This is a genomic window from Hyalangium ruber (assembly GCF_034259325.1).
Taxonomy (GTDB): domain Bacteria; phylum Myxococcota; class Myxococcia; order Myxococcales; family Myxococcaceae; genus Hyalangium_A; species Hyalangium_A rubrum.
Genome location: NZ_JAXIVS010000016.1, coordinates 1 through 226,247, shown reverse-complemented (window position 1 = coordinate 226,247; position 226,247 = coordinate 1). Strand labels below are relative to the sequence as shown.

General features: G+C 68.2%; 184 protein-coding genes and 2 pseudogenes. 89 read left to right on the top strand and 97 right to left on the bottom strand.

Annotated elements, in window-relative coordinates:
• On the top strand, nucleotides 1–1,419 hold a 1,419-nt coding region (locus tag SYV04_RS36335), incomplete at its 5' end, for an Ig-like domain-containing protein (RefSeq protein WP_321550622.1).
• Between the two features lie 128 nt (nucleotides 1,420–1,547).
• Here the strand turns inward: SYV04_RS36335 and SYV04_RS36330 are convergent.
• Nucleotides 1,548–2,579: a peptidoglycan-binding protein gene (locus SYV04_RS36330; RefSeq protein WP_321550621.1), complete on the bottom strand. Its 1,032-nt coding sequence runs from the start codon at nucleotides 2,577–2,579 to the stop codon at nucleotides 1,548–1,550.
• A gap of 275 nt (nucleotides 2,580–2,854) precedes the next feature.
• Here SYV04_RS36330 and SYV04_RS36325 point away from each other — a divergent pair, with 275 nt between their 5' ends.
• On the top strand, nucleotides 2,855–5,263 hold the full coding sequence (locus tag SYV04_RS36325; protein ID WP_321550620.1) for a DNA polymerase domain-containing protein: 2,409 nt from the start codon (nucleotides 2,855–2,857) through the stop codon (nucleotides 5,261–5,263).
• A gap of 18 nt (nucleotides 5,264–5,281) precedes the next feature.
• Here SYV04_RS36325 and SYV04_RS36320 read toward each other — a convergent pair whose 3' ends face one another.
• Nucleotides 5,282–5,947, bottom strand: a complete 666-nt coding sequence (locus SYV04_RS36320) for a PilZ domain-containing protein (RefSeq protein ID WP_321550619.1) — start codon at nucleotides 5,945–5,947, stop codon at nucleotides 5,282–5,284.
• 157 nt (nucleotides 5,948–6,104) lie between these two features.
• On the opposite strand from SYV04_RS36320, the gene SYV04_RS36315 reads away from it, so the two are divergent.
• The 3 genes from SYV04_RS36315 to SYV04_RS36305 all read left to right on the top strand — a co-directional run bounded on the left by SYV04_RS36315 (nucleotide 6,105) and on the right by SYV04_RS36305 (nucleotide 8,669).
• Nucleotides 6,105–6,986 carry an alpha/beta fold hydrolase gene (locus SYV04_RS36315; RefSeq protein ID WP_321550618.1) on the top strand — a complete coding sequence of 294 codons (882 nt, stop codon included), beginning with the start codon at nucleotides 6,105–6,107 and terminating at the stop codon, nucleotides 6,984–6,986.
• 94 nt (nucleotides 6,987–7,080) lie between these two features.
• Nucleotides 7,081–7,686: a hydrolase gene (locus SYV04_RS36310; protein WP_321550617.1), complete on the top strand. Its 606-nt coding sequence runs from the start codon at nucleotides 7,081–7,083 to the stop codon at nucleotides 7,684–7,686.
• Between the two features lie 194 nt (nucleotides 7,687–7,880).
• Nucleotides 7,881–8,669, top strand: coding sequence for a helix-turn-helix domain-containing protein (locus tag SYV04_RS36305; protein ID WP_321550616.1), 789 nt, complete (start codon nucleotides 7,881–7,883; stop codon nucleotides 8,667–8,669).
• A 168-nt stretch (nucleotides 8,670–8,837) separates the two neighbouring features.
• On the opposite strand, the gene SYV04_RS36300 is transcribed toward SYV04_RS36305, so the two are convergent.
• From SYV04_RS36300 to SYV04_RS36290, 3 genes are all read right to left on the bottom strand, one after another.
• A complete protein-coding gene (locus tag SYV04_RS36300; RefSeq protein WP_321550615.1) occupies nucleotides 8,838–9,275 on the bottom strand; it encodes a hypothetical protein in 438 nt (145 codons plus the stop codon).
• Complete coding sequence (locus SYV04_RS36295) at nucleotides 9,275–10,483, bottom strand: polysaccharide deacetylase family protein (RefSeq protein WP_321550614.1); 1,209 nt, start codon at nucleotides 10,481–10,483, stop codon at nucleotides 9,275–9,277. Before SYV04_RS36295 ends, SYV04_RS36300 begins: the two co-directional genes overlap by 1 nt.
• Before the next feature lie 327 nt (nucleotides 10,484–10,810).
• Nucleotides 10,811–11,695, bottom strand: a complete 885-nt coding sequence (locus tag SYV04_RS36290) for an NmrA/HSCARG family protein (RefSeq protein WP_321550613.1) — start codon at nucleotides 11,693–11,695, stop codon at nucleotides 10,811–10,813.
• 151 nt (nucleotides 11,696–11,846) lie between these two features.
• Between SYV04_RS36290 and SYV04_RS36285 the strand changes: the two genes are divergently transcribed.
• Nucleotides 11,847–12,425 (top strand): TetR/AcrR family transcriptional regulator, encoded by a 579-nt coding sequence (locus tag SYV04_RS36285; RefSeq protein WP_321550612.1) that lies wholly within the window; start codon nucleotides 11,847–11,849, stop codon nucleotides 12,423–12,425.
• Between the two features lie 426 nt (nucleotides 12,426–12,851).
• On the opposite strand, the gene SYV04_RS36280 is transcribed toward SYV04_RS36285, so the two are convergent.
• The 3 genes from SYV04_RS36280 to SYV04_RS36270 form a co-directional block, all read right to left on the bottom strand.
• Nucleotides 12,852–14,075, bottom strand: coding sequence for a tyrosine-type recombinase/integrase (locus tag SYV04_RS36280; protein WP_321550611.1), 1,224 nt, complete (start codon nucleotides 14,073–14,075; stop codon nucleotides 12,852–12,854).
• Nucleotides 14,072–14,296, bottom strand: coding sequence for a helix-turn-helix domain-containing protein (locus SYV04_RS36275; RefSeq protein ID WP_321550610.1), 225 nt, complete (start codon nucleotides 14,294–14,296; stop codon nucleotides 14,072–14,074). Before SYV04_RS36275 ends, SYV04_RS36280 begins: the two co-directional genes overlap by 4 nt.
• Nucleotides 14,297–16,874: 2,578 nt before the next feature.
• On the bottom strand, nucleotides 16,875–19,121 hold the full coding sequence (locus SYV04_RS36270; RefSeq protein WP_321550609.1) for an NACHT domain-containing protein: 2,247 nt from the start codon (nucleotides 19,119–19,121) through the stop codon (nucleotides 16,875–16,877).
• A gap of 1,225 nt (nucleotides 19,122–20,346) precedes the next feature.
• Here SYV04_RS36270 and SYV04_RS36265 point away from each other — a divergent pair.
• The 4 genes from SYV04_RS36265 (at nucleotide 20,347) to SYV04_RS36250 (ending at nucleotide 25,819) form a co-directional block, all read left to right on the top strand.
• Nucleotides 20,347–21,192 carry a DUF2381 family protein gene (locus SYV04_RS36265; protein WP_321550608.1) on the top strand — a complete coding sequence of 282 codons (846 nt, stop codon included), beginning with the start codon at nucleotides 20,347–20,349 and terminating at the stop codon, nucleotides 21,190–21,192.
• Nucleotides 21,189–23,057, top strand: a complete 1,869-nt coding sequence (locus tag SYV04_RS36260) for a serine/threonine protein kinase (protein WP_321550607.1) — start codon at nucleotides 21,189–21,191, stop codon at nucleotides 23,055–23,057. The genes SYV04_RS36265 and SYV04_RS36260 overlap by 4 nt, the downstream gene beginning before the upstream one ends.
• Before the next feature lie 772 nt (nucleotides 23,058–23,829).
• Nucleotides 23,830–24,891 carry a hypothetical protein gene (locus SYV04_RS36255; protein ID WP_321550606.1) on the top strand — a complete coding sequence of 354 codons (1,062 nt, stop codon included), beginning with the start codon at nucleotides 23,830–23,832 and terminating at the stop codon, nucleotides 24,889–24,891.
• Entirely contained in the window at nucleotides 24,884–25,819 is a 936-nt protein-coding gene (locus tag SYV04_RS36250; protein WP_321550605.1) for a hypothetical protein, read from the top strand. Before SYV04_RS36255 ends, SYV04_RS36250 begins: the two co-directional genes overlap by 8 nt.
• A 159-nt stretch (nucleotides 25,820–25,978) precedes the next feature.
• Here SYV04_RS36250 and SYV04_RS36245 read toward each other — a convergent pair whose 3' ends face one another.
• Entirely contained in the window at nucleotides 25,979–26,122 is a 144-nt protein-coding gene (locus SYV04_RS36245) for a hypothetical protein (protein WP_321550604.1), read from the bottom strand.
• A 230-nt stretch (nucleotides 26,123–26,352) separates the two neighbouring features.
• On the opposite strand from SYV04_RS36245, the gene SYV04_RS36240 reads away from it, so the two are divergent.
• The 6 genes from SYV04_RS36240 (at nucleotide 26,353) to SYV04_RS36215 (ending at nucleotide 31,883) form a co-directional block, all read left to right on the top strand.
• The gene (locus SYV04_RS36240) at nucleotides 26,353–27,543 is read left to right on the top strand and encodes a serine/threonine-protein kinase (protein ID WP_321550603.1); all 1,191 of its coding nucleotides are present in this window, start codon (nucleotides 26,353–26,355) and stop codon (nucleotides 27,541–27,543) included.
• Nucleotides 27,544–27,966: 423 nt separating this feature from the next.
• Complete coding sequence (locus SYV04_RS36235) at nucleotides 27,967–28,335, top strand: helix-turn-helix domain-containing protein (protein ID WP_321550602.1); 369 nt, start codon at nucleotides 27,967–27,969, stop codon at nucleotides 28,333–28,335.
• 29 nt (nucleotides 28,336–28,364) lie between these two features.
• A complete protein-coding gene (locus SYV04_RS36230; RefSeq protein ID WP_321550601.1) occupies nucleotides 28,365–28,748 on the top strand; it encodes a hypothetical protein in 384 nt (127 codons plus the stop codon).
• Between the two features lie 281 nt (nucleotides 28,749–29,029).
• Nucleotides 29,030–29,674: a DUF6310 domain-containing protein gene (locus tag SYV04_RS36225; RefSeq protein WP_321550600.1), complete on the top strand. Its 645-nt coding sequence runs from the start codon at nucleotides 29,030–29,032 to the stop codon at nucleotides 29,672–29,674.
• Nucleotides 29,671–30,429: a DUF5953 family protein gene (locus tag SYV04_RS36220; RefSeq protein WP_321550599.1), complete on the top strand. Its 759-nt coding sequence runs from the start codon at nucleotides 29,671–29,673 to the stop codon at nucleotides 30,427–30,429. Before SYV04_RS36225 ends, SYV04_RS36220 begins: the two co-directional genes overlap by 4 nt.
• A gap of 881 nt (nucleotides 30,430–31,310) precedes the next feature.
• A complete protein-coding gene (locus SYV04_RS36215) occupies nucleotides 31,311–31,883 on the top strand; it encodes a hypothetical protein (protein ID WP_321550598.1) in 573 nt (190 codons plus the stop codon).
• Between the two features lie 155 nt (nucleotides 31,884–32,038).
• Here SYV04_RS36215 and SYV04_RS36210 read toward each other — a convergent pair whose 3' ends face one another.
• From SYV04_RS36210 to SYV04_RS36190, 5 genes are all read right to left on the bottom strand, one after another.
• Entirely contained in the window at nucleotides 32,039–33,133 is a 1,095-nt protein-coding gene (locus tag SYV04_RS36210; protein ID WP_321550597.1) for a hypothetical protein, read from the bottom strand.
• Nucleotides 33,134–33,257: 124 nt separating this feature from the next.
• A complete protein-coding gene (locus SYV04_RS36205; RefSeq protein WP_321550596.1) occupies nucleotides 33,258–34,346 on the bottom strand; it encodes a hypothetical protein in 1,089 nt (362 codons plus the stop codon).
• A complete protein-coding gene (locus SYV04_RS36200) occupies nucleotides 34,343–35,413 on the bottom strand; it encodes a hypothetical protein (protein WP_321550595.1) in 1,071 nt (356 codons plus the stop codon). Before SYV04_RS36200 ends, SYV04_RS36205 begins: the two co-directional genes overlap by 4 nt.
• A gap of 140 nt (nucleotides 35,414–35,553) precedes the next feature.
• Nucleotides 35,554–36,186, bottom strand: a complete 633-nt coding sequence (locus tag SYV04_RS36195; RefSeq protein WP_321550594.1) for an acetyltransferase — start codon at nucleotides 36,184–36,186, stop codon at nucleotides 35,554–35,556.
• A gap of 119 nt (nucleotides 36,187–36,305) precedes the next feature.
• On the bottom strand, nucleotides 36,306–36,803 hold the full coding sequence (locus SYV04_RS36190) for a DUF6855 family protein (protein WP_321550593.1): 498 nt from the start codon (nucleotides 36,801–36,803) through the stop codon (nucleotides 36,306–36,308).
• A gap of 77 nt (nucleotides 36,804–36,880) precedes the next feature.
• Here SYV04_RS36190 and SYV04_RS36185 point away from each other — a divergent pair, with 77 nt between their 5' ends.
• Together SYV04_RS36185 and SYV04_RS36180 are read left to right on the top strand one after the other, a co-directional pair.
• Nucleotides 36,881–37,630 carry a hypothetical protein gene (locus SYV04_RS36185; RefSeq protein WP_321550592.1) on the top strand — a complete coding sequence of 250 codons (750 nt, stop codon included), beginning with the start codon at nucleotides 36,881–36,883 and terminating at the stop codon, nucleotides 37,628–37,630.
• A gap of 3 nt (nucleotides 37,631–37,633) precedes the next feature.
• On the top strand, nucleotides 37,634–38,971 hold the full coding sequence (locus tag SYV04_RS36180; RefSeq protein ID WP_321550591.1) for a GspE/PulE/PilB domain-containing protein: 1,338 nt from the start codon (nucleotides 37,634–37,636) through the stop codon (nucleotides 38,969–38,971).
• Between the two features lie 3 nt (nucleotides 38,972–38,974).
• Here the strand turns inward: SYV04_RS36180 and SYV04_RS36175 are convergent, their stop codons facing one another.
• Nucleotides 38,975–40,240 (bottom strand): hypothetical protein, encoded by a 1,266-nt coding sequence (locus tag SYV04_RS36175; RefSeq protein ID WP_321550590.1) that lies wholly within the window; start codon nucleotides 40,238–40,240, stop codon nucleotides 38,975–38,977.
• A gap of 165 nt (nucleotides 40,241–40,405) precedes the next feature.
• Between SYV04_RS36175 and SYV04_RS36170 the strand changes: the two genes are divergently transcribed.
• Together SYV04_RS36170 and SYV04_RS36165 are read left to right on the top strand one after the other, a co-directional pair.
• Nucleotides 40,406–42,322: a TonB-dependent receptor plug domain-containing protein gene (locus SYV04_RS36170; RefSeq protein ID WP_321550589.1), complete on the top strand. Its 1,917-nt coding sequence runs from the start codon at nucleotides 40,406–40,408 to the stop codon at nucleotides 42,320–42,322.
• A 28-nt stretch (nucleotides 42,323–42,350) separates the two neighbouring features.
• Nucleotides 42,351–42,989: an HmuY family protein gene (locus SYV04_RS36165; protein WP_321550588.1), complete on the top strand. Its 639-nt coding sequence runs from the start codon at nucleotides 42,351–42,353 to the stop codon at nucleotides 42,987–42,989.
• Here the strand turns inward: SYV04_RS36165 and SYV04_RS36160 are convergent.
• A complete protein-coding gene (locus SYV04_RS36160; protein WP_321550587.1) occupies nucleotides 42,904–44,415 on the bottom strand; it encodes an MXAN_6640 family putative metalloprotease in 1,512 nt (503 codons plus the stop codon). The two genes, SYV04_RS36165 and SYV04_RS36160, sit on opposite strands and share 86 nt — an antisense overlap.
• Nucleotides 44,412–45,188 (bottom strand): HmuY family protein, encoded by a 777-nt coding sequence (locus tag SYV04_RS36155; RefSeq protein ID WP_321550586.1) that lies wholly within the window; start codon nucleotides 45,186–45,188, stop codon nucleotides 44,412–44,414. The genes SYV04_RS36160 and SYV04_RS36155 overlap by 4 nt, the downstream gene beginning before the upstream one ends.
• Nucleotides 45,189–45,300: 112 nt before the next feature.
• Between SYV04_RS36155 and SYV04_RS36150 the strand changes: the two genes are divergently transcribed.
• Complete coding sequence (locus SYV04_RS36150; protein WP_321550585.1) at nucleotides 45,301–46,341, top strand: DUF6607 family protein; 1,041 nt, start codon at nucleotides 45,301–45,303, stop codon at nucleotides 46,339–46,341.
• Between the two features lie 14 nt (nucleotides 46,342–46,355).
• On the opposite strand, the gene SYV04_RS36145 is transcribed toward SYV04_RS36150, so the two are convergent.
• From SYV04_RS36145 to SYV04_RS36125, 5 genes are all read right to left on the bottom strand, one after another.
• Complete coding sequence (locus SYV04_RS36145) at nucleotides 46,356–47,930, bottom strand: caspase family protein (protein WP_321550584.1); 1,575 nt, start codon at nucleotides 47,928–47,930, stop codon at nucleotides 46,356–46,358.
• The gene (locus SYV04_RS36140; RefSeq protein ID WP_321550583.1) at nucleotides 47,927–48,679 is read right to left on the bottom strand and encodes a DUF4384 domain-containing protein; all 753 of its coding nucleotides are present in this window, start codon (nucleotides 48,677–48,679) and stop codon (nucleotides 47,927–47,929) included. The genes SYV04_RS36145 and SYV04_RS36140 overlap by 4 nt, the downstream gene beginning before the upstream one ends.
• The gene (locus SYV04_RS36135) at nucleotides 48,676–49,182 is read right to left on the bottom strand and encodes an RNA polymerase sigma factor (RefSeq protein ID WP_321550582.1); all 507 of its coding nucleotides are present in this window, start codon (nucleotides 49,180–49,182) and stop codon (nucleotides 48,676–48,678) included. The genes SYV04_RS36140 and SYV04_RS36135 overlap by 4 nt, the downstream gene beginning before the upstream one ends.
• 163 nt (nucleotides 49,183–49,345) lie before the next feature.
• Entirely contained in the window at nucleotides 49,346–49,990 is a 645-nt protein-coding gene (locus tag SYV04_RS36130; RefSeq protein ID WP_321550581.1) for a DUF3332 domain-containing protein, read from the bottom strand.
• 34 nt (nucleotides 49,991–50,024) lie between these two features.
• Nucleotides 50,025–51,389 (bottom strand): sigma 54-interacting transcriptional regulator, encoded by a 1,365-nt coding sequence (locus SYV04_RS36125; protein ID WP_321550580.1) that lies wholly within the window; start codon nucleotides 51,387–51,389, stop codon nucleotides 50,025–50,027.
• A 139-nt stretch (nucleotides 51,390–51,528) separates the two neighbouring features.
• Here SYV04_RS36125 and SYV04_RS36120 point away from each other — a divergent pair, with 139 nt between their 5' ends.
• A complete protein-coding gene (locus SYV04_RS36120) occupies nucleotides 51,529–54,222 on the top strand; it encodes an amidohydrolase family protein (protein ID WP_321550579.1) in 2,694 nt (897 codons plus the stop codon).
• Nucleotides 54,223–54,236: 14 nt separating this feature from the next.
• Here the strand turns inward: SYV04_RS36120 and SYV04_RS36115 are convergent, their stop codons facing one another.
• Nucleotides 54,237–55,787, bottom strand: coding sequence for an ATP-binding protein (locus SYV04_RS36115; protein WP_321550578.1), 1,551 nt, complete (start codon nucleotides 55,785–55,787; stop codon nucleotides 54,237–54,239).
• A 96-nt stretch (nucleotides 55,788–55,883) separates the two neighbouring features.
• Nucleotides 55,884–57,554 (bottom strand): ligand-binding sensor domain-containing protein, encoded by a 1,671-nt coding sequence (locus SYV04_RS36110; RefSeq protein ID WP_321550577.1) that lies wholly within the window; start codon nucleotides 57,552–57,554, stop codon nucleotides 55,884–55,886.
• A gap of 198 nt (nucleotides 57,555–57,752) precedes the next feature.
• Between SYV04_RS36110 and SYV04_RS36105 the strand changes: the two genes are divergently transcribed.
• Nucleotides 57,753–58,454, top strand: a complete 702-nt coding sequence (locus tag SYV04_RS36105) for a class I SAM-dependent methyltransferase (protein ID WP_321550576.1) — start codon at nucleotides 57,753–57,755, stop codon at nucleotides 58,452–58,454.
• Nucleotides 58,455–58,466: 12 nt separating this feature from the next.
• Here the strand turns inward: SYV04_RS36105 and SYV04_RS36100 are convergent, their stop codons facing one another.
• Genes SYV04_RS36100 through SYV04_RS36090 form a run of 3 tightly spaced genes read right to left on the bottom strand, consistent with a single transcriptional unit; the run spans nucleotide 58,467 to nucleotide 60,963 of the window.
• Nucleotides 58,467–58,724, bottom strand: a complete 258-nt coding sequence (locus tag SYV04_RS36100) for a hypothetical protein (protein WP_321550575.1) — start codon at nucleotides 58,722–58,724, stop codon at nucleotides 58,467–58,469.
• A 32-nt stretch (nucleotides 58,725–58,756) separates the two neighbouring features.
• Nucleotides 58,757–59,446, bottom strand: coding sequence for a response regulator transcription factor (locus SYV04_RS36095; RefSeq protein ID WP_321550574.1), 690 nt, complete (start codon nucleotides 59,444–59,446; stop codon nucleotides 58,757–58,759).
• Nucleotides 59,443–60,963 carry a sensor histidine kinase gene (locus SYV04_RS36090; protein WP_321550573.1) on the bottom strand — a complete coding sequence of 507 codons (1,521 nt, stop codon included), beginning with the start codon at nucleotides 60,961–60,963 and terminating at the stop codon, nucleotides 59,443–59,445. The genes SYV04_RS36095 and SYV04_RS36090 overlap by 4 nt, the downstream gene beginning before the upstream one ends.
• A gap of 253 nt (nucleotides 60,964–61,216) precedes the next feature.
• Here SYV04_RS36090 and SYV04_RS36085 point away from each other — a divergent pair, with 253 nt between their 5' ends.
• The 6 genes from SYV04_RS36085 (at nucleotide 61,217) to SYV04_RS36060 (ending at nucleotide 68,876) form a co-directional block, all read left to right on the top strand.
• Entirely contained in the window at nucleotides 61,217–63,244 is a 2,028-nt protein-coding gene (locus tag SYV04_RS36085; protein ID WP_321550572.1) for a c-type cytochrome, read from the top strand.
• Nucleotides 63,245–63,341: 97 nt separating this feature from the next.
• Entirely contained in the window at nucleotides 63,342–63,842 is a 501-nt protein-coding gene (locus SYV04_RS36080; RefSeq protein ID WP_321550571.1) for a cupin domain-containing protein, read from the top strand.
• A gap of 198 nt (nucleotides 63,843–64,040) precedes the next feature.
• The gene (nadE, locus tag SYV04_RS36075; RefSeq protein ID WP_321550570.1) at nucleotides 64,041–65,015 is read left to right on the top strand and encodes an NAD(+) synthase; all 975 of its coding nucleotides are present in this window, start codon (nucleotides 64,041–64,043) and stop codon (nucleotides 65,013–65,015) included.
• Between the two features lie 2 nt (nucleotides 65,016–65,017).
• On the top strand, nucleotides 65,018–67,033 hold the full coding sequence (gene asnB, locus SYV04_RS36070) for an asparagine synthase (glutamine-hydrolyzing) (protein ID WP_321550569.1): 2,016 nt from the start codon (nucleotides 65,018–65,020) through the stop codon (nucleotides 67,031–67,033).
• Nucleotides 67,030–68,586 (top strand): class I adenylate-forming enzyme family protein, encoded by a 1,557-nt coding sequence (locus SYV04_RS36065; RefSeq protein ID WP_321550568.1) that lies wholly within the window; start codon nucleotides 67,030–67,032, stop codon nucleotides 68,584–68,586. Before asnB ends, SYV04_RS36065 begins: the two co-directional genes overlap by 4 nt.
• 17 nt (nucleotides 68,587–68,603) lie before the next feature.
• Nucleotides 68,604–68,876: an acyl carrier protein gene (locus SYV04_RS36060; protein ID WP_321550567.1), complete on the top strand. Its 273-nt coding sequence runs from the start codon at nucleotides 68,604–68,606 to the stop codon at nucleotides 68,874–68,876.
• A 13-nt stretch (nucleotides 68,877–68,889) separates the two neighbouring features.
• Here the strand turns inward: SYV04_RS36060 and SYV04_RS36055 are convergent, their stop codons facing one another.
• On the bottom strand, nucleotides 68,890–70,368 hold the full coding sequence (locus SYV04_RS36055) for a sensor histidine kinase (RefSeq protein WP_321550566.1): 1,479 nt from the start codon (nucleotides 70,366–70,368) through the stop codon (nucleotides 68,890–68,892).
• A gap of 149 nt (nucleotides 70,369–70,517) precedes the next feature.
• Nucleotides 70,518–71,138: a hypothetical protein gene (locus SYV04_RS36050; RefSeq protein ID WP_321550565.1), complete on the bottom strand. Its 621-nt coding sequence runs from the start codon at nucleotides 71,136–71,138 to the stop codon at nucleotides 70,518–70,520.
• Nucleotides 71,139–71,313: 175 nt separating this feature from the next.
• Between SYV04_RS36050 and SYV04_RS36045 the strand changes: the two genes are divergently transcribed.
• The 3 genes from SYV04_RS36045 (at nucleotide 71,314) to SYV04_RS36035 (ending at nucleotide 75,316) form a co-directional block, all read left to right on the top strand.
• Nucleotides 71,314–72,141, top strand: coding sequence for a hypothetical protein (locus SYV04_RS36045; RefSeq protein ID WP_321550564.1), 828 nt, complete (start codon nucleotides 71,314–71,316; stop codon nucleotides 72,139–72,141).
• Between the two features lie 36 nt (nucleotides 72,142–72,177).
• Complete coding sequence (locus SYV04_RS36040; protein WP_321550563.1) at nucleotides 72,178–73,185, top strand: NAD(P)H-dependent glycerol-3-phosphate dehydrogenase; 1,008 nt, start codon at nucleotides 72,178–72,180, stop codon at nucleotides 73,183–73,185.
• Nucleotides 73,186–73,270: 85 nt separating this feature from the next.
• Nucleotides 73,271–75,316 carry a PAS domain S-box protein gene (locus SYV04_RS36035; protein WP_321550562.1) on the top strand — a complete coding sequence of 682 codons (2,046 nt, stop codon included), beginning with the start codon at nucleotides 73,271–73,273 and terminating at the stop codon, nucleotides 75,314–75,316.
• Nucleotides 75,317–75,334: 18 nt separating this feature from the next.
• On the opposite strand, the gene SYV04_RS36030 is transcribed toward SYV04_RS36035, so the two are convergent.
• Entirely contained in the window at nucleotides 75,335–75,808 is a 474-nt protein-coding gene (locus tag SYV04_RS36030; protein WP_321550561.1) for a hypothetical protein, read from the bottom strand.
• Between the two features lie 100 nt (nucleotides 75,809–75,908).
• On the opposite strand from SYV04_RS36030, the gene SYV04_RS36025 reads away from it, so the two are divergent.
• On the top strand, nucleotides 75,909–76,691 hold the full coding sequence (locus tag SYV04_RS36025) for an SAM hydrolase/SAM-dependent halogenase family protein (protein WP_321550560.1): 783 nt from the start codon (nucleotides 75,909–75,911) through the stop codon (nucleotides 76,689–76,691).
• Between the two features lie 15 nt (nucleotides 76,692–76,706).
• On the opposite strand, the gene SYV04_RS36020 is transcribed toward SYV04_RS36025, so the two are convergent.
• Together SYV04_RS36020 and SYV04_RS36015 are read right to left on the bottom strand one after the other, a co-directional pair.
• On the bottom strand, nucleotides 76,707–77,417 hold the full coding sequence (locus SYV04_RS36020) for an alpha/beta hydrolase family protein (RefSeq protein WP_321550559.1): 711 nt from the start codon (nucleotides 77,415–77,417) through the stop codon (nucleotides 76,707–76,709).
• 45 nt (nucleotides 77,418–77,462) lie between these two features.
• On the bottom strand, nucleotides 77,463–78,599 hold the full coding sequence (locus tag SYV04_RS36015) for an aminotransferase class V-fold PLP-dependent enzyme (protein ID WP_321550558.1): 1,137 nt from the start codon (nucleotides 78,597–78,599) through the stop codon (nucleotides 77,463–77,465).
• A gap of 104 nt (nucleotides 78,600–78,703) precedes the next feature.
• On the opposite strand from SYV04_RS36015, the gene SYV04_RS36010 reads away from it, so the two are divergent.
• The 5 genes from SYV04_RS36010 to SYV04_RS35990 all read left to right on the top strand — a co-directional run bounded on the left by SYV04_RS36010 (nucleotide 78,704) and on the right by SYV04_RS35990 (nucleotide 84,337).
• Entirely contained in the window at nucleotides 78,704–79,153 is a 450-nt protein-coding gene (locus tag SYV04_RS36010) for a hypothetical protein (protein ID WP_321550557.1), read from the top strand.
• A gap of 9 nt (nucleotides 79,154–79,162) precedes the next feature.
• Entirely contained in the window at nucleotides 79,163–81,616 is a 2,454-nt protein-coding gene (locus SYV04_RS36005; RefSeq protein WP_321550556.1) for a PQQ-dependent sugar dehydrogenase, read from the top strand.
• Nucleotides 81,613–82,068 carry a GNAT family N-acetyltransferase gene (locus tag SYV04_RS36000; protein ID WP_321550555.1) on the top strand — a complete coding sequence of 152 codons (456 nt, stop codon included), beginning with the start codon at nucleotides 81,613–81,615 and terminating at the stop codon, nucleotides 82,066–82,068. Before SYV04_RS36005 ends, SYV04_RS36000 begins: the two co-directional genes overlap by 4 nt.
• 311 nt (nucleotides 82,069–82,379) lie before the next feature.
• Nucleotides 82,380–83,486: a glycosyltransferase family 4 protein gene (locus SYV04_RS35995; RefSeq protein WP_321550554.1), complete on the top strand. Its 1,107-nt coding sequence runs from the start codon at nucleotides 82,380–82,382 to the stop codon at nucleotides 83,484–83,486.
• The gene (locus SYV04_RS35990) at nucleotides 83,483–84,337 is read left to right on the top strand and encodes an FkbM family methyltransferase (protein WP_321550553.1); all 855 of its coding nucleotides are present in this window, start codon (nucleotides 83,483–83,485) and stop codon (nucleotides 84,335–84,337) included. The genes SYV04_RS35995 and SYV04_RS35990 overlap by 4 nt, the downstream gene beginning before the upstream one ends.
• Here the strand turns inward: SYV04_RS35990 and hflX are convergent.
• Entirely contained in the window at nucleotides 84,334–85,986 is a 1,653-nt protein-coding gene (gene hflX, locus SYV04_RS35985) for a GTPase HflX (RefSeq protein WP_321550627.1), read from the bottom strand. The genes SYV04_RS35990 and hflX overlap by 4 nt on opposite strands.
• A gap of 151 nt (nucleotides 85,987–86,137) precedes the next feature.
• Here hflX and proB point away from each other — a divergent pair, with 151 nt between their 5' ends.
• Nucleotides 86,138–87,286 carry a glutamate 5-kinase gene (gene proB / locus SYV04_RS35980; RefSeq protein ID WP_321550552.1) on the top strand — a complete coding sequence of 383 codons (1,149 nt, stop codon included), beginning with the start codon at nucleotides 86,138–86,140 and terminating at the stop codon, nucleotides 87,284–87,286.
• 52 nt (nucleotides 87,287–87,338) lie between these two features.
• On the opposite strand, the gene SYV04_RS35975 is transcribed toward proB, so the two are convergent.
• Nucleotides 87,339–87,896, bottom strand: a complete 558-nt coding sequence (locus tag SYV04_RS35975) for a hypothetical protein (protein ID WP_321550551.1) — start codon at nucleotides 87,894–87,896, stop codon at nucleotides 87,339–87,341.
• A 217-nt stretch (nucleotides 87,897–88,113) separates the two neighbouring features.
• On the opposite strand from SYV04_RS35975, the gene SYV04_RS35970 reads away from it, so the two are divergent.
• The 5 genes from SYV04_RS35970 to acnA all read left to right on the top strand — a co-directional run bounded on the left by SYV04_RS35970 (nucleotide 88,114) and on the right by acnA (nucleotide 95,841).
• On the top strand, nucleotides 88,114–89,133 hold the full coding sequence (locus SYV04_RS35970) for a helix-turn-helix transcriptional regulator (RefSeq protein WP_321550550.1): 1,020 nt from the start codon (nucleotides 88,114–88,116) through the stop codon (nucleotides 89,131–89,133).
• Complete coding sequence (locus SYV04_RS35965; protein WP_321550549.1) at nucleotides 89,130–90,053, top strand: WYL domain-containing transcriptional regulator; 924 nt, start codon at nucleotides 89,130–89,132, stop codon at nucleotides 90,051–90,053. Before SYV04_RS35970 ends, SYV04_RS35965 begins: the two co-directional genes overlap by 4 nt.
• Before the next feature lie 7 nt (nucleotides 90,054–90,060).
• Nucleotides 90,061–91,656 carry an FHA domain-containing protein gene (locus SYV04_RS35960; protein WP_321550548.1) on the top strand — a complete coding sequence of 532 codons (1,596 nt, stop codon included), beginning with the start codon at nucleotides 90,061–90,063 and terminating at the stop codon, nucleotides 91,654–91,656.
• Between the two features lie 90 nt (nucleotides 91,657–91,746).
• Nucleotides 91,747–93,039 carry a phospholipase D-like domain-containing protein gene (locus tag SYV04_RS35955; RefSeq protein WP_422724006.1) on the top strand — a complete coding sequence of 431 codons (1,293 nt, stop codon included), beginning with the start codon at nucleotides 91,747–91,749 and terminating at the stop codon, nucleotides 93,037–93,039.
• A gap of 69 nt (nucleotides 93,040–93,108) precedes the next feature.
• Complete coding sequence (gene acnA, locus SYV04_RS35950) at nucleotides 93,109–95,841, top strand: aconitate hydratase AcnA (RefSeq protein WP_321550547.1); 2,733 nt, start codon at nucleotides 93,109–93,111, stop codon at nucleotides 95,839–95,841.
• A gap of 83 nt (nucleotides 95,842–95,924) precedes the next feature.
• Here the strand turns inward: acnA and asnS are convergent, their stop codons facing one another.
• The 4 genes from asnS to SYV04_RS35930 all read right to left on the bottom strand — a co-directional run bounded on the left by asnS (nucleotide 95,925) and on the right by SYV04_RS35930 (nucleotide 98,688).
• Nucleotides 95,925–97,325 carry an asparagine--tRNA ligase gene (gene asnS, locus SYV04_RS35945; protein WP_321550546.1) on the bottom strand — a complete coding sequence of 467 codons (1,401 nt, stop codon included), beginning with the start codon at nucleotides 97,323–97,325 and terminating at the stop codon, nucleotides 95,925–95,927.
• 111 nt (nucleotides 97,326–97,436) lie between these two features.
• The gene (locus SYV04_RS35940) at nucleotides 97,437–97,874 is read right to left on the bottom strand and encodes a GTP pyrophosphokinase (protein WP_321550545.1); all 438 of its coding nucleotides are present in this window, start codon (nucleotides 97,872–97,874) and stop codon (nucleotides 97,437–97,439) included.
• Complete coding sequence (locus tag SYV04_RS35935) at nucleotides 97,871–98,248, bottom strand: peptide chain release factor-like protein (RefSeq protein ID WP_321550544.1); 378 nt, start codon at nucleotides 98,246–98,248, stop codon at nucleotides 97,871–97,873. The genes SYV04_RS35940 and SYV04_RS35935 overlap by 4 nt, the downstream gene beginning before the upstream one ends.
• A 23-nt stretch (nucleotides 98,249–98,271) precedes the next feature.
• A complete protein-coding gene (locus SYV04_RS35930) occupies nucleotides 98,272–98,688 on the bottom strand; it encodes a group I truncated hemoglobin (protein WP_321550543.1) in 417 nt (138 codons plus the stop codon).
• A 274-nt stretch (nucleotides 98,689–98,962) separates the two neighbouring features.
• Here SYV04_RS35930 and SYV04_RS35925 point away from each other — a divergent pair, with 274 nt between their 5' ends.
• The 3 genes from SYV04_RS35925 (at nucleotide 98,963) to SYV04_RS35915 (ending at nucleotide 100,662) form a co-directional block, all read left to right on the top strand.
• Nucleotides 98,963–99,514 carry a YceI family protein gene (locus SYV04_RS35925; protein ID WP_321550542.1) on the top strand — a complete coding sequence of 184 codons (552 nt, stop codon included), beginning with the start codon at nucleotides 98,963–98,965 and terminating at the stop codon, nucleotides 99,512–99,514.
• 167 nt (nucleotides 99,515–99,681) lie between these two features.
• Nucleotides 99,682–100,377, top strand: coding sequence for a pirin family protein (locus tag SYV04_RS35920; RefSeq protein ID WP_321550541.1), 696 nt, complete (start codon nucleotides 99,682–99,684; stop codon nucleotides 100,375–100,377).
• Nucleotides 100,378–100,413: 36 nt separating this feature from the next.
• Nucleotides 100,414–100,662 (top strand): hypothetical protein, encoded by a 249-nt coding sequence (locus tag SYV04_RS35915; RefSeq protein WP_321550540.1) that lies wholly within the window; start codon nucleotides 100,414–100,416, stop codon nucleotides 100,660–100,662.
• A 9-nt stretch (nucleotides 100,663–100,671) separates the two neighbouring features.
• Here the strand turns inward: SYV04_RS35915 and SYV04_RS35910 are convergent, their stop codons facing one another.
• Nucleotides 100,672–102,033, bottom strand: coding sequence for an alpha/beta hydrolase (locus tag SYV04_RS35910; RefSeq protein ID WP_321550539.1), 1,362 nt, complete (start codon nucleotides 102,031–102,033; stop codon nucleotides 100,672–100,674).
• Between the two features lie 216 nt (nucleotides 102,034–102,249).
• Nucleotides 102,250–103,089 carry a hypothetical protein gene (locus SYV04_RS35905; RefSeq protein WP_321550538.1) on the bottom strand — a complete coding sequence of 280 codons (840 nt, stop codon included), beginning with the start codon at nucleotides 103,087–103,089 and terminating at the stop codon, nucleotides 102,250–102,252.
• Between the two features lie 183 nt (nucleotides 103,090–103,272).
• Here SYV04_RS35905 and SYV04_RS35900 point away from each other — a divergent pair, with 183 nt between their 5' ends.
• Both SYV04_RS35900 and SYV04_RS35895 read left to right on the top strand, forming a co-directional pair.
• Nucleotides 103,273–106,617 carry a WD40 domain-containing protein gene (locus SYV04_RS35900; protein ID WP_321550537.1) on the top strand — a complete coding sequence of 1,115 codons (3,345 nt, stop codon included), beginning with the start codon at nucleotides 103,273–103,275 and terminating at the stop codon, nucleotides 106,615–106,617.
• Nucleotides 106,618–106,700: 83 nt separating this feature from the next.
• Nucleotides 106,701–107,903: a vWA domain-containing protein gene (locus SYV04_RS35895; protein WP_321550536.1), complete on the top strand. Its 1,203-nt coding sequence runs from the start codon at nucleotides 106,701–106,703 to the stop codon at nucleotides 107,901–107,903.
• Nucleotides 107,904–107,921: 18 nt separating this feature from the next.
• On the opposite strand, the gene SYV04_RS35890 is transcribed toward SYV04_RS35895, so the two are convergent.
• From SYV04_RS35890 to SYV04_RS35880, 3 genes are all read right to left on the bottom strand, one after another.
• Complete coding sequence (locus tag SYV04_RS35890) at nucleotides 107,922–108,707, bottom strand: alpha/beta fold hydrolase (protein WP_321550535.1); 786 nt, start codon at nucleotides 108,705–108,707, stop codon at nucleotides 107,922–107,924.
• Between the two features lie 66 nt (nucleotides 108,708–108,773).
• The gene (locus tag SYV04_RS35885; protein ID WP_321550534.1) at nucleotides 108,774–109,556 is read right to left on the bottom strand and encodes an alpha/beta fold hydrolase; all 783 of its coding nucleotides are present in this window, start codon (nucleotides 109,554–109,556) and stop codon (nucleotides 108,774–108,776) included.
• Between the two features lie 74 nt (nucleotides 109,557–109,630).
• On the bottom strand, nucleotides 109,631–109,951 hold the full coding sequence (locus tag SYV04_RS35880) for a hypothetical protein (RefSeq protein WP_321550533.1): 321 nt from the start codon (nucleotides 109,949–109,951) through the stop codon (nucleotides 109,631–109,633).
• Nucleotides 109,952–110,211: 260 nt separating this feature from the next.
• On the opposite strand from SYV04_RS35880, the gene def reads away from it, so the two are divergent.
• Nucleotides 110,212–110,814 (top strand): peptide deformylase, encoded by a 603-nt coding sequence (gene def / locus SYV04_RS35875; protein WP_321550532.1) that lies wholly within the window; start codon nucleotides 110,212–110,214, stop codon nucleotides 110,812–110,814.
• Nucleotides 110,815–110,843: 29 nt separating this feature from the next.
• Here def and SYV04_RS35870 read toward each other — a convergent pair whose 3' ends face one another.
• From SYV04_RS35870 to SYV04_RS35835, 8 genes are all read right to left on the bottom strand, one after another.
• Nucleotides 110,844–112,529 (bottom strand): glutamine--tRNA ligase/YqeY domain fusion protein, encoded by a 1,686-nt coding sequence (locus tag SYV04_RS35870; protein ID WP_321550531.1) that lies wholly within the window; start codon nucleotides 112,527–112,529, stop codon nucleotides 110,844–110,846.
• 162 nt (nucleotides 112,530–112,691) lie between these two features.
• A complete protein-coding gene (locus SYV04_RS35865; protein WP_321550530.1) occupies nucleotides 112,692–114,329 on the bottom strand; it encodes a metallophosphoesterase in 1,638 nt (545 codons plus the stop codon).
• A 56-nt stretch (nucleotides 114,330–114,385) separates the two neighbouring features.
• Nucleotides 114,386–116,146: a GMC family oxidoreductase gene (locus tag SYV04_RS35860; protein ID WP_321550529.1), complete on the bottom strand. Its 1,761-nt coding sequence runs from the start codon at nucleotides 116,144–116,146 to the stop codon at nucleotides 114,386–114,388.
• 17 nt (nucleotides 116,147–116,163) lie between these two features.
• On the bottom strand, nucleotides 116,164–118,170 hold the full coding sequence (locus SYV04_RS35855; protein ID WP_321550528.1) for a patatin-like phospholipase family protein: 2,007 nt from the start codon (nucleotides 118,168–118,170) through the stop codon (nucleotides 116,164–116,166).
• Between the two features lie 34 nt (nucleotides 118,171–118,204).
• The gene (locus SYV04_RS35850; RefSeq protein ID WP_321550527.1) at nucleotides 118,205–119,131 is read right to left on the bottom strand and encodes an acetoacetate decarboxylase family protein; all 927 of its coding nucleotides are present in this window, start codon (nucleotides 119,129–119,131) and stop codon (nucleotides 118,205–118,207) included.
• A gap of 18 nt (nucleotides 119,132–119,149) precedes the next feature.
• The gene (locus SYV04_RS35845; protein ID WP_321550625.1) at nucleotides 119,150–120,202 is read right to left on the bottom strand and encodes an alpha/beta fold hydrolase; all 1,053 of its coding nucleotides are present in this window, start codon (nucleotides 120,200–120,202) and stop codon (nucleotides 119,150–119,152) included.
• A 166-nt stretch (nucleotides 120,203–120,368) separates the two neighbouring features.
• Nucleotides 120,369–121,130, bottom strand: coding sequence for a ParA family protein (locus SYV04_RS35840; protein WP_321550526.1), 762 nt, complete (start codon nucleotides 121,128–121,130; stop codon nucleotides 120,369–120,371).
• Between the two features lie 8 nt (nucleotides 121,131–121,138).
• Nucleotides 121,139–121,627, bottom strand: a complete 489-nt coding sequence (locus tag SYV04_RS35835) for a PilZ domain-containing protein (RefSeq protein ID WP_321550525.1) — start codon at nucleotides 121,625–121,627, stop codon at nucleotides 121,139–121,141.
• 233 nt (nucleotides 121,628–121,860) lie between these two features.
• On the opposite strand from SYV04_RS35835, the gene SYV04_RS35830 reads away from it, so the two are divergent.
• From SYV04_RS35830 to SYV04_RS35820, 3 genes are all read left to right on the top strand, one after another.
• Nucleotides 121,861–123,180, top strand: a complete 1,320-nt coding sequence (locus SYV04_RS35830; protein WP_321550524.1) for a pyridoxal phosphate-dependent decarboxylase family protein — start codon at nucleotides 121,861–121,863, stop codon at nucleotides 123,178–123,180.
• A gap of 11 nt (nucleotides 123,181–123,191) precedes the next feature.
• Nucleotides 123,192–124,328: a DUF819 family protein gene (locus SYV04_RS35825; RefSeq protein ID WP_321550523.1), complete on the top strand. Its 1,137-nt coding sequence runs from the start codon at nucleotides 123,192–123,194 to the stop codon at nucleotides 124,326–124,328.
• A gap of 79 nt (nucleotides 124,329–124,407) precedes the next feature.
• The gene (locus SYV04_RS35820; RefSeq protein ID WP_321550522.1) at nucleotides 124,408–125,097 is read left to right on the top strand and encodes a peptidoglycan-binding protein; all 690 of its coding nucleotides are present in this window, start codon (nucleotides 124,408–124,410) and stop codon (nucleotides 125,095–125,097) included.
• A gap of 9 nt (nucleotides 125,098–125,106) precedes the next feature.
• On the opposite strand, the gene SYV04_RS35815 is transcribed toward SYV04_RS35820, so the two are convergent.
• The 5 genes from SYV04_RS35815 to SYV04_RS35795 all read right to left on the bottom strand — a co-directional run bounded on the left by SYV04_RS35815 (nucleotide 125,107) and on the right by SYV04_RS35795 (nucleotide 129,337).
• Complete coding sequence (locus SYV04_RS35815) at nucleotides 125,107–126,768, bottom strand: hypothetical protein (RefSeq protein WP_321550521.1); 1,662 nt, start codon at nucleotides 126,766–126,768, stop codon at nucleotides 125,107–125,109.
• Nucleotides 126,765–127,583 (bottom strand): ABC transporter ATP-binding protein, encoded by an 819-nt coding sequence (locus SYV04_RS35810; RefSeq protein ID WP_321550520.1) that lies wholly within the window; start codon nucleotides 127,581–127,583, stop codon nucleotides 126,765–126,767. Before SYV04_RS35810 ends, SYV04_RS35815 begins: the two co-directional genes overlap by 4 nt.
• Before the next feature lie 58 nt (nucleotides 127,584–127,641).
• A complete protein-coding gene (locus tag SYV04_RS35805) occupies nucleotides 127,642–128,019 on the bottom strand; it encodes a response regulator (protein WP_321550519.1) in 378 nt (125 codons plus the stop codon).
• A gap of 138 nt (nucleotides 128,020–128,157) precedes the next feature.
• Complete coding sequence (locus SYV04_RS35800) at nucleotides 128,158–129,093, bottom strand: amidohydrolase family protein (protein WP_321550518.1); 936 nt, start codon at nucleotides 129,091–129,093, stop codon at nucleotides 128,158–128,160.
• 13 nt (nucleotides 129,094–129,106) lie between these two features.
• Nucleotides 129,107–129,337, bottom strand: coding sequence for a hypothetical protein (locus SYV04_RS35795; protein ID WP_321550517.1), 231 nt, complete (start codon nucleotides 129,335–129,337; stop codon nucleotides 129,107–129,109).
• 308 nt (nucleotides 129,338–129,645) lie between these two features.
• Between SYV04_RS35795 and SYV04_RS35790 the strand changes: the two genes are divergently transcribed.
• Nucleotides 129,646–129,918 carry a hypothetical protein gene (locus tag SYV04_RS35790; RefSeq protein ID WP_321550516.1) on the top strand — a complete coding sequence of 91 codons (273 nt, stop codon included), beginning with the start codon at nucleotides 129,646–129,648 and terminating at the stop codon, nucleotides 129,916–129,918.
• Between the two features lie 110 nt (nucleotides 129,919–130,028).
• On the opposite strand, the gene SYV04_RS35785 is transcribed toward SYV04_RS35790, so the two are convergent.
• The 3 genes from SYV04_RS35785 to ggt form a co-directional block, all read right to left on the bottom strand.
• Entirely contained in the window at nucleotides 130,029–132,092 is a 2,064-nt protein-coding gene (locus SYV04_RS35785) for a M3 family metallopeptidase (RefSeq protein WP_321550515.1), read from the bottom strand.
• Between the two features lie 77 nt (nucleotides 132,093–132,169).
• Nucleotides 132,170–132,952: a TatD family hydrolase gene (locus SYV04_RS35780; protein ID WP_321550514.1), complete on the bottom strand. Its 783-nt coding sequence runs from the start codon at nucleotides 132,950–132,952 to the stop codon at nucleotides 132,170–132,172.
• A gap of 7 nt (nucleotides 132,953–132,959) precedes the next feature.
• Nucleotides 132,960–134,708 carry a gamma-glutamyltransferase gene (gene ggt, locus SYV04_RS35775; RefSeq protein WP_422724005.1) on the bottom strand — a complete coding sequence of 583 codons (1,749 nt, stop codon included), beginning with the start codon at nucleotides 134,706–134,708 and terminating at the stop codon, nucleotides 132,960–132,962.
• 290 nt (nucleotides 134,709–134,998) lie between these two features.
• Between ggt and SYV04_RS35770 the strand changes: the two genes are divergently transcribed.
• The 4 genes from SYV04_RS35770 (at nucleotide 134,999) to SYV04_RS35755 (ending at nucleotide 140,771) form a co-directional block, all read left to right on the top strand.
• The gene (locus SYV04_RS35770) at nucleotides 134,999–135,169 is read left to right on the top strand and encodes a hypothetical protein (RefSeq protein ID WP_321550513.1); all 171 of its coding nucleotides are present in this window, start codon (nucleotides 134,999–135,001) and stop codon (nucleotides 135,167–135,169) included.
• Between the two features lie 33 nt (nucleotides 135,170–135,202).
• A complete protein-coding gene (gene glmU / locus SYV04_RS35765; RefSeq protein ID WP_321550512.1) occupies nucleotides 135,203–136,591 on the top strand; it encodes a bifunctional UDP-N-acetylglucosamine diphosphorylase/glucosamine-1-phosphate N-acetyltransferase GlmU in 1,389 nt (462 codons plus the stop codon).
• Between the two features lie 159 nt (nucleotides 136,592–136,750).
• The gene (gene glmS, locus SYV04_RS35760; protein ID WP_321550511.1) at nucleotides 136,751–138,586 is read left to right on the top strand and encodes a glutamine--fructose-6-phosphate transaminase (isomerizing); all 1,836 of its coding nucleotides are present in this window, start codon (nucleotides 136,751–136,753) and stop codon (nucleotides 138,584–138,586) included.
• A gap of 133 nt (nucleotides 138,587–138,719) precedes the next feature.
• Nucleotides 138,720–140,771 carry a M13 family metallopeptidase gene (locus SYV04_RS35755; protein ID WP_321550510.1) on the top strand — a complete coding sequence of 684 codons (2,052 nt, stop codon included), beginning with the start codon at nucleotides 138,720–138,722 and terminating at the stop codon, nucleotides 140,769–140,771.
• Between the two features lie 10 nt (nucleotides 140,772–140,781).
• On the opposite strand, the gene SYV04_RS35750 is transcribed toward SYV04_RS35755, so the two are convergent.
• The 6 genes from SYV04_RS35750 to SYV04_RS35725 are packed head-to-tail and all read right to left on the bottom strand — an operon-like array spanning nucleotide 140,782 to nucleotide 145,179.
• Nucleotides 140,782–141,723 (bottom strand): serine/threonine-protein kinase, encoded by a 942-nt coding sequence (locus tag SYV04_RS35750; RefSeq protein ID WP_321550509.1) that lies wholly within the window; start codon nucleotides 141,721–141,723, stop codon nucleotides 140,782–140,784.
• A gap of 54 nt (nucleotides 141,724–141,777) precedes the next feature.
• Complete coding sequence (locus tag SYV04_RS35745) at nucleotides 141,778–143,313, bottom strand: methyl-accepting chemotaxis protein (protein WP_321550508.1); 1,536 nt, start codon at nucleotides 143,311–143,313, stop codon at nucleotides 141,778–141,780.
• A gap of 57 nt (nucleotides 143,314–143,370) precedes the next feature.
• Nucleotides 143,371–143,616, bottom strand: coding sequence for a hypothetical protein (locus SYV04_RS35740; RefSeq protein ID WP_321550507.1), 246 nt, complete (start codon nucleotides 143,614–143,616; stop codon nucleotides 143,371–143,373).
• Nucleotides 143,613–144,107, bottom strand: coding sequence for a DUF3106 domain-containing protein (locus tag SYV04_RS35735; protein ID WP_321550506.1), 495 nt, complete (start codon nucleotides 144,105–144,107; stop codon nucleotides 143,613–143,615). The genes SYV04_RS35740 and SYV04_RS35735 overlap by 4 nt, the downstream gene beginning before the upstream one ends.
• Nucleotides 144,107–144,574 (bottom strand): anti-sigma factor family protein, encoded by a 468-nt coding sequence (locus SYV04_RS35730; protein WP_321550505.1) that lies wholly within the window; start codon nucleotides 144,572–144,574, stop codon nucleotides 144,107–144,109. The genes SYV04_RS35735 and SYV04_RS35730 overlap by 1 nt, the downstream gene beginning before the upstream one ends.
• Nucleotides 144,571–145,179 (bottom strand): RNA polymerase sigma factor, encoded by a 609-nt coding sequence (locus SYV04_RS35725; protein WP_321550504.1) that lies wholly within the window; start codon nucleotides 145,177–145,179, stop codon nucleotides 144,571–144,573. Before SYV04_RS35725 ends, SYV04_RS35730 begins: the two co-directional genes overlap by 4 nt.
• Before the next feature lie 146 nt (nucleotides 145,180–145,325).
• Between SYV04_RS35725 and SYV04_RS35720 the strand changes: the two genes are divergently transcribed.
• The 5 genes from SYV04_RS35720 (at nucleotide 145,326) to SYV04_RS35700 (ending at nucleotide 152,688) form a co-directional block, all read left to right on the top strand.
• Nucleotides 145,326–146,105, top strand: a complete 780-nt coding sequence (locus tag SYV04_RS35720) for a hypothetical protein (RefSeq protein WP_321550503.1) — start codon at nucleotides 145,326–145,328, stop codon at nucleotides 146,103–146,105.
• A gap of 133 nt (nucleotides 146,106–146,238) precedes the next feature.
• Nucleotides 146,239–147,327, top strand: coding sequence for a recombinase RecA (gene recA, locus SYV04_RS35715; RefSeq protein ID WP_321550502.1), 1,089 nt, complete (start codon nucleotides 146,239–146,241; stop codon nucleotides 147,325–147,327).
• 166 nt (nucleotides 147,328–147,493) lie between these two features.
• On the top strand, nucleotides 147,494–149,677 hold the full coding sequence (locus SYV04_RS35710; protein ID WP_321550501.1) for an alkaline phosphatase D family protein: 2,184 nt from the start codon (nucleotides 147,494–147,496) through the stop codon (nucleotides 149,675–149,677).
• A gap of 54 nt (nucleotides 149,678–149,731) precedes the next feature.
• Nucleotides 149,732–150,268, top strand: coding sequence for a GNAT family N-acetyltransferase (locus SYV04_RS35705; RefSeq protein ID WP_321550500.1), 537 nt, complete (start codon nucleotides 149,732–149,734; stop codon nucleotides 150,266–150,268).
• Nucleotides 150,269–150,351: 83 nt separating this feature from the next.
• Nucleotides 150,352–152,688: a Tex family protein gene (locus SYV04_RS35700; protein ID WP_321550499.1), complete on the top strand. Its 2,337-nt coding sequence runs from the start codon at nucleotides 150,352–150,354 to the stop codon at nucleotides 152,686–152,688.
• Between the two features lie 317 nt (nucleotides 152,689–153,005).
• Here SYV04_RS35700 and SYV04_RS35695 read toward each other — a convergent pair.
• Nucleotides 153,006–153,203: pseudogene (locus tag SYV04_RS35695) on the bottom strand (IS701 family transposase); the annotation flags it as partial.
• Nucleotides 153,204–153,510: 307 nt separating this feature from the next.
• Nucleotides 153,511–153,636, bottom strand: a pseudogene (locus SYV04_RS35690) (IS5/IS1182 family transposase); the annotation flags it as partial.
• 203 nt (nucleotides 153,637–153,839) lie between these two features.
• Between SYV04_RS35690 and SYV04_RS35685 the strand changes: the two are divergent.
• Nucleotides 153,840–156,080, top strand: a complete 2,241-nt coding sequence (locus tag SYV04_RS35685) for an RCC1 domain-containing protein (RefSeq protein ID WP_422724004.1) — start codon at nucleotides 153,840–153,842, stop codon at nucleotides 156,078–156,080.
• Between the two features lie 312 nt (nucleotides 156,081–156,392).
• Nucleotides 156,393–157,958: a serine/threonine-protein kinase gene (locus tag SYV04_RS35680; RefSeq protein ID WP_321550497.1), complete on the top strand. Its 1,566-nt coding sequence runs from the start codon at nucleotides 156,393–156,395 to the stop codon at nucleotides 157,956–157,958.
• 34 nt (nucleotides 157,959–157,992) lie between these two features.
• Here SYV04_RS35680 and SYV04_RS35675 read toward each other — a convergent pair whose 3' ends face one another.
• From SYV04_RS35675 to SYV04_RS35655, 5 genes are all read right to left on the bottom strand, one after another.
• Nucleotides 157,993–160,065, bottom strand: a complete 2,073-nt coding sequence (locus tag SYV04_RS35675) for a CHAT domain-containing protein (protein WP_321550496.1) — start codon at nucleotides 160,063–160,065, stop codon at nucleotides 157,993–157,995.
• Nucleotide 160,066: 1 nt separating this feature from the next.
• Nucleotides 160,067–160,201 (bottom strand): hypothetical protein, encoded by a 135-nt coding sequence (locus SYV04_RS35670; RefSeq protein ID WP_321550495.1) that lies wholly within the window; start codon nucleotides 160,199–160,201, stop codon nucleotides 160,067–160,069.
• 194 nt (nucleotides 160,202–160,395) lie between these two features.
• Complete coding sequence (locus SYV04_RS35665; RefSeq protein ID WP_321550494.1) at nucleotides 160,396–161,454, bottom strand: ADYC domain-containing protein; 1,059 nt, start codon at nucleotides 161,452–161,454, stop codon at nucleotides 160,396–160,398.
• A gap of 109 nt (nucleotides 161,455–161,563) precedes the next feature.
• The gene (locus tag SYV04_RS35660; protein WP_321550493.1) at nucleotides 161,564–165,280 is read right to left on the bottom strand and encodes a bifunctional serine/threonine-protein kinase/formylglycine-generating enzyme family protein; all 3,717 of its coding nucleotides are present in this window, start codon (nucleotides 165,278–165,280) and stop codon (nucleotides 161,564–161,566) included.
• Between the two features lie 318 nt (nucleotides 165,281–165,598).
• Entirely contained in the window at nucleotides 165,599–166,756 is a 1,158-nt protein-coding gene (locus SYV04_RS35655) for a hypothetical protein (RefSeq protein WP_321550492.1), read from the bottom strand.
• A 101-nt stretch (nucleotides 166,757–166,857) separates the two neighbouring features.
• Between SYV04_RS35655 and SYV04_RS35650 the strand changes: the two genes are divergently transcribed.
• From SYV04_RS35650 to surE, 3 genes are all read left to right on the top strand, one after another.
• Nucleotides 166,858–167,745 carry a sigma factor-like helix-turn-helix DNA-binding protein gene (locus SYV04_RS35650; protein ID WP_321550491.1) on the top strand — a complete coding sequence of 296 codons (888 nt, stop codon included), beginning with the start codon at nucleotides 166,858–166,860 and terminating at the stop codon, nucleotides 167,743–167,745.
• A 5-nt stretch (nucleotides 167,746–167,750) separates the two neighbouring features.
• On the top strand, nucleotides 167,751–170,696 hold the full coding sequence (locus SYV04_RS35645) for a serine/threonine-protein kinase (protein WP_321550490.1): 2,946 nt from the start codon (nucleotides 167,751–167,753) through the stop codon (nucleotides 170,694–170,696).
• A gap of 78 nt (nucleotides 170,697–170,774) precedes the next feature.
• Nucleotides 170,775–171,731 carry a 5'/3'-nucleotidase SurE gene (surE, locus tag SYV04_RS35640; RefSeq protein WP_321550489.1) on the top strand — a complete coding sequence of 319 codons (957 nt, stop codon included), beginning with the start codon at nucleotides 170,775–170,777 and terminating at the stop codon, nucleotides 171,729–171,731.
• A 39-nt stretch (nucleotides 171,732–171,770) separates the two neighbouring features.
• Here the strand turns inward: surE and SYV04_RS35635 are convergent, their stop codons facing one another.
• From SYV04_RS35635 to SYV04_RS35615, 5 genes are all read right to left on the bottom strand, one after another.
• Nucleotides 171,771–172,913: an oxygenase MpaB family protein gene (locus SYV04_RS35635; RefSeq protein WP_321550488.1), complete on the bottom strand. Its 1,143-nt coding sequence runs from the start codon at nucleotides 172,911–172,913 to the stop codon at nucleotides 171,771–171,773.
• 196 nt (nucleotides 172,914–173,109) lie between these two features.
• Complete coding sequence (locus SYV04_RS35630; protein ID WP_321550487.1) at nucleotides 173,110–174,036, bottom strand: type VI immunity family protein; 927 nt, start codon at nucleotides 174,034–174,036, stop codon at nucleotides 173,110–173,112.
• A complete protein-coding gene (locus SYV04_RS35625; protein ID WP_321550486.1) occupies nucleotides 174,033–174,842 on the bottom strand; it encodes a hypothetical protein in 810 nt (269 codons plus the stop codon). Before SYV04_RS35625 ends, SYV04_RS35630 begins: the two co-directional genes overlap by 4 nt.
• A gap of 5 nt (nucleotides 174,843–174,847) precedes the next feature.
• The gene (locus SYV04_RS35620) at nucleotides 174,848–175,972 is read right to left on the bottom strand and encodes a hypothetical protein (RefSeq protein WP_321550485.1); all 1,125 of its coding nucleotides are present in this window, start codon (nucleotides 175,970–175,972) and stop codon (nucleotides 174,848–174,850) included.
• Entirely contained in the window at nucleotides 175,969–177,807 is a 1,839-nt protein-coding gene (locus tag SYV04_RS35615; RefSeq protein WP_321550484.1) for an HSP90 family protein, read from the bottom strand. The genes SYV04_RS35620 and SYV04_RS35615 overlap by 4 nt, the downstream gene beginning before the upstream one ends.
• A 205-nt stretch (nucleotides 177,808–178,012) precedes the next feature.
• Here SYV04_RS35615 and SYV04_RS35610 point away from each other — a divergent pair, with 205 nt between their 5' ends.
• Together SYV04_RS35610 and SYV04_RS35605 are read left to right on the top strand one after the other, a co-directional pair.
• Entirely contained in the window at nucleotides 178,013–179,422 is a 1,410-nt protein-coding gene (locus tag SYV04_RS35610; RefSeq protein WP_321550483.1) for a hypothetical protein, read from the top strand.
• A 145-nt stretch (nucleotides 179,423–179,567) separates the two neighbouring features.
• The gene (locus SYV04_RS35605) at nucleotides 179,568–180,944 is read left to right on the top strand and encodes a sensor histidine kinase (RefSeq protein WP_321550482.1); all 1,377 of its coding nucleotides are present in this window, start codon (nucleotides 179,568–179,570) and stop codon (nucleotides 180,942–180,944) included.
• Between the two features lies 1 nt (nucleotide 180,945).
• Here SYV04_RS35605 and SYV04_RS35600 read toward each other — a convergent pair whose 3' ends face one another.
• Nucleotides 180,946–181,674: a L,D-transpeptidase family protein gene (locus tag SYV04_RS35600; RefSeq protein WP_321550481.1), complete on the bottom strand. Its 729-nt coding sequence runs from the start codon at nucleotides 181,672–181,674 to the stop codon at nucleotides 180,946–180,948.
• Nucleotides 181,675–181,810: 136 nt separating this feature from the next.
• On the opposite strand from SYV04_RS35600, the gene adh reads away from it, so the two are divergent.
• Both adh and SYV04_RS35590 read left to right on the top strand, forming a co-directional pair.
• Entirely contained in the window at nucleotides 181,811–183,337 is a 1,527-nt protein-coding gene (gene adh, locus SYV04_RS35595) for an aldehyde dehydrogenase (RefSeq protein WP_321550480.1), read from the top strand.
• A gap of 21 nt (nucleotides 183,338–183,358) precedes the next feature.
• Nucleotides 183,359–183,748, top strand: a complete 390-nt coding sequence (locus SYV04_RS35590; protein WP_321550479.1) for a DUF779 domain-containing protein — start codon at nucleotides 183,359–183,361, stop codon at nucleotides 183,746–183,748.
• Nucleotides 183,749–183,818: 70 nt separating this feature from the next.
• Here the strand turns inward: SYV04_RS35590 and SYV04_RS35585 are convergent, their stop codons facing one another.
• From SYV04_RS35585 to SYV04_RS35570, 4 genes are all read right to left on the bottom strand, one after another.
• A complete protein-coding gene (locus SYV04_RS35585) occupies nucleotides 183,819–184,193 on the bottom strand; it encodes a hypothetical protein (RefSeq protein WP_321550478.1) in 375 nt (124 codons plus the stop codon).
• A gap of 491 nt (nucleotides 184,194–184,684) precedes the next feature.
• Complete coding sequence (locus tag SYV04_RS35580) at nucleotides 184,685–185,257, bottom strand: head protein (protein WP_321550477.1); 573 nt, start codon at nucleotides 185,255–185,257, stop codon at nucleotides 184,685–184,687.
• Entirely contained in the window at nucleotides 185,254–186,126 is an 873-nt protein-coding gene (locus tag SYV04_RS35575; RefSeq protein ID WP_321550476.1) for a hypothetical protein, read from the bottom strand. The genes SYV04_RS35580 and SYV04_RS35575 overlap by 4 nt, the downstream gene beginning before the upstream one ends.
• Nucleotides 186,127–186,191: 65 nt before the next feature.
• On the bottom strand, nucleotides 186,192–187,781 hold the full coding sequence (locus SYV04_RS35570; protein ID WP_321550475.1) for a HEAT repeat domain-containing protein: 1,590 nt from the start codon (nucleotides 187,779–187,781) through the stop codon (nucleotides 186,192–186,194).
• 101 nt (nucleotides 187,782–187,882) lie between these two features.
• Here SYV04_RS35570 and SYV04_RS35565 point away from each other — a divergent pair, with 101 nt between their 5' ends.
• Nucleotides 187,883–188,485 (top strand): sensor histidine kinase, encoded by a 603-nt coding sequence (locus tag SYV04_RS35565; RefSeq protein ID WP_321550474.1) that lies wholly within the window; start codon nucleotides 187,883–187,885, stop codon nucleotides 188,483–188,485.
• Between the two features lie 308 nt (nucleotides 188,486–188,793).
• Here SYV04_RS35565 and SYV04_RS35560 read toward each other — a convergent pair whose 3' ends face one another.
• Nucleotides 188,794–193,158 (bottom strand): carbohydrate binding domain-containing protein, encoded by a 4,365-nt coding sequence (locus SYV04_RS35560; protein WP_321550473.1) that lies wholly within the window; start codon nucleotides 193,156–193,158, stop codon nucleotides 188,794–188,796.
• An 18-nt stretch (nucleotides 193,159–193,176) separates the two neighbouring features.
• The gene (locus tag SYV04_RS35555; RefSeq protein ID WP_321550472.1) at nucleotides 193,177–194,784 is read right to left on the bottom strand and encodes a carbohydrate-binding module family 20 domain-containing protein; all 1,608 of its coding nucleotides are present in this window, start codon (nucleotides 194,782–194,784) and stop codon (nucleotides 193,177–193,179) included.
• A 245-nt stretch (nucleotides 194,785–195,029) separates the two neighbouring features.
• Between SYV04_RS35555 and SYV04_RS35550 the strand changes: the two genes are divergently transcribed.
• Genes SYV04_RS35550 through SYV04_RS35540 form a run of 3 tightly spaced genes read left to right on the top strand, consistent with a single transcriptional unit; the run spans nucleotide 195,030 to nucleotide 199,259 of the window.
• Entirely contained in the window at nucleotides 195,030–196,502 is a 1,473-nt protein-coding gene (locus SYV04_RS35550; protein ID WP_321550471.1) for a circularly permuted type 2 ATP-grasp protein, read from the top strand.
• A complete protein-coding gene (locus SYV04_RS35545) occupies nucleotides 196,499–197,485 on the top strand; it encodes an alpha-E domain-containing protein (RefSeq protein WP_321550470.1) in 987 nt (328 codons plus the stop codon). The genes SYV04_RS35550 and SYV04_RS35545 overlap by 4 nt, the downstream gene beginning before the upstream one ends.
• Before the next feature lie 13 nt (nucleotides 197,486–197,498).
• Complete coding sequence (locus SYV04_RS35540; protein WP_321550469.1) at nucleotides 197,499–199,259, top strand: class II glutamine amidotransferase; 1,761 nt, start codon at nucleotides 197,499–197,501, stop codon at nucleotides 199,257–199,259.
• Between the two features lie 2 nt (nucleotides 199,260–199,261).
• On the opposite strand, the gene SYV04_RS35535 is transcribed toward SYV04_RS35540, so the two are convergent.
• Genes SYV04_RS35535 through SYV04_RS35520 form a run of 4 tightly spaced genes read right to left on the bottom strand, consistent with a single transcriptional unit; the run spans nucleotide 199,262 to nucleotide 203,157 of the window.
• A complete protein-coding gene (locus tag SYV04_RS35535) occupies nucleotides 199,262–200,008 on the bottom strand; it encodes an SDR family oxidoreductase (protein ID WP_321550468.1) in 747 nt (248 codons plus the stop codon).
• A gap of 11 nt (nucleotides 200,009–200,019) precedes the next feature.
• A complete protein-coding gene (locus SYV04_RS35530) occupies nucleotides 200,020–201,081 on the bottom strand; it encodes a phosphotransferase family protein (RefSeq protein ID WP_321550467.1) in 1,062 nt (353 codons plus the stop codon).
• Nucleotides 201,074–201,907, bottom strand: a complete 834-nt coding sequence (locus tag SYV04_RS35525; RefSeq protein WP_321550466.1) for an SDR family oxidoreductase — start codon at nucleotides 201,905–201,907, stop codon at nucleotides 201,074–201,076. The genes SYV04_RS35530 and SYV04_RS35525 overlap by 8 nt, the downstream gene beginning before the upstream one ends.
• Nucleotides 201,904–203,157: an acyl-CoA dehydrogenase family protein gene (locus tag SYV04_RS35520; protein ID WP_321550465.1), complete on the bottom strand. Its 1,254-nt coding sequence runs from the start codon at nucleotides 203,155–203,157 to the stop codon at nucleotides 201,904–201,906. The genes SYV04_RS35525 and SYV04_RS35520 overlap by 4 nt, the downstream gene beginning before the upstream one ends.
• Before the next feature lie 90 nt (nucleotides 203,158–203,247).
• Here SYV04_RS35520 and SYV04_RS35515 point away from each other — a divergent pair, with 90 nt between their 5' ends.
• Together SYV04_RS35515 and SYV04_RS35510 are read left to right on the top strand one after the other, a co-directional pair.
• A complete protein-coding gene (locus tag SYV04_RS35515) occupies nucleotides 203,248–204,219 on the top strand; it encodes a LysR family transcriptional regulator (protein WP_321550464.1) in 972 nt (323 codons plus the stop codon).
• A 272-nt stretch (nucleotides 204,220–204,491) separates the two neighbouring features.
• On the top strand, nucleotides 204,492–205,163 hold the full coding sequence (locus SYV04_RS35510; protein ID WP_321550463.1) for a hypothetical protein: 672 nt from the start codon (nucleotides 204,492–204,494) through the stop codon (nucleotides 205,161–205,163).
• Between the two features lie 91 nt (nucleotides 205,164–205,254).
• Here SYV04_RS35510 and SYV04_RS35505 read toward each other — a convergent pair whose 3' ends face one another.
• A complete protein-coding gene (locus SYV04_RS35505) occupies nucleotides 205,255–206,646 on the bottom strand; it encodes a serine/threonine protein kinase (protein WP_321550462.1) in 1,392 nt (463 codons plus the stop codon).
• A 173-nt stretch (nucleotides 206,647–206,819) separates the two neighbouring features.
• On the opposite strand from SYV04_RS35505, the gene fmt reads away from it, so the two are divergent.
• The 4 genes from fmt (at nucleotide 206,820) to SYV04_RS35485 (ending at nucleotide 210,765) form a co-directional block, all read left to right on the top strand.
• The gene (gene fmt, locus SYV04_RS35500) at nucleotides 206,820–207,773 is read left to right on the top strand and encodes a methionyl-tRNA formyltransferase (protein WP_321550461.1); all 954 of its coding nucleotides are present in this window, start codon (nucleotides 206,820–206,822) and stop codon (nucleotides 207,771–207,773) included.
• Between the two features lie 34 nt (nucleotides 207,774–207,807).
• Nucleotides 207,808–208,719: a type II 3-dehydroquinate dehydratase gene (locus SYV04_RS35495; RefSeq protein WP_321550460.1), complete on the top strand. Its 912-nt coding sequence runs from the start codon at nucleotides 207,808–207,810 to the stop codon at nucleotides 208,717–208,719.
• A complete protein-coding gene (rsmB, locus tag SYV04_RS35490) occupies nucleotides 208,716–210,032 on the top strand; it encodes a 16S rRNA (cytosine(967)-C(5))-methyltransferase RsmB (RefSeq protein ID WP_321550459.1) in 1,317 nt (438 codons plus the stop codon). The genes SYV04_RS35495 and rsmB overlap by 4 nt, the downstream gene beginning before the upstream one ends.
• Before the next feature lie 64 nt (nucleotides 210,033–210,096).
• Entirely contained in the window at nucleotides 210,097–210,765 is a 669-nt protein-coding gene (locus SYV04_RS35485) for a hypothetical protein (protein WP_321550458.1), read from the top strand.
• On the opposite strand, the gene SYV04_RS35480 is transcribed toward SYV04_RS35485, so the two are convergent.
• From SYV04_RS35480 to SYV04_RS35470, 3 genes are all read right to left on the bottom strand, one after another.
• Entirely contained in the window at nucleotides 210,762–211,205 is a 444-nt protein-coding gene (locus tag SYV04_RS35480; RefSeq protein WP_321550457.1) for a DofB protein, read from the bottom strand. The genes SYV04_RS35485 and SYV04_RS35480 overlap by 4 nt on opposite strands.
• Before the next feature lie 24 nt (nucleotides 211,206–211,229).
• A complete protein-coding gene (locus SYV04_RS35475; protein ID WP_321550456.1) occupies nucleotides 211,230–212,123 on the bottom strand; it encodes a LysR family transcriptional regulator in 894 nt (297 codons plus the stop codon).
• Nucleotides 212,124–212,266: 143 nt separating this feature from the next.
• Complete coding sequence (locus SYV04_RS35470) at nucleotides 212,267–212,587, bottom strand: hypothetical protein (RefSeq protein WP_321550455.1); 321 nt, start codon at nucleotides 212,585–212,587, stop codon at nucleotides 212,267–212,269.
• A gap of 59 nt (nucleotides 212,588–212,646) precedes the next feature.
• Between SYV04_RS35470 and SYV04_RS35465 the strand changes: the two genes are divergently transcribed.
• Nucleotides 212,647–213,747, top strand: coding sequence for an MJ1255/VC2487 family glycosyltransferase (locus SYV04_RS35465; RefSeq protein WP_321550454.1), 1,101 nt, complete (start codon nucleotides 212,647–212,649; stop codon nucleotides 213,745–213,747).
• Nucleotides 213,748–213,759: 12 nt separating this feature from the next.
• On the opposite strand, the gene SYV04_RS35460 is transcribed toward SYV04_RS35465, so the two are convergent.
• Nucleotides 213,760–216,495 (bottom strand): bifunctional acetate--CoA ligase family protein/GNAT family N-acetyltransferase, encoded by a 2,736-nt coding sequence (locus SYV04_RS35460; RefSeq protein WP_321550453.1) that lies wholly within the window; start codon nucleotides 216,493–216,495, stop codon nucleotides 213,760–213,762.
• Between the two features lie 118 nt (nucleotides 216,496–216,613).
• Here SYV04_RS35460 and SYV04_RS35455 point away from each other — a divergent pair, with 118 nt between their 5' ends.
• Nucleotides 216,614–216,964, top strand: coding sequence for a hypothetical protein (locus tag SYV04_RS35455; protein WP_321550452.1), 351 nt, complete (start codon nucleotides 216,614–216,616; stop codon nucleotides 216,962–216,964).
• A 17-nt stretch (nucleotides 216,965–216,981) separates the two neighbouring features.
• Entirely contained in the window at nucleotides 216,982–217,563 is a 582-nt protein-coding gene (locus SYV04_RS35450) for a class I SAM-dependent methyltransferase (RefSeq protein ID WP_321550451.1), read from the top strand.
• On the opposite strand, the gene SYV04_RS35445 is transcribed toward SYV04_RS35450, so the two are convergent.
• Entirely contained in the window at nucleotides 217,544–217,927 is a 384-nt protein-coding gene (locus SYV04_RS35445) for a hypothetical protein (protein ID WP_321550450.1), read from the bottom strand. The genes SYV04_RS35450 and SYV04_RS35445 overlap by 20 nt on opposite strands.
• Nucleotides 217,928–217,989: 62 nt before the next feature.
• Here SYV04_RS35445 and SYV04_RS35440 point away from each other — a divergent pair, with 62 nt between their 5' ends.
• Nucleotides 217,990–219,243, top strand: coding sequence for a M48 family metallopeptidase (locus tag SYV04_RS35440; protein ID WP_321550449.1), 1,254 nt, complete (start codon nucleotides 217,990–217,992; stop codon nucleotides 219,241–219,243).
• Between the two features lie 14 nt (nucleotides 219,244–219,257).
• Here SYV04_RS35440 and SYV04_RS35435 read toward each other — a convergent pair whose 3' ends face one another.
• The 3 genes from SYV04_RS35435 to SYV04_RS35425 form a co-directional block, all read right to left on the bottom strand.
• Nucleotides 219,258–220,637 carry a hypothetical protein gene (locus SYV04_RS35435; RefSeq protein WP_321550448.1) on the bottom strand — a complete coding sequence of 460 codons (1,380 nt, stop codon included), beginning with the start codon at nucleotides 220,635–220,637 and terminating at the stop codon, nucleotides 219,258–219,260.
• Between the two features lie 79 nt (nucleotides 220,638–220,716).
• The gene (locus SYV04_RS35430) at nucleotides 220,717–222,330 is read right to left on the bottom strand and encodes a BamA/TamA family outer membrane protein (RefSeq protein WP_321550447.1); all 1,614 of its coding nucleotides are present in this window, start codon (nucleotides 222,328–222,330) and stop codon (nucleotides 220,717–220,719) included.
• A 30-nt stretch (nucleotides 222,331–222,360) separates the two neighbouring features.
• On the bottom strand, nucleotides 222,361–222,879 hold the full coding sequence (locus tag SYV04_RS35425; RefSeq protein WP_321550446.1) for a GNAT family N-acetyltransferase: 519 nt from the start codon (nucleotides 222,877–222,879) through the stop codon (nucleotides 222,361–222,363).
• A 174-nt stretch (nucleotides 222,880–223,053) separates the two neighbouring features.
• On the opposite strand from SYV04_RS35425, the gene ligD reads away from it, so the two are divergent.
• Genes ligD through SYV04_RS35410 form a run of 3 tightly spaced genes read left to right on the top strand, consistent with a single transcriptional unit; the run spans nucleotide 223,054 to nucleotide 226,141 of the window.
• A complete protein-coding gene (gene ligD, locus SYV04_RS35420) occupies nucleotides 223,054–223,989 on the top strand; it encodes a non-homologous end-joining DNA ligase (protein ID WP_321550445.1) in 936 nt (311 codons plus the stop codon).
• Nucleotides 223,986–225,077, top strand: a complete 1,092-nt coding sequence (locus SYV04_RS35415) for an ATP-dependent DNA ligase (protein WP_321550444.1) — start codon at nucleotides 223,986–223,988, stop codon at nucleotides 225,075–225,077. The genes ligD and SYV04_RS35415 overlap by 4 nt, the downstream gene beginning before the upstream one ends.
• Before the next feature lie 59 nt (nucleotides 225,078–225,136).
• On the top strand, nucleotides 225,137–226,141 hold the full coding sequence (locus SYV04_RS35410; RefSeq protein ID WP_321550443.1) for a quinone oxidoreductase family protein: 1,005 nt from the start codon (nucleotides 225,137–225,139) through the stop codon (nucleotides 226,139–226,141).
• The last annotated feature ends 106 nt before the right edge of the window (nucleotides 226,142–226,247 follow it).

The following is a 226,247-nucleotide window of genomic DNA, read 5'->3' as shown; positions in this document are numbered from 1 at the left end:
GGCACCACGAGCGACGTGACGAACAGCGCGACGTGGACCTCGAGCAACACCGACCTTGCCACCGTGAGCAGCACGGGCCTGGCCACCGGTGTGGCTGCGGGTGGGCCCGTCACCCTCACCGCTACCCTGGGTGGCGTGAGCGGCACGGCTCAATTCACCATCACCGCTCCCCCGCCCGTGCTCACCTCCATCACGCTCACCCCCGCGACGGCTTCGGTTCGCCAGGGCTCGACACAGCAGTTCACCGCGCAAGGCAGCTACAGCGATGGCACCACGAACGACGTGACGAACAGCGCGACGTGGACCTCGGGCAACACCGACCTTGCCACCGTGAGCAGCACAGGTCTGGGCACCGGCGTGGCTGGGGGTGGGCCCGTCACCCTCACCGCTACCCTGGGTGGCGTGAGCGGCATGGCTCAACTCAGCGTCACTGGGTGGACGTCCGCAGGGTCCATGTCCACGAGCCGCTCCAACCACACCGCCACGCGGCTCGACTCGGGCCGGGTGCTCATCGCAGGGGGGCGCAATGGGACGACCACCCTGAGCAGTGCGGAGTTGTACGACCCAGCTACCAACTCCTGGTCTCCAGCCGCTGCCATGTCCAAGGGCCGCTTCGCTCACGCCGCCGTATTGCTCGACGGTGGTTACGTGTTCGTCACTGGGGGCGTCGGCGCCCTTACCAGCTCGGAGTTGTATGATCCGGAGAACGACGCCTGGTATGAGGTCAGCCCCATGAGCGGGGGCCGCTCCGGTCACACCATGACGCTGCTTGCCTCGGGTCAGGTCCTCGTCACCGGCGGCCACAATGGCAACAACACTGTAGCCACCGCGGAGGTGTTCGAGCCGCTCGCCAACATCTGGGTGAGTTCCAGCACCATGAGCACCGCCCGCGCCAACCACACGGCCACATTGCTCTCTTCGGGCAAGGTCCTCGTCTCAGGGGGGGCCAATGGTTCTGGGAGCTTGAGCAGCGCCGAGGTGTACGACCCGGCCACCAATTCGTGGGCTCCAGTGGCCACCATGGTGACGCGCCATAGCCTTCACACCGCTACGCTGCTCTCCTCGGGGAAGGTGCTCATCTCAGGGGGAACATCGCTCACCGAGCCCTCTTCCTCTGAGTTGTATGATCCAAGCACCAACGTCTGGTCCACAGCGGGCTCCATGGTCGAAGGCCGCTCCCGCCACACCGCCACGCGGCTCGATTCGGGCCAGGTGCTTGTCGCGGGGGGCGACGGCAGCAGCTATTACAACACCGCGGAGTTGTACGACCCAACCACCCCTTCCTGGTCCGCAACCCCCTCCATGGCCACGTCCCGTGGAGCTCACACCGCGACGCTGCTGACCTCAGGCAGGGTTCTCGTCGTGGGCGGCGAAGATGGCACCCAGTCCCTCGCCACGGCGGAGGCGTACGTGCCCTGAGCGCACAGCCTCGTTCGAGCGGACAGTCATGGGGCGAACCCGGTCGATAAGTTCTTCGGCTCGGCCTTGCAGGTGACGCCGCATGTCCACTCATGCGGTCGAGCGCTCGAACCAGCCCAGGTCGCGCTTCAGCGATTGCCCTTCGGACGGCTCACGGTGAAGGTGACGATGTTGTGATCCGAGCCGAGGGTCGGGCCGGCCTTGACGTTCGAGACCCGGCAGCCCGTGGACATCTCGTAGTCGATGCGGCCGTTGCCGTGGGTCTTCACGCCGCCGTGGGTGTTCATGCCCGCCTGCTGGGCGAGCCAGTGGGGCGACCACTTCCCCCGGGTCGACTCCGGCTCGTTCCAGTCGCCGCCGATGAGCAGGGCCTGGTCGGGGTTGTTCTTGAGCTGCCGCTTCGCGAAGGCGAGCAGCTTCTCGGAGAGCGACTTGTAGGTATCCACCCGGTTCTCCGGCCCGACGGGTTGCCCGTTCTTCCAGTCGACCGAGGGGGGCTGGTGGACCGAGACCACCTTCAGCCAGCCCGCGACCTGGACCGCCGTGGCCGCCCGCGGAGGGGCGTGGCCGCCGCGCACGGTGGTCCAGCCGCCCTCGCCCTGGATGTACTGGGCGTGCTTGGTGAGCAGGTCATCCTTGACGAGGATGCCCGACTCGCCGTGGTCCTTGGACTTGGGGAAGGTCACCAGGTGGTAGCCGGGAATCTTCTCCAGGGCCTTGTGGTAGCCGTTGATCTCCTGGAGCTGGATGAAGTCGAGGTCGTGGCTCTTGGCGAAGTTGCCCAGCTTCTTCTGCACCTCCTGGGGGTTGCGGTCGCGCTCGACGTTGTAGGTCGCGCCCTTGAGCGTCGACGGGGTTCTGTTCTTGCCGCCGCTGCCGCTGGTCTGGCTGGCCTGGGTGGTGGTGGCGGTGCTGGTGGTGGTGGTGGTGGCAGCGCGCTTCAGCGAGCGGGCCATCCGCTCTCCGACGACCCCCTGTGGCTTCTCCTCCCAGCCGTGGTCGCGCTTGTAGTCGACCACCGCTTTGGCGGTGCTGGCGTCGAAGCGGTTGTCGGCGGCACCCTTGAGGTAGCCGAGCGACTTCAGGCGCTCTTCCACCTTCTGAACGCGGTTACCGGTGGAGCCGACGTGGAGGGGGGGACGGTGGGCCTTGGTTCGCATGGTGTTGTCCATTCTCGTCCGCCGCGTGCGGGAGTTGCTTCGGTTCGAGGCCGGGCTTGTTGCGCTGCGTCAAGGCGGCCCGGCTTGGGGGGGGCGGGCCAGGGTGCCGCCCGCCGTCCTGCAGCGCGGTCAGCGCCGGGCCCACCGGAGCCATGGACGGGGCAGTACCGCTTGCCTCCCGGCGACACATTCGATGTCGTGGCGGAGGGCGACACGGATTTGCCGCGGGTGGGTTGACAACCTTCCCCGCCTCATCACTCTGAGAGATGGGCACGATGGAGGACGAATGGCTCTGGGGGTGGGATCCGACGCCGGGAATCATCTCCGTGTGGGCGGAGCCCGATGGTCGTGCCTTCGTCTGGCGGCGGATTCCCAGCACCGGCGTGCTCGTGCGAGAGGATGTGCGCTTTCGCCCGTGGCTGCTCCTCGCTGGCCTGGAGGACCTTGCCCACCTGGGCGCGAGGCTCCGTCCCGAGCATGAGGGGCCTGCTCCCAACCGCGTGACCTGGCAGGAACTCACGGGGCCTGGCGCGCTTCGCTACCTCGTGCGCGCGGACGATGGACGCGCGCTCGGCGCGGCGGTGCTGCATGGCGCCTCGCGTCGCATCGGCCGCTCTTTGGGGCACCTGCGTGAGCTGGGCGCCGACACGGTGCTCGCACTCCCTCCGGAGGAGCAGTACCTCATCGCCTCGGGCCGCACGTATTTTCGCGAGCTTGGCTTCGACGCGCTGCACCGCCTGCAGCTGGATCTCGAGACCACGGGGCTCGATCCCAGCCAGGAGCGGATCTTCCTCGTGGCACTGCGCGACCCCAAAGGCGAGACCGAGGTGCTCGAGGCTCATGGCGAGGATGGCGCCGCCGAGGCCGAGCTCCTCCACCGGCTGGTCGCGCGCGTGCGGGCCCACGATCCAGACGTCATCGAGAACCACAACCTGCATGGCTTCGATCTGCCATTCCTCGCGCACCGCGCACGGCTGCTCGGCGTCCCGCTCGCCCTGGGGCGGGCCGGTGCGCCGGGGCTACGAGAGCGCCCGGCCGCGCGGGGAGCCTCGCTGGGACGTGGTCCCCAGAAGGCCCTGCGCCGCATGCGGTACACGGTGCCTGGCCGCGAGTTGATCGACACGATGGATGCCGTCCTCCGGCACGACTTCGCCGCGAGAGATTTGCCGGGCCATGGGCTCAAGGCGGTGGCTCGGCACCTCGGGCTTGCCAGCCCCTCGCGAGAGCACATTCCGGGCGCCCGGGTATACGAGTTCTTCCGCAGCGATCCCGAGCGTGTCCGGCGCTACGCGCGTGACGATGTGACGGAGGCCGCGGGGCTGGCTCGCATGTTGGGCGGGGCAGCCTTCGCGCTGGCCCGCATGGCGCCCCGCCGCTACGAGCGCCTCGCGGACGCGGGGCCCGCGACTGGCGTGCTCGACCCGCTCCTGGTGCGCGCCTACCTCCGGGCGGGGGCCGCGCTTCCGGCGCACGAGGGCAGTGACGGCACACCCCACAGCGGGGCGGCGCTTCACCTGTTCGCCACGGGCGTCGCACGGCACATCGTGAAGGCGGACGTGGCCAGCCTGTATCCCTCGCTGATGCGAGAGTACCGGATCGGACCGAAGCGCGATCGGCTTGGCGCCTTGCTCGCCCTGGTCGACCGGCTCGTGGAGCAACGGCTGGCGGCCAAGGCACGGGCGCGGGCCGCGGCGCCCGGCTCACCGGAGCGGCACAGTCAGGAGGCGCTCTCCGCGGCGATGAAGATCGTCGTCAACTCAGCCTACGGCTACCTGGGTGCCTCGGGCCTCACACGCTTCGCGGATGTACACGCCGCCAACGAGGTGACCCGACGCGGGCGCGAGGTGCTGGAGTTGCTGTGCCAGGAGCTGGCCCGGCGCGGTGTCACTCTGCTGGAGGCCGATACGGACGGGGTGTACTTCGCCGTGCCGGAGGACTGGAGCGAGACAGACGAGCGCCGGGTGGTCTCCGAGGTGGCGGCCCTGTTGCCACCCCGGGTTCAACTCGAGTTCGACGGGCGCTATGCGGCGATGCTCTCGCATGAACCGAAGAACTACGTGCTGCGGTCCTACGACGGGGCCCTCGTTCTGCGCGGCGTGGCGTTCCGCTCCAGCCGGGCAGAGCCCTTTGGCGAGAGCTTCCTGCGTCGGGCGCTGGGTTGCCTCCTGGAGGGCGACATTCCGGGTGTGCGGCAGGCCTATGTCGAAGTCGTCATGGCGCTGCGCCGGCGGCAGGTCCCCACCGCTGAGGTGGCGGCGCAGGTCCGGCTGACGAAGGCTCCGGAGCAGTACCTTGCCACGCGCTCACGCAGGCGCGAACTGCCCTACGAGGCCATGCTGTCGAGCGGGCGAGACCAGTGGGCTGTCGGCGAGCACGTGCGGCTCTATCGGGCCGTGAGAGGGCAAGCACGGCTGCTGCCCACCCCGCATGAGGACGACGACAACTCCCAGGAGGCGCGGGGAGAAGAAGATTCGAAAGGCACGGAGAATGATCCGCGAGACTACGACGCGGACTACTACGTCCGGCTGGTGCGCGAGACGTTCGCGGCTCGACTGGTGCGTGCGCTGACTCCCGAGGACTTCGCGGCGGTGTTCGCGGATCCCGGGCAGCCCTCCCTCTTTGCTTCTTCACTGACCCAGGCCCGGCCGATCCTGACGCAGCTCCCCTCGGAGCTGTCACGGTGAAGTACCTGCTGCGAGGCTTCAGCGGTCGGAGGCGGCGCGATCCAAGAGGCGTTGAATGGCCGAGGTCTGCCGCGCCTCGTTGCCCGTGAAGCGCATGCCCAGGCCCCGCTCTTCCCCTTTTTCGCCCTGCCAGACCACCCGCGCCTCGAGCCACACCCCACCCAGGCCGAACAGTCCGTTTTCCACCTTCAGCCACACCGTCTCGCCCTCCTTGAGCTTGCCGAGGTCGCGGCCGACGACGAACGCACCCGACTGCGACAAGTCCCGGAGTTCCCCGGACACCTGTCGGTTGGGCAGCTTGAGCTGGCAGCTCTTGCGGATGGGGAAGCGCTCGCGCGAGGCCGTGCCCATGGACAGCGGTCGCCGCGCGCAGAAGGCGATCATCTCCGCGGCCCGGCGCTTGTGGTCCCCGAGGAAGTTCGCCACGAAGCCGCCCATGCCATCGCGGCCGAGCACCCGCGTGGTGGTCTCCGCGAGTGCCTCGAGCTCGAAGCGCGCATCTTCATCCTCGAAGCTGATCGTGAGGAGCACGCGGGTGCCTTCGAAGATCCGGCGGGAGGTCGGCACGAAGAGCTTCAGCGTGCCGCGCTCGGTCTTCGAGGCGGAGAGCAGGGCGCGACGCGAGGCGTACCGGACCTCGAGCGGGGTGCCGGGGTCGTGGGTCTTCGGGCCGGCGTTGTTCATGGTGACCGCTCCTGGACGCGTCTAAGTCGCATGCACTGTACTCCCTGCTGCTCGGCACTAGCATGATTGTGGGATGGACGCGGGCGCTCTGTTGGGTGCGCAAACCCGCCACCAGGGCTTCGCACGTGTTCATGTTTCTTCGAGGGGGCCTCGTGCCATGCAGCTCAGCGACTGGAAGCGTGAAGGAAGGTTCTTCTCTTTCGAAGGGCACCGCATCTTCTACCGCGACGAGGGCGTGGGGGAGGTGCTGCTGTGCCTCCACGGCTTTCCTACTTCCTCGTGGGACTGGTCCCGCCTCTGGCCTGGGCTCATCCCTCGGTTCCGGGTGATTGCCCCGGACCTGCTCGGCTACGGCTTCTCGGACAAGCCCCCGCGACACGGCTATTCCCTCCTGGACCAGGCGACGCTCACCGAGCGGCTGCTGGCGTCTCTCGGAATCACCCACGTCCATGTGCTCTCCCATGACTTCGGGGTCTCCATCGTCCAGGAACTCCTCGCACGCCAGCTGGAGCAGGAGAAGGCGGGCCTGACGGGGCTGGTGCTTCGCTCCTCGTGCTTCCTCAACGGGGGCCTCTTCCCCGAGGTCTATCAGCCCCGAGTGATTCAGCGGCTCCTGGCAAGCCCGGTGGGTGCGCTCGTCTCGCGGCTCGTCACCCAGCGCTCCTTCGAGCGAAGCTTCACCTCCATCTTCGGCGAGAGGACCCGGCCCTCGAAGCAGGAGCTGCAGGAGTTCTGGGAGGTCATCACCCACAACGGCGGCTCGCGGATTGCCCACCGGCACATCCGCTTCATGGAGGAGCGGCATCGCTACCGGGAACGCTGGACCGATGCGCTCCAGCGCACGCGTGTCCCCTTGCGGATGGTGAATGGAGCGGCGGACCCGGTCTCTGGCGCGCACATGGCGGCGCGCTACCGTGAGCTCGTGCCCCACCCGGACATCGTCTCGCTGGAGGGCATCGGGCACTACCCCATGGTCGAAGCCCCGCGGGCCGTGCTCGAAGCGGTGCTCGCCTTCATGGCGGGTGCAGCGCGACCGTGAGGGCGAACCGGCAGAGCAGCTTGGGGCAGGCAAAGGCGAACGCGGCTTCGTTGGAGTTGCCGGACTCGATGCGCTGCTGACGCCCGAGAACACCGTGCTGGTGCTCATCGACCATCAGCCCTTCCAGTTCGCCAACCTGCACAGCCACGAGCCGACGATGGTGCTGAACAACGTGATTGGGCTGGCCAAGGGCGCCAAGGCCTTCAACGTGCCGACCATCCTCACCACGGTCCTCGAGGAGCGCGGCGGCTACCTCGTGAAGGGCCTGCAGGACGTCTTCCCCGAGCAGAAGCCCATCGACCGCACGTTCATCAACACCTGGGAGGACAGCCGCGTCGTGGACGCGGTGAAGAAGACCGGGAGGAAGAAGCTGCTGCTCGCCGCGCTGTGGACGGAGATCTGCCTGGCCATGCCCGCCATTCAGGCCGCGGGCGAAGGCTTCGAGGTCTACGTGGTCACGGACGCCTCGGGCGGCGTCAGCGCCGAGGCGCACGACATGGCGGTGCGGCGCATGCAGATGGCGGGCGTGACGCCCATCACCTGGATGGCGGTCATCTCCGAGTGGCAGCGCGACTGGGCCCGCGAGGCCAGTGTCGCTGCGCTCGCCAGCGTCGTCGGCGACCATGGAGGCGGCAGCTCCGTGGCCTTCGCCTGGGAGATGCAACTGCTGGCGGCAGGGCGGGCCAACCGGGGCAGGTGAGCAAGCGGTCTTCCCCTGTTCGGGGATGGCGCTCCTCCGTTCTATTGATATCGTCCTCCTGAGTTCCATTTCCTTCAGGGAGACTCAGGAGGGCGATGTCCGTGGAGACACGCGCGGAGCGACTGAGCCCGCTGCCGGAGAATGTGATTTACGCTTCCGTTGCTCGAAGGGAATGGAACGGGGTCTGCGCGGATGTGAACGAGATTCGCTGTTCGGGCCCCACCGAGCTCCCCTTGTTCCTGGCGGACCACACGCGATTGAGCGCGCTGCTGGAGGAGGTAGGGACCCCATGCGAGCCCCGCCTGCGCGCGGGGCGGCCTTGTGCCATCGGCTACGTCCCCCGTCAGTTGAACATCATGCCCGCCGGCATGCCGCTGTGGGGCTACAGCGCCCGCTCCCGGCTGGTGCGTGATGTCGTGCTCGCCTTCGACCTGCCAGGCTTGGGTGAACGCCTGGGGCAGGCGTTGAGCTCGGACGCCCTGACCGCGCCGCGCCTGCGCTTCGCCGACGACCGTCTCTGGACGCTGATGCGCCTGCTGGCCGGAGCGGTGGAGACCCAGGACCCCTCCACCCAGCTCTACGGTGACGGGCTGACGACCGCCATCTTCGCCTTGTTGGGTTCTCGTCGTGAAGAAAGCCCAGCGGCTCGCAAGGGGCTGGCGCCTTGGCAGCTGCGGCGGATCATCGACTTCCTGGAGTCGCGCCTGCCCGAGCGGGTCGAGTTGTCGAGGTTGGCCGCGCTGGTGGGCCTGTCTCAAGCGCACTTCAGCCGGGCCTTCAAGGCTTCCACCGGCGTAGCGCCGTATCAATGGCAACTGCAGGCCCGGCTCAAGCGTGCGCAGGAGATGCTGGTGACGACGTCCGCCTCGCTGGAGCAGGTCGCCGAGGCGACAGGCTTCGCCGACGCGGTGCATTTCGGCAAGGCCTTCCGACGGGCGCATGGCACAACGCCCGCGATGTGGCGGCGGGACCGGAAGCACTAGCACGCCCTCACGCGTCGTCGAACCCGAGCCATTGGAGCTCTACGACTCGACCCCGCCATTGCCTCAACGACCTGATGGCTCCCCGTGGGGTGCGTGCCATTCTGGAGCACCTCATCCGAGTGCAAGACTGTCTCCGGGGAGGGGGGGAGGGCAGGGGCAACGGAGTCCCTACTTGTCAGCGTCGAGGACCACCGAGACAAGGCAGGCCTTGTCGTTGCGCGAGAAGCCCAGACGGAGGCTGCCCCAGGGCTGGGAGTAGCTCAGATAGAGCGGAGAGTCCGGGGGCTGGTGAGGCGTGGGAAAGGAGAGCTCAGGGGAAGGCCCAAAGGAGCGCCGGGCTTCCTCCTGGGTCACGCATGTGGAGGGGGCGATCTCGAACAGAAGCAAGCCATCCTTGCGGTGGGACCGGGAGGTCGGCACGCGCAGTTCGACGTTCTGGAGGGGCGCTTTGGCCGTGTCCCTGGCGCGGTAGACCGTGAAGTACTCATTGGAGACAGAGACCTCGGGCTTGAGCGAGGTCGCCATGAGCCGGTTCACCTCTTCGGGCACGAAGGGGCGGCTTGCAGCCAGCGTGGAGATCAGCGCGAGGAGCTTCGATGAGGTCATCACTGGTGACACTCCATCGCAGCGGGGCTGCGCATCCAGTCGAAGATCTCCTTGTAGGAGCGGACCCGGACTTCCGGTTTGCTGAGCGCGTAGTCGAGGAACTCCTCGATCGCGGCCCGGCGCTCAGCGCTGGTGATGTTGGGCGCATACGTGAACTCGGGCGAGTAGTAGTCCGAGTGCAAGGTGATGAGGAAGGGCGCGCGGTTGCCCCGGAGCCGCTGATCCAGCGTGTATTTCAGCGTCGCCAGGAACTCTGCCTTGTTCATCTGGAACATGGAGTGGGTGAGCAGGTTGAAGTCGAAGCCCGTGATCTTTCCGCTCTGGTCGTCGAACCAGTTCACGCGGTATTTGAGCGCCGCCCGGATCTCCGGCGGGGTGATGAAGGTGTAGACCGGCAGTTCCCAGAGGCCCGCATGCCGGGTGATGGGGGCCTTCGTGTCCTGGAGGCCCCGCGCCGCCAGGAACGCGTCCCCCGGAGAGCCGCTGTCCAGCGTGTAGGGCCAGAGGAAGTCGGTCCCATCCTGGTCGTCCTGGAAGCCCTCCTCCAGGCTGGAGTCGTACCAGACCCCGTGGGCCTTCAGGACGGGCATGAGCAGATCGTTCGTCGCGAGCGACGGCGTGCGCCAGCCGACCAACTGCGCTCTTGGGAGCCCCGGACCACTCCTCAGCGACGTGTCCCAAGGCTCCTCGTTCGCGTCGTAGTCCTTCGTGAGCGCGTCAATGGTGCCGAGGAGCTCTTCGGTCCAACGGTTCGTGTCCGTGCTCTTGCTCGTCTCGTGGGTCACGCCGTGGAGCGCCACCTCGTGGCCCGCGGCCAGGGCCTCGCGCCAGACCTTCTTGAGCGCCTTCGGATCGGTGATGGCGTCCCTCGCGATGAACTTCGTGGTCATGAAGAACGTCATGTTCACGGGAGTCCCATCCGGGTTCTTCCGCGCCGCGGCCAGCTCGAGTGCCCATGCCATGCCATCCACGCGGCTGTTGTCGTCCCAGCTGATGCTCACGAACTGTGGCACCTGGCTGGGCTGGAGCCCTCGCGGCGGGTTGGCGGAAGGTGCCACGTTGTCGGTGAAGGCATAGACCGTGGTGGGAGGGGCGAGCGTGTTCCCGCACGGGGTGCCGCCTTGTGAGCCGCTGCCGCACGCCAGGAGCAGGGCGGGAGCCAGGAGGAACGGGGCAAGTGAGTACGGCGCTCCAGGGATGGAGGTCATGGGACACGGTCCTTGGGGTAGGCTGCGGGCCTATGCTGTTCGAGGGCGCAGCGGCAGGTGAGCCGCCATCGATACATCCAGTGGATGTGATGCTACCTCAACACCCGCTCTACCTCCCGCAGGTCGTGCCAGCCGATGCGCCCTTGCTCGCGGCTGATTCCCGCCGCCCGCAGCACGCGCAGTCTGACTTCAAACCCAGACACCGCTGAGTGATGCAGCCAAGGCGCCTTCCTCCCCCGTACCCCCTCCGGACCAACTCCACACGATTCGGGACTTGACCGCGTGGCAGCCGAGCTTGTCCAGTGGGTCCCATTTCATGGCGCCATCCTACTGGAGCAGAGCCTGGAATAGCGCCTTGCCGCTCCTGGCAAGCCACTCATCGAACGTCAGCAAGCCCGGGTGCAGCTTGCGGAGCGCGGCGATGTCGGCCTTGCCGCCGTCTTCACTCGCGAACACGGCGAGGCGCTCGAGGCTGGGGTTCTGACGAAGGATCTCCCCCGGAATCTGGACGTACGGAATGGACCGGTTCGTCGCGCGACTGATGGCCTCCGCGAGCTGCACTCCCGACAGCGAATCGCCCGCGAGCTCGATCGACTTGCCCACGTACGTCTCCGGATCGCTGAAGGCGAGGGCGACGAACCGACCAATGTCATCCACGGCAATGAGCTGGAGGCGGCTCTGCGGTGCGCTGAAGAAGGAGAGAACGCCCCGAGGGATTCCGAAGTCCGGCCACGTGAGGATCTCCATGAACGCGTTAGGGCGGATGATCGTCGCGGGCACCCCGAGCGAGCGGATGTACTGCTCGATCTTCCACTTGCTCTCGAAGTGGCCGATGCCCGTGTTCCGCTCCGCGCCGCCGACAGAGGTGTAGATGAGGTGCTTGACTCCCGCTGCCTTGGCCGCGTCCGCGACGTTCCTTCCAAGGCGAGCCTCGTCCTCCCACATGACGCCCGAGCCCGCCGGGCCTGCGCTTGGCTGAACGCTGAAGACGCCGTAGGCGCCGCGCATCGCCGCCTCAAGCGACGCGCGATCACCCATGTCCCCGGGAGCCAGCTCCACGCCCGCATCCGCGAGCACTCGGGCCTTCGCACTCTCGGGGCCGCGAACCAGTGCGCGCACGCGCCATCCGCTTGCCGCCAAGTGCTTCGCTGTCGCTCCGCCTTGCTGCCCTGTGGGTCCGATCACGACAACGACCTTGTCTGCGTTGCTCATGGTGCTCCTCTCAAGTGCCCCCTTGCTCGCTCTGTAGGCGAGCCGCACCATGAAGGTCAAGACGACCGGTCATATTAATGGAAAAGACTAGTTAGTACAGATGGTTGAGTGGCTCCATTGACGGACTCAGACGACCGGTCATATTCGCGCTATGGCACGAGCGAGCGTCCGTGAACAGATCGTCGTCGCAGGGATGAAGACCCTGCTCCAGCAGGGCTTCAACGGGTGCGGCGTTCAAGACATCACCTCGGCCGCCGGGGTCCCGAAGGGCTCGTTCTACAACCACTTCGAGAGCAAAGAGGCTCTCGGTGTCGAAGTCGTCGAGCGCTACTGGCGGAGCTCCAGCTCTCGGCTCTCCCTTCTGCGGGACTCATCGCTCGCTCCCCTGGAGCGGCTGCACCGCTGTTTCACCTCGCAGGTGGAGGCGCTCATCGAGTGGAACTACGAGCGTGGCTGTCTTCTAGGGAATCTTGCCGCGGAGATGTCGGATCACAGCCAGCTCATCCGCGAGCGCGTGGCAGTGGCTTTCGCCGAGTGGTCACGCGAGCTCGAGAAGGTGATTCAGCAGGCGCAGGCCGCGGGTGAGATCTCCGCGTCCATGGCTCCCGCCGCCCTGGCTGTCTTCCTCATCAACGCCTGGGAGGGCGCGGTGCTGCGCAGCAGGGTCGACAGGAGCCGGGCGGCCCTTGATGCCTTCATGAGCATCACCTTCGACAAGGTCCTGACCTGAGCGCGGCCTGGCCCGGCCCTTGGTTGGCTGTTTGGCCTAACGAGCGGAGCGCCTCTGCCCATCTGTGCGGAAGATCTCGCGCCCTGACTCCATGACGAAATCAAGGCGGCCGAGAGCGAGGCCATTCCTCCGCCGAGGATGGCGCTCCTCTCACGATGAAGCGTGGCAGTGCGTGCGGTCGTCGAGGAAGAGTGCTCGTCAGCCGGTTGTTCCGAGGTGGGCCGCGTGTCCGACGCAGGCGCGCTCTCCTGCCGCTTCCATGTGTCGGCGCGCCCTTCGGCGCGCATCGCGCCGTCGTGGACGCTGCCCATTGGAGGGCTGGGGGCCGCATGTGCCCTCAGCGTAACCCTCCAGCGGGGAATCGAACGGGACGAAGCGGGACGGAGCGGGTTCGATTCCCGCCGCCTCCACTTTTTCAGTACGTCTTTACGGATGGTTAGCGGCGCCCTCCATCCGTGTTGCACGTATGTCGCATGCGGGCGCAAGCGGCAGGGGCCGGTCAAGAACACCGACCGCCTCTCGCCGCGTGTCGGGGCTCAGGTGGGCGTAGCGCTCGGTCATCTCGATCGTGACGTGTCCCATCAACTCCTGGATCACCTTGAGCGGAACGCCCCGCATCGCGAGGTGGCTGGCGTAGGTGTGGCGTAGGTCGTGCCACCCGATCCGCCCTTCCTCGCGGCTGATGCCCGCACGGTTGAGGGCGCGGCGAAGCGGCTGCTTCATCTTGCCTTCCGTGAGCGGCTGTCCGTCCTCCTGACAGAAGACGAAGCGGCCCCGCAGGTGCCGGTGCCCCTTGAGCGCATCCACCGCCGACGCGGGCAGATCCACGGTCCTTTCACGTCCACCCTTGGGCAAGTCCGTCACCCCGCGCCAGATGGTACGCCGCACGTTGAGCCGTCCCTGTGCCAAGTCCAGATCACTCCACTGGAGCCCGATCAACTCTCCCTGGCGAAGCCCCGTCTTCAGTGCCACCAGCAGCATCGCGCGCCATTCCGGCTCGGCTGCGTCGATCAGCCGCGCGGCTTCCTCGAAGCTGAGGAAATCGAACGTGGGCTTGGGCAGCTTGCCGAACAGCTTCACGCGCGGAGCCTGCGCGATCTCCCCTTGTTCCTGTGCCAGTGCCAGCAGCTTGCTCAACGCCGAGAGCACGTTGTTGATCGTCTTGAGGCTCAAGGGCTTGGGCTCCACGTCGCCGCGCTTGAGAAGGGCGGCCCTCGTGGGGGCCTCCTTGCGGGCGCGCGCTGCGGACTTCTTCTTGCGCATGTGCGCTTTGAAGTCCTCGATCTGTGCCGGACCAATGGCAGACAGCGCCATCTGCCCGAAGAACGGGAGCAAGTGATCATCCAGAAGTTGCCGCTTGGTGACGACGCTTGAGTGTTTGTTGTTGTTCTCGCTGTAGGTGAGGAAGCGCGGCGCAAAATCCGCCAACGTCATACGGCGCTCCCCTGTGTTCTCCTTTCCGAAGGTCCCATTGAGGAGAGAGGCGCGGAGTTCGCGCTCGTACTGCTCGGCACCCCGGCGCGTCTGGACAGGCGAGAACTTCACGACTCGCTGCCGCCGTCCGTCCGGGTGGTGGAAGATGAAATCCACTTGCCAAGCCTCCTCAGCCTTCCCTGCCTTGTTCTGCCACTTCCGCGATCTGACGCTCATTTGCGACTCCCAAGCGCAGAATCACGGCCCTTACCGGCTGTCCACTCTAGCAAGGCAGCGCGGCGGATGCGTAGGGTTTTGCCGATGCGAGCAACGCCGGGGATTTGCTCCAGCCGGATCGCTTCGTAGAGAGTTTTCCTGTTCACGCGGAGCAATTCGGCGGCTTCCTCCACCGTGAGAAACGCGGGCGCAGCAACGGCAGCAACGGGGGGCGTGCTCATGGCTGGCTCCCCTCCCGCACTGGCGCTGCTCTCTCGGTTTGAGGAAGGGCCGCACTCCTGAGAGAGCCGCGCCTCTTGGCCACGGACGCGCGAGGTTCCCTCCGTCCCCCGCCGCTGGCCCGTGGGTAATGGTTGTGTGCTTCATGTTGCCCCTGCATGGGTGAAACGCTCCCGGCTGCCGAGTGTCCGACGCTGCGCACCCGTAGCCAGGACGCGCGGCGCCATGCCGTGAGGCGAGAGGAGCCGCCCAGCTCGAAGCTGTGCGGCAACCCGAGCGCATCCGGGGGGCGGAGGGGGAACGCTGCGCTGCGGGTGCTGTCCACGTCGAGCCGCCCCGCGTACCGGGGGCCGCCTTCGTGCCTCACTGCATGGGCCGCGTTGTCTCGCGTCCCGCCTTGCACCGTCAACGCGACTGTCCGCGTTGGACACTCCTGGGCAGAGCTGGCCACCTCTGGACAGGTGCGGGCGCGTGCGGTGCTCCTGGAAAGCGCGGGGGCCAATCGCGTCCGCTCCCGGGCGTTCTGTGTGGCGTGAATCATGGCGCCCACGGTGCCCAATCGCCGCGCGCTTGGACATTGGGCGAATCCGGGCGAATGCAGGCGTATACCGACGAACCCCGGCAGATCCCGACGATCTCCGCGTTTCACGGTAGAGCGAGCAAGGGCGCGAGGATTGGCCCGCCTCGGTGGAGTCCATGAGGGCGCGTGAAGGAGGGGCCCACGCGGCACGGTGACGGGCGCACGGGCTGCGGACATGGTCGCGGCGTGAGTGCTCGCCCAGAGGAGAGCGCGCGCGTCGGACAGGCGCCGCTCCGGTGCGTTGATCAGGCTGGGACACTGGGCAGTGTTCCCGCTCGCCAGCCCTGCACACAGGCAAAGCAGAAGGGAGACACCGAAAGCGCGAGAACGCGCGGGGCGCTCTGGCGTGACTACCGGCGCCGCCTGGAGTGACCAGCGGCGCGCCCTGGCGCTTTCGCTGGTGTTTCTCTTGGCGTTGCTCCCGGCGTTGTCACCGGTGTTTCCGGCGTTCTTGTCGGCGTTGTCACCGGTCTTTCCGGCGTTGTCACTCGCCAGCCAGCCACGGCGCACGAATGCGCCACACACGGAGGGTTGCCCCTCCTGGGATTCGATTCCCACCATCACCTAACCCGCCTCTCCGACAAACCGAACAGCCCACAACAACCCGGGCAGAAGTGACATAGGACAACGGCGGGTGTCCAGGCCGCGCACGGAGCGTGACAGGAGATCGGCAAGCGTACAGCCGGGCAGCCAAGGGCCCATGCGCGTGGGCGGATCAACCCCTGCGCGGCGCGGCGGCAGAGGTGGACCGTGTCGCGGGCGCGGCGCTGATGCGGGGCTGAGAACGGGACTTCTGCGGGACTTTCTCCGGAGCCACGTCCGGGGCCACCCCGGAGCCACGTCCGGGGCCACCTCCGGCGCCACCCCGGCGCCACCGGAGCCCATGACGGCCCCGCCCCGGCGCAATTGGAGCCCATGACGCCCCACCACGGCGCCCACCGCGCCATCGCCGGAGCCCCCGTCCCGGCGCCAAGGCGGGATCGTCACGAGTGGCGCCACCGGGGCGCCCGGTGAAGCCTTCCCGCATCCCGGTTGGCTGATGGGGCCCGGAATCCCCGCCCGCATCCCCGCTCGCCTGCTAGGTCGGTGGAGCGCTCCGACGCGGCGACGTGGAGCAGCCCGCTAGATGCAACCCGGCGCCAAACCCGCCGCGCCCGGTTCCGGCAGCGCGGCGCCTTTCGGACGGCGGCGCGAATGGCAGCGTGGCACCCTCGCGGAATGGCGGCGGAATTGGCAGCGCGGCGCCTTTCGGACGGCGGCGCGAATGGCAGCGCGGCGGGCAGCGCGGCGCCATCGTTGCGGCTCCAGCTCAGCGCCGGAGCACTCCATGGCAGCGGCCATTGCCGCGCCCAGCTCGGGCAGCGTGGCGCCCTTGCGGAACGGCGGCGGAATTGGCAGCGCGGCGCCTTTCGGAACGGCGGCGCGAATGGCAACGCGGCACCATAGTTGGCGCTCGGGCCCGGCCCGGTGGCGCTCCACGCAGCGGCCATCGCTGCGCCCAGCTCGGGGCGCGTGGAGCCCGTTCGGACAGCTCCAGCTCGGCACCGTGGCGCGCGGATAGCTCCAGTTCGGGCCCGAGGCGCCCGCGTCCGACAGAGCCAGCTCGGGCCCGAGGGAGCCCGCTCGAAACGCTCCAGCTCGGCGCCTTAGCGTCCTCGTGGACAGCTCCAGCTTGGCGCCTTGGCGTCCGTGTGGATAGCTCCAGCGCGGCCCTGTGGTGCGCGCGTCTGACAGCTCCAACTCGGCACCGTGGCGCCAGCTCGGCACCGTGGCGCGCGTCTGACAGCTCCAGCGCGGCCCGGAGGTGCGCGCGTCCGACAGCTCCAGGCCGTGCGCGACCTGACCCGCCCTTGTGCGTTGGTCGGCTAACAGCCTGTTCCGGTAGGCCTCCCCGACACCTCCCGTCCGAGGAGCGGGGTGCCAGGGATAGAACCTACCGACATAGGCTCCTCGATAGAGGCCAGAGAGAGCAAGGGGCGGGTTCAGCCGCAACTCAAGGCTTAATCTTTGATGTACTCAAGCCACTCTTCATGGAGCCGCGAGAACTTGTCTTTATCTACCTGGAGTTCATTCTGCTGTTTGTAAAAAATACCATACTGGGCCAACTTGCCTTGGTTGAGCACAATGAGTTGGCCATCCTTGGACAAGAAATCGGCAGAAAAAAGAAAGTCAACCAAGCGCTTAGCATCAGCATCTCGGCCTTTCTTCAACACTACAGTGTCAAAGCGCTTGTCATAAACACCGTAATCAACTCTCCCATGCTTCCGGAACCACAGGAATACTCGATCCAGTCTCTCCTTGAGAGAGTCCAAGCCGTCTCCCTGCGGGCTGCGCAGGGCACTCAACTGCTCACCCCATTTTGACCTAACAGCGTACTCGCTTGCACTGAGCTGCAGGGGGTGCTGAGGACATGCGGTCACAGTGTGGATCCCATCAATACGGGCAACGCGCTGAGACAAGGACAGTGTGGCGCAGTCCAAATATACCGTATCAAAGCGGATTCGAACCGCATCCAACTCAAGCTCTTTCGTTGCAATGGATGCGTTTCGGAGAACGAACGTGCTTGAGCGCTCATCGAAGCCCTCAGCACCACGAATGCTGACCATGGCACTTGAAGATTCGCTCTCCCACTCAGCGATTATGTTGCAATTCTCAAAGACCGCGTCGCGCGGCAGTTGCAGGTCAAGAATTTCATTTGAGTACTTGAAAGGTGCAATCTGGATGTTTTCACCCAAGACCAAGCACTGCCAGTGCCGCTGCTTGTCTAGCCACTCGATTACAAACTCGAATTCGCTCCCAGAAGTAGCGGCCGAGAGAAGCTTGAGGGTGTAGTACAGCAACTCAGGGGATGCTCTGGCGAACTCACGATCCGGGAGCAATGCAAGAATAAAGAGGGCTAGATAGTGCGACGATTGGCCCCGGGCAAGGAGCGAACTAGGAAGTACCTTGGGGGTTGAGGTTATAAACTGGGCTAGATAGTACTCTTGATAGATTGGATTCCTGAATACGTAGCCCGACTCAGCAGTGACATCCAGAAATGGATGATGCTCAAACTTACGTAGCAACTCCTCCTGATATTGGATGCGAAGATCGACCTGCTCAGACGGAGAGAGCGCTGAGAATCCTGGATGTGCTTGCAACCGCTGGGTAGCCAACTCTGTCGCTGCGTTGGACAAGTCAGCAGCAGTTGCTCCGTTCTTCGCGAGGAGGTAAGCAGTCCGCCGCAACAGTTCTTCTTGGAGGTCTACGCCATATCCCTCAAATCCCGGCAGAGCCTTTGCAATAGGTTCGTTAGGGAATTTTGAAATCTCGCGAGTGAGTATGGTTTTAACAATCTGTTGAAGCACCTCTGTCGATACCGTGTCGTTGATGCCAGCTTTTTGGAGAGAGTTGGCCAAGCGCATTGCGTTGGCTTCTTCTTGATTGAGCAGATAGTCGCCGAATGCGGACAGCACGATGGCATGACCAAAGAATGCTTCAGCCTCGGCACTGGCGGCTGCTAATTGTTTCTCGAAAGCCTCCAAAAAGGGGGTGGCTAGGTGCTTTGGATTGTATGGTCCCTCAGCATTAACAGCAAGATAGCGTGTCAAATACTCTGAGCGCTGTCCTGAGTTAAAGAAGTTCACATTGAAATGACGCGCAAATGTCTCCAGAGGATTGAAAATCCCGAAATGAAAAAAGACAGACCTAAAGAGAAAGAGCATGCAAGGCACTACTTCGCCTTGTTGCCCCTGAGCAGAGACAAACTCGTGATAGGCGTCGGCAATTTCTTTGGTGAACAGCAGGTTAAGTTCAAGTTGCTCAGAGGAAAGCGAAATCTCGTCATAGCCGTCAAAGATGAGTACAAGATTCCCCGAAAAGAGGGTCTCCAGGATTTCTTTGCGGGAGGCATTGGGAAACAGCCCAGACAATAGGCCTGAAAAAAAGTGATGCCCAATGACAGCCTTTTTAAGTGGGATATAGACGACTTGGCGATCAGAAGCGGCAAGCTGCCGTTGGAGTTCGCGGGCCAGACTGGTCTTGCCCACTGCGGCGGGGGCAGAGAAGAGAAAGACGGCCTCTCCATTCTGGGAAGAGGAGAGTTCCGCCAAACTGGGTGGCACATAGAATTCGGGCTCTGGGGCATGCAGTTCTATCCCGTGAGCCGCGCAATACTTATGATCAGGCTGCGGGCACGGCATGCGGCGCGCACGCTTGCCAAGTAGGTCTGCAATGTTCTTTAGAGAAAGCTCTTGAGGGTCGGCCATGGTATTTCCCAGTTACCACTTCTCTGGCTGCTGTAACAGAGGGAGTTCTACCGCACCTGACCTACGCGGACCTCTGCACTGTTCTGGTAGGCCTTCCCGACACTTCCCCGCACGAGGAGCGGGATACCAGGGATAGGGCCTACCGACATAGGCTTTAAGGCTCGGGCGGTAGCAGCCGCCTCGGGCATCAGCCTTCCCGCGTAGTACGTCGGACAGCTCCAGCTCGGCCCGGTGGTGTGCGCGTGGACAGCTCCAGCTCGGGCCCGTGGCGCGCACGTCGGACAGCTCCAGCTCGGCCCGAGGCGCCGCGTTGGACAGCTCCACCTCGGCACCGTGCCGCCACCTCGAAGCGTTCCAGCTCGGGCCCGGTGGTGCGCGCGTCGGACAGCGCCAGCTCGGCTTGGTGGTGCGCGCGTCCAACAGCTCCACTTCGGCACCGTGGCGCGCATCGGACGGTTCCACCTCGGCCCGGTGGTGCGCGCGTCAGACAGCTCCACCTCGGGCCGTGGCGCGCGCGTCCGACAGATCCACCTCGGCACCGTGGACAGCTCCAGCTCGGCCCGGTCGTGCGCGCGTCGGACAGCTTCAGCTCACCCCGAGGGCGCCCCGTCCGACAGCTCGGGCCCGGTGGCGCCCGCGTCCGACAGCTCCAGCTCGGCCCGAGGGCGCCACCTCGAAGCGCTCCAACTCGGCCCCGTGGTGCGCGCGCGGACAGCTCCAACCCGGGCCGTGGAGCACGCCCGCAGCTTGGCAGTGCGGAAACCGGGCAGGGGAGCGCGCCAGCGAAGCAGCGCGCTAACCAGTCCTGGAGGCTCTAGAAGCGGCGGCGCCCTGGCGGATGCGGCCGAATCCGCGCCTACGCCTCTTGAACGCATGGCGGGCCCTTTACGTACGTGCGCCACAGGGGACCCGCCGACAGTGCCGCCCGCAGGCGGAGCAGGAACGCGCGCGGCATGCCTTCCACGCCCGGCAGGCAAGCGCACAACTCAGGCAGCGCGCCCAGCCTAGGTAGCAACCGAGCGCGCCCCGGCGAACATCGGTCCGGTACGGTGAAGCACGGAAGCAGGGATACGGGGGCCACGCGGGCCCAGCCCACTGCTGCGGGGGTGCTTGGCGCCAGGCACCCCGGCACGGCGCGCCTGATTCGTGAAGCGCGGCCCCGTCGAGCGCTCACAGCGCCCGCGCCGGGTCTGCTAGGGTGGCCTACCTCGGAGGTAACGCCCCCTTGCTCTCACCCGCGACTCTGGCTCTTGCGCTGCTCCTCCTCGGGGGGACGTTGGCGCAAGCACAACCGGCGCCTACCCGCGAGCCGCGCCGCCGCTCCTTCACGCTGACCGGCGCCCCCCTAGAGGCACGCATCGCCACGGGGATCCGCACGTTCCTTGTCTTCTCAGTCCCCATCCGTGGAAAGGCCGTGGAAGTGGACCCGACGCGGATCAAGGTCGTTGCGTCGGGTGACGCGATCCTTGCGTTCGAGCCGTTGAGCGAACCCCGCCCCGGTGAATGTTGGACGTTGCGTGTCCCGTTGGCTGATGGGAAGGCGTCCGAAGTAGCCGAGTTCTCGCTAGTCGCGCACCCCTCCGAGGTGGACACAGAGATCGACGTTGCACGGCCCGAAGAATCGCCTACAGCCTGCCCGACGTGCGCGCCGTGCGCCGCCCTGAGTGCGGCGGATGCCATCGCTTCCGGCTTCATCGACAGCGGCGGAGTAGGAACCCGACCGCTTGGCTTCTTCACGGACGCCGCGAGCGGCTTCGAGTTGAAAGAGGGCGTGACCTATCGCGCGGGGGGCTGGGTGCTGGTGGACGCGGAGATCATCCCCCCGCCTAGGCAGCCAGCGTGGAGGCCAACCGGAGCCACGTTGACGAGCAAGACCGGAGAGGTGGGGGTGCGGGCAGTGACGGTGAAACCGGGCAAGCAACCGAACGCGGTGCGGGTGCTCGTGACAACGGACGTGCCACTGCCAAGCGCGGGGCTTGATTTCACCTTGCACCTGAACGGCGCGCAGGGGGCGCCGTCCCTCTCGATTCCTGAAGTGAAACTGCCGCCAGCAAAGGAGCCCAAGCCATGATCGGAGCGGTTGAACTTCAACCCGGCACGCTCGTTGACGGTTGGCAGATCGTCCGCGCCCTTCGCACGGGCGGCTTTGGTGCCGTTCACCATGCCGAGCAACACGGCAAGGCGTTCGCGATCAAAGTCGCAGTCCACCGGGAGCAGAGCGGCGACACGGGGAAGACGCACACGCGCGCTCTCCAGGAGGTGTCACTCCTGCTCACGCTGGATCATCCCAACATCATCAAGCCGCGCGGCTTCGGATACCTGCCCGATGGGCGCGTGTATTGCGTGCTGGAGTACGTGGACGGCTGGACGCTGGGAGAGTGGAAGGAGCGCACGTTTCCCACCTTCCGCGAGGTTTGTAGCGTGTTCGCCAAGATCGCCGGGGCCGTCGAGTACATGCACAAGCGCAAGGCCAAGGTGTTTCACCGTGACTTGAAGTTGGCGAACGTGATGATCCGTAGCAGCAACGGCGAGCCAGTGATCATCGATCTGGGCTGTGCGACCTACGAGAACGCCGAGGAGTTGACGACAACACCACTGGGCCCAGGCACGGATCGCTACCGCTCCTATGAGGCATGGGATTTCTACTACCAGCAGGGCCGCAAGCACGGAGGGCGTTACCCGTTCAAGGTGACGGATGAACTTTTCGCCGTGGGGGTCATGCTCTACGAAATGCTCACCGCTCCGCTGCCGTCGAGGGAACCGCCTCGGCTGGACTTCTCGGATCGCGTGGGGGACCTGCCCGCAGCCCGAGACGTGAACCCGCGTGTGCCGGAAGCCTTGAGCGCGCTGGTGGAGGACTTGTTAGCGCACGACCCAGCGCAAAGGCCGGTGAACTTCAAGGCGCTACGGCGCAGGCTGGAAGAGTTGGCCAAGCACCCGGGGCCAGAATACGCGGCAGAGGTACACCCGCCCTCGGTACAGCGCCAGCCACCGCCCGGAGACGGGGCCCAGGCAGCCGGACTCGCGGCACAGGGGAAACAGGGTTGGCGCAAGGTGCTGGCACTGGCTGACAAGCAGGCCGCCCGCTTCCGGGGCCGACTCCAGTCGGCTCCCTCCCGCCAGCACAGGCGCAGGCCCCTGGCACTCGCGGCCACGGTGGGCGCCGTCGCAGTGGCTGCTGCTGGTGCCGCGTGGCTGACGCATGGAGAACGCCCCGGGCCTGTATCGGCGCCCGCGCTGAAAGAGGCTACCGCGCCACCCGTCCCGACTGCTCCGGCGCTTCCCCCTGAGAAGTTCCCGCCTGTGTCTTCTCCCGCTCCCGCAACTGCACCGAAGGAAGGATCCACCGTGAAGCCCAAGCCGCCCGATGCTCCCAAGTCGTCCCGTAGCGCACGCGCGACGAAAGCCCCCCCCGCCCAGAGTGATCCCGGCTTCCCGGCGTGGTGCAAGGCGCTACCGCTGGCGGTCGCCATGGCTACTGAAGGATGCGCGTCCGTCCGCACCAAGGCCGAGCCCTTCGAGTGCCCACCCGGGGCGCAAGAAGCCATGGAGAAACTAGGATGGATCCGCGTGCCTGGGAAACCTGATGCAGACTTGGCCGTGAGACTCGACGAGAGAGGCGGGGAACGTGGCTTGTGGACGTTCACTCTGGGGGCCCCAGTGACCGGCCGTATTGAGGGCGCCCGTTTTTGGGAGGTCCCGGAAGGCGGCGCCCTCTTGTATGGCAGGGCCTACAAGACCGATGGAGTCTCAGGCGATCCCCTCGGAACACTGTTTGTCATCTACGACCACGTAGAGATCCCCGGCAAAGGAAAGTACCCGGTGTGCGTCGTCTCCACCCCAGCCAGGATTCAGGAACTGAAAGACGACAAGGCGACGACTGGTAACAACGTGGGCGGACGCCCCGTTACGAGTTGGGAGCCGCCGCGCTACTAGGGCCAGCGCTAGCGGCGCCCAGTTCGGCACGGTGGCGCGCGTCGGACAGCTCCAGCTCGGGCCCGGTGGCGCCCGCATCGGACAGCTCCAGCTCGGCCCGAGGGGCGCCACCTCGAAGCGCTCCAGCTCGGGCCCGGTGGTGCGCGTGGACGGCTCCAGCTCGGCCCAGTGGCGCGCGCGGCCGATAGCTCCAGCTCGGGCCTGGTGGCGCGCGCCGGACAGCTTCAGCTCGGCCCGAGGGGCGGCCACCTCGAAGCGCTCCAGCTCGGCCCGAGGCGCCTACGTCCGACCGCTCCAGCTCGGGCCCGGTGGTGCGCGCGTGGACAGCTCCAGCTCGGGCCCGTGGCGTGCCACCTCGAAGCGCTCCAGCTCGGCCCGAGGCGCGCCACCTCGAAGCGCTCCAGCTGTAGGAGTTCGCCGTGCCCCGTCTCACCACAGCGACAGGGCCGTTCGGCTGCACCCCTCCAATGAGCAAGGGCTCCACAGCGCCCGATGCATCCATCCAGAGAGAAAGGACTCCACGGGCCCATCAGACGGACCTCGATACTCAAAGCCCCACCGAGCCCAGATGCAGCTGACCGAGATGTGGACAGGGCAACTAGCTTTGGACCGAATTAGTTTAGAGACCAACAGCGGGGCAGAGTCCCTATGGGCATGCGTTCCAGATCTTCATGGTAGGGTTCCTCCATTGGATGAAGAGTGATCCTCAGCCTTGGAAGGAACAACAAAAAACTTAGCCAGCTTTCCTGGCAAGCCTGAAAGGAGGGTGAAAATGCCTCTGTATCGCATGATTTCACAGGAACGGTACTACTGGGGGGCCCGTGGACACGTCAGTTTCCTGATTGCAGTGCTGGTTAGCGCATCTGCAAATGCACAGGAGTCTGGAGCGGACGCAGTTTCATGCGCAGGGGCAACAGGTATAGCTGGTGCAGCGGGGACTACTGTCATTGGACTCATTGCATGGGTCATCAAGCAGTACATCAAGCACAAGCTCGAAGAAGCCAGACAGGAAGTTGCGAGATCATACAACAGGCCTGTCAAACTTCCTCCTCCAGCCAAGCGCAATTCCGTGATCATGATTGGCTTGGGCGGCACCGGGAAAACAACGCTAATTCGTAGTCTGTTGCATAATCCGCAAGCCAATCCCGAAAAGAAGACTGAAAACTACAGACTCTATCATGGAGAGCGCAATCTCCATTACAAAGAGAAAGACTACCTCAATCCTGCGCATACGGAGGATGACGGGGATCAGTCCCTGCATCATCTATATATTTCAGACTACAAGGGTCAGAATGTTGGCGCTCTCGTTCGCGCATTCATTCAGCTGCAAAAAGTACCATATTCGCCTATGGCGTATGGTTATGTGAATTCACTGATCGTTCTCGTTGATATTGAGGAACCCCCGACCAAGGAAGGGGAGCCCGAGAAAACAGAAATCAAAGAGCCGAACGAGAACCGTATCAGAGGGCATCTCGCGCAATGGAGTGACACCGCCCTCGATGCTATTTTTGGATTCTTAACGGCTGATGGGCTTAAGTATGTGTGCCTCTTTATAAACAAGGCAGATTTGCTCTCGGCGCGCAGCCCACAGTCTGTCCGAGGGATGTTCAAAGAGCTTGAACTCCGGTTGCAGTCACGCTGTCGAAATCTGGGCATAAAGTTTCAGGTGTATGTTGGCTCGGTCAAGGAGGGGGATCAGGTTGTTCATCTTGAAGAAGACCTCATGGCGACTGCGGTAGATGCCGAGGAGGGACATTCTGCGATTGTGCATGCCCCCACAGGTTCTCGCCGAGTGTCGCAGGCGGGCGGTGCTAGGAAATCGCGTCATGGGTAATTGGCGAGATCCTACACCAGAAGACCTGCAATTACCCCGGCGCTCGGATGTATTTGTAGAAGTCCCTGCCCTTCCCACATCAAAAGAGAAAGCCAAGTCGAAACAGAGAGGGGTGGAGCGCTATTTGCTGATTGCTGTGCTCTTGCTGTCCATGAGTTCGGTTTCGGTAAGCCTGCTGATTCTTAATAAATTGCGCGCCAAGCCAACTATTGGCGGGATCGAAGGTTTGGCCGAACTCAAGGTCACACTGCATCGCCTTGAGAGTAACAGCGCCGAGCTAAACAAGAAGGTTTCTGAAATCAGCAAAGCCGAGGCAACGATTGGCAAACTGAGTCGCGAGGTGGCTTTGCTCAATGCAAAAATTGACTCTCTAGTGAAGGAAACCGCAAGAGATCGGCAGACCCTTGCTTTGCCTCTCCAAGGGAGCGAAGACGAGCCGAAGACCGACGACGAGTCGAAGGCCGTTGATAACAAGTCGAAGGTTGAAGAGGATCCAAAGGCCACTGACAAGCCGAAGGCTGCTGAGACCAAGCCGAAGGCTGAAGACAAGCCGAAAGTTGCAGACACCAAGCCAAAGGCTGAAGACAAGCCGAAGGCTGCTGAGACCAAGCCAAAGGCTGCTGAGGCCAAGCCGAAGGCTGCTGAGACCAAGCCGAAGGCCGAAGACAAGCCGAAGGCTGCTGAGGCCAAGCCGAAGGCCGAAGACAAGCCGAAGGCTGCTGAGACCAATCCGAAGGCCGAAGACAAGCCGAAGACTGCTGAGACCAAGCCGAAGGCTGAAGACAAGCCGAAAGTTGCAGACACCAAGCCGAAGGCTGAAGACAAGCCGAAGGCTGCTGAGACCAATCCGAAGGTTGAAGATAAGCCGAGAACTGAAGACAAGCCGAAAGCTGCTGACTCCAAGCCGATGGCTGAAGATAAACAGTAAGGCAAGTGTTGGCCCTGCTCCGTAGTGTTAGGGTGGCCACCGCCCATGAGTTGCCAGATAGACAGCCCTGTTTCACTCAGAGCGGAAACAGGGCGCGCAGGACGCTGACACAGCTTCAGTCTCGCGTCCTTCTCTTCTTGGTCAGGGCACGACGATCAATTACCTCCAGCTCGGCCCGAGGCGCGCTACCTCGAAGCGCTCCAGCTCGGCACCGTGGCGCACGTCTGACAGCTCCAGCTCGGCACCGTGGCGCGCGTCCGACAGCTCCACCTCGGCACCGGGGCGCGCGTCCGACAGCTCCACCTCGGCCCGAGGCGCGCCACCTCGAAGCGCTCCAGCTCAGCCCGGTGGCGCCCGTCTGACGAAGACTCCCGAGCGCGACAGAGTGCATTTGTGCGGCACCGCTGGAAATTCGGCGGTTTTTGAGCGTGCCCGTCCAACCTTGCCCGTCGTTCCCCCCGCCCCCATGTGCCGGGTAGTTTCCCCTCCTGTCTCGCGGCGCCCTGCTCGCGCGCATCTAGGAGCCTCCAGCCATGGCTACCGTTACAGGCCCCCAGATACCCGAGGAGGGGCTGATCCTCTTCTCCCTCGGTGATTTCTCGTATGCGTTCCTCCGTGTCCTGGAGACGACCAACCACGGCGAAACGGTGATGATCGTGCAGCAGCGTTCACGCCTCGGGCCGGAAGGAAACTACATCGCGCGGCGAGTGCTGCCCACCTCGCCCAAGCATGACCCTGAATCGCTGGCCAGGATCCGCGCTCGGCTTGAGGAGGAGGCGCGGCTAGCCACCTACCTGGATCACCCCAACATCGCCCGGGTTCTGGGACGGGCCGAGTCTCACGGCGCCCTCTACATCCTCTGCGAGCGCGTTTCAGGAACGCGGCTCGACACCTACGTTACCGCCGCGTGCATGCGCGGCGTCTGCCTGTCTGCTGGCTTTGCGCTCTACGTGGGCGCCGAAGTGGCGAGCGCTCTCCACCACGCGCACACGCGCACGGACGAGAAGGGCCGCCCGCTGGGCATCATTCACCGAGACGTGAACCCCGCCCGCATCTACCTGAAGGCGGATGGCTCCGTGAGGCTTACGGACTTTGCGCTTGCCCGCTCGCTCCTACCGGGCCGGGTGGCGACCACGGTGCCCCGCCCGCAGGGGGATGCCTTCTACGGCGCCCCCGAGGCACTTCTAGGCGAACCGATGGATTCGCGCTCGGACCTGTTCGCGCTGGGCTTGGTGATGCTGGAGATCGCCACGGGTAGAGGGCTCTACGGCACGCTCACGGTGCGCGCGGCTGACGTAGAGGAAGCCCTAACGCCCGAGGTGCGCGCCAAGGTGGTAGCCGCTCACAACCTCGCGACGATTGTCGAACTGCCCGAGCAAGTAGACGACTACATCCTGCGGGCCGCTACGTACACCGCCCGAGAGGTGGAGGAACTGACGGCGAACGTTTTCCCCCCTCTGCGCTCCATCCTCCGAACGTTGCTCCAGCGGCGCCCGGAAGACCGCTACCCATCAGCGGCAGCCCTTGAGGACGATCTACGCAAAGGGCTGGCTGCGTTGGGCGCTCCTTACGGAGCCCCCGAAGCTATCGCGGAGGTGCGGCGTATAGCGCGAGCGGCCCGCATGCATAAGGACGTAGGCGGCCCGACTGCTCAAGATTCCGCGTCCACGACGCGCAAGCTGTCCGCTGATCACGTCATCACGTCGCCGGGTAGCTCCGCCTAGCGCGCCCCCTCTTCCCGCACTCAGCCCCGCAGCCCTGCATCGGCATCGCGCCGAGAGGGGATCGGCTTGCCTCTAACCTGGGAGGGAGGGCAGGCCGATCCCCTCGGAGTGCGCTCCACTGGCTACACCGAGGGGGATCGGCGTGGTCGGTGCGAAGCGACTGGGGGCGCCCCGCATCCTGGGGGCGCCCCTGGTCGCGGCAGTTGCCCCCGGTGATCCGCTTCCTCCCTCTCTCCTGTCCATGCGCCCCCGGCGTGGGTCGTTCACGCTGGCGCGGCGCGCGAGGTTCCCCAGATGAAAGGCTACCCAACGGCACGGCCCGGGAAGGGTCCCCCTCGAAGCAGGGCCCGCAGACGGCCTCCGTTACTTCCTCGGGGCGCGAAGAGCCAAGAGCGGCGACTTGGGGCAACGCTTGGACAGACGATGCGGGCCGCACGGATGCGTGCGGGGCTCACTCAGGCCGAGATCGCCGCGAGCGTCGGCATTACTCCGGAGGTGTTCGGGCGGATGGAGCGCGGGAAGATGCTTCCCAGTGTGCCCACTCTGTTCCGGTTGTGCGTGGCCCTGCGCAGTGGCCCGCACGAGCTGATGGGCTTTGTCCCCCCGGCCAGTCTGCCCCAAGCGGCACAGCGTCAAGTGCCGCCCGAACTGGCAGACACGCCCGAGACGCGGCGCCTGTTGCGGCTGATGGGACGCCTGCAAGGGCTCCAGCTCAAGCTGATCTTGCGCCTTGTGCTGGCCTTCCTGACGGAGCCCCGGCGCCCCCGGAGCCAGAAGAGGAACCGGAGATAATCACGCCCCCGCAGCAGGACGCCCCCACGATGTTCTACCCGCTGAACCTCTGCGGCCATCTTCGCGGCCCTGGGGGCGCCTGCATCGACTTTCCCGAGTGCAAGCGCGAGCCTGTGAGCGCCGACAAGATGGGGCCGCTTGTGCAGCGAGCTGGCGAACTCCGGGCGCGGCTCCTAGCCCATCCTTCCCAGGCGTTCACCGGGGAGGGCCGCGCCGCCGTGGCGGACAAGCTCGGAGCGGCGGTGACTCTGGCCGAGTGCCTTAACGTGGTGCTGATCAGCATGCTCGAAGACAGGGCCGCCATGACGACAGAGGAACAAGCGAAGTTGGCCACCATCGGCGCGAACGTGGAGATGCGGGTGCGGGATCTCCGCGAACTCTTCACTGCATGGACGGCAGGGGGCCAATCCTGAAGCCCGGGGAGCACCCGCTATGCGGTCGGGTCCTCCGTCATGTTGCACGTATGTCGCAGGAACGTGCGGAACGGGCTGGAACAAGACGGGACGAGACGGGACGCGGCGGGATATCGACTCCTAAGCATTCCGGGCGGTTACGAGGTAAGGGCGCGATTCTGCTAGAGGTTTCGCACCGCCCGGCGCGGGTTCGATTCCCGCCGCCTCCGATGGCTGTGAAGGTTGCTCTGAGGGTAAAACGGGCCTGGGCCGCCCCCGGCTCGTGACTGACCGGATATCGAATGAGCTTCCGAGCTTGCAGCGCGCTCCTGTTGCTTCTCGTCGGCTGCGCGGCGACAGCGCCGCAGCAGCCGACGAAGCAGCACAACCAGATCGCCGTTCCCTGGGCAGCGCCGCTCGCCGGTCCGAAGCCCATTGTTCTGCCATCGCCTGTGGGACTGACTCCCCCAGTCACCGTCATGGTGGACCCAGGGACCCAGCTGGAGCCGGAAGCGGCCCCATCTCCGGATAGCTCCCGCTCGAACAGAGGCCCCTCAGCCCCTGTGACAGCCGAGCGCCGCCCGGAGTGTGCGCCCATCCCGGTGCCTCACCGGGGTGGAGATGACGCACATAACAAGTGTGCGGACACGTTCCCGCCCAACCGCTACCCCGGCAGGGACGTCCTCGTGAATGGCAAGCGCTTCGACGCGCTGCAGGTCGGCGTGCGCATGCTATGGGAGATCAAGACCGACCGCTTCGAGACGTACTCGCTCTTTCTCCAAAATCAGGTGCTCTCAGATCAAGTAGAGGAGTTTCGGGACGAGCGTGCCATCGCGCAGGCCTGTGACTATGGGTTTACCGTTGGCGTGAGCAGCGAGGCTCACAGGGCCGCGTTAGAGGAGCGGGACCGGACCCTCACCATCGTTGTCACAGGGTGCCCACGATGACCGTGCATGGCCGCCTGACCCTCCTCGTTTACGCGCCTGCACTCGTAGGCAATGACAGCCGCCCGCTCGCTGTTGTCCACAGGCTGGAGCGGGCGCTTCCCGGCCTGCGCCTGGAGTGGAAAGTCTCTCAGGAGGGACAGCCCATCGCATTGCCCCAGCGAGATACGTGGCTCGCCGAGGCGGTGGCCCGCGGGAAGTTCCCGCTGCTCTGCAATGGCGACGAGAGCTCCCCCATAACGCTGAGCGGATTGGCAATCCCCGCGAGCCAAGCGGCGGGCGGGCAACCGTTGCTCGATGTCCATGCGGACCTGCCTCTCGACACGACTATTCGCGCGGCGGCAGCGGATGTGCTGGCGGAAATGGCAGAGGGCGCGCGTGCATTCTGGGGACGTGCGACGCCTTTCAGCGCGGCCGTCGAGATTGCGCGGCAGACGCGAGATCCAGTGCATAAGCCAGGAACCCCGCCACGAGGGCTGCCAGCGCTCAGGTTTCCAGAGAAAATCCGCTCGCCTGCGATTCCGCAGTATCTAGGGTGGCTGAACTACTGGTCCGCCGCGGCAGCAGAGTCCATTGGGTTCCCGGACCCCTCGCGAGATGCCGATCTGCTCTCTCGTGCGCGGCGCACAACCACGGGCGGGTGGGTGGTTCAGCTCACAGAGGCCCCGCTCGACCTCGACAACCCAGCTCACCTTGAGGCGCTCATGTGGGCTTATGAGCGCTTCCCGAAGATTGGCGGTCGGGCAGCTCCGAGCTAAAGGGTTTTGCTTCCGCCTTACGGCGGGTTCGATTCCCGCCGCCTCCACAACGCAGCGAAAGCTGTAGCAAGGCACCGGCAGCTATCAGGCGAGCCGGGGTTTTCGTTTCCCCTGAAGCCGCCAGAGGCAGCCAGTCATAAGCTCAGCGGGAGTCCGGCGGACCCGACGTGGGCGGCGGCTTGCTGGGTGGACTGAGGGCAGGTGCGTAGCACCGGCCTTGGCTGTACACCCAGCCGTTCTCCGCGCACTCCTCGGCGCTCATCGGAAGAGTCTCCACCCAGCAGCCTCCGTTGAGGGCCACCAGCTTGCGGCCGGGACAGCGGCCCTTCTCGTCGGGTCGGGTCTGCCCGGGAACAGGCTTTGGCGGCATGTCTCGGGCCATGGTCTCTGTCTTTGCGGGGACATGGATGGCCAGGGGCGCCGTGGGCGCGGAGTCCCCCACGGCGGCAGTGCCCGCATCGGGCACCTCGGAAGCAGAGGACTGACGCCCGCGCGCAGCCAGCCGATCGAGCCGGTGCGCAGCCGGTGGCCACCTCCGCCATGCCCGCCTGGCGCGAGACATCCACCAGGGTGCGGTGCATCTCTCCCAGGCGGGCCTCGGCCTGCTTGCGGGCAGTGATGTCCTGGGCGAAGAAGGTGATGCCCTCGGGCCGGCCGCTCTCACCGGGGCTGGGGCCCCATGGCGGAGGCAGAGCCGAAAGAACAAGAGGCGAGCACACCGCAATCGCGCCGCAAATTTTTGCTCTAAACGAAAGATGGGGTCTTTCTGCATAGCCCGCTCATCCCGGGTCTCCCTGCTCTGGGGGGAATCTCGTGCGCTCCAAGAGCCCAACCGGGGCGCCGAGCAACCAGACAGAAGTCCCTTGAAAGGAAACCATCGGATGAGAGCAACGATTATCGCGAGCATCACCCTGACGACCTTGCTGGCGAGCTCCGCCCTGGCAGGAACCGAGGCCGATGAAGCGGCGGCCAAGACCGAGCAGCCAGCGCAGGGCGCGGAGGGGGCGGGCGACATCTCCATCATGCAGGGGAGCGGCCCCTTCAATACGATCCAGGACATCAAGAACTACGACGCGGCCACCCAGGACTCAGGGTGCAAAGTGACGTTCGTGGACGGCTCGCAGGTGCAGTATCTGCTCGGCTTCGGTCCGTGCGAAATCACGGAGTACTTCCGCTGCAGTGACAATAAGTATCGCTTCCAGTGCTGGGATCAATACTCGGCGGCTCCGTGGTGGGACGGCTCGCTGCTCTCGCTGTTCTCGAGTCCGGACTCGCGGGTCTACCTCGATGGCTCGCTGTACCAGTGGAACTCGGGGACCTGGGGACAGACGGTCTACATCGAGACCTGCACCGGCGACAGCTCTCCGTATCTGTCGGGGCCGTACACGTACCACTACGTGACGTTCTGGCAGACCCGGTTTGGCGGCACGCTCATCAACCGCACCTGCCCGTAAACCCCCCGTCCCTGCGGGCCCTGTGAGGTGCTTCCAACACCTGTTCGCAGGGCTCGCAAGGGCGATGGCGCTCGTGCGCTTCCAGGGCAGTGGGGGATTCGAGGGATGGGGGCGCCATCCCTCTTCAACGGCAGCTGTCCTCGTGCGCTGACCGCTCAGCCCTGCAGATCCTCCGGCGTCAGGCCTGCCGCGTCGAGGTCCAGCTCATCCAGTGGAATGCGCTGGATGTGCTCCCGGGGGTGATCGACGTCGTCCTTGTACTTGTCCGAGCCGCTCTCGTACGTCACCCAGAGTTCACCATCGATGATGTTCAGCCCCTGCGCGTACGGGTCGATCTTCCCGTTGCTGATGTCGGTCCGGTCGTCGATGTCTGCCTTGAACTTCTCCGTGTCGAACGGCTGGTACACCAGCTTGTGGTCGCCGGTGGTGAACAGCAGCGCGCCGTCCACGACCGCGATCCCCTGAGCCCGGTCGGGCGCGCGGATGGGCCCCTGCGGCGAGTGCTCGTTCTGGATGAGCTCGCCCGTGCGCTCGTCGAGCTTGTACCGCCAGACCGCGCCCGCCTTGCCGTCGCCGTCCTTGCTGTACCCGCCGACGTAGGCGTAGCCGTCCTTCACCGTCATGTAGCTGCCGTTCGAGACCAGCCCGGTGCCCGTCTCGGGGTCGATCCTGTCAGCGGGCACGTCGATCACCTGGGACGGCTCGGCGACGGTCCCCTCTCTCTCCGCCTTCTCGATGGCCTCGCGGCTGTAGACGTAGATGAAGTCCGTGTCCGAGACGTAGACGTTGTCGCCGTCCACCGAGACGCCTCCACCATGTGAGGGCGGCGGGACCGAGTCCTTGCCTCCCAGGCGCACATTGAGCGTCTCGCTCCCGTCCTTCTTGTCCTGGATCGAGAGCAGCACGCCGCTGTCGTCGTAGTAGGTCGTGAGCACCTCGCCGCGCTTGGCGTCGTAGCCCTGGCCCTGCGGCGTCAACCCATCGTCCAGGTGCAGCAGCTTCGGGCCCACGGGATCGGGCAGCAGGCGCTTGAGGAACGGCGGAAGGTCGATCGAGGCCGCGTTCCCACCGCCGTTGAGGCTTACGGGGGTGGCCCGCGGGAGGTCGAAGCCGTCCCGGAAGTAGGAGGCTGGCGAGGGCGTGGTTACCGCCGGTGTGGTCACCGCGGGCGTGGCAGAGGCCGTCTGCGTGGCCGTCGTGGAGACGGTGGGAACGGTCGGGGCGAGGCGGCGAAGGAGGGAGTCGAGCATGGGAACAGCTCCGATTCGAGGGTCATGTCGTAGCGACGTACCCTGGATACGCGCCTCACCCAGAACGGGTTACATCGTGTGCCCCGAAAACCGAGCCGGTTTGTCCAGGCGGTGCCCTTCACGGTCAATGTAGCGGCGTCGGACGCTCTGGAGAGAGCGTCTCTCGCAGGGCTTCGGCCGTGCGCAGCACGATGGCCTCGAAGAGCAGGTCACGCGGGTAGATTGCGCCCCTGGGGTTGCCGGCGATTACCGGCCAGTGCTCCTGCAAGGGCAGGGCGACCGCCCAATGGTCGGCGCGCGCATAGCCGAGCAGCTCACTCCCTGGGACGAGCTGATCGTAGAAAGGCAGCTGGCCGTCGATGTAGGGCTCGAGGCGGCGCATCGGGCCCTCGATGGGGAACATCGCCCGGCCGACCTCGGGCGCGGGCGCGCTCGCCCCCACCGAGAAGTAGCGGATGTGCCCAGGCAGCCGGTGCCGGGCCAGCCAGTTCATCCGCGTCTCGCGTCGCAGGTCCTCGATGACATGGCTGTCTCCGGGGGGGCAGGCGTCCACTGGCCAGGAGGCGAAGGGACGGTAGGGACCGGCGAAGCGCTCCGCCATGGGAGAGCCGTTCACGCTGCCCGCGATGCTGACCACCGCCTGAACCTTCGCGGCCAGGGATGGGTATTGGATGAGGAACTCGAGGATGTCCGTGACCCCCTTCGAGTAGCCCACGAGCACCAGCGGGCCCTCGGCGACCCGCAGCTCTCGTGCCACGGCACGGGCGATGCGCGGGGTGTTGTACGCGCTGCTCGAGCGACCGCTGACGCGCACCTCGCGGATCGCGTAGCCCAGCGAGCTCAGCTTGCGCACCGCCCCCGGGTACATGCGCGCCGCGTCGAAGCACTCCGCGAACGAGCCTGCCACCAGCAACAGGTGCAGTCGTGGGTCATGCGCAGGTAGCGCTCGTGTCTCGGCAGGCACCACCGGTTCATCCGTGAAGCGGACGAGCAGGGACTCGCAATCCAGGCCGGCCGTACTTTCTCGCTCCAGCAGGGCACAGAAGAGTTCGCGGAAGCGGGCGCGTCCATCTCGCACCGGCGGCTGCCCCACCACGGAGAGCTGGAGCGCTGGCAGGTCCGGGTTGTACGGAAGCCGCGGGGGGGTACACCTCGGTCCTCCCACGAGGAGGCTCGCGAGGAGCGCCAAGAAGGGGAGCGCGGGAGGCCTCATCGAGTGGCACCGGCATGCTCGAGCGCTTCGATGATGTGGAGGATGGCTGCTTCGATCAGCAACTCCTGGGGAAACGGGCGCCAGTGCTTCCATGCCGTGCTCCTGGAAGCCCCTGGCTCCGTCGGTCGGGTGGCCACGGACCAGTGGTCGGCGCGCACGTAGCCGAGCAGCGCCGAGCCCGGAATCACCTGGTCGAAGAACAGCAGTTGCCCGTCGTTGCGTGGGTCGAACCGGGCCAGCGCGTTCGCGGACGGGCGCAGCGGGGCGGAGATCGTCTCTGGCGGTGTGAAGGCCACGAGCGAAAAGTAATGCGTCTGCGCGGGTAGGGAATGGGAAGAGAGCCAGCGGAAGCGCGCCGTCCGCCTCAGCTCCGCCAGGGCACTCCGCTCCACGGCTTCACAGCGGGAGGCCATCTTTCGAGGGAGCAGCCCCGCGGGGCCCTCTCGTGCCTCCGCGAGCGGGGAGCCGTTGATGGCACCCGCCACGCTCAATACTGCTCGCACCCGCGCGGCCTCGGCTGGAGCCGTCACGAGCAGCTCCAGGATGTCGACCGCTCCCTTGGAGTGTCCGACGAGGATGACGTCCTCGGCCCGGGTCGCCGCGATGGCGCGCGCGAGCTGCGCTGCATTGGTCTGGCTGTTCGCCAGGCAACTCACGGGCACGAGCCGCGCCTCGTAGCCCAAGCGCTGCATGTGCTCCACGGCAGGCTCCAGCGGTCGGGAGAGCCCGGGTACGCACTCGCCCGGAAGCCCGGGGACGAAGAGCAGCGCGAGGCTCGGCGCATGCGCGGGCATGGCCTGGGGGGAGGGGACTCCAGGAGCTTCATCGCTCAAGCGATGGAGCAGCTCCGCACACGGCCGAACCCCGGTGCCGGGCGCGCGGTCGAGCAGCGCGCAGAAGATCTCCCGGAAGCGCACGCGCCCATCCTGAATGGGGGGAGCCCCCGCCACGGTGAGCGCCTGGGCGGGGACATCGAGGCTGTACGCGAGTCGCGGCGCATGGAGGCAGCCTGTGAGCAGGAGGCCCACCAGCAAGGCACTCTGCGACGCGACGCGCGGGAGTCTCATGGACTCGACAACGAGAACATCCTCGTCTCCTCATGCAGTGGCTGGGAGCCCGTGTCCCAGACAGCAATGCTGGACGAGTTCTACCTGGATAGGGTGAAGCTGGCAGTGCCGATCATTCCAAGATGGGCGGCTGTTGTGTGCTAGCCCATTCCGCGCCGGTTGAAGAAGGGACGCCCGGGATTGCCGACGACCGTGGCGCCTTCGCCGATGTCTCTCGACGTCATGGAGCCGGCCGACAACAGACAGTTCTTCGCGACCGTGACGCCGGGCGTAACGACGGCCCCCATGCCCACGAACACGAAGGGCTCGAGCGTGACCCCACCCCCCAGCGCGCTCTTGCCGCTGACATGGCAGTAGGCGCCGATGCGGCTCCCGTGCCCGATCACCGCGCCGTTGTTGATGATGCAGTGCTCGCCAATGGTGGCGCCATGCTCGATGACCGCGAAGGGCATCACGGCCGTGCCCGCGCCGATGGAGACGTTCTCTCCGATGACGGCGGTGGGATGGATGAGCGTGGGGAAGCGCCACCCGGCGAGCTGAGCGGAGAGGCGTTGGCGCGTGTGATTGTCGCCGATGCCGAGGAAGAGGTTGTCCGTCCGTTCGCTCGTGAGCGCATGGCGATCCCCCAGCACCCGGTGTCCGAAGCGTTCCCCGCCAGCCAGGAGTGGATCATCGTCGATCAACCCGAGAATCGCGTACTGGCCATTCGCGCGTACCAGGTCGGCGACCACGGAGGCGTGGCCTCCCGAGCCGTATAGAAACAAGCCTTGCATGAGCCCCCCAGGGAATAGCTTGGCTCTAGTTCCTCGCGGCCGGACCCTTCAAGCCAGTCCAGGCGATCGCCCCATAACTCAACAAAGGTATCGCCTGGACGCGCAGGGGGGCGCACGGGCTATGGGGCGCGCGCGCGCATCCGATTGTTCTTGGGCTGATGCTCGAGCTCGGCGAGCCCGAGCGCTTCGAGCACGGGCGGCACATACACTCCGAAGCGTCCCCGGAGCCCCTTCTTGAGGCCGTACCAGCCTCCCACGGGGTTCTTCGATGAGCGCCCCCAGGACTCCACGCTGCCCTCGGCGGCGGGCTTCTGCTCATCCGCGCCGCCGAGCGGCATCCAATCTCCGTGAGCGGCCAGCATGGCGCGCAGATCCTCGATGCAGCGAAGGTGGTAGCGCAGCTCGGTCTTGCCCACGCGCACCACGAGCGCGGGAGGGTCGAGCGTGTCGTCTCGGAAGGCCTCGAACTCCGATGTTCCGGGCGGAGTCTTGAGCACCCAGGGGCGCTCTCGCGTTCCGAGGCCGCTGGAGCTCGAGGGCTTCTTGGGAGCCGCGGCCTTCTTGGCGGGAGCCTTCTTCGCCGGACTCTTTTTCGCTGGGGCCTTCTTCGTTGCCATTCTGTCCCTCCCGGAAGCGGTAACTCTAGACGAACGTCACGCGGGAGTGGCGTTGTGACGTAGGCTAGGGGCCTCGCATGAGCACCTATCGACTCCGCCCCGAGGGCATGGCCCTGATGATGAGGGACCACCGCCGCATGGTGTACGGGCGCATTCCCCTCATGGTCGTGGCCCTCGGCGTGGGCATCGCCATTCCGCCGCTCGCTGGCATGCCCTTGTCCCCGGTTACCTTGAGTGTGCTGGGGGTCATCGGTCTGGGAGTCATGGTCTTCAGCGTCTGGAGCGGGCTGCGCAAGGCCGAGTACCAGTTCGCCCAGCACTTCGAGACCTATTCGCTCGAACTGGACGACCGGGGGCTGTCCCACCACAGCGCCATCCTCCCGGCGAAGCAGCTGGGCCGTGGCGAGGTGGCGCGCATCGAGGAGTCCTCCCTCCTGGGGCTCGTCGTCCGTGGCCGCAAACCCGGCGACGTCATCGTCGTCTCGCCCCATCTGCAGGGCTATGACGAGGTGCGCTCCCAGCTGGCCGTCTGGCGCGACATCGAGGCGCTGTCAGGGCGCAAGGTCCAGCGCCAGCAGCAGCTCGCGGGACTCACGGGCATCGGTCTGTCGCTCGTGTTCATCGCCCTGTGGGTCGGCGTGGGCTGGAGCCCCGACATCCGCCTGGCCATGGCGTGCGGCGCCGTGATGTGTGTCGGCGGCATCTTCGTCCTGCGGTCCCTGCACCAGCGCATACCTGGGATCAACCTCAAGCCCCTGGTCGGCGCCCTGATCTTCTTCTCGCTGAGCATCCCCGCGCGGCTGCTCCTCCACTACTGGAGGCCGTGAGCCATGGCGCGCAAGCTCGGCGAGCAGCTGCTCTCGGACGGTGTCGTGACGCAGGAAATGCTGGCCCGGGCGCTCGAGCGGCAGAAGGAGACGGGGCAGAAGCTGGGCGAGTGTCTGGTGCGGCTCGGCCTGGATGAGACTCCGGTGCTGCGCCTGCTCGCCCAGGAGCTCAAGACGCGCTTCGTGTCGACCGCCAAGCTGGCCCAGGCGCCGGTGGACTCCGCGCTGCTCGAGCGCGTCCCCGTCCGGCTCGCCGAGGGCTTCGACTTCATGCCCCTGCGCCTGGATGAGGCGGCGCAGAGCCTCTATGGCGTCATGGCCGAGCCCCAGCGGGAGCGGGCCATCGAGGAGATTGCACGCACCGTGGGCGTGGCGCGCGTGCTGCCCTTCGTGGCGCTGCGCCGCTCCATCCGGGCGGCGATCCGCAAGCACTACTACTCCGACTCCCAGGCCTTCGAGCACATGGTGGACGATGATGCGTGTCCCCATTGCGGCGCGCCGACTGCTCCGGGCGACTTCCAGTGCGCTCGCTGCGAGTTGCTCCTCGTCCGCAGCCCCGAGGATCTGCCACCCCGGGACAATGTCTCCGTGGTGCGGGCGCTCCTCGCAGCTCCCGACCGCACCGGCAGCCGGGGCGTTCCCTCGCCTCCGCAGCAGGAGAAGACCCGGATCTCCTCGTACGCGCAGGCGGTGGCGGGAGGCCCTCCGGCCGTTCCGGCTATCACCGGCGGCCTCGACATCGCGCAGAAGACACTCACCCCGTTCGAGGCCTACATCCTGTCCTTCGTGGATGGGCGCACCTCGGTCGCGGACCTCGCGCGCATCACCGCGCTGGCCGAGGTGGAGCTGCGTGCCGTCTTCGAGTCACTGTGCGAGCGAGGCATCACCCGGGTGTCGAACGGTGAGGAGAAGCGGGCCGCCGTGGCGAAAGCCGCGGAGTCGAAGCGCGCACCCCCCGCGGCTCCGGCCCCGCCGGCTCCGGCTCCGGCTCCGGCCCAGGCTCCGGTTCGGGAGAAGGTGCCTCCTCCCGAGGCGAAGGTCGCGGACCCCGCCGATGACATCCTCCAGCGCGTCGTCCGGCTGGAGCGCAGCGGTCGGATCGAAGAGGCCGTAGAGCTGCTCGAGGGCGGAATCTCCCGGCTCTCCAACCCGGCGCCGCTCTACAACCGGCTGGGGATGATCCTCCTCAACCAGCGGCGCGACTACACCCGGTCCACCAAGCTCTTCCAGAAGGCGGCGGACCTGGAGCCGGACAACAGCGTGTACATGATGAACCTCTACTCCGTGCTCAGCCTCAAGGCCGACGCCACCAACGCCGGCAAGAAGGTGAAGAAGCGCTGAGCGCTACGGCACGAAGGAGAACGTCCGCTCCCGCGACAGTGCCGTCGTCACCCAGGACTCCACGTCCGTGGGGGTGATGCGGGCCTCCACATAGGCCTCCCCCTGGCCGCTCGCGTTCGTGGTGTCGAAGGTGTACGCCAGTGAGCCATCCTCCACGATGATGCCCATGCCCGCCTGGCCGGCGCCGAAGCCCGCGAAGTAGGCCGTGGCTCCCTCGGAGGCCGTCCACCGCAGCGTGAGCGGCTCACCCGAGCGCGCCTGCGTGTCCGCCGTGGGGGCGGTGATGGCGAACTCGCCCGGCATCCGGAACGTGCGGCGCAAGGAGTCCTGGCCCAGGGTCACCGCGATCTCGAAGCTGCTTCCCGGCGTCAGTTGCGCCGAGTTCGGCTCCGAGAAGGAGTAGGCCGCGAACCTCGTGTCATACGGAATGGAGCGGCCATTGAGCGTCACCGTCGCGTCCTGGCGAGCCTGGTTCTCGTAGCGCACCTCCAGCTCCACCTTCGCCTCCGTGCCATTGAGCCCCACCCGGCCCTCCACCGTGAGCTTGCCCTGCTCGATGACGTCGCCCCCGTCCAGGCCGCACACGTCGAGCGCCAGGAAGGTCAGCCAGCCCGCCTCGCAGACGAACGCGTCGAAGAAGGGCCCGCCCGAGGTGAGGCTCAGCGGCAGCGACGTGGAGGGCGGCACCACCGCGGACGACTCCGAGTTCACTCCCTGGATGAGGTTGAAGCCCGGCTTCAGGCCCGTCGCCGCCGGCTGCTCCGTGCTCACGTAGACCACGGCGAAGGTGGAGCGCTCGCCCCCCAGCAGCGAGGAGCCGATGACCCGGTCCACCGGCGCCCCGTGCATCGCGATGGGGTCCAGCTTCCCGTTGCCGTTGCCATCCTTGTACGCCAGGAGGATGCCGAAGGCGCCCTTGCCCTGGAGCCCCTCGCCGAGCTCCGCGAGCGCCTCCTCCGGCGGCGGGCGGTAGATGTGGAAGCGGTAGTTGGCCGGAAAGCTCCCCTGGTAGACCACGTCCTCGGTGATGACCTCCTGGAGCACGCCCGGAGGGCCCTCCCGGTCGTCCGCGGCCAGCCACTGCGGGTACCACACCAACGCCAGGCGGATCTCGCCGGTGAGCTGGGCGTCCGGGGTGGGCATCATCTGGCCCGTAATCGTGACCAGGGGCTCACCCGGGTGCTCGGGGCTGACCACGTCGCCGCAGCCGGTGAGGGTGAGGAGCAGGGTGAGCAAGAGGAACGGGAAGCCGCGGAGTTGTCGAAGCAAGGTGTCCCCTCCAGGGGAAGCGAAGTGGAGCGGCCCTGAATGGGTGCTCGTTCAGGGAGACCGGTTCAGCACCGGAAATTGGGAACCGCCTTTTTTGGGCTTGTCATTTGACTTTGAGAATGAATCTCAATATCGAACCGGTTCCCGAGGATTGGAGGAAGCGGCATGCCGTGGCGCTGGTGTCTTCTCTTCACGGCTTGCGCCGTGCCTACGTGGGCATGGGGCGAGGACGCGTCGTCGCCGGATGCCGGCGTCGAGCCCGCCTTGCAGACGGTGGTCACCGCTGGCCGCTCGCCGGAGCGGCTGGAGGATGCGCCGGTCGCCACCGAGGTCATCACCCGGGCCGAGATCGTCGCGAGCGGGGTCCAGAACGCCGCCGAGTTGCTTGCCGCCCACCCGGGGCTGGAGGTGCTGTCCACGTTCTCGGGCTCGACCCTGCGCGTTCAGGGACTCGGTCCCGAGTACGCGTTGATCCTGGTGGATGGCGAGCGCGTCAACGGCCGGGTAGGGGGCGCGGTCGATCTGTCCCGGCTCTCGCTCGAGGACATCGAGCAGGTGGAGATCGTCAAGGGCCCGTCCTCGGTGCTCTACGGAAGCGACGCGGTGGCGGGAGTGGTGAACCTCATCACCCGCCGTGCCCGCCGGCCGCTCGGCGCCGACATCCGCCTCACCTATGGAAGTCTCCAGCAGATCGACGTGGATGGCACGGGCGAGGCTCGGGGAGAGGGCTGGGGCGTGCGGGTGAGCGGAGGGCTCCAGCGCCGCGACGCCTATGATCTGGAACCCGCGGACATCGGCACCACGGGCAGCAGCCTGGCGGGCTTCCAGGTTTCGGCGCGCGGGGACTTGAACGGCGAGCAGCGGGGGCTCACCAGCACGGTGTCCTACGCTCGCCGCGTCCAGCGGGGCGTGGACCTGGGAGAGACGGGCGCCACCTTCGATCGTGCCAGCCGGGACGACACGCTCACCGTGCTGCTGGCGCCTTCATGGAAGCTCAGCGATGCGATGTCCCTGCGCGCCGAGGCGAACTACACGGGGTTCAAGCGGCGCTACGTGCTCGACCAGCGCAACGCCTCCACGCTCGACTCGGTGGAGGACACCCGGGATCAGCTCGCGCGGCTCGGTGGACAGCTCGACACCCGGCTGGGAGAGCGGCATGCGCTCGTCTCGGGCGTGGAGTTCCTCGGAGAGCACCTGGCGGCGGACCGGCTGGAGGGAGGGCGCGGCCGGCGGGGGCGCGCGTCGCTCTACGCTCAGGACAGTTGGACGGCGCTGCTCCAGCCGCGCCTGGTCCTCGTGCCTGGAGCACGCCTCGACCTGGACTCGCAGTTCGGTCCGGCCCTGACTCCTCGGCTCGCGCTGCGGTTGGATCCGCTGTCGGCGCTCACGCTCCGGGCCAGCTATGGCTGGGGCCTGCGCGCGCCCAGCTTCCAGGAGCTGCTGCTCGACTTCGAGAACCCCTCGGTCGGCTACACGGTGCGCGGCAATCCGGACCTGCAGCCCGAGCGCTCACGCAGTCTGAGCCTGTCCGTGGAGTTCCGGCCCGCCGCGCCTTCGCTGCTGTGGGTGAGCGGCTTCCAGCACTCCCTGCGAGACATGATCAGCATCTCCCTCCGGCAGGACGCGCAGGGGCAGAACTTCGTCTACACCAACCTCGAGCGGGCGAGCGTCCGGGGTGGCGAGCTCGGGCTGCGCCAGAAGATTCCTGGCGGCTTCACCGTGGACGCGAGCTACACGCTTACCGATGGCCGGGACCGTGAGACGGATCAACCGTTGGAGGGACAGGCACGCCACCGCTTCACGAGCCAGGTGACATGGCGCTTCCGGCCCTGGGGGCTGGAGGCGTGGGTGCGCGGCGCTCTCGTGGGCTCCCGGCCCTTCTACCCGGACGTGGACGGGGATGGCGTCGCCGATCCCTACAAGGCCAAGCCGTACGTCTCCGTGGACGCGCGGATCTCCCAGCAGCTCCCGGCGGGCCTCCGCCTCTTCGTGGCGGGCACCAACCTGGCCGCGGCAGGCAACCCGGAGGACCTGCCCATCCTGCCGCGCACGTTCCAGGCCGGCATCTCCGCCCAGCTCTGACGCCTCCCCCTGCTCACAGGAGTCTCTCATGCGTGTTCCGTCTTCTCGCTCCCTGCCCCTCCTTCCGTGTCTGCTCCTCGCGGGGTGGATGGCGGCCTGCGGCCCGGATCTTCTGCCGGACCCCGGAGAGCCCCCTGACAACGAAGATCCCGGGGAGCAGGTGCCCCAGGATCCCAACGTGAAGCACGTGGACCACGGCGACGGCACCTTCACCACCACCGTCGACGCGACGAGCAGCGAGGTGTGGATCGGCCTGGACCTGGATCAAGGCCGCCAGGCGGACGCCGCGCAGGACATGAAGTGGGATGTGGCCTTCCAGCGTTTCCACATCCGCACCCGGGGAGGCGTGAACGGCGGGGGAGGGGTCCAGGTGGCCTTGCTGACTGGCGTGGACTTCGCGCAGGTACAACAGGCGCCCGCGACGGGCTACGTCACCGACGCGGAGGACGGTGACGACGAGAACACCCAGCCCGACACCGCCTTCGAGGCGGGAGAGAACTGGTACAGCTACGACCCGAGGACGCACCTGCTCACGCCCCGCAGCCAGGTCTACGTGCTGCGCACGGACGAAGGCGCCTTCTTCAAGATCCAGATCGTCTCCTACTACGACGCGGTGGGGACTCCCGCGATGATGCAGGTCCGCTGGGGGCGGGTGCAGCCTTCCTGAGCCACCCCAGCAGCAGGATCAGCGGCAGCGCCCAGGACACGCCACCGGGGGCGGATTGACAGCCCCCGCTCGCGTCTGGCGCTGACGGCTCATTCGAGGGGAGCTCGCAAGGGGTGCTGGTGGCGATGTCGGCGATGCACAGCCGCCCATAGCGCCCCAGGCCCTGGTGACGTCCGTCCACGACCGCCACCACCACGCGGGTGGCATCCGTGGCGGACACCTGTGCCACCAGAGGACCGGGCCCGTCCGCTCGGACCACCCGGAGCTCTCCGTTGCCCTCCGCCGCCACCAGCAGGTGGAGCGCTCCCGGCTCCGCGTCCTCCGTGGGCTGGAAGCTCACCGAGACGCTCTCGGCTCCGCCCTCCACCTCGAAGTACCGCGTCGAGGCGGCAGCCACCCGCACCGAGGCCTCATCGACCGGGAAGGATTTGGGGGTGGGGGAGAGCTCGGCATAGCCCTCGCCACGCGCGTAGCCCTGGCCCTGGCGGGCGCGTGAGCCGGTGGCCAGGTTCCACTGGGCAAACTCGGCGAAGGCGACGTCGAAGTCAGCGCTCCACTCGCGGCGCAGGACCGTGTCCACCAGCGAAGGCCAGAGGACCGCCGGGGTGCGGGTACTCTCCTCCCACATCGAGAGGATGACCCGATCCCCGAAGCGCTCGCTCAAGAACTGGAAGAAGAGCGACGAGCCGTAGCTGAACGTCCCCGGCCCGTCCGGATCCACCACCAGGCTGCGGTCCGGGCGCTCCATGTACGCCGAGGTGAAGTGCTCCAGGTCCTCCAGCGCCGGGGAGAAGCGCTCGGTCGCCCACACCGCGGTGCCCTCCGACGCGATGTTTCCAAGGCCGGGGTGGTAGGCGGCCTGCACCGCATGGAAGAACTCATGGCTGGCCAGCGTGTCCACCGCCTCCGCATAGGAGCGGTAGCTGTAGCCGGCGAAGTCGTTCTCCTGGAGCATGTGCCCCGTGCAGCGCGTCTCCGGCTCCTGGCAGCCGTCCAGCCGGAACGCCCCGTCCGCCCGCCTCGCGAAGTCCACCAGGTAGACATCGAAGAGCCCATCGCCGCCGTTTCCCTCCGTCAGCCAGGAGTCCCCTGGCGGCGGGAGGTAGCCCAGGGAGGCGTAGAAGGCCGAGACCCGGTCGTAGGTCCCGGCCACGACGTCGACCGCGTCCGGGATGCCATTGCCGTCCGCGTCCGCTGCCGGCACCGCATTGGGCCCGCCGCGGGTGAAGTGAATGCGGAACCCTCCGCCCGGTGACACTGCTGACTCCACCTGCTCGTCCGGTTCGAAGCGCGGAAGACTGGCAGAGGGGGACGTGGGACGCACTCCCGCCAGCAGTTCTCCGTGGTGCAGCCCAAGGGCGTCAGGCTCGACGCCCACCGGCCCACACCCGACGGCGGGCAGGAGCAGCAGTGCCAGCCACCTCATGGCAGGAAGGCCCACCTGACGCGGAACTGCGCGGCGCCGCTCGGCTGGGGCGCGCTCCCCGACTGGTTGCAGACCGTCTGCACGGAGGGCTCGTAGTAGCTCGTCACCTGCAGCTTCACATGGCGGCCGTCCGCCAGCCGCAGCACGAAGACGTTGCCCGTCATGGCCAGGCAGCTCTGGTAGCTCCAGTAGCTGGCCATCTGCGCCGCCGGCGCGCCGATGCCCGTGTCGTCCTCGACGAACTCACACGTCTCGTTGAAGTAGCTCTCGGAGCGGAACTCCCACGCCGAGTCCACGCGCGTCACGGACTCGAAGGAGGTGCCTTGCGGCGCCCGGGCCACGGCGATGCACGAGGGCCCCGACACGCCGCTGTTCACCCGGATGATGAAGCGGCGGAAGGCGATGTCCCAGTCCGTCGAGGCGAGCGCCGCCTGGTCATCCACCGACACCCGGTTCAGCCCCTGCTCCGTGAAGCTGACGTAGGTATAGGCCTGGTTGGGCACGGAGCCGCCCGCGCGCGCGTCCACATAGGTGTGGAACTCGCCCGCGGCGGTTCCCTCCTCGCGGATCTCCGCCGTGGACACCGTGGTGAGCAGATCCAGCTTGTCGATGCTCTGCTCGGTGCAGCGCACCGCGCTGGCCTCACACCGCTGCACGGGCTCGGGCTCATCGGTGCCGCAGCCCACCACGAGGGGACCCATCGTCATCACGGACAACGCCCAGATGGCCTGGGCCGTGCGCTTCATCGACCGAACCTCGGTACGGGTGCTCATTGTTCAGATCCTTTCTTTCGACATGGGAATGCCTTCCCAGTGCGCGCAAGGTAGTTGATAACGATTCGCATTTTCAATATTGCTGTGCGCCTTTCCGCCGAGGAGACCGTGCATGAGCGCATTCGCCCCTGTCCCGAGACACCGAGAGAGGACCTCTTTCCCGTGGCCTGCCCTGGCCACGCTGGCATTGGCCGTGGCCTGCGCCCCGAGGAACATCGTTCCCACCGTGGAGTGCAACCCGGAGCAGGACAGGGCCGCCATTCTGAAAATGGTGGGGAACTACCGGGTGGAGTTCGCCTTTGACGAGACCGTGAGCCTCCATGAGGGCTACGCGCTTCGGGCGCCCTACCGCGCCAACGCGACGGAGCAGGTGTTGGTGCTGGAGGACACGCCGGGGCGGGTATCGCTCCAGCACATCCTGGTGGTGGAGCGGGACGGCAAGCGCTCTCCCCTCAAGCACTGGCGCCAGGACTGGACGTTCGAGGACACCGAGCTGCTCGAGTTCCGCGGACGCCGCTCGTGGGAGCGCCGCGTCCTGTCCTCGGACGAGGCCCGGTGTACCTGGAGTCAGGCGGTGTTCGAAGTGGATGATGGGCCTCGGTATGAGGGCTCCGGGCGGTGGAACCACTCCCGCGGCCTATCGGCCTGGGAGTCTCGGGAGACGTGGCGGCCGCTGCCGCGCCGTGAGTACACCAAGCGCAGCGACTACGACGCCCTGGTCGGCACCAACCGGCATGTGATGACTCCCACGGGCTGGGTACACGAGCAGGACAGCCTCAAGGTGGTGCTCGGTCCCACGCAGCATGCGCTGGCGCGAGAGCGGGGCGTCAACCTCTACACGCGCCAGCCCCAGGAGGTGAGCTTGCCGGAGGCGGACGCCTACTGGACGCAAGCCCAGGACTTCTGGGGTGAAGTCCGCCAGGGATGGCAGGCCGTCTTCCAGGCACACTCGGGCTTCACGTTGAAGGACAGCGTCGACGGCAAGGCGCGCACGGAGCTCCTCTTCGGGCTCGCGGACGCCCACCAGAAGAGCCTGGGCGAAGGGCGGACGGGCGTGCCGCCCGAGACACGTCAGCAGATTCGCTCGACCCTCGAGAGCTTCCTCGAGCCGGTCATGAGCGCGAGCGCCGCGCCCGCCGCAGCCGGGCGCTGACCGCCAGAGCCACTTCAGAAACGCCAGCCGGCTCCCGCGGAGAGGAGTGCCGCGGGCCGCAGGGCGGACTGCTCCTGGCTGGGCAGGTAGCGCAGGAGCACCTGCCCCTGAAGGAGCGCGAAGGCCTGGCCGGGCAGGGGAACCTCCACTCCCAGCAGCGGGCCCACGCCCACGCCCAGCGCCCGGCGCGTGGGCAGCGGCTCGCCGACGGTGTCCTGGATCTCCTCCTCCCGGTCTCTTCGCAGCCGCTGCTCCACCCCGGTGAGCTCGAGGCCCAGGCCCACGTGGGGGACCAGCGCCCAGCTCAGCCAGCGGTAGCCGCCGGCCACTCCGGCGCCAAGGGCGCGCTCGCGTACCTGGAGCTCCACGGCGGGGTAACGGGCCTGGGTGAAGCTGACGGTGCCCAGCGCCCACCAGGGGCCCCAGCTATGGCGATAGCCCAGGCCTGCCGACAGCCGCGTTCCCGTGTCTCGCACGGGCGCGCTCTCCAGCCGCGCGAGGCCCAGCAGCGCCGAGTTGCGCAGCTCCATGTAGCCGCCCTTGAGCGCCACCTCGGTGTAGCGGCGCCACGTCAGCTCCTCCTCGCGCACCTGGCGCTCGCCCCCGTAGGGCAGCTCCACCTCGAGCAGGCCGGTGCTCTGGCCCGCGCGCTTGCGCAGCAGGTAGCGGCCCGGCGGCACGGCCAGGCGCAGGGGACGCCCGGGGGCCTTGTCCACCTCGGCCACCACGTCCGGCCTCGGCTGGCTCGCCACCACGTAGCGGCCCGAGAGCTGCGCGGGGAAGATGAGCGCGCTGCGGGCCACCTTCGGCTCGGTGAGGATGAGTTCGCCGGTGCCCGAGAGCTCCCACGCGTAGGCCGGGTGCTGGCCCGGGCCCGCCGCGCCCGCCACCGTGCGCCGGTAGGCGTAGGCGTAGGCCTCGGAGAGCGACACCCGCCCGTCTCCCTCCGCGTCCGCGTCTCCTCGCAGGCCCGTGAGCAGGTGGTGGGTGAAGAGCGAGCCCTTGAGCGAGTCCCACTCCTCGGAGCTCTCTCCCGGACCGCTGGAGGAGATGATCACCTGGCCGTGCAGGGGCAGCTGCTCCAGTGACACCGCGAACTCCGGGCCCGCGCTGCCGCCCTTGCGCCGCGCCAGGGTGCCGCTCTCGCATGCGTCCACCAGCAGCACGCTGAGCCGGGCTCCCGCCTGGCGCGCGCTGTCTCTCAGCTCGGAGAGGGCCAAGTGGCTTCCCGCCAGGTGCAGCACGCCGCCCTTCGCGTGCGCCGAGGCGTAGAGGATGAGCACCGCGTCATCGCCCGCCGCGCGCAGCTCGGCGATGCGGCCGGCCACCTCCGCCAGCTTCTGGCGCACCACCGCCGCCGGCGAGTTCACCACCAGATAGGCGCGGTCGGCGCGCACCTCGCCCAGCTCGACGAAGAGCTGCCGCACGCGCTCGGCGTCGTCGTCCGCGAAGCTCAGCACGGCGTCGTCGGGGTCCCCCACGTTGGCGCCGATGGCCACCAGCAGGCGCACGGTGGCCGCATCGGTCCGCAGGGGCGACAGGAGCAACAGCGCCGCGGGGAGGAATCGGAGCAGGTGCGACAGGGTCATGGGCGCTTCTGGAGGCGGAGCGTACTCACGCGGCAGTCGGGGCAGGAGAGGGTGGGCTCGGCGCGGCCCGCCTGGGTGCGCAGCGCCTCGAGCAGGGGCGCGGCCTCCAGGGGACGGGGAGAGAAGACGGCCAGGAGCCACTCTGGGCCGGGTGCGTCATCGAGCACCACGCTGCCGGGGAGGAACTCGCGCTGCCCGGCCCCCAGGGGAGCGGAGGTGGCCGCGCCGTAGGGGTAGAAGACGCTGGCGGCGCCTCGTCCATCCAGCTCCAGCACCAGCAGGTGTCCGGCCTCGGGAGCCTCATAGGCGAAGCGCAGCGCATCTCCCGGCCGCACCTGGGCATCCGCGCCGAGCAACTCCGGAGCCCCTCCCGCGCGGGCGGCCACCACGCGGAAGCCATCACCCTTCTCGCGCACGCCGTTCTGCGCCACCAGGCGCGGCACGAGCACGAGCAGCGCCAGCACCGGCACGCAGGCGCCGAGCAGGGGCAGCCACCGTCTCAGGCCGGGACGAGGCGCGGAGGCCGCGCGCCGCTCCACCTGCCGCAGGAAGAGTTCGGGGGGACGGGCGCGCATGAAGGCCTCGCTGCCGGCGGTGAGCGCCTTGAGCTGCCCGCTGCAGTCGGGACAGCCCTCCACGTGGACACGGGTGGACTCGGGCGCGGCCTCTCCCGCGCTCATCGCCTCGAGCAGGGCCGCCGGCGGGCAGTGGGGACCGCGAGGGGAGGGTGGCAGAGGGGTGGAGTTCATCGTCTCTCCTGGAGGCGGTCTCGCGACTGCCACAGCTGGCGGATGCGGTCCTCGAACTGCTGGAGCTTCTTGCCGATGGTGCGGCGCGAATAGCCGGTCTGCTCGGCCACCTCTTCCTGGGTGTAGCCGCCCAGGAAGTGCAGCACGCCAATGTCGCGTGTCTTGTCGTCGAGCTGGCGCAGCGCCAATCCCAGCAGCGCCCGGCGGTCGGCGTCCTCGGGAGAGCCCTCGCCTTGGGCCTCCAGGGCCGCGATTTGCTCCTCCTCGGCGGCGGGTTCGCGCCCGCGCTTCTGCATGAGGTCGAAGCAGCAACGCTGGGCGATGGTGTAGAGCCACGCCAGGGTCGCGCCGCCCTCGCGCGGGGCGCCATAGCGCTTCACCCGCAGGAAGGTCTCCTGGAGCGCGTCCTCCGCGTCCTCGGGGCGGCGCACCAGCTGCAGACACCGGCGATGGATGAGGAAGCCGTAGCGCTCGTACAGCTGGGCCAGCTGGGCGTCATCCATACCGCGTGCCTCTGGACGCGCGGGGTTGTGGGGTGGGCGGACTCAGGGCGCTCTCCTCTTGAGGAGAGAGACTGGCGGAGCGGCGGAAAATGGGAACCGCAAAAACGAGGGGGCGCTGGCCTGCTCGATCAGAGGGTAAGCGAGGCCAGCTCCACCCCGCGGGCTACCGCGGGCTCGTGCAGAGCTCGGCCACGCTCTCGGAGAGCGCGCCCTGGTGCCGCGCGTACTGCGCCAGCCCCACCGGGCCATCGCTCAGGAGCATCTGCCGCGCGTGCGCCACCGCCTCGGAGGAGTGCATCGCCATCGTCGCGCCCGTGCCATCCGTCACCGCCACCGCGCCGTCGGCCTGCTGCCGCGCCTGGATGACCAGCGCGCCCGAGTCGTCACGCACCGCCATGCCGTCCTCCAGCGGCTCGAAGTAGCGCACCACCGGCGCCTGGCCCGCGCGCTCCACCTCCACCTTCATCACGTCCGAGCCCGGCACCCGTGACAGTCGCAGCGTCTCCTCCGGGCTCACCCGCACCACGCGCGTGTTCCCGTCCGTGCCGCCCACGCTCGAGACGGGGTTCTCCCCCGTCCAGAACTCGATGCTGTTGATGACCAGCGAGTCCACCAGCACGCCCACGCCGTACACGGGGACGATGACCATCACCAGGAACACCGCCCACTGCACGAACTTGTTGCCGGAGATGTTCTTGTTGAAGTCCCACATCGCCCGCGTGAGGTTGAACTTGCCGAAGCAGGCCGATACGTGCAGCGACATCATCGTCAGGCTCAGCGCCATCAGCAGCCGGAAAGTGCGGTTCATACGGTGTGTTTTCCCTCCAGGGTGAGGACCGGGGTCAGTCCCCCTCGCTCTGTACCAGACCGTACTTGTGAAGCAGAGAGTAGAGGTGCTTGCGGTCCAGCTCGGCCTCGCGCGCCGCGCGGGCGATGTTGCCCTTCGTACGTCCCAGCAGGCGCGTGAGGTACTCGCGCTCGAAGGCGCGCACCAGCTCGTCCTTGCATGTCTTGAAGGGCCCGGTGAACTCCACCGGCAGCGCGTCGCCCTCCACCGCGGGCGCCTCCCGGGTGAACTCGCGCAGCAGCCCGTCCCCCGCCAGCTCGGGGATGTCCGCCATGTGCCGCGCCCGCTCCATGGCGTTGCGCAGCTCGCGCACGTTGCCCGGCCACGTGTGCCCCAGGAACTGCTCGCGCACCCGCTCCGGCAGCCGGGACCACAGCCCCTCGCCCGCGAAGGAGTCCACCAGCAGGGGGATGTCCTCCTTGCGGTCTCGTAGCGACGGCAGGCTCACGGTGAAGACGGAGAGCCGGAAGTAGAGGTCCTCGCGGAAGCGGCCCGCCTGCGTCTCCGCCCACAGGTCCTTCTTGCTCGCCACGACGATGCGCGCGTCGAAGGAGACGGCGGTGGAGGCGCCCAGCCGGCGGAACTCCCGGTCCTCGATGGCGCGCAGCAACTTGGGCTGCAGGTCCAGGGCGAGGTCATCGATTTCATCCAAGAAGAGCGTGCCCCCGTGGGCGCGCTCCAGGCAGCCGATGCGCTGGCTCACCGCGCCGGTGAAGGCGCCCTTCTCGTGGCCGAACAGCTCGCTCTCGATGAGCGAGTCGGAGACGGAGGCGCAGTCGAAGACGACCAGCGGCCCGGTGGCGCGCGGCGACAGCTTGTGGATGGCCTTGGCCGCGGCGCCCTTGCCCACCCCCGTCTCCCCCACCAGGAGGATGGTGGAGTCCGTGGTGGAGATGCGCTGCAGCAGGGCGAAGATCTGCCGCATGGGCACGCTGCGGCCCACCAGGTCCCCCAGCCGGTCCTCGGTGGACGGGTCGATCTGCACCGGCGCCACCTGGGGGCTGAAGCGCAGGCGCACATCGCCCACCTCCAGGAGCGCGCCCGGACGCAGGTAGGCCTCGCGCACCTGGGCTCCGTCCAGGAAGGTGCCGTTGGTGGAGTCCAGGTCCTGCACGAGGAACCGGTCTCCCTGGCGGCGCACCACCAGGTGGTTGCGGCTGACGGTGGGGTGGTCGATGACGACGTCGTTCTCGGGGGCCTTGCCGATCCGCAGCAGCTCGCCGGACAGCGGGTACACGGTGCCGGCGCGCTCGGTGTCCAGCAGCACCAGGTGGAACTGCTGCGCCGCGAGCCGATCGGCCTGCGCCCGAGCGCCGACGACGGTGTGGAGGGGAATGGGACCTGACGGGCCTGAAGACATGAACGGCGGGGATTGTAGTGGGCTTTGGGCTCGGAGGTGATTTCCCGGTTGACGCATTGTGCCGGGCACTCCCACACAGTGTAGCCGTGGCGGGTGAACCCGCGCGCGCTGTGGCCTTGCGTGATAGAGGGGGCGCCGTATGCGCTACCTTGCCCTGCTGCCCCTGCTGGTCTCCTGCGCGACCACTTCCTCCACCTCGAGCTCGGAGGCCTCCGCCTCCCTGCCCGTCATTCCCACCGAGGCGGGGCGGACGTGGAGTCAGTCCCGCGCCGTCGTCATCCGCCACGCCACGGTGATGCCCGCCACCGGGCCCGCCATCGAGGACGGGGCGGTGGCCTTCGCCGATGGGAAGCTCGTCGCGGTGGGGCGCAACGCGGAGGTGGCCTCGCCTCCGGGCGCCGAGGAGATCGACGGCACCGGCCTCTATGTGACGCCCGGCATCATCGACGCGCACAGCCACCTGGGCGTGTACTCCACGCCCGCGAGCTTCGCCAATGATGAGGGCAACGAGGCCACCGCGCCGGTGACGTCCGAGGTGGACGCCGAGCACAGCTTCTGGCCGCAGGACCCGGGCCTGCGCCGCGCGGCGGCGGGCGGAATCACCTCCCTGCTGGTGCTGCCGGGCAGCGCCAACCTCATCGGCGGGCGGGGCTTCCCGGTGAAGCTGCACTTTGGCCGCTCGGCGGTGGAGATGCGCTTTCCGGGGGCCAAGGACGTGCTGAAGATGGCGTGCGGAGAGAATCCGCGCCGCGTCTACGGGCAGGGCCGCCAGATGGCGCCCTCCACGCGCATGGCCAACGTGGCCGGCTACCGGCAGGCCTTCCTGCAAGCGCGCGACTACCTCAACAAGCTGGAGGACTTCGAGAAGAAGAAGTCGAAGAAGCCGGAGGAGGCGGGCCCGCCGCCCATGCGCGACCTGAAGCTGGAGACGCTGGCGCAGGTGCTGCGCGGAGAGATCCTGGTGCAGAACCACTGCTACCGCGCCGACGAGATGGAGGTGATGCTCCAGGTGGCCGAGGAGAACGGCTTCGCCATCCGCGCGTTCCACCACGCGCTGGAGTCCTACAAGCTGCGCGACAAGCTGGCGGCCAAGGATGTGGCCTCCGCCACGTGGGCCGACTGGTGGGGCTTCAAGATGGAGGCGTGGGACGGGATCCCGGAGAACGCGGGCCTGCTCAGCCAGGCTGGGGCGCGCGTCGTCATCCACTCGGACTCGGCGTACGGCATCCAGCGGCTGAACCAGGAGGCGGGCAAGGCGATGTGGCGGGCGCGCGAGTCCGGCATCCCCATCTCCGAGGAGGAGGCGCTGCGCTGGGTGACGCTGCAGGCCGCGTGGGTGATGGGGGTGGAGGACCGCACCGGCTCGCTGGAGGCGGGGAAGATGGCGGACGTGGTGCTGTGGAAGGGGCACCCGCTGAGCGTCTACGCCCGGGCGCAGCGCGTGTGGGCCGATGGCGTGCTCACCTTCGACGCGGCCACGGGCCCGGCGGAGCCGAGCGACTTCGAGGTGGGCGAGCGCGCGCTGGGCTCGGCGCGGCTGGTGGCGCAGCCGGCGGCCGTTCCGGCGCTGAAGGACCTGGGGCTGGCGGCCCGGTGTGATGCCTCGAAGGACCGCGCGTGCGCCCAGCCCCTGCCGGTGCAGGGCGAGGCGTGTACGGCGTTCCAGGGCGTGACGGTCTTCACGGGCACCGAGTGGGTGAAGGAGGCCTCGGTCGTCGTGGAGAACGGGAAGGTGTCGCGGGTGCAGGCGGGGGCGGCGGGGACGCTGCCGGCCGGGTGCCGCGTGGTGGAGGGCAAGGGCCGGCTGCTGACGCCGGGCTTCATGGAGGCCTTCTCGGGCCTGGGGTTGACGGAGGTGATGGCGGAGGAGACGACGTTCGACGTGGGGCCTCGGGGGGATGAGCCCGGGAAGGATCCGATTCGAGCGGCGCTGCGGGCGTCGGATGGCATCAACCCGGCCTCGGCGCTGTTCCCGGTGGCGCGGCTGGGCGGCGTGACGGCGGCGGGGGCGGTGCCGAGCGGCGGGCTGGTGTCGGGGCAGAGCGCGTGGGTGGCGACGGATGGGAGCCTGCGGCGCTCGCAGCTGGCGCTCCACGTGAGCCTGGGCATGGGGGGGCGCTACGCGGTGGCGGGCTCGCGCTCCATGGTGCTGGAGCGGCTGCGCGAGGTGCTCTTCGACGCGCGGGAGTACGGCAAGCGCAGGGGAGAGTTCGAGCAGAACCGCATGCGCCCGGTGGCGGCGAGCCGGCTGGACCTGGAGGCGCTGCAGCCGGTGCTCGCGGGCACGCTGCCAGTGGTGGTGGCGGCGGACCGGGCGGGGGACATGCTCGCGGCGCTGGAGCTGGGGCGCGAGTACGGGCTCAAGCTCATCCTCGCGGGAGGCGATGAGGCGTGGGTGGTGGCCAAGGAGCTGGCCGCGGCGAAGGTGCCGGTCATCATCCACCCGACGCAGAACTTGCCCCAGAGCTTCGACGGCCTGAGCAGCCGGTTGGACTCGGCGGCGCTGCTGAGCGCGGCGGGGGTGAAGGTGCTGTTCTCCACGCTGGGCGAGGCGCACATGGTGCGTACGCTGCCCCAGGAGGCGGGCAACGCGGTGGCGTGGGGCCTGCCGCACACGGAGGCGCTGCGCGCCATCACCTCGAACGTGGCGGAGGCGTTCGGCGTGGACGGTGGGCGCGTGGCCCCGGGCGCGGTGGCGGACCTGGTGCTGTGGAACGGAGATCCGCTGGAGTCCTCGAGCCGCCCGCTGGGCATGTGGCTGGGTGGCAAGCAGGTGCCGCTCACCAGCCGGCAGCAGGCCCTCTTCGAGAAGTACCGCACGCTGCCGAAGTGAGCTGACGGGTAGCGTCAGGCCCGCAGGACGGTGACACGCCGTCCCGCGGGCGTTAGCGCCTGGGTGGCTTGGGTGCGCTCGGCGATGGGGGGCTGCCCGCTGCGTCGGTCGAAGATGACCAGCCAGCCCGTAGTGAGCCCCAGCCCGGCCAGGTATCCGTCGAGCTGGGCCAACCCATCGTCCAGAGGGTCCTTCTCCCCGTCACGCCATACCTTCAGCTCTAGGGCCAACGTGTCGGGGCCGTAGCGCAGACACAAGTCCATGCGCCCGGTGCCGATGGCGTACTCGCGCTCCAGCGTGCCGCCTCCGTTGGCCACGCGGTGCAGGAAGGCCATCAGCACCAGGTGCGGAGCGATCTCATGATAGGGGGCCGTGCCCAGCAGGGGTTGGCCGTGTTGCCGCCAGAAGGCGAGGAATGCCTCCATGAGGCGCTCCATGTCCAAGCGTCCGTCGGCCCGGCGCCAGGTGACGGATTGAGGCGGCAGGGAGGCAAAGGCCGTGTTCGCCAGCACCTGGGGGATGATCTCCCGGTACAGCGGGTTGGCGATCTCCAACCCTCCCTTCTCCGCCATGCGCACCAGGCCCAGATCCTGGACGAAGCGCAGATCATCGCTGGGCACATCTCCCAGGACGAGGCCCGCGAGAATGGGCTCGAGGATGCCGCGCACGCGTGGTTCGCGCAGGCGCTCGGTCAGGCTGTCCAGGTGCGTGTCCTGGCGGCGCAGGAGGATCTCCTTGGCCGCATCCGCGTGGGCGGCTGTGAGGGGCTGGGCCGGATCGGGCACCAACTGCTCCACCATCTGCCGGGCCAGGGCGTTGACCAGCCAGGGCTGGCCTTGTGACCAGTAGAAGGCCCGGTTCACGGCCTCTGGGAGGAAGGGCTGGCCTGTATCCGCCGTGTGCTGGGCGTAGAGCTCGGCCACCTCGTCGCGGGTGAAGTTGCGCAGGGTGAGCGACTCGACCTTGATGTTGAAGGGGCTCGCGGTGCCCAGCGTGTCGCCGCCGCCTGCGGCTACCTTGTAGTCGCGCACGTCTCTCAGTCCGACGAGCGCCAGGGAAGAAGGAAAGAGCTTCGGGCGGTTGCGGTAGCCGTCGCGCAGCTGGCGCAGGACGGACACCAGCACTTCATCGCGGAGCGCGTCGATTTCATCCAGGAAGATGACCAGGGCGGTGGGGACTGCCTGGGCCCAGGTTTCGAGCGCGGTGCCGATGCGACGGCCGGGTGGCGCATCCGGGAAGGCAGGAGGAGTCGACGCAGAGGGAAGCTGAGCACGCGCCGCGCTGCGCCAGCTGTCGAGCATGGCGGCCTCGGCGGCGCCAATATCCTTGGGGAAGGCGGCGCCAACTTCCATGGAAACCAGGACGGCCACATGCCGCCCTTCCGAGGTGAGTTCGCTGGCCAGCGAGAGCAGGGCGGTCGTCTTGCCCACCTGCCGAGGGGCGTGGACGACAAAGTAGTTCTCCTGCTCGATCAGTCTCCGCACCTCGGGCAGGCGCCGCGAGGCGGGGATCATGTAGTGGTTGGCCGGGTTGCAGGGGCCAGCGGTGTTGAACCATCGCGGCATGGGAGGAACGTAACACTCCCAAAAGACCACGGCCGCGCTCCTTATATAAGGAGCGCGGCCGCGGTGGGCTCCAGGCCGTGGCGCGGCCTGGGGGCGTCAGTCGCCCTTGTAGATGCCGATGGAGCCGGCCACCCAGCGGTTGTCACTGGTGCGCGTGTAGCCCATGAAGCCCACCAGGATGCGGCGCTTGTCGCCCGAGGTGTCCACCTGGACATCCGAGACGCGCGACATGGTCAGGTCCATGCCGAACACCGGGACGCCGTAGTGGGCCACCGTGGAGCCCTTCACCCGGCTCAAGCCGCCACCCCAGTACGTGCCCGCCCACACGCTGTCATCCAGCGGGTCGGCCGCCACCGCGGAGACCAGGCCCTTGCGGTCCGCCAGCTGCGCGCTGATGCGCTGCTTCACCACGCCCTCGGGCGTCATCTGCGCCAGGCCGTTGGAGAACGAGCCCATCCACACACTGCCGTCTCGCGTGAGCGCGATGCCGGAGACATGGTCCCCCGTGCGCTGCTCGGGTCGGGACATCTGCGGCTCGCCCACCGTGTCCGTCCAGACGTCGTAGCGGTTCCAGGCGTACTCCTTGCCCTCCGACATCACCTGCGCCCGCCAGTAGTTCGGCTTGTTGATGTCGCCGGAGCTGCTGACGTAGCGGAAGCGGGTGGAGCGGTCCGCGCCGCCGAACCACGCATCGCCGCTCGGGTCCACCGCCACGCCGTAGTAGGCGTCGGTTAGCAGTGCGCCCCGGACGCGCCACTTCGACTTGTCATCCGGGTACTTCACCTTGTCCTCGGACTGGTGCGAGTAGACGTAGGCGTTGATGGCCGGGTGGACGTGCTCGGTGAGGCCGGCGCACGAGTGCTGCCCGTTGCAGGCGGGGTTGCCCTCGAAGAGCGCGTCGCCCCGGGCAAAGCCGTGGTTGCCACCGAACCACACGCTCTGCGTCCGCTTGTCGTAGGCGATGCGCAGCACGTTGCAGAGCTTCTCGCGGCCTTGCGGCTCGTCCCCGACGACGTTCGGACCGGAGAAGATGTCGTAGTGCACCACGTTCAAGGTGCCATCCGACAACAGCGTCACCTTGTCCGCGTCCCCGCTCTTGTACCGAGCCGGGATGGGGTTGGGGCCGTCCCAGTTGTTCTCGCAGTGGTCATAGCCCGTGCCCGGCTGGCCCTCGTAGCCCACGAAGACGGTGCCCGCCGGACCACCGGCCACGGAGATGACCTTGAGGTAGGGCGGCAGGCCCTGCGGAATGCTGCCATCCGCCATGTAGCCGTAGGGCCTCAGGCCGTCCGTCATGGTGTAGCGCTGGAAGCTCGTGGCCCCCGGCTTCAGCAGGAAGAGCCCCTCTTCGCCGCCGGCCACCCAGACGTTGCCGCCCTCATCGGCCGTCACGCCGTACACCACGCTCGGGCCGCCCTCGTTCACGCCGTAGAACTCCCAGCCCGCCGTCGTCGGAGGCGGGACGACCACCGGAGGAGGCGGAGGCGGGTTCTCCGTCGGAGGAGGATCCGTCGGAGGCGGGTTGCTGGGGGGAGGATTGCTCGGAGGAGGATTGCTCGGAGGCGCCTCCTGCTCCGGAGGATTCGTCACCGGAGGATTCGTCGCCGGAGGGTTCACCACCGGAGGGAGCACCTCTGGCGGAGTCGGGTCATCCAGACCCGGATTGCCCTGCTCCGAAGTGTCACTACCGCTGCTGCTCGTGCAGCCCGCCGTCCACACCAGACTCGCCATGACGAGCGAGCCCGCCCACCGCCACCCGCGCTTCATATGCCACCTACCCCACGAGGAAAGACGTGTGTCCGCTGACACCCGTGCTACTTGGAGTCAGAGCAAGCGGGATGCCAGGGGCCGGTGCCTCGTGGGCAGAGCGCGCCGTTGGTTGCCAGACAGGTGGAGGGTACGGGAGTTCCCACGCAGTGCAGCCTCCTGCCCCCGATTGCAGCACACCGTGCTACACCCGGGACGATGAGCGGGAACGACGGTCGCGGCCGCGCGCCACTTTCGCTGGTAGGCCAGGAGCCGGACCTCCTCTTCTACACACGCCAGGCGGGTGAGCGTGGGGGGCCGGTGCTGGTGCTGGGTGCGGCCAACGGGCGAGTGCCCTGGTCGCTTGCCGGGCATGGCTTCGCGGCGGTGGGGGTGGATGCCTCCGAGGCGATGGTCCGCGCGGCCGAGGAGCGCCGCACCACCGAGTCGGTCGAGGTCTCCGAGCGGGCGCGCTTCGTGGTCTCCGACGTGCGAGCGCTGCGCCTGGAGGAGCGCTTCCCGCTGGTGCTCGCGCCGCAACACTCCATGGGGCTGATGGCGACGCGGGATGACCTGGAGGCGTTCATCGCCACGGTGCGTCACCACCTCTCGCCAGGGGGCACCTTCATCTACGACGTGCTCAACCCGCCGCGCGAGGCCATCATCCGGGACGATGAGGAGGATGCGCCCACCGCGCCGCTGGAGCCGCGTCGGCCGCTGTTCGCCCTGCACCTGCGTGAGCGCAAGCTGCCCGGCGGCACCGCGCCCATCCGCAGGTTGCGGCTGCGCCACTTCGCCCCAGAGGAGCTGGAAGAGGCGCTGACCGCCGGCGGGCTCACGCTTCGGGAGCGCTTCGGGCGCTTCGATGGCAAGCCGTTCGACCTGAAGGACTCACGGCAGATCGGCGTCGCGGGCCTGTAGGCCCGTGGGCGCTCAGCTGATGACGGGCAGCTTGAACTTCGCCGGCCCGTTCGGGTTGGGCGGCGGCCCCTCGGTCTCGATGCCCAGCGCCAGGTCGAGCAGGTCCAGCATCTGCGCCCGGCCCTCCTCGGTGTCCGGCGCAGTCACCACCAGCTCCACGGGGAGCCGATCCTCGGGCGGCACGGGCTCCGGATCGATGGCCTTGCCCTCGGCGTCGAGCTCCTCGACGAGCAGGTCTCCGTCTCGGTGGATGGTGTAGCGGCGGCGCATGGTGTCCTCGGTTGTCAAAAGGGTGTGAAGTCTCAGCGATCGAAGCGGTAGCCCAGGCCTCGGACTGTCAGGAAGTGGCGGGGCGCCTCGGGGTCCGGCTCGAACTTCAAGCGCAGCTGGCGCACGAAGTTGTCCACCGTGCGTGCGCTGCCCTCGTAGTCGAATCCCCACGCGCCCGACAGCAGCTCCTCGCGGGTGAAGGTGCGCCCCGGCTGCGCCAGGAAGTGCGCCAGCAGCTTGAACTCCTGCGCCGTCAGCTCCACCGGCTTGCCCGCCCGCGCCACCGTGCGCCCCACCATGTCCACCTCCACGTCCCCGAACGTCACCGGCGGGGTGCCCGCGGAAGGGTAGCGCCGGCGCAGCACCGCCTTGATGCGCGCCAGCAGCTCCTGCAGCCCGAAGGGCTTCACCACGTAGTCATCCGCGCCCAGGTTCAGGCCGAGAATCTTGTCCGGCTCCTGCCCCTTGGCCGACAGCACCACCACCGGCGTGTCCCGGCCCCGGCGCCGCAGCTCCTTGAGCACCTCGTAGCCGTTCACCTCCGGCAACATGAGGTCCAGCACCACCAGGTCCGGCGACTCGTCCAGTGCCTTGGCCAGCCCGGCGCGCCCGTCCTGCGCCTGGAGCACCTCGTAGCCCTCGAACTTCAGGTTCATCGAGAGCCCCGTGAGGATGGACAAATCATCCTCCACCACCAGGATGCGTCGTGCCTGCTCGCTCATGCCTTGCTCGCCGGAAGCTGGATGGTGAAGCGGCTGCCCTTGCCGGGCTCGCTCTGCAGGGTGATGCGTCCGCCGTGCGCCTCGATGATGCGCTTGGAGATGGCCAGCCCCAACCCGCTGCCCTCCGTCTTGCGCGTCAGCAGGTTGTCCACCCGGTAGAAGCGCTCGAAGATGCGCTTGCGCTCCTTGGGGGCGATGCCCACCCCGTTGTCCTCCACCGAGAGGTCCACCCACTTGCCATCAGCTCGGGCGCTCAGGGTGATGCGCTTGTCCTGCCCGCTGTACTTGTAGGCATTCTGCAGCAGGTTGAGCAGCGCCCCGGCCACCGCGTCCCGGTCCACCTCCACCCGGGGCAGGCCTCCTGGCACGTCCACCTTCAGGTCCATGCCGCCCTCCAGCCGCTGGGCGCGGAAGGCCGCCACCGCCGCCTCCACCACCGTGTCCACCGGCTGCGGCTCACGCTGGTACTCCTTGCGCCCGCTCTCGATGCGCGCCCAGTCCAGCACCCGCTCGATGAGCGTCGACAGCCGCTCCGTCTCCCGGGTGAGCAACTGGAGCACCTCCTGCATCTGCGCCGGATCCTTCAGCCGCCCCAGGGCCAGCGTCTCGATGAACATGCGGATGGAGGTGAGCGGGGTGCGCAGCTCGTGGCTCACCAGCGAGACGAAGTCTGTCTTCATGCGCGACAGCTTCGCCTCCCGGTAGAGCGCGCGCCCCGTGTACACCACGCCGAAGGTGAGCGTCAGATAGAACAGCCCCAGCAGCACCGCGTACACCACCCGGTTGCGCGTGGAGGCGCGCGCCACCGGGTCCTCCCCCGTGGGCAGCACCACCAGCCGGAAGTCCTGCAGGGGCGGGGCGAGCACCAGCTCGGCGAGCGCCGGAGGCCCCAGCGCATTGGCTCGCGCCTGCACCACCTCCGACACGAGCCGGCCCACCAGCCCCTCGCCGCCCTCGCGCGTGACGGGCAGCAGGGTGAAGCGCACCGGCTCGGGAGAGTTGAGGTAGCGCTCGGCCCGGGCCTCCAGCAGCGCCTCCACCGTCGGCACCGACAGCCGGGCACCGTGTACCGCATCCCCCCCGCGCTCGGTGGCCAGGAGCACCGGCCGCCCCGCTACCGGCAGGGAGAACACCGTCCGCTCGGCAGGCAGGTTGCGCACGTCCCCCACCACGGCGGTGAGCGCCGCCGCCAGCGCCGCGTCCGGCGACTCCACCTTCCCCTCGCGCACCGAGAAGGGCGTCTCCGAGAGCACCTGCCCCTGCAGCGTCACCAGCTCGAAGGCGCCCCCCCGCTCCACGAAGCGCGCCTGCCGCAGCACCTGGGGAAGATCCTGCGCCAGCGCCTCCAGCGTGCCGTGCCAGGCCGCCTCCAGCCGCTTCTCCACCGCCGCGCGCTCGTTGATGATCGCCACCACCCCGAAGCCGGACAGCCCCGCCGAGGGCAGCACGACCAGCAGGATGAGCAGCGCGAAGGTGCGCCGGAAGCTCAGGACGATGGGGGCGGAGGCTCGCGACACGACTCCTCTCCTTTACTCCTCCCTCGGGGTGTATGCGCGTGTCGTTTTTCCCTCGGGGTGCCCTTCTCCTGTCCAAGGGCATACACGGAGTGTAGGGAAACATTCGACTTTCAGTCGACGCCGGTGGCACCATGCATGGCCGAGAGGGGAAGAGGCGACCGGGCCGGACGCCTTCCCACGCCAAGCGCAGGAGCAGCCGGGACACCCAGGGCCGGACATGGCCCGTGCCCCTGCGCCGAGGAGGAGACTCCCGATGAGAAAGCAGATTCTAGCCGCGGCGCTGGTAGCGGTCCTTGGACTCACCGCCTGTGAGCAGAAGCCGACGGCCACGTATACGCCCTCGGCGGGCTCGCTGGCGCTCAGCCGCGATGACAAGTTCCTCTACGCGGTGGACGCCGACAACGGAATCCTCGCTGTGGTGGACACCGACAGCCACACCAAGGTGGCCGAGGTGAAGGTCGGCCGGGAGCCCGAGCGTGTCGCCGTGGGCGCCGACGACACCGTGTACGTCTCCAACCGCGGCAGCCGCAGCGTGTCCGTCATCCGCCGGGGCGAGTGGACGGAGGCCGCCCGCCTCGAGGTCGGCGTGGAGCCCATGGGCCTGGCCGTCTCCGCCGATGGCAAGACGCTCCTCGTGGTGAACAGCTCCATGCTCGACTCCACCGAGCAGGGCTCGGTGACAGCCTTCGATACCTCCTCGAACAAGCGGCTGTGGGAGCTGCCGGTGGGCTTCGAGCCCCGCGGCATCGCCCTGCTGGAGAACGACAAGGCGCTGGTCACCCTCCACCGCCAAGGCGACATCGTCCAGCTGGACCTGTCGAATCGGGACGACCCCAAGGTCCTCAAGGCGAGCACGGACCTGTACAAGCGCTCCAACGCCACCATCCTGGGCATGGAGCAGGACACGCCCGGGTTCGACCGCAGCTTCACCACCATGTCCTCGTTCCACGCCCGCAGCGTGTCGGACATCGTGGTGACGCCGGATGGGAGCCGCGCCTTCGCCACCACGCAGTGGTCGCGCGAAGACCCGGTCGTCACGCCGGGGCCCGGCATCCCCTCGCCGACGCCTCCGGGCGATGGCCTCTATGGTGGCGGCGGCCCCTGCGGCTCGGGCGCCATCGCCTCGCCGGGCGTCATCACCTTCGAGGCGGACACGGCCACCCCGGTGGTGGACGACATCAGCGGCGGCGGCTGCGGCGGCGAACCCGGCAACGACGGCCGGGACTTCCCGCCCAGCACCATCGTCAGCCCGGACCTCTCCCACCCGATCCAGGGCCCCGTGGCGTCCGCGGTGGACCCCACGGGCGCGTGGCTCTACGTGGTGAACCGCGAGACGAACAACGTCGCGGTGATGCCCACCAACCGCCGCTCGGGAAATGACATCGAAGTGGGTCGCTTCCCGGCCACCTCCGTGCGCCAGCTGGTGCGCGTGGGCGCCAGCCCCACCGGCATCGCCCTGACGCGCGATGGGCGCCGGGCGTACGTGTACAACGCGTTCGACCACACGGTGTCGAAGCTGGTGGGTGATGGGAGCAACAGCTCCTTCAACATCCGCGAGGAACTGCCCCGGTTGAAGCTGGCCGGCGACGTGCTGTCGCCGGAGGCGGTGATGGGCCGCAAGCTGTTCTTCTCGGCCATCGACTCGCGCATGACGAGCCCCTCGGTGGGCGCCTCCTGCAACACCTGCCACCCGGACGCGCGGGATGACGGCCACGTGTGGATGTTCCCGGACGGCCCGCGCCAGACGCCGATGCTCGCCGGCCGCATGATTACGCGCACCGGGCCGTTCCACTGGAGCGGCGAGTTCCCCTCGCTGCGCGACTTCCTGGACGTCACCGTGCGCCAGCGCATGGGCGGCGGGGTGGTGGACGCGCAGATGGCCACCCAGCTGTCGGCCTTCATCGACTCGGTGCAGGCGCCCGACAACCCCCACAAGCGCGAGGAGCTGTCCGAGCCCCAGCGCCGCGGCTCCCAGGTGTTCCTCAAGGCCAGGTGCGACGAGTGCCACACGGGCGAGGCCCTCACCAACAACAAGCAGGCCAACGTGGGCACCTTCGTCCTCAGCGGCGCCAACCCGGACATCGACGCCGTGCGCCAGCGGGGCCTCAACACCCCGTCGCTGCTGGGCCTGTCGCGCAGCGCGCCGTACCTGCATGACGGCAGCGCGATGACGCTCAAGGAGCGCATCCTCCAGACGCGCTTCACGGATCAGCACGGCAAGACGAGCCTGCTGTCCGACGCGGAGATCGACGACCTGGTCGAGTTCCTGCGCGTGCTGTAACCGGAGACTGGCCGGGGAGGGCGCCTGGGGGCATCCTGCGCCCTTCCCGCGTGGCCGCTTCGGGTGAGAGCGCGCCGCGCCCACCCAGGAGCCAGCCATGACGACGAAGAAGGACGCCCCCGCGAAGCCCACCCTCTTCCGCGCCGCGGACCAAGCGAAGGTGAAGGTGGAGTCGCAGTCCCACCCGCTGAACCCGAACTCCCAGGTCCGGGGAGTCTCGCTGAGCGAGCAGGTGGGGCTGCAGCGCCTGGGCATCCACCTGCTGAGGATTGCCCCGGGCAAGGAATCCTTCATCTTCCACTCCCACCACTCGGAGGAGGAGTTCCTCTACGTCCTCTCGGGGCGGGGCATCGCCGAGATCGGGGATGAGCAGTTCGAGGTGGGCCCCGGGGACTTCATGGGCTTTCCCACGCCCTCGGTGGGGCACCACCTGCGCAACCCCTTCGAGGAGGAGCTCGTCTACATCTCCGGCGGCGAGCGCCGCGAGGTGGAGGTGGCCGACTTCCCGCGCGTGGGCAAGCGGCTGGTGCGCTTCGGAATGCAGGCCTCCATCTTCGATGTGACCTCGGCGCACTCCCTCTCCTTCGGCGAGGAGTAGCGCTCGGTGTGAGGCGCTGAACCATCCCCGCCTCCCGGCGGACGGTTGGTCTTCATGGGGCGGCCTCCTACTTTGACGCGGCTGCTGGGGGATGGACATGGATGCGGTGGCACTGGGGCGAAGGCGGCCTCGGTGTCCAGACGCGGTCGATGCCGGACGAGTCCCCTCACCACGGCGGTCGGTTCGAGGAGGAACTCCATGCTGTCTGCCCAGGTGCTGTCCATCGACGCTCCGGTGTTCGCGGAGCAGATCGCCCACTCCATTCGGGATCAGGTGCTTGGCACGCTGCGCCGGCGAGGGGTGGTGGTCGGGCTGTCGGGCGGGGTGGACAGCGCGGTGGTGGCTGCCCTGTGCGTCCGCGCGCTCGGCAGCGACAAGGTGCTCGGGCTGTTCATGCCCGAGCGGGACACCTCGGAGGACGCGCTGCGCCTGGGCCAGGAGGTGGCGAACTCCCTGGGGATGGAGGCGCTGGTGGAGGACATCACCCCGGCCCTCCAGGGGGTGGGTTGTTACCGGCGCCAGGAGGAGGCCATCCGCGAGGTCTTCCCCGAGTACGGCGAGGGGTGGCGCTGCAAGCTGTCGCTGCCGTCGGTGCTCGAGGGCAATCGCGTCAACCTCTTCCAGCTCACCGTGCAGTCCCCGGACGGCCAGCAGCACGCACGCCGGCTGCCCGCGCGCGCCTACCTCCAGCTCGTGGCGGCCACCAACTTCAAGCAGCGCGTGCGCAAGATGCTGGAGTACTACCACGCGGATCGCCTGCACCGCGCCGTGGCGGGCACGCCCAACCGGCTGGAGTACGACCAGGGCTTCTTCGTCAAACAGGGGGACGGAGCGGCGGACCTCAAGCCCATCGCGCACCTCTACAAGACGCAGGTGTACGCGCTGGCCGAGTACCTGAACATCCCCGAGGAGGTGCGCCGCCGCCCTCCCACCACGGACACCTACTCGCTGCCGCAGACCCAGGAGGAGTTCTTCTTCTCCCTGCCGTACGCGCAGATGGACCTGTGCCTCTACGCCCATGATCAGGGGCTGTCCGAGGAAGAGGTGGCCCAGGCGCTCGGCCTGGCCGTGCATCAGGTGGACGCGGTGTACCGCGACATCGAGGCCAAGCGGCGCGCCACCCACTACCTGCACGAGCCTCCGCTCTTCGTCCAGCCGCTCCGGGAGGGCTGAGCATGTGCGGCATCGCGGGGGTACACTCGCTCGAGGAGGGCCTGTCCCCACCTACGCTCGAGCAGCTCGGGAGGATGGCGGCGGCGCTGCGCCACCGGGGGCCGGATGCCTCCGGCCTCTTCCGGGATGCGCGCGCGGGCCTGGCGCACACCCGGCTGGCCATCGTGGATCCGGCGGGCGGGCAGCAGCCGCTGGGCAACGCGGCCGGCACGGTGTGGCTCGTCTTCAACGGGGAGATCTTCAACCACGTGGAGCTGCGCCAGGAGCTCGAGGCGCAGGGGCACACCTTCCGGACGCGCTGTGACACCGAGGTGGTGCTCCAGGCCTACGAGCGCTGGGGACCGGCGGCCTTCGAGCGCTTCGATGGGCAGTGGGCCGTGGCGCTGTGGGACACGCGCGAGCGCATGCTCGTGCTCTCGAGGGATCCGCTGGGCATCCGGCCGCTCTACCTCCGCGTCCATGGCGGGCGGCTGTACCTGGCCAGCGAGGTGAAGGCCCTCTTCGCCGCGGAGCCCTCCCTGCCGCGCGAGCTGGACCCGGTCGGGCTGGACGAGACGTTCACCTTCTGGACGGCGGTGGCTCCGCAGACGGTGTTCCGCGGCGTCACCGAGCTGGAGCCGGGCCACACGCGCGTGTACCGCGCGGGCGGCCGGGTTCAGGAGCACTGCTACTGGCGCCCCCGTTTCCCGCCGGAGGTGGCGCACTTCGGAGGCTCGCTCACCGAGGCGGCGGAGGCGGTGGGGCAGGCGCTGCGCGACGCGGTGCGGTTGCAGGTGACACGGGCGGATGTGCCCGTGGGCAGCTACCTGTCGGGCGGGCTGGACAGCTCCCTGGTGGCGGCGTTGGGGCGACAGATGGTGTCCGGCTCCTTCTTCACCTTCTCGATGCGCTTCACCGACGCGGAGTTCGACGAGACGGAGTACCAGCGACTGGTGGCCCAGCGCATCGGCAGCGAGCACCGGGAGCTGCTGGTCTCCCGCGCGGACATCGCCCAGGCCTTCCCTCGGGTCATCGAGCACACGGAGCGGCCCCTGCTGCGCACCGCACCGGTTCCCCTGTTCCTGCTGTCGCGGCTGGTGCGCGACTCCGGGCTCAAGGTGGTGCTCACCGGCGAGGGGGCGGATGAGGTCTTCGCCGGGTATGACCTCTTCCGCGAGGCGAAGGTGCGCCGCTTCTGGGCGCGGCAGCCCGGCTCCTCGCTGCGACCCAGGCTGCTGGAGCGGCTCTACCCGTACCTGACGCGCTCGCCGGTGACCGAGCGGGCCATGGCCCAGCGCTTCTTCGGGCGAAACCTCGCGGGCTGGCGAACCCCGGGCTTCTCGCACGAGCCCCGCTGGCACACCACCTCGGCCCTCAAGCGCCTCTTCAGCCCGGGGCTGCGCAACGCCTTGCAAGGGGGCGACGCGGTGGAGCGCCTTCGGAACACGCTGCCCGAGGCGCTGGGCGGCTGGGACTTCCTCGCTCAGGACCAGTACCTGGAGATGCGTACCCTGCTGTCCGGCTACCTCTTGTCCGCGCAGGGGGACCGCGTGCTCATGGGCCACTCCGTGGAGGGGCGCTTTCCCTTCTTGCACGCGGGGGTGGTGGCGTTGGCGGCCAGCCTGCCGCCCTCCTTCAAGCTGCGTGGGTTGGATGAGAAGCACGTCCTCAAGCGGGCGGGCCGGGAGTTGCTGCCGCCAGCCATCCTGGAGCGCACGAAACAGCCCTACCGCGCCCCGGACGCCGGGTGCTTCGTGGAGCCGGCCGCGCGGGAGTGGGTCGAGGAGCTGCTCTGCGAGCGCGCACTCGAGGACAGCGGGCTGTTCGAGCCGCGCGCGGTGGGGCAGCTCTGGCGCAAGTGTCTGGCGCAGGGCGGCCAGGCGCCGCTGTCCAACTCCGACAACATGGCGCTGGTGGGCGTGCTCTCCACCCAGCTCCTCCATTTCCAGCGGGTTCGCCGCGCTCCGGAGTCAGCTCCCCCCGCGCCTCCGGACTCCCTGACGGACCTGCTGGACCCTTCCACGAGGTTGACCCCATGACCGATGCCACTCCGCTCCTGCATGACTTCCTCCTCCACTCCGCTCGCCGCCTGCCGGACAAGGTGGCGCTCGTGTGCGGCGAACAACGCCTCACCTATGCGGAGCTGGAGCAGCGCTCCAACGCCCTGGCGAACGCGCTCGTCCGTCGCGGCGTGGCGCGGGGAGACCGCGTCATCGTCTTCGCGGAGAACACCGCCGAGGCGGCGATCTCCTTCTGGGCCGTGCTGAAGGCCAACGCGGTGGTGGTGATGGTGAACCCGCAGACGCGGGCCGACAAGCTGGCCTACTACCTCAACGACTGCCGCGCGGTGGCGCTCATCTCCGAGGAGCGCCTGGCCTCCGAGTTCCTCCCCGCGATGGCGCGCTCCCGCCACCTGCGCGCCGCCGTCATCGCCGGTGCCTTGCCGCCGCCTCTGGTGGACGGCGGCGTGCCGCTCACGGGTTGGCAGGAGGCGCTCGCCGCGGAGGTGTCCTCGGCGCCCCCCGCCCGCCGCTGCCTGGACGTGGACCTGGCCGCCATCATCTACACCTCGGGGAGCACGGGAGACCCCAAGGGGGTGATGCTCACCCACCGCAACATGCTCACCGCCGCCACCTCCATCTCCACCTACCTGCGGATGGTGGAGGACGACGTGGTGTTGAACGTGCTGCCGCTCGCGTTCGACTACGGCCTCTATCAGCTCATCCTCACGGTGCGCATGGGGGCACGCCTGGTGCTCGAGCGCTCCTTCGCGTACCCCGCAAAGGTGCTCGCGAAGCTGGTGGAGGAGGGTGTGACGGGCTTCCCCGGGGTGCCCACTGTCTTCTCCATCCTGGCGGAGATGAAGGGCCTGTGGAGCCAGGACTTCTCCCAGCTGCGCTTCGTGACGAACACCGCCGCGGCGCTGCCGCTCAAGCACATCCACATGCTGCGCGAGCTCTTCCCCTCGAGCCGCATCTATTCCATGTACGGCCTCACCGAGTGCAAGCGCTGCACGTACCTGCCTCCCGAGGACCTGGAGCGCAAGCCCACCAGCGTGGGGATTCCCATCCCCAACACCGAGGCGTGGGTGGTGGATGAGGACGGCCAGCGGTTGGGCCCGGGGCAGGTGGGCCAGCTCGTCGTGCGCGGGGCCACGGTGATGCGCGGCTACTGGGAGAAGCCCGAGGCCACCGCCGAGCGGCTCAAGCCGGGGCCGCTGCCCGGCGAGTTCGTCCTCTACACCGGCGACCTGTGCCGCATGGACGAGGAGGGCTACGTGTACTTCGTGGCCCGCATGGACGACATCATCAAATCGCGCGGCGAGAAGGTGGCCCCCAAGGAGGTAGAGGCCACGCTGACGAACATCCCGGGCGTGAAGGAGTCGGCGGTCATCGGCGTGCCGGACCCGACGCTCGGCCAGGCCATCAAGGCGTTCGTGGTGCTCGAGCAGGGAATCTCGCTCACCGAGAAGGAGCTCCAGCGCGAGTGCTTGCGCTCCCTGGAGCCCTTCGCGGTGCCCCGCACCATCCAGTTCGTCTCCAGCCTGCCGAAGACGAGCACGGGGAAGATCAAGAAGACGGACTTGAGCTGACAGAGGAGGGCAGGGCCATGGAGATTCAGCGCGCGCTGTGGCAGTTCATCACCACCACCTTCTACCCGGGCGACAACTTCGTGCTCAACGAGTGTACGTCCCTGCTCGACTCGGGGTTGATCGACTCGACGGGGGTGCTCGAGCTCATCTCCTTCATCGAGCGCGAGTTCGGCATCACCGTGGAGGACACGGAGATCGTCCCGGAGAACCTGGACTCCCTCGGCCGCCTCGCGGCGTTCGTGGCGCGCAAGCAGGCCGCCCTCGGCCCGAGGGAGCACGCGCGGGCCTAGCGTTCGCGTCTCGCTACGACGCGGCCTCGGGAGACAACTGCTCGGTCGGAGCGGCATAGCCGGAGGGCCGTCGCGTTCTCTCATCCGCGACGGTCCACGGCAGCCGGAAGCAGAAGGTGGAGCCTCTGCCCGGCGTGCTCCGCACTTCGATGGTGCCGCCATGGGCGTTGAGGATGCGGCGGGCCACGGAGAGGCCCAGTCCCACTCCAGGAATGTGGGTACGGCTGGCGGCGCTGCGGCGGAAGGGCTCGAAGATGCTCTCCTGCTCCGAGGTGGGGATTCCCACCCCGGGGTCACTCACCGCCACCCAGACCCCGTCCTCCTCCTCGCCCACCTCGATGTGGACCTGCCCTCCGGCGGGTGAGTACTTGATGGCGTTGCTCAAGAGGTTGTTGAGCACCTGGGAGATGCGGGTGCTGTCACAGCGCACCGTCAACCCGTCCTCCGGGAAGCAGGTCACCAGCTCGTGCAACTGGGTGCTTGGGCGGTGCAGCTCCACGGCCTCCTGGACCAGCTCGATGAGGTCGTGCTCCCCGACGTTGAGCGACAGCTGCCCGGCTTCGATGCGGGTGGTGTCCAGCAGGTCGTCCACCATGCGCGTGAGCCGGTCGACCTGTCGGTTCACCAGGGCGAAGCGCGCGCGCAGCTTGTCCTCCGGAGGCAGGGGACGATCGGGGTTCACGCTGGAGGAGGCCATGCGCAGCGCCTGCAGGGGGTTGCGCAGGTCATGCGCCACGCCCGCGAGGAAGCCGAGCTGCACCTCGCGTTGCTTCTCGAGCCGCGAGGCCGTCTCGTTGAAGGTGTGGGCGATGTCCTGAAGCTCCCGCACCCCCGCCCTCGGCTCGAGGCGAAGCGGCGCTCCGGGGCGGAAGTGCAAGAGCGCCTCGCGCACAGCGCGCAGCGGCCAGTAGACCTGGCTGCGAACGAGCAAGAAGGTGAGCGCCAGGCCTGCAACCAGCGCCAGCGACACCGCCAGCCCCACGACGTTGGCCAACCGGTCCCAGCGCTGGTTGGCCTCGAGGGTAGCCCGCGCGTCCGCGAGGTTCTGCTCCACGAGGCGACTGGAGATCTGTAGCTCGCGGGCGAGCATCCGGCCGGTGTTCGCCTCGGGGCTCCCCGGGCGGGGGGTGGGATTGGCCAGATAGTGTTCGAGCTCCGTGTTCAGCTCGTCGAGCAGGGCGGAGTCGGCTCCGGTGTCCGCCAGTTGGCGGGCCTGCGCGAGCTCCTGGCGCAACCGAGTCGCGATGGCCTGGGCCTCCTCGGCATGCACGGGCTTGTTCGTCGCTTCGTAGAGCCGCTGCTCCCGCTCATGGCTCATCAGCCCCTTCTGCAACTCCTCGGTGGCTCGTACGCTCTCCAGCGCGTGCCACAGGCGGGCGGTGTTGTGCTCCATGCGCGTGGTGGTGAACACCAGCGCCGCGACCGTGCCCAGGGTGAGGGTGCCCAACACCAGGGTGACGGCGATGGCATGGCTTCGCAGGCTCAGGCTCATGTTCTCGGCTCGTTTCCCGGCTCGCGCTCGAGCTCGGAGAGGGCGGTCTGCCTCGACATGTGAAGATGCGCAGGCGCGTGGTTCGCTGCCCAGGCGGGCAGGCGAGGGCACGGAACCCCCCAGGCAGCGCGTGCCGCTGTGCCCTGGCCTCAGGGCGTGCCAGCGTCGTCGGGGAGCGCGGGGGCCGTGCCGGCATCCTCCGGGAAGGGCGAGGGCATGCCCGCCTCCTCCGTAGGGGGCGGCACGAGCGAGGCGGTGGTGACGGCCAGGAGGGCGGTGCGCATGACGTCCACCGCGCGCTCATTGCCCCGGCCCAGCCAGGTGACGACGAGGACACAGGGGGTATCATCGTCCCACGCCACCACCTGCAGCATGCCCGGCACGGGCGAGCGACGGGCGGCGGCCCGGCCCAGCGCGGGCACCTCCACGCCGCCGGCGCGCAGGGTGGGGGTCAGCTGCTCGCGCAGGTCCGCCGAGGCATCCATCGGCTGGCAGTTGTAGGCGAACGAGACGGTGGCATCCGGCTCGGCCGCCGAGCGCAGGGTACACAGCGGGCCGCAGTTGGCGCAGGCCCGCTCCTCGCTCAGCGTGGCGCCCGGCAGCGCCAGGTCCCGCACGTCTCCCGGAAGGAGCGTGTCGCAGTGCGGGCCCACGTAGGTGGCCACCGGGGGAGGGGGTGTCCCCGCATCCTCGGGCGTACCTGGGGCGCGCGATCGGCACGCGCCGAGCGCCAGCCACAGCACCAGTCCCACGCCGCGTCCACCCCTCATCCCGAGTCGTTCCTCCTCATGGCGCTCTCGCGCGGCGCGGATGGTAGACCGGGCAGGCCCCCGGACGGCCACGTCATTGCGCACCGGGTGCTCGTTGCCGGACGGAGCGGGGCCTGCCCTCAAGCCGCGCTCGTGCCCCGGCGGGCGGTGGTCTAAGCTGCGTCCGGTTTCCGCCATGCGCGCCTTCCTCCTCCCGTCACTGCTTGCCGTGGGCCTGGCCCTGCCTGCCTTCGCGCAGAATTCCCTGGAGTCGCCCTCGGCCAACCCGCCGCCGGACGAGTCCTGGGTGGACTACCCGGGCCCGGAGGCCGAGGCGCCCCCCGTCGAGTCCCTGCCGCCGCCTCCTCCTCCCTCTCGCGCTTCGAGCCCGGTGGCCTTGCGCGCTCCCGCCGAGGCTCCCAAGCCCAGCCGGGTGAGCCTCCATGGGGGCATGATCCTGGAGCCTGGCAAGGTGGCCGCGGGGTTGATGCTGGGCTTCCCGCTCGCCTCGGCGCGCGTCTCCATGGGCGTCCTGCCCAACCTGGACGTGGGGGTGGGCGCCGACAGTCTCTACGGCATCATGAACGAGGTGCGCGGGTACTTGCGCTTCGGCGTGATTCAGGGCGAGGAGGCCCACCTGGCCTTGAGCGTGGATGGCGGCTACGCCTTCTTCCTCAACTCGCCCAGCCAGGAGGAGTACGGGGCGCGCTACTTCACCGGCCGGCGCAACTGGAACCTGGCGCCGGGCTTCGTGGGCTCCCTGAGGGTGGGGCGCGCCTCGCGCGGCTTCCTCGACCTGCGCTACAACCTCGCCTTCGACACCCAGCCCTTCCAGCGCGTGCCGCTGGGCGGCGCGCCCGAGGGTGTGCAGACCTCCGGCAACATCCTCTTCCGCGTCGGGGTCGAGGTTCCCTTCTCCACGCGCACCTCCTACGTCGTCATGCTGGGGGGCAACATCCACGGCCGCGCCGAGGACGCCGCCTTCATGCCGGTGGTGGGCGTCGGCGTGGTGGCGAGTCCGTGAGGCCCAGCTGGCCCCTTCTTCCTCCCGAGGCTTCTCATGCGTAGCAGCGTCATCGGGTCCGGCTCCTTCGGTACGGCGCTGGCCAACACCCTGGCGGTGAACTGCGAGGAGGTGCGTCTGTGGGGGCGGGACGCCGCGCTCGCCGAGTCCATCAACACCCACCACGAGAACCCCACGTACCTGCCGGGCATCCCCCTGTCGTCGCGGGTGCGCGCCACGGTGGAGCTGCGCGAGGCGCTGGAGGGCGCGGAGCTGGTGGTGCTGGCCACGCCCAGCCACGCCACGCGAGACATCGTCTCCCGGGCGCTCGTGTACCTGCCGCGCCACGTGCCCCTCATCACCGTGGCCAAGGGCATCGAGAACGAGACGCTGCTGACGATGACGGAGCTGCTCGAGGACTGCCTTCCCGAGGAGTTCCATCCTTATATCGCGGTGCTCTCGGGCCCCAGCTTCGCCAAGGAGCTGGCGCTGCGCAGCCCCACGGTGGTGACGATCGCCTCGCACTGGGAGAAGGTGGCGGCGCGCTGCCAGAAGGTGCTGCAGACGGAGTCGTTCCGCTCGTACACCTCCAATGACGTGGTGGGGGTGCAGTACGGCGGGGCGCTGAAGAACGTCATCGCCATCGCCGCGGGCATGGCCGACGGCATGGGCATGGGGCACAACGCGCGCGCGGCCATCATCACCCGAGGGCTGGCGGAGATTACGCGCTTGGCGGTGCGCAAGGGCGGCAACCCGCTGACGCTCTCGGGGCTGTCGGGCATGGGAGACCTGGTGCTCACGTGTACCGGTGAGCTGAGCCGCAACCGGCGGGTGGGCATGGAGCTGGGCAAGGGCCGCCAGCTCCCGGACATCCTCGCGGAGATGAAGCAGGTGGCCGAGGGAGTGAAGACGGCCAAGAGCGCCCAGGACTTGTCGGTGAAGACGGGCGTGGAGCTGCCCATCTGTCAGCAGGTGTATGCCATCGCCTACGAGGGCAAGAGCGCCAAGGCGGCGGTGGTGGAGCTGATGACGCGCCAGCCCAAGTCCGAGCTGAGCGGCGCCTGAGTGCTGTCCAGGCGAGCAGCCTGCACCGAAGGGCAGTGACGCGGGGGGAGGTACACCGGGGAAATCCGGTGATATGGGGGGCGCCGTGCCCGAGTCCCGTGCCCTCTTGGCCATGTCCTCCGCCTCAGCCTCCTTTCCTTCTGGCTTTCCGCCCGCGTGGACCTTCTCCGCGAAGGACCTGACGGACACCTCGCCCATCGCCGTCATCGAGTGGGATGCCCAGTACCGGGTCCACTCCTGGAACCGTCGGGCCACGGAGCTGTTCGGCTGGAAGGCGGAGGAGGTCCGGGGGCGACACCCGCGTGACTGGGGCTTCATCCACGAGGGAGACGCCGGGGTGGTCGGGGAGACGATGCGGCGGCTCGTCGAGGGCGAGGTCGTCTGGAACGTCAGCCACAACCGCAACTACCGCAAGGACGGCTCGGTCGCCCACTGCGAGTGGTACAACTCGACGATCCGGGATCCCTCCGGGAAGATCATCTGCATCCTCTCTCAGGCGCTGGATGTGACCGAGCGCGAGGTGGCGCTCGCCCAGCTGGAAGAGAGCGAGCGCCGCTTCAAGGCCACCTTCGAGCAGGCCGCGGTGGGCATCTCGCACGTGGCGCTGGATGGGCGGTGGCTGCGCGTCAACAAGCGGCTGTGCGAGATCCTCGGCTACTCGCCCGAGGAGATGACGGGGTGGAGCTTCCAGGACGTCACCCACCCGGAAGACCTGGCCCGGGACCTCGACCATGTGAACAGGGCCATCGCGGGGCAGATCTCCACCTACTCGCTGGAGAAGCGCTACTTCCGCAAGTCGGGAGCCATCGTCTGGGTCAACCTCACGGTGTCGCTGGTGCGCAAGCCAGACGGGACGCCCGACTACTTCATCAGCGTCATCGAGGACATCACCCGGCGTCACCGCCTGGAGGCGGAGCGGGACCGGCTGCTGGAGCGCGAGCACCACGCGCGCACGGAGGCGGAGGAGCTGGTGCGCCGGCGCTCCGCGGAGCTGGAGGCGACGCGCGGCGCGCTGCTGTTGGCCGAGCGCCTGGCCACGGCGGGGCAGCTCGCGGCGGGGGTAGGGCATGAGATCAACAACCCGCTGTCCTACGTGCTCGCCAACGTCACCTACGCGGTGGAGGAGCTGGCGCGGCTGAAGGTGCCGACGCCCGGGGTGGATGTGGCGGACGTGCAGCGGGCGCTGGTGCAGGCCCAGCTGGGCGCCGAGCGCATCCGGGACGTCGTGCGGGACCTGCGCATCTTCTCCCGGAGCGATCCGGAGGCGAGCGGGCCGGTGGACGTGACGGCGGCGCTGGAGTTCGCCATCGGGATGACGTCCCACCAGCTGCGCCAGCGGGCGCGGCTCGTGCGGCGCTACGAGCCGGTGGAGCCCGTGCTGGGCAACGAGTCGCGCCTGGGGCAGGCATTCCTCAACCTGCTGCTCAACGCCGCGCAGGCCATCCCCGAGGGCGCCAGCGCCGAGCACGAGGTGGCGGTCACCGTGCGCCCGGAGGGGCCCGCGTGGGTCGCGGTGGAGATCCGCGACACGGGCGTGGGGATCGCCGCCGAGCACCTGCCGCGCATCTTCGAGCCGTTCTTCACCACCAAGCGGATTGGCGAGGGCAGCGGGCTGGGGCTCTCGGTGTGCCACGGCATCGTCACCGGGCTGGGAGGCCAGCTCCAGGTCGAGAGCAAGCCGGGCCAGGGCAGCACCTTCCGCGTCCTGCTGCCGGCCGCGCCGCTGCCCGCGTCGCTCGCCGTCACCTCCACGCGGGTGGCGCCAGAGCGCCAGTGCCCGCCTCGGCGCGTGCTGGTGATCGACGACGACCCCGAGGTCCGCGAGTCACTCTCGCGCATCATCGGCCCGGCGCACGTCATCGAGCACTCGGAGACGGGCAAGGCCGCGCAGGAGCTGCTGGTGGGCGGGGCGGACTACGACGTCATCTTCTGTGACGTGATGATGCCGGACGTCACGGGCATGGACCTGCACGACGTGGTGGCGGCCCGGCGCCCGGAGCTGCTCGAGCGCATGGTCTTCATGTCCGCGGGGACGTTCACGCCCCGGACGACCGAGTTCTTCGAGCGGGTGTCGGCGCGGCGCATCGACAAGCCGTTCGACCCCACGCGCGTGCGCTCGTTCCTGGCGTGAGCGCGCGGGGCGGGGTGCTCAGTAGCGCTTGTCCCGCTTGTCCTCGGGGCCGGCGCCGCGCACGCGGTACATCTGCATGTTGTTGGAGCTCATGTAGGAGTTGATCATCCCCTCCTGCTGCATCTGCTCCAGCAACTTCATCGTCTTGAGGCGGTCGAGGCCGACGGCGCGGGCGAGCACATCACCGGGCAGGCCGCTGAGGTTGCGGCGCAGCTCGTTGACGATGGCGCGCTTGAACTCGTTCTTGGTCAGGCCGTCCATGTCCTGGCTGCGCCAGGCCTGGAGGATGCCTGCCACCAGCAGCACGGCGGTGAGGATGCCGAGGGCGGGGTAGAGGATGTGGCTGTTCTGCTCCAGCAGCTCGAAGTACGTCGGCGCCATCGACGAGGTGGGCTTGACGTACCCGGGCTGGTCATCCTGGCCGGGGAAACCTTCGGGGAGTCCTTCGATCTGCACCAGATGAAGGAGGAGGCTGAGGAGCAGCGTGAGCACGGTACGGGAAATCTAGAAGGAATTCGGGCGCCCCCGCAACTCCTCGCCCAGGGCGGGGTCACTTCCAGGCGTCCAGGTGCGCTAGCCTGCTCCCTCCGCCATGCCCCTCGTCAGCCTGCTCACCGACTTCGGCGTTACCGACACCTATGTGGGTCAGATGAAGGCGGCCATCCTCCGGGTGGCCCCTGGTGCGACGCTGGTGGACCTCACCCACGCCGTGCCCGCGCAGGATGTACGGGCGGGGGCCTTCCTGCTGTGGACGGCGGTGGAGGTCTTCCCTCCGGGCTCGCTCCACCTGGCCATTGTCGACCCGGGGGTGGGCTCCAGCCGGCGCGCGGTGGCGGTGCGCTCCCGGCGAGGGGATGTGCTGGTGGGGCCGGACAACGGGCTCTTGCTGCCGGCCCTCGAGCAGCTCGGAGGCCTGGCCCTCGCGGTCGAGCTGACGGAGGTGGCTTATTGGGGGGCGCTGCGCTCGCGGACCTTCCACGGCAGGGACTTGTTCGCGCCCGTGGCGGGACACCTCGCCTCGGGGGTGCCGCTGGAGAAAGTGGGCTCGCGACTGGAGCGCCTGGAGGCGCCGTTCCGTCTGCCAACGCCCACCGCCGAGGACGGTTGCCCGGTGGGCGAGGTGGTCCACGTGGACAGCTACGGCAACCTGGTCACCAACCTGCCGGGGGCGCAGCTTCCGGCGCGCTTCCGGGTGCGCGTGGGCCTGACAGTGGTGGAGGGCGCGCCTCACGCGCACTACCAGTCGGTGGCGCCGGGAGAGCTGCTGGCGCTGGTGGGCAGCGCGGGCCTGTTGGAGCTCTCCGCGCGGGATGGGAGCGCCGCCTCGGTCCTCGGCGTGGACCGGGGCGAGCGTGTGTACATCGAGCCCGTGTGAGTCGCGGCTCCGTGGCTAGCGGATCAGATCGGCCTGCTTGACGTAGGTGTCCGTGAGCAGCCCGAAGTGGCCGGTGCTGTAGTTGTAGCTGGCGTTCTCGTTGGCGATGGAGCTCGAGTGTACGCCGTTCACGGTACACACCGTGGTGGAGCAGACGATCTGATCGGTGTTGCTCTTGATGGAGTAGATGCGGCTGGCCATGCGCTTGCCGTAGATGCCGGTGAGGAAGGGGCTGCTGACGGACAGGCCCCAGTAGCCGCAGGTGCTCGTCACCACGTTGAGGGGATAGGTGCCGCAGCTCCACAGGCCGCGGTAGGCGCCCGCGATGCCGACGAAGGCGTCGACCCGGCTCTGGACGCCGAGGTCGAGGATGGCCTTGATCGACAGCGTCACGCCCATGGAGTGGCCGATGACGTCGACCTTGCCGGTGCAGGAGCGGGCCAGGGCCTGGTTGATGGCGTCCTTCACGGGGACGAGCTCCGAGCCGTCGTGGTCGTTGCAGGCCGCGCACGTCTTGGAGCCCCAGTTGGGGCGGAAGATCTCTCCGGCGACGGAGCCCCGGCGCAGCAGCTCGTTGTAGGTGTTGTCGAAGTCGGCGGGCTTGCCGGCATTGCCATGGACGAGCACCACCGCGTCTACGCACGCGGCCTCGGAGCGCGTGGCCCCCAGTGCCACCACGAGGACAGGCAACAGACACACCGCGCTCAACAGCCGATTCTTCACCATCGTGAGTCTCCGGGTATTCAGGGAAGCAAGTTGTTGCGCCAACCATCAAAGCAGGGGCGCCAGTGCGTCGAAGAGTCGGTCCACGTCCGCACCGGTGTTGTACAGGTGGGGCGAGACGCGCAGGTTGTCTCCGCGCACGCTGACGAAGACGCTCCTCGCGGCCAGGCGCGCGGGAACATCCTGCGCATAGCCTCCCCGGCGCCTCAGGCCGATGAGGTGCCCCACCCGGTAGGCCTCGGGTGCCACCTCCAGCCCGAGCGCCTGCGCTCCCTGGGCTATTCGGCGCGTCAGCTCACGCAGCGTCTCCTGGATGGAGCCGACACCCCAGGCCTGGAGCTGCCGCAGGGCCGCTGTCGCCATCGGAACCAGCATGAAGTTGCTGCGCTCGCCCACATCGAAGCGCCGGGCTCCGGGTTGGAACTCGTCGCGGTAGTCGATCAGGCGGGCGAAGTCCTCGCTGCCCTTGCGGGTGATCCAGCCCAGCTCCACGGGCCGGCCCTCGCGGTGCTGAGGCGCGACATAGAGGTAGCCCTGGCTGTACGGCCCCATGAGCCACTTGTAGCCGGCACTCACCAGATAGTCGGGGCGCACCTGCTCCACGTTCAGCGGCAGCGCACCCAGCGACTGCGTGGCGTCCACCGCGAGCGCCGCGCCCACCTCTCGGGCCCGTGCGCCCACCTTCACCAGGTCCACCCACGTCCCATCCGTCCAGTGACAGTGCGGCACGGCGACGAGCGCGGTGCGCTCATCCAGGGCCTCGAGCACCGCTCGCGTCCAATCGCCATCCTCGGGCCGGGCGACGGTGAACACCGCGCCACCGGAGCGCTGCGCCAGCTCGCGCCAGGGATAGAGGTTGGAAGGGAACTCCTCGGCGAGCACCAGCACGCGCTGCCCCGGGCGCACCTGCAGGTTGGAGGAGACCGCCGCCATGCCGTAGCTCACCGAGGGCACCAGCGCGACGCCCTCCACATCGGCGCCCACCAGGGTGGCGAAGAGCCTCCGAAGCGCCTCGGCGCCGGAGAAGAAGTCGTCTGCTCGGATGCGCCAGGGCTGGGCCTTGAGCCCCAGGGCCTCCTCTCCCGCGGCTCGGACGCTTCGGAGCTGGGGAGACATGTACGCGCAGTTGAGCCAGGTGACGTCATCCGGAATTTCGAAGAGGGAGCGCTGGGAGGGGAGTGTCATGGCGTGGGCGTCGGAGCGCGGAGCAGGGTGGCGTACCCGCACGCGGCTCGCAAGCCGTGTGATGCCAGCGTTAGGGTGGGGAGGTGCTGACAGGAGGGTCAGAGATGAAGCGCGTGGCTTTCGGACTCGCGGTGAGTGTCGCGGTGCTCATGAGCTGTGCGGAGCCGGAGGAAGTCGAGCCTCCGACCCCGACCCCAGCCAAGGCCGAGGTGACCTTCGTCTACAAGGCCGCGACGGAGCGAAACTTTGACATCGCGGACTGTGGTGTCGGTCCGACCCACATCCACCCGAGCTGGCGGGACTACGAGTTGGTGAACTTCGTCGCGTTCGGTCCCATGGAGTGGCGCCGCACGTTCTCCGACGTTCCGGTAGGAGAGCGCCTCCGCATTCGCGTGAGCGACGCCAATTACTGTGACCGCGACCCCAACGGGGCCTCCACCGAGAACGTGTTTGCGAATGGGGTGCAGCTGACGAACGTGGTGGACACGCCCGGCACAGGCATCGAGCCCGGGCTCTCCTTCCTTGTGGGGGCGGACGGAACGGTAACGCCCTGAGCGCGTCAAATGTTGACCCCCCGATTCGAGGAGAAAGCGTTCGCCACGCTGCTCGCGCTGGTAGGGCTTCTGGCCCTGGTGCCTGGAACGGCCCTGGCGACCGTGTCCGAGCGAGGCTTCACAGAGCAGGTCTTCGTTGAAGGCGGGCTGAGCGAACTCACGGCGATGGCCTGGGCTCCGGACGGCTCGAACCGGCTCTTCATCACCCGCAAGCGCGGGGAGATTCGGGTCGTGAAGAACGGTGAACTCCTGTCCACGCCCTGGGCGACGGTGAGCCCGCTCCGGACCTCTGGAGAGTCCGGACTGATCGGCTTGGCGTTCGATCCGCACTTCGCCACCAACCGCTATGTCTACGTCGTCGCCACGGTCTTCGTGAACGAGGGCACGGTCGACCAGCAAATCCTCCGCTACACCGATGTGGAGGGAGTCGGTACGGACAGGACCGTCATCCTCGCGGGGCTGCCCACCGGCGGCGGTAACCACAACGGGGGAGGCCTCGCCTTCGGGCCGGATGGGATGCTGTACTTCGGTGTCGGTGACGGTTTCTCGCCCGTGGGCGTCGAGGATCTGTCCTCCCTCGTGGCCAAGATCGGCCGGACGCGGACCGACGGCACGGCTCCCGAGGACAATCCCTTCTTCGACGGACCCGGCCCCAACAATGACTACATCTGGGCGCGGGGATTCCGGAACCCCTTTGGTCTCGCCTTTCAGCCTGGCACCGGAAAGCTCTGGGTCGACGTCGCGGGCGACTTGTACGAGCAGGTCTTCGCTGTTCAGGGCGGAGATCATGCGGGCTGGCCTCGCTACGAGGCCAACCAGCCCCCGGAGTTCCTCGCGCCCGTCATCCGGTACGGCACCAATCACGCCCCACAGTTGATCGCGGACCGCATGCGCGCGGTCCGGCGCGATGGCATCGCGACCTTCACGCTCGAGGCGCCACACCATCTCCGCCCGGGCGAGCGGATCACCATCTCCCAGGTGGGGGATGCCTCGTTCCATGGAGACGGCGACGTCGCCTCCGTGCCGACTCCCGAGACCTTCACCGTCGTCCAGCCAGGCCCGGACGTGTGGAGCAATCGCGGGGTGTTGACCCTCCAGAACCTGGGAGGCTCCGTCACGGGAGGCGCCTTCTACCAAGGCACCGCCTTCCCGCCCGCGTATCGCGGCAACTTCTTCTTCGGAGACTTCAACTCAGACTCGATCCTCCGGGCCGTGATTGACGCGCAGGGGACGGTCACCCGCGTGGAGCCCTGGGCCCAAGGGGTGAGCGGAGCGGTGAGTGTCGCGGTCGGGCCGGACGGCGCGCTCTACTACGCGAGCTTCTACACCGGGCACATCTATCGGACGAGCTACACGGCCCCGCTTCCGCGCCTCCGGGTGTCCACGGAACGCATCGACGTGCAAGAAGGACAGACCGCCTCCTTCACCGTCCGAATGGAGGAGGCCCCCGCTGCTCCCGTCACCATTACTGTCTGGCCTCCGAGCAGCCCGGATCGAGAGCTCTCCGTGGTCCAGGGCTCGGACTTGACGTTCACCCCGGACAACCATGCCACGCCGCAGACCGCCACCTTCGCGGCGGGCGAGGACGCGGATGCCCTCCATGACTCCGTCTCCTTCTTCATCGGGGGCCCGGGCGTGGAGCCTCGGGAGGTGACGGTCCGGACGCTCGATGACGACGGGGTGGACCTCGTGCTGTCGAGTACGACCGTGAACATGAGGGAGGGAGGACAGTCCCTGGTGGTGGTGTCTCTGGCGAGCCCACCCCCGACGACGGTGGTGGCCCATGCCACCGTGGTCGGAGAGGGGCTGGAGATTGTCGAGGGAACCTTCCTGACGTTTTCGCCCACCAACCACAGCCAGGGGCAGTACCTGGTCATCGGTGGCGTGGGAGATACGAACGTGCGGGATGGCAGTGCGACGGTCCAACTCATCGGTGCGGGGCTGCGCCTGGGCTCGATCGCCGTCACCCTCGAGGACAGGGGAGAGGCAGCGCCTGTTTTCATCTCCGCGCCGGTGACAACCGCCGCCACGGGCGTTGAGTACCGATACGCGCTGGAGGCGCGCTCCCACTCGGGGGCGCGCTATGCCCTGGATGAGGGGCCCGAGGGGATGAGCCTCGACGAGGAGACCGGGGTCCTCTCTTGGACGCCATTGGAACAGGACACCCACGAGATCACGGTGCGCGCTTTCAATGGAGGCGGGCTCGATGCGCTCCAGGGGTTCACCCTCGCCGTGTTGGCCAGTCCCGAGGATGCGGGTACGCCGGATGGCGGGAGTCCCGATGGGGGTCCTCCCCAGGATGGAGGGACGGGGCAGCCCCAGCCGGATGCGGGGGTGGAGGTTCCACCAAGCGAGCCCGACACCCGGTGTGGTTGCTCGATGGGCTCGCCGGTGGGAGGGCTTCTGCTCGCGGGAGTGCTGCTGAGCCTGCTGACCCAGGCACGCTCTATACTCGGCGCATGAGTTCGCACATCGCCCTGCGGGTTGCGCGCCCGGACGAGCGCCTTGCCCTGGAGGAACTGCAGCGCCGCGCCTCCCTGGTGTGGGAGGACTACCGCGAAGCCCTGCTCGCCCATCCTGAGGCCATCGAACTGCCGCCGGCCCAGCTCGAGGCCGGGCAGGTGACCGTGGCAGAGACGGACGGCCGCGTTCTGGGGTTCTCCGTGGTCCTGCCGCGCGAGGACGGCGCCGCCGAACTCGATGGTCTCTTCGTGGAGCCGGAGGGCTGGGGCAAAGGCGTGGGGCGCGGACTGGTCGCGGATGCCGCGGCACGAGCGCGCGCGGCCGGGGTGCGCGTCCTGCATGTCATCGCCAATCCGCGCGCCGAGGGCTTCTACGCACGGTGCGGCTTCGAGCGGATCGGCGAGACGCCAACGCGCTTCGGGCCGGCGCTCCTGATGCGGATGACGCTCTAAGGGATTTCCTCTGCGCGGCCGGACGGTGTGCCCGCTCAGTCCCAGATGACCGGTACCAGCCGGTCAGTCCCAGATGACCGGTACCAGCCGGTCAGTCCCAGATGACCGGTACCAGCCGGTCAGTCCCAGATGACCGGTACCAGCCGGTCAGTCCCAGATGACCGGTACCAGCCGGTCAGTCCCGGTTGACCGGTACCAGCCGGTCAGTCCCGGTTGACCGGGACTGAAGCTCTGCACCGCTTGAAGGCGAGGTGAGGGGTCGGCTAAGCAGCCCAGCCCATGCGAACCCCGTCCAGCCAGAGGCAGCGCCCGTGAAGGGGAAGCGACGGGAGTTCCTCCGCAAGGTCGCCCGCGAGGCGCTGCGCCGACTGCGCCCCGCAAGGAGTCACGGCGGGCCGGTGGTGCCGCCGCTCGTGGTGGACACCTCTCGCCGGGACGGCGCCTCCACGGTCTTCTTCCTGTGCCCGGACTATGACGTGGCGAGCGGAGGCATCCGCACGCTCTACCGCCATGTGGATCTGCTCAACGCGGCGGGGGTGTCCGCCGCCATCCTCCACACGCGCGAGGGCTTTCGCTGCACGTGGTTTCCCCATGACACCCGCATCGCCTACGCCGCGCGAGTCACGCTGAAGGCCTCGGACGTGCTGGTGCTGCCCGAGGTGTACGGCGCCAGCATGCGGAGCCTTCCCCAGGGCATCCGCCAGGTCATCTTCAACCAGAACACGTACCTCACCTTCTCTCGGGCGACGCTGGAGTCCTGGGAGGAGCGCTCGCCCTACCAGAACAATCCGGACCTGCGGGCCGTGCTCGTGGTGTCCGAGGACAACGCCGAGTACCTGCGCTTTGCCTTCCCGCGCCTGCGGGTGGAGCGAGTACACCAGGGGCTGGACCCCACGGTGTTCCACCCGCCCACGCAGCCCGCTGGGCGCCGCATCGCGCTGATGACCCGCCGCTATGCGCACGACACGGTGCAGGTGGTGCAGATGCTCCGGGCGCGCGGCAGCCTCGCGGGCTGGGAGCTGGTCATCATCGAGAACCGCACCCCTCAGCAGACGGCGGACCTGATGCGCCAGAGCGCCATCTTCCTGGCTCCTAGCCACCAGGAGGGCTTCGGGTTGCCCCCCGTGGAGGCCATGGCCTGCGGCAGCCTGGCGGTGGGCTTTCCGGGACATGGCGGCAGGGAGTTCCTGCGGCCCGAGTGGTCCATGCCCGCCGAGCAGGGCAATGTCACCGCCCTGGCTCAGGCGCTGGAGCAGGCCATCCGCCTGCACACCGAGGACCCGGCCGCCTTCCAGGCGCTGGCACGAAAAGGGACGGACTTCGTGCGGCGGGAGTACGCTCCGGAGCGCGAGCGCGCGGACGTGGTGGGCTTCTTCCAATCGCTCCTGTCCCAAGACGCACGCGAGGCACGCCCTTGAAGAGAACCATCGTCCGAGTCGTGGGGCACGTGGCCCGCAGGGTGTACCCGCTCCAGTCCCGCTTCGAGCTGGCGCGCAGGGTCCACCAGCGGCTGGTGCGCCACTTCAGCTACAGCCGCAAGCCGCTGTGGGTGGACTACGACGGCGTCACCTTCGAGGTGATGCTGGGAGACAACCTGCAGCGCCACCTCTTCTTCTCGGGCTCCTATGAGCCGGAGCTGCACGAGGTGCTCAAGGGCGAGCTGCGCGGGGGCGGGGTGATGGTGGACGTGGGAGCCAACATCGGCATCCACTGCCTGCCGGTGGCGCGCATGCTCCAGAACGGAGGCGAGGGCCGCGTCTACGCCTTCGAGCCGGCTCCGGACACGGCGGAGCGGCTGCGCCGGATGGCGGAGCGCAACGGGGTGTCTACCCGCTTGGAGGTGGTGCAGGTGGCGCTGGGAGACAAGCCGCGCACCGCCTCACTGCGCAGCGCCACGGACCATGCCTCGCTGGACGTGGGCATGCGCTCGCTCTACGGCTCCGGAGGCGATGCCATCCCCGTGGAGGTGACGACCTTCGACGCGTGGGCGCAAGGCGCCGGGCTCACCCGGTGGGACGTGCTGAAGATGGACGTGGAGGGAGCGGAGACCGAGGTGCTGCGAGGCATGCAGCACACCCTGAAGACTCTCCGCCCCCGCCTGCTCGCCATCGAGGTGGTGGACGAGCACCTGCGTCGCGCCGGCTCCAGCCGCGACGAGCTGGTGGAGCTGCTCCGCTCCGTGGGTTACCGGGAGCTCGCTCCGTCGGAGACCCTCCACGGAGTAACCGCCTCCGTGGTGGCCCCCAACACGTTCTTCCGCCCGGCTTAGAGCGCGCCGAGCGCCTCCGAGGCGCCCTCGGCGAACAGCGTGGTGTCCGCCTTGGCGAGCAGTGCCGCCAGGCCCTCGCGTTGCTCGGCGCTGATGGCCACCCCGCCGCGCACGCGCAGCAGGGCCTCCACCTCTTCGGCCGACAGCTTGTCCGCCTTGTTCCACACCATCAGGCGCGGCTTCTCCATCAGCCCCAGCGAGCCGAGGATGGTCTCCACCGCCTCCACCTGCTCGTCGCGAGCGGGGTCCGCCGCATCCACCACGTGCAGGAGCAGGCTGGCGTCGTACAGCTCCTCCAGCGTGGCGCGGAAGGCGGCGACCAGGTCCTTGGGCAGGTCGCGGATGAACCCCACCGTGTCGGTGATGATGACCTCACGCTCCTGCGGGAAGCGCAGGCGGCGGCTGGTCGGATCCAGCGTCGCGAACAGCTTGTTCTCCGCCAGCACATCCGCCTTGGTGATGGCGTTGAGCAGCGTGGACTTGCCCGCGTTGGTGTAGCCGACGATGGAGATGACGGGCAGCTCGCGCCGGTTGCGCTGGGCCCGCCGCACGCTGCGCTCGCGTGACACCGCGTCGATGCGCTTCTCCAGGTGCGTAATCCTGTCACGCACCCGGCGACGGTCGATCTCGAGCTTCGTCTCACCGGGGCCTCGCCCGCCGATGCCGCCGGCGAGTCTGCTGAGCGAGTCATCGCTCTGCACCAGCCGGGGCAGCCGGTACTTCAGCTGCGCCAGCTCCACCTGCAGCTTGCCCTCGGCGCTCTGCGCGCGCTGCGCGAAGATGTCGAGGATGAGCTGCGAGCGGTCCAGCACCTTGAGGCTGGTGGCCTCGGCGATGTGGCGGCCCTGAGAGGGCGTCAGGTCCTTGTCGAAGATGAGCAGGTCCACCATGGACTGCATCGAGCGGAGGTTGAGGTCCTCCAGCTTGCCGCGACCGATGAGGTAGCGCGGGTCCGCCTCGCGACGCACCTGCAGCATGGTGTCGATGACCTCCACGCCCGCCGTGCGCGCCAGCTCCTTGAGCTCCGCCAGGCTCGACTCGGCCTGGGCGCGGTTGCCGTTGAGGCACACCGCCACGAGGATGGCCTTCTCCCGCCCGCCCACCGCGCGCGCGGCGGCCTTGCGATTGAGCTCCTCTTCCAGCGCGCCCAGCGTGTCCACCAGGTCCGGCTGGTCGTGGTGGACGGAGGGCAGGGTGGTGACCTGCCAGAACTCGCCTGCGCTGTTCTCCGGCACCAGGTGCGCGTAGTGCAGCACCCCGGGCAGGCCCTCGTTGGCCACGCCGACGGCGGCCACCATGTCCAGCCGCAGCAGCGCGAGGTCCGTCAGGTCGTCCTTGGTGAGGGGCTCGCTCTTGAGGTGGGTGTGGACCAGCCGCAGGCCGCGCAGACGCACCTGACCCGCGCGAGCACGGCCGATGTCCGGCAGCTCGAGCTTGTGGGCGTTGCCCACCACGACGTACTCGATCTCACCCTTGCGGTTGATGAGCACGCCTACCTGCCGGTTCGTCTCGCTCGACAGCTCGGTCAGGTGGCGGGCGAGCTCCGGCGAGACGATTTCATGGGGCGCCACGCGCCGCCGATAGGTGTTGCGCAGCCGGTGCTGCTCATTGGCCTTGAGTCCAAGGGTGTTACCGTAGATTTCCTTCAATTCGTCCGTCTCCCGAGCGGGCATGGGCCCGCTTCATCCCACCCTCCTCACTTTAAGGCCTTGCCAGCCCGGTTTCACGACTCCGGGCCCGTGAGGAGGACTGGTGGTAACACAGGGGCGGCGCGCTTACTTCCGGGTAGTCTGCGGCCCCGTGAGCACTTCTGGACGAGACGCAGTACGCGCCGCGCGGCGTGTGGTGGTGAAGATTGGAACGAACGCGCTGACCAACGCCACGGGGCGCTTCAACCGCGCCCACTTCAAGGCCCTGAGCGAGGACCTGCTCTGGGCGGCGCAGGACCGTGAGCTGGTGGTGGTCTCCAGCGGTGCCATCGCCCTGGGAGTGGAGCGGCTGCGGCTGCCAGCGCGCCCCAAGGATATTCCCGGCAAGCAGGCCTGCGCGGCGGTGGGCCAGAGCCGGCTGATGCAGGCGTACGAGGAGGCCTTCGGCCAGGCGGATCGGCACGTGGCCCAGGTGCTGCTCACCCACGAGGATGTGCAGGACCGGCGGCGCTACCTCAATGTGAAGCACGCCCTGGAGCGGCTGTTGGAGACGGGCGTGGTGCCCATCATCAACGAGAACGACACCGTCTCCGTGGACGAGCTGAAGTTCGGCGACAACGACACGCTGGCGAGCCTGGTGGCCGGCGTCGTCGAGGCCGAGGTGCTCGTGGTGCTCTCGGACGTGGAGGGCCTCTTCACGGCCGACCCCCGCAAGGACCCGGGGGCGCAGTTGCTGCCTCAGGTGGACCTGGTGACGCCGGAGCTGCTGGCCTTGGCCGGCGGCAGTGGCAGCGCGGTGGGCACGGGCGGCATGGCCACGAAGATTCGCGCCGCCGCCCGCGTGGCCGAGCGCGGCATCCGCTGCGTGATTACCTCCGGTGCCACCCCGGGGCGGCTGCGTCAGGTGCTCCAGGGAGACCCGATCGGCACGCTCTTCGAGGCCGGGGAGAACCGCCGCAGCGCGCGCATGGCGTGGATTGCCCATGCCTTGCGCCCCAAGGGCCGGCTCCACGTGGACTCCGGCGCGCGCGAGGCCATCGTCTCCAGCAAGCGCAGCCTGCTGCCCTCGGGCGTGAAGCAGGTGGAGGGGGACTTCGGCCGGGGGGATCCGGTGGACCTGGTGGATGAGCAGGGCGCGGTGTTCGCCCGGGGGCTCAGCGCCTACGAGGACAGCGAGCTGCGCCGCATCGCCGGCCACAAGAGCGTCGAGATCGAAATCATCCTCGGCTACCGCTACCTCGACGAGGCCGTACACCGTGACGATCTGGCGGTGCTCCAGGCGCCCGGCGTGACAGGCTGACAGCCTGCCCGATTCCCAGTCGTGGGATCGGGCGTTCCAAAGGTGGGACGGATCAGATGGGGCGGTTGCTGCCCTGGCCGGTGCTGTCCGTGGCCAGATCCATCAGCGCGCGGAACTCCGGCGAGTCCACCTTCATGAGGAGCAGGGAGACCTCCAGCTCACCCGGAGTCTTGCCCAGCTGCAGCTTGCGCTGCTGGCCGTGCAGGAGCGCCAGCTCCGAGTGCCCGCGAAGCTCCGGCAGCGTGAGCTCCAGCGAGAGGTGGTAGGTGTTCCCCTCGAGGATGGGGGTGAGCACGAGCCGGTAGTCGGACTGGGGGGCGCCGGGTTTGCGGCGCTCGGCGCGGAGGGTCCGCCCCGTTTCTCCCAGGAGCTTGGGTTGGGCCACCAGCCGCCCCTCGCGCCGTACCTCCAGCGCGAAGTAGAGCGGCTCGGCCTGGGCAGTCGCCGGCACCAAGGAGCTGGTGAGACCTACCAGCGCCAGCCCGACGAGCACACTTCTGAGAAGGGAGGAGCGGTTCACGGTGAGTCCTCGCCGAAGCAACCTTCGCGCCACGCCGGCCCGGTCATGCACCAGCCACCCCACCCATCGGGGCGTGTCCGACTGCTTCACTCAAGGAATAACCCAGAAGTGAGCGGAGTGCGAGTCCCCCACGCGGGTTGGAGTGTTTCCCACGTGTAGGTTGCACCCCACACCGCTTTACCTGCTTGCTTGTTCAGTGGGTAGTGGGTACCGATCCAGGCGTCGCTCTCCTCGCTGTCTGTTTTTCCTGCTCATGCCCGCCTTGACCATGCGTACCCGGATTCGCCATCGTCGCCGGCCTCCCGACATGGACCGTACGGAACGCCTCCTCGACCTCGTTGCCCTGCTGCTCGACGCACGCGAGCCCATCTCCTGGGCCGAACTGCGCGAGCAATTCCCCGCCGATTATGGCGGCATCTCCGACGACGCGGCCGAGCGCAAGTTCGAGCGCGACAAGGCGGAGTTGCTCGAGCTGGGCCTGCCGCTCACCTATATCCAAGGCGACGATGACCGGAAGGACGGCTACATCGTCGACCGCAGCGCCTACTACCTGCCCGAGGTGGACCTCTCCAAGGAGGAGCTGGCGGTGCTCTACGCCGCCGGCAGCGCCTCGCTCGCCTCCGGGGCCTTTCCAGGCAGCGACGACCTGGCGCACGCCCTGCGTAAGATTGGCTTCTTCGCCGGCGACGCGCTGCCCACGCCGCGCGTGCGCATGGAGCTGGGCTCGGCGCAGAGCAACCCCGAGCTCTCCGCCCGCCTGGAGCAGCTCTGGGAGGCCTGCGCCGCGCACAAGTACGTGCAGATCGCCTACGCCTCGCCCAAGAACGCGGGCGTCACCGACCGACGGGTGGACCCGTACGGGCTGGCGCTGCGGCGCGGTGTCTGGACGCTGGTGGGCTACTGCCACCTTCGCCAGGGCCTGCGCACCTTCCACATCCAGCGCATCCGCGAGATGAAGGTGAACCCCTCCAAGCCGCGCACGCCGGACTTCGAGGTGCCCGCCGACTTCTCGCTGGACGCGTACGTGGCCTACTACCCGTGGCAGCACCGCTTCCATGAGCCCATGGAGGTGACGCTGCTGCTGCGGGGCGAGGCCTCCAAGCGCGCCGCGAGCCTGTTCCCCGGCGCCACCGTGGAGCCCACGGAGCAGGGCGTGCGCGCGAAGCTGAACGTGACGTTCCTGGACGGGCTGCTGCGCTTCTGTCTGGCGCTGGGTCCGGACTGCCGCGTGGAGTCCCCCGAGGCCGCCGTCACCCGCGTGCGCGAGATGGCCACGCGCATCCACGAGCGCCACAGCCCCACTGACGAGAAGAAGGTGAGCGCATGAGCACCGTCCACGAGCGGCTCCGCCGCCTGCTGTTCCTCGTGCCCTACGTCTCCAAGCACCCCGGCCTCACGGTGGACGAGCTGGCCACGGCCCTCAACGTGAAGCGCGAGGACCTGCTGGAGGAGCTGGACCTGCTCACCTGCGTGGGCCGGCCGCCCTTCAACCCGGACGACTACGTCGACATCTACGTGGAGAACGATCGCGTCTACGTGGACCTCGACCAGCGCCTGTCCCGGCCGCCCCGGCTCACGGCCGGTGAGGCCGCCGCCCTGGCCGCCGCCGCGGAGCTGTTGCGTCCCGCCGCGGGCGACGCGCTCCAGAGCGCGCTGCAGAAGCTCGAGCGCATCCTCCCGGCCGGCGCCCGCGAGCGCTACCGGGAGATGCACCGGAAGATCGACGCCTCCTCGGAGGCCCCCCAGTCCCTGGGGCCGCTCACCCGTGCCATCCTCGAGCGGCGCGAGGTGACGTTCGACTACGCCAGCCCGGGCCGGCCCTCGGAGCCGCGCCGCGTGCGGCCGTATGAGCTGCTCAGCCACCGGGGGCAGTGGTACCTGCAGGGCTACTGCCACACCCGCGCGGATGCGCGCCTGTTCCGGCTCGACCGCATGGAGAACCTGGGCCTCACGGACACCACCTTCCAGCCCCCGGCGGACGCGCGCGCCGCCGTGCCCAACCCCGCCCGGGCCGACTCGGGCGTCCGGGTGCGCTTCTCCAAGCTGGTGGCGCCCTACGTCACCGAGCGCTTCGGGGCGGACGCCCGGCCGCTGGCCGACGGAGGCGTCGAGGTGCGGGTGGCAGGGGACAGCGAGCGCTGGCTCACACAGTGGGTGCTTTCATTTGGCGGCGAGGCGGAAGTGGTGGAACCTGCTTCCGCGCGGGCAGCCGTTGCCCGAGCGGCCCATGCCTCGTTAGGATTCTAGGGATTCCATGGCCTTCCAGCTGAAGATCGCCGAGGGTAAGGACGCCGGTAAGGAGTTCGAGTTCGATCAGGACTCGGTGCTCATCGGTCGTACCCCGGAGTGTGACGTGGTGCTGTACGACGCGGGCGTCTCGCGAAAGCACTGCCGCATCTTCAGCGAGGGCGACGGCTACATCATCGAGGACATGGGCAGCGCCAACGGGACCAAGGTGAACGGCACTCCCGTGAAGACGCAGCCCCTCAACGATGGGGACCAGATCACCCTGGGTCCGGTGGTGTTCGCCTTCATGGCGATGGCCAGCGAGATGGCCGAGGAGCCCAACACCGACGCGGCCATCGCGGCGCCTCCGGCCGAAGAGAACAGCACGCGTATCGTCCCGCTGGACCAGGTGAAGAAGCGCCAGAAGAACAAGGGCGAGGCGCTCAAGCCGGAAGGGGCCGATGCCGAGCCGGAGAAGCTGGGTGAGCTGCAGCGCTCGGCCACCCGCGCCGCGGGCATGCCCGCCGTCCGCCCCGCGCGTGCCGCCACGGGTGCCTCTCCCCGGGCCGCCATCGAGCGCGCGGGCCCGTCCGCGCCTCCGGCTCCCCGTCGCCCGCCTCCCAGCGCCGCGGTGGAGCGAGCCGCGCCCGCGCGAGGAGCCGCGGCCGCGGCGGGCCTGTCCGCCGCCGAGCGTGCCCGCATCAAGCGCGAGTCGGGTGGCCTCGTCGCCCGCATCAAGATCTTCTGGATCGAGGCGAGCACCAACGTTCGCCGCGGCATCATCGGCGGCTTCATCGCGCTGGGGCTGGGGCTCGTCGGCCTGGTGTACTACGTGGCGCTCAACCCCGAGCGGAAGGTGGGCGCCTCGGGGCCGGAGCCGGAGATGCTGGGCCTGCAGCCCATCCCGGACTCGTTCGGCTACGGGCCGGGAGTCACCTGGGACACGCCGGACCTGAAGACCTTCACCTGGGAGTACACGGCCGCCACGCGCGCCGTGGTCATCCTCCACTACCAGTCGCAGAGCGTCTCCCAGGGTGAGGTGGTGATTACGGTGAACGGCGTGGACGTGGGGCAGGTGCCTCCGGACACGCTGGCCAGCCGCGACCGCGCGCTGGAGCTGATGATTCCGCCCAACATCCTCAAGAAGGGCGAGGTCAACCGCATCACCTTCGACAACACGAAGAACCCTCCGGGCGAGGACCAGTGGCGCCTGTGGAACGTGTGGGTCGAGAAGGCGCTGCTGCCGGACCTGCCCCCGGACCAGCTCATCTCCGAGGCGCGCACGGCGTACATGCGCGGCAAGCAGAACTTCGAGCGGGCGGACGTTGGCGCGCGCAACCGCTACCTGGCCTGGAAGTCCTTCCGCGAGGCGTGGCTGATGCTCGAGGCCCACCCCGAGCCCAAGCCGGACCTTTACTTCGAGGCCCGCGACCGGATGAAGGATGCGCAGCAGGAGCTCGACAAGACGTGCTCCAAGCTCCTGCTCGAGTCCGAGGGCTATTACAACCAGCGCAACTTCAACGGCGCCAAGCACACCCTCGACTACATCCGGGAGTACTTCCCCGAGTTCGACCAGCCGTGCGCCTCGCTCGCGGAAGCGAAGCGCTACGAATGGGGCATGTAGCCACGTCGTCTCCCAACGGACACACCTGACCACCCCTTTGGGGGAGCGTGGGTTGCCGGGCGGAGAGATCATCCGCAACCTCTCCTTGCCATGTACGAGCAGGGGGTGGGGAGCGAGCGGGTGGGGTTGGCACGGATCGAGGACCGACCGGCGCCGGCGGAGGAGCGAGCCGAGCCGAGCAGCGGTCCCGTTCCAGATCATGGGGTCGTCTGGAGTCCGAGCGTCCCCAATCGGCTGCTGGCGCGCTACTACCTGCCGCGCAGCCACAGCGTGCTGCAGGGCAACGCGTGCCGGCTGCTGAGGGACGGCGTCGAGGCGTACCCGGCGATGCTGGAGGCCATCCGGGGCGCGCGGCGCTACGTGCGGCTCGAGACGTACATGTTCATCACCGACTCGGTGGGTGAGCTGTTCGGCCAGGCGCTGGCCGAGGCGGCCGAGCGGGGCGTGCATGTGAAGGTGCTCTATGACGCGGTCGGTTCGTGGACGAGCCGCCGCGGCTTCTTCGAGGCGCTGCGCCAGCGCGGGGTGGACATCCGCCCCTTCAAGCCCTTCAGCCTGAACCGGGGGCTGCGCCACCTGTTGCAGCGCGATCACCGGAAGATCCTCGTGGTGGACGGGGAGGTGGCCTTCGTGGGCGGGGTGAACATCTCCGCGCACTGGGCGCCGGTGGGGCAGGGCGGGGGCTGGCGCGACGACGTGCTGAGGATTGAGGGCCCGGCGGTGCATGAGCTGGAGCGGCGCTTCCTGGCCACCTGGCGCATGGCCTTCCAGCAGGGCGTCGATCGGATGCGGCTGAGGCTTCAGCGGCGGCTGCGGCTGCGGCTGCGGCGCCCGGGGCCGCCCAGGGGTGGGGTGTGCCTGTCGGTGCTCTCCAGCCGGCGCAGCATTCACCGGGCGTATCTGCACGCCATCGCCCGGGCACGCCGCAGCGTGCTCATCGCCGCGGCCTACTTCGTGCCCGACCGGCGCATGGTGGCGGTGCTGAGAGAGGCGGCCCAGCGCGGGGTGGAGGTACACCTGCTGCTCAACGGGCGCAGCGACCACCCGTTCCTGGAGCACGCCACGCGGGCCTTCTACGAGCGGCTGCTGGAGGCCGGGGTGCGCATCTTCGAGTGGCAGCGCGGGGTGCTGCACGCGAAGACGGCGGTGGTGGACGGGGTCTGGGGGACGATTGGCTCGTTCAACCTGGAACGGTTGAGCCTGGCCTTCAACCACGAGGTGAACGCGGTCTTCGCCGACCCGCGGCTGGGCCGCTCGGTGGAGGAGTCGTTCCGCAACGACTGCGGGAGCTGCCGCGAGGTAAACCTCACGGAATTCCGGCGCCGTCCGCTGTGGCAGAAACTCCTGGAGCGGGTGGTGTATTTCTTCCGAAAGATCCTCTGAAGAAGCGTTTGCATGCCGTCCGGTGCGGGCCTAGAAGACCCCGCGGATACGGAAGGACGGCGAACGCACATGACGGACAGTTTCGGCACGAAGAGCCAGCTCAAGGTGGGCTCGGCGACGTACGACATCTTCAGCCTGGGCAAGCTGGCCAAGGCGAACCCGGCGGTGAACCGCCTGCCCATCTCGCTCAAGGTGCTGCTGGAGAACCTGCTGCGCCATGAGGATGGGCGCGTGGTGAAGCGCGAGCACATCGAGAAGATGCTGGCGTGGGATCCGAAGGCGGCCCCGGAGACGGAGATCTCCTTCCACCCGGCGCGCGTGCTGCTGCAGGACTTCACGGGCGTGCCGGCGGTGGTGGACATGGCGGCGATGCGCGAGGCGCTGGCCTCGATGGGTGGCGACGCCTCGAAGATCAACCCGCGCAACCCCGCCGACCTGGTCATCGACCACTCGGTGCAGATCGACAGCTTCGCCACCACGGCGGCGATGCAGGAGAACGCGGAGCTGGAGTTCTCCCGCAACCAGGAGCGCTACGCGTTCCTGCGCTGGGGCTCCAACGCGTTCAAGAACTTCCGGGTGGTGCCGCCGGACATCGGCATCTGCCACCAGGTGAACCTGGAGTACCTGGGCCAGGTGACGTTCCGCCAGGGCAACGTGGCCTTCCCGGACACGCTGGTGGGCACCGACAGCCACACGACGATGATCAACGGCATCGGCGTGGTGGGCTGGGGCGTGGGCGGCATCGAGGCCGAGGCGGCGCTGCTGGGCCAGCCGATTACCATGCTCATTCCGCAGGTGGTGGGCTTCAAGCTCACCGGCAACCTGCCAGCGGGCGCCACGGCGACGGACCTGGTGCTCACCGTGACGCAGATGCTTCGCAAGAAGGGCGTGGTGGGCAAGTTCGTGGAGTTCTACGGCAGCGGGCTCAAGAGCCTCACGCTGCCGGACCGCGCGACCATCGCGAACATGGCGCCGGAGTACGGCGCCACCATCGGCTTCTTCCCGGTGGATGAGGAGTCGCTGGCGTACCTGCGCTTCACGGGCCGCCCCGACGACGTGGTGGCGCTGACCGAGGCGTACTGCAAGGAGCAGGGCCTGTTCCTCACGGCGGGCGCGCCGGAGCCGGTGTTCAGCGACACGCTGGAGCTGGACCTGGGCACGGTGGTGCCGAGCCTCGCCGGCCCGAAGCGGCCGCAGGACCGCGTGCCCCTCAAGGACATGAAGGGCGGGTACGAGAAGTCGCTGGTGGAGATGCTGGCGGCGGGCAAGAGCAAGGGCGAGGACGACGAGGGCGGCGGCAAGGCCAAGGCCCCGGCGGCGGCGGTGCCTCCCGAGCGGCTGCAGCAGACGGTGACGGTGAGCCAGGGCAGCGAGAGCTACAAGGTGGGCCACGGCGCGGTGGTCATCGCCGCCATCACCTCCTGCACCAACACCTCGAACCCGGCGGTGCTGGTGGGCGCGGGCCTGCTGGCGAAGAAGGCGGTGGAGCGCGGGCTGAACTCCAAGCCGTGGGTGAAGACGAGCCTGGCGCCGGGCAGCCGCGTGGTGACGGAGTACCTCAAGGAGTCGGGGCTCCTGCCGTACCTGGAGGGCGTGGGCTTCCACGTGGTGGGCTACGGCTGCACCACGTGCATCGGCAACTCGGGCCCGCTGCCGGACCCGGTGGCCAACGCGGTGACGGAGGGCGACCTGGTGGTGGCGGCGGTGCTGTCGGGCAACCGCAACTTCGAGGGCCGCATCAACCCGCACGTGCGCATGAACTACCTGGCCTCGCCGCCGCTGGTGGTGGCGTACGCGCTGGCTGGCGACGTGAACCGCAACCTGGACACCGACCCCGTGGGCCACGACCGCAACGGCAAGCCGGTGTACCTCAAGGACATCTGGCCGACGAACGAGGAGATCCGCGAGGTCATCCGCACGGCGGTGAAGCCGGAGCAGTTCCGCCAGCAGTACGCCCACGCGATGGAGGGCGACACGCTCTGGCAGAAGCTGCAGGTGAGCAAGGGCAACACGTTCCAGTGGGATGCGAAGTCCACGTATGTGCGCAAGCCGCCCTTCTTCGAGAACCTGCCGAAGGAGCCCTCGGCGCCCAAGGACATCAGCGGGGCGCACGTGCTGGCGCTGCTGGGCGACTCGGTGACGACGGACCACATCTCGCCGGCGGGTAACATCGCCAAGAACAGCCCGGCGGCGAAGTACCTGATGGCCGAGGGCGTGGAGCCCAAGGACTTCAACTCGTACGGCGCGCGGCGCGGCAACCACGAGGTGATGGTGCGCGGCACCTTCGCCAACATCCGCCTGAAGAACCTGCTGGTTCCGGGGGTGGAGGGTGGCGTGACGGTGCACATCCCCACCCGCGAGCGGACGACGATCTACGACGCGTCGATGAAGTACCAGCAGGAGGGCACGCCGCTGGTGGTGCTGGCGGGCGCCGAGTACGGCACGGGCTCGAGCCGTGACTGGGCGGCCAAGGGCACGCAGCTGCTGGGCGTGAAGGCGGTGATTGCCAAGAGCTTCGAGCGCATCCACCGCTCGAACCTGGTGGGCATGGGCGTGCTGCCGCTGCAGTTCGAGGCGGGCCAGGACGCGCAGTCGCTGGGGCTGACCGGCCACGAGAAGTTCTCCATCACTGGCATCGCGGAGAACCTGGCGCCGCAGAAGACGCTGACGGTGAAGGCCGAGGGCGAGAACGGCACCAAGGAGTTCAAGGCGCTGTGCCGCATCGACACGCCGAACGAGCTCGACTACTACCGCCACGGCGGCATCCTGCAGTTCGTGCTGCGCCAGCTCGCGAAGGCGTAGCGCTCAGGACTCCAGATACGACGCGGCCCGGTGTTCCCTCAGCGGAGCACCGGGCCGTTTCACTTCTCGGAACCGCGCGTGGATTAGAACTGCGCCGAGCCCGGCACGCGCGGGTAGGGGATGGCATCGCGGATGTTCTGCAGGCCGCAGATGTAGACGATGAGGCGCTCGAACCCGAGGCCGAAGCCGGCGTGCGGCACCGTGCCGTAGCGGCGCAGGTCCCGGTACCACTGATAGTGGTCGGGCTTGAGGCCGAACTGGGCGATGCGCTTGTCGAGCACGTCCAGGCGCTCCTCGCGCTGGCTGCCGCCGATGATTTCACCGATGCCCGGAGCGAGCACGTCCATCGCCGCCACGGTCTTCCCGTCCTCGTTGAGGCGCATGTAGAAGGATTTGATCTTCTCCGGGTAGTTCATCACCACCACGGGCCGGCCGACGTGCTCCTCGGTGAGGTAGCGCTCGTGCTCGGTCTGGAGATCATTCCCCCACTCGGGCGCGTAGTCCCACTTCCGCGTGGCCTTCTTCAGGATGTCGACGGCGGCGGTGTAGTCGATGCGCTCGAAGCTGGAGTTGATGAACTTCTCCAGGCGCTCGGTGACGCCCTTCTGCACGCGCTCCTCGAAGAACTTCAGGTCGGGCCCGCACTCATTGAGCACTGCCTTGAAGATGTACTTGAGGAAGCGCTCGGCCAGGTCCGCGTCGTCGTTGAGGTTGGCGAAGGCGATCTCCGGCTCGATCATCCAGAACTCGGCCAGGTGGCGCGTGGTGTTCGAGTTCTCGGCGCGGAAGGTGGGGCCGAAGGTGTACACCTTGGACATGGCCAGGCAGTACGCCTCGACGTTCAGCTGGCCGGAGACGGTGAGGTAGGCCTCCTTGCCGAAGAAGTCCTTGTGCCAGTCGATCTTCCCCTCGGGCGTGCGGGGCGGGTTGACGGCATCCAGGGTGGACACGCGGAACATCTGCCCGGCGCCCTCGGCGTCACTGGCGGTGATGATGGGCGTGTTGACCCAGAAGAAGCCCTCCTCGTGGAAGAAGCGGTGGATGGCCTGCATGGCCGAGTGGCGCACGCGGGTGATGGCCCCGAAGGTGTTGGTGCGCACGCGCAGGTGGGCCACGTCGCGCAGGAACTCCAGCGTGTGCTGCTTGGGCTGGATGGGGTACGTGTCCGGGTCATCCACCAGCCCGAGCACCTGCACCTCGTCGGCCTGGACCTCGAAGGCCTGGCCCTTGCCCTGGGACTGCACGAGGGTGCCCCGGCACACGACGGAGGCGCCCGCGGTGAGGTGGAGGATCTCCTTCTCGTAGTTGGGCAGCGTGTTGGGGGCGACGACCTGGATGGGGTCGAACACCGAGCCATCGCTGACGTTGACGAAGCTGATGCCGGCCTTCGAGTCACGGCGCGTGCGGACCCAGCCGCGTACCTCCACCTTCGTGCCCGCGGGCACCGAACCCGCGAGGGCCTTCTTCACACTGAGGACCTGCATGGCGCTCTCCCTTGCTCCAAGCTCCAAGTCGGACCAGCGAGTTAGTCGCGCGCGGGCCGAAGGACAAGAGCGGTGTTGCGGCTTGGGTCCGGAAGAGGGGCTGCCCGACGCTCAGGGCGCCTTCAGGCGGGCCCAGGCGGCTCGGTAGCGGGCCAGGCGCTCGGCCTCCTTGGGCCCCACCACCAGCAGCCGCCGCACGTCCATGTTGTCTTCCAGGTCCGCCAGCTTCACCCGCCGGGCCAGCGAATGGGGGCGTATTCGCTCGATGAAGGCCTCGTAGGTCTCCCCCTCCCGCTTGGTGAGGCACTCCAGAGCGCTCAGCACCTCCTCGGGGTAGCCCAGGGCACGCAGGCGCTCCAGCGTGTATGGCGTGTCCTCCACCACGTCATGGAGGATGGCCGCCATCCGCTCGGCCTCCGTCTCCAGGCGCATCATCACCCGCAGGGGGTGGAGGATGTAGGTCTGCCCCACCTTGTCCCGCTGGCCCCGGTGGGCCTCCACGGCGAGGGCGATGGCGTCCTCGAGGGTGGGCGTGGGGGCGGTGCTCACCAGAGGTCCTTCTTGCCCCGGAGGGCCTTCTTGGCGCCCTCGCGCTTCTTGGTGTCCAGGCGGCGCCGCTGCGAGCCCTTGGAGGGCTTGGTGGCCCGGCGCACCTTGGGCACGAAGGTGAGGGCCTTGAGCCCCTCGCGCAGCCGCTCGAGCGCCACGCCCTTGTTCTGGATCTGGCTGCGGCGCTCGGTGGCGGAGACGGACAGCTCGGTGGGCGGGTGGTTGAGGCGCACGCCGCTCTCGGTCTTGTTGCGGTGCTGGCCGCCGGGGCCCGAGGCGATGAAGTACTCCACCTCGCACGCCTTCAGCAGGGCCTCGTCGTCGAGGGCGAGGGCCTCCAGCGCGGCCTGTCGGCGAGTGGGGTTGGTGCTCATGGCGGCCAGCACTCTACCCCGGCTCAGCCCGCCTTGCGCGCCGACGGAGCCTCTTCCATGACGATGTCTCCGCGCGTGGTGCCGACGAGCTCGAACAACTCCTGCTGCTCGCGCTCGGGGACCTTGAACTGGTCCAGCACGGCCTTGAAGTCCTGGGCGAACACGTCCCACTCGGCGGGGGTGATCTTCAGGTGACGGTGCGAGTCGGCCATGGACTTGCCCGTGTAGCGCTGGGGGCCGCCGGTGGCCATGCACACCATCTCGGTGACCAGGTACTTGAAGCCGGCCTTGGGCACGCGGTGGTGGGCCTCGTCCACGAGCGGGTTCGCGTTCAGCTTCGGGTTGACCATGATGCGGTCGATGAACGCGTCCACGACGGCGGCGATGGCATAGACGCCGCCCAGGCGCTCATAGAGCGAGGCAGTCGAAGGGGTGCTCATGGAACAGGGTCTCCGTGGGGGTTGGACCCCCAGAGGTCGTCTCCTGGGGGCAGCTTCGACACGATAGGGCAGAAGGATCGGGCGCCGCCTGCCGCTCCCGGGAGTCCCTCGCCTGGAGAGGGGGCAAGAGTCTCTCATTGGGAGTCGATGATTCTCATTTTGATACGGAGAGGTGACGTGCTCCCAGGTCTGGTCGAGTAATTTCAGGTATTTGGTCGATGGCAAGGGACTTGCTCTAGGAGGGGACATCAACCGCAACCACAGGAGAGACTTCATGGCCCCTCAGACCTGGCAGATCGACACGACCCACTCTTCCATCAACTTCACGGTGCGCCACATGGTGGTGGCCAAGGTTCACGGCCGCTTCGGGCAGTTCTCGGGAGAGCTGAAGCTCAACGGCGAGGACCTCACCACGGGCAGCGTGGAGGTGGAGATGGACGCGGCGAGCATCCACACGGGCGTGGAGGCGCGTGACAACCACCTGCGCTCGGCGGACTTCTTCGACGTGGCGAACTTCCCGAAGCTGAGCTTCCGCAGCCGGCGGGTGGAGAAGGCGGGGCAGGAGCGCTACCGCGTGGTGGGGGACCTGACGATCCACGGCGTGACGCGCGAGGTGACGCTGGACACGGAGTTCCTGGGCAAGGTGAAGGATCCGTTCGGCGCCGAGCGGGTGGCGTTCAGCGCGAGCACGAGCATCGAGCGCAAGGACTTCGGGCTCACGTGGAACAAGGCGGTGGAGACGGGTGGCGTGCTGGTGGGTGAGCGCGTGGACATCTCGCTGGACGTGCAGGCGGTGTTGGCGGCCTCGCAGCAGCAGGCGGCATGAAGCGCGGTGGAGGGAAGGAGAGGTCTGGAAGCCTGCTGAGCCGGCGGCAGGTGTCTGGAGGGCTGCTGACCGGCGCGACGGGCCTCGTGGCGGGGACATTGCTCACGCGGCCCGCATCATCCGCCCCGACTGGGGCATCTGAAGAAAGCTACAGAAAGGAGCACCCCATGATCACCGTTCGACCGTCGCAGGAGAGAGGCCACGCCAACCACGGCTGGCTCGACACGTACCACTCGTTCTCGTTCGCGGACTACTACGACCTGGAGCACATGGGTTTCCGCAGCCTGCGCGTCATCAACGAGGACTACGTGGCGCCGCGCCGCGGGTTCGGCACGCACCCGCACCGGGACATGGAGATCATCACCTACCTGCTGGGCGGGCAGGTGGAGCACAAGGACAGCATGGGCACCAGCTCGGTCATCCGCCCGGGAGAGGTGCAGCGCATGAGCGCGGGCACGGGCGTGCTGCACAGCGAGATGAACCGCTTCGACGAGCAGCTGCACATGCTGCAGATCTGGATCATCCCGGACCGCCAGGGCCTGAAGCCGGGCTACGAGCAGAAGGCCTTTGACGTGAAGGAGCGCGAGGGGCGCTTCCGGGTGGTGGCCTCGCCGGACGGGCGGGACGGCTCGGTGACGGTGCATCAGGACGTGCTGCTGCACAGCACGCTGCTGGGCAAGGGCGAGAAGGCCGAGTACACGCTGAAGCCGGGCCGGCACGCGTGGGTGCAGCTGGCGCGCGGCTCGGGCACGCTCAACGGCATCGCGCTCAAGGCGGGTGACGGGGCGGCGGTGTCCGACGAGGGTGCGCTGGTGCTCACTGCGGACGAGCCCATCGAAGCGCTGCTGTTCGATCTGGCATGATTCGTTCCAGGCAAGTCCTGGAGCGGAGCGTGTGGAATGGATGAGCAGAAGCGGGACGATCGCTGGCAGAACCTCGTCTCCCGGGCGTTCCTCCTCGAGGAACAGCTCCAAGGAGGCGAGGGCTCTGCCCGTCCGAGCGGCCTGAAGGCGGCGGTGGACTACCTGGAGAGCACGCTGGACGTGTTCCCCAGCTCGGTGGACCCGGTGGAGGACTTCGAGGGCTACGCGGTGCGTCGCATGGTGCAGGGCCTGCTGGCCGCGCTGCGTGCGGACGCACCGCGCTGACCCGTGGAGTCAGGGGGCACTCTTGGCCGCGGAATCCGTGGGCAGGGTGAAAGCCGGGTTGCGGATCGCCTCCACGCAACGGGTATCCAGCCCTCGAATCGTGCTCGTCCGGAACAGCTTACGCCCGAGCGATTCGATGCAGTCGTTGCTCGCCGTGTGCGCGCCGGGCGTCACCACATGGATGCTGTTGGGGAGGGAGCGCCTGGCTTCCTCGGCCCAGTGCGGCGGCGTCACGGGGTCGAGATTGCCGGAGATCAGCAGCACCGGGACCTCGGAGGAGAACGGGCGGAAATAGTCCTCGGGCACCTGGGCCTTGGGCCACTCGGCGCAGGCCGCCATCTGCCCGCGAACGCGGTGGGAGCCGATGAAGCTCCCGGCGGTCTCGCGATCGATCTCCTCGGGACGGATGCGGGTGACGTCTTCACTGCAGGTGACGGACAGTAACAATCCGAGTCGCAGGGACGTCTTGACGCCACGGCTGCTCTGAAGAGCGGCTTCGGCGAACGGGGTGAACTCACCGGCTCGGGCACGCTGCAGGAGCAGCGGAACGCGCCGCCCCGCCTCGGCCGAATAGAGCATGACGCGAAGCCCGTCCGTGAACCCCGGCTCGGACAGCAGCAGCTCGGTTGGAGCCTGGGTGACGGGGTGGGGAACGCGGACGCGCGCCGGCTTCTCACGGAGGCTCTGGAGGATGGCCGCCAGGTCTTCCCGAGGGTTCGGATAGGCCGCATGGCAAGGCGCTTCCGCCGCGCACTCCTTTAGCAACTGCTCGAATGCCCGCTGGGCGGCGGCTGCGTGGAAGAGCGGGCTGCGGTTGGAGACAGGAACGAGGCCGGTCAGCAGCGCGCTGCGCACATGCTGCCCGTACATATGTAGGTAGGTGAGCCCGGCGCGGGTTCCATAGGAGCCGCCCTCGAGATGGATCTTGTCGTAACCCAGCGCCTGGCGAAGCGCGTCGAGGTCCTGCATCGCGATCGGCGTCGTGTACTGGGTGAGGTCGGCCTGCTTCTCGAGCTCCTCCCGGCAGGAGCGGAAGAGGGTGCCCTCGAAGAAGATCGGATCGAGGTAAGCCTGCGGATCGTCATCGGAGCCGCCAAGCCGGCAGTCCAGGCGGTGGCCTTCGCCGGTGCCGCGCATATCGACCAGGACGACGTCATGGTTCTCCCGCTCCCAGGACTTGACCATCCACTGAGCGCTCTCGGTCGCGGCCTGGCCAGGGCCTCCCGAGAGGAAGAAGACAGGCTCCCCTGGGCGTTCAGCGCGGGCTGGAATGACGATGACGCGCAGCGGCAGCGTCCGGCCCTGGCCCGTCTGCCGATTCTCGGGGACATGGAAGGTCCCGCAGCGCAGTGCCTCCTCGACTTCGGGCACTCGGCAGGACTGCAACTCCAGCCGGGTGGGCTTCGAGGCGCTGCTCGAAGTCGCACAACCCGTGAGCAGTAATGCGAACGCAACCACCGATGCTCGAACGGTGGACTCAAGAGAAATCCCGGACCTCATTCTGCTGCCCCCGCACATGGAGTTAAGACGTGCATTCATCCTATGTACGAAGAGACCCGTAGGATCATTGCCGTGCGGGGCCGGGGCTCATTTTTCGTCGGAGGCGACGTGCTCCTTGATGAACGGGTTGTCCAGGAGATCGGGAGCGCTCTCCGGGGCGAAAAGGTGTGTCCTCAGCTCCTCAAAAGCTTGCTCGACCTGAAAGGGTACCTTCACGGGTAACTTCGCGCCGGGCTCCTGCTGCAGCGCGGTACGAAGGGCACCCAGGGCTTGGGCTTGATGGTGTCTTCCGAGACTCGCGAGGATGAGCCCCTCGTAGAGCATGACGGCGGTGTGCTGCTCCTCCTGGCGCACGAGCTGATGGGCCTTCTGGAGTCGCTCCCGCGCCAACTCGTACTCCTTCCATGTAAGGCTTTCACGAATTTCACGCAGGGTGCGATCGAGGTCCTGTGGCTCAATGGATGGAACCGTCGCGGCGTCTGTTGAAGCCGGGGCCGTGGAATCCTGGGAACCCATATTCCACACAGGGGGCGTGAGATAGGTCTTCTCCTTCATGACCTGTGCCCGGGTCTTTTCGAAGGCTCGCTCCACTTCGAAAGAGGCCTTGAGCGGCAGCTTGGCCTTGGGGTCCCGCCGCAGCACGACGTCGAAGGCAGTCTCGGCGTGCTCGAACTGCTGTGCTCCCAAGCTTGCCAGGAGCAGGCCTTCATAAAGGACCGTGGCGGCGTCCTGCGCCTCATCCGCCGCGAGCGTGCTGGCTTGTTTCAGCCGCTCCAAGGCCTGGTCGTACTTCGCACCTTCTGTCAGTTCCTGGACGTCCTGAAGGACTCGCTCGAACTCCTCTGCACTGCTCGCCTGCCCCAGCGTCGGGAAAAGGAAGAGGCAGCCCAAGAGAGCGGCGGAGACACGACGTACTGGGTTGCGCATGCCATCCAATGTTATAGGTAGTGCCAAGGTATGTCCATCCCTAGAAAGTGGTATTGGCGCGGTCTGAGGAGCCTCAGCGTGCGAGCTACCGCCAGAGGACTCTGCATGACACGCGGTCGTTACCCTCTCGTTCTTCTGCTTGCCTTCCTCCTCACCCCGCTGCCCGCACTCGCGGAGAAGCGTATGGCCTTGCTGGTGGGGGCCAACAAGGGCTGGGCGCAGGACAGCAAGCTCCAGTATGCCGATAACGACGTGAGTCAGTTCGAGGGCGTGCTCAAGGAACTTGGGGGCATTCCCTCCCAGAACATCGTCACCCTGAAAGAGCCCAGCGTGCAGAAGCTTCGGAGTGAGCTCGAGGCGATGAAGAAGAAATTGGCCGGCGCGGCCAAGGAGAAGTCTTACTTCCTCTTCTACTACTCAGGACATGCCGACGCGAAGCACTTGCATCTCGAGGGCGAGCCGCCGTTTTCCCTGGAGGAGTTGCACGGCCTTCTGCGTGCAATGCCCGCCACCGTGAAGGTGGGTATCCTGGATGCTTGCAACAGCGGCGCGATCCTCAACTTCAAGGGGGCCACATCCACCACTGTTCCCTTCGACGTCAAAGTCGAAGATGACCTCTCCGTGAGCGGAACCGTCATCTTCACCTCCTCCGGGGCGGCGGAGTTGTCTCTGGAAGCAAGCGCGCTTTCAGGTTCCTTGTTTACACACCACTTCGTGAGTGGCCTGCGCGGGGTCGCGGACAAGAATGAAGACAATGGGGTGAGCATCGAGGAGGCATACGATTACGCGTATGGCCGCACCCAGGCGGATACCACTGACATGCCTGCGGGCCTCCAGAAGCCTCGCTGGCGCATCGATGACCTGAAAGGCCAGGGCAATCTCTATCTCACCCAGCTCAATCACCGCGGTGGGCGCTTGAAGTTCCCTCCGAATAAACAGCCCTGCTTCGTGATCGACAAGCAGAAACGCAAGTTGGTCGCGGAGGTCACTGCAGGGGATGGTAAGCCCGCAGTGCTGGCGGTCCCTGAGGGAAGCTACGAGATCATGTGTCGCGAGGACGCCCACTATCGAGTTGCTTTCGTACAGCTGAAGAAAGGAGATCTTCGCGACACCTCTACGCTGTCCTATCGGAACGTTCCGCTCTCCGAAGGAGGGCCTAAAAAGGGAACCCCCAGGCGCCCGGAAGCAGCGGAGATCTCCGAGGCACTCGGCAAGAAGCTGACGGCCGCGGCAGCGCAGCTCCGGAAGCAGCACCCCGAGCAGTTGGAACTCCGCACCCTGCTGGCCGTGGAAGCCTTGCGGAACCATGCCTCCGTGGAGGCGCATCAGGAGCTGCGCCAGGCGCTGGAGCGACTGCCGCGCTCGGGAGTTTGCATGGAGCACCCCTCCCCCGTCCTTTCCGTGGCGTGGCGACCGGATGGGCGGCAACTGGTCACGGGGAGCGTCGACAAGCTGGCTCGGATCTGGGACGCGGAGACAGGCGCCATGGTGACTTCGCTGCCGCATGGCCAACCGGTGACGGAGGTCGCCTGGGGCCAGGATGGCCTCTTGCTGAGCACACAGCAGGGCCAGGAAGAAGCCTTTCTGTGGGAGTTCAATCGCGGGAAGAACCCCCTGTACAAGTTTCGGGAGCCCACCGTGCGCACGATTTCCTTCGAGCCGACGGGAAGGTACCTGGCTTTCGTGGACTACAAGGGCGAGCTCAGTCTCCTGCAGCGCTCCGACGCGGCCATCCTCTTGACGGTGCCGGGCGTAGGACCCCTGGTGAGGTTCAGTGTGGACGGGCGATTCCTGGTGAATCTGGATCCGCTCACTGGCCACGCGCGGGTCTGGGATGTCGCCACCCTGAAGCAAGTCTTCGCGGTGAAGCTCAAGGAGTTCCTGGCTCCGCCCGACGTGCTGGCCATCAGCGAGGATGGAAGCTTCCTGGCTTTTGCGAGCAAAGGAGCCCGGCTTGTGCAGGTTTGGGATGTGGAGGGAGGGCGGCAGCTCTCTCAGTTCAGCCATGAGGCCAACGTGAAGGCCCTGGCCTTCGCTTCGGATGGGACCCTGCTGACGGCGAGCGAGGACAAGACGGTTCGGCGCTGGAAGCCTGTCAATGGGGATGAGCGGATGCGGATGACCCACGAAGAGCGACTCGAGTCCATGGCGCTCTCTCCGGATGGGCAGCAACTCGCCACGACGTGGCAGGGGGGGCATGCCACCAGCGTGCGGAGTCTCCAGACAGGGCAGGAGGTGATGCGGCTGAACCACCGTGAGTCCGTGAACGCGGTGGCATGGAGCCCGGATGGAAACCAGCTTGCCACGGCGAGCGGTGACGGGGCGGTGTGCATCTGGGGTGCGGCGGGTGATGCCGTGGCACGTGGGCAGGCGTGGGGCCGGCATTCGGACATGGCCTTCAGCCGAGACAGTCACACGCTGGTCACCATGACCGAGGATGAACAGGTCCGGGCCTGGGAGACGACCACCCTGCGTGAGCGGGCCCAGCTGCCGCCCATGTCGGGAGCCAGTGCCAAGGCCCTCGGTCGGCACGGCAAGTTGCTGGCGCTCGCGCAGGACGCGTCAGTGCATGTGTGGGATGTGGCATCCGAGAAGCAGCTCGCGAACTTGAAGCAGGACGGCCCCACCCGTGTCCTCGCTTTCAGCCCGGATGAGACGCTGCTGGCGGGCGCGAGCCGAGACGGCACGGTGCGTGTGTGGGAGGCGGCCACGGGGCGTGAGCAGGTGCGGGTGGTGCATGCCGGCACGGTGTGGTCCGTGGCCATCAGTCCGGATGGCAAGCGTCTGGCCACGGGAGGAAGTGACCTGAAGGTGCGCCTCTGGGACCTGCCGTCGGGCAAGGAGCTCTCCATCCTGGATCACAAGCTCCTGGCCTGCGTGGAGACACCCGAGGCAGGCACTTTCGGATGCGGAAGAGCACGCCTGGTCGGGGTGGAGTCGGTCCCAGAGCTCCTGGTCTTCAGCGGGGATGGGCGCTACCTGGCCACCGCCACCCAGGATGCCGTGGTCCGCGTCTGGAACATAGAATTGGGACGTGAACGCCTGCTGCGGCACCATCAGGACCTCATCAGGACCCTGGCGTTCAGCGCGGATGGAGGGGACCTGGCCATCGCCACGGGGGTGCCGGAAGCCAGGGTCTGGGGCGTGGAGACAGGCCAGGAGAAGGTCCACCTGATGGCGGAGAGTGGGATTACCTCGCTCCAGTACAGCGAGGAGGGGCATCACCTGATCGCGGCGACTCGGGAGAAGGGGTGGCGCCTCTGGGAGGCGAACTCGGGTCGGGAAGTGGCACGCGGACAAGAAGAGACACCGCTCGAGGGTGTCCTCCTCAGCCCGGATGGCCGGTTCGTGGTGACAGGGTACGAGGACGACTCCGGCAGGCTGGTCTACTCCGTCATGGCCTGGCGTCCGGAGGACCTCGCTCATCAGGCCTGTGCCCGCCTTCGTCGCAACATGACCCCCCAGGAATGGAATCAGTTCCTCAGCGGGATGGAGTCGCAGCAGAAGACCTGCGCTGCACTGCCCTGAGCGCTTAGACCTTCTGGTGGGCTCGCCCGTTACAGGAGGACACGCGCGCCATTTACCGCTGCTTTCCGTTCCTGGAGCCTTCCATGTCCCCGAAATTCCTCGTTCGGTCCGTTCTGGCTGCCGCGCTCGCCGCTGCTGCGATCGCTGTTCCCCTGGCCGTCAGCCGTACGCCCACCGCCCCCGCACCAAAGCAGGCTCAGGCCCAGACCCAGGAAAAGGCTTCGCCGCCGCAAGCCGCCCGGCCCGAGATCGAAGTGGTGTTCGTGCTGGACACCACCGGCTCGATGAGCGGCCTCATCGAAGGGGCCAAGCAGAAGATCTTCTCCATCGCCTCTCGGATCGCCACGGGCAAGCCGACGCCGCGCCTGAAGGTGGGACTGGTGGCCTACCGGGACGAGGGCGACGACTACGTGACGAAGCGCTTCGACCTGAGCGAGGACCTGGACACGGTGTTCACGAACCTGCGCCAGTTCAGCGCGGACGGGGGCGGGGACACGCCGGAGCACGTGGGGCGTGGGCTGGGCGAGGCCGTGTCGAAGATGTCGTGGAGCTCCAGCCGGGAGACGATGAAGGTCATCTTCCTGGTGGGCGATGCGCCGCCCGCCATCCGCGAGCAGGAGTGGGACTTCAAGCACTGGTCGAAGCAGGCCAAGGAGAAGCACATCGTGGTGAACACGGTGCGCTGTGGCGAGGATGAGGAGACGGCCACGGCGTGGCAGTTCGTGGCGAAGCTGACGGACGGAACCTTCGACACCATCGACCAGGCGGGCGGGATGCTGGCCGTGGCGACGCCCTACGACGCGGAGCTGGCGCGGGTGAACGCGGAGATCGCCAGCAAGACGCTCTACACGGGCTCGGCGGCTGTGCAGGCGGAGAACCGCGGGCGGGCGGAGCAGATGGGCGCGATGGCCCCCGAGGTCGCGGCCGAGCGCATCAGCTACATGAAGAAGGCCAAGGGCAAGGTGCCGGGGAGCGCCATGCCGGCCAGCAGCGCGCCCATGGCGGTGGGCGGAGCGATGGACCTGGCGGCGCAGCCGGAGGGCCTGGCAAAGGTGCAGGAGGCTGAACTGCCGGCGGAGCTGAAAGGGCTGAGCAAGGAGGCCCAGGTGGCCAAGGTGACGCAGCTCGCCGAGGAGCGCCGGGTGCTGGAGGCGCAGGCCTCGAAGCTGGCCGCGGAGCGTGACTCGTGGCGGGTGAAGAACGTGGCGGAGAAGTCCGACAGCTTCGATGACAACGTGATGAAGAGCGTGCGGACGCAGGCAGCCAGCTTCGGCGTGGCCTACTGAGCGCCGCCTCCCTGCCCCTCACGCGAAGCTGCGGAGGAACTCGATGAGGGGCGGGTGGATGAGCTCGGGGTGGGTGAGGTTGGCGGCGTGGCTGGCACCGGGCACCGGCACGAAGCCGACGCTGCCCGGTAGGGAGTAGTGAAGCTCCTCGCCGTCCGAAGCGGGAATGCCGGTGTCCTCCGTCCCGTGGAAGACGATGGCCGGGCAGGCGATCTCCCGGAGCCGATGGCTGATGTCGTCGCGCTCGACGAGGCTGCGCGTGGCGGCAAGGTAGTTGGAGGCAGGGAGCAGCCGCCAGCGGTCGAGCCAGGGCGCGTAGTAGCGCGGATCCCCGAGGAAGGGGTCCGCGAGGATATGGACGACCGGCTCGATCGGACCGTAGGCGGACCAGATTCGCGCCAGATCCATATAGATGTCCTTCGCGTCGTCATCGTCGCTGGTGCCACGGGTGCTCATGAGCACCAGGGCCTTCACGCGATCGGGGAAGCGCAAGGCGGCGCGCAGGGCGCAGTAGCCTCCCAGGGACATGCCCCCCACCACGGCCTCATCGATGCCCAGGTGGTCCAGCAGGGCGATGCAGTCGGAGGCCGAGTCCCAGAGCGTGAAGGGCTTGCCGTCCCACCGCGTGCGGCCGAGAGCCCGAGCGTCCCAGCGGATGACGCGGAACTCGGGAGCCAGTGCCTCCACCTGGAGGTCGAACATGCGCCCGTCCATGAGGAAGTCATGGCCCAGGATGATGGGGCGGCCGGAGCCACCCGAGCCCTCGAAATAGATCCCCTGTCCATTGAGCTCGGCGATGGGCATGTCGTGTCGAAAACACAATGCCCAGGCCCGCTCCGGGAGCGGATACCACCAAAGACGTACGTCGCTTCACGCGTAGGCGCGGAGGAACTCGAGCAGCGGCGGGTTGACGACTTCCGGGTGGGTGAGGTTCGCGGCGTGCGTGGCGCCGGGCACCGGGACGAAGCGGACACTGCCCGGCAGGGTCTTGTGAAGGAACTCCCCATCCGAGGGGGGAATGCCGGAGTCCTCCAGCCCGTGGAAGATGATGGCCGGGCAGCGGATCTCCTTCAGTCGGCTGGTGATGTCGTCGCGGTCCACGAGATTGCGCACGGCGGCCATGTAGTTGGCGGCGGGGAGCTGCCGCCAGCGGTCGAGCCACGGCGTGAAGTAGCGCGGATCTCCGAGGACGGGCCCCGAGAGGGCCTGGACGATCGGGTCGGGGCCGACGGTGGACCAGACCTGCGCGGACTGCAGGTAGCCGGCCTTCGTCTGCTCATCGTCGTTGGTGCCGCGGGTGCTCATGAGCACCAGGGCCTTGAGGCGATCGGGATAGCGCAGGGCGATGCGTAGGGCGCAATAGCCTCCCTGGGACATGCCTCCCACGACGGCTTGATCGATGCCCAGGTGGTCCAGCAGGGCGATGCAGTCCGTGGCCGAGTCCCAGAGGGTGAAGGGCTTTCCATCCCAGCGGGTGCGGCCGAAGGCTCGCGCATCCCAGCGGATGACGCGGAACTCGGGGGCCAGCGCCGCCACCTGGGCATCGAACATGCGGCCGTCCATGAGGAAGCCGTGACCCAGGATGATGGGGCGGCCGGAGCCACCCGAGTCCTCGAAAAAGATCCCCTGTCCATTGAGCTCGGCGATAGGCATGCCGAGCCTTCTAGTACAGAACCCGCGAGCCGCGCGCGAAGCCTGGAGCCTCGCGCGCCGCCGTACGGGAGGTGTCAGCTCCGGCTGCGGCTTGGGCTCTTGCGGCTCGAGCTGCTCTTGCCGCGCGCACGGGTGGTTCCCCGGGCGCTGGTCTTGCCCCGCGCGCTGCTGATGCCGCGCGAGCTGGTGGTCCCCGTCTTCCTGCGGGAGGTCTTGCCCGCGGTGGCACGGCGCGGCGCCTTCTTGGTCTCTCCGGCCTTGCGCCGCTGCTTGTTGACGGTGCGCGAGGCGAGCTCCTCGGCGCGCCCTTCGCTCGCGCCTCGCGCGAGGGTGGACTCCTTGATGTGCTCGTACTGGCGCTGGCGCTTGGGACTCTTCACTCCACGAGGCGGCATGCGTGCTCCTGTCACAGAGGGACCATTCCCGCGGCGCAAGGTGCGCTCCTGTGGATCGCTTGTCAGCCTGCTGCCCACTCAATGCGCCGGAGCGTGATCACCCTCGGACACCGAGGCCGTCCCGCAGCGGACAACCCGCGCCGAGAACGTCCGCCATTGCACGGGCGCCGAAGGTCGATTAGGGCGCAAGGCCTTGCGCGGCCATTCCTCGGAGATCGAACGGAGCGGTTGTTACGTCCTGGTCGCGCGAAAGGGGCGCCATGGTGCTGAAGATCGTCCAGACGGGAGAGCCGGTGTTGCGGCAGCGGGCGCGGGAGCTGACGCCCGAGGAGATCGCCAGTCCGCACGTGCAGGGGCTCATCGCGCTCATGCGAGACACGATGCGTGACGCCCCCGGCGTCGGGCTCGCGGCCCCTCAGGTGGGCGTGGGCATTCGTCTGGTGGTGGTGGAGGACCGAGCCGAGTACCAGGCTGGCTTTCCCCCGGAAGAGCTGGCGCGTCGAGGACGCAAGCCCGTGGACTTCCACGTCCTCATCAACCCGGAGCTGGTCATCGAGGACCCGACGCTGGTGGAGTTCCACGAGGGCTGCCTGAGCGTCAATGGTTTCGCGGCCCTGGTTCCCCGGGCGCGCGGGGTGCGCGTGGAGGCGCTCGACGAGAACGGGGCGCCTGTCTCCATCTCGGCGCAGGGCTGGTATGCCCGGATTCTCCAGCACGAGGTGGACCACCTGGATGGGGCGCTCTACCTCGATCGGATGGAGACGCGCAGCTTCACCACCTCCGAGAACCACCGGCGGCACTGGGCGGCGCGCACGGTGGAGCAGGTGCGCGAGGCGCTCGGGCTCCCGGAGCGCCAGGACTGAGCTGGCGCTCCGGCCCGCTGCCTCGGGGACTACTTGGGCTTCACCTGCTCCTTGGCCCACGAGTCCTTCAGCGTCACCGTGCGGTTGAAGACGGGCTTGCCCGGCTGGGAGTCCTTCGGGTCGACGTAGAAGTAGCCCAGCCGCTCGAACTGGAAGCGGGACTCGGCGGCCGCGTCCGCCAGCATCGGCTCGACGCGCGCGTCCCGGATGACCTCCAGGGAGTTCGGGTTCAAGAACTGCTTGAAGTCCTTGTCCTTGTCCTTGTCCGGCTGCTCTGCCGAGAACAACCGGTCATAGAGCCGCACCTCGGCGGTGGGCGCGCTGGCCGGCACCCAGTGCAGCGTGCCCTTCACCTTGCGCCCATCCGGCGAGTCGCCGCCGCGCGTGGCCGGGTCATACGTGCAGCGCAACTCCACCACGTTGCCCTTGTCGTCCTTGATGACGCTCTCGCACTTGATGAAGTAGGCCGAGCGCAGGCGGACCTCCTTGCCCGGCGACAGGCGGAAGAAGCCCTTGGGCGGGGTCTCCATGAAGTCGTCCGCCTCGATGTACAGCTCGCGCGAGAACGGCACCTGGCGCGTGCCCAGCTCCGCCTTCTGCGGGTGGTTGGCCACGTCGAGCTGCTCGGTCTTGCCCTCGGGGTAGTTCTCGATGACCACCTTGAGCGGCTTGAGCACCGCCATGGCGCGCGGGGCATGCTCGTTGAGGTCCTCGCGGATGCACAGCTCGAGCACGCTCATGTCGATCCAGCTGTCCGTCTTGCTCACGCCGATACGCGTGGCGAAGTCCCGCAGGGCCACCGGCGTGCAGCCGCGCCGACGCAGGCCGCTGATGGTGAGCATGCGCGGGTCATCCCACCCGGACACCAGCTTCTCGGTCACCAGCTGCAGCAGCTTGCGCTTGCTCATCACCGTGTAGGTGAGCTTCAGCCGCGCGAACTCGTACTGATACGGCCGGCCCCCCTTGATGAGGTTGTCGACGATCCAATCGTAGAGCACCCGGCGGTTCTCGAACTCCAGCGTGCAGATCGAGTGGGTGATGCCCTCGATGGAGTCCGAGAGGCAGTGCGCGAAGTCATAGAGCGGGTAGATGCACCACTTGTCGCCCGTGTTGTGGTGGTGCGCATGGCGGATCCGGTAGATGGGCGGATCCCTCAGCACCGGGTTGGGCGACGTCATGTCGATCTTCGCCCGCAGGGTGTGCGCGCCATCGGGGAACTCGCCCGCCTTCATGCGGCTGAAGAGGTCCAGGTTCTCCTCGACGGAGCGGTTGCGGTAGGGGCTGTCGCGGCCCGGCGTGTTGAAGTCGCCGCGGTACTGGCTGATCTCGTCCGCGGTGAGGCTGCACACGTAGGCCTTGCCCTGCTTGATGAGCTCCACGGCGAAGTCGTAGAGCTTGTCGAAGTAGTCCGAGGCGAAGTACTTGCCGGCCCAGTCGAAGCCGAGCCACTTCACGTCCCGCTCGATGGACTGGACGTAGTCGGTGTCCTCGGTGAGCGGGTTGGTGTCATCCAGGCGCAGATTGCACTTGCCGCCGTACTGCTGGGCCAGCCCGAAGTTCAGGCAGATCGACTTGGCGTGGCCGATATGCAGGTAGCCATTCGGCTCTGGCGGAAAGCGGGTGTGTACACGGCCGCCGTGCTTGCCGGTCTTCTTGTCCTCCTCGATGATCTCCTGGAGGAAGTTCTGACCCTGGGTTTCACTGGTCGTCGTCATGGGGGCGCATCCTCTTGGAGCTTCCCAGCGTCGGCAAGAGGCTGTGTGCCCGGCATGCAAGAGAGCGCCGAGGCGTGGGAAACCCGATTAGGAGAAACCCACGCCCGCTGGCCTTCGTTCCCGACAGGATTCCACTGTGGGTGAACAAAGGCGGGACAGTCTTCAGACGATGATGGGAGGCTCGATGAGCGCGGGAGGCGTGGCGCGCTTGTCCGCCGGGTCCGGCACCCACTCCGGCTCGCGGACCGTGCTGCCGGGCTTCCAGGACCGAGGCACTCGCCGGATGCCGATGGGGAAGAGCCACAGGCGCCCGTTCTTGTCGATCCGCATCCGAACGAAGTTCTTCCAGTCCGGGATGGACAGGGAGCCGAAGGCCTCGTTGGCGTGGGCGCTGAAGACGTTGAGGGAGATGAGCAGGTACAGGCCCATGAGGGTCGGTCCCACCACCAGCCCTCCGAGGAAGATGAGCGCGGCGCTGACCAGATCCCGCTGCAGGCTTCGGAAGGGCAGGTCGAGGACCGGGCCCACGAGGTAGGACACGCCCCAGGCGATCAGGAACACCGCTAGCAGGTGGACGAGGCCGTGGAGCACTCCCACCACCGGGCGCAAGCGGCCAAACCGCGCATCCGCGAAGCCGATCAGCCCGAGGATGATCAGCAGCGCGATGATGACGACGCCCGGTGAGCCCAGCGCCGTGCTCACCACCAGCGAGAGCGCCTTGGGCGCGGTGGAGGCGCCGATGTTCGTCGAGAGCGCCCAGGCCAGCAGCATGTAGAGCAGCCCGGTGAGCATCCCGAAGCGAGGGTTGTGCTTCAGGAACGCGAGGTTGTGCCAGCACAGCCGCCGGGACTCCGTGGCGCTCGGGAAGCACTTGCGCGCGGTGAAGCCCTCGGGAAGTGGCCGCTGCTTTCGGGGCGCATGCGTCGGGTGCAGGAAGGCGCCGCCTCCTCCCGCGATGATCTTCTGTTGCCCCGCGTCGTTGGCGTGGCGCCGGTAGTGGTGGAGATCTCCCGCCAGGAAGACGCTGACCTTCTTGCCGAGCACCTGGTGCTGGAGGAAGTCGAGGTTGTTCTCCTGGTGTAACCGGATCGCGGGCGTACGGACCTGGGCGCGCAGCCAGGCGGGCTCCGCGAGGCAGAGGATGACGCGGTCATCCTTGTTCATCAGCTTGGCGACCTCCTGGAAGTATTGGACCTGGGGGTCGTCGAGATCCGACTCGAGCTGCATGTCCGTGCCGATCAGCCACCACCCATGGGGCAGCTTCACCGCGAAGTAGCTGCGTCGCTGGTGCGTGGTCCAGCCCCCCAGCGCGCGCTCCTGGCAGAACAGGCGGATGAAGGAGACCAGTCCGTCGTACCAGTCGTGGTTGCCGGGGATGGCGAAGAGGTGAGGCCGGGGGCGTTGCCCGCGCATCGCCGAAGCCCAAGGCTGAATGGTCCGCTCCTCGTATTCCTTTACGCTCGCATCCGGGTAAACGGCGTCTCCGCCGAACACGAGCAGCTCGCCACCGTGCGTGTCGTAGGTCTTGCCTGTCTCGTCCTGTACCGTCAGCGAGGGCCTGGCCACCGTGTGAGCCACCGCGTACGTGGAGTCCCAGCCATCGCCCAGGTCCGACACGTAGTCGAGCCAGAGTTCCTGCCGGGGGTTGCCCGCCGCATCGACCGAGAAGTCGCTGGGCTCCACCTTGGGCGCCGCCAGCGCGTCCAGCAGTCGGCGATCCGCCTGCTTGCCGATGGTGGCGGAGATGACGGAGCGCACCCCCGTTCGCGCCAGGATGAGCGGGTCGAACCAGCGCACCATCCTCCGTCCCGGTGGACGCTGCGGCGGAGTCGCAGGGGAGGGCGCGGGACTGGTGATTACGTGTGTGCTCGAGGCCATGGCGGCGCCTCCTGGGTGCTGGGCTGTGGAGCGCCGGGCCGGCGGGAGCGCTCGATGATGTGCTCGGCGAAGCGGTCGGCCAGCGCGGCGATGGTGAGGCTCGGATTGGGGCCCGTGGGCCCCGGCATCACCGCACCGTCCGCCACGTAGAGGCCCGGGTGGTTGAAGACCTCGCCGTTGGCGTCCACCACGCCCTCGGAGGCGGTACGGCCCATGGGGCAGCCCCCGAGCGGGTGTACGGTGATGACGCGGCTGAGCGCGCTGAGCGGGTTATGCACCATCTTCCCCCCGAGCGCGTCGGCGATCTCCTCCATGGTCTCGCGGACGCGCCGGAAGTAGCTGGAGGAGCGCTTCATGCGCCAGTCCACGTCCAGCATCCCATCCCGGGTCAGCCGCATCCGCCCGTCCGGGATGTCGCGGCCCATGGCGAGCAGCGGCAGCGAGCTGGACGAGCCCACGCAGTCGCCCATCATCTCGGCGATCTCCGCGCTGACGTCGCTGTCACGCGACAGGCGCAACCACCCCTTCAAGAGCCGCTGGCCGAGCCGCAGGGCGCGGCGCGCCACGGCGAACTGGTTGCTGCCCTCGTAGAGCCAGTTGAAGAACTCCGGGTAGCCGGCATCCTCGACGTAATAGCCGCGACCCGAGCCGCCCTCGGTCGCGTCCCGGACGTGGAGGGCGCTGGTGATGACGGGCCCATGGCCTCCATCCAGGACGCGCGGCTCGCGTGGAGTCTTGCTGCCGTCCGTGCATTTGTAGAGGAAGCCCAGCAGGTCTCCGTTGCCACAGAAGCGCGTGCCCAACTGCTCGCTGAGGCCCGGGAACGCATCCCGGTTCTTCAGCAGCAGGTAGCTCGTTCCGAAGGTCCCCGCCGCGAGCACGAGCCGGTCCGCGGAGAGCACCGTGCGCGGCAGCATCGCGGAGGGCACCTCGGGCCGCTCGCCCTCGCGCGCCTCCGAGTGGTCCACGTACTCCACGACGTACTCGCCATCCTCGGGCCAGAAGGCCTTCACCTCGGCCCGGGTGCGAATCTCCGCGCCCAGGCGCTTCGCGGCCGACAGGTATGTGTAGTCGAGCGTGTTCTTGCTTCCGAAGTTGCAGCCGATGTCGCACTCCCCACACAGCCGGCAGGTGCTGCGCGCCCGCCCATGCAGGTTCGGGTGGGCCTCCGGGATGGGGTCCCCCGGCACGGGAGTCTGGCCCGGGTTGCCGAAGGTCACCGCCAGCGGGGGCAATTGCCAGTCGTCCGGGTGCCCCATGCGCTCGGCGGCCAGCTTCATCGCGATCGTCTTCGCGGTGTCGCGGTAGGGCGCGTGCTCGAAGGGGTAGCGCTGCGCCCCCATCATCTTCTCGACGGAGTCGTAGTGGGGCTCCAGGTCCGCGCGGGTGACGGGCCAGTACTCATAGCCGCCGTCGTGAAGGTTCTCCCGGACGAAGGTCTTCTCCTCCTTGCGCAGCAGCACGTTGGCGTAGATGAGCGAGCCGCCGCCCAGCCCGCTCGCCACCACGCCGCCCAGCCCTCGGAAGGACCACAGGTTGAAGAGCCCGTGCAGGCCCTCGCTGGGGTCCCAGAAGTTGCGACGCATGCCGTAGGGGCTGCGCGGGAAGGAGCCGGGCGGCCAGGCCTTGCCGCGTTCCAGGACGCAGACACGCAGGCCCGCCTCGGCCAGGCGGTAGGCCATGACCGAGCCTCCGAAGCCCGAGCCGACGATGATGACATCGAAGTGTTCGCGTCGCATGGACAGGCTCCGGGGAATCAGAGGGGGGCACTCGGTTCGCTCTCCGAGGCGGCCTTCTCCTTGGCGAGCGGCATGTAGACGTCCCAGAGGGTGCCGAGGAAGAACTGGCCGAACTGGGCGACCGCCTTGAGTCCCTCGGTGCCCTCGCGAGAAGAGCGCATGCTGGACACCAGCTTGAGGAGATCTCCCATGCCCAGCTTGAGGATGCCCGCGCCCACCACCGGGCCTCGCTCATCGGTGCCCTCATGGAGCCGGCAGTAGAGCCGGGTGGTGTCGTGCCAGAGGTCCGGCCCCTTCTCGTCGCGGATGGTCTTGGTGCCCGACAGATAGTACTCGCGGCCCTGGTGCTCGAAGGCCATGCCGTAGGTCATCAGCCGGGTGTTCGGGTCGTCGCCCGCCTTGAACAGGTTGAAGCTCCCCCGCTTCACGGGCAGGAAGTCCCCGAGCGGGGGATAGGAGATGTGGGCCACGAGCCGGGCCGCGTGCTCGGGGTCGCGGATGAACGCCTCCATGTCATCCACGCTGATGGTGGCGTGGAAGGTGAAGGGCGTGTGGCGTCCCTTGCCCGCACCGGAGAGCGGGTCTTGCTCGCCGAGTGCCAGGGGACCGGACATGGTCTCGCGGAAGGTGAGGTCGGGTGCGGATGCGGTCATCTGAGTTATCTCCGGTGTGAGCGGTAGGCCTTGTGTGCTGCGGGTAGAGAGGTAGCGGCAGGCGTCCGCGTACCCCATGTCGATGAGCGAGCCCGCGGTGATGTGGCCCGCGTAGAAGTCCGGGTCGAGCGGCAGGGGCTGCTCGGGTTTGACGAGGTGGACCACGATGGGCTGGCGGTGGCCGTGGACCTCCTCGCCCGCGCGGATGCGCGCGTTGATCTCCTCGATGCGCTCGAGCTGCGCGAAGAGCGCGCCATTCGCGCTCAGCTCGATCATGTGGACGTACTGGCGGAACACCCCGCGCTCATAGGTGGGCGTGTTGCCGATGCACCACAGCACCCACAACTCGTCCGCCCCGCGTCGCACCGCCTCGAGCAGGTTGGCGTCCTGGATCCAGACCGAGTCGGTGTACAGCGCCGCGCCCTTGCGCACGATGGGCATGAAGATGGGCAGGGAGATGCCGGCGACGAGCAGGTCCTGGTCCACCTGGGTGTGGGGGATGACCTCGTTCGTCTTGCGCGCGAAGTTGCAGACGTTGAAGGTGCCCTCCATCTCGGTGTTGGCGCGGATGGCGTCCACGTCGATGCCCAGGTGCGGGAAGACACGCTCGATGATGCCGTCCGCGTCCCCGAGCGCCTCCATGTCCCACGCCTTCAGGTACTTCTCAGGCGAGACGAAGGAGACGAAGTCCTTCACGCGCAGCGTCTGCCAGCGCTCGCACATCTGCTCGGGCGATTGGCCGGAGAGCATCATGGCCAGGTTGATGATGCCACCCGAGGTGCCATCGCCATGAGCGAAGGTGAGGCCCGCGTCCGAGAGGGCGCGGATGGCGCCGGCCTGCCACGCCACGCGCATTCCCCCGCCCGCGAGGATGAGGGCCCTGCGCCGCCCGTCCGCCGCCAGCGGGGGAGCCACAGGGCGTGGCTCTGGGGAGAGGCGCACCACGGGGGCGGATTTGAGAGGCGGAGACACGGCCTGTCGCGCGGGGCGGCGCGAGAGGCTGAAGTAGCCGAGGATCAACAACCCGGAGACGAGGTCGAACCCCGCGACCCCGAGGGCGAGCGGAGAGAAGAGGTCTCGGGCCACGCCCAGGCCCACCGCCACGCTCGCGCCGAGCTTCTGCAGGCCGGCCCACACGAAGGCGGCGGGGTTCTCCTTCCGGCGCACCAGCGCATGGAACAGCAGTCCTCCAAAGAGGACCATGAACATGCCGACGATGCCGAAGAAGTGGCGGCTCGCCGGACTCGACTCGGCGGAGAGGAACCCGAGGACGAAGCCCGGAGCGATGAGCTGCACGGCGCCGCTCACCACCGTGGCCGCGGAGATGGCCATCAGCAGCCATCGCAGCCACCGCTCGGTTCGGACGCTCATGACCGCGCCTCCACCCGCGGAAGGAGCGGGCGCTTCATGAGTGCAGCCCCATTCCGAGGTCCGCGCCGCTGTCGAGCCGACGGGGCTCGGGCTGGCTCGGCTCCTCACCGGGGGGCGATAGCCACTGCTGGCTCAGGCCGAGGTCCACCACGCTCTCCAGGCCCTCGGGCTGCGTGGCGGGCAGCTCGGGGTAGCTGAGGAACCAGCACTCGAAGTGGTCGTCCAGCACGCCGCTGGAGGCTGGGAGGAAGCCCACGAAGAACGGCTTGGAGGCGATGCCCAGCGACTTGAGCGGCTGCGCGCGTGGGTGCTGTCCCAACGTCAGCCGGGCCTTGGCCTTGCGCCCGAGGATGAAGCCGAACTTCCCGCGGAAGTAGATGAAGGACTTCATCAGCATCCCGCGGAACTGGCAGTAGTTGGCACCGCTGGCGCGTATGGGCAGCCACGAGCGCCGGGGTTTGTCGATCTCGATGCGCACCGCGAGCTGGCCGTCCTTGTCGTACTGGCTGCTGACCGTGCGCTCCGTGATTTGGAAGTCCAGGTTGGCCTGGTGCTTGGGCATGCCCCAGATGCCCTTGCCGCCCTTCACGGAGATCTCCGTGCTCACCGGCAGGTCCACCACGTACTGGCCCAGCCCGTAGTGCTTCTGGAAGAGGACTGGCAGCAGCGGCGGCGCGGACTTGGGCCCATGGGTGCAGGCGATGGCGATGCTGAACTCGATGTAGGGCCCGATGTCGGTGGTGCGGTAGTCGATGACGGTGACGAACAGCACGCCCTTGTTGCCCCACAGCCGCAGCGGATGCACCTCGTTGCCGGGCAGCAGCGCGGCGGCCTTTCGCGCGTCGATGGTGAACGCCGCCATCAGCGCGGGGGACGCCTGGGAGTTGATGGGGAGCTCGTAGGGAATGCCATCCACCTTCGAGTAGCGTCCCTGCTGCCGCTTGATTCGTCTGGGCATCATCCACATGGCGGTGCTCCTTCAGACCGGCTTGTCCAGCTCGGAGACGATGAGGGGGAAGACATCCCGGGCGGCGTCCTTGCCCATGAAGATGTCGAGGTGTCCGTACTCGGGAATCACATGCAGCGCGTGGTAGCCGGGCCGGTAGCGCGACAGATGCTCATAGGTGCGGCGCTGGCTCTCCGCCAGGAAGCACTGGTTGAGCTCCCCCGCGAGGAAGATGAAGCGCGCGTCCGTCTCCGGCGGGCGCTCGGACACGTCCTCGGGCAGCTCCCGGTAGCCCTCCACGGGGACCAGGTGGCCCGCGCGCAGGCACTCGGCCATCTGCTGGAAGAAGGTGAGGGGCACCTTGGCCAGCTCGTGCTTCAGCCACTCGTGCGTTTCGGGGTTGAGGTTCTCGTGCCGCCAGAGCGTCGGGAACCCCGTGCCGTAGGTGAAGCTCGCCAGCCGGCATACCGTGTTGTCGCACTCGTGGTGGGTGGCCTTCACCAGCAGGGTGATGGCCTTGGGGGTGAAGCCCTTCGCCTCGAGGCCCCACTGCGGATCCAAGTAGTGCGTCATCCTCGCCACGAGCGGCACGGCGTAGCGCGCCTTGAGCTGGGCCGAGCGCGGCACCCTCGGGTGCAGGGCGACGGCATTGCTGAGGATGACCTTCACCTGTGGCACGAGCCCCGCCACCGCCGAGAGCATGAAGCTCGTCGAGCCCTGGCAGTGGACGATGGCCTTCACCTCGTCCCGCCCCGTCTCCTGGACGATCTTCTGGATGGCCTTCGGGTGGTCGTGGACGGCTGCCTGGTCGAGCGTCCACTCGTTGGGTTCGAGGTCGATGCTCGCGCGCCAGTTCTCCAGCCACACGTCGTAGCCGGCCTCGAGCAGGGCATCGACGACCGTCTGCTTCACGGGCGCACGGAAGATGTTGGCGCGGACCCCCGCCCCATGGACCAGGACGACCGGTCCTTTGGTCGGCTCCCGGTGCCCCTGGATGTGGACGAGGTTGAGCGGGCGGCCGTCCCCTGCCTGGAAGGGGACGATGTGCTCCACGTAACGGGCCGCCGGAGTCGAATCGACTGGCATCACGGGTTCACGCTCCTCGGTGAGGGCGCACGGCGCTGCCGCCGTTCGTCGGCCTCGGACTGGTTTCTTGCGGCTAGATTGGGCACGGCGCCGATGTGACGGCGCATGCGGTGGCGGCTCGGTGGCCCGGCTCCTCAAGGGGGGCCGACCAGACGTGCCTCCGGCTTCAGCGCAGCCCGGCGCGGCGGCCCAGCTCTCGGGCCAGCTCGCGCAGCTCCTCCGCGCCCGGGGCGCTGGGGCTGGTATCGAAGACCACCTCGTAGCCGAGGCCGGCCTGGTTGATGGCCTCCGAGCGAGGGATGCGCATGCGCAGCACGGGCACGGTGGACTCCTTCAGCGCGGCGTCCATCGCGTCGTTGGTGGCCGTGGTGCGGCGGTCCCACAGGTTGACCACCGCCACCAGCTGGCCGCCCTCCTCGCGCACCTCGCGCCAGGCGGTTTCGATCTCTCCCAGCCCTTGCAGCGCGAAGGCGCCGGTGGGCACCGGAGCCGCCACCACATCGGCGGAGTGGAGCACTGCCTCGGTGAAGGCGCCGAGGCTCGGGGGCGTGTCGGCGATGACGATGTCCGGCGTCCAGCTCAGCGTCTTGAGCGCTCGGGGGATGGCTTGCAGGCGATGGCCCCACTGGAAGAGCTCACGTTCCAGCGTCGCCATGCGCGGGTGGGCTCGGGCGATGAAGAGGTTGGGCCGCTTGGGCGAGGCCACCACCACCTCCTCCAGCTTGTGGCGGGGGCGGGGACCGAAGGCATCCGCCACGCAGGGCACATCCGCGGGCTCCAGGCCCAGCACCAGCGAGGCGTGCGCCTGCGGGTCCAGGTCCATCAGCAGCACCCGGTGCCCGGCATCCGCCAGGGCGGCGGCGACGTGGACGCAAAGGGTGGTCTTCCCGACTCCACCCTTGATGGTGGAGAACCCGAGCATCGGCATCTGTCTGCTCAGCCCGGGATGCGCGAGAGGGCGGCGTCGAACAGCACCCCCTCCAGCCGCTCCCCGTCATGGTCGGACATGTTCTCGAACGAGAACGAGAGCCGGTAGTTGCCAATCTGCTTCTTCGAGGCGACCACACGCGCCCGGCCGATGATGGGGTCCATCCCATCCGGCATCCTCAGCGTGTAGCCCACCTGCTCGTTCTCCCCGGGAGGCTTGCCGAGCACGACCGAGAAGCCGCCTCGGGAGACGTCCAGCGTCATCGCGCGGACGATGCCCGAGTTGAGGCTGAGCTCGATCTGCATCGCCTGCGCGACGCGGAACGTCTGGCGCGCCATCTCCCCAGGCTTGAGCGTCATCCCCTGGGCCGCCGTCAGCGCGCGCGCGAACTGCTCGCGAGCGGTGAGGTACAGCTCCTTCTCCTCGGCGTTCAGCTGCTTCTGCCGCGCACGCTTATGGAGTGCGCGAAACTCCTGGAGCCACGCGTTGATGCTCATGGCGCAATGCTACGCGCCACCGCCAGTGAAGTGCATCTTCTCGGCGACTCCACTTTGGTGGCAGAGGCCCGCGCTTCCCCTGGAAGCTGCAGGGAACCGAGGATTTCCGGACAATGCTGTAAGGGATTGGAGCTGCAAGAGACGGCGCCCGCGACACGAAAACAGAGGACTCGCCGTGAAAAAGCAGCCGTAATCCGCCCGGCGGGCCGAGAGCGGCCGCGCGGGAGGCCCGGATGTCGAAGTCGCTGCCGAAGACGAAGCGAACGAAGGATGACGTGCTCGCCGAGCTGCGGGCGATGCACGCGGAGGACGCGCGGTGGAAGGAAGGCCGCACGTTCAGCCTCGTCTATTACGTGGACGAGGAGCACTCGCGGCTGCTGCGCGAGGCCTACGGCGAGTTCATGTCGGAGAACGGGCTGTCGCCCCTCGCCTTTCCCTCGCTGCGGCGGATGGAGTGCGAGGTGGTGTCCATGGCCACCGAGCTCTTCCAGGGCGATGCGGACGTGGCTGGCACGATGACCACGGGCGGCACCGAGAGCATCATGATGACGGTGAAGGCCGCCCGGGAGTGGGCCCGCAACGAGAAGGGCATCGCCCGCCCGGAGATGATCGTCCCCACCACGGTCCACCCCGCCTTCGAGAAGGCGGCGCACTACTTCGATGTCGAGGTGCGTCACGCGGCCGTGGCTCCGGACTTCCGGGTGGACGTGCGGGACGTAGAGCGGCTCATCACTCCGAACACGGCGCTCATCGTCGGCAGCGCCCCGCCGTACCCGCATGGTGTCGTCGACCCCATCACCGAGCTGGCCGCGCTGGCACAGGCGCGCGGGCTGCTGTGCCACGTCGACGCGTGCCTCGGGGGCTTCATGTTGCCGTTCGTCCGGAAGCTCGGCCGGGACATTCCTCCCTTCGACTTCTCGGTGCCGGGCGTCACCTCGATGTCCGCGGACCTCCACAAGTACGGCTACGCCGCCAAGGGCGCCTCGGTGGTGCTGCACCGCAACCGGGCGCTGCGGCGGAACCAGTTCTATACGTACTCGAACTGGCCCGGAGGCCTGTATGCCTCGCCGTCGATGACGGGCACGCGGCCGGGCGGTGCCATCGCCGCGGCCTGGGCGGTGATGCACTACCTGGGTGAGGAGGGCTACCTCGACAACGCGCGGCGCATCCTCGCCACGACGGACAAGCTGATCGCCGGCATCCGGGCGATCCCCGGCCTGCAGGTGCTGGGCTCGCCGCACATGAGCGTGTTCGCGTTCGCCTCGGATTCGCTCAACGTGTACGAGCTGGGCGATGCGATGGAGGCCCGGGGCTGGAAGTTGGACCGGCAGCAGTCGCCCCCGGCGCTGCACTGCATGATCACCCCGGCGCATGAGCGCGTGGCGGATGTGCTGCTCGCGGACCTGCGCGATTGCGCCTCGAAGCTCGCGGCGGGAGAGCCGGCGCCGGAGGGCAGCGCGGCGATGTACGGCATGGTCGGGGCCATTCCGGACCGCAAGCAGGTGGATGGCTTCCTCCTGGACTTCCTCGACGGCACCTTCGACCGCGCATGAGCGGCCTCGGGATGACCGTCCTCCAGGTGTTGTTCTGTCTGCTCTTGCCGGCGGGGGCCCTCTGGGCGGGCGAGCGCTTCCGCCTGGCGAAGTTCCTGGGCCCGGTGACGCTCTGCTACGTGGCGGGAGTGCTGGCCGGGAACGTGCCAGGGCTCCGGTTGTCCCAGGACACCTCGATGCGCGTGAGCGAGGCCGCCGTCCCGCTGGCCATTCCCCTGCTGCTGTTCTCCACCGACGTGCGCCAGTGGCCCAGGCTCGCGCGCTCCCTCCTCATCTCCTTCGTGGGAGCCTGTGTCGCGGCGGTGGCGGCAGCCGCCGTCGTGGGCTGGTACTTCCGGGATCGGACCGACGAGTGGTGGAAGATCGCTGGCATGCTGGTGGGCGTCTACGTCGGGGGCACCGCCAACATGGCCGCCATCGGGCGCGCGCTGGAGGTGCGCAGCGAGACGTTCGTCCTGCTCAACACAGCGGACCTGGCCGCGGGCGGCGTCTACCTCATCTTCATGCTCACGTTCGCGCAGCGGTTGTTGCTGCGCTTGCTGCCCCCGTTCACCGCCGCGCCGCATCATGAGGCCTTCGAGCACCCGGGCGAGGGGCTCGGCGCGTGGACGCGGCACCACCTGCGAGACATGGGACTGGGCTTCGGGCTCTCGCTCCTCATCGCGGTGGTGGGGCTTGGCGGGACGCTGCTCCTCGTCGAGAAGCTGGAGGCCGGTCCGGCGCTGCTGATCATCACCACGCTGGGCATCGTGGCCTCGCTGTTCCCCCGGGTGCGCACGCTCCGGGGCGCCTACGAACTGGGGGAGTACCTGCTCCTCATCTTCTGCGTGGCCATGGGCTCGCTGGCCGACCTGCGGATGCTGAGCGGGGGCAGCATGACCCTGTTCCTCTATGTGTGGCTGGTGATGGGGCTGGCCATCGTCATCCACACCGCGCTCTCGGTCCTGCTGCGCATCGATGTGGACAGCACGCTGATCTGCTCCACGGCCACCATCTACGGGCCGGCGCAGATCGGCCCGATGGCCGCCGCGCTGAAGAACCGGGTGCTGGTGGGGCCGGGCCTCACGCTGGCGCTGGCCGGCTTCGCGTTGGGTAACTACCTGGGATTATTGACGGCCTGGGGCCTCCGGTGGCTCGGAGGTAGGTAAAGGAAGGCTTTTTCAGCAACTCCGCGCCACCTCTGCCGATAACCCTCATGTAAGCCACTTCCGACATGAGGTCGTTGTCATGGTTGCTCCTATCTCTTCCAGCCGCGTCACCGCCCAGACTGCTCGTACCAACCTCCCCACCCTGCGTGAGGGCTCCAAGGGCCCCGCGGTGACGGATCTTCAGAACAAGCTGAAGGCCGCGGGCTTCAACCCCGGTCCCGTGGACGGCGCCTTTGGCCCGAAGACGAAGGCGGCGGTGGTGGCCTTCCAGCGCGCCCAGGGCATCAGCACGGACGGCGTCGTCGGTCCCCAGACGTGGGGCAAGCTGAACCGCACCGGTGGCGCGACGCCTCCCGCGCCGCAGCCGGGCCCTGGTGGCCGTGGCACCGCCGAGAACTTCGTGCAGCGCGCGCTGTCCCAGGCCGGTGACCGCTACATCTTCGGCGCCGAGGTCAACCTGAACGACTCGAACCCCCGCGCCTTCGACTGCTCGGAGCTGGTGCAGTGGGCCGCGCACCAGGCGGGTGTCTCCATCCCGGACGGGACGATGAACCAGCTGCCCCACGCGCAGCGCGCGGGAACGACGATGTCCGTGGAAGAGGCGCTGCGCACCCGCGGCGCGCTGCTCTTCCGCCCCGGCCACGTCGCCATCAGCCTGGGCGATGGGCGCACCATCGAGGCCAAGGGCAGCGCCTACGGCGTGGGCGTCTTCAGCGCCCACAACCGCGGCTGGACGGCGGGCGCTCGCGTCCCCGGCCTGCAGTACTGAGTTCCGCCGCTACTCCCGGGTAACGGCGCGCAGGACGATCTCCCGGCGCTGCTCCAGCAGGCGCAGCGCCAGGGGAAGCACGGCCCGGTAGAGCACGGCGTACAGCCCGGCGAACAGGGCGATCATCGCCACCGTTTGCAGCGTGGGCCCCGACTTGCCCGCGAGCCGCAGCGCCCAGCCGAAGGGCATGCAGCCCACGCTCGCGGCGACGATGCCCAGCATGGAGGCCATGAGCGGCAGCTTGTCGCGGCGCTTCAGGCTGGCGTGGAACTTCACCGGGAAGTACAGCGACAGGAAGTTGCCCGCGGCCAACAGCACGGGCACCACCGCGGCCACCGAGGCCACCGCGCACAGGAAGTCCACCCACGTGCCGTGGCCGAAGTAGACCCGGTAGAACAGCCCCACCAACAGCGCCATGCTCAAGCCCGCCGTGCCCTGCACCAGGTTCTTGGCGCGGAGCACGTCCGCCAGTTCCATGGGCGCGGTGAGGAACACGGCGAAGCCGTGCCCGTCATAAGCGAACGTGTTCTGCGAGAAGGTGGAGGAGATGACGACGGCGCCATAGACGGCCAGGCCGCCCATCAGCCACGCATCCGCCGACTGCCCGAGCAGGTACACGAAGAGGGCGCGTCCGGACAGCAGCTTCAGGAGGATGGCGAGCACGAACGGCACGGAGATGAGCAGCCGCGCGCGCGGGTTGCGCCACAGGTCCAGCGCCTCGCGGACGACGAGCGTGCGGAAGCGCGTGGACGTCCGGGCGAACGGATCATTGTCGCCCGACTCCTTCATCGCCGGCCCCGCGCGCCCCGCCTGGCGGTGGAAGCGCAGCAGCAGGATGTAGGCCACCACCAGGCCGACGAGGGCGAAGAAGCCCAGCCCAAACGACTCCATGGTGGCGATGCGCAGGCGCCCCAGGGCGAGCTGCCGCAGCGAGTCCCCGAAGAAGCCACTGGGAACGCGGCCCAGCGCCCGGGCGGCGTTGACGATGATGCTCATGTCCAGCCCGCCCACGCCGGCCTCGCCCATCACCTCCGTGAGCCACGAGGTGTCCACGGGAGGGATGAACGAGGCGGCGACGAGGAACAGGACGAAGCCGCCGCCAATGATTTCAGCGCTGCGCTTCTCACGCAGCACGTTGAGTACGGCATAGAGGCCCACGCGGCTCCAGGCGGCGCACAGCAGCGCGAAGAGCACGTAGTTGAGCGCGGCCATCCACGGCGCGTGCAGGCGGTACACCGAGGCGTAGCCCACGGCGGCGCCCGTGAGGGGCGCGTAGAAGACGAGCGCGCGCGGCTCGAAGAGGCTGGCCACGGTGGAGGAGATGAGCAGCCGGAAGGGCGAGATGGGGAAGGCGGCGTACCGGCTCAACTCCGAGTGGTCATCCACGCCCGCGGACAGCAGCGGCCAGGTCACCCACACGGCGGCGGTGACGAAGCACAGCAGGTTGAGGATGAAGTAGGGCCACACGTTGCTCATGGCCACGGGCCGCAGCCGCATGAGCCCGAAGAAAACGAGCCCGAAGAAGAGCGCCGGGGCGCTCGAGGCCACGAAGGTGGCCACCGCCAGGAGCTTGCTGGGCCGACCGGAGCCCCGGTTGAGGCCGATCTGCAGCCGCAGGCCCCACAAGAGCCACAGGTGGCGGAAGAAGCCGGGAGCGGGAGGCGGGTTCACGCGGACTCCCGGCGCAGCGGCACCACGGGGGCGGGCGCATCCCCATAGAAGGACAGGCGCGCGTTGCGGGCCGCCGGCACGGAGATGAGCTTCTCGAAGACGGCCTCCAGCGAGGACACGCCGTGGCGGTTCATCAGCTCCGGCACCGTGCCCTGGTCCAGCATCCGCCCGCCCCGGATGATGCCGGCGTGGGTGGCCAGCCGGTCGGCGATCTCCAGCACGTGCGTGGTGAGCAGCAGCGTGACGCCGCGCCGGCTCAGCTCCCGCAGCAGCTCGCGGATGACGCCGGCGGCGAGCACGTCGATGCCCTCGAAGGGCTCGTCCAGGAAGATGAGCTCCGGGGCGTGAATCAGCGCCGCGGCGATGGCCAGCCGCCGCCGCATGCCCTTGGAGTACTCGGCGACCAGAGAGCCGGCCTTGTAGGTCAGCTCGGTGAGCTCCAGCAGCTCGGCGGCGCGCGCGGCGGCCTCATCTCCGCTCAGGCCGAACATGCGGCCACAGAAGGTGAGGTACTGCCGGCCGGTGAGCCGCTCGAAGAGGCTCAGCTCCTCGGGCACCATGCCGATGCGGCGTTTGATCTCCAGCGGCTGGCGGACCGCGTCCATGCCCAGGAGCTGGATGGAGCCGGCGTCCGGGCCATACACGCCCGTGAGCAGCGCGAGGGAGGTGGACTTCCCGGCGCCGTTGGGGCCCAGGTAGGCGTAGAAGGCGCCTCGGGGAATCTGCAGGTCCAGGCCGTTGAGCGCGGTGAAGCTGCCGAAGCGCTTGACGAGCCCGCGGGCGTCGACAGCCAAATCAGAAGAGGGGAGCGACATGGAGGGCCCCAGTCTCGGACGACCGAGCCCCCGCCGACAATCCCCCCTCCGACCGACGTCAGTGCATCAGGGGCATCTCGGGCGGGCCGACGATCTGCTGCACCGTCATGCGCACCTTGTCCAGGTCCACCGGCTTGGAGATGTAACCGGCGGCGCCGACCAGCTCCGCCTCCCACTCGAAGCCGTAGCCGGAGATGATGATGATGGGCAGCCCGCGCGCCCGGGGCATCTTCTTGAGCGCGTCCAGCAGCCCCCAGCCGCTCATGACGGGCATGCGCAGGTCCAACAGCACCGCGCTGGGCATGTCCTCTTCGAGGAAGTCCAGAGCCTCGCGGCCGTTGGCCGCCTCGACGGTGGCGTAGCCCATTTCCTCGAGGGCATCGCAGATGAGCGTGCGGTGGCTCGCGTCGTCGTCAACGACCAGGATTTGCGACATGGCGGGGCCTCGGTGCGACAAGCTGCGGGGGTGGTGTGCTTCTATGGACGCAAAGATGGGATCGATTCCCGCTTTGCGGAAGGGGGGGATCCATTTTTCAACACCTTCTTGCTCAGCAAGTGAGCCACCGCCTCGACTTCACCCTCCGAAAAGACGCAGCGCGTTCTGCCCCAGCAGCCCCGCCTCCACCGCGTCTCCCAGCCGCAGCCCCAAGAGCTGCTTGAGCTCGCGATCCCACGCGTAGGGCAGGTTGGGGAAGTCCGTTCCATAGAGGATGCGCTCGGGGCGCACCTCCAGGGCTCGACGGGGCAGGGAGATGGGGAAGTAGTCCGCCATCGCCATGGTGGTGTCCAGCCAGAGCGTGTCGTAGCGCTCCAGCAGGCGCGCGTAGGCGTCGAACTCGTCGGCCCCCATGTGGGGCACGCACAGCTTCAGGGTGGGGTGGTCCCGCAGCACCCGCTCCACCCGCTCCGCCGAGCAGAGGGCGTGAGGATCGCACTTATAATGAGGGCTCGCGGGCTCGCGGCCGGCGTGCATGACCAGGGGGCGCCCCGCCTGGGCACAGGCGGCGTACACCTCGTGGAGCTCGGGCGCATCCGGGGCGAAGCACTGGACGTGGCAGTGCAGCTTCACGCCCTTGAGCCCCGCGGCGAAGGCCTCGGCCAGGATGGCGGGAGCCCCCTCCTCTCCGGGGAGCACGGTGGCCAGCCCCAGCACGCGCGGCTCGGCGTGCATCACCTCGGCCATGTAGGTGTTGAGGAGCCGCGCCATGCCGGGCTTGTGGGAGTAGGCCAGCGCCACCACCCGGCTCACCCCGCGCGACAGCAGGAAGGCCAGCACCTCGGGGGTGTGGAGCTTGTAGCGGATGGGCCAGCCGTACTGCTCGAACCAGCGCCAGATGGCCTCGAAGACGCCGTCCGGGAACAGGTGGACGTGGGCATCCACCACCGGGGGGAGCCCCGCAGGCAGTCTGGGCCCCTCTTCATCCTGGAGCGCGGTCAGTGGCAGCGAGCGGCTGGGGTCCAGCCAAACGGAGGCGGCGCCGAGACACCCCTGGGCTTCATGGGAGGCCATACGGAAGGGGAGGCTACTCCTTCTTGGGGCCAGGCCCCTTCTCCTGGTCGACGCGGCGCAGGAAGTCCTGCTGCTGCGAATAGCCTTGGCGCTCCAGGCGCTGGGCCTCGATGAGGTCCGCCACCTTGGCGCAGATCTGGCCCATGGTGCGCAGGGACTCGGCGAGCACCTTCTCCACCTGATCCTGGGCGTCCGGCCGCTTGAGGATGCTCCTGTCGCGCCGGAACAGCAGTGGCAACTTCATAGCCCGCTCAATCTAAGGGATGCCTCGCCCTGGTGCCAGCCGCAGGCCCTCGGACCGGGAGGCAGAGCCCCTGATCGGCTGGCAGAGCGGTTGACGCGGAGGGTCAACCATCAACAGGTTTACAGGTCGGCAAATTTACAAAATGGACCCCGCACCCCTGGGACTTGTACCGAAAACCGATCGAAGCATCCATTAACCAACGGAAACTCCAGGCCTTTGACGAATTTTCAAGGGGGGGGATGACGCGGAGTTAATTCGTGTTTAGAGTGCTCCAACATCATTCCCACTTTCCCTTGGGGGGCTGCGCGATGGCTTACGACGGCGAGCTTGTAAAGATGGAGAACGGTCGCTGGGCGCGGTTCCAGCGGTGCCGGGTGTACCGGCCGGGCGTGGACGACGCCGGCGAGACGATGATGCTGATCGCGGTGGAGCTCGAGGAGCGCTACCAGCGCATGCTGGACAACGTGGCGGATTCGTTGGCCCAGTACCGGCAGCAGGGCATCCCCGTGCAGGTGCGCATGGATCCGGACTCGCAGGACGTCACGGTCCAGCCCGAGCGGGTCGAGATCGCCGTTCACTGAGCGTGGGGCCGCCCTCGGGCGGCTCGATGTTCACCGCTTAACAGCACACGGGCCCCGCGCCTTGACTGGCACGGGGCCCGGCTTTTTTACGACGCGATGCGTTCCGGCGCTCAGGTGCCGTTGAGCCAGCGCTCGTAGGCCTCGAAGCCGTAGTCGCGGCCGAGGAAGTCCTTCACCAGCACGGCCGCATCCTTGGCTCCGCCCGGCTCGAGCACGGCGCGGCGGTAGCGCAGGGCGGGGGCGGGGTTCATCAGCCCCTCGGTCTGGAAGGGCGTGAAGAGGTCCTTCGCGATGACCAGCGACCACATGTAGGTGTAGTAGACGGCCGAGTACCCATCGAGGTGGCCGAAGGACAGGTGGAAGTAGGTATCCGGGGCGTACTTGAAGGGGGTGTAGCGCTCCTGCAGCTCCTGGATGGTGGCGGTGGTGTCCAGGCCCTTGGGGTCGCGGTTGTAGAAGCGCAGGCTGGTGGCCGCGTAGAACATCTGCTGGCGCACCCACAGGCCCTTGCCGAGCTCATCGGCGCGCTTCATGCGGGCGATGGTCTCGGTGGGCAGCGGCGCGTTGGACTGGTGGTGCCTGGCGAACGTCTGGAGCGACTCGGGCGCCCAGGCCCACTCCTCGAGCATCTGCGAGGGGGCCTCGACGAAGTCGTGCTCGGTGCGGGTGCCGGACACGCCCGCCCAGCGCGTGTGGCCGCCGAGGATGTGGTGCAGCAGGTGGCCGAACTCGTGGAAGAAGGTCTCCACGTCGCTGTGCTGCATGAGGGCCGGCTCGGCGCCGGGCTTGGGGAAGTTGCACATCAGCACGCCCTCGGGGAGCGTCTTGCCGGCCTTGCCGCTGGCCAGGTCCCACTGCGCCGCGTGCTTGTACTTGTCGGCGCGCGGGTGCATGTCCAGGTAGATGCGGCCCAGGAGCTTGCTGCCCTCGTAGACGTCATAGGCCTCGATGTCCGGGTGCCACACCTGGGCGTCCGGCAGGGGCTTGTAGGTGATGCCGAACATGCGCGAGGTGATGTCGAGCACGCCCTGCCGCACGCGCGTGTATTCGAAGTAGGGGCGCACCGCCTGCGAGTCGAAGCTGTACTGCTCGGCGCGCACCCGGTCCTCCAGGTACGCCTGGTCCCAGGGGTTGACGACGGTGGCCTTGGGCTCGTCCTTGCGCTTGCGCGCGAGCAGCGCGTCGTAGTCGCTCTTGGCGCGGGCGGCCGAGGCGGTGGTGATCTTCTCGATGAATTCCGCGGCGGCCTTGTCGCTGCGGATCATCTTGTCCTCGGTGATGAAGGAGGCCCAGCTGGGGTAGCCCAGCAGCGTGGCGATCTCATGGCGCTTGGCGATGAGGCGCGAGAGGGTGTCCAGGTTCTTCGGGTGGCCGCGCTTGCGGAAGGCGCGCCAGAGGGCCTCGCGGGCCTTGGCGCTCTTGGCGTACGTCTGGAAGGGCAGGTAGTCCGGGGTGTCGGTGGTGATGCGCACCTTGCCGTTGGTCCCGGCGGGGTGGGCGCGCACGTAGTCCTCGGGCAGGCCCGCGAGCTCCTTCGGGTCGAACTCCACGGAGCGCACGTCCTCGCGGATGTTGCGGCCGAACTCCTGGCCGAGCTTGATGAGCTCGTCGTTGAGCGCCTTGAGCTTCGCGCGCGTGGCCTCGTCGCGGTCCACGCCGCCTCGGCGGAAGGCCTTCAACTCATTTGTGACGTAGTGCCGCGTCGCCTCGTCCTGACCGTTCAAGTCCAGGCTGGCGAGGACGTCGTAGACGCCTCGGTCCAGGTCGATCTCCGCCTGGACCTTGGCGACCTGCTGCTCGCAGTCCTCGGCGGCCCTGCGCAGGGCCTCGTCCGGGTGCGAGTTCGTGGCGATGGCCGAGCGTCCGGCGGTGTCCGCGAGCAGGGCGCTGGCATCGTCATAGAGGCCCAGGGCCACGGCGGTGTCCCGAGGCGCGGGCAGGGCCTTGAAGCGGGCAAAGCCCTCCTGGGCCTTCTGGATGTCCTGGCGACAGGACTCCTGGAACTGGGCCACGGTGCCCGTGAGGTGACGCGCCGCGTCCACCCCGAGCGGCGCCGGCGCCGCGGGGGAGGGCGATGCCTGAGCGGCGGCCTGGGGCGCCGGAGCGTTGGCGGTGGAGCTGGCGCACCCTGCGAGCGCAGAGGCAGCCACGAGAGCGAGTGTGAGACGACGCACGGGGGTATTCCCCTCCAGTGAAATGGAGACAGCCTTCTTCAACTCGCCGCCCAGGAGAGCATTCCCAGGGAGGGAAGTCAGTCCTTGAGCTGGAAGAAGCGCTCGGCGTTCTCGTAGGCGACGCGCCGCACCACCCGCTCGGAGAGGTTGGCCTTCACCAGCAGGCGGGCCAGGCGCGCCAGTCCGAGGATGTCTCCGGCTCCATCGCCCGCGTCCGAGTTGAGCAACAGCCGCTCGCTGCCAAGCTTGCGCACCAGCGCCACCGCGCGCTCGGCCTTCAGCGCCTCCGGGTGCAGCGTCAGCCCCGCCCAGTGGCCACAACCAAGGATGGCGCTCACCGTCCGGCCCGTGGCGTGGTCCACCAGCACCCGCGAGGGCAGCACCCCCGAGGTGCGCAGCAGCACGAGGATGCGCCGGGTGTGGCGCTCCTTGTCCCGCGTGGGCGTATGCACCACCACCCGCAGCTTCAGCCGCCGCGCCAGCGCGAGCTGCTCCAGGAAGGCTTCCTCCTCCTCCTCGCCTCCCGAGTGCAGCCCCGTCTCGCCCAGCGCCACCACGCGCCCGCCCTGGAAGTAATCCGGCAGGCTGGAGAGCACCTCGGACAACCCGCGTCGGGGGATGCAGCGTGGGTGTACCCCGAGCGCCGCGTACGCGCGGATGCCCAACCGCTCCAGCCTTGGGAGCTGCCGGCCCACCAGATCATCGAAGTGCTGCCGCAGCGCCTTGGGCGTCGGCTCCGCGAAGTGGTGGGCCACCACCAGCGCCCGCTCCACCCCGAAGAAGCGCATCGACTCGAGGTCCTGATCGCTCAGGGACTCGGGGTGCAGGTGCGCGTCGAAGAGGGGGAGCAGCTCGGGCACGGCGTCCTCAGTCCTGACCCAGGGCCATGCCCTCGTTGCGAGGATCACTCGCCGAGTAGCGCAGGTTCGTCTTCGGGTCGCTGTGTACCGCCTCCGCGTCGCCCCACACGATCAGCCGCCGGAGCTTGTGGCCCTTGGCCTCCAGCGCCGACAGCGTCGCCGGCTCCGCGCCGAACTGGTCCACCCACAGCTCGTCCGGCAGGTACTGGTGGTGCAGTCGGCCCTCGCCCACCGCCTGCGCCACGTTCATCCCTCCGTCCACCATGTTGGAGATCGTCTGGATGACCGTGGTCGAAATCGACGGGCCTCCCGGGCTGCCCACCGACAGCATCACCCGCTTCGGGTCCTCCTTGGCGAACACCAGCGTCGGAGACATCGACGACAGCGGCACCTTGCCCGGCTGGATGGCGTTACCATCGCCTGTCACCAGCCCGAAGACGTTGGGCACCCCCGGCTGCACCGAGAAGTCATCCATCTCATCATTGAGCAGCACCCCCACGCCTTTGGCCACCACGCATGAGCCGAACGCGTAGTTCAACGTCGTCGTCAGCGCCACGGCGTTGCCGTCCTTGTCGATGACCGAGATGTGCGTGGTGTTCTTCGGCTCTCGTGGCGGCGTGCTGGACGGTACGCTCTCCTTCAGCGGCAGCAGGGACGCGCTCGGCGTCGCCTTCTTCGGATCGATGCTGCCCGCCAGGTCCGCGATGTAGCCAGGCGACAGTAGCCGCTCGAGCGGAATCTTCACGAACGCCGGGTCTCCCAGGTACTTCACCCGGTCCACGTACACCCGCCGCAGCACCTCCGCGTACAGGTGCAGCGCCTCCGGGTCGCGGAAGCTCATCTGAGGAAGCAGCTTCTCCATCGCCGCCAGCACCTGCACCACGGTGATTCCTCCCGCGCTCGGCGGTGGCATGGTGAGGATGCGGTGGCCGCGGTAGCTGCCCTCCAGCGGCTGGTGGCTGCGCGTCTTGTAGTCCTTCAGGTCCTCCAGCGTGAGGATGCCTCCGCCGGCCTTCACCGTGTCCACCATCGCCTGGGCGATGGGGCCCGCGTAGAAGGCCTTCGCGCCGCGCTGGCTCAGCTGCGTGAGCGTGCGCGCCAGCTCCGGCTGCCGGAGCACATGGCCGATGGGCGGTGCGTCCGGCACCCCCTCCGAGTTCTTCACCAGCAACAGGCGCGAGGCCTCCGGATCCTTGCGCAGGCACGCCAGCCGGTCCGTGGCCATCTGATGGTACTTCGGCGTCACCCAGAAGCCCTTGCGCGCCGCCTCGATGGCCGGTGCCATCACCACGGCCGGCTTCAGCTTCCCGTGCTTCTGCAGCAGCTCCAGGTAGCCCGCCACCGCGCCCGGCACCGCCACGCTCAGCGCCCCGTCCGTGGACAGCCCCGGCACCACCTGTCCGTCCTTCACGTACATGTCCCGCGTGGCCGCCTTCGGAGCCACCTCGCGGAAGTCCAGCACCCGCGTCTCTCCCGTCTTCGCCTCATGCACCAGCGCGAACCCGCCGCCGCCCAACCCTGAGTGATACGGCCCTACCACCGCCAGTGTGAAGGCCGCCGCCACCGCCGCATCCGTGGCGTTGCCTCCCTGCTCCAACATCTTCAGCGCCGCCGCGCTCGCCATCGGGTGCGCCGAGGCCACCGCGCCGCCCCGGTACGGCCGCCCCGCGTGCGCCGAGGCCGCCACCAGCACCACCACCGACACCACCACTTGCACGGCGTAATGCGCCGCGTTAGAGACAGACCGCCTGGACACGACGTTGCTCCTCACTGGTTGTGTTGGCTCGCCAACACTCCCTGGGCACCCAATGCTGGACATTCGGCACTTTGCTTCGAACCTCTTGAACCGCGGCCGGGATTCAGGCTCCTTGCCGCCGCCGTTCGGGGGGGATTCGGTGCGTCAGTATCCCCGAGCCCAGTGCTGGGTGTGGACCAAAGTCGTGGACCCAGCACGGGATTTCAGCGTGGCAGTAGATTTCTACTTGTGTGAGTGTAGGAATCCGCACATGATGGAAAACGCCATGAGTCGCTAACCGGGGTGAGATTATGAGCACCACCGCCGTCAAGCCCATGCAGCAACCACCTTCACCTCAACAGGAGGTCAAGGTGTTCTTCCGCCCGCACTTTGGGATCAAAGCCCAGGGTTGTGGACTGTCAGTAGATGTCAGTGCCCGCCAGGAGAAGGACAAGGAGCGCGAGAAGCCCAAGCGCGGTTGACGATCAGAACGGCTGTCCCTATTTCTCCGCCGCATGTCCTCTCCCCTCGCGGCGGTGGTGTTGTGTGCCGGCAAGGGCACCCGGATGAAGTCGGAGAAGGCGAAAGTCCTTCACCCCATCCTGGGCAGACCCCTGTGTGCATATCCCTTGAAGCGTGCGCTCGAACTGGGCGCCTCTCCGTTGGTACCTGTGGTGGGCCACCAGGCCGCCGAGGTGGAGAAGGCCATCCGGGCGCAGCTCCCTCAAGCCTCCTTGCGCTTCGCGCTCCAGAAGGAGCAGCGCGGCACCGCTGACGCGGTCCGGTCTGCGGAAGCCTCGCTGAAGGACTTCTCGGGGCGTGTCCTCATCCTTTATGGCGATGTGCCGCTGCTGCGCCGCGAGACGCTCGAGGCGCTGCTCGCCGCGCACGAGGCCAGCAAGGGCGTGCTCTCGCTGGTGGGCACCACCTTGGAGGATCCGACGGGCTACGGCCGCGTCATCCGTGAGGGTGGCAAGGTGACGCGCATCGTCGAGCACAAGGACTGCACCCCGGAGCAGCGCAAGGTGCGCGAGTGCAACGCCGGCATCTACGTGGTGGAGTCGTCCTTCCTCTGGAGGGCGCTGGCGGAGATCAAACCGCAGAACGCCCAGGGCGAGTTCTACCTCACGGATCTGGTGGAGATGGCCGCTCGGCAGGGCCCGGTGGGTTCGGTGGACGCGGACGCCACGGAGACGGCCGGGGTGAATGACCGCGTGGAGCTGGCGGCGCGCGCCCGAGTGATGCAGCAGCGCATCAACGAGCACCACATGCGCGCGGGCGTCACCCTGATGGATCCCGCCACCACCTTCATCGAGGACGACGTCACCATCGGCTCGGACACGGAAGTAGGTCCCATGGTGATGCTGGCGGCCGGCACGGTGGTGGGGCGCAACGTCACCATCGGCCAGGGCAGCGTGCTCACGGCCTCCAGCGTGGCGGATGGCACGGCCATCAAGCCCTACTCGGTCTTCGAGGAGGCGAAGGTGGGCGAGCGGTGCATCATCGGCCCGTTCTCCCGGCTGCGCCCCGGCACCGAGCTGGCCGAGGAGGTACACCTGGGCAACTTCGTCGAGACGAAGAAGGCCCGCATCGGCAAGGGCTCCAAGGCCAGCCACCTGTCGTACCTGGGCGACGCGAAGATCGGCGCCGGGGTCAACGTTGGGGCGGGCACCATCACCTGTAACTATGACGGGGTGAACAAGCACGTCACCGAGCTGGGCGACGGCGTGTTCATCGGCTCGGACACCCAGCTGGTCGCGCCAGTGATCGTCGGGGACGGGGCGTATGTCGGCGCGGGGACAACCGTGACGAAAAATGTACCGCCTGGGAGCCTCGCCGTGTCCAGGGTGCCACAGGTGAACAAGGAGGGTTGGGTGGCCCGGAAGAAGCAGCGGCAGGGCTAACCCCCTGAAATCAGGGGCGGTTCCCGAGCACCGCCCGCGTCACCTAGAATGGCGCGACTCTTGCTCGGTAAGAATTCGTCAAACGGAATTCAGCAGTGACTTGGGCAGTCCCGCGGAGTGCTTCGGCGGGCGTGGGCGAGTGAGAGAGAGGTCTGACCTATGTGCGGGATCGTTGGTTATGTCGGTGACAAGGAGTCGGCTCCCATCCTGGTGTCCGGCCTGAAGAAGTTGGAGTACCGGGGATACGACTCGGCGGGCGTGGCGGTGGTGAACCGCAACACGCTCAACGTGGTGCGCGCCACCGGCAAGCTGCGCAACCTCGAGAACCGTGTGCAGCAGGAGGTGCCCCAGGGCACCATCGGCATCGGCCACACGCGGTGGGCCACGCACGGCCGTCCCTCGGACGAGAACGCGCACCCGCACTCGTACAAGGGCGTGGCGGTGGTCCACAACGGCATCATCGAGAACCACCTGGCGCTCAAGGAGGAGCTGCGGGCCAAGGGCCACGTGTTCTCCTCGGAGACGGACACCGAGGTGTTCGCCCACCTGATCTCCGATGAGCTGGAGCGGGGCGTGGATCTGGTGGACGCGGTGCGCCTGGCCATCAAGCAGGTGAAGGGCACCTACGCGCTGGCCGTGGTGAGCGCCAGCGACCCGAACCGCATCGTCTGCACCAAGGACTCCTCGCCGATGGTGCTGGGGCTGGGCCAGGGGCAGAACTTCGTGGCCAGCGACGTGCCGGCGCTGCTCGAGCACACGCGCGACTTCGTCTACATGGAGGAGGGCGACCTGGCGGTCGTCACCGCGCAGCGCATCGACATCTACAACCGCCAGGGCAACATCGTGAACCGGCCCACCCGCCGCATCGACTGGACGCCGATGATGGCGGAGAAGGGCGGCCACAAGCACTTCATGCACAAGGAGATCTGGGAGCAGCCTCGCGCCGTGGCGGACACGCTGCGCGGCCGCATGCTCCTGTCCGAGGGCGACATCCACTTCGAGGGCTGGAACCTGTCGCCCGAGAAGGTGCGCTCGCTCACCAAGATTACCATCCTGGCGTGCGGCACCTCGTGGCACTCGGGCATGGCCGGCAAGCACATGATCGAGACGCTGGCGCGCCTCCCCGTCGAGGTGGAGCTGGCCAGTGAGTTCCGCTACCGCGACCCCATCGTCGACCCGACGCACCTGTCGATCGCCATCAGCCAGTCGGGTGAGACGGCCGACACGCTGGCGGCGTTCAAGGAGGCCAAGGCGCGCGGGGCCATGTCCCTGGCCATCTGCAACGTGATGGGCAGCGCGATGACGCGCGAGGCGGAGATCTCCGTGCTCACCAACGCCGGTCCGGAGATCGGCGTGGCGTCCACCAAGGCGTTCACCACCCAGCTCGTCACGCTCTACATGCTGGCGGTGAAGCTGGGCCGGATGCGCGGCACCCTCACGGTGAAGGCCGCCCAGGAGCACCTGACGCACCTGACCGAGATCCCGAAGATGATCGAGGACGTGCTCAAGTGCGAGGCCTCGGTGAAGCGCGTGGCGCGCGAGTTCATGAACTCGCAGGACTTCCTCTTCCTCGGCCGCGGCCCCATGCACCCGGTGGCGCTCGAGGGCGCGCTGAAGCTCAAGGAGATCTCCTACATCCACGCGGAGGGCTACGCGGGCGGCGAGATGAAGCACGGCCCCATCGCCCTCATCGACGAGAAGATGCCGGTGGTGGTGATCGCCCCGAAGCAGCCGCACGTGGCGTACGAGAAGATCATCGGCAACATCGAGGAGGTGCGGGCGCGCGGCGGCAAGGTCATCGCCGTCATCGACGAGGATGACAGCCACGTGGCCGGTCTGGCGGACCACGTGATTCGCATCCCGCCGGCCTGCGCGCTGCTGGCGCCGGTGGTGGCCACCATCCCGCTGCAGCTTTTGGCCTACCACGTGGCCGAGATGCGCGGGAATGACGTGGACCAGCCGCGCAACCTCGCCAAGAGCGTGACGGTGGAGTAGTCGCCGCACTGTCGGTGAGACAGAAGGGTCCGGGATCGCTCCATGCGGTTCCGGACCCTTTGCCTTTTCAGCCTCCGGAGGCTGCCTTCCTCAGGTAGAAGTCCCGCGGACCTGTCTCCCAAGGACTTCCCTCATGAGAATTGGCACGGCCTGGCTCGCCCTTGCCCTGTGTTCCTCCACGGCGCTCGCGCAACCGAGCGCCGCGACGACTCCGACCGCGCAGCCGGTGAAGCAGCGCGGGGTGTTCATCGAGGACATCAACCGCAAGGCTGATCCCTGCAACGACTTCTTCGACTACGCCAACGGGGCGTGGCGGACGAACAACCCCATCCCCGACTCCATGGTGCGCTGGAGCCGCCGCTGGCAGTCCGGGGAGCTCGCCAAGGAGCAGCTCCGGGGCATCCTCGACGAGGTGTCGCAGCGCAAGGACTGGCCCAAGGCCAGCGTCGAGCAGCTCATCAGCGACTACTACGGCGCGTGCATGGATGAGGCGCGCGTCGAGGCCCAGGGCGTCAAGCCGCTGCAGCCGCTCCTGAAGAAGATCGACGCGCTCAAGGACATCGCGGGCCTCCAGCGGATGCTCAGCGAGCTGCATGCCCAGCGCATCCCCGTGCCGTTCGGGATCGCCGCCGAGTCCGACTTCGCGACGCCCACGAACGTGATCGCCCACATCTTCTCCAACGGCATCGGGCTGCCGGATCGCGACTACTACTTCAAGACGGAGCCCCGCTTCGCCGACGCGCGCGAGAAGTACCGCGCGCACATCGCGACGATGTTCAAGCTCGCGGGCTCCAGCGAGAAGGCCGCCAAGCAGGCCGCAGAGGTCGTCTTCAAGATGGAGACGGCGTTCGCCGAGGACTCGCTCGACATCGTCGGCCTGCGCAACCCCGCGAACCTCGACCACAAGACGACCTTCGCCGGGCTCAAGAAGATGGCGCCCGCCTTCGATTGGGCCGGGTACTTCCGCAACGCGAAGATCGCCGAGGCGGATCTCAACGTCTTCGAGCCGAAGTTCCTGGCGGAGTTCGATCGGCAGATCAAGGAGACGCCGCTGGCGAGCTGGAAGACGTACCTCAAGTGGCACGTGGTGCGCTCTGCGGCGCCGTTCCTGTCCAAGGCGCTGGCCGAGGAGAGCTTCAACTTCAACGACAAGTACCTGGGCGGCGCCAAGGAGATGAAGCCGCGCTGGAAGCGCTGCGTGGAGTCCACCGATGACCTGCTCGGCGAGGCGCTCGGGCGCAAGTACGCCGAGAAGTACTTCCCCCCCGCGGCCAAGGCGCGCATGCAGGGGATGGTCACCAACCTGCTGGCGGGGATGAAGGACTCGGTCGAGGGGCTCGCCTGGATGGGGCCGGAGACGAAGAAGCAGGCCCTCGAGAAGCTCTCCACGTTCAACCCGAAGATCGGCTACCCGGACAAGTGGAAGGACTACAGCCAGGTTCCCGTCTCGCGCGATCAGTTCTGGCAGAACGTGGTGGCGGGCCGCACGTTCGATGTGGTCGATGACCGATCGACGCTCAACAAGCCCGTCGATCGCGACCGGTGGGGGATGACGCCGCCCACCTCCAACGCCTACTACAACCCGCTGCTCAACGAGATCGTCTTCCCGGCCGGCATCCTCCAGCCGCCCGCCTTCAGCATGGAGGCCACCGATGCCGTCAACTACGGCGCCATCGGCGTCGTCATCGGGCACGAGATCAGCCACGGGTTCGATGACCAGGGCGCCAAGTTCGACGCCCAGGGGCGGTTGAAGAACTGGTGGACGGAGCAGGACCTCAAGCGCTTCGAGGAGCGCGGCCAGTGCGTGGTGGACCAGTTCGAGGGCTACTTCATCGAGCCGGGCATCCACCACAACGGCAAGCTGGTGCTCGGGGAGAGCATTGGCGACCTGGCCGGCGCGAAGATCGCGTACGTGGCGCTGCAGAAGGCGATGAAGCAGCAGCCGGTGCCCACCGTGGATGGCTTCACGCCCGAGCAGCAGTTCTTCATCGCCTGGGGGCAGTTCCGCGGCGATGCCATCCGTCCCGAGACACAGCGCCTGATGGTGCAGTCCGACCCGCACCCCACCGGGAAGTACCGGGTCATCGGCCCGCTGTCGAACATGCCCGAATTCCAGCGCACGTTCGGATGCAAGGAAGGCGCGCCCATGGTGCGGCCGGCCGCCAAGCGCTGCGAGGTCTGGTGAGGCGCCAGGCCTACAGCCCGGCGTAGCTCAGCGTCTTCAGCAGCCAGGCCTGTACGTGCTGGCGCGTGGGGAGCAGGCCCGAGTCCAGGGCCCAGGTGAAGAGCGCCCCGGCGAACTCGCCCGACGTTCGGTAGCGGGTCGCCGTGTCCGGCGCGAGCGCCCTTCGCAGCACCTGGGCCAGGGGCTTGTCCACCGTGTCCGGCAGGCTCAGCCGCGCCGCGCGCAGGGCCGCCATCGCCGCCTGCTCATCCGGCTCCTCCGGGCGGAGGAAGGGGTGGGTGCCCACCACCAGCTCGTGCAGCACGATGCCCATCGCGAACAGGTCGGTGGCGGGCAGGGGCGGCTCGCCACGCGTCTGCTCGGGCGAGAGGTAGTGCAGCTTGCCCGCGGTGATGCCGTCCTGCGGGCCGATGTCCGCCCCGCGTGCCTTCGCCACCCCGAAGTCCCCGAGCTTCACCTCTCCATCGCCCGAGAAGAAGATGTTGGTGGGGTTCACGTCCCCATGCACCAGCTCCAGCGGTCGACCGCTGCGCGTGCGCACCTGGTGGAAGTAGGAGAGCGCTCGGAGCACCTCGATACAGACGTACACGGCGATGCCCACCGGGAAGCGCCGCTTCAACGTCCCGTGGGCCTGCATCAGCCGCCGCAGGTCTCCTCCCACGAGGAACTCCATGGCGATGAAGGGCCGCCCGAAGGCCTGTCCCGTCTCCAGCAGGCGCACCAGGTTCGGGTGGTCCAGCAGCCCCATCAGGTCCGCCTCGTCGGCGAACGCCTCGGGCGGCACGTCCTTGCGCATCAGCTTGAGGGCCACCGGGAACTGCTCGCCCCGGGCATCCAGCGCGTCCGCCCGGAAGACCTCCGCCATCCCGCCCTCGCCCAGCCGCGAGCGCACCAGGTAGCGGCCATACCGCCGCGAGGGCACCTCCACGGGCTTGTTCTGTCCGGGCTCCACGCTGCTCAGTCTAAGCCATCCCAGGACAAGTTGTTGGCATCCTGGTAGCGGTGCTCAAACCCGGTAGTCCTTCAGCACCCGTGTCACGTGCGCCGACAGCCGCTCGAGCGCCGCCACCTTGTCCTGCGTCACCGTGAGGTGCGCCACGCTGGCGTCCATCAGCGTGTTCAGCTCGCTCATGGCCGAGAAGATCTGCTCGATGCCGTAGGTCTGCTGGTTCACCGTCTGCGCGATGTGCCGCACCGATGCCGAGCTGTCCCGGACGATGGTCGACAGCGCCCGCATGTTGTCCCCGGACTTGCGCGTCTGCGCGAGCCCGCTCTCCATGCGCTGCGTGCCCTGCTCGATGATGCGCACCGTGGCCGCGATGGCGTCGCTGATGTCCGTGAGCAGCTCGCGCACCTGCGACGTCGCCCGGATGGACTGGTCCGCCAGGCCGCGAATCTCCCGCGCCACCACGCCGAAGCCCTTGCCATGCTCGCCGCTGCGCACCGACTCGATGGCCGCGTTGACCGCCAGCATGTTCGACTGGTCCGCCAACCCCTTCACCGTCTGGGTAATCCCGCCGATCTGCTGGGTGCGCGTGTTCAGCGAGGCGATCTGCGTGGCGATCTGCTGCACCTCCGCGCGCAGCTCCATCAGCCCCTCGATGCTCTGCGCGATGGCCGCCTCGCCCGTCTGTCCCAGCGTGTCCGCCCGCTCCGCCACCTGGAGCACCGACTCCGCCGTCTGCGAGGCCAGCAGGGAGGTCTCTCGGATCTCCCTGGCCACGCCCTGCGTCTCCCGCAGGGCGTTGACGTGCCGGTTGGCCGCCTGGCTCTGGGCCTCGGCGGACGTGTTGAGCGTGCGCACCGCGTCGGCCAGCAGCGCCGAGGAGGACTGCAATTGGTGCAGCACGTCCTTGAGCCGCCCCACCATCGACGCGAACGCGCTGGAGAGCTGGCCCACCTCGTCCCCCGAGTCCACCCGCACCTGCTCCCGCAGGTCGCCGTGCTCGGCGATGCGCCGGGCCGCCTCCGTCAGCCGCACCAGGGGAGAGACGATGCGCCGGCTCAGCAGCGCGTTGGTGAGGCTGAAGGCCAGCACGCTCAAGGAGATGACCAGGCCGAACTTCAACGAGATGGACCGATACCCCGTGCGCGCCACCGAGAGGTTGAAGCCCATGTGGAGCGTGCCGCCCGAGCCGCCTCTGATGGAGGCTGGGACGTTGAAGACGTCTCGCCCCTCCAACTGGAGGGCCCGGGCCTCCTGGCTCCTGCCCAGGAGCTTCTGGGAGTCCGCCATCCGCGGAGCCAGGGCGCCGGCGCTGGCGATGAGCTCTCCGGAGGGATCGACGATGAGGATGTAGGCGGGCTGGAGGGAGGTGACCACCTCGTCGAGGGCCCGCTGGAGCGCGGCCTGCTGACGGGTGGAGGCCAGCTCGGCCAGGGTCGAGGCCAGGCTTGCGGCCGTCTTCTGTCCTTGGATGCGGGCTTGGGACTCCAAGGCCCACTCCACCTCCGGAAGGAGGTAACCGAAGGAGAGCGCGACGAGCAGCACTGCCGTGCCCAGGGTCGTCAGGCCGAGCTTGCGTGAGAGGGAGAGTCGCATCCGGGGCCGCCATTGTGGCCGGTCAGCGCGCGGGGGCGCAATCTGTCCGCTTCGGCCTCACTCCTCCCGGGACAACTCCAGCAGCAGCTCGAAGTCCTCCGCCTCGTCCAGGCTCTCGAGCAGCTCCAGGTTCTCCACCACCTCCTGGTCCTCCGCGGACAGCTCGGGCTTGTCCGCCCCCTGTGCCGGCGCGGGCTCGGGGGCACGGGTGGGAGGAGGGGGGGCAGGGGGCTTCTGTTCTCCCGCCAGGGCCGCGCCCGCATACAGGCTGGTGGCCAGCCAGAGGGCCAGAACGCGCCTCACGGGCGCCGCCTCTCGCGCATGCGCTCACGCAGCTGCTGGCGCTGCTCGGGCGACAGCTGCCGCCAGCGGCGCATGTTCTCCATCATCTGCTCGCGCCGCTCCGGGTGCGCGCGCATGTACTCCCGCATCCGCTTGCGCAGCTCCGCCCGGCGCTCCGGATCCAGCTTGCGGAACTCACCGAAGCGCTCGCGCATCAGCTTCCGCTCCTCCGGAGTCAGTCGCTGGAACTCGCGCAGGTTGCCCTTGAGCCGCTCACGCTCCTCGGGCGGCAGGCGCTTGTAGCGCTCCAGGTTGCCGCGGATGCGCTCCCGCTCCTCCTTGGGCATCGCCTTGAACTCGCGCAGCTTCGCGCGCAGCGCCTCCTTCTGCTCGGGCGACAGCTTCTCGAAGCGCTCGGCGGCTGTCCGCTGCTTGTCCGTCTCCTGCGCCTGGCCCGGCGTCCCCGCCAGCAGCGCCACCACCACGGCGATGATTGCCCCCGTGCGCTTCATCACTGCACCTCCAGCTCGTGGAGGTTCTCGACGACCTCCAGGTCCTCGAAGCTGTCCAGGCCCACGACGTCGTAGTCCTCCATCAGCTCCATGTTCGCCGCCAGCTCCAGCGTCCCCGCGTCCGGCACGTCCACGCCCTGCGTGTCGCGGCTGGCGTAGACCACCAGCGCCAGCGCCGCCGCCAGCCCCAGCGAGGGCACCAGCACCGGCGGACGCAGGAGCGCCAGCAGCCGCTCCTTCAATGGAGGTGGCAGCGCGTCCACCTTCGCCAGCACCGCCCTCCGGGTGTTCGTCGAGAGCACCGGCTCGGGCAGCTCCGCCATGCGGGCCACGGTGGTCCGCAGCAGCGCCTCCGTGCGCTGGCACTCCGCGCACGTGCCCAGGTGTACCTGGAGCTCCTCCCGACGCGCCGCGGGCAGCTCGCCGTCGATATAGGCGGTCAGGTCTTCCTCGAACGTGCAGCTCATGCCCTGCTCCTCGCGGGCGCCGTGCCCGCCTGCAATTCCTCGATCTTCCGCGCCACCGCCAGCGTCGCCCGGTGGATGAGGCTCTTGACCGCCGCCTCGCTCGCCTCCAGCGCCTCCGCGATGTCCCGGTACGCCATGCCCTCGAAGCGGCACATGGTGAAGGCCGCTCGCTCCCGCTCGCTCATGCCCTTCAGCGCCTCGCCCACGGCCCGCTCCAGCTCCCGCCCCGCCACCGCCGCATCCGGCTGCTCTCCCTCGGGCCCCGCCACGTCCACTCCCTGCGCGTCCTCTTCCGTGGGGGCCGTGCTCGTGTGGGTCACCCGGTATTCCCCCCGGCGCACCTCATTGAGGCAGTGGTTGGTCGCCACCCGGAACAGGAACGTCTTGAACTGCGCCGTGGGCTTGTAGGCCTTCGCGTTCCGGAACAGCTTCACGAAGATGTCCTGCGTCAGCTCCTCCGCCCGCGCCGTGTCCCCCACGAAGCGCAGGGCGAAGCGCGCCACGCTCGCGTGGTAGCGGTCGAAGAGCAGGGCGAACGCCTTGCGGTCGCCTGCCGCCACCCTCTGCATCAATTGTGCGTCCGAATCCGCGTCCACGTCGGGCATCAACCCTGTTGGATTGGAAAAGTTGCGGGGCCTGTGCGCTTTGAACCCCAGCACCACTCCTGGGTACAGTTTTCAGCGTGGCGACCGCCTCCAGCACACGTCCTCCCACTATGGGTGAGGGTTCCAGCGAGCTCTCGGGCGAGGGTGTGCGCGACGCGCTCCCAGCGGAGGTGCCCGCGTGGGCGCCCTCCGTTGAGGTGAACCCGCCCGAAGAGGAGCTCCCCTACATCGCCATGGAGCCAGGGGAGATGACGCTCTTCCCGAGCTCCGAGGCGCTCCCCGGCGAGAAGACGCCGCCGCCGGGCACGCCGCTGCCGGTGCTGCTGCTGATAGCGCAGGCCCAGGCCGCCACCGGCGAGGAGCGGCAGGCGCTGGCCTACCGCATCAACCGGCTGTTGGAGCAAATGGTGCTCGAGGGGGGCTCACGGCATCTGGCCGACTGGTTCCACCACCTCATCGAGAGCGACAGGCTGGAGGGGCTCGTGGATGGAGGCGGCTTCGCCTGCCACGAGACGGCCATTCAGGGCCTGCTGACCATGGGCTTTCCCTACGCGCTGGAGGTCCGCCCCGAGGACCTGGCGCGCGTGCGGCTCAAGGCGGGCCGCCGAGCTCGGGGCTCCAGCATCAAGCCCTTGGCGGCGACGGTGGCGGCAGGAGGGTGCCTGCTGCAGCTCGTATTGGACCTGGCACGTCACGGCGCGATGCCCAGTGCGGGGCTCACGCTGGAGGTAGGGGCGGTGTGTGCGGCGCTGGTGGCCGTGCTCCGGGGCAAGCCGGGCAGCCCCATGCGCCAGATGGGGCTGGCGGTGATGGTGGTGGCGGGCCTGCTCTCCGTATTCCTAGGAAGTCTGCCGGGTTACGCTGGCCTGGTGTCCGGCCTGGCCGCTCTGGGGGCCGCTGCCCTGTTCGCTAACCACGAGAGCTGAACTGTTCTTCTCGAGCCCCGTGTCAGAGGGGTGGACTATACGCAACCCGTCGCGTAGTAATACGAACCGCGTTCTGAACGCGGGTTCAGGTGGGCCGGGGTGGTCCACCGCATACGACTGGAGGAGTAGAGAGATGGCCGTGAATCAGGAGAAGGAAAAGGCGATCGAGTTGGCGATGTCCGCTGTCGAGCGCCAGTTCGGCAAGGGCTCCATCATGCGGCTCGGCAACGAAGAGCCGCTGATGCGAGACATCCAGGCCATTTCGACGGGCTCGATCTCGCTCGATATCGCGCTGGGCGTGGGCGGTGTTCCCAAGGGGCGCATCGTCGAGATCTTCGGGCCGGAGTCCTCCGGTAAGACGACGCTGTGCCTTCACATCGTCGCCGAGGCGCAGAAGCGCGGAGGCATCTGCGGTTACATCGACGCGGAGCACGCCCTGGACGTGGGCTACGCCCGCAAGCTGGGCGTGCGCACCGATGACCTGCTGCTGAGCCAGCCGGACACCGGTGAGCAGGGCCTGGAGATCGCCGAGATGCTGGTGCGCTCCGGCGCCATCGACGTGCTGGTGGTGGACTCGGTGGCGGCGCTGGTGCCGAAGGCCGAGCTCGAGGGCGAGATGGGTGATGCGCACATGGGCGTGCAGGCGCGACTGATGAGCCAGGCGCTGCGCAAGCTCACGGGCACCATCGCCAAGAGCCAGACGTGCGTCATCTTCATCAACCAGATCCGCATGAAGATCGGCGTGATGTTCGGCAACCCCGAGACGACCACGGGTGGTAACGCGCTGAAGTTCTACGCCTCGCAGCGTCTGGACATTCGCCGCGTGGGCGCCATCAAGAATGGCGACAACGTGGTGGGCAGCCGCACCCGCGTGAAGGTGGTGAAGAACAAGGTGGCGCCTCCCTTCAAGGAGGTGGAGTTCGACATCATGTACGGCACCGGCATCTCCCGAGAGGGAGACCTCATCGACCTGGCCTCCAACGAGGGCATCGTCGAGAAGAGCGGCAGCTGGTTCGCCTTCAAGGGCGAGCGCATCGGTCAGGGCCGGGAGAACGCGAAGGACTACCTGCGCGAGCACCCGGACACCTACAAGGAGATCGAAGTGCGCGTGCTGGAGAAGTACGGCGTGAACAAGGTGCCGGGGGCGGCCGCCGCGGCTCCCGCCGAGGCCGAGGCTCCCGCCGAGGGCGAGAAGCGCCCGCGCGTGAAGGCCGTGAAGTAGTTCCTTCACCGGGTGTCGAAGCTCCAGGGGCTGTCCGCCGAGAGGTGGGCAGCCCCTTTCGTTTCAGGCGCGGTGCGTCAAAGCGGTTGTTTGCCTGGAGGACAAAGAAGCGCCATAGACTCCGCGCCCGCCGGAGGCCCACCGGCCCGGCCCAACGGAGGGATGCTTGTCCAACAAACTGCACCGCCGCACCATCCTGCAGTCGATCGTCGCCGTCGCGGCGACGACTGCCTTCGGATGCAGCGACGAAGAGACGACCGTCACACAGGCAGAGGCCAGTCGCAGGTTCTTCCCGCAGTCGGTTGCCTCGGGAGAGCCTCGCGCTGAGAGCGTGGTGCTGTGGACGCGTGCGCTGGACTCCGAGCACGACCATGGCGCGGGGGACTCGACGCTGTCGCTCGAGGTGTCCACCTCGGAGAGCTTCGGCACCCTGGTGCTGAAGCAGGATGGGCTCAAGGCGCTGGCCGACAACGACCACGCCATCAAGGTGAAGGTGACGAACCTTCAGGCGCGGACCACCTACTACTACCGCTTCGTCTTCGAGCACGACGGCGAGCGCTTCACCTCGCCAGTGGGCCGCACCCGCACCGCGCCCGCGGCCGGGGATGACGTGCCGGTGAAGTTCGTGTTCGCCAGCTGCCAGGACTACGTGGGCCGCTACTACAACGCCTGGAGCCGGCTGCTGCAGCTCGAGGACGATGACGTGGAGTTCATCGTCTTCCTCGGCGACTACATCTACGAGACGACGGGTGACCCGGCCTTCCAGTCCACCAACACCCTGCGCGGGGTCAGCTTCTCCAAGCCGGACGAGGCCATCCTCCAGAAGAACGGCATCTTCACGTACCGGGCCGCCTCCTCGCTCTCCAACTACCGCGACATCTACAAGAACCTGCGCATGGACCCGGTGATGCAGAAGGTCCACGAGCGCTACCCGTTCATCGTCATGTGGGACGACCACGAGTACTCGGACGACTGCTGGGGCTCGGTCGCCACGTACCAGGACGGGCGCAAGGACGAGAAGAACGACGAGCGGCGCAAGAACGCCGAGCGGGCCTTCTTCGAGTACGTCCCCATCGAGGCGAACCCCAACGGAGCTGGCGAGGGCGCCATCGACGTGAACGCCGAGCCGACGTACCCCAACACGCACATCTACCGGGACTTCGAGTTCGGCAAGAACCTGCGGCTCATCGTCACCGACTACCGCACCTACCGGCCCGACCACCTCATCGCCGAGGACGCCTACCCGGGCGGGGTGGTGATGACCAAGGAGGCGCTGGCGGGGACGATCGCGGCGCTGCCCTTCTCTCCGGAGCAGAAGGCGCAGATCTCGGCGCAGTTCGCCAATGACCTGTTCGCCTACGTCAACATCGACGATTCGGCGTACGCGAACCACAAGGCCGTGCTGCGGGCCGCCTACCTGGACCAGGCCACCAAGGCTGGGCTGACCCCGGAGGAGGCGACCGCCAAGGCGAACACCTGGGTCCAGGGCAACATGGCCCTGGCCTACGTCAACCAGGTGCTGGCCGCCGCGGGCCAGTCGGCGCTGAACATTTCCCCGGGGGGCAAGGACCGGGGCATGGCCTACCTGCACATGGGCAAGCTGGGCCTGTTCGACATCCGGGGCACGCGCTACATCGTGGTGAAGGACACCTACGATCTGTACGCGGCCTACCGCTACGCCAACCCCGCCGCGCCGAAGGCCAGCGAGAACGCGCTGGGCGATGCGCAGGAGGCCTGGTTCAAGGGCAAGGTGGCGAGCGCCAACACCTGGAAGATCATCGTCAGCTCCGTGTCGATGACGGCGCTGGTGTGGGACCTGCGCGGGAAGACGGACATCCCGGACGCCACGCTGCGCCAGCGCTTCTACTTCAACGCGGACCAGTGGGACGGGTTCCCGACGAAGAAGCAGGAGCTGCTGGGCTTCCTGCGGCAGACCAACGTGAGCAACGCGCTGTTCATCTCCGGCGACATCCACGCCTCGTACGCGTCGGTGGAGAGCGGCATCCCCGCGCTGACGGCTCCGGCCATCTCCTCCGGCTCGGTGAAGGAGCTGGCGGGCAACGCCGTGCTGGCGGCGGGCTACGCGCAGGGCAGCCCGCTCTTCGGCTACGTCGTCGCCCAGATGGACGAGACGCTCAAGGCGGGTAACCCGGGTCTCGTCTACTCTAACTCCGATGCCCACGGCTTCGTGATGCTGGAGGTGAACGGGACGGAGGCGCTGGCCACCTACCACCTCATCCCCAGCACCGAGGTGAGCAAGGACTACTCGCTCCGGGCCGCCTCGGAGCTGGAGGCGAAGTCCTCCAGCCAGAAGCTGCGCGTCCAGAACGGCGCCATCACCCTCGCCTAGCGGCGCGGGGAGCAGTTCCTGCTCGGGAGGCGCAGGCGGTACGCTGCGCCTCCCATGAGTACCCCTGAAGTAAGGCTCGTTGCCGCGTTGCCCGAGCATGTGGAGGCGTGGAGCGCCATCCGCGCCGGTGCCACCTCGCAGCGCCTCGTCTCCATGGATGAGGACAGCCCCGAAGTCCTGCTCAAGCGCCTGCGCGAGGCGAGCAGCGATGTGAGCGACCCGCGCGCCACGAGCTTCCGGTGGATGGTGGAGGCCGATGGCCGCATCGCCGGCACCGTGTCCGCGCGAGAGCTGTCCCGGACGCAGGGGCGGGTGGAGGTGGGCTACATGCTCGCCGAGGAGTTCATCGGCCGTGGCATTGGCTCCCGCGCCGTGGCGATGATGCTCGAGCGCCTGTTCACCATTCCCGTGCTCCAGCGCATCTGGCTGTGTACCACCGTGGAGAACCTCGCCTCGCAGGCCGTGGCGCGCAAGCTGGGCTTCCGCCTGGAGGGCGTGCTGCGCGAGCACTGCGTCGTCCAGGGGCGGAGGCTGGACCAGCAGATCTGGGGCCTGCTGCGGACGGAGTGGGAAGCGCGCTCTTCGCACTGAGCGTGCAATCCGTGAATCGTGGCAGCGCCGCGCCGTGGCGGAAACGGGCGGCGTGAGCGGCGGGTTGATAGGGTATCGCCGCCATGCACGCCTACGCCGTCGAGCTGTCCAAGGAGCTGGGCCTCAGGCCCGAGCAGGTGGACAAGACCCTCGCGCTTCATGAAGAGGGCGCCACCGTCCCGTTCATCGCCCGCTACCGCAAGGAGGCCACCGGCGGCCTCGACGAGGTGCAGATCCAAGCCATCCTCGATCGTGCCGGGGAGCGCGCGGAGCTGGACTCGCGGCGCGACACCATCCTGCGCACCATCGAGGGGCAGGGGAAGCTGACGCCGGAGCTGGCCCAGGCGCTCCAGCGTGCCCGGACGCGCGCGGAGCTGGAGGACCTGTACCTGCCCTACAAGCCCAAGCGCCGCACCCGGGCCGCCATCGCTCGGGAGCGAGGGCTGGAGCCGCTCGCGGACCTCCTCTGGAAGCAGGAGGGCAAGCGTGGCGAGGACGTGGCCGCGCGCGTGCGGCCCTATGTGGACGCGGAGAAGGGCGTGCCCGATGTGGACGCGGCGCTGGCGGGCGCGCGGGACATCTGCGCCGAGCGCGTCTCCGAGGACGCGGCGCTGCGCCGCGAGGCGCGCGAGCTGTGCGTGCGCAAGGGGCGCCTGCACTCGGCCGTCGTCTCCGCCAAGAAGAACGAGACCACCAAGTTCGAGGCCTACTACTCCCACGAAGAGCCGCTCGCCCAGGCACCCTCGCACCGCGTGCTGGCGCTGATGCGCGGCGAGGCCGAGGAGGTGCTTCGGGTGAAGCTCGCCTTCCCGGATGACGAGGTGAAGGGACAGCTCAGCTCCCGCGTGGTGAACAAGCCGCAGGCCCTGTTCGCCTCGGAGCTGCGCGCGGCGACGGAGGACGCCTGGGAGCGACTGATGGGGCCCTCGCTCGAGTCGGAGCTGCGCGCGGAGCTGAAGGAGCGCGCGGACCGGCAGGCCATTGGCGTGTTCGGCGAGAACCTGCGCCACCTGCTGCTGTCCCCGCCCGCGGGTACCCGGGCCGTGGTGGCGCTGGACCCGGGGCTTCGCACCGGCGTGAAGATGGTGATGCTGGATGCCACCGGGACCGTGGTGGAGACGGCCACGCTCTATACCGAGCGCTCTCCGGATGAGCGGGCCCGTGCCGCACGGCAGCTCGCCACCGTGGTGCAGAAGCACAAGCCGGAGCTGATCGCCGTGGGCAACGGCACCGGCAGCCGCGAGGCCGAGGGGTTCGTGCGCGAGGTGCTCCAGGGGCTGGGGACGAAGGTTCCCGTCGTCTCCGTGAGCGAGCAGGGCGCCTCCATCTACTCGGCCTCCGAGGTGGCGCGCGAGGAGTTCCCCGAGCTGGATGTGTCGCTGCGTGGCGCGGTGTCCATCGGGCGCCGGCTGCAGGATCCGCTGGCGGAGTTGGTGAAGATCGACCCCAAGAGCATCGGCGTGGGGCAGTACCAGCACGATGTGGACCAGGGGATGCTGAAGAAGAAGCTGGGCGAGGTGGTGGACTCGTGCGTGAACGCGGTGGGCGTGGATGTGAACACCGCCTCGCCGCAACTGCTGGAGCATGTGTCCGGCGTGGGGCCCACGCTGGCCAAGAAGCTGGTGGCCTACCGCAGCCAGAAGGGCGCGTTCACCACGCGGCGCGAGCTGCTCAAGGTGGGCGGGCTGGGGCCGAAGACGTTCGAGCAGGCCGCGGGCTTCCTGCGTGTGCGGGGCCGCGAGCCGCTGGATTCGAGCGCCGTCCACCCCGAGCGCTACGCCGTCGTGGAGCGCATGGCGAAGGACCTGGGCGTGGAGGTGAGCGCGCTGGTGGGCAACGCCACGCTGGTGCGGAAGATCGATCCGAAGCGCTACCTGGGGCCGGACCTGGGAGAGCTGACGCTTCAGGACATCCTCTCCGAGTTGGAGAAGCCCAGCCGGGACCCTCGCGGGGACTTCTCCGCTCCCGCGATGCGGGAGGACCTGAAGACGCTGGAGGATGTGAAGGAGGGCATGGTGCTTCAGGGCGTGGTGACCAACGTCACCGCGTTCGGCGCCTTCGTGGATGTGGGCGTGCATCAGGACGGGCTCGTCCACGTGTCCCAGCTCTCCACGCGCTTCGTGAAGGACCCTTCGGAGGTGGTGAAGGTGGGCGATCGGCTCACGGTGAAGGTCCTCACCGTGGACCTGGCGCGAAAGCGGCTGGCGCTCTCGGTGCGCGCGGCGCAGGAGGGTGGGACGCCTCAACCGTCGTCGGGTCGGCCACCGAGCGGTGGAGGCGCGGGCCGGGTGACAGCAGCCGCCTCGGGAGGCAAGGGCGCACCGCCTTCAGCACGGCCTGCTGGGGGCAAGCCGCCGGAGAAGACGGAGAAGAAGGGGCCCGAGCCTTTCAACAACCCGTTCCGCAACCTCAAGAGCTGAGCGGATGTCTCGACGCGAGCAGCCGCGGCTGGGAGTGCTCGCATCGCCCCTGGAGTCACCCGGCTCGGCTTCCTGAGCTCCTGTTCGGAAATGTCGGGGGTTTTGGTTTGAACACCTTCCGCAGGGTTGCTGAAGGTGCTGAGGGATTGCCACCGGTGCCAGGAGGGGAGTGCGCTCCGAACTGGGGGCCTGCCCGGGATGGCTCTGGGCAAACCTGTCAGACATCAGACAGGTTGGGCGGCAGCGTCGCTGGGGGCGAGGTCTTCACTCACTGACCTGAATGGGATTGAGCACGAAAAGTCCCGACATTTCCGAACAGCCGTGGCGAACAGTCGGTAGTACGCCGAGAAATGCTTGGCGCTACCCTTGCCCAGCGCAACGAATACCCCCGTCAGGTTGTGCCGTCCGGCGAACAGCCAGCCCTGCACCACTGTCACCAGCGAAGTGAGCGTCGGCATCGTCATGCTGGCACCCAAGCAGGCGACGAGTTGGAGAAAGCTTTCCGGCAGTTTCATGGCGGCCTCCCCTTGGCAAAAGGGGCACGTCGCCCCTCGGGCTAGGGCTCCTGCCTCCTGAATTATGAAGTCCTACTGCCTCGCGCTGGACGGCCCTCTGCATTGGGCTGTCTCCGCCCAACTCAGGGAGCGCCACCGCGCTGGGCTCCAACGCGCAGCAACCGCATGCTCCTCTACCCGCTCAAATCTGAGAAACTCGAATTAAGAGCGTATTTCAAACTTAAGGGGACGGCCGCCAGTAGCAAATGAGCGAGCACGTCAGCAGCAGCAGCAGCGCTCGGTGAGGTGGCACCGTCTTCTCGAATCAGATGCGGAGCCTGCGGAACTGGTGTAGCCAGGACAGGCTCCGCTCGATGGGCCAACGCGTCTTGCCCAACCTGCAACCATGAGCCGGCCGCCGCCTAGCAATCATGGGTCGAATTTTCTTTTCTTTATTGCTCTGCTAGACGACAAGGGGATTTCTGTCCTGGACGATGCTGCTGCCAATGCCGCTCGAATCTTGTATTCCAGATGGATTGACTGCCAGTCAGTCGACCTCTCTGCTAAGATTATCAGGTGTTCTGTTCATTGCGTGCCCGTGACACTATGGTTCTCGACACATTCGTGTTCACTAAATGCGCACTCAGGGGGTATCGAATGCATAGCAAGGCAACGAGATGGATGACGATGGTGTTGGGAGTATGGTTTGGGATTTGGCCGCTAGTCGGTTGTGAGCAGCCTATAAGGGCGCCAGAAGAGCAAGTGTCGCTCTTCTCTGCTTTATGGGGGGGGCAAGCACAAGCACGCATCGCATCGGGGGGGTATCATTCTCTGGTAGTGCGTCCAGATGGCACCGTGTGGGCGGCGGGCTATAACAGTTACGGCCAACTGGGCAATGGTACCAAAGAAAGCGACCGCTTTGTCCCTGCACAGGTGACGGGGCTGAGTGGGGCGATAGCAGTGGCTGCGGGCTTCGCCCACTCGATAGCCGTGCGCTTTGACGGCACCGTTTGGACTTGGGGCGACAACTCAGACGGCCAACTGGGTGATGGGACTACGACAGACCGCATCGTTCCTGTGCAGGTGCCTGAGCTGGCGGGGGTGGTGGCTGTTGCGGCGGGTCCCCTTTACTCGTTAGCAGTGCGCTTCGACGGCACGGTTTGGGCTTGGGGCGACAACTCAGACGGCCAACTGGGCGATGGAACAACAACAACTCATACAGTCCCCGCGCAGGTGCCAGGATTGAGCGGAGTGATGGGAGTGGCTGCGGGCGCCCGACACTCGCTGGCATTGCGCTCTGACGGCACGGTTTGGGCTTGGGGCGACAACTCAGACGGCCAACTGGGCGATGGGACTACGACGGACCGCATCGCACCCGTGCAGGTGCCAGGATTGAGCGGAGTGGTCTCAGTGGCAGGGGGGAGCCGGCACTCGCTGGCATTGCGCTCTGATGGCACGGTGTGGGCTTGGGGCGAAAATTATTGGGGCCAGTTGGGGGATGGGACGATGACAGACCGCAACGTTCCCGTGCAGGTTCCAGGGCTGAGCGGGGTAGTGGTTGTGGCCGCAAGCACCTCATATTCGTTGGCATTGCGCTCTGACGGCACAGTGCGGGCTTGGGGCAACATCTCAAACGGCCAGTTGGGGGATAGTACGACGTCCCATCTCGCGCCGGTGCAGGTGCCGGGGCTAGGCGGGGTGGTGGCGGTGACCTCAGGCGGGTGGCACGCGCTCGCAGTCCGTTCCGACGGCACGTTGTGGGCCTGGGGGGCCGACACCCACGGCCAATTGGGAACTGGTACCCCGTATCGCCCTATCGCGCCCTTGCAGGTGCTTGGGCTGAGCGGCGCACGGAGCGTGGCTGCGGGCCAAGACCACTCGCTGGCCGTGCTTTTCGACGGTACGGTCCGGGCTTGGGGAGCCAATTTCGCCGGCCAACTGGGAGATGGCTCTACGCATCGCCGCACCTCGCCCGTGTTGGTGCAAGGAATAAGTGGGATCGTCACTGCGGATGGAGGCGACGACCACTCGCTGGCCGTGCGCTTCGATGGCACGGTGTGGGCCTGGGGCGGTAACAACGCCGGACAATTGGGGGATGGGACGATGACTTACCGTTTTGTCCCAGTGCAGGTGCCAGGGCTGAGCGGTGTGGTAGCCGTGTCGGCGGGTAACTACCACTCGCTGGCCGTGCGCTTCGATGGCACGGTGTGGGCTTGGGGTGGCAACTTTGCTGGCCAGCTAGGGGATGGTACCACTGCTACTCGTACCGCACCCGTGCAAGTGCCAGGGCTGAGTGGTGTGGTGGCCGTCTCGGCGGGAGCTATCCACTCGCTGGCCATGCGCTTTGACGGCACTGTGTGGGCCTGGGGCAACAACGCTGCTGGTCAGCTAGGGGATGGCACCACTGTTGATCGCACCACGCCTGTGCAGGTACCGGGGCTGAGCGGTGTGGTGGCCGTATCGGCGGGTGAATACCACTCGCTGGCTACACGCTCCGACGGCACGGTGTGGGCTTGGGGCGACAACAGCTACTTCTTGCTAGGAGATGGCACCACAGCTGACCGCACCTCGCCCGTGCAAGTGCCAGGGCTGAGTGGTGTGGTGGCCGTGTCGGCGGGTATCTACCACTCGGTGGCAACGCGCTCCGACGGCTCTGCTCAGTCTTGGGGTTGCAACTTCGGTGGCCAGATGGGGTATGATAACATGAAACTATGCGCGGGGCCCATGCAAGTGCCAGAGATAAGCGGCTTTCGGGGCCTGGCTGTGGGCTGGTCCCACTCATTGGCTGTGCGCTCAGATGGTACTGTATGGGCTTGGGGCTCCAACTCAGACGGCCAGATTGGCAATGATGGGTCTACCCAATACACAAACACACCTATTCTCTCTCTGCTGTATTGAGAGGAATACCCAACGTAGAGCCTGCCTGTCGCCCCAAAGTACTACAGTGGGACTTTGGCTTGAGGGGCTCTGCGTCGGTAGTGACAGAGTTTGGCGATGGCCTGATGGCGGCGCCGCCAGCGGCTCCAGTGCAGGCCGAACAGTCACTTCCTCGTGGCAATGCCGAAGCTCCTTCATGCGTTGCACGGCTGGCGCACGCTTCAGGCCGCACGAGGTGTTCTCCCCCCCGGGGTAGGCGAGCGATAGAGGACCTGTAGCATTCGGCGTACGCGTCCTCGCGCTGCCGACCTGGAATGAGGAGGGAGGCACCCCATGCGTGGCAGGGAGCCGTCCCAGTTGATGGCCGGAACGCGGATGGGTGATTGGCGAGTGCTGGCGCTTCACGAGTCGGGAACCTTCGGCGTGGTGTACCTGGCGGTCCGTGTGGGTGAGGAGGCGGCTGGGCCGTGCGCGCTGAAACTGGCGCGGAGCCGGGCAGATGCACGGTTGGCGAGGGAGGTGGAGTTGCTGGCTCGGGTGCATCACCCCCATGTGCCCAGGCTGCGGGGACACGGCGACTGGCACGGTTTTCCGTATGTCGTGATGGAGTGGGTGGCGGGGGTGGACCTGTACCGATGGGCCCGGTTGGGTAATCCGTCCCGGCAGCAGGTAACGCGGTTGCTGGCGAAGCTGGCCGGAGCGCTGAGTGCGGTCCACGAGGTGGGCGGGCAGCACCGCGACATGAAGGGCGCCAACGTGCTGGTGCGCCTCGCGGACGGCGAGCCGATGCTGATGGACTTCGGCGCGGGCACGTGGACGGGAGCCGCTCCGCTGACAGTGGGCGGTCCGCCGGGCACTCCGCTGTACTACAGCCCCGAGCGGCTGCGCGCTCACCTGAGCCTGCTGCCGCCGGACGCTCCCAGTGGTGCTGGGCCAGCGGATGATGTGTATGGCCTGGGTGTCACTGCCTTCAGGCTGCTGACGGACCGCTACCCTTTCTTGGACTTGGACGAGGCTGAGCGGACGCAGGCGCGCCTGCGAGGCCTCCTTCCTCTCGCGCCGCATGAGCTGAACCCAGGCGTGCCGCAGGAACTGAGCGCGCTGGTGCTGCGGATGATGGCTCCCCGGCCCGAAGAGCGCCCTTCTGCGCATGAGGTGGCGCGGTCTCTGGAAGCCATGGTGCAGGCTCCCGAGGAGACCTGGGAGGACCTGCTCTTTGCCTGGGAGACGGAGTCCACCCTCCAGATGCCGGGACGGCGCCACCAGTCCCGTGTGGCGTATGAGTTGCTGTTGGCGGAAGCACGCGTGGGGGAGGTCGCGCGGCAGGTGGCTGCTGAAGTCGAGCGCGCCCATGCCGAGCAGCGAACACCCATCCCACTGGAGGCTGAGCAGCCGCCCCCGCGGCAGACTTCCACGCCCGAGAGACGCGAGGCTCCTGTGCAGCTCCCTATAGAGCACAAGCCTGGGGCCACGCCGCCGCGCCGTGCCTGGGCTCGGCTGTCATGGCTCGCGGTGGCGGGTTGCGCCCTCCTGGCCGTTCATGCGTGGTGGCCTGAGCACCGGACTTCTTTCGGTGAGTTCGCCGAGGAGGGCCAGCAAACGCAAGACGACGGTAAAGAGGACGGGGGCGCCGTGGGGCTCGGTGACGCCACGCTCTCGACTCCCGCGAGCGTGGCCGCACACGAGCGGGCGCGGCGCGACATCGCCCTCGAACTGCCGAAGAAGCCTCTTCCAGGTCAGCGCCGGCCTCCCTGCAAGAAGCCCACGGTCGAGATTCATGGTGGGTGCTGGGGCCCGATAGATGAGGCCCCACCGTGCGGAGACCAGGCCTACGCGTGGAAGGACAGGTGCTACTGGCCATTCATGGGGCCCCAGCCACCCGCTACCTCGGATCCATAGGAGGTCGGTTCATCAAGGAGCGGGGGCTCCAGGCTTACGCCGTGCGCTCGCCATGTACCCATGGCGGCGCTTCCTCGACACGGAGCCTTCCCCTGCGGCGGTGCTGGTGTCCGTAGGCGAGTCGCACGGAAGACTGCGGGTCGAGGCTGAGCTGCGACAGCTCAGCCGTCGGGCGAACCGGAGCTGGGACATGGCTCTCCACATGCGGGCGATGCAAGCGCATGGACAGGCCACTTCGTCCAAGCTCCAGAGGCTCGTACGCCTGCGCTTGCAGCAGCCCACCTTGCCACTCCGGTGAGGCGTGGAGGGAGGGAACCGGGGCTGGCAGCTCCACCCGAGGGTGGCTGTTCAGAGGGCTCGGGGCGATGGAGCGCAGGGGCTCAGCTCGACCCAATGCAATGAAGGGGGCCCAGTCCTGCGGATGGGGGTGCGTCTTCCGCAAGGTGAGCATGGCCTCTCGCAGTGCCGTGCCCCGGCCTCGGCCCTCCAGCAGGTTGCGGTAGTAGAACTTCATGAGCACGCTCGTGGTGTCGTCGTTGATCTGCCACAGGCTCGAGACCACCGTCTCCGCGCCCGCCGTGAGAAACGCGCGGCTCAGGCCGTAGGCGCCCTGGCCGAGCTCCACGGCGCCGAGAGCCGTCTCGCAGGCGGAGAGCACGACGAGCTCCGTGCCCCACAGGTTGAGGCTGGCCAACTCGAGCGCGCTGACCATGTCACTGCCCGCACCGTCAGGGTTCGAGAAGAGCAACCCGGAGCGGAGCTGCGGATGGGATGGGAGCTGCGCTTCGATGCCGCCACTGAAGAAGCCGACCTGGCCGACCGCACGGGAACCTTGAGAGGGCGCGGCGCTCTCGCGGAAGAAGCCATGCGTGGCGATGTGGAGGATACCGGGCGCGCTCAACTGATGCAGGCGCTCCAGGGTCGCGTTGCGGTCGAGGAAGAGCTGGGTCTGGGGAAGCAGCCGCTGGATGGCCAGCGCTTCCGCGCGGGAGCCGGGAAGCGGCGCCCAAGGACGCTCCACCTTGGGGTCCGCGAGGGCGACGACAGCACGGGAGGGGGCGACGGGCTGGACGCGGGGCAGCAAGTCCCTGCCCGAGGTGCGGTTGCTGAAGTCGAAGGACTCGATCAGCTCCTTGTGGCCATCGTGAAGCGCGTAGAACGGGATGCGCCAGAGCTGACCGTCTGGAGCGATGTTGACGTGGTGGATGTTGCCCAGGAGCGGCCGCAGCGGCTGGAACACTCGCGAGTAGAGCGTCCGCGCCGGGGCCTGGTACGCGACGTCTCGGTCGGAGATGGCACTGGTCAGATCCGTGATGGCCGCGTCGATGGGCGCCGAAGGCCCCAGGTCGACCGTGTGGATACGGCCATTGGGGAAGAGCAGCAGGGCCAGGTAGCGAGGCTGCCCGGAGCCAGAAGCGCCAGGGATGAGCGGACGGTCCTCGTAGGCGACGAACTCGATGAGGGCCGCGTCCCGGGGCAGGGAGGCCGCGACACGGTCGACCATCTCGGCGGGAGCGGGAAGGGCGGTGCGCGCACGCAGGGGGGCCGAGCGCCTGGCGAGCATGGCTTCGAGGTCGTCAATCCGGGCGGTCAGGCGCCCTCGGTACTCCGCGGTGGGACGCTGGCCAATGTTTCGGAGCTTCAGCCTGGCGAGCTGGGTACGCAGGGCGCGCAGTTGGTCGAAGCTCTCGCGGTCCCCAGCCTCGGCGCCCAGGTGGACGCTGCGCGAGGTGTGGGAGAGTTCCTCGATGGCGCGGCCCTTGCGCAGCAGTACGACGGTCAGCGCCAGGTGCTGCAAACGAGCGTCATTCGGATGCGCCCGGAGCAGGGCATAGAGGCGCTCTTCCTCGGGGCGGAGCGCTTGCAGGAGGCGCATCAGGCGGTCCTCGGAGAGGTCGAGCACCTCCTCGCGCAGGGACTCCTCCGAGAGGGTGAAGGCACGCAGGAAGAGCGGTACGGCCTCTTCCAAGCGGCGCTGGGCCACGAGCGTCCAGGCCTGCTCACGGAGCGTCTGGGCCTGTGTGGCTTTCGTCAGCTCCTTGCCAGCCGCCACATTCGCCGTACTGCACAGGGCGGCCACCATCATCCATCCGAGTGCGCGCCGCATGTCATTCCTCGGCGAATTCAGCCAGGGCCCACTGCGCCGCCGACCACCCGTGCGCCCTCAGGCGGTGGGAGAGGAACGGGGTCAGGGTGAACAGCAGAGGATTCGAGAGGAACAGGACAGTGTTGGACGTCTTCATGCGGGACTTCTCCTTGAGTAGGTATGTAAGGAATTACCAAGGATGGTCTGGATCCCGCTGTGACTGTCTTTACATGCTTTGTATGAATTCGTTCACCTCTGCGCGCGGAGGGAGTTGAACGCACAAAACGAACCGAGCCAGCAAGCCGCTCATGGGCTTGCTGGCTCGGTCTTCAATGTGGGGTGGGCTGGGGCTCAGTAGGAGCGGTTGCGCAGCAGCGCTGTCCTGTCGCTCTCTTTCACGCGCTGCACCGCGCAGTCGTCGCCTCCTCCCAGCGACGCGGCGGCGCTGGTGCTGAAGCGTCCAGGGCACTCCTGGAGGATCTTCTCCAGCGCTTCTCCCTGGCGCGTGCGCGCCATGCAGGTGGCCCCATCCGGCGCCCAGGCCGCCTCGAATGAGGCGTGGGCCGGGTTCCAGGCCGCCGAGGCCTCCGTCGTCGGAGAGAGCATGCCGAAGGCGTCATACATGTCGATGGTGGTGCCCTGGCGCGTGTGGCTGCGGCCATTGCCGCAGTAGTCCGCGCGGGCCATGCGCGTGCAGGCCTGGTGCAGGTCGGCCAGCGACTGCCCGTCGCGGGAGGCCCAGGGCTTGTAACCCCAGCGGATGCACTTGGTGATGGCGCCGTCCTCACAGGCCAGGGTGAACTTGCCCGGCGTCGCGTGGTGGGCTCCGCGGGAGTCCCAGAAGCCGCTCACCGCCAGGGCTCGGGGATCGGGCAGGTTGCCGGTGGCGGCGCACGGGTTCTCCCACTCCTGGGCCACCGGGTTCCAGGCTTCGATGCGGTACCAGACCAGTTCGGGATCGTCGGGAGCCGGCTCGGCGCCGCAGAGCGCCACCTCCACGGGTTTGCCGTCGCTGGAGGTGCCCTGGAACACGGTGCCCAGCAGGCTGCGGGTGGTGTCGTGCTCGGCCACGAGGCGCCCATTCTCCAGCCGCACGCTCTGCGTCTTGCCGTCGGGGTGGAACGAGGCCTGGATGTCGACCGAGACGAGCACGCTGCGCTGCGTCTCGCTCCCCTGCCGGGAGCGCCACGCCTGCCGGGTGCCCCACAGGAGCGTCCCCTGCTCACTGGAACCGCGGGTGGGTGCGTGGTTCTGGCAGCGGCGCGCGTACCGTGCCGACTCCGACTCCCCCGGCGCCGCGCTCCCGGACTTCAGATTCGGGGAGTGGGAGGACGCCGGGCTCGAGGCGAACGCGGGCGCTGTGAACAGCAGGAACAGCGAGGCAACAACAGACTTGGGCGACACGTTCATGGAGACACCTCTCCGTTGGGTGGGTGGCTCATGAAGTACCAACGGGAGGCCTGGCGGGCTGTGAGCGCCTTCACTGGCTGCGTGTGAGGGGGCTCACGTCCACGGGGCGCTAGCGAGCAGCGTATGAGGCACAGACACGCACGCCCACCGTCACCGAGCTCTGGGTGGGGTCACCGGCCTCGCGGTTGGCGGCCCTCGCGGTTGCGCTGTTGTAGTACCAGGCGCCCCCTCGCAGGACGATGCGGCCGAGGTCCGATGTCACCGAGCGCGTGAGCTCGTACGCGTTGCCCGCCATGTCGGCGAGGCCGAAGGGACTCGTCGAAGCGGGATGGGAGCCCACCTCGTCGGGACCGAAAGCCAGGTGCTGCCGCTGGTAGGTCTCATCGATGTTGGCGTCATCGAGCATCAGCACGTCGCCATGCGGGTATCCGCGACCATCGGCGCCGCGGGCGGCACGCTCCCACTCGTGCTCGCTGCACAGGCGCGCTCCGGGTAATCGCCCCGTGTGGTCGAGCCAGTAGAAGTAACCGGCGAGATGCTCGGCGGAGACTCCGGACAGAGGAAACTGGCGCCAGTCGGCGGTGTTGCGCCTGGACCTGCCAGGGTAGTGGAGGGGCTCTCCCACTCGCGCCGTGAAGATGTCCGTGCTCGACCGATAGAAGGAGAAGAGCCAGCCCACGCCAGGCTGATGTTGCAGCGTGACCGCTCCGGCGGAGCTGAAGATCGGCTTCGCGAGGATGTGCCTCGCACGCGCGTTTGGGGGCAGGGTGTTGAGGTACTCCAGCCAGTTTCCGAACGTCACCTCGGTCTTTCCGATCACATAGCCCTCGGTGAGACAGGTGGGATGGAGCGGCGGGCTTTGCATGAACCTGCGCACCTCCTCCGGCTCGGCGCTGCCCGACAGGAAGCAGCCGGGCGGGATGTAGGCATAACCAGGGGGCGGGGCCGTGGGGAGCGTGAGGCGGAGTGTCTCGCGAGCACCGCGTGTCACAAGCAGGGGCAGGTCCAGCGGCGGGCGGTAGGGATGCGTGATGTGGAGGAGATAGGAACCTGGGGGCAGCTGCAGGCGGGGGAGAGGCATCTGACCGAGGTCCGGAGCTGGCTCGAGGTGACGGACTCGCTGGTCATCGCTGATGTATCGCTGGAACTCGACGCGCGCCCCGGGCGGATCGATCACGAGTTCGAGCTCGGCTGGCGCGAAGAGTCGCTGCCGCCACTCCGCGCCCTCTTTCGGGTGGTCGGTCAGCCGTTCGAGGCTCCGCTGGAGTTCAGTGCGCAGGCGTTTCTGGTGGAAGTCTTCGGCGAGGAGCAGACGCTCGTAGGCGACTTCGAGGCGGAGCTGGCGGGCCTCCTCATGGCCATATTGGCGTTCAAGGGCCCGCTCAAGAGGCTGACCGGCGGAGGCGTAGGCTGCATCCGCCCGCTCGAAGAGGGCGAGTGCTTCGGTCCATCGCCGCTCAGCGGAGTTCCAGAGGTCCGGCGCGCTCTGGGGTGTTCCAGGGTTGGAGGAGAGCGCGCCCCGACCTCCGAACAGTGTGAGCGCTTCCTCTCGGGTGGTGCGGGCTTTCTCCGCCAGGGCGTGTCCCTCCCCCAGCAACTGCCTTGCCTTGCCGAGTTCGGCGGTGACGAAGCGCTTGTCCTCGAAGGACGCATGCAGGCGAAGACCGCCGTAGGTCGCGGCGAGGGCGAGCACCAGGAGGGTGACGGAGAGGTAGCGGCCCCACCGCTGGAGCCTCAGTGCGCGGCGAGAAGTGAAGAGAAAGGCGCGGGCCTGGGGGCTCAGGGTCTTGGGGTCGAGGGGGCGTGCCTCATCGAGCTGACGCTGCGCCCAGAGCACGTCCCGGGCTCTCTCCAGGCGCTCCCATTCGGTGCTCGCCTGCTCGACGCGCTGGCGCACCGCGCGATGGCCAATGTCGTCATCGACCCAGTTGCGCAGCGTCCCCCAGCTCATCAGAAGCGAGTCGTGGGCCAGCTCGTACCGGGCTTGTCCGCCCGCCGTGTGCGCATGGAGGATCCGGCCTTCCAGGAGCGCGCGAAGGGCGGCGCCGGATGCGGGGTCTCGCGCCGAGACGAGCTCTTCTTCGCTCCGATTGGAGCGCGTGCCGTCCGCCGTCACGAGTTGGAGGAGGATGCGCCGCGCCGCTTGCTGTTCGGTGGGGCTCAGCCGCTGGATCACCCCGTCGGCGTGCCGGGAGAGCGCTCCGGCCACGCCTCCCATCTCTCCCAGGGACTCCAGGGTGATGCAGCCTCGCGCCGAGTCGCGCCGCTCCCACAGCTCGGCGAGCGCGAATTGCAGCAGGGGCAAGCTGCCCGCGCCGTGCGCTGTCGATGCGACGAGCGTCTGGATGAGCTCATCGGACTCGAAGACCACGCCCCGGGTGCGCGCCGGGTCCACGATGGCCTCGCGGGTCCCCTCGGGCGACATCGGGCGGAGGATGTAGAGCGCGCGCTCCGCCTCTTCGCCCAGGCCCGGCAGCGCGCAGATGCGCGTCAGGAAATCGCCCCGCACCGCCAGGAGCACGCGCACCCCGGAGGACGGTAGTGCCAGCCCTCCCAGGATGGCGGCGAAGCGGGTCGCCTCGGAGGGCGCAGCCTGGGTGAGGATCTCCTCGAGCTGATCGATGAAGAGGAGCAGCCCACGCTTGCCGTGGTACCTCTCGCGCAGGGTCTGCCCCAGCCATGCGGGCAGGTCCGTGAGCAGCACGGTGACGAGCTCCGCTTCCTTCTGCCCGAGCAGCGGCGCGAGCGCGGCGGCGAGTGCCTGGAGCGGCCGGTGGCCCGGCCACAGCGTGACGGTGGAGATGTCGCGGCCCTCGTTCAGGGCGTCGGACCTCGCCCAGGGCAGCACGCCGGCACGGCACAGCGAGGACTTGCCGGCGCCGGAGTCTCCGGCCACCAGCACCAGGGGCTGGCGGTGCAGCCGTTCCAGAACGGCGCGGATGTCGGCGTCCCGCCCGAAGAAGAGTTTCTGGTGCTCGGCCTCGAAGGGCGCGAGGCCTCGATAGGGATTGCTGGCGGCCAGCAGCGGGGCGGAGTGCAGGTGCTCCAGGTGCTCCAGCCCCTCGCGGAGGATGTCGGCCGTGGCAAGGCGCTGGATCGGACTGTGCGAGAGACACCGCAGGATCAGCTTCGCGAAGTCGGGATCGATGCCCGGCACCAGTTCGATCGCGGAGGCGTCATGGCGGCGATCCAATCCACCCACGGCGGGAGGCAGCTTCCCCGTGCAGAGCTCGTACAGGGTCAGGCCGAGCGAATAGAGGTCGCTCTGGGGCGTGGGCGGAGCGCCGCGGCGGATCTCGGGCGCCATATAGGCCGGGGTGCCCGCAAGGTTGGCGGTGCCCACGGGCGAGGAAGCACCGCTCGGGTCGAACCGCTCGGCCAGACCGAAGTCCAGCAGCTTCACCTCTCCGCTGGCGGCGAGCAGGGCATTGGCGGGCTTGATGTCCCGGTGGAGCACGCCCTGGTGGTGGGCCGCCGCGAGCCCTCGGGCGAGGCCCAGGCCGAGCGTGAGGACGCGTCGCCACGGCAGGGGCAGGGAGAGTTCCGAGAGGCTTTGACCGACCACGTACTCGGAGACGATGTACGGGTGCTCTTCGACCTTGCCGACGCGATAGACGGTGACGACGTTGGGGTGCTGCAGGCGGGCGATGGCACGCGCCTCGGTCTCGATGTACGCGCGGACCAGGGACTCGGGCTGCTGCAAGGCAATGAATTTCACCGCGACGGGGCGGCCCAGGGAGGTGTCCTGCGCGAGGTAGATGACACCCATTCCGCCGCGGCCGATCTCCCGCTCGACGCGGAACTCATCGAATTCGAGAGGAGGCATCCAGGTGGTCTCGCCTGGGCGCGCTCCGGGGGCAGCGGCGACGCGCGCCCCCGCTTCTCCTGGTCCCGGGAGTGTCTGGGTTCTGTCGTCTCGACGGGCCGCTGGACCGGGAGCGGCCTGGACGAGGAGCGGACGGCAGGTGTCGCACTCCGCGGCATGACGACGTGCCTGGGCCACAACGTCAGCCGGCAGGCGGCCGTTGTTCAAGTCAGCCAGAACCTCGGCAGACAGGCAGTTGTGAGAGCCCAACCCAGCCTCGCGGGAGGTCGATGGATGCGTGGAAACCGAAAAATCAGTCTCTCACAGCCGCCTCGCTTTTCAACGAGCCCCGTCTGTCTTCGTTCGGAGCTCCTTGAGGTGCTTGAGGTTCGGCGGGCCGATGGCGATCAATATCCCCGCGATGTGGGTGGCGGCGTAGGTGCCCGGGAGGGAATCGAGCCATGCGTGCTCTTCCAGTTTGCCGGCCGTTCGATGCTCCTCGATCGTGAAGCCCCGCTCCCAGTACGTGCGCGCCAAGGAGGTGGCGCAGGTGGGCTTGGCGAGGTCCTGGGTGAAGGCGCTGTACGCCTCATCGTAGGAGCTCCCCACGAGAGGCTGCAGGTACTTGAACGTGAAGGACGATTCGGTGAGCGCCATGCAGCGGCTCACGGCGGGCGCTCCGCAGCTTCGGGCCTGCTTCGCCACTTCGACGGGCGCGGCGATGTTCGAGAAGGCCGTGCTCGACATGAAGACCGCCGTCATCCGGTCGAGCTGCTCCTGGCTCATCGGCTGCCACTCCGGGACAGGGGAGGACTGAGCGTCGTAGGCCTCGCGCTCCAACTTCAGCAGCGCTCTCGCGATGGCACCGCCCAGCAGCGTGTCCGTGCGATAGGACAGCCAGGCGAGGTGTCGCACGTCACGGGCCGCCTCCACCGGCTGGCCCGTCCTCAAGCCGTGCAGCAGCCGGAACTTCGTCCAGAGCTGCAGCGTGCCGAAGTATGGCAGCGGTGCCTCGGGCAGGTTGATTTGCGCCGGCAAGGGCGTAGGCGTGTTCCGCGCGATGTCCCACCGGTCATAGGCGCGCAGCTTGCGCATCCAGTCGAAGTCCAGCGTGGAGACGTCGATGCTCGCGGTGAGCCAATCCTTGAGGTCCGCGCTCTTTTGCGGCAGGTGCGCCGGAACGGTGAGGGGAGAGTCCTTCGGTGGCTCCGGTTGGGGATCCCACGCCAGCCAGGCGTTCAAGAGCGGCCCCGCGTCTCCTTCCGTTCGTGGCTCGTGGAACCACGCATCCTTGGCCAGCAGCGTCTGCTGTTCACAGAAGAAGCCGACGTGCTCCGTCACCTCTTTGCGGAACGCGCCAATGGCGGGCTCGTACTTGTTGCGCAGCATCCGGTCGAACCCGAAGGCCGCTGCGATGCCGAGGATCAGCACGATGCTCACGATCCACACCAGGATGCGCAGCACGCTTCCTCGCGGCGAAGGACGGTTCAGGGGCATGGTTGGTTGCTCTCCTGGAGTTCATCATACCCCGCACGTCATCCGCCTCGGGGGGGATTGGTGCTCTCATGCCGCCGTGTCTCGCCTCGGAGGCCGGTGTCATGCCGCAGCCACTCGCTCATGCCTTCATCACCGCCCGTGAAGGCGCTTCCTCCATCGAGCCACCGGCGGCTCTGGAGGAGCGGCTCTCTCGAGTGTGGGAAGCGGCCCGCGCCGCGTGGCCGGGGGTGACGCTGGAGGGCCCTCGCTTCGTCGCGCACCTTGCCCGCCATCTGGCCTCGGACAGCTCCTCGGAGGCACTGGAGCAGCTCCACCTGGGGGACCTCTACCTCGCCTGTGCCTGCGCTCACGGCGTGCCCGCCGCGCTGGCGGCCTTCGAGGCCCGGCTCCTTCCCGAGGTCGCCGTGGCCGTGGCGCGCCTGAAGCTTTCTCCCGCCGCCTTGGACGACGTACGCCAGCAGTTGCGCCAGAGGATGCTCGTCTCCACCGCGGATGCTCCGGCGAGGCTCGCCGCCTACCCAGGCACCGGTCCGCTCTCCGGCTGGGTGCGAGCCGCCGCGCTGTGGCTTGCCTTGGATCTTCAACGTCGCGGCGCGGGTGAGGCCCACGCGGATGACGCGGCCCTGCCGTTCCTCGTCGAGCCTGGAGATGATCCCGAGCTCGCTTACCTCAAGACCACCTATCGCGCCGAGTTCAACGCCGCCTTCGCCCAGGCCCTGACCGCACTCGCTCCCAGGCAGCGCAATGTGCTGCGCCTCAAGTACCTCGATGGCTTGAGCATCGACCAGCTCGGTGCCCTCTATGGCGTACACCGCGCCACCGCCGCCCGCTGGGCCCTGGCTGCACAGGAGGCCCTTCTCGAAGAAACACGGCGCCTGCTGACCGAGCGACTGCGCCTGACCCACTCCCAGCTCGACAGCGTGTTGCGCCTCATCTCCAGCCAAATCGACGTCAACCTCAGCCGGCTGCTGCGCTCCCGCCTCGATTGAGTCCCATGCGCTGCCTGGATGAAGCCACGTTCATGGAGGTGATGCTCGGCGGCTTGCCTCCGGCTCGCGTCGCGGAGCTGGATGCGCACCTGGACACCTGTCCTTCGTGCCGACGCTTGATGGCGCAGGCGCTCCAGGCTCGGACCTCCGAGCCCGTGGACGCCGCCGATTCGCTGGCTTCCACCGGCCCTTCCTCGTCTTCGGCGGTCGAGGCGGCCCCCCTGGCTCGTGGCACGGCGGTGGGGCGCTACCTCGTGCTGGAGCGCCTCGGAGCGGGGGGCATGGGCGTGGTGTACGCGGCCTATGACCCCGAGCTGGATCGCCGCGTGGCGCTCAAGCTGCTGCGCACGCGAGGGCTGGGGCTGGAGCTCGAGGCGGGTCGCGCCCTCCTGCTGCGCGAGGCCCAGGCCATGGCCCGTGTCTCCCACCCGCATGTGGTGCCCATCTACGACGTGGGCACGTTCGGCGAGCAGGTCTTCCTCGCCATGGAGTTGGTGGAGGCGCAGACGCTGCGCCAGTGGTTGCTTGTCGCCCCGCGCTCCTGGCGGGAGGTGCGGGATGCCTTCGTGCAGGCGGGGAGGGGACTCGCCGCCGCGCATGCCGCGGGCCTTGTCCACGGGGATGTGAAGCCGGAGAACCTGCTGGTGGGACGGGATGGGCGGGTGCGGGTGACGGACTTCGGCCTGGCCCGCACCGCCACGTCTGGAGGCGGAGAGGTACCGCGGCTCGTGGGCGGCACTCCCGCCTATATGGCGCCCGAGCAGTTGGCCGGAGACGGGCAGGTGGATGCGCGCAGCGATCAGTTCAGCCTCTGCGTGGCGCTGTATGAGGCCCTCCACGGCGAGCGTCCCTTCCAGGGAGCCACCGTGGACGCGCTCTCCCTGGAGGTACGGGCGGGCCGGGTGCGGCCCGCGCCTCGGGGCTCCTCCGTGCCGGCGTGGCTGCACCGCGCGGTGCTGCGAGGCCTGGAGGTGGAGCCCTCTCGGCGCCATGCCTCCCTGGAGGCGTTGCTCGCGGCCCTGCTCGCGGATCCCGGCGCGCGCCGCCGACGGTGGTTGGCCTGGGCCGGTGGGATGGCGCTGGTGTTGGGCGCCGTGGTGGCCACCCATGCCTTGCATGCGCACCAGGCGCGGGCCTGCGCGGGCGCCGCCGAGCGTGCGATGGCCAGCGTCTGGGGGACACCTCACCAGCGGGCCGTGGAGGCCGCCTTCCTCGGCACCGAGCGCCCCTTCGCCACCGCCGCGTGGGCTCAGGTGCGGCGCTCGCTGAATGCGTACACCTCCGCCTGGGTGACGACGCGCACCGCCGCCTGTGAGGCAACGCGGGTGCGCGGCGAGCAGTCGGAGGAGGTCCTGGGCAAGCGGATGCGCTGCCTGGATGGACGGCTGGCGGAGGTGGCTGCCCTCACGCAGGTGCTGGCACAGGCGGACGCGGACGTGGTGGGGCGGGCGCTGCGCGCGGTGGAGTCCCTGCCCGCGCCCTCGGGCTGCTCGGATTCGGCGACGCTGGCGCGCGGGGCGGAGCCCTCGGAGGCGCTGCGCGCGGCGCTGGTGCGGGCGCGAGCGCTGGAGGCCGCCGGCCGGTACGCGGAGGGGCTGTCCGTCGCGCTGCCAGCGGCGGAATCGGCGCGCAAGGAGGGCGATCGGGCCGGGAGCGCCGAGGGGCTCCTGGCGGTGGCCGAGCTGCGCGAGCAGGCGGGGGACTACCGGGGCGCGGAGGAGGCCCTCTTCGAGTCGCTCTGGGCCGCCGAGGCCGTGGGCCATGACCGGGTGGCTGCGCGCGGGTGGACGCTGGCCGTGCGCCTCACCGGAGAGCGCTTCGAGCAGTTCGCGCTGGCGCGGCGGTGGCGTGAGCGCGCCGACGCGGCGCTCCTGCGGCTGGGCGGGGACGACGGGCTGCGCGCGCGGCTGCACGTCAACGTGGGGCGCGTCCTCTATGTCCAGGGCCACTATGCCGAGGCGGAGGCGCAGCACCGGCAGGCGTTGGAGTTGCTGGAGCGCACCGTGGGTCCGGAGAGTCTGGCCGTGTCGGAGGTGCTCCTGAAGCGGTGCGCGGCGTGGACCTCGCTGGGGCGCACGGAGGAGGCGCTCGAGCTGGGCCACCGCGCCCTGGCGCTGCGAGAGCATGCGCTGGGGCCGGAGCACCCCGAGGTGGGCATGGCGCTGGCGGAGCTCGCGGAGGTGCGCTGGTACCGGAGCGAGTTCGCCGAGGCGGAGCGGCTGTCCCTGCGCTCCATCGAGGTGCTGGAGCGGGCGCTGGGCCCGGAGCACCCGGGGCTCGTCAGCGCGCTCAACACGTTGGCCACCACCCGCATCCCCCTGGGCTGGAAGCCGGTGGAGCTGTTGCCGATGCTCGAGCGGGCCCTGCGCCTCATGGAGGCCAGCGGCGGCGCGGACAGCTCGGACTCGGCGGTGCTCACCCACAACATTGCCGCCACCATGGCCCGCGCGGGGCGCGTGCAGGAGGCGGGGCGGCTCCTCGCCGAGGCCACCGCCCGTCTGGAGCGCAAGCTGGGCCGCGAGCACCCCACGCTCGTCGTCATGTTGATCAGCCTGGCCGATGTCCACCGGATGCAGGGAAAGCTCGCTGAGGCCCTGCCGCACTACGAGCGCGCCGCCGCCATCCAGGACTCCCTGGTCGAGGACCGGCAGAACCTGTGGGGCCAGACGCTGTTGAACCTGGGCCGGGTGTACGTGGACCTCGGCCGGCCGGGCGATGCCGTGGCGCCGTTGTCCCGGCTCCTCGCGGGGCGCGAGAGGACGCACGTTTCACCCATGGTGGGGGCGGTGGGGCGCTTCTTCCTGGCCCGGGCGCTGTGGGACTCGGGAGGGGACCGGCAGCGGGCCCTCCAGCTCGCCACCGAGGCGCGGACCCTGGTGGATGACCAGGACCCTTCCGCTCCCAGGTTCCGGAAGGACCTGGAGGCGTGGCTCGCCCGCCACGAGAGATGACGCAGGGGAAATGCGACAATTAATCGGGGCCTTCGTTCTCCTGGTGGAAGCCACCTCCTACCCCCCTTCGGAGAACCCATGCACGCCCATCCTCTGCTCTCTTCACTCCTGGTTGTGAGCCTCGGTCTGGCCAGCCCGGCCCTGGCCTCGGGCAACGAGACGCCACCCGCCGAGCGCCCCTTGCGCATCCTCCTGACCAATGACGACGGCGTCGCCGGAGCGGGGCTGCTCCTCTTGAGGGACACGCTGTGCGCGGCCGGGTACCAGGTGACCGTCGCCGCGCCCGCCGCCGACCGCAGTGGCACCAGCGCCGCGCTCACCCTCAACCAGGCCTTGCGCGTCACCCGCTCGCAGTTCCTGTGCGGTGACACCCTGAGACCGAGCCTGGCAGTGGGGGGCACTCCCGCGGATGCCGTCCTCTTCGGCCTGTGGTCCATGGGGACCGAGCGCCCCGACCTCGTCATCTCGGGGATGAACTCCGGCCAGAATGTGGGCCGCGCGGTGAACCACTCGGGTACCGTGGGCGCCGCCGTGACGGCCGCCGAGGAGGGCGTGCCCGCCATCGCCGTGAGCATCGGCCTCAACTTCCAGGACGCGAACACGGGCTTCTCGCAGACCACCGCCGCCGCGCCGCACGCCGCCGCCTTCGTGAAGACCCTCATCGAGAAGCTGCGTGACACCGCCCGGCATGGCGATGCGCTGCTGCCGGACCGGGTCGCCCTCAACGTGAACTATCCCGTCGTGCTCGGCGCGGACGGGCTGTTCGACCCCGCGCTCGTCGAGGAGCCGCGCGTGACGGCCCTGGGACACGGCGAGGTGGTCCACCCGCAGTACGTGCAGATCTCCACCACCCCCGAGGTGTTCGTCGCCGTGGGCAGCATCTGCGGCCTCCAGGTGGCGTGCGAGGCCGAGACCGTGGACCACGCGGACACGACGGCGCTGGAGCGGGGGGAGATCTCCATCACCCCGCTGACCGTGGACGGCGCGGTGAGCCCGTGGCTCCGCGCGCGGATTCACGCGCGGCTGCGTCGGTAGAGGGTACAGGCGCCTGGAGCCGGAGCCTCCTGGGCCGGCTCAGGCGCGCTCCCAGCCGCGCACGTCCCAGGAGTCGCGCAGCGTGGTGGGCAGGCGGAAGGGCACCCGCTCGGGGCCGCGGTTCACCCAGAAGAGGCCCTCCACCAGCCTGCGGCCGAACATGCCCGCCAGCTTCGCGGCCCCGGGTCCGTGCAGGTCCACCATCTCATGGCTCACCCAGCCGAGCGCCTGCAGTGGGCCCATGAGCAGGCTCGTCCAGTCGGAGGCGGGCACGGCGAGCATCTCCGCGGTGTCCTTGCCCATCAGGTGGCGCATGAGGGTGGCGGGCAGGCCGTCGAAGAGGTTGCCGGGGGTGATGTGCTCCATCAACTGCAGCAAGGCGCGCGTCATCATCTGGCCCTCGGGGGTGGCGCCGAAGAGCCGACGCTGGAGGACCTGTTCGAAGCGGGCACCTTCCTCGGGCGTCTCCGGCATCAATCGCGCGTCGATGCCCATCACGTGCCCCACCACGCGCCACGCGTGGTAGTAAGCCCGGCGCTCGGCATCCGTGAGCACGCAGCCCATGCGGTCCAGCGAGCGCAGCACGATGGTGGAGAAGGTGAGCAGCGTGAAGGCCATGTCCTCCTGGTTGATGGGCTGGCCCCACTCTGAGTTCCAGGTGCCCCGCTGGAGGATGAGGTGGCGGACGGCGGCGTGCATCAGCCGCACCTTCTGTGCGCTGCGCAGGCCCCGGCCTCCCTGCGCGAGTCCTCCCGGCGCCATCACGTCGATGATCATCTGCATCGTCTCGACGATGCGGCGGTACGGGTTCGACTCCAGCCGCGCGGTGAGGTGGAGCACCTGCACCAACTTGGAGGCGGCGTAGCAAGAGGGCAGCGAGGCGCAGAAGAGCGCGGTGACGATGGACGGGCCATGCCGGCCGAAGAGCTCCTCGCCCTGGAGGATGAGGCGTGGCTCCGCCCAGGAGGGCAGCTGGCCGGTCTGCTCGAAGTAGTCCCGCAGGGGCGGCGCGAGCATCTCCAGGGAGACCTGCTCGTTGACGACGAGCTGCTTCATCAGCGCGTTGGTGGCGGGTACCTTTCCCTGCTGGAAGAGGTTTCGCACCGTCTCGTCGGCCAGTGGATCGCACTGCTCGCGCATCGTGTTCAGGAAGTCATCCGTCCACGCACGTTCCTTCATCATCGCGGCCCCCCAGGTCGCGCACCCTCCTGCGAGGAGGGATGCAGGGGGAGTGTCGCAGGAAGGTCTGGAATTCCAGATGTAGGGAACGCGTATGAGCGTGTGGCATGCAACGGATGCCTCACCCTGGAGTCGCGGAGGGACGGTCGGAAAGGTTCCCCATTGGGCAACCTGTCTGACAACCGGACAGCTTTGGCGGTCAGTCGAGGAAGCGGCGCTCCCAGCGGCGCATGTCCTCGGGAGTGAACAGGTGCCAGAGGGGGCGAGGTGCGCTGTAGAGCCACGGTTTCAGCACGCTCGCCAGCTCGCGGTAGGCCGGCAGGGTGTGCCCCTGCTCGAAGTCGCCTGCCTCGGGCCACTCGCCGAGCGTCACGACAGCGCGCTCGGCGCTCAGTTCTTGAACGGTGGTGCCCGGGGAGTGAAGGCGTGAGCGCAGCCCCGCGGCACCTCCGAGGCTGTCCAACACCGGAGGCCCCAGGAAGGTGAGCCAGTGAATGCCATTCAGGTGCGTGCCAATCCTCATGGATAGGTCCGTGAGCGCTGGCCTGTCGAGACCGGGATAGCGCAAGCACAGTTCTCGAACGGTCGCATGCACACGGTCGGTCAGACCATCGGGGGGATGGATGGACAGTCCTGCGTGGCCGGAGTTGAAAGGCAACTCCTTCGCCAATTCCATCGCTAGCTCCCGTACACGTGCCGGGCCGCGTTCCTCCAGGTACTCGGTGGGAAGAAAGAATGCCACAGCGCAGACGGGCTCTTTGTCTCCGGGAAAGAAGGGGAGATCATTCAGATTCCAGCCTCGATACTGCACTTCGTAACCCGTCACGGAACTGGCGCTGCCATCGAGAGAGAGCTTGGCCCCTTTGGGGTGAAGCAAGTCCCGCAGATTGAACTCCCAGCCCGCTTCATCGAGCTCCTGCCATTCCCCGTCGTAGTCGGGATACCAGGCGAGTGCCTGAGGGCCTACGGCCTGGCGGTAGAGCTCGAGCGAGCGTAGGACGGACTGAACCACTTCCGGGTGAGAGCGCCGCATGTAGAAACAGATGCTGATGCTCTCTCGAACCTGCAGATAGCGCTCCCCCTCGAACTCGCGGTAGAGCCGAATCCTGGGATATCGATGGCTCATCGAAAAGCTCCATGTCCAGGAGCAACACGTGCTGGAACTCTCTGTGGCTTCAACGCTTCGTTGTAAATGTCACCTTGATCTCGCGGATGATGGGGATGATCGCGAGGGTATTTGGTCCACGAAGGCGTTTTGCCAGGTGTGCAGGGGAACTTGAAGTCATACACCTCCTGTACATTGAGAGGATTCCCCGAGGCATGGAGCACGACGTCAGGGATCAACGTTCCGAGCAGCTTGTCCCACAATCCATCTCGTAGCCATGCGGCGACTTGCTTCGGATCAAGCAGTTCAAGAACCCCCGTCTCCCGGTTGTACCGATATTGAGGCTGGAGGCTGAACTGTTCTGCGAACAGCTCACCCAGTTGCTTCTGTGCGCACTCCAGGGCGACCTTGTGTTTCTCCTGTCCCAGGTGCATCGCCCAGGTCACCTTGTTGCCTCGCGCATCGGTGGTGAATGTTTCCTGGCAGAGCTTCTGTGTCGGGCGGTTGCCCTTTCCCAGCAGGGCGTCGTTGACCTGTGCGTTTGCTTCCAAGGCACAGTCGTGCAGAACCTGCTCGACCCGGGCGATCTCCGCAGCGTCCAGCAACTTCAATACCGCTGCTGTCGTCCTGGCGGCATCTATCGAGCGCGACAGCCACGGGAGGATCGCCTCCTCTCCGGGCGAAGCCGTATAGCAGGCAGGGTTACGCAGGCATGCGCTAGTGGCCGAGTCTTGCATCTGCGCGTACTGCCGCGAAGCAGCAGGGCCGCAAGCTGCCAGGATCATGCTCGACGCGAGCGCGAGGAGATAGGAGCGGCGCTTGGGCATGAAGGTCAGCGCGCTTCTGTGTCGATGGGGAACGGGCACACGTCTTGGGTGAGCCCGTGCGTGCGGTCCAGCAACTTCTGGAAACGGTCCGTTCCGTTTCGCGCGTCGAACCTCGCCGCGATTTCTTTCGCCTGGCTCTCCACCCAGCCGTGCAGTTCCCGCGGTTCGCAGGTGACCTGGCCCGTGCCCAGCGGGAAGTTCTTGGGCAGGCGCAGGCTCACCGTCTCCCGATCCTCCGCCAGCCGGGACAGCAGGAAGCTCGAGGCGGTGTGGAACGTGAACCGGTCCCGGTGGCTCGCGTGGTCCAGCGCCCAGCCCATGTGCTTCTCGAACAGTGTCAGCCCTCGCGCCAGGTTGCCCGTGAGCGCCAGGAACTCGATGTGCTCTCCCACCGACGCCAGGAAGTCCCGGTTGCGTGAAATCAACGGATAGCCGCGCAGGTGGCACTCCCGCGCTTCCTCCAGCCGTCCCAACTTCAGCAGCGGGTAGAGCATGCTGCCGTACGTCAGGTGCGGAATCTCCGCGCACCCACTGCGCCCGTCCAGGATGGGCCGCGCTTTCTCCACCGCTCGCTCGTACTCAGCGCGGTCGATGTGGTGGTCGATCTCGTCGTCCAGGTCACACGCCCGGCAGTCCGTCAGGTGGTCCCTCGGCGCCTCCACCCACTGCACCCAGTACTTCTCCGCCGCCTCCGCCTCGCCCATGTCCCGCGCCGTCTGGTAGCGCAGCTTCAGCACCGCTCGCTTGCCCGCGTCCACTCGCGCGTACGTCTGCTCGATGTCGTCCAGCGCATCCAGGATCTGCTTGCGAGTGATGTGCGGGAAGTTGTTCAGCCTCCCCACCACCCACTTCTGCTTCCACAGCAGCATGCCCGCGTCGAACCGCTCCGGGTCCTTCTTCGTCTGCCCTCGGCACCAGGCAAAGGCCACCAGCGCCTTGTCCGGAAAGCCCCCGAACGTCGCCGCGTCGATGAGTTGGTCCCGCACCTCGAAGGCCAGGTCCAGGTCCCCGTGGGTGTCCGCCAGCCGCGACGCCTCCTCCAGCGTCATCACCTTCGCCTCGCCGTGCTTCATCCGCGAGGCGCGGCCCAGCAGCTCCTCCACCTGCTCCCGCCAGTCCCGGGCCGTCAATGCATGCCTCCTCGGCCCGAGTCCTCGCCCCCACCGTCCAGCCGCGCCGCGATCAGCCCCAGCAGCCCCTGGTTCAGCAGCGCCATCTCCTTCGCGCTCAGCGGCCGGTGCCCCAGCAGCAATGCCTGCACGTACAGCATCTCCACCGACAGCTTCATCAGCTCCCGGTCCGTCACCCCCGACAGCTTCTTCACCACCGGGTTCAGGTAGTTGAAGGTTAGCAGCGGCCGCTCGCTCCCCGGCGCCGACGCCAGCACGTTGTCCATCATCGCGCCGTACAGGTCGTCGCTCTCCTCCCGCGCTCGCTCCGCGTCCCGCCGGAACGCTCCCTCCGCGTCCGAGCTGTAGAGCGTGGGCACCTCCTTGGGACGGAACTTCTTCACCGTCACGTCGCACCCGAATGGCTGCAACGCCTGCTCCGCCACCTTCAGCAGCGGGAAGAGCGCCTCGCGCTCGTCCAGGCCCAGCTCCTCGAAGCTCTGCGGCAGCTCCGCGGAGGAGAAGGGCTCCACCTGCGCGTCCGAGAAGACGTGCGGCAGCTTCTCGATCAGGTCCGTGTCGTACGTGTACGCGGAGTTCACCACGCACAGCCCTTGCGCCGCCGCCACCCGCGCCACCTGCCGGAAGTCGTCCAGCGTGGACACGTAGCGCACCGTGCCGTGCGCCCGCCGGTACTCCGCCAGCGTCATCATCCCCATCGTCGTCTCGAACGGCAGCCAGGGGATGACCAGCCGGTAGAAGTCATCATCGTCCAGCGCCAGCGCCTTCACCGACAGGCCATGCAGCGCGATGAGCCGCTGGAGCGCGCGTGGGTCTTCCTTGGACAGGTCCACCAGGTAGCGCCGCAGCGCCTGCCCCATCGAGGTGCGCGCCTTGGCCAGCGTCTCGTTCTCGTAGAACGACTCACGGCTCGCCGTGGGGCGAAGCTCATTCGCGTTCACCACGCACTTCACGAAGAACGCCCAGTCCGGCAGCAGGTTCTCCGCGCTCTCCGACAGCAGCATGTTCTTCAGGTACACCCGGTGCTTCTGCTTCGCGTTGTAGTGCGGGCTGAAGGGCAGCACGAAGGCCACTCCCTCCACATCCCCCGCCGGCGACTTCAGCGGGATGCAGTCCAGGAAGTCCGCGCCGAACACCTCCCGCCCGTAGGCCAGCAGCGCCGCCCGCCGCTCCGAGGCGCTCGCGTACCGGCGACGCCACGGCGCCCCCTCCGTGTTGATGCGCTCGGTACTCCCGCCCACCGTCAGCAGGATGGGGAAGGGCAGCAGCCCTCCGTAGTGCAGGGCCAGTTGCCGAACTCGTTCGGCCGTGAAGTATTCGGCCGCGTTTGCCCGGGCCACCAGGAACACCTGCGTCCCCGGGCGCTCGAGCGGGTGCTCGGAGGGCCGCACCGAGTACGTGCCGTCATGCCGCCCCCGCCACTCCATCGTCCGCCCGTCGCCCTTGGCCGAGCGCGTCACCACCAGCAGCTCGTCGCACACCATGAAGCACGACAGCAGCCCGATGCCGAACTGGCCGATGAAGTCGTTGCGCCGCTCCGCCAGCGCCTCCCGCTTCGAGCTCTCACCAATGGTGGCCAGGAAGCGGTGGATCTCCTCCTCCGTCAGCCCGATGCCGTCATCGCTGAAGAGCAGCGTGGGCAGCCCTCCGTCCTGCTTCTCGATGAGCTCCACCCGAACGCTGCCCTCGTGGCTCGGCTCCAGCTGCTGCCGGGCCCGGATGGCGTCCGTGGCGTTTTGCAGCAGCTCCCGCACATAGACGCCCGGCGAGCTGTAGAGGTGGTGGGACAGGAGGTCGATGACCCCACGGAGGTTGATCTGGAATCGATGGTCCACGTGCCCAAGGAGCGTAGCGCACCCCACGTCCCCTGAGGCCGGAGACCATCACACACGCGGAGTATCGGGGCGCGGCCGGAAGTCCAGCTTCCCGGCATTGTCCTCTCCCACGCATCGGGTAGGAGCGAGTGGGTAGCATCCGCGAGGCAGGTGGGTTATTCCGATGGCGACGCGGGCCGGCTCGCGTCTCGGGTAGGACACGTTCATGGATCTCGGCAAGGCGGGTTGGCTCTCCTCGATTCTCGAGGAGGCGGTCGCGGCACACGCAGGTGTGTCCGCCCCGGTGCTGCCGGCCGCCACCCCTTCCCGGAACACCTCCGGGCGTGCCCAGGCGGGCACCTACCTGCGCCAGATGCTGCGGGCCACGGGCCTGCTTTATGGCACCCCCACCGAAGGCATGCCCCCCGTCCCCGAGGGGAATCCCCCCGCAGGGGCCCGTGCCCCCGAGGAGCAGCTCTTCCTGGCCGTGGTGCGCACCCTGGCGCGGATGGGGCTGGACATCGCCCGGCTGACGGGAGCCGCCCCGGGGCCTCGGGAGGAGCAGCTCCTGCTGCTGTTCGCCGTGCTCTCCGGGGAGCTGGAGGTGGCCGAGGCCATCCACGCCCGGCTCCAGGACGGGCAGGTGGCCTCCCGGCGCATGCACGGCAAGGTGGAGGCGGCGCTCGCCCGGCGCGCCATCTCGCTGGCGGGAGACCCCGTCTACGGGCTGGTGCTGCACAACGGCGCGCTCTACGCGGACGCGCAGATGTTCGGCTGGCAGGCCATCGACTACTTCACCAAGGGCCGCTTCGAGCGCCAGCAGACCCGGCGGCGCGTGGCCCTCGCAGCCCGGCAGAAGGCGCTGCTGGCCGAGGTGCTCACCGGCCTGGCCTGCGCCGACCGGGAGCCCAGCTACGCGATGCGTCGGGCCATCCTCCGGCAGGTGGAGGACCTGGCGCTGCCGGCCGACATCGAGTCCGAGCTGAAGGCGGCGGTGAAGAAGTCCTTCGAGCACCGGCTGGCCGTGCGCACCATGGTGGCCGGGGTGCGCAGCAAGGACATGAAGCTCTTCATCCTCGAGCAGGCCCTGCTGGCCTCGCTGGTGGATGGGCAGCACTCCCGGGGGGAGCGCGTCTTCCTCGGGCAGCTGCGCGAGGCGCTCCAGGTGTCCCCGGAAGAGGTCCACCGGCTGGAGCTGGAGATGGCCGAGTTCTACGCCAAGCACCGCTCCGTGGTGGACGTGTTCACCGTGTCCGCCGCCGCCGGGCTGATGGGCGAGGACTTCGTGGGGCGCATCCAGGAGGCCCTCGACAAGAACTTCCACCGGGTCATGCAGGAGGTGCGCGAGACGGGTGACCTGGCGGTGCTCCTGGCCAAGGGGGCGCGCGGCCAGAAGCTGTCCCGGGAGGAGCGCCGCCGCATGCGCGCCCAGCTCATCGACGTGGCCAAGGTCATCCCCGCCCTGGCCATCTTCGCCGCGCCTGGCGGCGTGCTGCTGCTGCTGGGCCTGTCCAAGGTGCTGCCCTTCAACCTGCTGCCCAGCGCCTTCCAGGATGAGCCCGCCCCCCTGCCCGCCCTCGACTCCGGCGAGGAGGGCCCGGCCGAGCAGCCCGAGCCCGAGCGCCGGGTAGGGTGAGCTCGACGGCCCGTCCTACCGGCTGGGGAGTGTGAGCTGGCCGAGGGGGTAGCCCTACGATGGCGAGATCCTGGGAAGGCCGGGAACAGGTAGAGTTCCATTCCCCCGCGCCCTGAGATACCGGAGGCGGCGTGAAGGGAGAGGAATGAGCCACTTTCCGGAACGCCAGGTCCCCGTAGACACCTTCGAGCTCGAGCCGCTGCGGGAGGAGTCCGCCCTGAGCGCGGCCGAGCTGGAGCTGGATCCGGGCTCCGTGGAGGAGCGCCTCCACGTCCGCTTGAAGCGCTTCACCCTCGCGGCGGCCCTGGCCACCCATGTGCTCCTGGTGGTCTGGGTGTGGGGACAGTGGAAGACCATCGCCCTCAGCACCGCGGTGTTCGTCCTGTCCACGGCCGTCAACGCGCTGCTGGCGCGGCGCTTCTTCTCGAAGCGGGCGCGCACCACGGAGACCTTCCGGCTCGTCTTCAACCAGGCCGTCACCCTCACCTATGGCCTGCTCACCGACTGGGCGCTGCCGATCTGGCTGTACCTGCCGCTCGACAGCCTGTGGGTGGATGAGCACCTGGGGAAGCTGACGCGCTACCTGCTCTTTAGCCTGCTGCTGCTGGTGGGCGGCATCGCCGTGCTGGATGGCTGCCCGCCCCTCGTGCCGGCTGTCTTCCTGGTGCTCTCGGCGCTGGCCTACGCCATCTCCGGAGCGCGGGTCCACCTGCAGCGGCACGCGCTGGAGGGGCTGTCGCGGCGGCACCAGGAGCTCACGCGCGCCCATGACGAGCTGGCCCAGGCCCACCAGCGCGCCCGCGAGCAGGATCGGCTCTCGAGCCTCGGGTTGCTGGCCGCCGGCATCGCCCATGAGATCAACAACCCGCTCAGCTACATCAAGAGCAACATCAACCTGCTGCACAAGGACCTGAAGTCGCAACCGGGCCTCACCCCGGAGCTGGAGGAGTACGTCACCGACGTGCTGCCGGCGACGCTGGAAGGGGTGCAGCGCATCGCCTCCATCGTGTCGGACCTGCGCTACTTCGCCCGGGGCGGCCCCGAGCCCATGGTCGAGTACGACTTGAACGCGGAGGTGGAGGCGGCGCTGCGCATCACCCACGGCCAGTTCCACTCGCACTGCGACATGAACGTGCTGCTGGGCACGGTGTCGCCCATGGTGGGCCGGCCCCGGCAGATCTCCCAGGTGGTCATCAACCTGCTCATCAACGCGGCGCAGGCGGTGCCTCCGGGGGGCAAGGTGGAGGTGCGCACCTACCAGGAGGGCACGGAGGCTGTTCTGGTGGTGAAGGACAACGGCGTGGGCATGGGGCCGGACATCATCGACAAGCTGTTCCAGCCCTTCTTCAGCACGAAGCCGCTGGGCAAGGGGACGGGCATGGGGCTGGCCGTGGTCCACGGCATCGTCTCGGCGCACGGAGGCCGCATCCAGGTGGAGAGCCAGGTGCGGCGCGGCAGCACCTTCACCATCCACCTGCCGCGCGAGCCCTCGCCGCCGCACATGGGCCCCAGCCCCATCTGAGCTACTTGCCCGGCTTCACCCGGTAGGCGCCCGTCTTCGGATCCACGCTCACCCGGGGCGGGCGCCGCGTCTCCTCGAAGTGGCTCCAGCCCGGCGCCAGGCCCCGCCAGAAGGCCAGGAGCGCCGCGTTGGCCTGGGCCTGGGGCAGTTGCTCCAGCGCCGCCAGCCCCTCGGCGTTCAGCCTCCGGGGGAAGATGTGGATGGGCACGTCGCGCCCCATCTTCCGCTTTGCCTCCAGCGTCATGAGGTACAGCTCCTCGATGGGGCCGTCCTCGATGGCGATGCAGCCGATGCTCACGCAGTTGCCATGCACCATGATGGCGCCGCCCAGCGGCCTGCGGCCGAGGATTCGGTCCGACTCGTTCGGGTAGCTCACCCGGATGGAGAGGTGGTAGGCGCTGCGCGGGTTGAAGAGGTCAATCGTGTAGAAGCCCTCGGGCACCTGAAGGTCTCCCTCCTGGCGCTTGGGGCCCAGCTCTCCGGACGCGGCGCAGAAGGCATAGGTCTTCACCTTCACCAGCGGCTTGCCCGCCGCGCCCGCCCAGACCTCCAGCTCGCGCTCGTGCTTGAAGGCGCGCAGGTACAGCTCGGTCGGTGGCCAGGCCACCCCCGCGGCGGTGAAGAGCGCGGGGAGCACCTGGGCCTGGTTTTGACGCGCGGCGGCAACGCGATCCTCCGCGCCCGCGACCACGGAATACGTCAGCAGGAATCCGAGAAATACAGTTCTCACGAGCGCGTTGGACGCCGCGGGCCCCGCCCGCTGTTCCTTCGCTGGTCCTTTTAACCGTATCGTTCGCAACCGCGCTCCCCCATGGCCCCCCGGTCGTGAGGCGGCGCGTGGCCCCATACACGAAAGGCAGGTCGTGATGACGAAGGTCTATGAAGCCCCTGGTCAGCCCGGCAGCAAGATTCAGTACTCCAGCCGCTACGGCAACTACATCGGTGGCGAGTTCGTCCCGCCCGTACGAGGCCAGTACTTCGAGAACATCACCCCGGTGACGGGCAAGGCGTTCTGCGAGATTCCCCGCTCCAACCACGAGGACATCGAGAAGGCGCTGGACGCTGCCCACAAGGCGAAGACCGCCTGGGGCAAGACTTCCGTCGCCAGCCGCGCCGACATCCTCAACAAGATCGCCGACCGGATGCAGGCCAACCTCGAGATGCTGGCCGTCAGCGAGACGTGGGACAACGGCAAGCCCATTCGCGAGACGCTGGCCGCGGACCTGCCGCTCGCCATCGACCACTTCCGCTACTTCGCCGGCGTCATCCGCGCGCAGGAGGGCACCCTCGGCGAGCTGGACGACAACACCGTGGCCTACCACTTCCACGAGCCGCTGGGCGTGGTGGGGCAGATCATCCCCTGGAACTTCCCGCTGCTCATGGCGGCCTGGAAGCTCGCCCCCGCGCTGGCCGCCGGCAACTGCGTGGTGCTCAAGCCCGCCGAGCAGACGCCCGTCACCATCCTCGAGTTCGCGAAGCTGGTGGGGGACCTGCTGCCTCCCGGCGTGCTCAACGTGGTGAACGGCTTTGGCATCGAGGCCGGCAAGCCCCTGGCCAGCAACAAGCGCATCGCCAAGATTGCCTTCACCGGTGAGACGACCACGGGCCGCCTCATCATGCAGTACGCCTCCGAGAACATCATCCCGGTGACGCTGGAGCTGGGCGGCAAGTCGCCCAACATCTTCTTCTCCGACGTGTTCGACAAGAACGACGACTTCGCCGAGAAGGTGCTCGAGGGCTTCGCCATGTTTGCCCTCAACCAGGGCGAGGTGTGTACCTGCCCCTCGCGCGCGCTGGTGCAGGAGAAGATCTACGAGGCCTTCATGCAGAAGGCCGTGGAGCGCACCAAGAAGATCGTTCAGGGCAACCCGCTGGACACGGGCACGATGATCGGCGCGCAGGCCTCGAATGATCAGCTCGAGAAGATCCTCTCGTACATCGACATCGGCAAGAAGGAGGGCGCCAAGGTGCTCACCGGTGGCGGCCGCGCCAGCATGTCGGGTGCGCTGGCCGAGGGCTACTACGTGGAGCCCACCATCTTCGAGGGCAGCAACAAGATGCGCGTCTTCCAGGAGGAGATCTTCGGCCCCGTCGTCTCGGTGGCGAAGTTCAAGGACACGGAGGACGCGCTGGCCCAGGCCAATGACACGCTGTACGGGCTGGGCGCCGGCGTGTGGACGCGCGACACCAACACCGCCTACCGCATGGGCCGCGCCATCCAGGCGGGCCGCGTGTGGGTCAACTGCTACCACCTCTACCCCGCGCACGCGGCGTTCGGTGGCTACAAGCAGTCGGGCATCGGCCGCGAGACGCACAAGATGATGCTCAATCACTACCAGCAGACGAAGAACCTGCTCGTCAGCTACGACCCGAAGCCCATGGGCTTCTTCTAGGCCGTGGCGCAAGGAGGCCCCATGAATGTGGCACGGGTGTCGGTAACGCCGGCCGCCGAGGTGTTGCTGCGCAAGTTGCAGGGGATGCACGGCCCGCTGATGTTCCACCAGTCGGGAGGCTGCTGTGACGGCAGCGCGCCGATGTGCTTCCCGCGAGGGGACTTCAAGATCGGCCAGCAGGACGTGTTCCTGGGGACGATCGTGGACACGCCCTTCTACATCTCGGGCCCGCAGTTCGAGTACTGGCAGCACACCCACCTGACGGTGGACGTGGTGCCCGGACGGGGCAGCGGCTTCTCGGCGGAAGCTCCCGAGGGCGTGCGCTTCCTCATCCGCTCGCGCGTGTTCGAGGATGCCGAGTACCGCGCGCTCCAGGCGGCGGGCGAGCCGCTTCGCGGGCCGCAGCACTGAACAACAGGGCCAGGGTGGGGGAGTCGAGTCCCCTCGCCCTGGCCCGCTTCAGCTCCGTGAGCCCTGGGGGCTAGCGGTTCTTGTTGTCCTCGAGGGGGCCCTTGCCGTCCTCGAGCATGTTGTCCTCGCCCACTCGGTTGGGCTGCTCGAACGGGCCCTCGCCGTCGTTGATGACGCCCTCGCGGTCGCCGATGTTGACGTCGTCGTCGTTCAGGTCGTCATTGACGCCCGAGCCACCCGTGCCGTCGCGCAAGTCGTTGTTCACGTCGCGCGCGGTGTCCTCCACGCCCTGGGCGGCGTTGTCGGCGGCGTTGTCGATGTCCTGGCCCATCTCGCGCGTGTCCTCGCGCAGCTCGGAGTTCTCACGCTCGGTGCAGCCCACGGCCAGCCCGGTCAGCCCGAGCAGACCCGCCATCATGAAACCCTTCCACGCGTGCTTCGCCATGGTGTTCCCTCCTGGTCAGTGAACTCGTTCCTGGGGGAAAGCTAGGCATCCATTCCTGGGCGGAAGGGGAGGGGCAGGCGAGGAGGCAGGCGGCTCCTGCGCCTAGGCGCCCTGCGTGCTTGGGAGCGGGTTGCCGGACGTGACAGGATGCCGCGTGTACCGAGGGCCCGAGAGGATGATGGGAGCCGGACGCCGGAATCACTCTTTTCACGTCTCGAAGTCGCGGACGAACTTGATCCTGGCAGACGAGCGGAGCCGCGAACGCGAGAGGATGGCTTCAGATGCGGCGCCAGCCGAAGCACATCCGTCGACCGGCCTCACTGTACGCCAGGCCAACCCCGTCTCCATGCGAGGCCAAATCGTAGGAAGGCAGGGTTCCTTCATGGGAGGGGAGGAGAAAGCGCAGAGCGGCAGAGGAGAGTTGCTGACGAGTGCAGGAGGCGGCGGCGGTGCGCCCACCGAGCCACCGCCTGGGGCACACGCGTCAACGGTTAATCCCAGTTGACGTTCTTCGCGGCCCGGGAGAGGGGGTAGATGGCGCGGAGGTTGACCTTGTCATGATACACGACGAGGTATGCCGCACCTGCGATGTGGATAAACACCTGACGCGGGGGTTCGGGCTGACCGTGGACCCAGGCGGTGGCTTCCTCTTGCGTGTTGAAAGTGGCCACAGAAGGAGGAATCCCATCGCGGATCATCGCTGCGAGGTAGTACTCGAGCGTCTGGGTTCGGACCAGTCTCCGGTCATTACGCTCACGTGAGCACATGGCGCTGTAGTACTCTCCCCCAATCAGCACATTCGCGATGCGAGGCGGATGGGGGTGATTCTCGAGCCAAGTCTCTGCTTCTTCACGCGTGTCGAAGCTTGCAATGACGAGAGGAGGGGCGTCGGTCTCGACGCGCTTGAGGTAATCTTCGAATTCATGAGATTGCCCCGTGGCTGAGATGAAGTTGAGCGCGTCAATGGCTACCAGGAGCAACTTCTGCTCCTTCGGAGATGAAGAGTCCTCTCGGAATCGCCCAAGAAGTCCCTCCACTTCAAGGCAGAGCTCTGTGATGCTCATGGTGTCACCGCCACGATGCAGGAGGCAGTGGGAGCTCCAGATGACGCTAGGAGCGCTGCTGGCGCGAGAATGAGAAGCCCTGCTCCCGCGGAAACCACGACGAAGACCACGCCTCCAATGACGACCACGCTTCCCAGCAAAATGGACTTATTGTTTCGTTTCACCCAGTTCACGGCGTCATCAACGGCCGTGAACTCGTGAGGCTTCATTTCTTGAAGCTTCCAGCAGTCGAGGTATGGCTGCAGACATTTCTTGTTGCAATAAGCTTCCTTGCCCCCGCCTTTCCGGCCTTGGGACGTAATGTGTCCATAGCCTCGCGGAAGTGGGCGATCCATGCACTCCCTCATGCACTCTTGAAGTTCTGCATCGCAGTCGCGCGTGGGGCCCATTGCCAGCACGATGCGCCTATCCGTGGCTCGCGAGCTTGGCAAGCGCATGCATTGGGGGAGATTGAGTTCTTCGGCTCGGTGCCAGGTATGGGTGAACTGGCCGTCAGGGAGTGCTCGAATTAGGAGAATAGTGTGAGCAAGGTCGATCTCCTCCGCGCGAGATGGAGGAGTGGTGCTGCAGGAGACGAGCAGTAAGCACAGAAGCAAAGAGAGAATTTGTGCCGAAGCCTTGTGCGTTGCGCGGTTGGAGGCCGCAGGAGCCAGAAGCTTGGTGGAGCGCGCCTCCACTTCGGCGTGGGCGGGGAGCCTGCCAGGAAGCCGATAGTCCGGTGTCCCGTGACGGATACCGAGGAGGGACTGGCGGACGACAACACCTGGGCTGGCGCCAATGTTGCCGTCCTTCGCGTCCTGGATGATCCAACTGGCGAGCCCGAGGGCTTCGTCGATGATTTCCCTGGCAAGGGCGTCTGGCTTGGGCACCTGAGGTCTCCGCAGCCATGCTACCGCGACGAGACTCAGGGAGCCCAATCTTCACGGGCAGAGAATCAGGGCCGTTCCAGTCGGATGGCGAGCCGGCGCAGGTCCTCGTTCACCTTCACGAAGTGGTTGTTACCCTTCTCATCCGTGAGCTGGGCCTGGATCTTCGGCAGTGCCTCGCGCGCCTTTACCGCGCCTTCCTTCGAGTCCACCAGCCAGTCCAGCGCCTGGATCAGCGTGAAGCGCGTCTCCAAGTCCTTCTCCGAGAGCCGCCCCGCCAGCGCCACCGCGTGCTGCGCCGCGCCGCCACGCCCCAGCTCCAGCGCCGCGCGCTCCACCAGCCTCGCGTTCTTGTCCGCCAGCTTCTGCGCCCAGCAGCCGCCCTCCGCTCCGCAGGACTGCGCTGCCTCCAGCAGCTGGCCGTATCGCTGGAGGCTCTCCGCCCGCGACTTGCCCAGCGCCGCCGGATCCTCGCAGCCCTCGCCTCCGTACTCATTGCACTCGGTGGTCGTGCGCGCCGGTTCCGCCTCCGCCCACTTCGTGAAGAGCGGCTGCTCGCGCGCGTCTCCCAGCATCGCCAGGCCTCGCATCGCCACTTCCCGGGCGTACCAGTCACCCTTGCTCGCCGCCTTCTCCAGCGCTGGCAGCGCCTCGCGCCCGCCCAGCAATACGAGTGCGCGGACGTACGAGCCGCGCACCGTCGGGTCTTCCTCCGATACCAGGGCCGAGAGCGGGCGCACCGCCGCCGTCGCCCGCATCCGCCCGAGCGCCTCCGCCGCCTGCATCCGCACCAGCGCCTGGATGCGCGCGTCCTCGTTCGCGAACGTCAGCTGCTTGAGCAGCGCCGCCTCAGCCCGCTTTTCCCTCAGGTCCCCGAGGATCTGCGCCGACTTCATCGCGTAGCTGGCTGGGTGTACCCCGTTCTGCTTCGCCCACTGCGCCAACTCCGCGTCCCGGCCCTCCAGCGCCGCCAGCAGCGCCTCGGCCGCCGGTGTGCCCACCTGGTACAGCGCCAGCGAGCTCTCCACATAGAAGGAGATGCCCCGTCGCTCCTTCGTCAGCATGCGCACCAGCGCCGGCACCGCCCGCGCGTCGCCAATGCGCCCCAGCGCCTCGATGGCCTTCTTGTTCAGCAGGGGCTCGGCGTTCTCATCCAGCGTCAGTTGGATCAGCGGCTCCACCGCCTCGGGAGCGCGCAGGGCTCCCAACGCCTGGATGGCCTCCATGCGGGTGTAGTTGTCCCGGGAGCGCAGCAGGCCCGCCAAGGTCGGCGCCGCCTTCGGGTTGCCCAGCTTGCCGAGCGCTGCCGCCAGCTCCTTGTTCATCAGGTGTACGTCCATCTCCGAGGCGCTCGGGTCCAGCGCCGCCTGCAGCGGCTCCAGCGAAGAGGGGTGCTTCAGGTCTCCCAGGACGCGGGCCAGGGCCGCCTTCACCTCCGGGCGCTTCTCGGCCGCCAGCCGCGCGTGCAGCATCGGCAGGAAGCCCTCCTGGAGCTTGCCGGAGTCGCGCAGCGCCTCCACCACCTGCACCTTGACGGCCGTCTTCCGGGCATCGCCGAGCTTCTTCTCCCAGTACTCCGGGGTGTTCGGGTCACCTTTACACCCCGAGAGGACTACGAGTGCGAGCGCGAGGCTCGGCGCGGCAAGAGAGCGGGACATGGGCTTCTCCAAGGGCGGCGGTGGGTGATGTGTCCGTCGTAGATCCCTTGAAAAGAACGGGTCAAACCCCCCGGGTTGGATAGGGTAGTCTGGTCAACGGCATGTCCTCAGACACCGTCATTGCTTCACAGAAGCCCGCCTGGCGGCGGCGCACGTACCTCATCGATCGTCAATTTCAGCTCAAATACATCCTGATGCTGTCCTCCATCGGAGCGGGCAGTATCGGACTCTTCGGCGTGCTCGCATGGTGGGCCCACACGGCGGCGCTGGAGGCGGGCTCGTCGGCCGAGGGCCTTGCGGGCATGACGATCCTCTGGCTCACCGTGATGGCGGTGGTGGGCACGGGGGTGGCGCTCGCCCTGTTCGGGTTGGTCTTCACCCACCGTGTGGCCGGCCCGGTGTACGTGATGAACCTGTACGTGGAAGCACTCGCGGCGGGGCACTACCCGCGGCTGCGCCCGCTTCGGAAGTACGACGAGCTCAAGAAGTTCTTCGACCGCTTCAGCCACGCGGTGGAGCGCATCCGCGCGCGCGAGGCGGATGAGGCCCAGGCGCTCTCCCGCGCGGTGGAGGCCTTCCGGCCGCTCGCCACCACCGAAGAGGCTCGCGCCGCACTCCAGGTATTGGAGGAGCTCCAGTCACGGAAGCGCGAGGCCGTGGACAAGCCTGTTACCGCCTCCCAGCCCATTCCTCCCCCGCGCTAACGGGGGCTCGCGGGCCAGATGCTCGCGTGGGACTCCGTGTGACGGGGAGCCTGCACGGGCCCGCGGTCTTGGCACGCAGGTCGCGGGTCCCTCGTCTCGGCGCGGGGCCCCCCGTCAGCGGACGGGTCCTCCCGCGCCGGCCGTCCCGCTCTCCCTCGGCTCACGGACTCCTTTGACTCCGCGGATGCAAGCTGCCCCCGTGGCGCGCTCTTGCCAAACCTGTCTGATTGTCTGACAGGTTCGGTCTGTGCTGAGACGGGAACGCGGGCTGGCCCTCGGTGTTCAGGCCAGCCCGCGTGTGCAGGGGACTACTTCCAGGTGTCGTTCAACGTCGCGGTGCCGCTGGCCGGAGTGGTGTACACGCGGTTGGCGCCGCTCTCCCAGATGACGTTCCCGCTGCTGTCCTTCTTGATGTACTTGTACTCGATGGCAGTGGAGCCCGGCAGGCTCAGCGCCACGCTCCAGGTCGGGTAGTTGGCCGACGAGAGCGCGATGGCGGACCCCGTGCTCCACCCTCCCAGCGCGGCGATGTTGCCCACCACGTAGATGTTCTGGCCGACCACCGTGCTGGCTGTCTCGTTGAAGGTGACGGTGGTGCCCGTGGCGCTCGTCGTGACGCTCAGCGCCGCGCTGGCCGCCGAGAGGTTGCCTACCGTGTCTCGCGCCTTCACCGTGTAGCTGTAGGTCGTCCCCGCCGTGAGGCCGGTGTCCGTGTAGCTGCTCGCCGTGGGCGCCCCCACCAGCGTGCCGCCGCGATAGACGTTGTAGCCGGCGATGCCGCTCGGGTCCGTGACGGTGTTCCATGTGAGCGAGACGGAGGTGGCCGTCTTCGTCCACACCGCCAGCCCCGTGGGCGCCGCCGGAGAGGACACATCGCCCGACGGTGCTCCCGCGGTGATGGTGCCCGCGTTGAACGTCTGCGTTCCCGAGGGGATGAAGTAGTTGAGCCCTCCGTTGTTGTCCCAGGTGCCGCTGCCGTTGTTGAAGACAGCCTCGAGCTGGGTGGCCGTGCCCAGGTTCACCGTGTACTTCGCATAGCCCGTCACCTCCGAGTCCGGCATGGCCACGCCGGGCGCGGTGGTCCACGTGCCGCCCGCCGGGCGATAGTGGAGGTACGGGGTGGCGAAGCCCTTCTTGTAATAGAGGGTGACGGCGTTGCCCGCGCTGGTGGTGACCGCGAGCGCGGCGCTGGACGGCGAGGTGTTGCCCGCCGCGTCCCTCGCCTTCACGGTGTAGCTGTACGCGGTGTTGGCCGCGAGCCCGTTGTCCGTGTAGCTCGTCGTGGTGCTCGTGCCCACCTGCGTGGTGCCCCGGAAGACGAGGTAGCCCGTCACGCCCACGTCATCCGTGGAGGCTGTCCACGCCAGCGAGACGGAGGAGGCCGTCTTCGAGGGCGAGGTGAGGTGGGTCGGCGCGGAGGGCGACGTCGAGTCCACGAAGGGCGCGCCCGGGGTGATGGTGCCCGCGTTGAACGTGGAGGTGCCCGTGGCGAAGAAGTAGTTGCCGCCGTTGTTGTTGTCCCAGGTGCCGCTGCCGTTGTTGAAGACAGCCTCGAGCTGGGTGGCCGTGCCCAGGTTCACCGTGTACTTCGCGTAGCCCGCCACCTCCGAGTCCGGCATGGCGATACCGGGCGCGGTGGTCCACGTGCCGCCCGCCGGGCGGTAGTGGAGGTACGGCGAGGTGAAGCCCTTCTTGTAATAGACGGTGGCGGCATTGCCCGCGCTGGTGGTGACGCTCACGGCGGAGCTGGCCGCCGAGAGGTTGCCCGCCGCGTCCGCCGCCTTCACGGTGTAGCTGTAGGCCGTGCTGGGCGACAGCGAGCTGTCCGTGTAGCTGGTGCCCGAGGGCGCGGCGATCTGCGTCCCGCTCCGGTACACGTAATAGCCGGCCACGCCGTAGTTGTCCGTGGCGGCCGTCCAGCTCAGCGTCACCGAGGAGCTCGTCACCCCCGAGGCCGTCAGTCCCGTGGGGGCCGAGGGCGCAATGGTGTCCGGCGGCTGGGTGGTGACCGCGAGCGCGGCGCTGGACGCGGAGGTGTTGCCCGCCGCGTCACGCGCCTTCACCGTGTAGCTGTAGCTGGTGTTCGCCGTCAGCCCGCTGTCAGTGTAGTTCGTCGTGGTGCTCGTGCCCACCTGCGTGCCGTTGCGGAAGATGGTGTAGCCCGTCACTCCCACGTTGTCCGTGGCGGCGTTCCAGGTGAGCTTCACGGAACGGTCCGTGCGCGTGGCCACCGCCAAGCCCGTGGGGGCCGAGGGCGCGGTGGTGTCCACCACGAGGAACGGGTGGGTGCCCTGCACCGAGCCGTTGATGTCCTCCACGTACTTGCCGCTGACGAGGTTGTACCGGCCCGCGCCTACGTAGACGGACTGGATCTCGCTTCGGGTCACGTTGCCCCGGCTGTCCGTGGCCTCCACGTAGTAGTCGAGCAGCTGGTTGCGGTAGTTGCCGAGGTACACGTAATAGAGGTCACCAATCTCCTGCGCGGCCACCTTCTGCATCACCGGCAGGTAGGCGGGCTGCCAGGAGACGCCGTTCATCACCGGTCGCAAGTCCCGCTTGGTCAGCGGGTAGTCCACCCAGGCGCTCACGCGCGAGGGGTCGATGTTGGGCACGCCCGCCGCCTGCCGCCCCGCCGGGTCGTACACCTTGTGGGTGTTGTCCAGCGGGTCGATGCTGTTGTTCGTGTGCGTGCGGACCCGGACCTTGATGTTGGAGATGCCGCTCAGGTCATACGCATACGTGTAGAAGGCGAACGTGTTGTTGAAGTGGTGGAGCGTCCAGCCCTCGGACTTGTCCGTGTTCGCGCTGCCCGGGTTGTAGGGCCAGCGCTGTGCCCACCACACGGAGGGACCCGTGCGGTCCTGCGCCACCCGGTCCTGTACGTACGGCTTGGAGAAGAACAGCGACTGGTTGAAGGACAGCGTCGGCTTGACGTTGTCGTCCTGGTTCTCGTCGTAGTAGCCGAAGCCCGAGTCCATCGCCGGCAGCAGGAAGTACCAGGCCAGCTCCGCCGGGTTGGCGCCGCCCGCGTAGTCATTGGCCGCATCGCCCTTCACCGGGTAGGACATCATCCACGGGTTGAGCTGGTTGCCCGGGTGCGTGACGTGGTTGTCCAGCGTGGTGCTGGGCTGCCAGTGGTTGGGGTGCGCATCCAGCCAGATCTGCTCGGCCGTCTTCGCGTAGTTGAGCGCCGCCTGGAGCAGGGCGAAGTTGCGCTCCAGGTAGTGCCAGCCGTGCTCGAAGGAGACGGTCATCCCCTCCTGCACGCCGCTGAGGTTCGTCTTCGGCGCCAGGTTGAGCCCCGTGGCCGAGTTGAAGGCGGGGAACTGGCCCTTCCAGATGCCGAACGGCAGCTTCCAGTGGTGCCACTGCGGATCCGAGGAGGAGTCGCGCGTGTCCACCCACGAGCCATCCTGCACATGCACCACGTCCGAGGCGGGCGGGGTGTGCGCGGCGAGGTACTCGCTGATGCCCATGCACTGCACGCCCGCGGTGCAGGTGACGCTGCGGCCGTTGTACCAGGTGCTCTCCGAGCCGGCGCGCCCGCCCGAGTTGTCTCCGTCATGGGCCACCACGAAGAACTGCCGCTGGGGCACCAGCCCCTGGAAGCTCTGCAGGTTCACCACGTCCACGGTGACCTCGCCCTCCCAGCCCTCGTACCAGGAGCCGTTCTGGTTCACGGGGATGCCGACGATGCGCGACTCGGTGCCCGTGGCCGGGTCCACGTAGCGCACCCAGTGCGGCGTGGAGGCGAACGGGTACTTGTTGCGGATGGTCTGCTGCTCGTGCGCCATCTGCAGGCTGACCCAGCTTCCCACGTTGCTGGTGTTCTGCAGGTCCGCGCGGTTGGGCGGAGACACCAGCGTGTCCGAGCCCGGATCGTTCAGGAAGGGGTAGTCCTTCAGCGTGCGCGAGAAGTGGTTGTCACCGATGACGGACCACTGGATGCCCAGCTTCGTCAGCGTGGGGATGAGGCGCTCGGAGAAGCCCAGCTCCGTGGGGAAGAAGCCCTTGGAGGAGCGGTAGTCCCCGCCCAGGAAGTAGGGCTGCGCCAGCGTGGCGCTCTGGTAGATGAGGTCCTTGAGGAAGTACTCCGGCCCCACCAGCGGCCCCATGGAGTGGTGGCCCGTGAAGTGGATGAGGTCCAACGTCCGGTTCCCCGCCGGGGTGAAGAGGGTGTTGTACCGGTCCCTCCACGAGGTGCCCCACGAGGGGTTGTTGTAGCCAGACACGTTCTGCAGCGTGGTGAGGCTCTGCACGTTGTTCACCACGGCGCCGGACATGGTGACGTGGACCTGTCCCGTGGACGCATTGGTGCGCATGTCCGAGGCGACGGCCGGAGGCCAGTACAGGTACGCGCCCGTCTTCGCGTGGTGCGAGTAGTAGGTGACCAGGTCGTCGTGCGGCATGGGCGCGCCCGACGGCAGGTAGTACGTGTAGTTGGCCGGCGGGCTCTGTTTCAGGTTGATGACCTGGCCGTCATACGTGTAGCGGATGGGGCTGCCCACCGGCGTCGAGGCGTACTGGCTGGTGTCGTAGTACGCCCAGAAGTTGGGCATGTGGTTGTGGTACACGTGCGCGGCCGCGATGCTCTGCGTCTGCGCGCGCGCCGCCCCGGCCTGCAGGAGGAGGGTGGCGAGGACGAGCGCCACGGACTGCTTCAAGCGGTTCATGAGTGGAGAGCCCCGGGCCTAGAACTTGAAGCTGCCGTCCGCGCGCGTGGCGGTGCCGCCACAGGCCGGCGTGGTGAACTCGCGGTTGCCGCTACTGGTGGCCTGGTTGCTCTCCCACGCGGCGGTGGAGCCGTTCCACTTCACGTACTTGTACTGGGTGGCCGTGGCGGGAGGCAGCTGCGCCGTGCCGCTCCAGGTGGCGTTGGCGCCCGTGCCCTGAATGGTGAGCTTGAAGCCGCTGGCCGGCGTCCAGTTGCCCAGCGCCGTCTGGTTGCCCACCACGTAGAGGTCCTGCCCCCACGTGGTGTTGGCGTTGCTGATGCTGAAGCTCACCGGCACCGTGGTGCAGGGGTTGGGGTCGGGGTTGCCACCGCCGCCGCCCTGCGTCCACACCGAGTAGCCACTGCCCGAGGCCGCCAGCGTCCAGCCCGTGCCGGGGTTCCAGTCCGTGCCGCCAATCTTCACCGCCGTGTTGCCATTGACGATGGCCGCGTAGAGGCCGTTCTCCGCCCGCTGGATGGACACCGTGGACGTGGAGGTGATGCCCTGCGTCTTGCGCACTCCCATCAGCGCCTGGATCGCCGCCTTCAGGTTCCAGTCATAGATGTGCGGGTAGTAGACGGACGGAATGCCAGGGTGGGTGAGCACGTAGGCGTAGCCCTGCATCACCTTGTCGCAGGGCACCGGCCAGTGGCGCTGCCCCACGTTGCAGTTCTCGCTCGGGCCCGTGTCGTGGTTGTCCACGAACGTCACCATCTTCTGCGCCCACCAGCCGATGCCGCCCGCCGGCTTGCCCGTCGCGTCCTTCAGCCGCCCGTACTCGTTATAGGTCAGCGCCTGGTTGAGCAGACCCTTGGTGGTGAAGTCGAACACGCCGCACGTGCCGCCCGTGCCATCCACGTAGTTGATGAGCAACTGCCGGTGCGCATCCACGTTGTTGTAGTTGAGGTCCGTCCACACCTCGCCCACGCAGAAGTCCGGGGCCATGGCGTCGTGGTAGACCTTGGCGTAGCTGGGCGCGTAGCCCTTGGAGTAGTCGTAGCGAATCCCGCTGAAGCCCACGCCCTTGAGCCGGCTGCTCAGCCAGCTCTTGAGGTCCGCCTGCACCACCGCGTTGCCGTGGTCGATGTCTCGCGCGGCGCCGTAGCCGTCTCCCGAGTCCGCGGCGCCCGTGCCCTGGCCCCACTCGTCATTGTTCGTCACCGCGTAGCTGCCCCAGGTGGGGTTGGTGAAGTCCGCCCAGTTGGCGGTGCCCACGCGGTGGTTGATGACCACGTCGGCCACCACCTTCACCCCGCTGTTGGTGAACGCGGTGATGGCGTTCTTCAGGTCCGTCTCGCTGCCGTAGCTCGAGTTGAGCACGCTGAGCTGGCGCGGCAGGTACCCCTCTCGGGCCGCCGAGTCACTGGGCGGCGGGAACCACACGTGCGTGAAGCCCATGGCCGCCAGGTCCGGCGCCTTGCCGTAGAGCACTCCGTACCAGTTCGGGTTGGCGTAGCCGGCAGAGTTCCAGTGGAACCCCTGGACGACGATAGCGCTGCTGGCTTGGGCCTGCTGGGTGGCGGCCTGGGCCTGCGGCAGCACCGCGAGCGAGGCGGCGACGAGACAGGAGACGAGTCTGCGCAAGGGGACCTCTCGGGGAATGCGGGGGATCAGCTGGGCGCGCCTTTTCCTGGAGAAGTTGTCCTGGTGTCAATGAATGCCATTATCAATTTTGTTTACAGATTTTCGCTGAGGGTCTTTTACAGCGCATACGCTGGGTGTGTAAAAGAGAGGTCTTCCCGAGCCGGGTGGTGCGCCCTCGTTGTGCTGTCCGCACGTGGGGTAGAGTTTCTTCGACGCGGGGTGTCATCGCCGCTGGGAGTCGACGGATGAGAAGGCGGGACGTGCCCGGGCTGTTCGACAGCTACACCGTCGCGCCCGGTACTTTCGATGAGCTGTTCGATGCGGCGGGGACGCCGCGCCCCCACTTCACGCGCCTCGCCGGGCTGTTGGGCGTCCAGAGCCGAGAGGACTTCGCCCGGTTTCAGGCGCTGGCGGAGCGGGCCCTGCTCAACCAGGGCGTCACCTTCTCGGTGTACTCGGACGCGCGCGGCACCGAGAAGATCTTCCCCTTCTGCCTCATCCCCCGAATCATCGCCGCGACCGACTGGGTACACGTGGAGCGCGGGCTGGAGCAGCGCGTCCGCGCGCTCGGCCTGTTCCTGGATGATGTCTACGGAGAGCAGCGCCTGCTGGCCGAGCAGCCCGAGCTGCGGCAGTTCGTCCTCGGCACGAAGCTGTATCAGCCCCAGTTGCGCCACGTGCGCCCGCCCGGCGGGGTGCGCATCCACGTCTCCGGAATCGACCTCATCCGCGACGAGCAGGGCACCTTCCGGGTGCTGGAGGACAACCTGCGCACGCCCTCGGGCGTGTCCTATGTGATGGAGAGCCGCATCATCACCAAGCGGGTGATTCCCGAGGTGTTCGAGCAGGCCCGGGTGCGCCAGGTGGACCACTACCCGGCACGGCTCGCGGAGACCTTGCGCGCCGTGTCCCCCGAGGCGCCCGAGCGCTCCACCGTCGTGGTGCTCACCCCGGGGCCCTACAACTCGGCCTACTTCGAGCACACCTTCCTGGCGCGCACCATGGGCGTGGAGCTGGTCCACCCGGCGGACCTCTTCGTGGACGAGGAGAAGGTCTTCGTGCGCACCACGCGCGGGCCTCGCCGCGTCCACGTCATCTATCGGCGTATCGATGACGCCTTCCTGGACCCGGAGGCGTTCCGCCCCGACAGCCTGCTGGGCGTGCGCGGGCTGATGCGCGCCTACGCCGCGGGCAACGTGGCGCTGGCCAATGCCCCGGGCAACGGCGTGGCGGACGACAAGGCGGTGTACGCCTTCGTGCCGGACATGATTCGCTTCTACCTCTCCGAGGAGCCCATCCTGGCGCAGGTGCCCACCTATGTGTGCGCGCGCGCGGCGGACCGGACGTACGTGCTCGAGCACCTGGAGCAGCTGGTGGTGAAGGCGGTGGACGAGGCGGGCGGCTACGGCATGCTCATGGGCCCCCAGTCCACGCGGGAGCAGCGCGAGGAGTTCCGCCAGCGCATCCTCGCCGAGCCCCGGCGCTACGTGGCCCAGCCTCGGGTGGAGCTGTCCTCTTGCCCCACCTGGGACGCGGGCCGCAAGCAGGTGGCGCCTCGGCGCGTGGACCTTCGGCCCTACATCCTCACCGGGCCTCAGGGCCCCTGGGTGCTGCCGGGCGGCTTGAGCCGGGTGGCGCTGCGCGAGGGCTCGTACGTGGTCAACTCCAGCCAGGGCGGCGGCTCGAAGGACACCTGGGTGCAGCGGGAGGTCGCATGATCGCGCGCGTGGCGGAGCACTGCTTCTGGCTCGGGCGCTACCTGGAGCGCGCCGAGAGCACGGCGCGGGTGCTCCAGGTGACGGGCACGCTGGCGCTGGACGCGGGGCTGTCTCCGGAGCAGTGCTGGATGCCGGTGCTGGCCGTGTTCGGCGAGCGGGCGCGCTTCGCGGGGTTGCATGGCGCGGCGGCCGAGGGAGACGGGGAGCGGGTGCAGCACTTCATGGCCTGGGAGGAGCACAACCCCTCCAGCCTGCTGACCGCGCTGTCGGAGGCCCGCGAGAACGCGCGCGCCATCCGCGAGGTGGTGAGCATTGAATGCTGGGAGGCCATCAACGAGGTGTACCTGTGGATGCACGGCGAGGAGGGGCGCGCGGAGTTCGCCCAGCACCGCTACGGCTTCTACCGGCACATCCGCCGGGCGATGCAGCTGTGCCTGGGGCTGTTCCGCAGCACCATGCTGCATGACACGCCGCTGGACTTCATCTGGCTGGGCGTGTTGCTGGAGCGCGTGGGGCAGACGGCGCGCGTGCTGGACGTACACCACCACGCCTTCCAGCAGCTCCCCACGGGGCAGCACCAGGTGGTGGAGACGAGCCTCTGGCTGTCGCTCTTGCGGGCCTGCTCGGGCTTCGAGGCCTTCATGAAGCGCCACCAGGGCCGGGTGACGGGGGACGCGGTGGCGGCCTTCCTGCTCTTCGAGCCGGAGTTCCCGCGCTCCATTCGCTACTGCCTGAAGTCGGCCCACCGCTACCTGGCCGAGCTCCACCCTCCTGGGACGCAGGGGCTGCCCGGCGCGCGGACCGAGGCGCTGGGCGGACAGCTGCTGGCGCGGCTGCGGCCCGAGGTCCTCACGGAGCCAGGAGTCACCATCCACGGGCTGCTGACGGATGTCGTCGATGCCACGGCGGCCGTGTGTGACAGCCTGTCGTCCGAGTTCTTCGGCAGCGCCCGGGCGCTGGGTTCCCAGTCGATGTCCCAGTAGAGTCCGCCGCCCCATGCCCAACCTGCTCGCCATGTCCTTCGAGGGGACGCTCGCGCCCAGCCTGGACCTGCGCTGTCTGGCACCGGGGCGCACACCGCCAGACGGGTGGGGCATCGGCTACTACCCGGGCAGCGAACCCTCGGCGGGGGTGCTCAAGGAGCACGCGCCGCCACCCGGGGGCAGCATCCACAGCGAGCTCGTCAAGGCGTGGGGGCACCTGGAGTCCCCGCTCTTCCTGCTGCACATCCGCACGGCGAAGTGGGGCGCCATCAGCGACGCCAACACCCAGCCCTTCTGCCGCAGCTTCGGCGGGCGGGACTGGCTGTTCGGCCACAGCGGCAGCCTGCATAAGGCGCTGCCTCCGCCTCCGGAGACGCACTTCGCGCCGGTGGGCTCCACCGACTCGGAGTTCGTCTTCTGCCGGCTGCTGAGCTGGGTGCAGGCGGCCGGCTGGCAGCGGCTCGGGGAGGTGGACCTGGAGCGGCTGCGGGCCTGGCTGGCGGAGCTCAACGCCTTTGGCCCGCTCACCCTCATCTTCACGGACGGGCAGGACCTGTGCGTGTACGCGGACGCCCAGGGGGCCTCGGGAGCGTGGCTCTGGCGCGTGGCGCCGCCCTACGACCGGCTCGTCGTCGGGGATGAAGACGTGGAGATGGACCTGACGAAGCGCGGCGCCAAGGGCCACAAGGGTGTCATCGTCTGCACCGAGCCCATCGAGTCGCGTACCGACGTGAAGGCCCGCTGGGCACCCGTGCCTCCCGGGGCGCTGGTGGTGGTGCGGCAGGGCGCCGTTCGCGCCGAGGTGCTGCCTCCGAATGCGCCTCGCCCTCCTGGGGAAGAGGCCCACAGCATGGCCGCGGAGCTGGAGGCGCGCAGCAAGCTGCGGCGCCCGCCCGTGACGCCGGTGCGGGTGATGGACGTGCGGCACCGCACCGTCTACCGCTACGACAAGCCCGTGGAGCGCAGCGCCCATGTGCTGCGGCTGACGCCCATCCACGACCGGTTCCAGTCGCTGCTCTCCCACGAGCTGAAGATGTCCGCCGGCTCGTTGCGCGAGGAGTACGAGGACGTCTTCGGCAACCGGGTGCGGCGTGCGAACGTGGAGACGCCCTACACCGAGCTGGTAATCGAAGCGCTCTCGCGGGTGGAGCTGCGGGACACGGATCCGCTGGGCTTCCACACGCCGCACATCCGCACGACGTTCCCACTGCTGTGGATGCCGTGGCAGCAGACGATGTTGCAGCCGTTCCTCCAACCGCCGGCGCTGCCGGACACGGAGCTGGAGGAGCTGCTCGAGTACGCGATGAGCTTCGCGCGTCGCAACGACTTCGACCTGCTGGACACGCTGCTGGACCTGAACTTCACCCTCTTCAAGGAGTACAAGTACCTGCAGGGGGTAACGACGGTCCACACCACGCCGTTCCAGGTGTACGCGGCGCGGCGCGGGGTGTGCCAGGATTTCACCAACCTCTTCGTGTGCCTGGCGCGGCTGCTGGGCGTGCCGGCGCGCTACACCTGCGGCTACCTCTACACGGGCCCCAAGCACGCCAACACGCAGCAGGCCGAGGCCTCCCATGCCTGGGCTCAGGTGTACCTGCCGGAGCGAGGGTGGAAGGGGTTCGACCCCACCAACGGCGTGCTCACGCAGACCCACCACGTGCGCGTGGCGGTGGGGCGCTCCTATACGGATGCGGCGCCCACCTCGGGCACCATCTACGTGGGCGGTGGCATGGAACGGCTCGAGGCCACGGTGCGCTGCGAGCCCGTGGAGTAGCCTCAGGTCATTCGCGTCACGAGGGAGAGCGGCAGCCGCTTGAGCAGGAAGCCGAGCGGTCCCCACGGCCAGGCGGGCACATAGGCCTCGGTCTTCTCCTTCTCCATGGCCTTCACCAGCGCGCGGCAGCCCGTCGCGGTGTCGACGATGAACGGGGTGTTCTTCACCTTCTCGTTCATCTCCGAGCGGATGTAGCCCGGATAGAGGGTGCTGACCTTGATGGGGGTGCGGAGCAGGTCGGCGCGGATGCCCTCCGTCAGGTTCGCCAGCCCGGCCTTGGTGGCCGCGTAGGCGGTGAGGTTGCGCCGCATGCCGCGCAGGGCGCTCATGGACGAGATGGTGACCAGGTGTCCGGCGTTCTGCTGGCGGAAGATCTCCACCGCCGCCTCGCACTGCGCGAGCGCGGCGAGGAAGTTCGTCTCCGCCGTCTGGCGGTTGACCCGGAAGGCCCCCGTGCCGATGGGCTGGCCCTTGCCGATGCCCGCGTTGATGATGATTCGGTCCAGGGTCCCCAGCTCGCTCTGGAACGCGCGAAACACCTCGAACACCTGCTCATGGTTCGTCACGTCCAGCGCCCGGATGACGACGCGGATACCGGGGTGCGCGGCGGTGAGCTCGGTCTTCAGCTCCTCCAGGCGCTCGGTGCGCCGAGCACAGAGGGCCAGGTTGCGGCCGAGCTTGGCGAACTCGCGGGCCATGCCCTCGCCGAGGCCGGAACTCGCACCGGTGATGAGGATGTTCTTGCGCATGAAGAGGTTCCCTATCGGATGAGCCGGCGGCACCGCCAGTGGAGATAGTGCGCCATGAGCCAGAAGCGTTTGAAGGCAGGGTTGCGCGTCTGCCGGTGGTGGTAGCGGTAGTAGATCTGCTGGACGATGACCGCCAGCCGGAACAGGCCGTACACCTCATAGAAGGCCATGTTGGCGGGCTTCAGCCCCATGCGCTCGCAGTAGTAGTCCACCACCTCGCGGCGGGTGAGCATGCCGGGCAGGTGCGTGGGCTGCCGGCGCATGGAGCGCATGAACAGGTCGTCATCCGCCTGCACCCAGTAGGCGAGGCTGTTGCCCAGGTCCATCAGCGGATCGCCCAGCGTGGCCATCTCCCAGTCGAGAATCCCAATGACGCGGGTGGGGTCCTCCGGGGCCAGCACCAAGTTGTCCAGGCGGAAGTCGTTGTGGATGACACAGGTGGCTACGTCCTCCGGCGTGTTCGCCTTGAGCCAGGAGATGACTCCGTGAAAGCGCGGCACGTTCCAGGTGCGCGCCTTCTCATACCGGGCGCTCCAGCCTTCGATCTGTCGGCGCGCGTAGCCGGTTCCCTTGCCCAGGTGCTCCAGGCCCGTGCGCTTCACGTCCACCTGGTGCAGCTCCACCAGCTTGTCGATGACGTTGAGGCACAGCTTGCGAGTCGTCTGTGGGTCCAGCCCCAGGCCCTTGGGCAGGTGCTTGCGCGGGATGATGCCGGGGATGCGGCGCATCACGTAGAACTCGCTGCCGATGACTGACGGGTCCTCGCACCGGGCGAGCATCTCCGGCACGTAGGGGTAGACGGGCCGCAGCGCCTGCTGAACCTGGAACTCCCGCCCCATGTCGTGCGCCGACTTGGCCTTGGTGCCAGCCGGAGGCCTGCGCAGGATGAGGTCGTCCTGCTCGTACTCCAGCCGGTACGTCCAATTGGAGGCGCCGCCGGAGTACTGCGTCACCTTGGGCGTGCCGGACAGGCCAGGGACGCGCGGCTTGAGCCACGCGTCCACGGCGGTGATGTCGAGCTCCTCGCCCGGGCGCACCGCCCCCGCGCGGTCGAGCGGGGAAGGGTCACTCATGGGACGTGGACGAGGCCTGGTCCGGCGGGGTGCGCCCCATCATTCGCCGCGTGCTCTGGGACAGGGCTCGGGCGTAGAGGGAGAACGGCGCCAGCCGCTTGAGGATCCACGCGGCCTTCCCCTCGGTGTGCGTGAGGATGTGGAAGTCGCCACGCTGCACGCCCCGGTAGACGAGCTCGGCGATCTCATCTGCTCCATGCCGGGCCTTGTTCACCAGCTTGTGGGTGATGCGGGCAACTTCGGGGTTGGAGGCGCGGAGCGTCTCGGTGAGGTGGGTGCGGAAGAAGGCAGGACACACCACCGACACCGCGATGCGGTCTCGCTCGAGCTCCACCCGGAGCGTCTCGGAGACGGCGACCACTCCAGCCTTGGTGGCGTTGTAGGCGGCCATCATCGGCGCATGGACGAGCCCCGCCATCGAGGAGATGTTCACGAAGCGGCCACCTCCCTGGCGCCGGAACAGCGGCGTGAAGACCTTGCAGCCGCGCACCACGCCCAGCAGGTTGATGTCGATGATCCACTGCCAGTCGGACAGGGGCACGTCGGTGATGGCGCCGCCGATGGCGACTCCGGCGTTGTTGACGACGATGTCCACGCCGCCCCAGTTTTGCTGGAGCCAGTCGGCCACCGCCTGGAGATCCTCCTCCTTGCGCACGTCGCAGTGCAGGTAGTGCCCCTGTCCGCGCAGGGCCGCCAGGGCCTCCTGCCCGCGCGCGTCGTGGATGTCGGCGATGCACACGCGCCAGCCCTCCCGGGCGTAGCGCTCGGCGAGCGCCCGGCCCAGGCCCGAGGCGCCTCCGGTGATGAAGATGCGTTTCTGGTTCATTCGCCCTGGCTCCGGTGCTGCTTCATCAGATGGTGATACTTCGACAGCTCGAGCTTGGCGATGACCCCGCGATGCACGGCGTCCGGCCCATCCGCCAGGCGCAGCGCCCGCGCCTGCGCGAACAGCGCCGTCAGCGGCACATCGGAGGACACGCCCGCACCGCCATGAATCTGGATGGCCTCATCCACCACCTGCTGCAGCACGTTCGGCGCCACCACCTTGATGGCGGAGATCTCCGAGAGCGCGCCCAGCGCACCCACGTCATCGAGCTTCCAGGCCGCGAACAGCGTCAGCAGGCGGGCTTGATCGATGGCGATGCGCAGGTCCGCGATGCGCTCCCGGTTGCCGCCGAGGTTCACCAGCGGCTTGCCGAAGGCCACGCGGGCAATGCCGCGCTCGATGAGCAATTGCAGCGCGCGCTCGGCCGCGCCGATGCAGCGCATGCAGTGGTGGATGCGGCCCGGCCCCAGCCGCCCCTGGGCGATCTCGAAGCCCTTGCCCGGCCCGACGATGAAGTTCGCCTTGGGTACGCGCACGTTCTCGAACCACACCTCGCCGTGGCCGTACGGCTCGTCGTACTCGCCGAACACCGGCAGCATGCGCTGGATGCTCACGCCCGGCGCGTCGAGCGGCACGAGGACCATGCTGTGCTGGTGGTGGCGGTCGGCCTTCGGGTCCGTGAGGCCCATGAAGATGGCGACCTTGCACTTCGGGTGGCCCAGGCCCGTGGTCCACCACTTCTTGCCGTTAAGGACGATTTCATCCCCCTCGACGACGGCCGTGGCGCGCATGTTGGTGGCGTCCGAAGAGGCGACGTCCGGCTCGGTCATGCAGAAGGCGGAGCGAAGCTCGCCGGCGAGCAGCGGCTTGAGCCAGCGCTCCTTCTGCTCGGCGGTGCCGTACTTCCACAGCACCTCCATGTTGCCCGTGTCCGGGGCGTTGCAATTGAAGACCTCGGGGGCCAGGAAGCTGCGGCCCATCTCCTCGGCGAGCGGCGCGTACTCGACGGTGGACAGGCCCGCGCCCAGCTCGGCGTCCGGCAGGAACAGGTTCCACAGGCCCTCGGCCCGAGCCCGGGCCTTGAGCGCCTCCACGGCGGGAGAGACGGCCCACTGCGTCCAGTCCGCGCCGTGGCGCCTGGCGGAGACTTCGCGGAAGTGCTGCTCCTCCACCGGCAGGATGTGGTCGCGGATGAAGGCGCGGATGCGCTCCAGGTACTGCTGGGTTCGCGGGGAAGGAGTGAAGTCCATGGGCTGCCTCCGGCTTCTTCGGTGGAGGCACGCTATGCCCTACTGGGACATTGACATAGTGGATTCTATGAATCCCAATCCATCACCGATATGAATGAAAAGGACCGTGTTGGCTCCGTTCCGGTGGACCTCAACCTCTTCCGGGTCTTCGAGGCGGTGTTCCGCTCGGGTGGCATCACCCAGGCAGCGACGCAGCTTCACCTGACACAACCGGCCGTGAGCAACGCGCTGGCTCGGCTGCGCGCTCACTTCGATGATCCGCTCTTCGTTCGCGAGGGCCGCCGCGTCGTCCCCACGCCCCTGGCGCGCAGCATGTCCGAGGATGTCACCACGGCCCTGCGCACCCTGCAGGACAGCGTGCGGCGCGGCCAGCACTTCAGCCCCGCCACCTCGACGCGACGCTTCACCCTGGGCATGCGCGACGTGCTCGAGTTCGCGCTGTTGCCACCGCTGGTGCATGACCTGCAACAGCTCGCGCCGCACCTTGGCGTGCAGAGCGCGAAGATCGAACGCCGCCGGCTCGCCCGGCAGTTGGCCTCGGGGGAACTGGACCTCGCGGTGGATGTGCCGATGACGGTGGGGGAGGATGTCCACCAGCAGGTCCTCTTCCAGGAAGAGCTATGTGTGGCGATGCGGCCCGGTCATCCCCTGGCGGGCCGGCGCTTGACGGTCGAGCGCTGGCTGTCGGCCCGCCATGTGGTCGTCTCGGCGCGCGCGAGCGGCCCGGTGCTGGAGGACCTGGCGATTCAGCATGCCGGTGTGCGCCGTGACATCGCCGTGCGCTGCCAGCACTACTATGCCGCCAGCCACCTGGTGGCGACCTCGGACCACCTGCTGACGTTGCCGCGTTACTACGGCGAGTGGTTCCGCAAGCACCTGATGCTTCACCTCGTGCCCGTGCCGCTGCCCATGCCCGCGTTGGAGGTGACGCTCTACTGGCACCGCAACACCGACGGGGACCCGGGCCATGAGTGGCTGCGCGAGCGCCTGTTGTTGGTGGCGGGGAGGAGTGGCGCCATGCGCAAACGTGCCTCGGCTCCCCGGGCGCGGCGGGGCAGATGAGTTGAGCGCGGAAGGATGCACGGCTGGTCCCAGATATCTGGGAGTGAGCGGGCGGCTGGTCCCAGATATCTGGGAGTGAGCGGGCGGCTGGTCCCAGATATCTGGGAGTGGACTGGCACAGTCCCGCAGCGTGGACGGGTGTCCATGGCGCGAGACTGGTGCCGGCATTCAACTGCCCGTAATCATGAAGCGAGCCCTTGGTGATGCCGGTGGCGCGGTTCCTGCTCTACCCGCGCTCGTCGTACCCAATAAACAACTCATCGAGAGGTGCCATGACAACGCTCAATAACGAGAGCAATTCGAGCATCAATATCACTCTCACCGAGGTGGAGACGCGCGTCCTCCAACTGGTGGAGCAGGGCAACGCCGACGCCTACCAGATTGGCTGGCTCTACAACTACGTGGTGGACCGCGAGCTGACGAAGAACACCCACTTCAAGGACGCCAAGGAGTTCTTCCAGCAGAAGGTGAAGGTGCTCAGCCAGTCCGCGCTGACCACCTACGGCGCCGTGGCGCGGGCGTTCAGCGCGGCGGCCTGTGTGAAGTACGGCGTGTATCACCTGTACACGCTGTTGACCTACGAGAAGCTGGCCAATCTCGTGGCGGACGGCAACGAGCCGGGGCCCACTGCCATCCTCGTGCCTCAGGAGGATGGCACCGTGGCGCAGAAGGCCTTCGCCGATTGCACCATGGAGGAGCTGAAGGCAGCGGTGAAGCACAAGCGCACTCCGCCCACACCCCTGCCCGAGAACGCCACGGCACGCGTGGAGCTCTACCGCAACTCCTTGGAGCATCACTTCGGTAAGGAGAATCGCGTCCGGGTGCGTGCGCGGGTGGATCGCGACCAGTTGCTCATCAGCCTCCAGGACATCCCCGAGGCACAGATGTCCAAAGTCGTTGAGGCGCTGATGGACAGCCTCAACCCGAGCAGCGAGGCGGCGTGAGTCTGGCGCCGCAGCGCATCTGTCTCTGCGGTTGGAACAAGTCGCCGCCAGTCGGTCCGCCAGTCGCGCGGGCTGGCTGGCGGCGTTTCCTTTATGGAGGCTCCGAAGTCGCGGGGGGCGGCGGGGGAGCGAGGACCGGGTAGTAGCAGGCGCCTTTCCACTCGTAATCCCTCTCTCCACATGGCGGAGTCGGCTCCTCTGGACGCCCCCAACACCCTCCGTTGATCACCACCTCGCGTTTCTTGCAGGGGGGCCGTGCCTGTCCAGGCAGAGGCTCCTTGGGCATCTCCAGGCCCAGGGCTCTCCAGGTGGGCTCGGCCGCCTTCAAGTGGGCACTGGCCATGAGCGAGTCCTGGGCGAGACCCGTGGTGCCAGCATCTTCCCCATCGCCATGCCGAGCCACGTTCTCCTCGGGCTCCTCCACCTCCTGTGGCCATGAACTCCACCATTCATGGAGGGATAGGGCGGCAGCAACGCCCACCGTCACGGTGAGTCCCAGCCGCCGCGCGCCCGAGGAGCGTGACGCGCCGGTGCGCACGACCGCCGCCGGGGCACTGCTTCGGAGGAGGGGCAGGTCCGCCTGAGGCCCGGCCTTCTCCGCCGCGCGTTCGAGCACCTCGGCCACCTCGGCAGCGGTGCCTCGGGCTGAGGGTTCCTCCGAGAGGACTTGGCGGATGCGCACCGCGAGTTCCGGGCACTGGGCTGTCGCCGCCTCGAGCGTTGCCGGCACGGAGACGGGGGCGGGCGGGTCACCCATCGCCACCAGAGGCTCCGCCGGGAGCGGTGGGTAGGCGCCCATGACGAGCCGGTAGGCCGTCACGCCCAGCGCGTACACGTCATCCGCCGGGCCCGGCTCATAGTGGGCGCCACGCTCGCGCCAATGGAGCCACTGGTAGCGCAGCGCCTCGGGGCTTCGGTACTGGGGTGTGCCCGGAGGCAGCACCTCGCGCGTGAGCGTCCGCGCTCCCTGGAAGTCCCCAGCTCCGAAGTCCAGGAGCGTCGCCTTCCCGTCTTCGGGCCGAACCAGCATGTTGGCCCCTTTCACGTCTCGGTGCACGCCGTGTGCTCCATGCGTCGCCTCCAGCGCCCGCGCCACCTGGGCCAGCACCCGCAGCACTTGCCGCCCACTGGGGTGGTGCTTGCTGGCCCAATCGTACAGCGGCACGCCCTCCACCCACGCCATGACGATGAAGGGGAACGGGCCGGCGGGGTGGGGCCAGAGCCCGCGGCCTTCCAGGTGCGGCACATTCGGGTGGTCGATGCGCGAGAGCAGCTCTACCTCGCGACCGAAGCGCGGATCCACCGGGTGCAGGGCCAGCTTCAGCGCGAAGGGCCCAGCCCCTTCCGTATCCAGCCGCTCGACGCGGTAGACTGCCCCATAGGTGCCCCGGCCGCGCAGCTCCAGCACCCGCCAGGAGCCGACTTCCGTCCCCGAGGGGAGACAGGCCGGCTCCAGCTCGTGAAGGGTTCGGCGGGGTGCCATCAGGGTCCTCTCGGAGAAGTGACGCTGCCTCCGCTCCCTCCGCCATCCTACCTCGGAGGTGGGCAGTCGCGCACCCACCCGCATGCTTCCCCAGGAGCGCCAATCGACCGCATGTGAACGCCTGTAAGGAGCACGCTTCCCCGGGACGTCCTGGCGGCTATGCTGCGGACCCAATGAGTAGACCCCGCATCGTTTTCATGGGTACGCCTGAGTTCGCCGTGGCTTCGCTCGTCGCCTGCTTCGACGTCGGCGAGGTGGTGGCCGTCGTCACCCAGCCGGACAAGCCCAAGGGCCGTGGCAACGCCCTGTCCATTCCTCCCGTGAAGGCGCTGGCGCTCGAGCGCGGCGTGACGGTGCTCCAGCCTCCGAAGTTGCGCACCCCGCCGTTCTCCGAGGAGCTGCGCAAGCTGGCGCCGGACGTGTGCGTGGTGACCGCCTACGGGAAGCTCCTCCCCAAGGACGTGCTGGAGGTGCCGCCCCACGGCTGCCTCAATGTCCACGCCTCGCTGCTGCCCCGCTTCCGGGGCGCCGCCCCCATCCAATGGTCCATCGCCCATGGGGACACTGAGACGGGAGTGACCCTCATGCGCATGGAAGAGGGGCTCGACACCGGGCCGATCATTTCCATGAAGCGCATGCCTGTTTCTCCGGATGACACCAGCGCCGTCCTCCACGAGAAGCTCTCCCGGCTCGGAGGGGACATCCTCCGAGAGTCCCTCCCGGCCTACCTGCGTGGGGAGCTCAAGCCCGTGCCCCAGCCCTCCGAGGGCATGGTGCTCGCGCCCATCATCCAGAAGGAAGACGGGCTGCTGGACTTCACCAGGCCCGCCGTGGAGCTGGAGCGCCGGCTGCGCGCCTTCACCCCGTGGCCGGGGGTCTACACGGGCCTGAATGGCGCTCGGCTCAAGGTACACCGGGCGAAGGTGGGCACGGGGAAGGGGACACCGGGGGCGGTGCTCTCGGCGGGGACGGGCGGGCTGGAGGTGGCGTGTGGAGAAGGCTCGCTCGTGCTGCTGGACGTGCAATTGGAGGGCAAGCGGGTGATGAGCGCCGCCGAGTTCCTCGCGGGCCACAAGCTGGCTCCGGGCAGCCAGCCGTTCGCGGCGCCCGTGGAGAACAAGAGCTGAGGGTTGTTGGACGAAGCCGGAGGAGAGACGCGCAATGGGCAAGAAACTCCTGGTGCTGCACGGGCCGAACCTGAACCTCCTGGGCGAGCGGGAGGGCACCGCGGGCGGCCGGTTCGAGGATCTCAACAGCGCGCTGCGCTCCCGGGCCGCCAGCCAGGGCCTCGAGCTGAAGATCGTCCAGTCCAACCATGAGGGCGTGCTCATCGACACCCTCCACGCCGAGCGCCGCAACATCGCCGGGGTGGTGGTGAACCCCTCGGGCCTCTTCGGCTCCCACGCGCTCAAGGACGCGCTGGAGGCGATTGGTGTGCCCGCCGTCGAGGTTCACCTGGACGGAGCGCGGACGAAGCAGTCCGTGGTGAAGGAGGCCTGCAAGGCGCAGATCTCCGGCAAGGGCTTCGACTCCTACTTCCAGGCGCTGGAGCGCTTTGCCCAGGGCGAGTTCGGCGAGCCCGTGAAGGCGCCCACCAAGGGCAAGACGCTCGGTCGCAAGGTGGAGCTCAACGACGCCGAGCCGCCCGCCAAGACGCTGGGCCGCAAGGCGGAGGCCCCGGCCGCCTCTCCCGCCAAGGCGCTGGCGCGCACGGCGGAGGCGGGTACCCCCTCCAAGACGCTGGGCCGCAAGGGAACACAGGCGGCGGACAAGCCCGCAAAGGGCGAGAAGACGCTCGGGCGTGGCTCGAAGGGGACCCCCGCGGCGGACATGCTCACCCGGGCGCTGGTGCGCGAGAAGATCGCCGAGCGGCTCTCCGGCAAGCTCACTCCCGCGGGGCTGGCCACCTGGGCCCGCGCGCAGTGGATGGAGGTTCAGCGCGGCGCGCCGGCCGAGAGCGGCTACCGCGACATGCTGGAGGACAGCCTGCAGACCCTCACCCTCTCCACCATGCCCGCGAGCCGGCTGTCGGATGAACAGCTCGTGGACCTCATGACCCAGCTCGAAGGATGAATCCTCGCGCCCTCGCCATTCAGGTGCTCGCGCGCGTCCGCGCCACGGACGCCTACCTCAACGTCGTCCTCGACACCGCGCTCTCGGAGTCACCACCCAAGGATCCGCGTGACGCGGGGCTCGCCACGGAGCTGGCCTACGGCGCCACCCGTCGGCAGCTCTCCCTGGACTACGCCATCGCTCGCTTCTCGGACCGGAAGCTGAGCACGATGGAGGACCGGGTGCTCGCCGCGCTGCGGGTGGGCACCTACCAGCTCTTCCACACCCGCGTGCCCGCGCGTGCGGCGGTGGCCGAGACGGTGCAGGCCCTCAAGGAGCTGGGCCTCTCGCGCGCCTCCGGCTTCGTCAACGCCATCCTCCGCAAGCTCTCGACGCTGCCCGGCCCGCCGCTGCCGCCCGAGAGTGACGTGGCCGAGTACCTCTCCGTTCGTGAGAGCCACCCCCGGTGGTTGGTGGAGCGGTGGATTCGCCACTTTGGCCGCGAGCGCGCCGAGGCGATGCTCGTGGCGGACAACCAGACGCCGCCGGTGGTGGTGCGCGTCAACACCGCGAAGGTGACGCGCGAGGCGCTGCTCGAGCAGCTGCGCGAGGTGGGGCTGGAGGTACAGCCCACCTCCGTGTCGCCGCTGGGAATCGTCCTGCCGCCGATGGGGCGAATCGAAGACGTGTACGGCTACGCCGAGGGGCTCTGGCAGGTGCAGGACGAGGCGGCGCAGCTGGTGGGTGTGTACGGGGCCGTGCCCGAGACGGCGCGCGTGCTGGATGCCTGCGCTGCCCCGGGTGGCAAGGCGTGCCACATGGCCCAGGCGCACGAGGTGGTGGCGTTGGATCTGCACGCCCACAAGCTGCCCAAGATCGAGGCGGAGGCGAAGCGGCTGGGCCTCACCGAGCGGCTGCGCGCGGTGGCGCACGATGCGACGCAGCCCCTGCCGGAAGCGCTGGGCGAGTTCCACGCGGTGGTGGTGGACGCGCCGTGCTCCGGGCTGGGCACGCTGCGGCGGCACCCGGAGCTGCGCTACCGGCGCCAGGAGGAGGATATCGGCCGGCTCGCCTCGCTCCAGCGCCGCATCCTGGAGAACTGTCAGGAGGCGGTGCCCCCCGGAGGGCTGCTGGTGTACGCCGTGTGTACCTCCGAGCCCCAGGAAGGGCAGGACCAGGTGGAGATGTTCCTGCGCAGCCACCCGGAGTGGACGGCGGAGCCTCCGGTGCTACCGGCGGTGAAGCTGCCCCTGACCCAGGCATACCTGCGCACGCTGCCGGGCCCCGAGGGCTGGGATGGCTTCTTCGCCGCCCGCCTGCGGAAGCTCTATTGAATTGAATAAACGGAGCGACTCCTTCGTCGCGGCCCAGCCTCTCTCTCGTCCCAAGGGCCGCGCCATGCTCCTTTCGCTCCTTGCTCTCTCCCTCCTCGCGTCCACACCGCCGCCGATGCCGCAGGCCTCATGCCTGTCCGCCAACGGAAAGACGGTCTGTGGCTACGCCTGCCGCGCCAGCGCCAAGGATGTCCGCTGCGCCAGCACGCCCTACGGCACCTGCAGCGTGTTCGATGCCGAGGTGTACTGCTTCGACCCGCAGCTCGCGAGCGTCCACCACCCACCGGACGAGGGCCTTCGCCCCGAGTGCAAGGAGGTGCGCGGCGAGGTGGCCTGTGGCTTCCGCTGCGTGGTGACGAAGGGGAAGGTGGCTTGTGCGCAGACCCCCTATGGCGAGTGCCGGGAGCACTTCGGTGAGCTGAAGTGCTGGGACCCCTCGGAGACCGCCATCCACGAGCACGGCTCGGAGATTCAGCGGCCCGCCTGCCTCACCGCCTCGACGGCGGTGGCGTGCGGCTACGACTGCAAGGCCAGCCGCACCGAGGTGAAGTGCGCCCAGACGCCGCGCGGCCGGTGCGTGAAGGATGACTTCAAGCTCGAGTGCTTCGATCCGCCCTCGCTCGTGCAGTGCGCACACGGGCAGCTTCCCCACCCCGACGAGGTGCGAAAGCCCAAGTCGCGCCGCCTCGCGGAGCAGGAGAAGGAAAAGGAGAAAGAGAAGGCCGCGCGTTAGACGGCCAGGCCCCGCTCGCGCGCCAATTGGATGATGGGGGCGGGGTCCTTGCCCAGGCGCCGGTTCAGATCCGGCGCTACCGAGTCGATCGTCTTGTGTACCGCGAGGTAGTCGTCATACGTCCGGGTGACGATCAACATCCCCGAGATGATGACGCGCTGAAGGCTGTTCTGCAGATCGCTCCCCTCGATGACGATGTGCGCCGAGTCGGCCATCGTCCGGCCCCGGAAGAGCAAGTCATTGAGGTTGGAGCGCTCCTCGGCGTTGGGAATCTTCACCCGCGAGTCGATGGAGGCCACGTAGATGAGCGGCGAGCCCAGCCGCTCCCGGAGCCCCGAGGCCTCGGCCAGCAGGTTGGTGACGTCCTGCTTGGTGGGCGGACGTGTCCACCGCGTGAACATCACCCGGTCGATGACCTCCAGCCTCACCGCAGCGCTCACCACTGTCTCCACGCCTCCAAGCGTCTACTCCTCCAGGAGCGCGGCCTGCTTGAAGGCCTCCAGCACCGCGGCGGAGGCCCGGTCCAGGTACTTGCCCTTGCGGATGAGCAGGCCGATGGGCCGCGAGACAGGGCCCTCGGCGAAGGGCTTCACCACCAGGGTGGCGCCCTGCACCTCGGCCTGGCAGGTGGACAGCGGCAGGATGGCCACGCCCAGCCCCATCTCCACCGCCCGCTTGATGGTCTCGACGTTGTCCATCTCCATCACCGGGTTGAGGTCCAGGTTCTTCTCGCGGAAGAGCCGGTCCAGCGCCTTGCGCGTGGGCGCCTCGCGGTCGAAGGCGATGAAGGGCACACCCGAGAGCGCCGTGAGGCTCACCTTCGCCTTGGTGGCGAACGGGTGGCTGGGGGCGCACACCACCGCGAGCTTGTCGTCGCGGAAGGGGAGGATGTCCACGCCCGCGCGCGGCTGCGGGTAGGCGACGATGCCAATCTCCGCCGCCCCGAGGATGACGTCGTCGTACACCTGGTCGTTGCGCCGGTAGTTCAGGCGCATGTTCACCTTGGGGTGGCTCTTGAGCAGCTGCTTCTGCACGCTCTGCAGCTCGTGCAGGCCCACCGAGTAGATGGTGGACACCGTGGAGGTGCCCGCCACCTCGGTGGACTGCTCGCGGATCTCCGCCTCCACCTCCGCGAAGCGAGCCAGAATCTCCTTGCACCCGCGGAACAGGCGCTCTCCGGCCGGCGTCGGCGTCACCTGGCGGGCGCTGCGCGACAGGAGCTTCTGCTCGTAGCGGTTCTCCAGCGCGCGGATCTGCTGGCTCACCGCCGACTGCGTCACATGGTTGAGCTGCGCGGCCCGCGAAAAGGAGCCCGTCTCCACCACGTCACAGAACATCTTCAAGGATTCAAGCTGCATAAGGGCGCCTCCTATACCGAAGGAGGAAGATAAGGCTAGGGGTAATTAGCTTTCCTTACGTCTACCTGCCACAAAAGCTTGGGGCTCGAAGGGGGGGCCTCCGAAGGACCAGGGGCTCTGGAGCCCGGGTACTCCCAGGGGACTCAGGGCTGCGAGGGGCTGGTAGGGGCAGGCGGCCGGGGGGAGAGGTAGGGGCGCGCCATGACGAAAATGGCGATGGCCAGGGCGAAGAGGGCGCCGCCGCAGATGGTCTGCACCCGGCCCACGTGGATGGCGGCCTCCTGGACCATGTCGCACTCCATCTTGCCGAGGCCCTCGCAGCTGGGGGGGCTGAACAGGCCGCGCAGGCCGAGGACGACCAGCATGACGCCGCCGCTGAGCAGGCCACCACACAACCCGACGAGGGCGGCGCGACCGAGGCTGGCCGGGGTTGAACTGCCCGTGCGAGGCGGGACGGACGTCATGGCTGGGGAGCTATCACTGTGCGGGCACGGGCGCCACAACCTGCGTATGCTCACGGGCCATGCGAATCCTCTACGGTGTCGTTGGCGAGGGCATGGGACATGCGACGCGCTCACGGGTGCTGCTCGAGGAGCTCACGCGCGAGCACGAGGTCCACATCGTCGTCTCCGGGCGGGCGAGGGACTACCTGGCCAAGCGCTTCCAGAACGTGCATGGCATCTGGGGCTACACCCTGGCTTATGAGGGCAACTCGGTCAGCAAGTGGCAGACGCTGCTGCAGAACCTGCAGGGCGCGGTGACGGGCTGGCCGCAGAACATCCGCCAGTACTTCGAACTGGTGGAGAAGTTCCAGCCGGACGTCGTCGTCAGCGATTTCGAGAGCTTCAGCTACATGTTCGCCAAGCTGCACCGGCTGCCGGTCATCAGCGTGGACAACATGCAGATCATCAACCGGTGCAAGCACGAGCCGGAGCTGCTGGTGGGCTTCGAGGATGCGTACGAGGGCACCCGCACCATCGTGAAGGCCAAGCTGCCGGGGGCCTTCCACTACCTGGTCACCACGTTCTTCTACCCGCCGGTCCGCAAGGAGCGCACCACGCTGGCGCCCTCCATCCTGCGCCCCGAAATCCTGGAGGCGAAGTCGGAGCCGGGCGAGCACCTGCTGGTGTACCAGACGTCCACGACGAACACCGAGCTGCCCAACATCCTCAAGCAGAGCGGGCTGCCGTGCCGCATCTACGGGCTGCGCCGCGACATCTCCGAGGACGTGGTGGACGGCAACCTCATGTACCGGCCCTTCAGCGAGAAGGGCTTCATCGACGATTTGCGCACCGCGCGCGCGGTGGTGGCCGGCGGCGGCTACACGCTGATGAGCGAGGCGGTGTACCTGCACAAGCCGCTGCTGTCGATTCCGGTGGAGGGCCAGTTCGAGCAGGTCATCAACGCGCTGTACCTGGAGAAGCTCGGGTACGGCATGTACACGAAGCAGCTCACGCACGAGGCGCTCACGGACTTCCTGTCGCGGGTACCCCAGTGCCAGGAGGCGCTCAAGGGCTACACGCAGGACGGCAACAAGCAGTTGATCGCCGCCCTGCGCGAGCAGCTCGAGCGCGCCTACGAGCACCGGGGGCACTGGCGCGCGGAGATGGCCGAGCGTGAGTGAGCCACCGAGGGCTCAGCCGAGGACCTTCACCGCCTTCACCATGTCCTCCTGAGGGTCCTCGGAGCGGAGGATCTCGAAGCCCAGCTTGCGGCAGACGCGCTGCATGGGCGTGTTGCGCGCCAGGATGTCGGCCACGATGCGCGCCAGCCCCCACTCGCGGCCGATGTCCACCAGCCGCCCCAGCAGCTCCGTGCCCAGGCCCTGGCACTGCATCGGGTCGCTGATGAGCATGGCGAACTCCCCATCCTCGGTGCCGTGCAGCCGTGTGAGCCGGCCCACGGCGACGATTTCTCCGCCCTCGGGCGTGGACTTCTCGGCCACCAGCGCCAGCTCCCGCGCGTAGTCGATGAAGCAGATGCGCGCCAGCCGCTCGTGGGTTACGCGCTGGTCCAACCGCATCATCCCCGCGTAGCGCATGAAGACGCTCTGCTCGGACAGGGCCCGGTGGAAGGCCACCATCTTCGGCTCGTCCTCCGGGCGGATGGGGCGCAGGTGCAGCTCCTCGCCATTCCGGGTCCGCAGCCGTCCTTCGTACTGGTGCGGGTAGGGCTGGATGGCCAGTGGGGGTAGCTCGGACTCCTTCACCTCGGGCGCGTGCAGCACCACCCGCGCGTCCAGCGCCAGCAGCCGCTCGGGCGAGACGAGCAGCGGGTTGATGTCCACCTCTCGGATGAGGCGCTGCTCCACCACGAGCTGGCTGAAGCGCACCAGCAGGTGCTCCAGCGCCGAGAGGTCCACCGGTGGACGCCCGCGCACGCCCTTGAGCGCCTCGTGGATGCGCGTGCGCTCCATGAGCCGCCGCGCCAGCGTGGTGTTGAGCGGAGGTAGCCCCAGCGCTCGGTCCTGGAACACCTCCACCAGCACCCCGCCCGAGCCGAAGAGCAGCACCGGGCCGAATTGCGCATCCAGGCTGCTGCCGACGATCAGCTCGTACCCGTCCAGCCGCACCATGGGCTGCACCGTCACCCCCTCGAAGCTGTCGGCCTTGCCCAGCTCGCCCAGGCGCGCGCGAATGCCCTCCACCGCCTCGCGCACCGCCGCCGCGCTGCCCAGGTTCAGCCGCACCCCGCCCACGTCCGTCTTGTGGGTGATGGAGCGAGAGTGGAGCTTCACCACCACCGGGTAGCCCAGCGCCTCCGCTCGCGCCACCGCCTCGTCCGCCGTGGCCGCCAGGTGTGTCTCCACCGTGGGGATGCCGTACGCCGCCAGGAGCTGCTTGGACTCGTACTCCGAGAGCACCGTGCGCCCCTGCGCCCGCGCCGCGTCGATGAGCTGCCGCGTCCGCTCGCGCGCGTTGCCCGTGGGCTCCTCTGCCAGGGTGGGCGTCTCGTACAGGGCGCTGAGGTAATAGCTGTAGCGCCACATGTAGTTGAAGATCCGCGCGGCCGTGTCCGGGTAGCCGAACGTCGGAATGCCCGCGTCGTTGAGGATGCGCTCGCCCGCGGCTACCTCCGAGCCTCCCATCCAGCTCGCGATCACCGGCTTGCCCAGCTTCGCGTAGGGCTTGAGCCGGTCCGCCGTTTGCGTGGGCTCCGTCATGTCCTGCGGCGTGAGGATGACGAGCAGCCCGTCGCTGTTCTCATCCGCCCCCGCCACCTCGAGCGTCTTGGCGTAGCGCTCGGGGGTCGCGTCTCCGAGGATGTCCACCGGGTTGCCGTGGCTCCACTGCGGCGGCAGGAAGCTGTTGAGCGCCCCCAGCGTCGTGTCCGAGAGCTTCGCCAGCTCGCCACCACCGGCCACCAGCGCGTCCGTGGCCAGCACCCCGGGGGCTCCCGCGTTCGTCACCAGCGTGAGCCTCCGCCCCTCGGGCCGGGGCTGCTTGGCCAGCACCTCCGCCATGTAGAAGAGGTCCGAGATGCTGTCCACGCGCAGCACGCCCGCGCGGCGGAACGCGGCCGTGAGCACCTCGTCACTGCCGGTCAGCGTACCCGTGTGCGTGGCCGCCGCCTGGGCCGCCTGCTCGGTGCGCCCCGCCTTGATGACGATGATGGGCTTGTGCAGCGCCACCTCGCGCGCCGCCGAGAGGAACGCGCGCGCGTCGCCGATGGATTCCATGTACAGCAGGATGCTGCGCGTGTGCGGATCATTGCCCAGGTAGTCGATGAGGTCTCCCCAGCCTACGTCCAGCATCGAGCCCAGCGAGACGAAGGCGCTGAAGCCCACCGTCTCGCGCTGGCTCCAGTCGAGGATGGCGGTGAGCAGCGCGCCGCTCTGGCTGATGAGGGCCACGTTGCCCGGGCGGGCCATGGCGCCCGCGAAGGTGGCGTTGAGTCCCGTGGTGGGCCGCATCAGTCCCAGGCAGTTGGGACCGAGCAGGCGCATGCGCCCGCGCCTCGCCTCGCGCAGCACGTCCTGCTCCAGGCGCAGGCCCTCCGGGCCCGTCTCCTTGAAGCCCGCGGAGAGGATGATGGCGCCCTTGACGCCGAGGTCCGCGCACTCGCGGATGACGGCGGGCACGGTGGGCGCGGGCGTCACCACCACGGCGAGTTCCACCGGCTCGGGCAGCGCGGAGAGGGAGGGCCATGCGCGGATGCCCAGCACGTTCGGGCGCTTGGGGTGGATGGGGTAGACGGTGCCGCCGAAGGGGCTGCGGATGAGGTTCCACAGCAGGGTGCGGCCCACGCTGCCCGGGCGCTCGCTGGCACCGACGACCGCCACGCTGCGCGGCGAGAAGAGCGCATCGAGCGAGTGACGGGCCTGCTGGTGCAGCAAGTCGTACGAGGGGTCGAGCGGCGAGCGGGTGGACATGGGCTGTCTCAGGTCTAACAGGAAACGTCGAAGCATCCAGGGGCGGACACCCCCTCGGGCTCCAAGCCGGCGCCCTGTGGCCGCGTGTTAGAACACGCTCCTTGCCTCCGGAGGTCCCATGCGCGCTGTCCAGGCTGTCTCGCTGCTCTGGTTCGTCCTCGCGGCCTCCTGCAGCAGCGCGCAAAAGGTGGAGGATGCTTCCTCGACCGAACCTCCGCAGACGACCATCGAGGTACGAAACCAGAAGCCGGTGGACTACACCGTCTATGTGGTGGACGGAACCCGCCGCATCCGTCTGGGGATGGTGACGGGGATGAGCAACCGCACCCTCCTCATCCCCGCGCACATGGTCGCCGGACGCGGCTCCCTGCGCTTCCAGTTCGATCCCATCGGCTCGAACCAGGTGGTGTCCACCGACGAGGAACTGACGGTCCGCGAGGGCGACGCGCTGTCGCTCACCCTCCAATAGCCTGGGCGGCGAACGCCATGAGCGAGGAAGATCGACAGAGGTGGAACACCCGCTACCGCGAGCAGGCGGGGCCGTCAGGGCCCTCCGGGTTCCTCCAGTCGCTCGTGGGGCAGTTGCCGAGCACGGGGCGAGCCCTGGAGGTGGCGGGAGGGCTCGGCCATGACGCGCGGTGGCTCGCCCGGCGGGGCCTGGACGTCACGCTGGTGGACGTCTCGGACGTCGCGCTGGAGCGGGCCGCGGCGGCCGCGCGCGAGGAAGGGGTTGCGCTGCGGACGCAGCGGGTGGACGTGGAGACGGAGCCCCTGCCGCCTGGGCCCTACGCGCTGGTGGTGTGCCTGAACTTCCTCTGGCGCCCGCTGTTCGCGGCGTTTCCAAAGGTGCTCGCGCCGGGAGGGCTGCTCGTCTTCGCCCAGCCGACCCGGAGCAACCTCCAGCGGCACCCGCACCCGTCCGCCCGCTTCCTGCTGGAGGATGGCGAACTGCCGCGCCTGCTCCAGGAACTGGAGCCCGTCTCGTACACCGAGGGGTGGACGGAGGAGGGGCGGCACGAGGCGCGGCTGGTGGCGACCTTGCCGGGGCTCACGGCACTGGCGCGGTGAACTCCTGGCCGGAGTCGCACTCCTCGCGCACGTCGCTCTCAGTCTTGTACTTGTCGCCGGAGTAGTACCAGTTGGTCTGCTCGGAGCCGTCACCGTGGGAGGTCTGGCAACCGCCCACGACGCCCGTCATGTCACACCGCGCGTCCTCCCGGTAGCTGCCGCCGCTGGTGGAGGCCCGCAGGGTCTCGCACACGCCCTCGAAGGTGAAGAACGAGGGGCCCTTGAACTCGCGCAGGTCCGTGCATTGGTCATAGGCGGGCCTCAAGTCACAGCGCGCATCTCGCGAGGGGAGCTCGTCCAGCAGGCCGCAGCCCAGGAAGAGACAAGACAGGAGCGCCAGCCGAAGGGGAGGGGAGTGGGTCATGCCCCGAGTCTCCGTTGGTGTAGCCTCCCGCGCCAACTTCACGCGCTGGGGAGGAACGAGGCATGCGACGGATGATGCGGTGGGCAGGAGGGCTGGCCGTGCTCTGTGGGCTCCTGGCGGTGCCGGCGCTGGCCGACACGCGGGGCTTCGATCCTGTCGCCGCGACCGACGCGTACCTCGCCAGCGTGCCGCCCGAGGCGAAGGCGCGCTCGGATGCCTACTTCGAGGGAGGGTACTGGCTGCTGCTCTGGGAGCCGCTCTACGGGCTGGCGGTGGCGTGGGTGCTGATGCGCTTTGGCCTCAGCTCCCGCATGAGGAACCTGGGGCAGCGGTTCGGAGGCAAGGGCTTCTTCGGCACGGTGCTCTACGCCATCCAGTACCTCGTGCTGGCGGCGCTCCTGAGCTTCCCTCTCACCGTGTACACGGACTTCGTGCGCGAGCATCAGTATGACTTGTCCAACCAGGGCTTCGGAGACTGGTTCGGGCAGTTGCTCATCGAGCTCGCGGTGACCGCGGTAATGGCGGGCCTGGCGACGGGGGTGCTCTACGCGGTGATTCGCGCCGCGCCCAAGCGCTGGTGGGTGTGGGCCGCGGGGGTGGGCGTGGGCTTCCTGGTGGTCGCGCTGCTGCTCGGGCCGGTGTTCATCTCGCCGCTCTTCAACGAGTACAAGCCGCTGGAGCCCGGGCCCATCCGCGACAAGGTGCTCTCCATGGCGCGCGCCAACGGCGTGCCCGCCGAGCACGTCTACATGTTCGACGCCTCGCGCCAGTCCAAGCGCATCAGCGCCAACGTGAGCGGCATCTTCGGCACCCTGCGCATCTCGCTCAACGACAACCTGCTCAACCGCTCGACGCCCGAGGAGATCCAGATGGTGATGGCGCACGAGCTGGGCCACTACGTGCTCAACCACGTGTACGAGATGTTGCTCTCGTTCTCGCTGGTGCTGCTGGTGGGCTTCGCCTTCATCGCCTGGGCGCTGCCCCGGGTGTTGGCGCGGTGGGGCAAGCGCTGGGGCGTGGAGGAGGTGGGAGACCCCGCCGGGCTGCCGGTGCTCATGGCCCTGCTGTCGCTCTATTTCCTGGTGGCCACGCCCGTGACGAACACCGTGGTCCGCGCCAACGAGGCGGAGGCGGACCTGTTCGGGCTGAACGCCTCGGGCCAGCCGGACGGCTTCGCCACCGTGGCGCTCAAGCTGGGCGAGTACCGCAAGCTCGCCCCGGGCCCGCTGGAGGAGTTCCTGCTCTTCGATCACCCCAGCGGGCGCTCGCGCATCCTCATGGGTATGCGCTGGAAGGCCGAGCACCAGGCCCCGTAGCGGGGAGGGGTGCCTCACTCCGCTTGTGTCACCCCGGCGGTCCGGAGGATGCCCAGCAGCTCCTTGGCGCTGGCGTTGTCCCGCTGGGACAGCTCGCGCAGCGTGCGGCCCAGCTCGGGCGTATAGGACTCGATCACCGCGCGGTGCAGGTCCTCCATGGCGAAGCCGGTCTCCGCCAGGGACTTCTCGAGCAGCGACAGGCCGCGCGAGTCCCCCAGCCGCAGCAGGGCCGCCGTCGCCGCCGACAGCGCGCGCGGGCACCGCTGGGCGAGCTGATAGGCCGTGTCCGCCGCCTCTTTCGTCCCCAGGTAGCCCAGCAGCGCCAGGCCCCGGGCGCCGAACGTGCCCCGGCAGAAGACGTGGCGATCGATGGTGGCCAGCGCCTGGGCGTTGCCCTGCCGCGCGGCGGCCTCCAGCTCCTCATCCTGCGCGAAGGTGTCGTCCGTCTTGAACGTCACCTTCACCGGCACGTAGTAGCCGGCGTTGACCAGCTCCGCGGCCAGCTCGTTCCGGTTCTGCTCGGGGTAGCGCGGCAAGTCCCGCACCGCGCGCTGGGCCGCCGCGTCCCGGGTGGCCAGGGGCAGCATGCGCTGGCCGGCCATGGGGACCACCAACCCATGCGCGTAGGTGCCCTTGCGGACCAGCGCGTCATACAGGGCCAGCGCACACGGGGGCGCCAGCGAGGAGCGCTCCTCGGAGCCACGGCTCAGCGTCACCGAGAAGTCCTCACCGCTGCGCGACCAGCCGGACACCTTGTAGCGGCCCGAAATCATCCCCTCGAGGAACATGTCGGCCGCGAAGCCCGGCTGCTCACAGCGGGGCTGCTGCAGCGTGCCCTTCAGCCTCCGGGAGAGCTGCTGCGCCTCCTCGTCCACCTGATCGCCGGTGCGGATCTGCGCGCAGCGCGAGGCGCCTTCGACCACCTCCAGCACGCGCGGCTCCTTCTCGTCCTGCAGCCGCTTCAGCGCTCCCGGCAGCGCGCCTTGCACGCTCGCCGAGACGAGCAGCGCCAGCGCCCGATCGAAGGGCTCCTCCGCGCCGAGCATCTGCTCTCGCAGGGCGCGGTCCTCCTGGAGCATCTCCGTGGCCAGCTTCGCCGCGCGCAGGGAGAGCCCCAGCTCCTGGCCGTAGGTGTGGTAGGGCCGCATGCCCATGATGTGGCACCCCAGCTGGAGCGAGGCGGTGCCCAGGGCGTTGCGCTCGCTGCCGATGCGCGCCGCCTTCGAGAGCACGTCGTAGCCCGCCGCGCCGCGCGAGCGCAGCAGGGCCGAGGCCTTCTTCTCCAGCTCGGGCTTGTCGAGCTGGAAGACGGCCTTCCAGAGCGCCGGGTCATCCGCGGCATGGGCCGTTCCCGCGAGGGCGAGGGTGGCGAGGAGGAGGACGAGCTGGCGCATGGGTACGCTCCAAGGACAGGGGCGGTCCGGAGTCTCTCAGGAATGGGACGGCGCCAGAACCCCCCGCCGCGCCGCTCTGTCAGAAGGCCTGCCGGAGGTTGAGCGTGAAGCCTCGCTCGGCCTGGCCGCGCCCGGCGAAGCCCAGGCTGTAATAGAGGTCGAGCTGGAAGGCGTCGGCGATGAGCACGTGGAAGCCGGGCCCGAGGCTGGCGACCACCCGCGCCTTCTCGGTGTTGCTGCCCCGGTCGATGTCGCCGAACACGGCGATGTCCGTGAAGGCGCCGAGCTTGTAGATGTCGCGGGTGATGGAGAAGTTCGCCTCGAGGCCCGCGCTGGCGACACGGCGGGCGTAGAAGCGCGTGCCGAAGACGCCGCGCACGTGCAGCCCGCCCACCGGCTGCTCCTCGACGAAGGGGGGCTGGCCCCAGAGGTATGCGCCTCGGCTGGTGAGCCAGACATCATGCCAGCCGATCTCGAACACCTTCTGATAGCGATAGCTGGTGAGGCCGTAGTCGCTGCCGGAGGCGCCCGGGTAGTGCCGGCTCGAGAGTTCCAGCTCGTGGCGGCGGTCCCGGCGGATCTCGTCGGGGTCGAAGATGAGCTGGGCCCCGGCGGCCAGGAAGGGGCGCAGGCTGGAGCTGGGCGCCACGCCGGCGGGTACCCCGAGCCCCTCCACGCCGCGCAGCGCGAAGACCTCGAGCTCATCTCCGCCCACGCCGAGGGCGACGAGGGCGCCGGGGATGAACTCGTAGCTCAGGGAGAGCCCGAGCTGCACGCGGGTGGAGAAGTAGCTCTCGAGCCCGACGTCGGGGCGCTGGCGGCTGGTGAGTTCGCCGCGCGCCGAGAGCACGGGGCGCAGCTTGCGGCCCAGGGGCGGCGTGAGCCAGTGCAGCTCGGCGATCGCGCGGGTGAGGGCCAGGTAGGCGTGCTCATCGGCGATGCGGGTGCGCAGGTTGGCGCCGAGCTGTCCCCCGGCGCTCCAACGGTCACCCTTGAGCCAGAGGTTCTCGCCTCGGTACTCGAGCCCGAGGCGCAGGCCGTCCACGCCGCTCAGTCCGGCGACGACGCCCAGGCCCGTGGCCCACTCGCGGCGCCGGAAGACGATGTGCAGCTCGTAGTCGGCGCGCGGGGGGATGAGCGGGTGGCCGACGAACTTGCCAATGTCGTCGATGATGGGACCGAGGTCCTCGACCTGGGGCCCCACGTGGGGCACCTCGCTGGTGCGTACCAACTCGAAGCGTTCGACTTCCACGCCGCTCTCCTGGCGCAGCGTGGCGAGCTGGCGCTCGAGGTAGGGGCGGTTGAAGACATTGTGGGGCAGGCTCAGGCCGAGCAGCACCTGCACGGTGCGCAGGGTGCCCTGGCCGCGCAGGATGATCTTCTCCACGCGGCCCTCGTCGATGTCCACGAGGATGCGGCCCTTGTCCACCGCCGTCTCGACCTGGGCGAGCTCATAACCGGCGCGGTGCAGGAACGAGAGCAGCCGCGAGCGCACCTGGGCGGCGCCGCTCTTGTCGGGGACGAAGTCGGGCGGTAGCTCCAGGACGGCGAGGTAGACCTCGTCATTGAGGACGACGTTGCCGCTGAAGACGAGCGGGCCCCGTCGAGGCGCCGGCCCCTTGGCGAACGCCGGGCTGCCGAGCGCCAGGAGCAATCCGAACAGGGCGAGGCAGGCCTTCATCGCGGCGTTCATGGGCCGGCCCCAGCATACCCCGGACTGGTCCTAGGGAAGGGGGCGCTCCACGGCGAAGAGCAGGCCGGGCTCTCCATCGAAGTCGATCGAGCCGATCCGCCGCAGGCCGCACTTCTCGAGGACCCGGACGGAGGCCACGTTGGCCTCCACGACGCGCGCGACGATGCGCGAGAGGCCCAGGGTGTCGAACCCATAGGCGAGGCAGGCCAGGCCCGCCTCGGTGGCATAGCCCTGGCCCCAGTGGCGGCGGTAGAGGCGGTAGCCCAAATCGGTCTCCTGCGTGTCCCGCAGGTACTTGAGCCCGCACCAGCCGAGCATGGCCCCATCGGACTTGCGGCGCATGGCCCACCGGCCGTAGCCGTAGGTGCGGTAGTCCGGGTACGCGGTGAGGAAGTCCCGGGCCGCCTCGACGGAGGCGAAGGGCCCGTCCCCCGTGTACCGGATGACCTCCGGGTCGGAGTTCAGCTCGAAGACGGCCTCCGCATCCGGAGGGAGCATCTCCGTCAGCTCGATTCGAGGCGTTGCCAGAATCACAGGGGGTGGGGACACGCGTCATCTCCTCGCGTGGAGCAGTACACTCAAGAGCGCTCGCGGACGCCAGCTTCCTCTCCTCTGACTGAGGCGCCTCTGGCTCCGAAGCGCCCGCCCGTCCGCCCGCTTTCCGGAGGGCCCCTCATCGTCGGCGCCCTGCCGCGCCGATGATCAGCGCCTTAACTTGAGGCCATGAACGCGCAGGCGCTGGCCATCCTCGATGAAGGCGCGAGCGGGGAGCGGTTGCTCCGGCTGGGGGACCAGGAGCTGAAGCTGACGCACCTGGACAAGCCGTTCTGGCCCGAGCTGGGCATCACCAAGGGGGACCTGCTGCGCTACTACGCCCAGGTGGCGCCGGTGCTCCTGCCGCACCTCCAGGGGCGCGCCATGGTGATGAAGCGCTACCCGAATGGCGCCTTCGGCCCGTTCTTCTTCATGAAGCGGGCGCCCGAGCCGCGCCCGGCGTGGATCCGCACCTGCTCCATCACCCACTCCTCGGGCAACGTCATCGATTTTCCGGTGGTCGAGGACCTGGCGACGCTGCTGTGGATCATCAACCTGGGCTGCATTGACCTGAACCCCTGGTACGCCCGCTGCGATGACGTGCAGCGGCCCGACTACCTGCACTTCGATCTGGATCCAGGGCAGGCGCGCTGGGAGCAGGTGGTGGAGACGGGGTTCATCCTGAGGGATGTGCTGACGCGGCTGAAGATGCCGACGCTGGTGAAGACCTCGGGCTCCAAGGGGCTGCATGTCTACGTGCCCATCCGCCGGGGGCCGACGCAGAAGCAGGTGTGGACCATCGCGAAGGCGCTGGCGCAGGAGCTCGCCAAGGAGCACCCGGAGCTCATCACCGCCGAGTACCGCATCGTCAAGCGCCCGGCGGGCCGCGTGCTCGTGGACTACAACCAGAACGCGTGGGGGCGCACGCTCGCGTCCCTCTACTCGGTGCGCCCCACGCGCCACGCCAGCGTGTCCACCCCGGTGACGTGGGAGGAGCTCGAGGCCGGCGCGCGCATCGAGGACTTCACCCTGTCCAACGTGCCCGCGCGGGTGAAGCGCCGGGGAGACCTCTGGAAGAAGCTGCTCGCCCCGAAGGGGAGGGTGGAGCTGGAGAGGTTCCTATGAGACCGACCCGACCCGCGGCGCCTGCTTCCTGGGGGCCGCTCGAGCTGCCGCTCACGCCACCCTATCCGCCCATGGAGGCGGAGCTGGAGCGGGAGGTGCCGGCCGGAGACGACTGGCAATACGAGCCCAAGTGGGACGGCTTCCGGTGCGTCGCCTACCGCGACGGAGAGTACGTGGAGCTGCAGTCCAAGGCGGGGCAGCCGCTGGGCCGGTACTTCCCGGAGCTCGTCGCGGCGGTGCGAAAGCTGCGGCCCAAGCGCTTCGTGGTGGACGGGGAGATCGTCATTCCGGAGGAAGGGGGATTCTCGTTCGATGCGTTGCTGCAGCGCATCCACCCCGCGGCCAGCCGGGTGGCGAAGCTGGCGGCCGAGACGCCCTCGCGGCTCTACGTGTTCGATCTGCTGGTGGACTCGCGGGGGCAGCGCCGCACCGAGGAGCCGCTGCTGCAGCGGCGGCGCAGGCTGGAGTCCTTCGCCGTGAGCTACCTCCAGGACACGGGGCAGATCCGACTCTCTCCGGCGACGCGCTCGGCGGACGTGGCCCGGGCGTGGCTTGGCTCTCCGGGAATGGACGGGGTGGTGGCCAAGCGCCTCTCGGCGCCGTATGCCTCGGGGGAGCGCACGGCGATGGTGAAGGTGAAGCCGCAGCGCACGGCGGACTGCGTGGTGGGAGGCTTCCGCTGGGCGGAGAAGCGAGAGCACGGGGTGGGCTCGCTGCTGCTGGGGCTGTACGATGAGGACGGGCTGCTGCACCATGTGGGCTTCTGCTCGAGCTTCTCCGCGAAGGCGAAGAAGGAGCTCGTCGAGCCACTCGAGTCGCTCCGGGGAGGGGAGGGCTTCACCGGCAAGGCGCCCGGAGGCCCGAGCCGCTGGAGCAAGCGCGACACCGCCTGGGAGCCACTGAAGACGCAGCTGGTGGTGGAGGTGGCGTACGACTACTTCAGCCAGGGACGCTTCCGACATGGCACCCAGTTCCTGCGCTGGAGGCCGGAGAAGGCGCCCGAGCAATGCCGCATGGAGCAGGTGCTCCGGAGACGTAAGCAGGTGGAGGTGCCGCACTTCGAGCCGGGCGAAGCCAGCGCGCCGTGAGCGCCGAGGCGCGAGAAGTCGAGCAGAGCGGCGCATGGCTCGCTATATGAGGCCGAGCCATGAAAGCGATTCGTTACCACGAGACGGGTGGGCCCGAGGTGCTGCGGTTCGAGGAAGTACCCGAGCCAGCGCCGGGGCCGGGTGAGGTGCTGCTCCAGGTCCACGCCACGGGGGTGAACTTCGCGGACACGGAGCGGCGGCGAGGGCTCTACGACACGAAGGTGCCGCTGCCGAGGATTCTCGGGAGCGAGGCCGCGGGAATCGTCACGGCAGTGGGAGCCGGAGTGGACCCGGCGCTGGTGGGGCGGCGGGTCGTGACGCTGACGGTGGGCAGCTATGCCGAGGTGGTGAAGGCCCAGGCCAGCGGGCTGGTGCTGCTGCCCGAGAGCGTGTCCTTCGAGGTGGCGGCGGCGGTGCCGGTGCAAGGGCTGACGGCGTACCACCTGCTGCGCACGGTGGGACAGGTCCGCGAGGGCCAGTCGGTGCTCGTCCACGCGGCGGCGGGAGGCGTGGGAGTGCTGGCGGTGCAACTGGCGAAGGCGGCGGGGGCGCGTGTCTTCGGCACGGTCTCGAGCGAGGCCAAGGCCCGGCTCATCCAGGAACTGGGCGTCGAGGAGGTCATCCGCTACGACCGGGAGGACGTGGTGGCGGAGGTCCACAAGCGCACGGGAGGCCGGGGTGTGGACCTGGTGCTGGACGCGGTGGGGGCGAGCACGTGGGCAGGAAGCCTGCAAGCGCTGGCGCTGTTCGGGCACCTGGTGAGCTATGGCTCGGCGAGCGGCCCGCCGCCTCCGGTGGACGTGGAGGCGCTCTTCGCCAAGTCGCTGAAGGTGAGCGCGTACTGGTTGCACACGCCGCACCCGCCAGGGCTGCACCACCGGGCCTTGGAGGAACTGGTGCGCGAGGTAGCGGAGCAGCGGCTGCGAATCCTCATCGGGCTGAAGCTGCCGCTGGCCGAAGCGGCGGAGGCGCACCGGAGGCTGGAGGGCCGGGAGACGGTGGGCAAGGTGGTGCTCACCGTGCGGAGTCCCGAGTCTCCTCGCTATAGGCTCTCAGGAAAGTAATGTCAGGGCTGGCGGGATCGGAATCTCCGAGCCCTGCCACAGGCGGCGCAGGAAGGAGTCGTCCCGGCAGATGGCGTCGAGCTCAGCCTCGACGACTGCTGCGAGG

Coding starts and splice junctions, on each gene's coding strand:
- SYV04_RS36330 (WP_321550621.1), bottom strand. CDS start 2,579: ATGCGAACCAAGGCCCACCGTCCCCCCCTCCACGTCGGCTCCACCGGT.
- SYV04_RS36325 (WP_321550620.1), top strand. CDS start 2,855: ATGGAGGACGAATGGCTCTGGGGGTGGGATCCGACGCCGGGAATCATC.
- SYV04_RS36320 (WP_321550619.1), bottom strand. CDS start 5,947: ATGAACAACGCCGGCCCGAAGACCCACGACCCCGGCACCCCGCTCGAG.
- SYV04_RS36315 (WP_321550618.1), top strand. CDS start 6,105: ATGCAGCTCAGCGACTGGAAGCGTGAAGGAAGGTTCTTCTCTTTCGAA.
- SYV04_RS36300 (WP_321550615.1), bottom strand. CDS start 9,275: ATGACCTCATCGAAGCTCCTCGCGCTGATCTCCACGCTGGCTGCAAGC.
- SYV04_RS36295 (WP_321550614.1), bottom strand. CDS start 10,483: ATGACCTCCATCCCTGGAGCGCCGTACTCACTTGCCCCGTTCCTCCTG.
- SYV04_RS36290 (WP_321550613.1), bottom strand. CDS start 11,695: ATGAGCAACGCAGACAAGGTCGTTGTCGTGATCGGACCCACAGGGCAG.
- SYV04_RS36285 (WP_321550612.1), top strand. CDS start 11,847: ATGGCACGAGCGAGCGTCCGTGAACAGATCGTCGTCGCAGGGATGAAG.
- SYV04_RS36280 (WP_321550611.1), bottom strand. CDS start 14,075: ATGAGCGTCAGATCGCGGAAGTGGCAGAACAAGGCAGGGAAGGCTGAG.
- SYV04_RS36275 (WP_321550610.1), bottom strand. CDS start 14,296: ATGAGCACGCCCCCCGTTGCTGCCGTTGCTGCGCCCGCGTTTCTCACG.
- SYV04_RS36270 (WP_321550609.1), bottom strand. CDS start 19,121: ATGGCCGACCCTCAAGAGCTTTCTCTAAAGAACATTGCAGACCTACTT.
- SYV04_RS36260 (WP_321550607.1), top strand. CDS start 21,189: ATGATCGGAGCGGTTGAACTTCAACCCGGCACGCTCGTTGACGGTTGG.
- SYV04_RS36255 (WP_321550606.1), top strand. CDS start 23,830: ATGCCTCTGTATCGCATGATTTCACAGGAACGGTACTACTGGGGGGCC.
- SYV04_RS36250 (WP_321550605.1), top strand. CDS start 24,884: ATGGGTAATTGGCGAGATCCTACACCAGAAGACCTGCAATTACCCCGG.
- SYV04_RS36240 (WP_321550603.1), top strand. CDS start 26,353: ATGGCTACCGTTACAGGCCCCCAGATACCCGAGGAGGGGCTGATCCTC.
- SYV04_RS36235 (WP_321550602.1), top strand. CDS start 27,967: ATGCGGGCCGCACGGATGCGTGCGGGGCTCACTCAGGCCGAGATCGCC.
- SYV04_RS36230 (WP_321550601.1), top strand. CDS start 28,365: ATGTTCTACCCGCTGAACCTCTGCGGCCATCTTCGCGGCCCTGGGGGC.
- SYV04_RS36225 (WP_321550600.1), top strand. CDS start 29,030: ATGAGCTTCCGAGCTTGCAGCGCGCTCCTGTTGCTTCTCGTCGGCTGC.
- SYV04_RS36220 (WP_321550599.1), top strand. CDS start 29,671: ATGACCGTGCATGGCCGCCTGACCCTCCTCGTTTACGCGCCTGCACTC.
- SYV04_RS36215 (WP_321550598.1), top strand. CDS start 31,311: ATGAGAGCAACGATTATCGCGAGCATCACCCTGACGACCTTGCTGGCG.
- SYV04_RS36210 (WP_321550597.1), bottom strand. CDS start 33,133: ATGCTCGACTCCCTCCTTCGCCGCCTCGCCCCGACCGTTCCCACCGTC.
- SYV04_RS36205 (WP_321550596.1), bottom strand. CDS start 34,346: ATGAGGCCTCCCGCGCTCCCCTTCTTGGCGCTCCTCGCGAGCCTCCTC.
- SYV04_RS36200 (WP_321550595.1), bottom strand. CDS start 35,413: ATGAGACTCCCGCGCGTCGCGTCGCAGAGTGCCTTGCTGGTGGGCCTC.
- SYV04_RS36195 (WP_321550594.1), bottom strand. CDS start 36,186: ATGCAAGGCTTGTTTCTATACGGCTCGGGAGGCCACGCCTCCGTGGTC.
- SYV04_RS36190 (WP_321550593.1), bottom strand. CDS start 36,803: ATGGCAACGAAGAAGGCCCCAGCGAAAAAGAGTCCGGCGAAGAAGGCT.
- SYV04_RS36185 (WP_321550592.1), top strand. CDS start 36,881: ATGAGCACCTATCGACTCCGCCCCGAGGGCATGGCCCTGATGATGAGG.
- SYV04_RS36180 (WP_321550591.1), top strand. CDS start 37,634: ATGGCGCGCAAGCTCGGCGAGCAGCTGCTCTCGGACGGTGTCGTGACG.
- SYV04_RS36170 (WP_321550589.1), top strand. CDS start 40,406: ATGCCGTGGCGCTGGTGTCTTCTCTTCACGGCTTGCGCCGTGCCTACG.
- SYV04_RS36165 (WP_321550588.1), top strand. CDS start 42,351: ATGCGTGTTCCGTCTTCTCGCTCCCTGCCCCTCCTTCCGTGTCTGCTC.
- SYV04_RS36160 (WP_321550587.1), bottom strand. CDS start 44,415: ATGAGGTGGCTGGCACTGCTGCTCCTGCCCGCCGTCGGGTGTGGGCCG.
- SYV04_RS36155 (WP_321550586.1), bottom strand. CDS start 45,188: ATGAGCACCCGTACCGAGGTTCGGTCGATGAAGCGCACGGCCCAGGCC.
- SYV04_RS36150 (WP_321550585.1), top strand. CDS start 45,301: ATGAGCGCATTCGCCCCTGTCCCGAGACACCGAGAGAGGACCTCTTTC.
- SYV04_RS36145 (WP_321550584.1), bottom strand. CDS start 47,930: ATGACCCTGTCGCACCTGCTCCGATTCCTCCCCGCGGCGCTGTTGCTC.
- SYV04_RS36140 (WP_321550583.1), bottom strand. CDS start 48,679: ATGAACTCCACCCCTCTGCCACCCTCCCCTCGCGGTCCCCACTGCCCG.
- SYV04_RS36135 (WP_321550582.1), bottom strand. CDS start 49,182: ATGGATGACGCCCAGCTGGCCCAGCTGTACGAGCGCTACGGCTTCCTC.
- SYV04_RS36130 (WP_321550581.1), bottom strand. CDS start 49,990: ATGAACCGCACTTTCCGGCTGCTGATGGCGCTGAGCCTGACGATGATG.
- SYV04_RS36125 (WP_321550580.1), bottom strand. CDS start 51,389: ATGTCTTCAGGCCCGTCAGGTCCCATTCCCCTCCACACCGTCGTCGGC.
- SYV04_RS36120 (WP_321550579.1), top strand. CDS start 51,529: ATGCGCTACCTTGCCCTGCTGCCCCTGCTGGTCTCCTGCGCGACCACT.
- SYV04_RS36115 (WP_321550578.1), bottom strand. CDS start 55,787: ATGCCGCGATGGTTCAACACCGCTGGCCCCTGCAACCCGGCCAACCAC.
- SYV04_RS36110 (WP_321550577.1), bottom strand. CDS start 57,554: ATGAAGCGCGGGTGGCGGTGGGCGGGCTCGCTCGTCATGGCGAGTCTG.
- SYV04_RS36105 (WP_321550576.1), top strand. CDS start 57,753: ATGAGCGGGAACGACGGTCGCGGCCGCGCGCCACTTTCGCTGGTAGGC.
- SYV04_RS36100 (WP_321550575.1), bottom strand. CDS start 58,724: ATGCGCCGCCGCTACACCATCCACCGAGACGGAGACCTGCTCGTCGAG.
- SYV04_RS36095 (WP_321550574.1), bottom strand. CDS start 59,446: ATGAGCGAGCAGGCACGACGCATCCTGGTGGTGGAGGATGATTTGTCC.
- SYV04_RS36085 (WP_321550572.1), top strand. CDS start 61,217: ATGAGAAAGCAGATTCTAGCCGCGGCGCTGGTAGCGGTCCTTGGACTC.
- SYV04_RS36080 (WP_321550571.1), top strand. CDS start 63,342: ATGACGACGAAGAAGGACGCCCCCGCGAAGCCCACCCTCTTCCGCGCC.
- nadE (WP_321550570.1), top strand. CDS start 64,041: ATGCTGTCTGCCCAGGTGCTGTCCATCGACGCTCCGGTGTTCGCGGAG.
- asnB (WP_321550569.1), top strand. CDS start 65,018: ATGTGCGGCATCGCGGGGGTACACTCGCTCGAGGAGGGCCTGTCCCCA.
- SYV04_RS36065 (WP_321550568.1), top strand. CDS start 67,030: ATGACCGATGCCACTCCGCTCCTGCATGACTTCCTCCTCCACTCCGCT.
- SYV04_RS36060 (WP_321550567.1), top strand. CDS start 68,604: ATGGAGATTCAGCGCGCGCTGTGGCAGTTCATCACCACCACCTTCTAC.
- SYV04_RS36055 (WP_321550566.1), bottom strand. CDS start 70,368: ATGAGCCTGAGCCTGCGAAGCCATGCCATCGCCGTCACCCTGGTGTTG.
- SYV04_RS36050 (WP_321550565.1), bottom strand. CDS start 71,138: ATGAGGGGTGGACGCGGCGTGGGACTGGTGCTGTGGCTGGCGCTCGGC.
- SYV04_RS36045 (WP_321550564.1), top strand. CDS start 71,314: ATGCGCGCCTTCCTCCTCCCGTCACTGCTTGCCGTGGGCCTGGCCCTG.
- SYV04_RS36040 (WP_321550563.1), top strand. CDS start 72,178: ATGCGTAGCAGCGTCATCGGGTCCGGCTCCTTCGGTACGGCGCTGGCC.
- SYV04_RS36025 (WP_321550560.1), top strand. CDS start 75,909: ATGCCCCTCGTCAGCCTGCTCACCGACTTCGGCGTTACCGACACCTAT.
- SYV04_RS36020 (WP_321550559.1), bottom strand. CDS start 77,417: ATGGTGAAGAATCGGCTGTTGAGCGCGGTGTGTCTGTTGCCTGTCCTC.
- SYV04_RS36015 (WP_321550558.1), bottom strand. CDS start 78,599: ATGACACTCCCCTCCCAGCGCTCCCTCTTCGAAATTCCGGATGACGTC.
- SYV04_RS36010 (WP_321550557.1), top strand. CDS start 78,704: ATGAAGCGCGTGGCTTTCGGACTCGCGGTGAGTGTCGCGGTGCTCATG.
- SYV04_RS36005 (WP_321550556.1), top strand. CDS start 79,163: ATGTTGACCCCCCGATTCGAGGAGAAAGCGTTCGCCACGCTGCTCGCG.
- SYV04_RS36000 (WP_321550555.1), top strand. CDS start 81,613: ATGAGTTCGCACATCGCCCTGCGGGTTGCGCGCCCGGACGAGCGCCTT.
- SYV04_RS35970 (WP_321550550.1), top strand. CDS start 88,114: ATGGACCGTACGGAACGCCTCCTCGACCTCGTTGCCCTGCTGCTCGAC.
- SYV04_RS35965 (WP_321550549.1), top strand. CDS start 89,130: ATGAGCACCGTCCACGAGCGGCTCCGCCGCCTGCTGTTCCTCGTGCCC.
- SYV04_RS35960 (WP_321550548.1), top strand. CDS start 90,061: ATGGCCTTCCAGCTGAAGATCGCCGAGGGTAAGGACGCCGGTAAGGAG.
- SYV04_RS35955 (WP_422724006.1), top strand. CDS start 91,747: ATGTACGAGCAGGGGGTGGGGAGCGAGCGGGTGGGGTTGGCACGGATC.
- acnA (WP_321550547.1), top strand. CDS start 93,109: ATGACGGACAGTTTCGGCACGAAGAGCCAGCTCAAGGTGGGCTCGGCG.
- asnS (WP_321550546.1), bottom strand. CDS start 97,325: ATGCAGGTCCTCAGTGTGAAGAAGGCCCTCGCGGGTTCGGTGCCCGCG.
- SYV04_RS35935 (WP_321550544.1), bottom strand. CDS start 98,248: ATGAGCACCAACCCCACTCGCCGACAGGCCGCGCTGGAGGCCCTCGCC.
- SYV04_RS35930 (WP_321550543.1), bottom strand. CDS start 98,688: ATGAGCACCCCTTCGACTGCCTCGCTCTATGAGCGCCTGGGCGGCGTC.
- SYV04_RS35925 (WP_321550542.1), top strand. CDS start 98,963: ATGGCCCCTCAGACCTGGCAGATCGACACGACCCACTCTTCCATCAAC.
- SYV04_RS35920 (WP_321550541.1), top strand. CDS start 99,682: ATGATCACCGTTCGACCGTCGCAGGAGAGAGGCCACGCCAACCACGGC.
- SYV04_RS35915 (WP_321550540.1), top strand. CDS start 100,414: ATGGATGAGCAGAAGCGGGACGATCGCTGGCAGAACCTCGTCTCCCGG.
- SYV04_RS35905 (WP_321550538.1), bottom strand. CDS start 103,089: ATGCGCAACCCAGTACGTCGTGTCTCCGCCGCTCTCTTGGGCTGCCTC.
- SYV04_RS35900 (WP_321550537.1), top strand. CDS start 103,273: ATGGCCTTGCTGGTGGGGGCCAACAAGGGCTGGGCGCAGGACAGCAAG.
- SYV04_RS35895 (WP_321550536.1), top strand. CDS start 106,701: ATGTCCCCGAAATTCCTCGTTCGGTCCGTTCTGGCTGCCGCGCTCGCC.
- SYV04_RS35890 (WP_321550535.1), bottom strand. CDS start 108,707: ATGCCCATCGCCGAGCTCAATGGACAGGGGATCTATTTCGAGGGCTCG.
- SYV04_RS35885 (WP_321550534.1), bottom strand. CDS start 109,556: ATGCCTATCGCCGAGCTCAATGGACAGGGGATCTTTTTCGAGGACTCG.
- SYV04_RS35880 (WP_321550533.1), bottom strand. CDS start 109,951: ATGCCGCCTCGTGGAGTGAAGAGTCCCAAGCGCCAGCGCCAGTACGAG.
- def (WP_321550532.1), top strand. CDS start 110,212: ATGGTGCTGAAGATCGTCCAGACGGGAGAGCCGGTGTTGCGGCAGCGG.
- SYV04_RS35870 (WP_321550531.1), bottom strand. CDS start 112,529: ATGACGACGACCAGTGAAACCCAGGGTCAGAACTTCCTCCAGGAGATC.
- SYV04_RS35865 (WP_321550530.1), bottom strand. CDS start 114,329: ATGGTGCGCTGGTTCGACCCGCTCATCCTGGCGCGAACGGGGGTGCGC.
- SYV04_RS35860 (WP_321550529.1), bottom strand. CDS start 116,146: ATGCGACGCGAACACTTCGATGTCATCATCGTCGGCTCGGGCTTCGGA.
- SYV04_RS35855 (WP_321550528.1), bottom strand. CDS start 118,170: ATGAGCGTCCGAACCGAGCGGTGGCTGCGATGGCTGCTGATGGCCATC.
- SYV04_RS35850 (WP_321550527.1), bottom strand. CDS start 119,131: ATGATGCCCAGACGAATCAAGCGGCAGCAGGGACGCTACTCGAAGGTG.
- SYV04_RS35845 (WP_321550625.1), bottom strand. CDS start 120,202: ATGCCAGTCGATTCGACTCCGGCGGCCCGTTACGTGGAGCACATCGTC.
- SYV04_RS35840 (WP_321550526.1), bottom strand. CDS start 121,130: ATGCCGATGCTCGGGTTCTCCACCATCAAGGGTGGAGTCGGGAAGACC.
- SYV04_RS35835 (WP_321550525.1), bottom strand. CDS start 121,627: ATGAGCATCAACGCGTGGCTCCAGGAGTTTCGCGCACTCCATAAGCGT.
- SYV04_RS35830 (WP_321550524.1), top strand. CDS start 121,861: ATGTCGAAGTCGCTGCCGAAGACGAAGCGAACGAAGGATGACGTGCTC.
- SYV04_RS35825 (WP_321550523.1), top strand. CDS start 123,192: ATGACCGTCCTCCAGGTGTTGTTCTGTCTGCTCTTGCCGGCGGGGGCC.
- SYV04_RS35820 (WP_321550522.1), top strand. CDS start 124,408: ATGGTTGCTCCTATCTCTTCCAGCCGCGTCACCGCCCAGACTGCTCGT.
- SYV04_RS35810 (WP_321550520.1), bottom strand. CDS start 127,583: ATGTCGCTCCCCTCTTCTGATTTGGCTGTCGACGCCCGCGGGCTCGTC.
- SYV04_RS35805 (WP_321550519.1), bottom strand. CDS start 128,019: ATGTCGCAAATCCTGGTCGTTGACGACGACGCGAGCCACCGCACGCTC.
- SYV04_RS35800 (WP_321550518.1), bottom strand. CDS start 129,093: ATGGCCTCCCATGAAGCCCAGGGGTGTCTCGGCGCCGCCTCCGTTTGG.
- SYV04_RS35795 (WP_321550517.1), bottom strand. CDS start 129,337: ATGAAGTTGCCACTGCTGTTCCGGCGCGACAGGAGCATCCTCAAGCGG.
- SYV04_RS35790 (WP_321550516.1), top strand. CDS start 129,646: ATGGCTTACGACGGCGAGCTTGTAAAGATGGAGAACGGTCGCTGGGCG.
- SYV04_RS35770 (WP_321550513.1), top strand. CDS start 134,999: ATGAGCACCACCGCCGTCAAGCCCATGCAGCAACCACCTTCACCTCAA.
- glmU (WP_321550512.1), top strand. CDS start 135,203: ATGTCCTCTCCCCTCGCGGCGGTGGTGTTGTGTGCCGGCAAGGGCACC.
- glmS (WP_321550511.1), top strand. CDS start 136,751: ATGTGCGGGATCGTTGGTTATGTCGGTGACAAGGAGTCGGCTCCCATC.
- SYV04_RS35755 (WP_321550510.1), top strand. CDS start 138,720: ATGAGAATTGGCACGGCCTGGCTCGCCCTTGCCCTGTGTTCCTCCACG.
- SYV04_RS35745 (WP_321550508.1), bottom strand. CDS start 143,313: ATGCGACTCTCCCTCTCACGCAAGCTCGGCCTGACGACCCTGGGCACG.
- SYV04_RS35735 (WP_321550506.1), bottom strand. CDS start 144,107: ATGAAGCGCACGGGGGCAATCATCGCCGTGGTGGTGGCGCTGCTGGCG.
- SYV04_RS35730 (WP_321550505.1), bottom strand. CDS start 144,574: ATGAGCTGCACGTTCGAGGAAGACCTGACCGCCTATATCGACGGCGAG.
- SYV04_RS35725 (WP_321550504.1), bottom strand. CDS start 145,179: ATGCCCGACGTGGACGCGGATTCGGACGCACAATTGATGCAGAGGGTG.
- recA (WP_321550502.1), top strand. CDS start 146,239: ATGGCCGTGAATCAGGAGAAGGAAAAGGCGATCGAGTTGGCGATGTCC.
- SYV04_RS35705 (WP_321550500.1), top strand. CDS start 149,732: ATGAGTACCCCTGAAGTAAGGCTCGTTGCCGCGTTGCCCGAGCATGTG.
- SYV04_RS35700 (WP_321550499.1), top strand. CDS start 150,352: ATGCACGCCTACGCCGTCGAGCTGTCCAAGGAGCTGGGCCTCAGGCCC.
- SYV04_RS35685 (WP_422724004.1), top strand. CDS start 153,840: ATGCATAGCAAGGCAACGAGATGGATGACGATGGTGTTGGGAGTATGG.
- SYV04_RS35680 (WP_321550497.1), top strand. CDS start 156,393: ATGCGTGGCAGGGAGCCGTCCCAGTTGATGGCCGGAACGCGGATGGGT.
- SYV04_RS35675 (WP_321550496.1), bottom strand. CDS start 160,065: ATGCGGCGCGCACTCGGATGGATGATGGTGGCCGCCCTGTGCAGTACG.
- SYV04_RS35670 (WP_321550495.1), bottom strand. CDS start 160,201: ATGAAGACGTCCAACACTGTCCTGTTCCTCTCGAATCCTCTGCTGTTC.
- SYV04_RS35665 (WP_321550494.1), bottom strand. CDS start 161,454: ATGAACGTGTCGCCCAAGTCTGTTGTTGCCTCGCTGTTCCTGCTGTTC.
- SYV04_RS35660 (WP_321550493.1), bottom strand. CDS start 165,280: ATGCCTCCTCTCGAATTCGATGAGTTCCGCGTCGAGCGGGAGATCGGC.
- SYV04_RS35655 (WP_321550492.1), bottom strand. CDS start 166,756: ATGCCCCTGAACCGTCCTTCGCCGCGAGGAAGCGTGCTGCGCATCCTG.
- SYV04_RS35650 (WP_321550491.1), top strand. CDS start 166,858: ATGCCGCAGCCACTCGCTCATGCCTTCATCACCGCCCGTGAAGGCGCT.
- SYV04_RS35645 (WP_321550490.1), top strand. CDS start 167,751: ATGCGCTGCCTGGATGAAGCCACGTTCATGGAGGTGATGCTCGGCGGC.
- surE (WP_321550489.1), top strand. CDS start 170,775: ATGCACGCCCATCCTCTGCTCTCTTCACTCCTGGTTGTGAGCCTCGGT.
- SYV04_RS35635 (WP_321550488.1), bottom strand. CDS start 172,913: ATGATGAAGGAACGTGCGTGGACGGATGACTTCCTGAACACGATGCGC.
- SYV04_RS35630 (WP_321550487.1), bottom strand. CDS start 174,036: ATGAGCCATCGATATCCCAGGATTCGGCTCTACCGCGAGTTCGAGGGG.
- SYV04_RS35625 (WP_321550486.1), bottom strand. CDS start 174,842: ATGCCCAAGCGCCGCTCCTATCTCCTCGCGCTCGCGTCGAGCATGATC.
- SYV04_RS35610 (WP_321550483.1), top strand. CDS start 178,013: ATGGATCTCGGCAAGGCGGGTTGGCTCTCCTCGATTCTCGAGGAGGCG.
- SYV04_RS35605 (WP_321550482.1), top strand. CDS start 179,568: ATGAGCCACTTTCCGGAACGCCAGGTCCCCGTAGACACCTTCGAGCTC.
- adh (WP_321550480.1), top strand. CDS start 181,811: ATGACGAAGGTCTATGAAGCCCCTGGTCAGCCCGGCAGCAAGATTCAG.
- SYV04_RS35590 (WP_321550479.1), top strand. CDS start 183,359: ATGAATGTGGCACGGGTGTCGGTAACGCCGGCCGCCGAGGTGTTGCTG.
- SYV04_RS35585 (WP_321550478.1), bottom strand. CDS start 184,193: ATGGCGAAGCACGCGTGGAAGGGTTTCATGATGGCGGGTCTGCTCGGG.
- SYV04_RS35580 (WP_321550477.1), bottom strand. CDS start 185,257: ATGAGCATCACAGAGCTCTGCCTTGAAGTGGAGGGACTTCTTGGGCGA.
- SYV04_RS35570 (WP_321550475.1), bottom strand. CDS start 187,781: ATGTCCCGCTCTCTTGCCGCGCCGAGCCTCGCGCTCGCACTCGTAGTC.
- SYV04_RS35565 (WP_321550474.1), top strand. CDS start 187,883: ATGTCCTCAGACACCGTCATTGCTTCACAGAAGCCCGCCTGGCGGCGG.
- SYV04_RS35560 (WP_321550473.1), bottom strand. CDS start 193,158: ATGAACCGCTTGAAGCAGTCCGTGGCGCTCGTCCTCGCCACCCTCCTC.
- SYV04_RS35550 (WP_321550471.1), top strand. CDS start 195,030: ATGAGAAGGCGGGACGTGCCCGGGCTGTTCGACAGCTACACCGTCGCG.
- SYV04_RS35545 (WP_321550470.1), top strand. CDS start 196,499: ATGATCGCGCGCGTGGCGGAGCACTGCTTCTGGCTCGGGCGCTACCTG.
- SYV04_RS35540 (WP_321550469.1), top strand. CDS start 197,499: ATGCCCAACCTGCTCGCCATGTCCTTCGAGGGGACGCTCGCGCCCAGC.
- SYV04_RS35535 (WP_321550468.1), bottom strand. CDS start 200,008: ATGCGCAAGAACATCCTCATCACCGGTGCGAGTTCCGGCCTCGGCGAG.
- SYV04_RS35530 (WP_321550467.1), bottom strand. CDS start 201,081: ATGAGTGACCCTTCCCCGCTCGACCGCGCGGGGGCGGTGCGCCCGGGC.
- SYV04_RS35525 (WP_321550466.1), bottom strand. CDS start 201,907: ATGAACCAGAAACGCATCTTCATCACCGGAGGCGCCTCGGGCCTGGGC.
- SYV04_RS35520 (WP_321550465.1), bottom strand. CDS start 203,157: ATGGACTTCACTCCTTCCCCGCGAACCCAGCAGTACCTGGAGCGCATC.
- SYV04_RS35515 (WP_321550464.1), top strand. CDS start 203,248: ATGAATGAAAAGGACCGTGTTGGCTCCGTTCCGGTGGACCTCAACCTC.
- SYV04_RS35510 (WP_321550463.1), top strand. CDS start 204,492: ATGACAACGCTCAATAACGAGAGCAATTCGAGCATCAATATCACTCTC.
- SYV04_RS35505 (WP_321550462.1), bottom strand. CDS start 206,646: ATGGCACCCCGCCGAACCCTTCACGAGCTGGAGCCGGCCTGTCTCCCC.
- fmt (WP_321550461.1), top strand. CDS start 206,820: ATGAGTAGACCCCGCATCGTTTTCATGGGTACGCCTGAGTTCGCCGTG.
- SYV04_RS35495 (WP_321550460.1), top strand. CDS start 207,808: ATGGGCAAGAAACTCCTGGTGCTGCACGGGCCGAACCTGAACCTCCTG.
- rsmB (WP_321550459.1), top strand. CDS start 208,716: ATGAATCCTCGCGCCCTCGCCATTCAGGTGCTCGCGCGCGTCCGCGCC.
- SYV04_RS35485 (WP_321550458.1), top strand. CDS start 210,097: ATGCTCCTTTCGCTCCTTGCTCTCTCCCTCCTCGCGTCCACACCGCCG.
- SYV04_RS35475 (WP_321550456.1), bottom strand. CDS start 212,123: ATGCAGCTTGAATCCTTGAAGATGTTCTGTGACGTGGTGGAGACGGGC.
- SYV04_RS35470 (WP_321550455.1), bottom strand. CDS start 212,587: ATGACGTCCGTCCCGCCTCGCACGGGCAGTTCAACCCCGGCCAGCCTC.
- SYV04_RS35465 (WP_321550454.1), top strand. CDS start 212,647: ATGCGAATCCTCTACGGTGTCGTTGGCGAGGGCATGGGACATGCGACG.
- SYV04_RS35460 (WP_321550453.1), bottom strand. CDS start 216,495: ATGTCCACCCGCTCGCCGCTCGACCCCTCGTACGACTTGCTGCACCAG.
- SYV04_RS35455 (WP_321550452.1), top strand. CDS start 216,614: ATGCGCGCTGTCCAGGCTGTCTCGCTGCTCTGGTTCGTCCTCGCGGCC.
- SYV04_RS35450 (WP_321550451.1), top strand. CDS start 216,982: ATGAGCGAGGAAGATCGACAGAGGTGGAACACCCGCTACCGCGAGCAG.
- SYV04_RS35445 (WP_321550450.1), bottom strand. CDS start 217,927: ATGACCCACTCCCCTCCCCTTCGGCTGGCGCTCCTGTCTTGTCTCTTC.
- SYV04_RS35440 (WP_321550449.1), top strand. CDS start 217,990: ATGCGACGGATGATGCGGTGGGCAGGAGGGCTGGCCGTGCTCTGTGGG.
- SYV04_RS35435 (WP_321550448.1), bottom strand. CDS start 220,637: ATGCGCCAGCTCGTCCTCCTCCTCGCCACCCTCGCCCTCGCGGGAACG.
- SYV04_RS35430 (WP_321550447.1), bottom strand. CDS start 222,330: ATGAACGCCGCGATGAAGGCCTGCCTCGCCCTGTTCGGATTGCTCCTG.
- ligD (WP_321550445.1), top strand. CDS start 223,054: ATGAACGCGCAGGCGCTGGCCATCCTCGATGAAGGCGCGAGCGGGGAG.
- SYV04_RS35415 (WP_321550444.1), top strand. CDS start 223,986: ATGAGACCGACCCGACCCGCGGCGCCTGCTTCCTGGGGGCCGCTCGAG.
- SYV04_RS35410 (WP_321550443.1), top strand. CDS start 225,137: ATGAAAGCGATTCGTTACCACGAGACGGGTGGGCCCGAGGTGCTGCGG.